Origin of the sequence: Corynebacterium bovis DSM 20582 = CIP 54.80 (assembly GCF_030408615.1) — a bacterium.
Taxonomy (GTDB): Bacteria; Actinomycetota; Actinomycetes; order Mycobacteriales; family Mycobacteriaceae; genus Corynebacterium; species Corynebacterium bovis.
In genome coordinates, this window is the sequence record NZ_CP047187.1 from 1,959,254 (window position 1) to 2,188,378 (window position 229,125).

General features: G+C 72.6%; 202 protein-coding genes, 7 tRNA genes, 3 rRNA genes, 1 other RNA gene and 1 pseudogene (2 of these 214 only partly in view). 92 read left to right on the forward strand and 122 right to left on the reverse strand.

Going from position 1 to position 229,125, the window contains the following annotated elements:
* The 3 genes from pgm to ssrA form a co-directional block, all read right to left on the reverse strand.
* A protein-coding gene (pgm, locus tag CBOVI_RS07950) for a phosphoglucomutase (alpha-D-glucose-1,6-bisphosphate-dependent) (RefSeq protein WP_010266706.1) crosses the window boundary here: on the reverse strand, positions 1–840 show its start. The gene continues 873 nt to the left of window position 1, outside the view; 840 of the gene's 1,713 nt are visible here — the first part of the coding sequence; it begins with the start codon at positions 838–840; its stop codon lies beyond the left edge, outside the window.
* Between the two features lie 113 nt (positions 841–953).
* Positions 954–1,373 (reverse strand): DUF4442 domain-containing protein, encoded by a 420-nt coding sequence (locus CBOVI_RS07955; protein WP_232625931.1) that lies wholly within the window; start codon positions 1,371–1,373, stop codon positions 954–956.
* Positions 1,374–1,572: 199 nt separating this feature from the next.
* Positions 1,573–1,944: a transfer-messenger RNA gene (gene ssrA, locus CBOVI_RS07960) on the reverse strand.
* Positions 1,945–2,511: 567 nt separating this feature from the next.
* On the opposite strand from ssrA, the gene CBOVI_RS07965 reads away from it, so the two are divergent.
* A complete protein-coding gene (locus tag CBOVI_RS07965; RefSeq protein WP_010266700.1) occupies positions 2,512–4,227 on the forward strand; it encodes an HNH endonuclease signature motif containing protein in 1,716 nt (571 codons plus the stop codon).
* Between the two features lie 13 nt (positions 4,228–4,240).
* Here the strand turns inward: CBOVI_RS07965 and CBOVI_RS07970 are convergent, their stop codons facing one another.
* The 4 genes from CBOVI_RS07970 to ftsE are packed head-to-tail and all read right to left on the reverse strand — an operon-like array spanning position 4,241 to position 7,157.
* Positions 4,241–5,044, reverse strand: coding sequence for a hypothetical protein (locus CBOVI_RS07970; protein ID WP_043360865.1), 804 nt, complete (start codon positions 5,042–5,044; stop codon positions 4,241–4,243).
* A gap of 1 nt (position 5,045) precedes the next feature.
* The gene (gene smpB / locus CBOVI_RS07975; protein ID WP_010266691.1) at positions 5,046–5,534 is read right to left on the reverse strand and encodes an SsrA-binding protein SmpB; all 489 of its coding nucleotides are present in this window, start codon (positions 5,532–5,534) and stop codon (positions 5,046–5,048) included.
* Positions 5,535–5,555: 21 nt separating this feature from the next.
* The gene (gene ftsX, locus CBOVI_RS07980) at positions 5,556–6,458 is read right to left on the reverse strand and encodes a permease-like cell division protein FtsX (protein ID WP_029157761.1); all 903 of its coding nucleotides are present in this window, start codon (positions 6,456–6,458) and stop codon (positions 5,556–5,558) included.
* Positions 6,459–6,467: 9 nt separating this feature from the next.
* A complete protein-coding gene (ftsE, locus tag CBOVI_RS07985) occupies positions 6,468–7,157 on the reverse strand; it encodes a cell division ATP-binding protein FtsE (RefSeq protein WP_010266685.1) in 690 nt (229 codons plus the stop codon).
* 130 nt (positions 7,158–7,287) lie between these two features.
* Here ftsE and CBOVI_RS07990 point away from each other — a divergent pair, with 130 nt between their 5' ends.
* Positions 7,288–8,910 carry an AbgT family transporter gene (locus tag CBOVI_RS07990; RefSeq protein ID WP_010266682.1) on the forward strand — a complete coding sequence of 541 codons (1,623 nt, stop codon included), beginning with the start codon at positions 7,288–7,290 and terminating at the stop codon, positions 8,908–8,910.
* 103 nt (positions 8,911–9,013) lie between these two features.
* Positions 9,014–12,490, forward strand: a complete 3,477-nt coding sequence (locus tag CBOVI_RS07995) for a proline dehydrogenase family protein (protein WP_010266680.1) — start codon at positions 9,014–9,016, stop codon at positions 12,488–12,490.
* On the opposite strand, the gene prfB is transcribed toward CBOVI_RS07995, so the two are convergent.
* Positions 12,480–13,601, reverse strand: coding sequence for a peptide chain release factor 2 (gene prfB / locus CBOVI_RS08000; protein WP_010266678.1), 1,122 nt, complete (start codon positions 13,599–13,601; stop codon positions 12,480–12,482). The genes CBOVI_RS07995 and prfB overlap by 11 nt on opposite strands.
* A gap of 63 nt (positions 13,602–13,664) precedes the next feature.
* On the opposite strand from prfB, the gene CBOVI_RS08005 reads away from it, so the two are divergent.
* Both CBOVI_RS08005 and hisN read left to right on the forward strand, forming a co-directional pair.
* Complete coding sequence (locus CBOVI_RS08005) at positions 13,665–14,531, forward strand: inositol monophosphatase family protein (RefSeq protein WP_010266676.1); 867 nt, start codon at positions 13,665–13,667, stop codon at positions 14,529–14,531.
* A 58-nt stretch (positions 14,532–14,589) separates the two neighbouring features.
* Positions 14,590–15,405, forward strand: a complete 816-nt coding sequence (hisN, locus tag CBOVI_RS08010; RefSeq protein WP_010266673.1) for a histidinol-phosphatase — start codon at positions 14,590–14,592, stop codon at positions 15,403–15,405.
* On the opposite strand, the gene CBOVI_RS08015 is transcribed toward hisN, so the two are convergent.
* Positions 15,390–16,877, reverse strand: coding sequence for an NAD-dependent succinate-semialdehyde dehydrogenase (locus CBOVI_RS08015; RefSeq protein ID WP_010266668.1), 1,488 nt, complete (start codon positions 16,875–16,877; stop codon positions 15,390–15,392). The genes hisN and CBOVI_RS08015 overlap by 16 nt on opposite strands.
* A 342-nt stretch (positions 16,878–17,219) precedes the next feature.
* Between CBOVI_RS08015 and pgi the strand changes: the two genes are divergently transcribed.
* Genes pgi through CBOVI_RS08030 form a run of 3 tightly spaced genes read left to right on the forward strand, consistent with a single transcriptional unit; the run spans position 17,220 to position 20,813 of the window.
* Positions 17,220–18,926 carry a glucose-6-phosphate isomerase gene (pgi, locus tag CBOVI_RS08020; protein ID WP_029157926.1) on the forward strand — a complete coding sequence of 569 codons (1,707 nt, stop codon included), beginning with the start codon at positions 17,220–17,222 and terminating at the stop codon, positions 18,924–18,926.
* A gap of 2 nt (positions 18,927–18,928) precedes the next feature.
* Positions 18,929–20,083 carry an N-acetylglucosamine-6-phosphate deacetylase gene (locus CBOVI_RS08025; protein ID WP_010270734.1) on the forward strand — a complete coding sequence of 385 codons (1,155 nt, stop codon included), beginning with the start codon at positions 18,929–18,931 and terminating at the stop codon, positions 20,081–20,083.
* Positions 20,084–20,087: 4 nt separating this feature from the next.
* Entirely contained in the window at positions 20,088–20,813 is a 726-nt protein-coding gene (locus CBOVI_RS08030; protein WP_010270737.1) for a glucosamine-6-phosphate deaminase, read from the forward strand.
* 20 nt (positions 20,814–20,833) lie between these two features.
* Here the strand turns inward: CBOVI_RS08030 and xylB are convergent, their stop codons facing one another.
* Together xylB and CBOVI_RS08040 are read right to left on the reverse strand one after the other, a co-directional pair.
* The gene (gene xylB, locus CBOVI_RS08035; RefSeq protein WP_010270741.1) at positions 20,834–22,213 is read right to left on the reverse strand and encodes a xylulokinase; all 1,380 of its coding nucleotides are present in this window, start codon (positions 22,211–22,213) and stop codon (positions 20,834–20,836) included.
* Positions 22,210–23,070 (reverse strand): DeoR/GlpR family DNA-binding transcription regulator, encoded by an 861-nt coding sequence (locus CBOVI_RS08040; RefSeq protein ID WP_010270744.1) that lies wholly within the window; start codon positions 23,068–23,070, stop codon positions 22,210–22,212. Before CBOVI_RS08040 ends, xylB begins: the two co-directional genes overlap by 4 nt.
* 187 nt (positions 23,071–23,257) lie before the next feature.
* Between CBOVI_RS08040 and CBOVI_RS08045 the strand changes: the two genes are divergently transcribed.
* The 3 genes from CBOVI_RS08045 to CBOVI_RS08055 all read left to right on the forward strand — a co-directional run bounded on the left by CBOVI_RS08045 (position 23,258) and on the right by CBOVI_RS08055 (position 27,451).
* The gene (locus CBOVI_RS08045) at positions 23,258–24,664 is read left to right on the forward strand and encodes an RbtT/DalT/CsbX family MFS transporter (RefSeq protein ID WP_010270748.1); all 1,407 of its coding nucleotides are present in this window, start codon (positions 23,258–23,260) and stop codon (positions 24,662–24,664) included.
* A gap of 60 nt (positions 24,665–24,724) precedes the next feature.
* Complete coding sequence (locus CBOVI_RS08050; RefSeq protein WP_010270751.1) at positions 24,725–26,299, forward strand: mannitol dehydrogenase family protein; 1,575 nt, start codon at positions 24,725–24,727, stop codon at positions 26,297–26,299.
* Between the two features lie 111 nt (positions 26,300–26,410).
* Positions 26,411–27,451, forward strand: a complete 1,041-nt coding sequence (locus CBOVI_RS08055; protein ID WP_010270754.1) for a LacI family DNA-binding transcriptional regulator — start codon at positions 26,411–26,413, stop codon at positions 27,449–27,451.
* Between the two features lie 5 nt (positions 27,452–27,456).
* Here CBOVI_RS08055 and CBOVI_RS08060 read toward each other — a convergent pair whose 3' ends face one another.
* The 7 genes from CBOVI_RS08060 to CBOVI_RS08090 all read right to left on the reverse strand — a co-directional run bounded on the left by CBOVI_RS08060 (position 27,457) and on the right by CBOVI_RS08090 (position 38,826).
* Entirely contained in the window at positions 27,457–28,197 is a 741-nt protein-coding gene (locus tag CBOVI_RS08060; protein WP_010270757.1) for a hypothetical protein, read from the reverse strand.
* A complete protein-coding gene (locus CBOVI_RS08065) occupies positions 28,194–29,561 on the reverse strand; it encodes an extracellular solute-binding protein (protein ID WP_010270760.1) in 1,368 nt (455 codons plus the stop codon). The genes CBOVI_RS08060 and CBOVI_RS08065 overlap by 4 nt, the downstream gene beginning before the upstream one ends.
* Positions 29,558–30,442, reverse strand: a complete 885-nt coding sequence (locus CBOVI_RS08070; RefSeq protein ID WP_010270763.1) for a carbohydrate ABC transporter permease — start codon at positions 30,440–30,442, stop codon at positions 29,558–29,560. The genes CBOVI_RS08065 and CBOVI_RS08070 overlap by 4 nt, the downstream gene beginning before the upstream one ends.
* Positions 30,439–31,350: a carbohydrate ABC transporter permease gene (locus CBOVI_RS08075; RefSeq protein ID WP_010270765.1), complete on the reverse strand. Its 912-nt coding sequence runs from the start codon at positions 31,348–31,350 to the stop codon at positions 30,439–30,441. The genes CBOVI_RS08070 and CBOVI_RS08075 overlap by 4 nt, the downstream gene beginning before the upstream one ends.
* Positions 31,347–32,453, reverse strand: coding sequence for an ABC transporter ATP-binding protein (locus CBOVI_RS08080; RefSeq protein WP_029157929.1), 1,107 nt, complete (start codon positions 32,451–32,453; stop codon positions 31,347–31,349). The genes CBOVI_RS08075 and CBOVI_RS08080 overlap by 4 nt, the downstream gene beginning before the upstream one ends.
* Positions 32,454–32,788: 335 nt before the next feature.
* Complete coding sequence (locus CBOVI_RS08085; protein WP_010270770.1) at positions 32,789–33,631, reverse strand: DNA-formamidopyrimidine glycosylase family protein; 843 nt, start codon at positions 33,629–33,631, stop codon at positions 32,789–32,791.
* A 125-nt stretch (positions 33,632–33,756) separates the two neighbouring features.
* Complete coding sequence (locus CBOVI_RS08090; RefSeq protein ID WP_183273632.1) at positions 33,757–38,826, reverse strand: Lhr family helicase; 5,070 nt, start codon at positions 38,824–38,826, stop codon at positions 33,757–33,759.
* A 26-nt stretch (positions 38,827–38,852) separates the two neighbouring features.
* Here CBOVI_RS08090 and CBOVI_RS08095 point away from each other — a divergent pair, with 26 nt between their 5' ends.
* The 12 genes from CBOVI_RS08095 (at position 38,853) to CBOVI_RS08150 (ending at position 48,754) form a co-directional block, all read left to right on the forward strand.
* Positions 38,853–39,617 (forward strand): 3'(2'),5'-bisphosphate nucleotidase CysQ, encoded by a 765-nt coding sequence (locus tag CBOVI_RS08095; protein ID WP_010273347.1) that lies wholly within the window; start codon positions 38,853–38,855, stop codon positions 39,615–39,617.
* A gap of 56 nt (positions 39,618–39,673) precedes the next feature.
* Positions 39,674–40,480 (forward strand): thymidylate synthase, encoded by an 807-nt coding sequence (locus CBOVI_RS08100; RefSeq protein ID WP_010273345.1) that lies wholly within the window; start codon positions 39,674–39,676, stop codon positions 40,478–40,480.
* The gene (locus tag CBOVI_RS08105) at positions 40,477–41,163 is read left to right on the forward strand and encodes a dihydrofolate reductase (protein ID WP_010273343.1); all 687 of its coding nucleotides are present in this window, start codon (positions 40,477–40,479) and stop codon (positions 41,161–41,163) included. Before CBOVI_RS08100 ends, CBOVI_RS08105 begins: the two co-directional genes overlap by 4 nt.
* Positions 41,164–41,196: 33 nt before the next feature.
* Complete coding sequence (locus CBOVI_RS08110) at positions 41,197–41,511, forward strand: mycoredoxin (protein WP_010273340.1); 315 nt, start codon at positions 41,197–41,199, stop codon at positions 41,509–41,511.
* 202 nt (positions 41,512–41,713) lie between these two features.
* The gene (locus CBOVI_RS08115) at positions 41,714–42,469 is read left to right on the forward strand and encodes an ABC transporter ATP-binding protein (RefSeq protein WP_010273339.1); all 756 of its coding nucleotides are present in this window, start codon (positions 41,714–41,716) and stop codon (positions 42,467–42,469) included.
* Complete coding sequence (locus CBOVI_RS08120) at positions 42,466–43,827, forward strand: hypothetical protein (protein WP_125185810.1); 1,362 nt, start codon at positions 42,466–42,468, stop codon at positions 43,825–43,827. Before CBOVI_RS08115 ends, CBOVI_RS08120 begins: the two co-directional genes overlap by 4 nt.
* Complete coding sequence (locus tag CBOVI_RS08125) at positions 43,824–44,474, forward strand: hypothetical protein (protein ID WP_010265834.1); 651 nt, start codon at positions 43,824–43,826, stop codon at positions 44,472–44,474. Before CBOVI_RS08120 ends, CBOVI_RS08125 begins: the two co-directional genes overlap by 4 nt.
* 123 nt (positions 44,475–44,597) lie before the next feature.
* Positions 44,598–44,960, forward strand: coding sequence for a DUF485 domain-containing protein (locus tag CBOVI_RS08130; RefSeq protein ID WP_010265832.1), 363 nt, complete (start codon positions 44,598–44,600; stop codon positions 44,958–44,960).
* A gap of 49 nt (positions 44,961–45,009) precedes the next feature.
* Positions 45,010–46,632 (forward strand): monocarboxylic acid transporter, encoded by a 1,623-nt coding sequence (locus CBOVI_RS08135; RefSeq protein WP_010265830.1) that lies wholly within the window; start codon positions 45,010–45,012, stop codon positions 46,630–46,632.
* A gap of 178 nt (positions 46,633–46,810) precedes the next feature.
* On the forward strand, positions 46,811–47,971 hold the full coding sequence (locus CBOVI_RS08140) for a cation:proton antiporter (RefSeq protein WP_050798192.1): 1,161 nt from the start codon (positions 46,811–46,813) through the stop codon (positions 47,969–47,971).
* 87 nt (positions 47,972–48,058) lie between these two features.
* Positions 48,059–48,131, forward strand: a tRNA-Arg gene (locus CBOVI_RS08145).
* A 176-nt stretch (positions 48,132–48,307) separates the two neighbouring features.
* Positions 48,308–48,754: a hypothetical protein gene (locus CBOVI_RS08150; protein ID WP_010265826.1), complete on the forward strand. Its 447-nt coding sequence runs from the start codon at positions 48,308–48,310 to the stop codon at positions 48,752–48,754.
* A 34-nt stretch (positions 48,755–48,788) separates the two neighbouring features.
* Here CBOVI_RS08150 and CBOVI_RS08155 read toward each other — a convergent pair whose 3' ends face one another.
* The 5 genes from CBOVI_RS08155 to CBOVI_RS08175 all read right to left on the reverse strand — a co-directional run bounded on the left by CBOVI_RS08155 (position 48,789) and on the right by CBOVI_RS08175 (position 53,900).
* A complete protein-coding gene (locus CBOVI_RS08155; RefSeq protein ID WP_010265824.1) occupies positions 48,789–49,052 on the reverse strand; it encodes a hypothetical protein in 264 nt (87 codons plus the stop codon).
* On the reverse strand, positions 49,049–50,446 hold the full coding sequence (locus CBOVI_RS08160; RefSeq protein ID WP_125196893.1) for a glycosyltransferase 87 family protein: 1,398 nt from the start codon (positions 50,444–50,446) through the stop codon (positions 49,049–49,051). The genes CBOVI_RS08155 and CBOVI_RS08160 overlap by 4 nt, the downstream gene beginning before the upstream one ends.
* Positions 50,443–52,119 (reverse strand): hypothetical protein, encoded by a 1,677-nt coding sequence (locus CBOVI_RS08165; protein WP_125185813.1) that lies wholly within the window; start codon positions 52,117–52,119, stop codon positions 50,443–50,445. The genes CBOVI_RS08160 and CBOVI_RS08165 overlap by 4 nt, the downstream gene beginning before the upstream one ends.
* Positions 52,120–52,195: 76 nt before the next feature.
* Complete coding sequence (locus CBOVI_RS08170) at positions 52,196–53,362, reverse strand: hypothetical protein (protein WP_125185814.1); 1,167 nt, start codon at positions 53,360–53,362, stop codon at positions 52,196–52,198.
* 112 nt (positions 53,363–53,474) lie between these two features.
* On the reverse strand, positions 53,475–53,900 hold the full coding sequence (locus CBOVI_RS08175; protein ID WP_125185815.1) for a hypothetical protein: 426 nt from the start codon (positions 53,898–53,900) through the stop codon (positions 53,475–53,477).
* 278 nt (positions 53,901–54,178) lie between these two features.
* Here CBOVI_RS08175 and CBOVI_RS08180 point away from each other — a divergent pair, with 278 nt between their 5' ends.
* Together CBOVI_RS08180 and CBOVI_RS08185 are read left to right on the forward strand one after the other, a co-directional pair.
* Positions 54,179–54,511: a helix-turn-helix domain-containing protein gene (locus CBOVI_RS08180; protein WP_232625936.1), complete on the forward strand. Its 333-nt coding sequence runs from the start codon at positions 54,179–54,181 to the stop codon at positions 54,509–54,511.
* Between the two features lie 575 nt (positions 54,512–55,086).
* On the forward strand, positions 55,087–56,385 hold the full coding sequence (locus CBOVI_RS08185) for a hypothetical protein (RefSeq protein WP_010269578.1): 1,299 nt from the start codon (positions 55,087–55,089) through the stop codon (positions 56,383–56,385).
* An 89-nt stretch (positions 56,386–56,474) separates the two neighbouring features.
* Here the strand turns inward: CBOVI_RS08185 and CBOVI_RS08190 are convergent, their stop codons facing one another.
* Positions 56,475–56,678 (reverse strand): cold-shock protein, encoded by a 204-nt coding sequence (locus tag CBOVI_RS08190; RefSeq protein WP_010269570.1) that lies wholly within the window; start codon positions 56,676–56,678, stop codon positions 56,475–56,477.
* Positions 56,679–57,034: 356 nt separating this feature from the next.
* On the opposite strand from CBOVI_RS08190, the gene CBOVI_RS08195 reads away from it, so the two are divergent.
* The gene (locus tag CBOVI_RS08195) at positions 57,035–58,171 is read left to right on the forward strand and encodes a Gfo/Idh/MocA family protein (RefSeq protein ID WP_010269573.1); all 1,137 of its coding nucleotides are present in this window, start codon (positions 57,035–57,037) and stop codon (positions 58,169–58,171) included.
* Between the two features lie 86 nt (positions 58,172–58,257).
* On the opposite strand, the gene CBOVI_RS08200 is transcribed toward CBOVI_RS08195, so the two are convergent.
* From CBOVI_RS08200 to CBOVI_RS08230, 7 genes are all read right to left on the reverse strand, one after another.
* A complete protein-coding gene (locus CBOVI_RS08200) occupies positions 58,258–58,461 on the reverse strand; it encodes a cold-shock protein (protein WP_010269570.1) in 204 nt (67 codons plus the stop codon).
* A gap of 245 nt (positions 58,462–58,706) precedes the next feature.
* Positions 58,707–59,375 (reverse strand): FMN reductase, encoded by a 669-nt coding sequence (locus CBOVI_RS08205; protein ID WP_010269567.1) that lies wholly within the window; start codon positions 59,373–59,375, stop codon positions 58,707–58,709.
* Positions 59,376–59,441: 66 nt separating this feature from the next.
* Positions 59,442–60,575, reverse strand: coding sequence for a CE1758 family FMN-dependent luciferase-like monooxygenase (locus CBOVI_RS08210; RefSeq protein WP_010269564.1), 1,134 nt, complete (start codon positions 60,573–60,575; stop codon positions 59,442–59,444).
* Positions 60,576–60,803: 228 nt separating this feature from the next.
* A complete protein-coding gene (locus CBOVI_RS08215; RefSeq protein WP_010269561.1) occupies positions 60,804–61,373 on the reverse strand; it encodes an SRPBCC family protein in 570 nt (189 codons plus the stop codon).
* Positions 61,370–62,236 carry an aldo/keto reductase gene (locus tag CBOVI_RS08220; protein ID WP_010269558.1) on the reverse strand — a complete coding sequence of 289 codons (867 nt, stop codon included), beginning with the start codon at positions 62,234–62,236 and terminating at the stop codon, positions 61,370–61,372. Before CBOVI_RS08220 ends, CBOVI_RS08215 begins: the two co-directional genes overlap by 4 nt.
* A 128-nt stretch (positions 62,237–62,364) precedes the next feature.
* Positions 62,365–62,724, reverse strand: coding sequence for an FKBP-type peptidyl-prolyl cis-trans isomerase (locus tag CBOVI_RS08225; protein ID WP_010269555.1), 360 nt, complete (start codon positions 62,722–62,724; stop codon positions 62,365–62,367).
* A gap of 58 nt (positions 62,725–62,782) precedes the next feature.
* Positions 62,783–64,078 (reverse strand): citrate synthase, encoded by a 1,296-nt coding sequence (locus CBOVI_RS08230; RefSeq protein WP_029157893.1) that lies wholly within the window; start codon positions 64,076–64,078, stop codon positions 62,783–62,785.
* Between the two features lie 265 nt (positions 64,079–64,343).
* On the opposite strand from CBOVI_RS08230, the gene serC reads away from it, so the two are divergent.
* The 3 genes from serC (at position 64,344) to CBOVI_RS08245 (ending at position 67,893) form a co-directional block, all read left to right on the forward strand.
* Positions 64,344–65,474: a phosphoserine transaminase gene (gene serC / locus CBOVI_RS08235; protein WP_029157892.1), complete on the forward strand. Its 1,131-nt coding sequence runs from the start codon at positions 64,344–64,346 to the stop codon at positions 65,472–65,474.
* A gap of 486 nt (positions 65,475–65,960) precedes the next feature.
* Entirely contained in the window at positions 65,961–67,049 is a 1,089-nt protein-coding gene (gene sepH / locus CBOVI_RS08240) for a septation protein SepH (RefSeq protein WP_125187559.1), read from the forward strand.
* 7 nt (positions 67,050–67,056) lie between these two features.
* Positions 67,057–67,893: a DUF6928 family protein gene (locus CBOVI_RS08245; RefSeq protein WP_125186075.1), complete on the forward strand. Its 837-nt coding sequence runs from the start codon at positions 67,057–67,059 to the stop codon at positions 67,891–67,893.
* Positions 67,894–67,924: 31 nt separating this feature from the next.
* On the opposite strand, the gene CBOVI_RS08250 is transcribed toward CBOVI_RS08245, so the two are convergent.
* On the reverse strand, positions 67,925–68,785 hold the full coding sequence (locus CBOVI_RS08250) for a TrmH family RNA methyltransferase (protein ID WP_125174728.1): 861 nt from the start codon (positions 68,783–68,785) through the stop codon (positions 67,925–67,927).
* Positions 68,782–70,245, reverse strand: a complete 1,464-nt coding sequence (locus tag CBOVI_RS08255) for an NCS2 family permease (RefSeq protein ID WP_029157815.1) — start codon at positions 70,243–70,245, stop codon at positions 68,782–68,784. Before CBOVI_RS08255 ends, CBOVI_RS08250 begins: the two co-directional genes overlap by 4 nt.
* Before the next feature lie 133 nt (positions 70,246–70,378).
* Between CBOVI_RS08255 and CBOVI_RS08260 the strand changes: the two genes are divergently transcribed.
* Positions 70,379–71,170: a glutaminyl-peptide cyclotransferase gene (locus CBOVI_RS08260; protein ID WP_010267452.1), complete on the forward strand. Its 792-nt coding sequence runs from the start codon at positions 70,379–70,381 to the stop codon at positions 71,168–71,170.
* Between the two features lie 106 nt (positions 71,171–71,276).
* Positions 71,277–71,915 (forward strand): DUF2771 domain-containing protein, encoded by a 639-nt coding sequence (locus CBOVI_RS08265; RefSeq protein WP_010267455.1) that lies wholly within the window; start codon positions 71,277–71,279, stop codon positions 71,913–71,915.
* A gap of 28 nt (positions 71,916–71,943) precedes the next feature.
* Here CBOVI_RS08265 and CBOVI_RS08270 read toward each other — a convergent pair whose 3' ends face one another.
* Positions 71,944–72,327 carry a cold-shock protein gene (locus CBOVI_RS08270; protein ID WP_010267456.1) on the reverse strand — a complete coding sequence of 128 codons (384 nt, stop codon included), beginning with the start codon at positions 72,325–72,327 and terminating at the stop codon, positions 71,944–71,946.
* A 183-nt stretch (positions 72,328–72,510) separates the two neighbouring features.
* Between CBOVI_RS08270 and CBOVI_RS08275 the strand changes: the two genes are divergently transcribed.
* Entirely contained in the window at positions 72,511–73,197 is a 687-nt protein-coding gene (locus tag CBOVI_RS08275) for a resuscitation-promoting factor Rpf1 domain-containing protein (protein WP_010267458.1), read from the forward strand.
* A 55-nt stretch (positions 73,198–73,252) separates the two neighbouring features.
* On the opposite strand, the gene CBOVI_RS08280 is transcribed toward CBOVI_RS08275, so the two are convergent.
* Positions 73,253–73,453 (reverse strand): hypothetical protein, encoded by a 201-nt coding sequence (locus CBOVI_RS08280; protein ID WP_010267461.1) that lies wholly within the window; start codon positions 73,451–73,453, stop codon positions 73,253–73,255.
* A gap of 75 nt (positions 73,454–73,528) precedes the next feature.
* On the opposite strand from CBOVI_RS08280, the gene CBOVI_RS08285 reads away from it, so the two are divergent.
* The 3 genes from CBOVI_RS08285 to CBOVI_RS08295 are packed head-to-tail and all read left to right on the forward strand — an operon-like array spanning position 73,529 to position 78,161.
* Entirely contained in the window at positions 73,529–75,811 is a 2,283-nt protein-coding gene (locus tag CBOVI_RS08285) for a helicase-associated domain-containing protein (protein WP_125186074.1), read from the forward strand.
* Between the two features lie 38 nt (positions 75,812–75,849).
* Positions 75,850–77,511, forward strand: coding sequence for a DNA repair helicase XPB (locus CBOVI_RS08290; protein ID WP_010264081.1), 1,662 nt, complete (start codon positions 75,850–75,852; stop codon positions 77,509–77,511).
* Positions 77,508–78,161 carry a DUF3239 domain-containing protein gene (locus tag CBOVI_RS08295; RefSeq protein ID WP_010264084.1) on the forward strand — a complete coding sequence of 218 codons (654 nt, stop codon included), beginning with the start codon at positions 77,508–77,510 and terminating at the stop codon, positions 78,159–78,161. Before CBOVI_RS08290 ends, CBOVI_RS08295 begins: the two co-directional genes overlap by 4 nt.
* A gap of 21 nt (positions 78,162–78,182) precedes the next feature.
* Here CBOVI_RS08295 and CBOVI_RS08300 read toward each other — a convergent pair whose 3' ends face one another.
* Together CBOVI_RS08300 and CBOVI_RS08305 are read right to left on the reverse strand one after the other, a co-directional pair.
* Positions 78,183–79,415 (reverse strand): endonuclease/exonuclease/phosphatase family protein, encoded by a 1,233-nt coding sequence (locus tag CBOVI_RS08300; RefSeq protein ID WP_010264088.1) that lies wholly within the window; start codon positions 79,413–79,415, stop codon positions 78,183–78,185.
* Positions 79,416–79,420: 5 nt separating this feature from the next.
* Positions 79,421–80,389, reverse strand: coding sequence for a hypothetical protein (locus CBOVI_RS08305; RefSeq protein WP_010264091.1), 969 nt, complete (start codon positions 80,387–80,389; stop codon positions 79,421–79,423).
* A 69-nt stretch (positions 80,390–80,458) separates the two neighbouring features.
* Between CBOVI_RS08305 and CBOVI_RS08310 the strand changes: the two genes are divergently transcribed.
* Both CBOVI_RS08310 and CBOVI_RS08315 read left to right on the forward strand, forming a co-directional pair.
* Positions 80,459–81,691, forward strand: a complete 1,233-nt coding sequence (locus CBOVI_RS08310; RefSeq protein WP_125186072.1) for an aminotransferase class I/II-fold pyridoxal phosphate-dependent enzyme — start codon at positions 80,459–80,461, stop codon at positions 81,689–81,691.
* Positions 81,684–82,942, forward strand: a pseudogene (locus tag CBOVI_RS08315) (cobalamin-independent methionine synthase II family protein). The gene CBOVI_RS08310 and the pseudogene CBOVI_RS08315 overlap by 8 nt, the downstream one beginning before the upstream one ends.
* 234 nt (positions 82,943–83,176) lie before the next feature.
* On the opposite strand, the gene rrf reads toward CBOVI_RS08315, so the two are convergent.
* From rrf to CBOVI_RS08345, 6 genes are all read right to left on the reverse strand, one after another.
* Positions 83,177–83,293 (reverse strand): 5S ribosomal RNA (gene rrf, locus CBOVI_RS08320).
* A gap of 179 nt (positions 83,294–83,472) precedes the next feature.
* Positions 83,473–86,546 (reverse strand): 23S ribosomal RNA (locus tag CBOVI_RS08325).
* 339 nt (positions 86,547–86,885) lie between these two features.
* Positions 86,886–88,404: ribosomal RNA gene (locus tag CBOVI_RS08330) — 16S ribosomal RNA — on the reverse strand.
* The 16S, 23S and 5S rRNA genes sit together here, the layout of an rRNA operon.
* Positions 88,405–89,062: 658 nt before the next feature.
* On the reverse strand, positions 89,063–90,331 hold the full coding sequence (gene murA, locus CBOVI_RS08335) for a UDP-N-acetylglucosamine 1-carboxyvinyltransferase (RefSeq protein WP_029157858.1): 1,269 nt from the start codon (positions 90,329–90,331) through the stop codon (positions 89,063–89,065).
* A 60-nt stretch (positions 90,332–90,391) separates the two neighbouring features.
* Positions 90,392–91,279: an acetate metabolism transcriptional regulator RamA gene (gene ramA / locus CBOVI_RS08340; RefSeq protein ID WP_010268345.1), complete on the reverse strand. Its 888-nt coding sequence runs from the start codon at positions 91,277–91,279 to the stop codon at positions 90,392–90,394.
* A 371-nt stretch (positions 91,280–91,650) separates the two neighbouring features.
* A complete protein-coding gene (locus tag CBOVI_RS08345) occupies positions 91,651–92,469 on the reverse strand; it encodes an enoyl-CoA hydratase-related protein (RefSeq protein ID WP_010268342.1) in 819 nt (272 codons plus the stop codon).
* Positions 92,470–92,707: 238 nt separating this feature from the next.
* On the opposite strand from CBOVI_RS08345, the gene cysK reads away from it, so the two are divergent.
* Positions 92,708–93,643 carry a cysteine synthase A gene (gene cysK, locus CBOVI_RS08350; protein ID WP_010268339.1) on the forward strand — a complete coding sequence of 312 codons (936 nt, stop codon included), beginning with the start codon at positions 92,708–92,710 and terminating at the stop codon, positions 93,641–93,643.
* A gap of 179 nt (positions 93,644–93,822) precedes the next feature.
* Positions 93,823–94,389, forward strand: coding sequence for a serine O-acetyltransferase EpsC (gene epsC, locus CBOVI_RS08355; RefSeq protein ID WP_010268337.1), 567 nt, complete (start codon positions 93,823–93,825; stop codon positions 94,387–94,389).
* Positions 94,390–94,463: 74 nt separating this feature from the next.
* Here epsC and CBOVI_RS08360 read toward each other — a convergent pair.
* The 5 genes from CBOVI_RS08360 to CBOVI_RS08380 form a co-directional block, all read right to left on the reverse strand.
* A tRNA-Phe gene (locus CBOVI_RS08360) sits at positions 94,464–94,536 on the reverse strand.
* An 18-nt stretch (positions 94,537–94,554) separates the two neighbouring features.
* Positions 94,555–94,631, reverse strand: a tRNA-Asp gene (locus CBOVI_RS08365).
* Between the two features lie 219 nt (positions 94,632–94,850).
* Positions 94,851–94,927, reverse strand: a tRNA-Asp gene (locus tag CBOVI_RS08370).
* Positions 94,928–94,972: 45 nt separating this feature from the next.
* Positions 94,973–95,045: transfer RNA gene (locus CBOVI_RS08375), tRNA-Glu, on the reverse strand.
* A gap of 118 nt (positions 95,046–95,163) precedes the next feature.
* A complete protein-coding gene (locus tag CBOVI_RS08380) occupies positions 95,164–95,415 on the reverse strand; it encodes a hypothetical protein (protein ID WP_010268334.1) in 252 nt (83 codons plus the stop codon).
* Positions 95,416–95,636: 221 nt separating this feature from the next.
* On the opposite strand from CBOVI_RS08380, the gene CBOVI_RS08385 reads away from it, so the two are divergent.
* Positions 95,637–96,431, forward strand: a complete 795-nt coding sequence (locus CBOVI_RS08385) for a M12 family metallo-peptidase (protein ID WP_010268332.1) — start codon at positions 95,637–95,639, stop codon at positions 96,429–96,431.
* 36 nt (positions 96,432–96,467) lie between these two features.
* Here the strand turns inward: CBOVI_RS08385 and CBOVI_RS08390 are convergent.
* A tRNA-Lys gene (locus CBOVI_RS08390) sits at positions 96,468–96,540 on the reverse strand.
* 58 nt (positions 96,541–96,598) lie between these two features.
* Positions 96,599–98,116: a succinyl-CoA:acetate CoA-transferase ScpC gene (scpC, locus tag CBOVI_RS08395; RefSeq protein ID WP_010268329.1), complete on the reverse strand. Its 1,518-nt coding sequence runs from the start codon at positions 98,114–98,116 to the stop codon at positions 96,599–96,601.
* A gap of 114 nt (positions 98,117–98,230) precedes the next feature.
* Between scpC and dusB the strand changes: the two genes are divergently transcribed.
* Together dusB and CBOVI_RS08405 are read left to right on the forward strand one after the other, a co-directional pair.
* On the forward strand, positions 98,231–99,412 hold the full coding sequence (dusB, locus tag CBOVI_RS08400; protein ID WP_258165002.1) for a tRNA dihydrouridine synthase DusB: 1,182 nt from the start codon (positions 98,231–98,233) through the stop codon (positions 99,410–99,412).
* Positions 99,413–99,436: 24 nt separating this feature from the next.
* Complete coding sequence (locus CBOVI_RS08405; protein WP_010268320.1) at positions 99,437–100,168, forward strand: phosphate signaling complex PhoU family protein; 732 nt, start codon at positions 99,437–99,439, stop codon at positions 100,166–100,168.
* Here CBOVI_RS08405 and pstB read toward each other — a convergent pair whose 3' ends face one another.
* From pstB to CBOVI_RS08435, 6 genes are all read right to left on the reverse strand, one after another.
* Complete coding sequence (pstB, locus tag CBOVI_RS08410) at positions 100,169–100,945, reverse strand: phosphate ABC transporter ATP-binding protein PstB (RefSeq protein WP_010268316.1); 777 nt, start codon at positions 100,943–100,945, stop codon at positions 100,169–100,171. It abuts the gene before it with no gap.
* Between the two features lie 51 nt (positions 100,946–100,996).
* Positions 100,997–101,896 (reverse strand): phosphate ABC transporter permease PstA, encoded by a 900-nt coding sequence (pstA, locus tag CBOVI_RS08415; protein ID WP_010268313.1) that lies wholly within the window; start codon positions 101,894–101,896, stop codon positions 100,997–100,999.
* A gap of 10 nt (positions 101,897–101,906) precedes the next feature.
* Positions 101,907–102,965, reverse strand: a complete 1,059-nt coding sequence (pstC, locus tag CBOVI_RS08420) for a phosphate ABC transporter permease subunit PstC (RefSeq protein WP_010268310.1) — start codon at positions 102,963–102,965, stop codon at positions 101,907–101,909.
* 102 nt (positions 102,966–103,067) lie between these two features.
* The gene (gene pstS / locus CBOVI_RS08425; RefSeq protein WP_010268307.1) at positions 103,068–104,180 is read right to left on the reverse strand and encodes a phosphate ABC transporter substrate-binding protein PstS; all 1,113 of its coding nucleotides are present in this window, start codon (positions 104,178–104,180) and stop codon (positions 103,068–103,070) included.
* 155 nt (positions 104,181–104,335) lie between these two features.
* On the reverse strand, positions 104,336–105,328 hold the full coding sequence (gene mshD, locus CBOVI_RS08430) for a mycothiol synthase (RefSeq protein WP_029157855.1): 993 nt from the start codon (positions 105,326–105,328) through the stop codon (positions 104,336–104,338).
* A gap of 4 nt (positions 105,329–105,332) precedes the next feature.
* Positions 105,333–106,013, reverse strand: coding sequence for a winged helix-turn-helix domain-containing protein (locus tag CBOVI_RS08435; protein WP_010268297.1), 681 nt, complete (start codon positions 106,011–106,013; stop codon positions 105,333–105,335).
* 74 nt (positions 106,014–106,087) lie between these two features.
* On the opposite strand from CBOVI_RS08435, the gene CBOVI_RS08440 reads away from it, so the two are divergent.
* Together CBOVI_RS08440 and CBOVI_RS08445 are read left to right on the forward strand one after the other, a co-directional pair.
* Positions 106,088–106,912, forward strand: a complete 825-nt coding sequence (locus CBOVI_RS08440) for an LmeA family phospholipid-binding protein (protein ID WP_010268294.1) — start codon at positions 106,088–106,090, stop codon at positions 106,910–106,912.
* A gap of 12 nt (positions 106,913–106,924) precedes the next feature.
* Positions 106,925–107,596: a heme-binding beta-barrel domain-containing protein gene (locus tag CBOVI_RS08445; RefSeq protein ID WP_010268290.1), complete on the forward strand. Its 672-nt coding sequence runs from the start codon at positions 106,925–106,927 to the stop codon at positions 107,594–107,596.
* Here CBOVI_RS08445 and CBOVI_RS08450 read toward each other — a convergent pair.
* Positions 107,593–108,462, reverse strand: a complete 870-nt coding sequence (locus tag CBOVI_RS08450) for an aminodeoxychorismate lyase (RefSeq protein ID WP_010268289.1) — start codon at positions 108,460–108,462, stop codon at positions 107,593–107,595. The genes CBOVI_RS08445 and CBOVI_RS08450 overlap by 4 nt on opposite strands.
* Before the next feature lie 26 nt (positions 108,463–108,488).
* Between CBOVI_RS08450 and ygfZ the strand changes: the two genes are divergently transcribed.
* On the forward strand, positions 108,489–109,670 hold the full coding sequence (gene ygfZ, locus CBOVI_RS08455) for a CAF17-like 4Fe-4S cluster assembly/insertion protein YgfZ (protein WP_010268285.1): 1,182 nt from the start codon (positions 108,489–108,491) through the stop codon (positions 109,668–109,670).
* 144 nt (positions 109,671–109,814) lie between these two features.
* Positions 109,815–109,991, forward strand: a complete 177-nt coding sequence (locus tag CBOVI_RS08460) for a DUF3073 domain-containing protein (RefSeq protein WP_083826033.1) — start codon at positions 109,815–109,817, stop codon at positions 109,989–109,991.
* 3 nt (positions 109,992–109,994) lie between these two features.
* Here the strand turns inward: CBOVI_RS08460 and purM are convergent, their stop codons facing one another.
* Genes purM through CBOVI_RS08475 form a run of 3 tightly spaced genes read right to left on the reverse strand, consistent with a single transcriptional unit; the run spans position 109,995 to position 113,013 of the window.
* The gene (gene purM / locus CBOVI_RS08465) at positions 109,995–111,080 is read right to left on the reverse strand and encodes a phosphoribosylformylglycinamidine cyclo-ligase (protein WP_010268280.1); all 1,086 of its coding nucleotides are present in this window, start codon (positions 111,078–111,080) and stop codon (positions 109,995–109,997) included.
* Complete coding sequence (gene purF / locus CBOVI_RS08470; protein ID WP_050798230.1) at positions 111,080–112,612, reverse strand: amidophosphoribosyltransferase; 1,533 nt, start codon at positions 112,610–112,612, stop codon at positions 111,080–111,082. Before purF ends, purM begins: the two co-directional genes overlap by 1 nt.
* A gap of 32 nt (positions 112,613–112,644) precedes the next feature.
* Positions 112,645–113,013 (reverse strand): sterol carrier family protein, encoded by a 369-nt coding sequence (locus tag CBOVI_RS08475; RefSeq protein WP_043361418.1) that lies wholly within the window; start codon positions 113,011–113,013, stop codon positions 112,645–112,647.
* 160 nt (positions 113,014–113,173) lie between these two features.
* Here CBOVI_RS08475 and CBOVI_RS08480 point away from each other — a divergent pair, with 160 nt between their 5' ends.
* The gene (locus tag CBOVI_RS08480) at positions 113,174–114,127 is read left to right on the forward strand and encodes an acyl-CoA thioesterase (protein ID WP_125174335.1); all 954 of its coding nucleotides are present in this window, start codon (positions 113,174–113,176) and stop codon (positions 114,125–114,127) included.
* 22 nt (positions 114,128–114,149) lie between these two features.
* On the opposite strand, the gene purL is transcribed toward CBOVI_RS08480, so the two are convergent.
* The 8 genes from purL to CBOVI_RS08520 form a co-directional block, all read right to left on the reverse strand.
* A complete protein-coding gene (gene purL / locus CBOVI_RS08485; protein ID WP_010268265.1) occupies positions 114,150–116,552 on the reverse strand; it encodes a phosphoribosylformylglycinamidine synthase subunit PurL in 2,403 nt (800 codons plus the stop codon).
* Positions 116,549–117,232 (reverse strand): phosphoribosylformylglycinamidine synthase subunit PurQ, encoded by a 684-nt coding sequence (purQ, locus tag CBOVI_RS08490; protein ID WP_010268262.1) that lies wholly within the window; start codon positions 117,230–117,232, stop codon positions 116,549–116,551. Before purQ ends, purL begins: the two co-directional genes overlap by 4 nt.
* Positions 117,229–117,474: a phosphoribosylformylglycinamidine synthase subunit PurS gene (purS, locus tag CBOVI_RS08495; protein WP_010268259.1), complete on the reverse strand. Its 246-nt coding sequence runs from the start codon at positions 117,472–117,474 to the stop codon at positions 117,229–117,231. The genes purQ and purS overlap by 4 nt, the downstream gene beginning before the upstream one ends.
* A 61-nt stretch (positions 117,475–117,535) precedes the next feature.
* Positions 117,536–118,234: a polysaccharide deacetylase family protein gene (locus CBOVI_RS08500; RefSeq protein ID WP_125172539.1), complete on the reverse strand. Its 699-nt coding sequence runs from the start codon at positions 118,232–118,234 to the stop codon at positions 117,536–117,538.
* 76 nt (positions 118,235–118,310) lie between these two features.
* Positions 118,311–119,612: a C4-dicarboxylate transporter DctA gene (locus CBOVI_RS08505; protein ID WP_010269214.1), complete on the reverse strand. Its 1,302-nt coding sequence runs from the start codon at positions 119,610–119,612 to the stop codon at positions 118,311–118,313.
* Between the two features lie 37 nt (positions 119,613–119,649).
* Complete coding sequence (locus tag CBOVI_RS08510) at positions 119,650–121,818, reverse strand: S9 family peptidase (protein ID WP_029157881.1); 2,169 nt, start codon at positions 121,816–121,818, stop codon at positions 119,650–119,652.
* Positions 121,819–121,829: 11 nt separating this feature from the next.
* Complete coding sequence (locus tag CBOVI_RS08515; RefSeq protein WP_010269209.1) at positions 121,830–126,629, reverse strand: DEAD/DEAH box helicase; 4,800 nt, start codon at positions 126,627–126,629, stop codon at positions 121,830–121,832.
* Between the two features lie 287 nt (positions 126,630–126,916).
* Positions 126,917–127,810 (reverse strand): phosphoribosylaminoimidazolesuccinocarboxamide synthase, encoded by an 894-nt coding sequence (locus CBOVI_RS08520; RefSeq protein WP_010269206.1) that lies wholly within the window; start codon positions 127,808–127,810, stop codon positions 126,917–126,919.
* A 112-nt stretch (positions 127,811–127,922) separates the two neighbouring features.
* Between CBOVI_RS08520 and CBOVI_RS08525 the strand changes: the two genes are divergently transcribed.
* Genes CBOVI_RS08525 through CBOVI_RS08540 form a run of 4 tightly spaced genes read left to right on the forward strand, consistent with a single transcriptional unit; the run spans position 127,923 to position 132,881 of the window.
* Positions 127,923–129,536 carry a peptide ABC transporter substrate-binding protein gene (locus tag CBOVI_RS08525; RefSeq protein WP_043361583.1) on the forward strand — a complete coding sequence of 538 codons (1,614 nt, stop codon included), beginning with the start codon at positions 127,923–127,925 and terminating at the stop codon, positions 129,534–129,536.
* 3 nt (positions 129,537–129,539) lie between these two features.
* Entirely contained in the window at positions 129,540–130,466 is a 927-nt protein-coding gene (locus CBOVI_RS08530; protein WP_010269199.1) for an ABC transporter permease, read from the forward strand.
* Positions 130,459–131,340, forward strand: a complete 882-nt coding sequence (locus CBOVI_RS08535; RefSeq protein ID WP_083826041.1) for an ABC transporter permease — start codon at positions 130,459–130,461, stop codon at positions 131,338–131,340. The genes CBOVI_RS08530 and CBOVI_RS08535 overlap by 8 nt, the downstream gene beginning before the upstream one ends.
* The gene (locus CBOVI_RS08540; RefSeq protein WP_010269192.1) at positions 131,337–132,881 is read left to right on the forward strand and encodes a dipeptide ABC transporter ATP-binding protein; all 1,545 of its coding nucleotides are present in this window, start codon (positions 131,337–131,339) and stop codon (positions 132,879–132,881) included. The genes CBOVI_RS08535 and CBOVI_RS08540 overlap by 4 nt, the downstream gene beginning before the upstream one ends.
* A 23-nt stretch (positions 132,882–132,904) precedes the next feature.
* On the opposite strand, the gene purB is transcribed toward CBOVI_RS08540, so the two are convergent.
* Together purB and CBOVI_RS08550 are read right to left on the reverse strand one after the other, a co-directional pair.
* Positions 132,905–134,461, reverse strand: coding sequence for an adenylosuccinate lyase (gene purB, locus CBOVI_RS08545; protein WP_010269189.1), 1,557 nt, complete (start codon positions 134,459–134,461; stop codon positions 132,905–132,907).
* 13 nt (positions 134,462–134,474) lie between these two features.
* Positions 134,475–135,284, reverse strand: a complete 810-nt coding sequence (locus CBOVI_RS08550) for an Fpg/Nei family DNA glycosylase (RefSeq protein ID WP_029157879.1) — start codon at positions 135,282–135,284, stop codon at positions 134,475–134,477.
* Between the two features lie 723 nt (positions 135,285–136,007).
* Between CBOVI_RS08550 and CBOVI_RS08555 the strand changes: the two genes are divergently transcribed.
* Positions 136,008–137,105: an HNH endonuclease signature motif containing protein gene (locus tag CBOVI_RS08555; RefSeq protein ID WP_183273633.1), complete on the forward strand. Its 1,098-nt coding sequence runs from the start codon at positions 136,008–136,010 to the stop codon at positions 137,103–137,105.
* Here CBOVI_RS08555 and purD read toward each other — a convergent pair.
* Positions 137,102–138,340: a phosphoribosylamine--glycine ligase gene (gene purD, locus CBOVI_RS08560; protein ID WP_029157878.1), complete on the reverse strand. Its 1,239-nt coding sequence runs from the start codon at positions 138,338–138,340 to the stop codon at positions 137,102–137,104. The two genes, CBOVI_RS08555 and purD, sit on opposite strands and share 4 nt — an antisense overlap.
* 32 nt (positions 138,341–138,372) lie before the next feature.
* Between purD and CBOVI_RS08565 the strand changes: the two genes are divergently transcribed.
* Positions 138,373–138,771 (forward strand): HIT family protein, encoded by a 399-nt coding sequence (locus CBOVI_RS08565; RefSeq protein ID WP_029157877.1) that lies wholly within the window; start codon positions 138,373–138,375, stop codon positions 138,769–138,771.
* Positions 138,768–139,616: an esterase/lipase family protein gene (locus CBOVI_RS08570; protein WP_139016713.1), complete on the forward strand. Its 849-nt coding sequence runs from the start codon at positions 138,768–138,770 to the stop codon at positions 139,614–139,616. Before CBOVI_RS08565 ends, CBOVI_RS08570 begins: the two co-directional genes overlap by 4 nt.
* Before the next feature lie 7 nt (positions 139,617–139,623).
* On the opposite strand, the gene CBOVI_RS08575 is transcribed toward CBOVI_RS08570, so the two are convergent.
* Together CBOVI_RS08575 and CBOVI_RS08580 are read right to left on the reverse strand one after the other, a co-directional pair.
* A complete protein-coding gene (locus CBOVI_RS08575; protein ID WP_232625946.1) occupies positions 139,624–141,066 on the reverse strand; it encodes a sensor histidine kinase in 1,443 nt (480 codons plus the stop codon).
* Positions 141,066–141,761 carry a response regulator transcription factor gene (locus tag CBOVI_RS08580; protein ID WP_010269166.1) on the reverse strand — a complete coding sequence of 232 codons (696 nt, stop codon included), beginning with the start codon at positions 141,759–141,761 and terminating at the stop codon, positions 141,066–141,068. Before CBOVI_RS08580 ends, CBOVI_RS08575 begins: the two co-directional genes overlap by 1 nt.
* A 71-nt stretch (positions 141,762–141,832) precedes the next feature.
* Here CBOVI_RS08580 and CBOVI_RS08585 point away from each other — a divergent pair, with 71 nt between their 5' ends.
* Complete coding sequence (locus CBOVI_RS08585; RefSeq protein WP_290214545.1) at positions 141,833–142,549, forward strand: L,D-transpeptidase; 717 nt, start codon at positions 141,833–141,835, stop codon at positions 142,547–142,549.
* A 2-nt stretch (positions 142,550–142,551) separates the two neighbouring features.
* Positions 142,552–143,199, forward strand: coding sequence for a GNAT family N-acetyltransferase (locus tag CBOVI_RS08590; protein WP_050798193.1), 648 nt, complete (start codon positions 142,552–142,554; stop codon positions 143,197–143,199).
* Here CBOVI_RS08590 and crtI read toward each other — a convergent pair.
* From crtI to CBOVI_RS08615, 5 genes are all read right to left on the reverse strand, one after another.
* Positions 143,189–144,676: a phytoene desaturase family protein gene (gene crtI / locus CBOVI_RS08595; RefSeq protein WP_010265861.1), complete on the reverse strand. Its 1,488-nt coding sequence runs from the start codon at positions 144,674–144,676 to the stop codon at positions 143,189–143,191. The genes CBOVI_RS08590 and crtI overlap by 11 nt on opposite strands.
* 5 nt (positions 144,677–144,681) lie before the next feature.
* Entirely contained in the window at positions 144,682–145,488 is an 807-nt protein-coding gene (locus CBOVI_RS08600; RefSeq protein ID WP_311711122.1) for a phytoene/squalene synthase family protein, read from the reverse strand.
* On the reverse strand, positions 145,485–146,807 hold the full coding sequence (locus CBOVI_RS08605) for a nucleobase:cation symporter-2 family protein (protein WP_010268899.1): 1,323 nt from the start codon (positions 146,805–146,807) through the stop codon (positions 145,485–145,487). Before CBOVI_RS08605 ends, CBOVI_RS08600 begins: the two co-directional genes overlap by 4 nt.
* The gene (locus tag CBOVI_RS08610) at positions 146,788–147,735 is read right to left on the reverse strand and encodes an amidohydrolase family protein (RefSeq protein ID WP_010268895.1); all 948 of its coding nucleotides are present in this window, start codon (positions 147,733–147,735) and stop codon (positions 146,788–146,790) included. The genes CBOVI_RS08605 and CBOVI_RS08610 overlap by 20 nt, the downstream gene beginning before the upstream one ends.
* 87 nt (positions 147,736–147,822) lie before the next feature.
* Positions 147,823–147,895, reverse strand: a tRNA-Thr gene (locus CBOVI_RS08615).
* A gap of 93 nt (positions 147,896–147,988) precedes the next feature.
* Between CBOVI_RS08615 and thrE the strand changes: the two genes are divergently transcribed.
* From thrE to otsB, 5 genes are read left to right on the forward strand one after another with little or no spacing between them, the layout of a single operon-like run.
* Complete coding sequence (gene thrE / locus CBOVI_RS08620; protein ID WP_043361548.1) at positions 147,989–149,512, forward strand: threonine/serine exporter ThrE; 1,524 nt, start codon at positions 147,989–147,991, stop codon at positions 149,510–149,512.
* 43 nt (positions 149,513–149,555) lie between these two features.
* On the forward strand, positions 149,556–149,918 hold the full coding sequence (locus tag CBOVI_RS08625) for a hypothetical protein (protein ID WP_010268887.1): 363 nt from the start codon (positions 149,556–149,558) through the stop codon (positions 149,916–149,918).
* A gap of 4 nt (positions 149,919–149,922) precedes the next feature.
* Positions 149,923–151,392 (forward strand): alpha,alpha-trehalose-phosphate synthase (UDP-forming), encoded by a 1,470-nt coding sequence (locus CBOVI_RS08630; RefSeq protein WP_010268882.1) that lies wholly within the window; start codon positions 149,923–149,925, stop codon positions 151,390–151,392.
* The gene (locus tag CBOVI_RS08635; protein WP_010268879.1) at positions 151,389–151,850 is read left to right on the forward strand and encodes a putative periplasmic lipoprotein; all 462 of its coding nucleotides are present in this window, start codon (positions 151,389–151,391) and stop codon (positions 151,848–151,850) included. Before CBOVI_RS08630 ends, CBOVI_RS08635 begins: the two co-directional genes overlap by 4 nt.
* A 42-nt stretch (positions 151,851–151,892) precedes the next feature.
* The gene (gene otsB / locus CBOVI_RS08640; protein WP_010268874.1) at positions 151,893–152,717 is read left to right on the forward strand and encodes a trehalose-phosphatase; all 825 of its coding nucleotides are present in this window, start codon (positions 151,893–151,895) and stop codon (positions 152,715–152,717) included.
* Here the strand turns inward: otsB and CBOVI_RS08645 are convergent, their stop codons facing one another.
* Positions 152,718–153,785 carry a LacI family DNA-binding transcriptional regulator gene (locus CBOVI_RS08645; RefSeq protein WP_010268871.1) on the reverse strand — a complete coding sequence of 356 codons (1,068 nt, stop codon included), beginning with the start codon at positions 153,783–153,785 and terminating at the stop codon, positions 152,718–152,720.
* 75 nt (positions 153,786–153,860) lie between these two features.
* Here CBOVI_RS08645 and CBOVI_RS08650 point away from each other — a divergent pair, with 75 nt between their 5' ends.
* From CBOVI_RS08650 to CBOVI_RS08660, 3 genes are read left to right on the forward strand one after another with little or no spacing between them, the layout of a single operon-like run.
* On the forward strand, positions 153,861–154,709 hold the full coding sequence (locus CBOVI_RS08650; protein WP_083826037.1) for a metal ABC transporter solute-binding protein, Zn/Mn family: 849 nt from the start codon (positions 153,861–153,863) through the stop codon (positions 154,707–154,709).
* Entirely contained in the window at positions 154,706–155,308 is a 603-nt protein-coding gene (locus CBOVI_RS08655; RefSeq protein ID WP_010268863.1) for a metal ABC transporter ATP-binding protein, read from the forward strand. The genes CBOVI_RS08650 and CBOVI_RS08655 overlap by 4 nt, the downstream gene beginning before the upstream one ends.
* 3 nt (positions 155,309–155,311) lie before the next feature.
* Positions 155,312–156,145: a metal ABC transporter permease gene (locus CBOVI_RS08660; protein ID WP_010268860.1), complete on the forward strand. Its 834-nt coding sequence runs from the start codon at positions 155,312–155,314 to the stop codon at positions 156,143–156,145.
* Here the strand turns inward: CBOVI_RS08660 and CBOVI_RS08665 are convergent.
* Positions 156,060–156,971, reverse strand: a complete 912-nt coding sequence (locus CBOVI_RS08665) for a membrane protein (RefSeq protein WP_010268856.1) — start codon at positions 156,969–156,971, stop codon at positions 156,060–156,062. The genes CBOVI_RS08660 and CBOVI_RS08665 overlap by 86 nt on opposite strands.
* Positions 156,972–157,077: 106 nt before the next feature.
* On the opposite strand from CBOVI_RS08665, the gene CBOVI_RS08670 reads away from it, so the two are divergent.
* Positions 157,078–157,635 carry a TetR/AcrR family transcriptional regulator gene (locus CBOVI_RS08670; protein WP_010268852.1) on the forward strand — a complete coding sequence of 186 codons (558 nt, stop codon included), beginning with the start codon at positions 157,078–157,080 and terminating at the stop codon, positions 157,633–157,635.
* Here the strand turns inward: CBOVI_RS08670 and CBOVI_RS08675 are convergent.
* From CBOVI_RS08675 to CBOVI_RS08700, 6 genes are read right to left on the reverse strand one after another with little or no spacing between them, the layout of a single operon-like run.
* Positions 157,632–158,663: an oxidoreductase gene (locus CBOVI_RS08675; protein ID WP_010268849.1), complete on the reverse strand. Its 1,032-nt coding sequence runs from the start codon at positions 158,661–158,663 to the stop codon at positions 157,632–157,634. The genes CBOVI_RS08670 and CBOVI_RS08675 overlap by 4 nt on opposite strands.
* Positions 158,664–158,668: 5 nt before the next feature.
* Complete coding sequence (gene rlmB, locus CBOVI_RS08680; protein ID WP_010268847.1) at positions 158,669–159,619, reverse strand: 23S rRNA (guanosine(2251)-2'-O)-methyltransferase RlmB; 951 nt, start codon at positions 159,617–159,619, stop codon at positions 158,669–158,671.
* A 51-nt stretch (positions 159,620–159,670) separates the two neighbouring features.
* Entirely contained in the window at positions 159,671–161,059 is a 1,389-nt protein-coding gene (cysS, locus tag CBOVI_RS08685; RefSeq protein ID WP_010268845.1) for a cysteine--tRNA ligase, read from the reverse strand.
* Positions 161,060–161,069: 10 nt separating this feature from the next.
* Positions 161,070–161,555, reverse strand: coding sequence for a 2-C-methyl-D-erythritol 2,4-cyclodiphosphate synthase (gene ispF / locus CBOVI_RS08690; protein ID WP_010268844.1), 486 nt, complete (start codon positions 161,553–161,555; stop codon positions 161,070–161,072).
* Complete coding sequence (gene ispD, locus CBOVI_RS08695) at positions 161,552–162,283, reverse strand: 2-C-methyl-D-erythritol 4-phosphate cytidylyltransferase (protein ID WP_010268842.1); 732 nt, start codon at positions 162,281–162,283, stop codon at positions 161,552–161,554. Before ispD ends, ispF begins: the two co-directional genes overlap by 4 nt.
* Positions 162,273–162,878, reverse strand: a complete 606-nt coding sequence (locus CBOVI_RS08700; protein WP_010268840.1) for a CarD family transcriptional regulator — start codon at positions 162,876–162,878, stop codon at positions 162,273–162,275. Before CBOVI_RS08700 ends, ispD begins: the two co-directional genes overlap by 11 nt.
* Before the next feature lie 156 nt (positions 162,879–163,034).
* On the opposite strand from CBOVI_RS08700, the gene CBOVI_RS08705 reads away from it, so the two are divergent.
* Positions 163,035–163,598, forward strand: coding sequence for a hypothetical protein (locus CBOVI_RS08705; RefSeq protein ID WP_125174268.1), 564 nt, complete (start codon positions 163,035–163,037; stop codon positions 163,596–163,598).
* Between the two features lies 1 nt (position 163,599).
* A complete protein-coding gene (radA, locus tag CBOVI_RS08710; protein ID WP_029157868.1) occupies positions 163,600–164,916 on the forward strand; it encodes a DNA repair protein RadA in 1,317 nt (438 codons plus the stop codon).
* Here the strand turns inward: radA and CBOVI_RS08715 are convergent.
* Both CBOVI_RS08715 and CBOVI_RS08720 read right to left on the reverse strand, forming a co-directional pair.
* Positions 164,903–165,553: a hypothetical protein gene (locus CBOVI_RS08715; RefSeq protein WP_010268827.1), complete on the reverse strand. Its 651-nt coding sequence runs from the start codon at positions 165,551–165,553 to the stop codon at positions 164,903–164,905. The genes radA and CBOVI_RS08715 overlap by 14 nt on opposite strands.
* Before the next feature lie 9 nt (positions 165,554–165,562).
* Positions 165,563–166,237, reverse strand: coding sequence for a carbonic anhydrase (locus CBOVI_RS08720; protein WP_010268824.1), 675 nt, complete (start codon positions 166,235–166,237; stop codon positions 165,563–165,565).
* 36 nt (positions 166,238–166,273) lie between these two features.
* Here CBOVI_RS08720 and CBOVI_RS08725 point away from each other — a divergent pair, with 36 nt between their 5' ends.
* Together CBOVI_RS08725 and brnQ are read left to right on the forward strand one after the other, a co-directional pair.
* Positions 166,274–167,197 (forward strand): HhH-GPD family protein, encoded by a 924-nt coding sequence (locus CBOVI_RS08725; RefSeq protein WP_010268821.1) that lies wholly within the window; start codon positions 166,274–166,276, stop codon positions 167,195–167,197.
* Positions 167,198–167,251: 54 nt separating this feature from the next.
* On the forward strand, positions 167,252–168,592 hold the full coding sequence (brnQ, locus tag CBOVI_RS08730) for a branched-chain amino acid transport system II carrier protein (protein WP_010268817.1): 1,341 nt from the start codon (positions 167,252–167,254) through the stop codon (positions 168,590–168,592).
* Here the strand turns inward: brnQ and CBOVI_RS08735 are convergent.
* A complete protein-coding gene (locus CBOVI_RS08735; RefSeq protein WP_010268814.1) occupies positions 168,589–171,105 on the reverse strand; it encodes an ATP-dependent Clp protease ATP-binding subunit in 2,517 nt (838 codons plus the stop codon). The two genes, brnQ and CBOVI_RS08735, sit on opposite strands and share 4 nt — an antisense overlap.
* 233 nt (positions 171,106–171,338) lie before the next feature.
* On the opposite strand from CBOVI_RS08735, the gene CBOVI_RS08740 reads away from it, so the two are divergent.
* Both CBOVI_RS08740 and thiD read left to right on the forward strand, forming a co-directional pair.
* Positions 171,339–173,039: an AMP-binding protein gene (locus CBOVI_RS08740; protein ID WP_139016709.1), complete on the forward strand. Its 1,701-nt coding sequence runs from the start codon at positions 171,339–171,341 to the stop codon at positions 173,037–173,039.
* On the forward strand, positions 173,036–173,827 hold the full coding sequence (thiD, locus tag CBOVI_RS08745) for a bifunctional hydroxymethylpyrimidine kinase/phosphomethylpyrimidine kinase (protein WP_010268806.1): 792 nt from the start codon (positions 173,036–173,038) through the stop codon (positions 173,825–173,827). The genes CBOVI_RS08740 and thiD overlap by 4 nt, the downstream gene beginning before the upstream one ends.
* Here thiD and CBOVI_RS08750 read toward each other — a convergent pair.
* From CBOVI_RS08750 to CBOVI_RS08850, 21 genes are all read right to left on the reverse strand, one after another.
* Positions 173,805–175,016, reverse strand: a complete 1,212-nt coding sequence (locus tag CBOVI_RS08750) for an acyl-CoA dehydrogenase family protein (RefSeq protein WP_010268805.1) — start codon at positions 175,014–175,016, stop codon at positions 173,805–173,807. The two genes, thiD and CBOVI_RS08750, sit on opposite strands and share 23 nt — an antisense overlap.
* A gap of 31 nt (positions 175,017–175,047) precedes the next feature.
* Positions 175,048–176,424, reverse strand: a complete 1,377-nt coding sequence (locus CBOVI_RS08755; protein ID WP_010268801.1) for an acyl-CoA dehydrogenase family protein — start codon at positions 176,422–176,424, stop codon at positions 175,048–175,050.
* 73 nt (positions 176,425–176,497) lie between these two features.
* Entirely contained in the window at positions 176,498–178,045 is a 1,548-nt protein-coding gene (lysS, locus tag CBOVI_RS08760) for a lysine--tRNA ligase (RefSeq protein WP_010268798.1), read from the reverse strand.
* A gap of 22 nt (positions 178,046–178,067) precedes the next feature.
* Positions 178,068–179,087 (reverse strand): HNH endonuclease signature motif containing protein, encoded by a 1,020-nt coding sequence (locus CBOVI_RS08765; RefSeq protein WP_010268793.1) that lies wholly within the window; start codon positions 179,085–179,087, stop codon positions 178,068–178,070.
* 156 nt (positions 179,088–179,243) lie between these two features.
* Positions 179,244–180,350: a globin domain-containing protein gene (locus CBOVI_RS08770; RefSeq protein ID WP_010268789.1), complete on the reverse strand. Its 1,107-nt coding sequence runs from the start codon at positions 180,348–180,350 to the stop codon at positions 179,244–179,246.
* A gap of 5 nt (positions 180,351–180,355) precedes the next feature.
* A complete protein-coding gene (locus CBOVI_RS08775) occupies positions 180,356–180,778 on the reverse strand; it encodes an RrF2 family transcriptional regulator (protein ID WP_010268786.1) in 423 nt (140 codons plus the stop codon).
* A gap of 112 nt (positions 180,779–180,890) precedes the next feature.
* Positions 180,891–181,304 carry an aspartate 1-decarboxylase gene (gene panD, locus CBOVI_RS08780; protein ID WP_010268781.1) on the reverse strand — a complete coding sequence of 138 codons (414 nt, stop codon included), beginning with the start codon at positions 181,302–181,304 and terminating at the stop codon, positions 180,891–180,893.
* Between the two features lie 10 nt (positions 181,305–181,314).
* Positions 181,315–182,187: a pantoate--beta-alanine ligase gene (gene panC, locus CBOVI_RS08785; protein WP_010268777.1), complete on the reverse strand. Its 873-nt coding sequence runs from the start codon at positions 182,185–182,187 to the stop codon at positions 181,315–181,317.
* A gap of 43 nt (positions 182,188–182,230) precedes the next feature.
* The gene (locus CBOVI_RS08790; RefSeq protein WP_010268771.1) at positions 182,231–183,049 is read right to left on the reverse strand and encodes a DUF2520 domain-containing protein; all 819 of its coding nucleotides are present in this window, start codon (positions 183,047–183,049) and stop codon (positions 182,231–182,233) included.
* Positions 183,046–183,783 (reverse strand): DUF6779 domain-containing protein, encoded by a 738-nt coding sequence (locus CBOVI_RS08795; protein WP_125186242.1) that lies wholly within the window; start codon positions 183,781–183,783, stop codon positions 183,046–183,048. Before CBOVI_RS08795 ends, CBOVI_RS08790 begins: the two co-directional genes overlap by 4 nt.
* Before the next feature lie 23 nt (positions 183,784–183,806).
* On the reverse strand, positions 183,807–184,250 hold the full coding sequence (locus tag CBOVI_RS08800; protein WP_043361535.1) for a DUF3180 family protein: 444 nt from the start codon (positions 184,248–184,250) through the stop codon (positions 183,807–183,809).
* A 2-nt stretch (positions 184,251–184,252) separates the two neighbouring features.
* On the reverse strand, positions 184,253–184,753 hold the full coding sequence (gene folK / locus CBOVI_RS08805) for a 2-amino-4-hydroxy-6-hydroxymethyldihydropteridine diphosphokinase (RefSeq protein ID WP_010268762.1): 501 nt from the start codon (positions 184,751–184,753) through the stop codon (positions 184,253–184,255).
* Positions 184,740–185,120, reverse strand: coding sequence for a dihydroneopterin aldolase (gene folB, locus CBOVI_RS08810; protein ID WP_010268760.1), 381 nt, complete (start codon positions 185,118–185,120; stop codon positions 184,740–184,742). Before folB ends, folK begins: the two co-directional genes overlap by 14 nt.
* Positions 185,113–185,985, reverse strand: coding sequence for a dihydropteroate synthase (gene folP, locus CBOVI_RS08815; protein ID WP_125186240.1), 873 nt, complete (start codon positions 185,983–185,985; stop codon positions 185,113–185,115). The genes folB and folP overlap by 8 nt, the downstream gene beginning before the upstream one ends.
* Complete coding sequence (folE, locus tag CBOVI_RS08820) at positions 185,985–186,560, reverse strand: GTP cyclohydrolase I FolE (protein ID WP_010264633.1); 576 nt, start codon at positions 186,558–186,560, stop codon at positions 185,985–185,987. Before folE ends, folP begins: the two co-directional genes overlap by 1 nt.
* Entirely contained in the window at positions 186,557–188,674 is a 2,118-nt protein-coding gene (gene ftsH, locus CBOVI_RS08825) for an ATP-dependent zinc metalloprotease FtsH (RefSeq protein WP_043360429.1), read from the reverse strand. Before ftsH ends, folE begins: the two co-directional genes overlap by 4 nt.
* A gap of 64 nt (positions 188,675–188,738) precedes the next feature.
* Complete coding sequence (gene hpt, locus CBOVI_RS08830; RefSeq protein ID WP_010264644.1) at positions 188,739–189,305, reverse strand: hypoxanthine phosphoribosyltransferase; 567 nt, start codon at positions 189,303–189,305, stop codon at positions 188,739–188,741.
* Positions 189,302–190,291, reverse strand: coding sequence for a tRNA lysidine(34) synthetase TilS (gene tilS / locus CBOVI_RS08835; RefSeq protein WP_260433044.1), 990 nt, complete (start codon positions 190,289–190,291; stop codon positions 189,302–189,304). The genes hpt and tilS overlap by 4 nt, the downstream gene beginning before the upstream one ends.
* A gap of 8 nt (positions 190,292–190,299) precedes the next feature.
* On the reverse strand, positions 190,300–191,664 hold the full coding sequence (dacB, locus tag CBOVI_RS08840; protein WP_232625710.1) for a D-alanyl-D-alanine carboxypeptidase/D-alanyl-D-alanine endopeptidase: 1,365 nt from the start codon (positions 191,662–191,664) through the stop codon (positions 190,300–190,302).
* Positions 191,665–191,684: 20 nt separating this feature from the next.
* Positions 191,685–193,529 carry an FAD-dependent monooxygenase gene (locus CBOVI_RS08845; protein ID WP_010265184.1) on the reverse strand — a complete coding sequence of 615 codons (1,845 nt, stop codon included), beginning with the start codon at positions 193,527–193,529 and terminating at the stop codon, positions 191,685–191,687.
* Between the two features lie 66 nt (positions 193,530–193,595).
* Positions 193,596–194,948 carry an MFS transporter gene (locus tag CBOVI_RS08850; RefSeq protein WP_043360553.1) on the reverse strand — a complete coding sequence of 451 codons (1,353 nt, stop codon included), beginning with the start codon at positions 194,946–194,948 and terminating at the stop codon, positions 193,596–193,598.
* Between the two features lie 178 nt (positions 194,949–195,126).
* On the opposite strand from CBOVI_RS08850, the gene CBOVI_RS08855 reads away from it, so the two are divergent.
* The 12 genes from CBOVI_RS08855 (at position 195,127) to CBOVI_RS08910 (ending at position 208,843) form a co-directional block, all read left to right on the forward strand.
* The gene (locus tag CBOVI_RS08855; protein WP_125186205.1) at positions 195,127–196,596 is read left to right on the forward strand and encodes a fumarylacetoacetate hydrolase family protein; all 1,470 of its coding nucleotides are present in this window, start codon (positions 195,127–195,129) and stop codon (positions 196,594–196,596) included.
* Positions 196,593–197,309: a GntR family transcriptional regulator gene (locus CBOVI_RS08860; RefSeq protein WP_010265173.1), complete on the forward strand. Its 717-nt coding sequence runs from the start codon at positions 196,593–196,595 to the stop codon at positions 197,307–197,309. The genes CBOVI_RS08855 and CBOVI_RS08860 overlap by 4 nt, the downstream gene beginning before the upstream one ends.
* Positions 197,306–198,817 (forward strand): 5-carboxymethyl-2-hydroxymuconate semialdehyde dehydrogenase, encoded by a 1,512-nt coding sequence (gene hpaE, locus CBOVI_RS08865; protein WP_010265169.1) that lies wholly within the window; start codon positions 197,306–197,308, stop codon positions 198,815–198,817. The genes CBOVI_RS08860 and hpaE overlap by 4 nt, the downstream gene beginning before the upstream one ends.
* Before the next feature lie 30 nt (positions 198,818–198,847).
* A complete protein-coding gene (gene hpaD, locus CBOVI_RS08870; RefSeq protein ID WP_010265166.1) occupies positions 198,848–199,942 on the forward strand; it encodes a 3,4-dihydroxyphenylacetate 2,3-dioxygenase in 1,095 nt (364 codons plus the stop codon).
* 44 nt (positions 199,943–199,986) lie between these two features.
* A complete protein-coding gene (gene hpaH, locus CBOVI_RS08875; RefSeq protein ID WP_010265162.1) occupies positions 199,987–200,772 on the forward strand; it encodes a 2-oxo-hept-4-ene-1,7-dioate hydratase in 786 nt (261 codons plus the stop codon).
* Positions 200,757–201,581, forward strand: coding sequence for an HpcH/HpaI aldolase family protein (locus tag CBOVI_RS08880; RefSeq protein WP_010265158.1), 825 nt, complete (start codon positions 200,757–200,759; stop codon positions 201,579–201,581). The genes hpaH and CBOVI_RS08880 overlap by 16 nt, the downstream gene beginning before the upstream one ends.
* Before the next feature lie 5 nt (positions 201,582–201,586).
* Complete coding sequence (locus CBOVI_RS08885; protein WP_010265155.1) at positions 201,587–203,059, forward strand: NAD-dependent succinate-semialdehyde dehydrogenase; 1,473 nt, start codon at positions 201,587–201,589, stop codon at positions 203,057–203,059.
* A gap of 31 nt (positions 203,060–203,090) precedes the next feature.
* A complete protein-coding gene (locus CBOVI_RS08890) occupies positions 203,091–203,552 on the forward strand; it encodes an SRPBCC family protein (protein ID WP_010265151.1) in 462 nt (153 codons plus the stop codon).
* Between the two features lie 72 nt (positions 203,553–203,624).
* Positions 203,625–204,098, forward strand: a complete 474-nt coding sequence (locus CBOVI_RS08895) for an inorganic diphosphatase (RefSeq protein WP_010265146.1) — start codon at positions 203,625–203,627, stop codon at positions 204,096–204,098.
* Between the two features lie 26 nt (positions 204,099–204,124).
* Entirely contained in the window at positions 204,125–204,433 is a 309-nt protein-coding gene (locus CBOVI_RS08900) for a rhodanese-like domain-containing protein (RefSeq protein ID WP_010265143.1), read from the forward strand.
* An 80-nt stretch (positions 204,434–204,513) separates the two neighbouring features.
* Positions 204,514–204,960 carry a MarR family winged helix-turn-helix transcriptional regulator gene (locus CBOVI_RS08905; RefSeq protein WP_010265140.1) on the forward strand — a complete coding sequence of 149 codons (447 nt, stop codon included), beginning with the start codon at positions 204,514–204,516 and terminating at the stop codon, positions 204,958–204,960.
* 1 nt (position 204,961) lies between these two features.
* Positions 204,962–208,843 carry a Pls/PosA family non-ribosomal peptide synthetase gene (locus CBOVI_RS08910; protein ID WP_183273634.1) on the forward strand — a complete coding sequence of 1,294 codons (3,882 nt, stop codon included), beginning with the start codon at positions 204,962–204,964 and terminating at the stop codon, positions 208,841–208,843.
* Here CBOVI_RS08910 and ppk2 read toward each other — a convergent pair.
* From ppk2 to groL, 3 genes are all read right to left on the reverse strand, one after another.
* Positions 208,840–209,769, reverse strand: a complete 930-nt coding sequence (gene ppk2 / locus CBOVI_RS08915; protein WP_010273121.1) for a polyphosphate kinase 2 — start codon at positions 209,767–209,769, stop codon at positions 208,840–208,842. The two genes, CBOVI_RS08910 and ppk2, sit on opposite strands and share 4 nt — an antisense overlap.
* Positions 209,770–209,904: 135 nt before the next feature.
* Positions 209,905–210,018: a PorACj family cell wall channel-forming small protein gene (locus CBOVI_RS08920; RefSeq protein WP_010273119.1), complete on the reverse strand. Its 114-nt coding sequence runs from the start codon at positions 210,016–210,018 to the stop codon at positions 209,905–209,907.
* Positions 210,019–210,142: 124 nt separating this feature from the next.
* Positions 210,143–211,789 carry a chaperonin GroEL gene (gene groL, locus CBOVI_RS08925; protein WP_029158035.1) on the reverse strand — a complete coding sequence of 549 codons (1,647 nt, stop codon included), beginning with the start codon at positions 211,787–211,789 and terminating at the stop codon, positions 210,143–210,145.
* A gap of 302 nt (positions 211,790–212,091) precedes the next feature.
* On the opposite strand from groL, the gene CBOVI_RS08930 reads away from it, so the two are divergent.
* Together CBOVI_RS08930 and CBOVI_RS08935 are read left to right on the forward strand one after the other, a co-directional pair.
* On the forward strand, positions 212,092–213,504 hold the full coding sequence (locus tag CBOVI_RS08930; RefSeq protein WP_010273113.1) for a dipeptidase: 1,413 nt from the start codon (positions 212,092–212,094) through the stop codon (positions 213,502–213,504).
* 222 nt (positions 213,505–213,726) lie between these two features.
* Positions 213,727–214,338, forward strand: coding sequence for a hypothetical protein (locus CBOVI_RS08935; RefSeq protein WP_043363023.1), 612 nt, complete (start codon positions 213,727–213,729; stop codon positions 214,336–214,338).
* A gap of 3 nt (positions 214,339–214,341) precedes the next feature.
* Here the strand turns inward: CBOVI_RS08935 and CBOVI_RS08940 are convergent, their stop codons facing one another.
* From CBOVI_RS08940 to CBOVI_RS08950, 3 genes are all read right to left on the reverse strand, one after another.
* Positions 214,342–215,520, reverse strand: coding sequence for a glutamate--cysteine ligase (locus CBOVI_RS08940; RefSeq protein ID WP_010273107.1), 1,179 nt, complete (start codon positions 215,518–215,520; stop codon positions 214,342–214,344).
* Positions 215,521–215,530: 10 nt separating this feature from the next.
* Entirely contained in the window at positions 215,531–216,373 is an 843-nt protein-coding gene (locus CBOVI_RS08945) for a LytR C-terminal domain-containing protein (RefSeq protein ID WP_125186137.1), read from the reverse strand.
* Between the two features lie 67 nt (positions 216,374–216,440).
* On the reverse strand, positions 216,441–216,680 hold the full coding sequence (locus tag CBOVI_RS08950; RefSeq protein WP_050798198.1) for a DUF3263 domain-containing protein: 240 nt from the start codon (positions 216,678–216,680) through the stop codon (positions 216,441–216,443).
* Positions 216,681–216,750: 70 nt separating this feature from the next.
* Between CBOVI_RS08950 and CBOVI_RS08955 the strand changes: the two genes are divergently transcribed.
* The 5 genes from CBOVI_RS08955 (at position 216,751) to CBOVI_RS08975 (ending at position 221,467) form a co-directional block, all read left to right on the forward strand.
* Positions 216,751–217,377 carry a peptide deformylase gene (locus CBOVI_RS08955; protein ID WP_029157751.1) on the forward strand — a complete coding sequence of 209 codons (627 nt, stop codon included), beginning with the start codon at positions 216,751–216,753 and terminating at the stop codon, positions 217,375–217,377.
* An 8-nt stretch (positions 217,378–217,385) separates the two neighbouring features.
* Positions 217,386–218,456 carry an N-acetylglutamate synthase, CG3035 family gene (locus CBOVI_RS08960; RefSeq protein WP_010266190.1) on the forward strand — a complete coding sequence of 357 codons (1,071 nt, stop codon included), beginning with the start codon at positions 217,386–217,388 and terminating at the stop codon, positions 218,454–218,456.
* A gap of 9 nt (positions 218,457–218,465) precedes the next feature.
* Positions 218,466–219,254, forward strand: a complete 789-nt coding sequence (locus CBOVI_RS08965) for an exodeoxyribonuclease III (protein ID WP_010266191.1) — start codon at positions 218,466–218,468, stop codon at positions 219,252–219,254.
* Entirely contained in the window at positions 219,251–220,810 is a 1,560-nt protein-coding gene (cls, locus tag CBOVI_RS08970; protein WP_010266193.1) for a cardiolipin synthase, read from the forward strand. Before CBOVI_RS08965 ends, cls begins: the two co-directional genes overlap by 4 nt.
* Positions 220,811–220,936: 126 nt before the next feature.
* Positions 220,937–221,467 (forward strand): MarR family winged helix-turn-helix transcriptional regulator, encoded by a 531-nt coding sequence (locus CBOVI_RS08975; RefSeq protein ID WP_010266194.1) that lies wholly within the window; start codon positions 220,937–220,939, stop codon positions 221,465–221,467.
* On the opposite strand, the gene CBOVI_RS08980 is transcribed toward CBOVI_RS08975, so the two are convergent.
* Positions 221,464–222,693, reverse strand: coding sequence for a Bcr/CflA family efflux MFS transporter (locus tag CBOVI_RS08980; RefSeq protein ID WP_010266197.1), 1,230 nt, complete (start codon positions 222,691–222,693; stop codon positions 221,464–221,466). The two genes, CBOVI_RS08975 and CBOVI_RS08980, sit on opposite strands and share 4 nt — an antisense overlap.
* A gap of 165 nt (positions 222,694–222,858) precedes the next feature.
* On the opposite strand from CBOVI_RS08980, the gene thiC reads away from it, so the two are divergent.
* Positions 222,859–224,583 (forward strand): phosphomethylpyrimidine synthase ThiC, encoded by a 1,725-nt coding sequence (gene thiC / locus CBOVI_RS08985; RefSeq protein WP_010266200.1) that lies wholly within the window; start codon positions 222,859–222,861, stop codon positions 224,581–224,583.
* Between the two features lie 53 nt (positions 224,584–224,636).
* The gene (locus CBOVI_RS08990) at positions 224,637–225,251 is read left to right on the forward strand and encodes a TetR/AcrR family transcriptional regulator (RefSeq protein WP_010266202.1); all 615 of its coding nucleotides are present in this window, start codon (positions 224,637–224,639) and stop codon (positions 225,249–225,251) included.
* A 64-nt stretch (positions 225,252–225,315) separates the two neighbouring features.
* On the opposite strand, the gene CBOVI_RS08995 is transcribed toward CBOVI_RS08990, so the two are convergent.
* The 5 genes from CBOVI_RS08995 to CBOVI_RS09015 all read right to left on the reverse strand — a co-directional run.
* A complete protein-coding gene (locus tag CBOVI_RS08995; protein WP_010272833.1) occupies positions 225,316–226,146 on the reverse strand; it encodes an ABC-2 transporter permease family protein in 831 nt (276 codons plus the stop codon).
* Positions 226,143–227,135 (reverse strand): ABC transporter ATP-binding protein, encoded by a 993-nt coding sequence (locus CBOVI_RS09000; protein ID WP_010272831.1) that lies wholly within the window; start codon positions 227,133–227,135, stop codon positions 226,143–226,145. The genes CBOVI_RS08995 and CBOVI_RS09000 overlap by 4 nt, the downstream gene beginning before the upstream one ends.
* An 89-nt stretch (positions 227,136–227,224) precedes the next feature.
* Positions 227,225–228,004: a thiazole synthase gene (locus CBOVI_RS09005; protein WP_010272829.1), complete on the reverse strand. Its 780-nt coding sequence runs from the start codon at positions 228,002–228,004 to the stop codon at positions 227,225–227,227.
* Positions 228,001–228,210, reverse strand: a complete 210-nt coding sequence (gene thiS / locus CBOVI_RS09010; protein WP_232625713.1) for a sulfur carrier protein ThiS — start codon at positions 228,208–228,210, stop codon at positions 228,001–228,003. Before thiS ends, CBOVI_RS09005 begins: the two co-directional genes overlap by 4 nt.
* Positions 228,182–229,125: the 3' portion of an FAD-dependent oxidoreductase gene (locus tag CBOVI_RS09015; protein ID WP_125185952.1), read on the reverse strand. 256 nt of this gene lie beyond the right edge of the window; only the last 944 of its 1,200 coding nucleotides appear in the window; its start codon lies beyond the right edge, outside the window; the stop codon is at positions 228,182–228,184. Before CBOVI_RS09015 ends, thiS begins: the two co-directional genes overlap by 29 nt.

The following is a 229,125-nucleotide window of genomic DNA, read 5'->3' on the forward strand; positions in this document are numbered from 1 at the left end:
CGGGTTGACGACCGTGAGGTCGAGCCCGTGGACCTCCGCGATGCGCCCCCAGTAGTCCACGCTCGCCCCGCCCATCGGGTCCGCGCCGATCCTCACCCCGGCCGACCGCACCGCGTCCAGGTCCACCACCTGCGGCAACGCGTCCACGTAGGTGCCCAGGTAGTCGTGCGGGCGGATCCCGGCCCCCGAGCCGTCACCGTCCGCACCGGCGCCCGACGCCCGCCCCAGCGCCACGGCCTCCGGCACGGGTGCGCGTCGAACCCCCTCCAACCCCCGCTCCAGGTAGGCGTTCGCCCGGTCCGCGATCCGGGACGTCGCGTCCGACCCCGCCGGACCGCCCGTCGGCGGGTTGTACTTGAACCCCCCGTCGCGCGGCGGGTTGTGGGACGGCGTGACGACGATCCCGTCCGCCCGCCCCGCATCCGTGCCCGTCGGGCCGCCGGGGAGCCGCCGGTTGTACTCGAGGATCGCGAAGGACACCGCCGGGGTCGGGGTCCAGGACCCCCGGGAGTCGACGTACACCTCCACGCCGTTACCGGCCAGGACCTCCAGGGCCGTCATGTGCGCCGGCTCCGACAGCGCGTGCGTGTCCCGGCCGATGAACAACGGCCCGGTGATCCCCTGCTCCCGCCGGTGGTCCACGATCGCCTGCGTCGTCGCGAGGATGTGGTCCTCCGTGAACGCGCCCGTCAGCGACGACCCGCGGTGACCCGACGTACCGAAGACGACCCGCTGGTCCGGGTCCGACGGGTCCGGGTGCCGGTCGGTGTAGGCGCGCAGGAGGGCGTCGATGTCGGTGAGATCGTCCGCGGTCGCGGGGGTTCCGGCCCTGGGGTGCATGGAGGTCTGGCCTTTCGTCGGGGCGGTCGGTACACCTCCAGGGTGCCCCAGAGTCGGCTGCCGCGCGAGGGAGGGGTGCGGGGGCTGTGGACAGTCGGGATGGGGTGGGGTGGTCAGCGGGTGCGGCGGCGGAAGTAGACCTGCTTGCGGAGGCGTGCGACGGTGGAGCCGTCGTCGTCGACAATGGACGACTCGAACCAGCGGAGGTACTTCTCACCCCCGGCGGTTTCGCGGCGCACCTCCTCGACGACCTCGTCCGGGAATTCCATCACAGCCGTGACACGGCCGCGGCCGGGCTTGACGAAGGCGATCTGCGTCTCCGTGTCCCAGATGCGATAGTCCGATCCGAGCCGCTGCATCCCCATGAGCACGTAGAACGGGTCGGTCATCGACAACATCGTGCCGCCGAACACCGTACCGAGCGCGTTCGCCGTGACACGGTTGAGCCGGTGCGTGACGACGACCCGCGAGCCGTCATCGGCGAACTCCCGGAGCCGGACCCCGGCGCCGAGGTACGGGGGCCAGATTCTCATGAGCACGCGTAACTGACGCGGAGTGAAAGCCATGTCACAACTGTAACGGGTGTGACGGGGGCAACGGGTGGCGTGGGGGCGGCGGGGTGGCGTGGGGCGATGGGAGCGGGCGGGCGTGACCGGCGGGGCACCCCTCCCCGCCTCCCCCTACCCCGGAACGTCGAAACCCCCCTGACCTCGTGCCGGTCAGGGGGGCTGTCAGTGGAGCCGCCGGGAATTGAACCCGGGTCCTTCGCAACCTCGCCAGGGCTTCTCCGTGCGCAGTCCGCTCCATCCCTGCTCGGCTCTCCGGGTCACGCGGACCAGCCCGGACGATGAGCCCAGCCGCCTGCAGATGTCCCGCGCGGCCCAGACGGCGCAGCCGCGCGGCGAGTCCCCTGAACGATGCCGGTGACCGGGTCGGGGACGTACCCGGGCCGACAGACACGCGTCGCTGCTTAGGCAGCGAGGGCGTAGTCGCGCTGAGTGTTCTCGGCGCTTATCAGGTTGCTGCGACGCTTACGGTGGTCTCCAGCCTGCACCGGCACGCTTCCCCTGGCTCAATCAACGAAGTCGAAACCATGTCGGCCCCGTCACCTGCCGCGGAAAGCACTCGGCAGGATGAGTCAGTCTATTCCCTCCGGACGACGACACGCAACCGGCCCGGTGGGTGGCGGTAGACGGGCTTTTCGGGGGGTGGGCGCAGATCCCTGGCCGGCGGGCGCCTCCCCCTTCCCCGGCACCATCCCCGCCCGTCAGCTCCCTCCCGTCAGCACCCCCGCCCGTCAGCTCCCTCCCGTCAGCACCCCCGCCCGTCAACTCCCCGCCACCATCTCCGCCCGTCAGCTTCCCGCCACCATCCCCGACCGTCAGCTCCCCCACCACCATGCCCACCACCATCCCCGCCCGTCAGGCCGGAATCCCCAGGTAATGATGTATATGATCGACATCACAATCCCTTCCTCACCCCCGAATTAACCCCTTCCACCTGCAACAACAGCAGCATGAGCGAGCACGTGCCGGGCGATGGGCGTCGAACATATTTGCACATCCGGCGCGAGTGCAGTAGCATTGCAGCAGACCGACGGGAACGGGGACCCGGGGCCGGTAGAGGGCGGCGCCGCGGGGCACGAGGCGGGAACGGGGAAGGAGGGGCACGATGTCACAGCAGATCCGGCGGACACGCACGGAGCGGACGGAACAGACGGTCGCGCCGGTGGACACGCCGACGACCACCACGCAACGGTTCGCCGAGGGCGTGGAGCTGGTCGCGACGGGACTACGGATGCTCGCCGACCTCGGTGATCTGTCCGTCGCCGACGCCCCGGCGCTGCTGTCGCACATCATCCGCCTGGAACACGTGGTCACGGCGAAAGCGGTCGTGGACCTGCGGACGACCGATCTCGTGGTGCGCGCCCGGGCCGCGGACCGGCAGGGCTCGTCGAAGCCGGTGGACTTCCTCGTGGAGTCGCTGGGGCTGTCCGTCCGGGAGGCGAACGAACGGCTGCGCGCCCGTGACCTGCTCATGAAGCCGGTCGACCCGCAACCGGTGGCCCTCCCCGAGGACGCGCCCGACGAGGACCTCCAGGCCGCGCGGGAGGCCGCACTCGAGCAGGCCCGGCAGGAGAACGCGCTCAGGGAGAGGAACACGGCCACGACCGTCCTCGCCAACAGGAGGGTTCTCGACGGAACCAGCCGGGCGGTCCCCGTGGGGATCGCCACCCTCGCCGGGGCGGCGGCGGAGACGTGTCGGCTCGTCCGCGGTGCGCGGCTCAGCACGCAGGACGTCGTATCCCGGGTGCTGAACAGCGCAACCGCCCCGGTGCCGCCCGGATCGGCGGCCCCGGGCGCGACCGGCAACCGCCGTACCGCGCGGGGACTTGTCGACGGAGCCAACCGGGAGGCACCGCGCGATCTCATCGAGGCGACCCGGAAGCGCACCTGCAGCGTGAGCCGCACCGGGTCGGACGGCATGCAGCGGCTGACGCTCAGCCTGCCTGAACACCTCATGGCCGTCGTCACCGCGTTCCTGGCCACCGCCGGCGCACCCGGGTCCGGTATGGCGCCGGGGCCGGCGGCAGGCGGTGCGGGCGCGGGTGACGCGGGCGCGGGTGACGCGGGCGGTGCGGGCGCGGGTGACGCGGGGGCCGGCACCACGGCCCCGGCAGACGGGACCGGCACCCGTGGCCCCGGGAACCACGGCCGCGACCACAACCGCGACCTGCGGAACCGTGGTCAGCGGTGGGCGGACGCGATCGTGCGGGCGTGCCGCGCGGGGGCGGCGGACACCACGGAGTCTCGACCCGTCGCCTCCCTGCTCGTGTCCACGACCCGCCGGGAACTCACCGAGGCCGTCACCGCGCCGACCCGGCCGCTGCTGCTGACCTCCACCGGTCACACGTTGAGCTGGGCGGAACTCGTGTCCGTCGGGCTGACCACGCAGTGGCTCGAGGCGATTCACGACGGGAACGGCCGGGTCGTCGAACTCCGGACCAACGGGCGGCTGGCGACCGCGTGGCAACGCGCCGCACTGTTCGCCTACCAGGGCTGTTGCGCCCACCCGGGATGCGAGGAACCGGCCTCCCGGACCCAGGCGCACCACGTGAGGGCCTGGATCGCCGGCGGGCGGACGGACGTGGAGAACCTGCTCCTGCTCTGCCCCCGGCACCACGTCGACAACGACGACTCACGCTCGCGGGCGACCCGCGGATACGCCGACATCGGCCCCGGAGGGGAACCCGTCTGGATTCCCCCGGCCGGCCACGACCCGGGGAGACGACCACGGCCGAACACCTCGCCGACAGCCCTGGCTGCGGCCGGTGCCCGCATCCGCGCGGGCGAAGCGACCGAACCGGTGGGAGGTGGCGCACGATGACGCCCGCGACCGGTCAGTCCTGCTCGCCCTCGATCACGTCCGGTCGGTGCTGCTCGCCGGCGCCCGCGTCCCACTCCCGCTTCCGCGCCTGGGACTGCCTGTGCCTGCGCAACGAGAGCACACCGATGACGACGCCCACCACCACCGGGACCCACACCCGCTCGTACTCCACGAGCAGCTGCACCCAGCCCGGCGCCGTCCACTCCGGCCACGGGATGTCCGGCCAGGGAATGTGCGGCCACGGGATCGAGGGCCACGTGATGTGCGGCCACGGGATCGAAGGCCACCTGATCTGCGGCAACGTGACGTCGGGCACCAGCGGCGCCAGCCACCGGTGCACGGCCTCGGACACCACGCGGAGGACAGGCAGCACCACCAGAAGGAACAACGCCCACCCGCCCTTGCCCAGCCCGGCCGCCAACGGGTACGCCACCCGCTTCCACGGCGACGCCTCCATCTCCCGGTACCGCGACCACGCCCTCGACCCCTCCGGGGGTTCGACGAGGACCACGCCGTCGTCGTCCCGCAACCGCACCTCCCGGACCCAGCGACCGAGGAAGCCCACCTCGATGTCGAGGAACGGCCGGCCGCGGCCCTGTTTGGCGAACCCCTTCGTGTCGACCTCGGGGTCCAGGGGGACCTTCTGGTTGATGACGTGCTTGATGCGGGCAGTCACCTCACCGTCACGGAGGACGAGGATGTGGGTGTCCGATGCCTCCGGGAAGTCCGGATCGACGTCCCTGAGTTCGGCACTGGTGCCGACGTGCAGGTCGATACGTCCGAGGGTCGCGTGGTCGAGGCTCCAGGACTCCAACACGTCAGCCCGTGATGCCCTTGACGCGACGGCCCAGCTCGCGGGTGACCTCACGCTCCTCCGTGCGGCGCTTGATGTCCTGGCGCTTGTCGTACGCCTGCTTACCCCGCGCAAGTCCGAGCTCCACCTTGAGCCGGCCGTCGACGAAGTACAGCTCCAGCGGGATGAGCGTGTTGTTGCCGTCGCGGACCTTGCCCATGAGGGAGTCGATCTCCCGGCGGTGGAGCAGCAGCTTGCGCGTCCGGCGCGGCGCATGGTTCGTCCACGTCCCGTGGGAGTACTCCGGGATGTGCAGGTTCCTCAGCCACACCTCGCCGTCGTCGATCGTCGCGTAGGCGTCGACGAGCGACGCCTTCCCCTCGCGCAACGACTTCACCTCGGTGCCGACGAGCGCGACGCCGCACTCGAGGGTGTCGAGGATCGTGTAATCATGACGAGCCTTCCGGTTCGTCGCGACGACGGGCCGGGTGTTCTTCTTCCGTGCCTTGGACATGGGGACACGGTACTACCGTCCCTACCGCTTGACGTACCAGCGGAGGGTGATCTGCGCCGTGACCGCCGCGACGACCGCGCCGACGACGACGATGACCGGGCTGACGAGCCAGATGTCGGCACTGGTGATCCGCGCGATGAGGTTCGAGTCGTACAACGCCCGCAACGCCCGGTCGAGCACGAACACCTTGCCGAGGAACATGCCCGCCACCGCGATGACCGACCCGATGACCGAGGCGACGATCGCCTCGAGCACGAACGGGGCCTGCGTGTACCAGCGGGAGGCGCCGACCATCCGCATGATGCTGATCTCGTGCCGCCGCGTGAACGCCGCGATCTGGACCATGTTCATAATGAGGAAGATCGCCGCCACCGCCTGGATCGCGGCGACGATGAAGCTCGCGTTGCGGATCGCGTCGAGGTTGCGCGTCGCCCCACGCAGATCGTCACCCTGGTCCACGACCGTCGCGACACCCGGCATGTCCCGCACCGCGTCGACCGGGCCCGTCGTCAACGGGTCGGCGAGGCGCACGTGCAGCGCCGCCGGGAGCGCGTCCGGCGACGTCTGGGCGACCAGCTGCGGGTCCGACTGGCCGAAGAGCTGGCGGAAACGGTCGAAGGACTGCTCACGGTTACGGAACGTCACCCGCTCCACGCCGCCGTCGGACTCGAGCTTCTCCTTGACGGCCCGGCACTCGTCCGAGCTGCAGTCGTGGTCGTTCGCCGACACGTCACCGTCGAACTGGATCATGACCTCGATGCGGTCGAGGTAGATGTCCTTCGTCTCATTCGTCATCGTCGTGATGAGGACACCCGTCGCGAGCAGCGCGAGCGAGATCGCGGTCGTGATGATCATCGCGACGGTCATCGTGGCGTTACGGCTGAGGCCGGCGACGGCCTCCCGGACGACAAATCTCGTTTTCATGCTCTCCCCTTACCGGCCGACGCCGTACACACCGTGGGAGTCGTCACGGACCACGCGCCCGTTCGACAACTCGATGACCCGCTTGCGCATCGAATCCACGGCGACGTCGTCGTGCGTCGACATGACGACCGTCGTTCCCGTGGCGTTGATCCGGTTGAGCAGCAGCATGATCTCCGAGGACGTGTCTGGGTCGAGGTTGCCCGTCGGCTCGTCGGCCAGGAGGACCAGCGGCCGGTTCACACTCGCCCGGGCGATCGCCACCCGCTGCTGCTCGCCACCCGACAACTCGTGCGGCATCCGCGTCTCCTTGCCCTCCAGGCCCACGAGACGCAGCACCTCCGGCACCGTCTCGACGATGTCCGACCGGGACGACCCGATGACCTCGAGGGCGAAGGCGACGTTGTCGAAGACGTTCTTCTTCGGCAGCAGCCGGAAGTCCTGGAACACGTACCCGATGCGACGACGCAGGTGCGGGACCTTCCGACGCGGCATCGTGTTCACGTGGTAGCCGGCGACGTGGAGGTCGCCGGAGTCGACGTCCTCCTCGCGGAGCATGAGCTGCAGGAACGTCGACTTCCCCGAGCCCGACGGGCCGATGAGGAAGACGAACTCGCCCTTGCCGATCTCCACACTGATGTCCGACAGCGCCGGGCGCGTCGACGTCCGGTAGCTCTTGGTGACGTGCTCGAATGTGATCACGGCAGCTACTCTAGCGAAACAGTTGTGACAGGTGAAACCTTATGTGGCATTTGTTTCGACAGGGAATGTCCCGCCGACTGTGCTAGCGTGCACGATTACTGTCACTGGCGCCACACCACGGAGGACCCCCATGACGAAGGACTCCCGCGAATCACGTCCCGCCCGGCCCTCAGGGTTCCTCGGCGTCGTCGAACGGGTGGGCAACGTCCTGCCCGACCCGTTCTGGCTGTTCGTCATCCTCGGCGGGGTGGTGCTCGTCCTGTCGTGGATCGGGTCCGTCGCCGGACTCTCCGCGGACGACCCGCAGTCCGGCAAGACCATCCACATCGAGAACCTGCTCTCGTCGGACGGGCTGTCCCGGATCGTCACCGAGACCGTGACGAACTACACGTCGTTCCCGCCGCTCGGGCTCATCATCACGGTGATGCTCGGCGTCGCCGTCGCCGAACACTCCGGGCTCATCAGCGCGGTCGTCCGGGCGATGGTCGCCAGGGTCGGGCCCCGCACGCTCACCTTCGCCGTCGCCCTCGCCGGGGTCACCGGCTCCGTCGCGTCCGACGCGGTGTACGTCATCCTCATCCCGCTGGGCGCGATGTCCTTCCGGGCACTCGGCCGCTCCCCGATCGTCGGCGCGATGGTCGCCTTCGCGGCCTCCTCCGCCGGGTTCAACGCGAGCCTCGTGCTCAACGTCACCGACGTCCTCCTCGGCGGGATCTCCACCTCGGCGGCGCAGCTCGTCGACCCCGGCTACGCCGTCTCCCCGCTGGCGAACTACTTCTTCGTCGTCGTCTCGTCGTTCATCCTCGCGGGCATCATCACCGCCGTCACCGAGCTCTTCGTCGACCGGAAGGCCCACGAGCTCGTCGACCACGACCTGATCAGCTACGAGGAGGTGTCCATCGCCAACGCCCCGGGCAACACCGCGGGCAGCGGGGACAGCGCGGAGCGGGACAAGACCCGGGAGGACCTCCACGCCGACCTCGCGCTCGACCGGACCGAGGTGCGGGGACTCGCGGCCACCGGCGTCGCGGCGCTGATCCTCGCCGCCGTGTACGCCGCGCTGCTCACGATCCCCGGCTCACCGCTGCGGGGGCCCGGCGGGTCGATCATGGACAGCCCGCTCATCTCGGACGTCGCGGTGCCGATCGCCATCGGGTTCTTCCTCCTCGGCCTCGTCTACGGGGCGGTGACGGGGACGGTGCGGTCGGCGTCGGACCTGCCGGAGATGATGGCCCGGGGCATCCGCACGCTCCTGCCGATGCTCGTGCTGTTCTTCGCGATCTCGCAGTTCCTCGCATGGTTCCAGTGGTCGAACATCGGCTCGTGGCTCGCCGTCCGCGGCTCCGAGCTGCTGCAGAGCTGGCACCTCCCGACGGTCCTGCTCTTCGCCGGGTTCGTGCTGCTCGTGACCGTGCTCAACCTGCTCATCACGTCCGGCTCCGCGCAGTGGGCGCTCATGGCGCCCGTCATCGTGCCGATGATGATGTACCTCGGCGTCTCCCCCGAGGCCACGCAGATGCTCTACCGCATCGGGGACTCGCCGACGAACATCATCACGCCGATGAGCCCGTACTTCGCCCTCGCGCTGACGTTCCTCCAGCGCTACTACCGGCCCGCCGGGGTCGGGACGCTCATGTCGCTGGCCATCCCGTTCTCGGTGAGCATGCTCGTCGGCTGGTTCATCGCGTTCGTCGTCTGGTGGGCGCTCGGCATCCCGCTCGGCCCCGGCTCCCCGATGAGCTACCCCGGCTAGCGAGCGCCAAAAAAAACAAGCACTGCGCGTACCGGAAAGGCCGGTAGGGTGAAATGAAGGACCATCACGGTCATCACCACCACCCCACGAAACCGGAGCGCACGTGACCACCTTCGACCTGGACGCACACACACCACCACCGGACACCACCGACGTCGAGGCGTCGGTCCAGAAGGCCATCCACCGGGCCGAGAAATGGCTCGCCGTCGAGGAGACCTCGTCGTCGACGAAGCAACTCGCCGCCATGGTCCACGACCCCGACGGCGTCGAGTTCACCTTCGCCTTCGTCGACCGCGTCGCCCGCCCCGAGGACAACCGGGTCGCCGCCCGCGAGTTCGCGAAGATCGCCCACCCGCTCACCGGCTCCCGCACCCCGGCGTTCCTCGGGCTGCTCGACACGGTCCTCGTCACCGTCGGCGCCGTCGCCGCCCCCCTCCTCCCGAACATCGTCATGCCCGTCGCCCGGCGCTACCTCCGCGCCGTCGTCGGGCACCTCGTCCTCGACGCCGAGTCCGCCGCCCTCGACCGGATGCTCGACGACGCCCGGAACCGGGGCTTCCGCCTCAACCTCAACATGCTCGGCGAAGCCGTCCTCGGCGAGGCCGAGGCGCAGAAACGGCTCGACGACATCACCGACCTCCTCCGCAACCCGCGCGTCGACTACGTGTCGGTGAAGGCCTCCGCCGTCGTGTCCCAGCTCAACCACTGGGACCTCGACGGGTCGACGGAGCGCCTCAAGGACCGGCTGCGCCCCCTCTACCGGCAGGCCCTCCGCCGCGACCCCCACCCGTTCATCAACATGGACATGGAGGAGTACAAGGACCTCGAACTCACCCTCCGCCTGTTCACCGAACTGCTCGACGAGGAGGAGTTCCGCGGCCTCGAGGCCGGCATCGTCCTCCAGGCGTACCTCCCCGACACCTTCGACGCCCTCACCCACCTCGCCGCCTTCGCCCGCGACCGGGTCGCCCGCGGCGGGGCGCCGATCAAGGTGCGCATCGTCAAGGGCGCGAACCTCTCGATGGAGCGCGTCGACTCCGAACTCCACGACTGGCCCCAGGCCCCCTACCTCACGAAGGCCGAGGTCGACGCGAACTACGTGCGCCTCCTCGACTGGGTCCTCCGCCCCGAGCACGCCGACCACATCCGCATCGGCGTCGCGTCGCACAACCTCTACCACGTCGCCCTCGCCCACGAACTCAGCGTCGCGCGGAACGTCGAGCACCAGATCGACGTCGAGATGCTCCAGGGCATGGCCCCCGCCCAGGCCGAGGCCGTCCGCGAGGTCACCGGCGACCTCATCCTCTACACCCCCGTCGTGCGCAGGGAGAGCTTCGACGTCGCCGTCAGCTACCTCGTCCGCCGGCTCGAGGAGAACGGCGCGAAACAGAACTTCCTCTACGCCCTGTTCACCCCCGAGGACGACGACGACACCGGCCAGACCCCGATGCAGGCCCAGGAGCAGCGCTTCCTCAACTCCGTCCGCGACCGGTGGACGACCTTCGCCGGGCCCCGGCGCGACCAGGACCGGACCGCCGAGGCCCGGGACCACCGCGGCGTCCGCTCCGACGGCATCCCCGGCAACTTCGTCAACGAACCGGACACCGACCCCTCCCTCCCCGCGAACCGGGCCTGGGCCCGTGGCATCGTCGACCCGGCCAGCGACCCCGGCCCCGCGCAGACCCCCGTCGTCACCGACCCCGACCGGATCGACGCCCACGTCGCCCGCTGCGTCGCCGCCGGCGAGGAGTGGGCCCGCCGCAGCGGCGCCGAGCGCGCCGCCCTCCTCGACCGGGCCGCCGACGCCCTCGCCGACAACCGCGGGCGTCTCATCGCCGCCGCCGTCGCCGAGGCCGGCAAGACCGTCGGCGAGACCGACGCCGAGGTCTCCGAGGCCATCGACTTCGCCCGCTACTACGCCGAGTCCGCGCGCGCCCTCGACCACGTCACCGGCAGCGAGTTCCACCCGTACCGGTGCGTCGTCGTCACCCCGCCGTGGAACTTCCCGCTCGCGATCCCGATGGGCGGCTGCTTCGCCGCCCTCGCCGCCGGCGGCTGCGTCATCCTCAAGCCCGCGCCGCAGGTCCTCCGCATCGCCGAGGAGTTCACCGACGTGCTCCGCGGGGCGGGGGTCACCGAAGACATGCTCCAGCTCGTCAACGCCGACGAGGGCGACGCGGGCCGCCGCCTCATCTCCCACCCGGACGTCGGGAGCGTCATCCTCACTGGCGCCTCCGAGACGGCGAAGCTCTTCCGCGGCTGGCGGCCCCGCATGGTCGTCAACGCCGAGACGTCGGGCAAGAACGCGATCATCGTCACGCCCGCCGCCGACCCGGACCTCGCCGTCGCGGACATCTACCGCTCGGCCTTCAGCCACGCCGGGCAGAAGTGCTCCGCCGCGTCGCTCATCATCACCGTCGGGTCCATGGGCGAGTCCGAGCGGTTCATGAACCAGCTCGTCGACGCGGTGCGCAGCATCCACGTCGGCCGCGGCAACGACCTGTCGACGTGGATGAACGGGCTCATCGAACCGCCCGGGGAGAAGCTCCTGCGCGGCCTCACCCGCCTCGACAAGGGCGAACGGTGGCTCGTCACCCCGCGGAAGCTCTCCGCGGACGGCACCCTGTGGAGCCCCGGCCTGCGCGACGGGGTGAAGCCGGGGTCGTGGTTCCACACCCACGAGTGCTTCGGCCCGGTCGCCGGGATCATGCACGCCCGTGACCTCGACGAGGCGATCGAGTGGCAGAACTCCACCGGGTTCGGCCTCACCGGCGGCATCCACACGATCGACCGCGACGAGGCCGCGTACTGGCGGGAACGCGTCGAGGTCGGGAACGCCTACGTCGAACGCGGCATCACCGGCGCGATCGTGCAGCGGCAGTCCTTCGGCGGGTGGAAGAACAGCTCCATCGGCGGCGGGGCGAAGGCCGGCGGCCCGAACTACGTCGCCCAGCAGGGCGTGTGGCGGGAGGGGGACGTCAACTCCCTCGTCCCCGGGACGCTGCCGACGACCATCACCCAGCTGCTCCGTGAGTTCCGCGGGCTCGGCAGCCCCGTGCTGTCGACGGCGGACACCCAGTGGCTGCGCCGCGCCGCCGAGTCGGACGCCCACGCCTGGTCGACGGAGTTCGGCGTCGAGCACGACAACACCGCCCTCGTCACCGAGTCGAACGTCTTCCGCTACCGGCCGCTGCTCACCCCCCTGCGCATCCGCGTCCACGCCGACGCCGCGCCCCGGGACGTCCTGCGGCTCCACCTCGCCGCCGCGATCACCGGGACGGAGATCGACGTCTCCTCGACGGTCGAGACCGCCGCGTCGATGGGCGAGCTGGGGATGCGGTTCCGCACGTGCACCGACGAGGAGTTCGCCGCCGCGGTCGCCGTCTCCCCGTCGACACGGGTCCGGGCCGTGGGCACCGCCCCGGACGGGCTGTACGAGGCCGCCGTCGAGTCAGGCAGCGTCATCCTCGACCAGGACGTCCTGCCGGACGGCCGCCGCGAGCTCCTGCCGTTCCTGCTGGAACAGGCCGTGTCGACGACGGAGCACCGCTTCGGCTACATCCACGGGCTCACTCCGTAGCCTGGCTCTGGGCCATGCGCCACCGGATGCCGGCCTCGAGCAGGCCGTCGATGTCCCCGTCGAGAACCTTCGACGGGTCGTTGACCTCGTAGTTCGTCCGCAGGTCCTTGACCATCTGGTAGGGGTGCAGGACGTAGGAGCGCATCTGGTTGCCCCACGAGTTCGAGCCGTCGCCGCGGAGGGCGTCGAGCTCGGCCTCCTCCTCCCGGCGCTTGCGCTCGAGGAGCTTCGCCTGGAGCACCCGCATGGCGGAGGCCTTGTTCTGGATCTGGGACTTCTCGTTCTGGCAGGTCACGACGATGCCCGTGGGGACGTGCGTGAGCCGCACCGCCGAGTCGGTCGTGTTGACCGACTGCCCGCCGGGGCCCGACGACCGGTAGACGTCGACGCGCACCTCGTTCTCGTCGATGTCGATGTGGTCCGTCTGCTCGACGACGGGCAGGACCTCGACCTCGGCGAAGGACGTCTGCCGCCGGCCCTGGTTGTCGAACGGGCTGATCCGCACGAGGCGGTGCGTGCCCTGCTCGACGGACAGCTCGCCGTACATGTACTCCCCGTGGACGACGAACGTGCCGGACTTGATGCCGGCCTCCTCCGCGTAGGAGATGTCGTAGACCTCGACCTTGTGGCCGTGCTTCTCCGCCCAGCGGGTGTACATCCGCATGAGCATCTCCGCCCAATCGGCGGCGTCGACCCCGCCGGCGGCGGAGCGGATCGTGACGACGGCCTCGCGGGAGTCGTACTCCCCGGAGAGCATCGTCGTCACCTCGAGGGACTCGATCTCCGCGCGGAGTTCCGCCCGCTCGGCGTCGGCGAGCTCGGTCGCCTCCTGCGCCTCCTCGGCGTCGGCCTCCTCCGCCATGTCGTACATGACCGGCAGGTCGTCGAGGCGTTGCCGCAGGCCCGTGACCTTCCGGAGGGTCGCCTGGGTGTGGCTCAGCCGGCTCGTCACGGTCTGGGCGTGGTCGGGGTCGTCCCACAGGGTGGGGTCGGCCGCCTGATCCTCCAGCTCACGGACGCGGCTGGACAGCTCATCGAGGTCGAGGACCTTCTCGATGGTCGTGAGCGTGGAGTCGAGGTCGGCCAGGTCTGAGCTAACGTCCGGGTGCATGGTGGACGAGTTTACCCGGAGGTCCGGACTGCATCCCGGGCAGACCCGGTGCACAATGGTGGCATGAGCGAACCCCACGAGCCGATCCCGCAGGAGATGATCGACGCGATCACGAAGACCTTCGTCATCTCCCACGCGGACGACCCGGACGACCGGCTGGCCCGCGCCCTGGTCTACAACGCGGGCCGCCTCGCCTGGCGCATGCGGGAGGCCGGCCTCACCACCGAGTACAAGACCAGCGTCTCGGACGTGGTGACCGCCGCGGACCGGGCGGCCGAGGGGTTCGTCGCCGGGGCGTTGCGCGCGCTGCGCCCGGACGACGGCCTCCTCGGGGAGGAGGGGGCGGCCTCCCCGTCCGCCTCGGGCCGGGTGTGGGTCATCGACCCCGTCGACGGGACGTACAACTTCACGACGGGGTCGGACTACTGGTGCTCGGCCCTCGCCCTCGTCGACGGGGACCCGGACGAGGTCGCCGACGACCGCGGCGGCCGGCTCCTCCTCGGGGCCGTCCACCGCCCGGCGATGGGCTACACGTGGTTCGGCGGGCCCGACCACCCCACGACCCGCGACGACCGGCGGTTGACCGTGCCCGACGTCGCCGCCGGGGAGACGTGCCTCGGCGGGTACCTCCGCCCCGCCGACATGACCGTGCCCGCGGTCCGCGACCCCTGGGTCGCCTGCGTGGAGCAGTTCGCGACGTGGCGGATGCTCGGCGCGGCGTCCGTCGACCTCGGTGACGTCGCCGACGGGCACACCGGCTGCTGGCTCCAGGCCTCCGTGAAGTCGTGGGACTGGCTGCCCGGCAAGGCCCTCGTCGAGGGGGCCGGGGGTGTGTGCCGCCGCGTCACCGCCGCCGGCCGGCAGTGGTCCGTCGCCGGCGCCCCGACCGCCGTCGACGCCGTCGTCGACACCCTCACCCGGCACTCCTGACCCCCACCCCCTCCCCTCACCCTCCGCACCACCCTCCGCATCACCGAAGGAGACAACCGTGACCAACACCATCCCGGTGTCCGACGACCTCACCCTCGCGCTGTCGCTCGCGTCGACGGCGGACACCATCACGATGAACCGCTTCGAGGCGGCCGACCTGAAGGTGGAGACGAAGCCGGACCTCTCCCCCGTCTCCGACGCGGACACCGCGACCGAGCGGGAACTGCGCCGGCTCCTCGAGGCCCACCGCCCGGACGACGCGATCCTCGGCGAGGAGTTCGGCGGCGACGTCGAGAAGGTCGGCCGCCAGTGGGTCATCGACCCCATCGACGGCACGAAGAACTTCGTCCGGGGCGTGCCCGTGTGGGCGACGCTCATCGGCCTGCTCGTCGACGGGGTCGCCACCGTGGGCGTCGTCTCCGCCCCGGCCCTCGGCCGCCGCTGGTGGGCCGCCGCCGGGATGGGCGCGTGGCGGGACACGTCCGTCGGCTCGCTCGACTCCGGCCCGTCGCGGCTCGAGGTCTCCGGCGTGAAGGACGTCGCGGACGCCTCGCTGAGCATCTCCAGCCTCCTCGGCTGGGAGAAGATCGGCCGCCGGGAGCAGCTCGTCGCCCTCGGCGACCGGACGTGGCGGCTGCGCGGCTTCGGGGACTTCTGGTCCTACTGCATGGTCGCCGAGGGGGCCGTGGACATCGCCGCCGAGCCGGAGGTCTCCCTGTGGGACCTCGCGGCGCTCGACGTGCTCGTCCGCGAGGCCGGCGGCCGGTTCACCTCGGTCGACGGGGAGGACGGCCCCGGGCACGGCTCGGCCGTCGCGACGAACGGGCTCCTCCACGACGCCGTGCTCGGCGCCCTCGGTCAGAGCGCCAGGTAGACCGTCTCGAGGTACTCGTCGATCCCCTCGAAGCCGCCCTCGCGGCCGATCCCGGACTGCTTGACCCCGCCGAAGGGGGCCGCCGCGTCGGAGATCACCCCGCGGTTCACGCCGACCATCCCGGCCTGCACGGACTCGGCGACGTCGAGGGTCTCGGGGAAGCGCTCACCGAAGACGTACGCGGCGAGGCCGAAGGGGGTGTCGTTGGCGACGCGGACGGCCTCCTCGTCGCTCGCGACCGTCTGGACGGGCAGGACGGGGCCGAAGATCTCCGTGTTCGCGATCGTCGAGTCCGGCTCCACCCCGGTGAGGACCGTCGCCGGGTAGTAGAACCCGGCGGGGTCGACGGCCCCCTCCGCGGTGGTCACCCGCTCCCCGCCGAGGACGGCCGTGGCCCCCTCGTCGAGGGCGGTGTCGACGAGGTCGGCGATGCCGTCACGCTGCTCGGCCGACACCATGGGCCCGAGCGTGGTCGCCGGGTCCGTGCCGGGGCCCATGACGTAGCCCGCCATCCGCTCCGTCACCGCGCGGGTGAACGCCGGGGCGAGGGCCTCGTGGACGATGAACCGGTTCGAGGCGATGCACACCTCGCCGCCGTTGCGCATCTTCGACGCCACCGCCGCCTCCGCGGCGGCCGTGACGTCCGCGTGGGACAGGACGATGAACGGCGCGTTGCCGCCGAGTTCGAGGGACGTGCGGACCGTCGTCTCCGCGGCGGTCTTCGCGAGCGCCTGGCCGACGGCGGTCGACCCGGTGAACGTGAGCTTGCGCAGCCACGGGTCGCCGAGCAGCGACGACACGCGCCGGGCCTCGTGGGTGGGCAGGACCTGGAGGACCCCGTCCGGCACGCCGGCCTCCCGGGCGAGGTCCGCGAGGTAGAGCATCGTCAGGGGCGTGAGCTGGGCGGGCTTGAGGATGATCGGGCAGCCCGCGGCGAGGGCCGGGGCGATCTTCCGGGTCGCCATCGCCAGCGGGAAGTTCCACGGGGTGATGGCGAGGACCGGGCCGACGGGGCGGTGGTGGGTGATGATGCGGCCGGAGCCGGAGGGGGCGTGGCGGTAGTCGCCGCGGACCGACGCCGCGCGCTCGGAGAACCAGCGGAAGAACTCCGCGCCGTACGCGACCTCGGACCGGGAGTCCGGCAGGGCCCGGCCCATCTCGAGGGACTGGAGGACGGTGAGGTCGTCGCCGTGGGCGGTGACGGACTCGAAGAGGCGGCGGAGGATCTCCGCGCGGTCGCGGGCGGGGGTCGCGGCCCAGTCGTCGGCGACGTCGCAGGCGACGTCGAGGGCCTCGCGGGCGTCGGCCTCCGTCGCGGAGGCGACGTCGACGAGGGGGCGGGCGGTGGCGGGGTCGGTGACGGTGAACGTCTCGCCGTCCGAGCCCGCCCGGAACGAGCCCCCGAGGAACAGGCCCGTGGGGACGGTGACCGTGCGGTCGGCGGCGGTGAGGGTGGTGGTGAAGGTCGTCATGGGTCCACTCTGCCACCGGCCGGCCGCCCGCCGCCGGCGCCGGACGCCGCGGGGTCCGTCGACCCCCTCCCCGGCCCCCGCCCGTCCCTGCCCCGGCCCCCGGCCGCCGTGCAGCCCACCCACCCCGGTGGTCACCGGCCGTCCCCCCTGCCCCGGGGCACGGTTTTCCGTTACCGTGGTGTGCACAACCGCGGCCGTCCCACGGCCGGAACGGACCGGACAGACCGGACAGACCAACGAGAGACGCCGTCGGAAGGTGAGTGAGGGCCAGTGAGCGAGAATCCAGGACAGGCCGGGCAGGACGCAGGAGCGGTCACCGCGGCGGACGCCCTCGCGTTCGAGGTGCCGAACCCCTCCCCCGTGACCCGCACCCCCGAGTGGCACGCCCTCCTGGAGTACGCCACGAAGTTCAAGGGCACGGACCTGCGCACCCTCTTCGCCGAGCAGCCGGGCCGGGCGGGCGACCTCACGTTCGACGTCGGCCCGCTCCACGTCGACCTGTCGAAGAACCTCATCGACGAGCACGCCGTCCAGCTCCTCATCGACGTCGCGCGCGCGAAGGGGCTGGAGGACTACCGGCAGGCGATGTTCTCCGGCCGCCGGATCAACGTCACCGAGGACCGCTCGGTGCTGCACACCGCGTTGCGGCTGCCCGTCGAGCGGGACTTCCGGCTGCCGGGGGACGACGGCACGCCGGGCGCGGGCCAGGACGTCGCCGAGGACGTGCACGCCGTGCTCGGCCGGATGCGGGACGTCGCGACGGCCGTGCGGTCCGGGTCGTGGCTCGGGGCGACGGGCGAGACGATCACCGACGTCGTGAACATCGGCATCGGCGGCTCCGACCTCGGGCCGAAGATGGTCTGCCAGGCGCTGCGGGCGTACCGGACCGCCGGCATCACCCCGCACTTCATCTCGAACGTCGACCCGGCGGACCTCGTCGGCACCCTCGACGGGCTCGACCCGCGGACGACCCTGTTCATCATCGCGTCGAAGACGTTCACGACGTCCGAGACGCTCGCGAACGCCCACGCGGCCCGCCGCTGGCTCCTCGACGGCCTCGGCCTCACCGACGCGGGGGACGACGCCGTCCGGGACGCGACGGCGAAGCACTTCGTCGCCGTGTCCACCGCGACGGAGAAGGTCGCGGAGTTCGGCATCGACACCCGGAACATGTTCGGGTTCTGGGACTGGGTCGGGGGCCGCTACTCCGTGGACTCGGCGATCGGCCTGTCGATCATGATCGCGGTCGGCCCGCAGAACTTCATGGACTTCGTCGACGGGTTCCACGACGTGGACAACCACTTCTACTCCGAGCCGATGGAGTTCAACGTCCCGACCCTTATGGGCCTGTTCGGCGTGTGGTACACGGACATCCTCGGCGCGCAGACCCACGCCGTCCTCCCGTACTCCGACGACCTCGCCCGGTTCCCCGCGTACCTCCAGCAGCTGACGATGGAGTCCAACGGCAAGTCGGTCATGGTCGACGGCACGCCGGTGCAGACGACGACGGGCGAGATCTACTGGGGTGAGCCGGGCACGAACGGCCAGCACGCGTTCTACCAGCTCATGCACCAGGGCACGCACCTCATCCCCGCCGACTTCATCGGGTTCGTCAACCCGGTCGAGGACGTCGCCGCCCCCGACGGGGAGACGGGGATGCACGACATGCTCATGTCGAACTTCTTCGCCCAGACCCGCGTCCTCGCCTTCGGCCGCACCGCCGACGAGCTGCGCGAGGCCGGGGTGCCGGAGTCGCTCGTGCCGCACAAGGTCATGCCGGGCAACCGGCCGAGCACGACGATCCTCGCCGACCGGCTGACCCCCCGCACGGTCGGGGCGCTCATCGCCCTCTACGAGCACGTCGTCTTCGTCCAGGGCGTCGTGTGGGGCATCAACAGCTTCGACCAGTGGGGTGTGGAGCTGGGCAAGCAGCAGGCCAGTGACCTGCTGCCCGCGGTGACCGGACGCACGCACGCGGACTCCGGGGACGGGTCGACGGACGCGCTGGTGAGCTTCTACCGGTCGCGCCGGGAGAAGTCCGGCAGGTAACCGTGCGGCGGTACCGGGGGCGCGCGCACGACGGCGCCCGCGATCTCGGCGCGGTGACCGTCACGGTCGTCGACGGGCGGGTGACGTCCGTCGACCCCGACCCCGACCCGCCGGCGGAGGGGGACCTCATCCTCCCGGGGTTCACCGACCTGCACTGCCACGGCGCGGCCGGGGGCGCGTTCCCCACCGGGGACGAGGCCGCGGTGCGCCGGGCCGCCCGCCACCACCGGGACCGGGGGACGACGACCCTGCTCGCCTCGACCGTCTCCGCCGCGGAGGGGCCGCTGCTGTCGCAGGTCGCGCTCCTCGCCGACGCGACCGCGGAGGGGCTCGTCGCCGGGGTGCACCTCGAGGGGCCGTTCCTCGCCGCCGCCCGGTGCGGGGCCCAGGACCCGGCGTGGGTCAGGGAGGGGGACCCGACGCTGCTCCGGCGGCTCCTCCGGGCCGGGCGCGGGACGGTCCGGCAGCTCACCCTCGCCCCGGAGACCGCCCACCTCGACGACCTGCTGGACCTCTGCGCGGAGCACCACGTCATCGCCGGGTTCGGCCACACCGACGCCGACGCCGCGCGGACGGCCGCCGCCGTCGCCGCCGCCCACGCCCGGGGCGTGACCGTCACCGCGACGCACCTGTTCAACGCCATGCCCCCGCTCCACCACCGGGACCCCGGCCCGGTCGCCGCCCTGCTCACGGCCGGGGTGGCGGGCCTGGAGCTCATCGGCGACGGGGTGCACCTCGCCGACGCGACCGTCGACCTCGTCCTCGCCGCCTCCGACCGGGCGTACCTCGTCAGCGACGCGATGGAGGCCGCGGGCCGCCCGGACGGCCGGTACGTCCTCGGGTCGCTCGACGTCACCGTCACCGGGGGTGTCGCCCGGGTGCCGGGCGGGGCCCTCGCCGGGGGGACGACGACGCTCGCCGACCAGGCCCGCCGGCACCTCCACCGGGGGCGCCCGCCGGGTGAGGTGGCGGCGGTGACGTCCACGCGGGCGCCGGAGGTGCTCGCCCGGGCGACCGGCCGCCCGGCCCGGGGCGGCCTCGGCGTGGGGGACGCGGCGGCCTTCGTCGTCCTCCGACCCGACCTCACCGTGCGGTGCACCGTCGACGGCGACCACGAACACACCCCCGTCGACCCCGGTCGCGGGGAGGAGGGGTGACGGCATGGAGATCATCGTGGAACGGACCCCGGCGGACGTCGCGGTGACCGCGGCGGACATCGTCGCCGCGCACGTCACCGGGGCGGAGCGGCCGGTGCTGGGCCTCGCGACGGGGTCGACGCCGCTGCCGACCTACCGGGAGCTCATCCGCCGCCACCGGGAGGAGGGGCTGCGCTTCGCCCGGTGCCGGGCGTACCTCCTCGACGAGTACGTCGGCCTGCCGGCCGCGCACCCGCAGTCCTACCACGCGACGATCCGCCGGGAGTTCACCGCGCACGTCGACATCCCCGACGCCGCCGTCCACTCCCCCGACGGCACCGCCGCCGACCTCGACGCCGAGTGCGCCCGCTACGACCGGGAGGTCACCGCGCAGGGCGTGGACGTGCAGCTCCTCGGCGTCGGCACCGACGGGCACATCGGCTTCAACGAACCCGGCAGCGCGCTGGACTCCCCCACCCGGCCGACGACCCTCCACCCGCAGACCGTCCGCGACAACGCCCGGTTCTTCGGCAGCGAGGACGCCGTCCCCCGCCACGTGCTCACCCAGGGGCTGGGGACGATCCTCCGCGCCGGGCACCTGCTGCTCCTCGCGACGGGGGCGGCGAAGGCGGGGCCGGTCGCCGCGCTCGTCGGGGGGCCGGTGACGACGACGTGCCCGGCGTCGGTGCTCCAGCTCCACCCGCGGGCGACGGTCGTCCTCGACGCGGAGGCGGCCGCCGGGCTGGGGTGAGCGCCGGAGCGGGCGCCGGGCTACCAGTCGGCGGTGGCGTCCCGGAGGCGGGCGTAGGCCCGGACCGTCGCGGTGTCGTGGGGCGCGGAGACCGGCTCGCTGCCGGGGACCTCCCAGGCGGGCAGGTCGCCGCGCAGGGCCCACGCCGCCTGGCGGGCCGCACCGAGGGCGACGTACTCCGCGGGGGCGGGGACCGTGACGTCCGTGCCGAACACGGCGGGGGCGAGCGCCTGCACGGCCGCCGACCGGGCACCGCCGCCGATGAGGAGGATCCGCCGGGCCGGGACGCCGGTGGCGTCGACGACCGCGCGGACGGCGTCGCCGAGGGAGCACAACAGCCCCTCGACCGTCGCGCGCGCGAGGTCCTCCCGCGACGTCGCGGTCGTCAGGCCGTGGAGCAGCCCGGTGGCGTCGGGCCGGTTCGGGGTGCGTTCCCCGTCGAGGTACGGCTGGAGGACGAGCCCGCCCGCGCCCGGCGGGGCGGCGAGGGCGAGCCGGTCGAACTCCTCCCACCCGACGCCGAGGAGGCGCCGGCCGAGGTCGAGGACGCGGGCGGCGTTGAGCGTGGCGACGAGGGGCAGGTGCCGCCCGGTGGCGTCGGCGAAGCCGGCGACGACGCCCGTCGGGTCGTGCACGCTCGTCGGGGCCACGGCGGAGGCGACCCCGGAGGTGCCGACGGAGACGCACACGTCACCGACGTCGAGCCCGAGGCCGAGCGCCGCGCCCTGGTTGTCGCCGGTGCCCGGCGCGATGACCGCCCCGCCGGGGGTGACCCCGACGCGTTCGTCCGGCCCGGCCAGGCGGGGCAGGGCGACGTCGTGACCGAGGGCCAGCCGGACGACGTCGGGCAGCCAGCACCGGTCCCGGGTGCTGTAGTAGCCGGTGCCGGAGGCTTCACCGTGGTCGGTCGTCACGGGCGCGGACCCCCGGCCGGCGAGGTGCCAGGTGAGGAAGTCGTGGGGCAGGAGGACGCTCGCCGTGCGGGCGGCGTTGTCCGGCTCGTGATCCCGCATCCACCGCAGCTTGGTGACGGTGAAGGAGGCCACGTACCGGCTGCCGGTGAGCTCCGCGCAGGCCCGGACGCCGCCGAGTTCGTCGACGAGGGTGTCGGCCGCCCGGGCCGACCGGGTGTCGTTCCACAGCAGTGCCGGCCGGACGACGTCGCCCGCGGCGTCGAGGGCGACCATGCCGTGCTGCTGCCCGGCGACGGCGACGGCCTCCGCCCGGTCGAGGAGCCCGGCGGTCGCGGTGTCGAGGGCGGTGGCCCAGGCCTCGGGGTCGACCTCGGTGCCGTCGGGGTGGGGGGCGCGTCCCTCGTCGACGACCCGGCCGGTGTCGGCGTCGACGAGGAGGGCCTTGCAGGACTGGGTCGAACTGTCGACGCCGAGGACGAGGGTCACGACGCCTCCCCCTCCGCCGGGCGGGCGGTCCCGTCGGCCCCGACGACGTGGACCGTCGCGCCGGACGCGGCGAGGAGTTCCCGCTGGTCCGGGGTGGTGTCCGCGTCGGTGACGATGTGGTGGAACTCCGCGAGGTCGGCGACGTGGAACACCCCGGGGGCGTCGACCTTCGTCGCGTCGACGACGAGGACCCGCACGCGGCCGACGTCGATGACCGCGCGTTTCGTCTCGGCGGCCTCGCCGTCGGGGTGGAACAGGGCGGCGCCGCCGGGCGTGGGGCGCACGGAGGTCGTCGAGACGAAGGAGACGTCGGCGGAGAGGTGGCGGAGCTGACGGACGGTGTCCGCGCCGAGGAAGGAGTCCGTCTCCGGGAAGTAGCGGCCGCCGCAGCCGATGAGCCTGATGGTGGCCGCCCCGGTGCGGTCGCGGTGCGCGGCCATCGCCGCGAGGGAGTGGGTGATGAGGGTCGACGGGTCGCGGTCCTGGAGCGGGCCGATGATCGGTTCGAGGGTCGTCGAGTCGTCGACGGCGACGACGGCCCCCGCGTCGACGAGGGTCGCGGCGTAGGCGCAGAGGGCGGCCTTCGTCTCCCGGCGGAGGCGGCGGCGTTGGCCGACGCCGAGTTCGCTCATGGAGGGGCTGACCGCCGCCGCGCCGCCGCGGATGCGTTCGAGGAGGTGGTCGGCGGCGAGGACGTCGAGGTCGCGGTGGACCGTCATGTGGCTGACGTCGAGGAGGCGGGCGAGGTCCTCGACGCGGGCGGTGCCGTGCCGGGTGACGTAGGCGACGATCTGCTCGCGGCGCTTCTCCGGCCGCCGCTCGGGGCGCGGGTCGGTGTGCCCGCCGGTGCGTGACATGGGCTCACGGTAGCACAACGGGGTGTGAATCCCCGGCCGTTCATCACACCTGTCTGTCAGAAACGGTGACTTTCTCACATTCCGGCGTTATATTGACACGGTCACTGTCCCGTACCGGCTCTCCCCGACCACCGACCTCCCGCCCCGACCCCCACGGGTCCCGGCCCCACCACGAAGGACCCGCCCCATGACCGACCGGCCCTCCGACGCACCGGCGTCCGCAGCGACGTCCGCACCGTCGTCCCCCGGCATCCTCCGCCGCCTGGGGATCCCCCGCCCGCTCATCTGGGGTTTCGTCGGGCTCACCCTGTTCATGATCGGCGACGGCGTCGAGACCAACATCCTCGAACCCTTCCTCAGCGGCGAGCACGGCATGGACGTCGCCGTCGTCGGACGCCTCGTCACCGTCTACGGCGTCGCGGTCGCCGTCGCCGCGTTCATCGCCGCCGCCCTGTCCGACCTGTGGGGGCCGCGCCGCGTGATGGTCCTCGGCGCGACCGTGTGGATCGTCCTCGAGCTGCTGTTCCTGGGCCTGGCCCTCACGACGGACACCGGCTGGCTCATCGTCCTCACCTACGGCCTCCGCGGTTTCGGGTACCCGCTGTTCGCCTACGGGTTCCTCGTCTGGATCAGCGCCGTCGCCCCGCCGGAGGACCGGGCGACCGGCGTGGGATGGTTCTACGTCGCCTTCTCCGCCGGGCTGCCGACCCTCGGCGCGCTCGTCGCGACCGTCTCCCTGTCCGTGCTGGACCTCACGTTCTACGGGACGCTGTGGATCTCCCTCGGGCTCGTCGTCCTCGGGTCGCTCACCGCCCTCGTCGGCGTGCGCGAACGCCGGGGCCGCCGGCCGCTCGTCGACAACCCCGGTGACGTCCTCGCCACCGTCACCCGCGGGCTGCGCCTGCTGCGCGACGACCGCCGGGCCCGGTACGTCACGTACATCCGCACCATCAACTCGGTGCCGACGTACGCGATGGCGGTGTACTTCCCCGCGCACGTCACCGGGACCCTGCACTGGCCGCTCGGCCGCTTCCTCATCCTCACGACGGTCATCTACGCCGTGAACCTCCCGTTCAACCCCTTCTACGGCCGGCTCGGCGACCGCCTGGGCTGGGCGCGGACGATGTTCTGGGCCGGCGCCGTCGCCTGCGCCGTGACCCTCGCGCTGCTCTACGCCGCCCCGTTGGCCGGCCGGTCGCTCGGCCTCCCGGACGGTCTGGTCTTCGGCGTGACCCTGGTGTGCGGCGCGCTCTTCGGCGTCTCGCTGGCGGGCTACGTCCCGCTGTCCGCCATCGCGGTGTCCCTCGACCCGGGCCACCCGGGGGCGGCGATGTCGACGTACAACCTCGGCGTCGGTGCGGCCGTCGCCGTGGGGCCGTTGCTCGTCGCCGTCCTCCACCCGCTCATCGGGGCGACGGGTCTCACCGTCGTCATGGTGGGCCTGTACCTCGTCGCCGCGGTGCTGTGCCTGGCACTCCGCGGGACGCAGCCGGGGTTCGACGGCGTCCCCGCCGCCGACGCCCCGGCCTCCGCCGCACCGGACGGCGCGACCGGGCCGGGGACGCGCAGCGCGGCGTCGTCCCCCACCCCCTGACACCCCGACCCTGACCCCTCACCCACCCGCCCCCGACCCCCGACCCCCGAGGACCACACCATGACCGACCTGACCAGCACCGACCCCACCGGCACCGACCTCCCCCGGCTCAGCACCGCCGCCCTGCCCCGGATCGCGTCCGACACCTCCGCCACGACCCCGACGGCCGTGCCCTCCTACGACCGCGCGGCGACCCGCCCCGGCATCGTGCACATCGGCGTCGGCGGGTTCCACCGCGCCCACCAGGCGATGTACCTCGACCGGCTCATGACCCGCGGCCGGGCACTCGACTGGGCCGTGACCGGCCTCGGCGTCATGCCCTCCGACGTGCGGATGCGCGACGCCCTCACCGGCCAGGACCACCTGTACACCCTGACGACGAAGGCACCGGACGGCACCGAGGACCGGCGGGTCATCGGCAGCATCACCGGCTACGTCTTCGCCCCGGACGACCCGGGCGCCGCCGTCCGCCTGCTGACGGACCCGTCGACCCGGATCGTCAGCCTCACCGTCACCGAGGGCGGCTACAACACGGACCACGTCACCGGCGGGTTCCTCACCGGGCAGGAGCACGTCGCCCACGACACCGCCGAACTGCGGGCCGGGCGCACCGGCGACCTGCGGACCTTCTTCGGGCTCGTCACCGCCGCCCTCGCCGGGCGCAGGGCGGCCGGGGCGACCCCGTTCACGGTCATGAGCTGCGACAACATCCAGGGCAACGGGGACGTCGCCCGGCGGGCGTTCACCGCCTTCGCCGAGGGGGTCGACGCGGACCTCGCCGCGTGGGTGCGCGACCACGTCGCGTTCCCCAACTCGATGGTCGACCGGATCACCCCGGAGACGACCGACGACGACCGCGCGGACATCCGCCGGCGCGGCTACGTCGACGCCTGGCCCGTCGTCGCCGAGGACTACACGCAGTGGGTCCTCGAGGACTCCTTCACCGACGGCCGGCCGCCGCTCGAGGAGGTCGGCGTCGAGGTCGTCGCGGACGTGGTGCCCTACGAGCTCATGAAGCTGCGGCTCCTCAACGCCTCCCACCAGGCGCTGTGCTACCTCGGGTACCTCGCCGGCCACCGGATGGTCCACGACGTCATGGCCGACCCCCGCTTCCGGCGGTTCCTCCTGGCGTACATGGAACGGGAGGCCACGCCGACGCTCCGCCCGCTGCCCGGCGTCGACCTCGACCGGTACCGCCACACGCTCATCGAGCGGTTCGGCAACACCGCGGTGAAGGACACCGTCGCCCGGCTGTGCGCGGAGAGTTCCGACCGCATCCCGAAGTGGCTGCTCCCGGTCGTGCGCGAGAACCTCGCGGCCGGCCGGCCGGTGCTCCTCGCGGCCGCGGTCGTCGCCGCCTGGGCGCGGTACGCCGAGGGCACCGACGAGCAGGGCCGCCCGATCCGCGTCGTCGACCGGATGGCCGACCGGCTCACCGCCGCCGCGCAGGGGTACCGGACCGACCCGCTGTCCTTCCTCCGCGACCGCGAGGTCTTCGGCGACCTCGTCGACGAGCCCAGGTTCACCGCCGCGTACGCCCGCGTCCTGGAGTCCCTGCACACCCGGGGTGCGGACGCGACGCTGGACCTGCTCCTCGCCGAGCTCGACGCGGAGGCGGCCGCCGGGTCGGAGTGAGCGCCGGAGCGGGCGCCGGGGTGCGCGCCGCAGCCTAGTATCGGTGGACGTGACGCCCGGGACCGCGGCCGCACGCCGTCGTCCCCGTCCCCGCCGAGACCAGGAGGCACCATGTCCCCCACCCCGAACCCCCGGCCGACCATCACCGACGTCGCCGCCGCCGCGGGGGTGTCGACGTCGACGGTCTCCCGGGTGCTCCGCGGGGACGGGCGGGTGGCGGACGCGACCCGGACCCGGGTCACGGAGGTCGTGCGTGACCTCGGGTACGTGCCGACGGCGGCGGCGCGGTCGATGCGCGGCGGGTCCCTGCGCACGGGCGGGGGCGAGTCCCTGGGCCTGCTCATCCGCAACATCGACTCGCCGTACTACGCGCGGTTGAACCTGCTGCTCCAGAAGCGGTTGCGCGCCCGGGGGTTCCACGTCGTCCAGGAGACGGTCGTCGGCCCGCACCCGGTGAGTGAGGAGGAGCTGCTCGCGAACATCGCCTCGCTGCGGGTGCGGGGCATCCTCGTCGCCAGCGGCAGTGTGCCGTCGCCGGTGCTCGTCGAGTGGTCGTCCCGGGTGCCGTTGGTCGTCGTCGCGCGGCCGGACCCGTCGCCGGGGGTGCACTGCATCGCGAACGACGAGCCGGCGAACGGCCGGGCGCTCGCCGGGCACCTGCACGCGCTCGGTCACCGGCGGATCGTCGTCGAGGTGGTGGACCCCGCCCACTCCCTCGGGTCCCACGTGCGCAGCGCGGCGCTCGTCGCGCGGGCGCGGGAGCTCGGCGTGGAGGTCACGGAGTACGACGTCACCGCCGGGCACGACGTGGACGACCTCGTCGACCGGGTGGTCCGGGGGACGGGGGCGACGGCGGTGGCGTGCCTGCACGACCGCCTGCTGCTCGCGGTGTGGCGGGGGCTGCGGGCCCGGGGCCTGTCGGTCCCCGGCGACGTGTCGTTGACGGGCAGCGACGGGTTGACCGACGGTGTCGACCTGCTGGGGTTGACGACGGTGCGGCAGCCCGTCGAGCGGATCGCGGAGCTCGCCGGGGATCTCGTCGTCGACCTCGTCGGGGGCGGGGGTCCGGACCCGGCCGACGGCCCGGTGCGCCGGACGGTCCCGGGCTGGTTGCTGACAGGGACGACGGCCGGTCCGCCGCCCCGCCGCTGAGCGGCTCAGAACCTCAGCAGCGGCGGGAAGGCCACCATGCTGTCGAACACGGAGAACGCCGGCGGGTCGAGCCGGAGGACCGGCCCGTCCTGCGTGAGGGTCCGCAGGTACCCGTCCTCCAGCGCGCGGAGCCGGTCGTCGGGCAGCGCGGTGTCCCGCAGCCGGTAGGCCAGGGTGACGTGGAAGCGGTAGCCGTCGCCGGCCCCCTCCCCCGGGGTCGCCGCCGCGGCGCGACCGGAACCGCCCGCGCCCCACACGGCCTCCCACACGGCGGCGCGGAACCGTTCCAGGGTCCCGCCGTCGACGGGGTCGACGACGACCGCCGCGTTGCCCCGCAGGGTGACCTCCCGGACGGTGACGTCGACGGGCCCGACGGGCGGCAGGTCGGCCGCGGTGAGCCGGTGCAGCACCCCGAGGGCGCGGTCCCGGTGCGTCATGCCGGGGGTCACCCACCGGGGCATCGTCCCGTCGGCGCCGTCGGCCCCGGCGGCGCTCATGCCCGGCGCGACGGTCATGTGGAGGCTCGACGCCGGGTGGCGGGTGAGTTCGCCGGCGGGGACGTCGCGCCGGAGGGCGGCGAGGACGTCCGCGCCGTGGCGCAGGGCCGGGGAGGCGTCCGGCACCGGGGAGATGATGCTCCACCCGTGGTAGCGCCGGGGTTCCTCCGGGGTGTGCCATTTCGCGAGGGCGTCGCGCCGTTCCGCGTCGGCCGCCCGGACCCGCGTCTCCTGCGCCGTCCGTGTCACTTCTGGGTCGCCTCCACTCTCGTCTCGTACCGCCGGACGGCGGTCTCGGCCTTGTCCTGCACCTCGGCGAACTGTTCCCGGGGTGACTCCCCGGCCGCGATCCGCGCCATGGCGGTGCGCACGTCCGCGCGGACCTCGTTGAGGGCGCCGAGGTGGCAGCCGGCGGTGACGGGCGTGGCCGGGGTGCGGGCCTCGTTGTCGAGGAGCACCCGGCGGTTCGCGTCGGCGGACGCCCGGGCGGCCTGCGCCGCCTCGGCGGTCGAGGGCAGGTAGCCGGTGGTCTTCAGCACGTCGCCCTGGAAGGCCGCGGACCCGACGAAACGGACGAACTCGGCGGCCGCGCGGAGGCGGGCGCCGTCCTTCCCCTCCTTGAGCACCCACAGCGAGTTCCCGCCCGGGGCGGACCCCGTGCGGTCCGAGACCCGGGGCATGGGGGCGACGGTGACGTCGATCTTCGCCTTCTCGACGGCGGAGAGGCCGCCGGAGGAGTTGAAGAGGATGCCGACGGTGCCCGCGCTCAACGCGCCGACGAGTTTGTCGCCGGACGTGCCGAGGTTGGCCAGGGACCCGTCGGCGTACATCGCCGCGAGCCGGTCCCAGAGGTCGAGCAGCGCCGGGTCGTCGGCGTTGAGGGCGGTGGCCCGGGTGTCGCCGACGCCGTTGCCGGGCGTGCACCACAGCCGGTCCGACGCGGCGGCGAACTGCTCGGCCCACCAGCTGTCGACGGGGAACGTCAGCCCGGCCCGGCCGGTCACCCGGTGGATCGTCTGCGCGGCCCCGAGGACGTCGTCGAACGTGCGCAGCCCGGCGGGGTCGACGCCCGCCTCCCGCAGCACGGCGTTGTTGAGGTACATCACCGGCTGGGAGACGAACATCGGCATGGACCACAGGGTGCCGGCGGTCTCGTAGTAGTTGCGGACGATGGGCAGGAGGCCGTCGGCGACGGTACGGCCGTCGGCCCCGAGGAGGTCCTGCACGGGTTCGACGATGCCGGAGTCCCGCATGTACGCGGACTGCACGTCGGAGGCCTGCATGAGGGTGGGCACGTCGCCGGTCTGGATGCTCGCGGCGAGTTTGGCGAAGGTGTCCTCGTATCCGCCCTGGTAGGAGGCCTCGACGGTGATGCGGCCGCGGTGGGCGTCGTTGAACTCCGCCACCTTCTGCTTGAGGTAGTCCCCGGCCGCCCCGGAGACGCCGTACCAGAACTGGACGGTGACGGCACCGTCGGCGGTGACCTGTTCGGCGGTGCCGCCACCGCACGCGGCGACGCCGAGGAGGCCGGTGGCGGCGAGGGCCGCGGCGACGGTCCGGGCGACGGTCCGGGTGGCCGTCCGGGCGGCGCGGGGTCGGGACAGGCGGGTCATTTCACCGCTCCTTCCGTCAGGCCCCGGCTGAGGTGGCGTTGGCCGAGCAGCACGAGGACGAGCATGGGCAGGGACGCCAGGAGCAGGCCCGCGAGGACCATCCCGGTGTCGGAGGAGTTCTCGCTGGACAGGGACTTCAGGCCCGGCTGGATCGTGCGCACCTCATCCGACATCGTCACGAGCAGCGGCCACATGTAGCCGTTCCACGCGGCGACGGCGGAGGTGATGAGCGCGGTCATGCACACCGGCGCGTTGAGGGGGAGGACGAACTGGACGAGGAACCGCAGCGGTCCGACGCCCTCGAGGCGGGCGGCCTCGTGGATCTCCGTCGGGAACCGGCGGAACGCCTGGATGAACAGGAAGATCGTCAGCGCGTTCGCGAGGAACGGCAGGAAGATCGCCGGGACCTGGTCGTAGAGCCCGAGCTGCCGGACGGTGAGGAAGTTGCCGAGGATGTTGACCTCCTGGGGCAGCATCATGGGGACGACGAGCGCCACCGCGATGACGCCGGTGAACCGCATCCGGCCGAAGACCAGGGCGTACGCGGCGAGGACCGCGGTGACGAACTGGGCGGCGGTCTGGACGACCGTGACGGTGACGCTGTTGAGCAGCTGGTCGGTGATGGACGACCGGTCCCAGGCGTTGCGGATGTTCTCGAGGGTCCACCCGTCGCCGACGAGCCCGCCGATCCCGCCGGTGAGGGCGGTCGTCGGGTGGAGCGCGCCGAGGACGGCGTAGATCACGGGCGCGGCGACGGCGAGGGCGGTCAGCGTGAGCCACACGACCGTGAGGACGGTGCCGACGGTCACGCGGGACCGCCGGGGGCGGCGCGCGGGGCGCGGGGGTTTCCGGGTCGGGTGTGTCGTGGTCGTGGTGGTCACCGGTACGTCACCTTCCGTGCTGACAGGGCGAACTGCACCGCCGAGAGGACGACGATGAAGACCGCGAGGACCATGCCGCTCGCCGCGGCACTGGAGTAGTCGTTGGTGGAGTCGCCGAAGGCCCGGGTGTAGAGGTCGACGACGAGCGTCTGCGTGGCCCCGGCGGGTCCGCCGCCGGTGAGCGCGTTGATGACGGTGAACTCCCGCAGCGCCGCGACGGACTGGGTCACCGCGAGGAAGAGCAGCATCGGCGCGATCGAGGGCACGAGCATGTGGCGGATGTAGCGCAGGCCCGTGCAGCCGTCGAGCCCCGCGGCCTCGGTGATGTCGCCGGGGACGCCGTCGATCGCGGCGAGGAGCAGGAGCACGACGAAGGAGATCCCGGCCCACGTGTCGACGACGAGCACGGACACCCGCGCCCACCCCGCGTCGGTGAGCCAGCCGACCGGGCCGAGGCCGACGAGGTCGGCGAGCTGGTCGGCGGGGCCGACGGACGGGGCGAGGATCTGGGAGAAGATGAGGGCCCCGACGGCGGTGGACACGGCCATGGGGATGAGCACGGCGCTGCGGAGGACGGCGGTGCCGCGCAGCCGGCGGGCGAGCGGCACCGCGATCGCGAGGCCGAGGACGAGCTTGACGACCGTCGAGGCGACGGTGAACACGAGCGTCCAGGCGAAGGTGGACCAGAACTCGCCGCTGGAGAGCATGACGGTGTAGTTCTCCAGGCCGGCCCACCCGGCGGGCCGGCCGAAGAGGTCGGTGGCCTGGAAGGACAGGACGACGGCGCGGAGGAACGGGTAGTAGTCGAACACCGCGAACAGGAGCAGGGCGGGCAGGAGGAACAGCCAGGGCCACAGGGGGCGGCGCCGGGCGGCGGCCCGGGCGCGGGCGGGGCTCGGTGCGGTCACGGCCGGATCGCCCCCTCCCCGTCGGTGTCGAACCAGTGCGCGGCGCCGGGGCGGATGCGCAGGCCGACGCGGGTCCCGGCCGCGGGGGCGGCGTCCCGGGTGGTGCGGACGATCACGGGGTGGTCGTCGTCGACCCCCTGGTCCCCGGGCACCGTGCGGACGTAGCAGTCGCTGCCGGTGTCCTCGACGAAGCGCACGGTGACCGTGAGGTCGGCGTCGGGGCCGTCCGGGGTGACGAACTCCAGGTCCTCGCAGCGGACGCCGAGGGTGACCCGCCCGGTCGGCGCGGCCTCCCGGATGTCGCGGGGGACGGCGACGGTCGTGGCGCCGGCGTGGGCGGTCGCGCCCCCGTGGCCGTCGAGGACGAGCGGGAGGAGGTTCATCGACGGCGAGCCGAGGAACCCGGCGACGAAGAGGTTGCCGGGCCGGTCGTAGAGCTCGCGCGGCGTGCCGACCTGCTGGAGGCGGCCGTCGGCGAGGACGGCGATGCGGTGGGCCATCGTCATGGCCTCGACCTGGTCGTGGGTGACGTAGACGGTCGTGGTGCCGAGCCGGCGCTGGAGGTCGACGATGTTCGCGCGGGTGGCGACGCGGAGGACGGCGTCGAGGTTGGACAGGGGCTCGTCCATGAGGAACACGGACGGGCGGCGGGCGATGGCCCGGCCCATGGCGACGCGCTGCCGCTGGCCGCCGGAGAGGTCGCGGGGCCGCCGGTCGAGGTGGTCGGCGAGGCCGAGGAGCGCGGCGACCTCGCGGACGCGGGTGCGGCGTTCGTCGGCGTCGATGCCCTGCATGCGCAGGGCGAACTCCATGTTCTGCCCGACGGTCATGTGGGGGTAGAGGGCGTAGGTCTGGAAGACCATGGCGATGTCGCGGTCGGCGGGGGCGACGCCGGTGACGTCGCGGCCGCCGAGCCGGATCGCGCCGGAGGTGACGTCCTCCAGCCCGGCGATCATGCGCAGCGTGGTGGACTTCCCGCTGCCGGAGGGGCCGACGAGGGCCATGAACTCGCCGTCCTCGACGGTGAGGGTGAGCGAGTCGATGGACGGGGTCGTGGCGTTGTCGTGGATGAGGGTGGCGTTGTCGAAGACGATGGCTGACACGGGGGGTGCCTCCGTGGGTGTGACGGACGGGGACGGGCGGGGCCCGCGACGGCGGCCGGTGCCGGTCGGTGCCGGGCGGTCGGTGCCGGGGGCGGGTCCGGTTCCCGGGGACCACTGCGGTTCGACGACGTGACGGCGCCGCGGCACGGCGGGCGCCTCACCCCTCTGGTCGTGGGAACGTTCCCATGGGATCATGAAAGGCTGTGCGCTGTATGTTTGTCGGGTGAACTTTCGGTGAAGTTCTGTCGTACGGCAGATTTATGGGAACGTTCTCTACCAGGCCTTCACCTCCCGGGCCTTCAGCTCACGGGGCTCCACCTCACGGGGGCGTCCCCTCACCCCCCGCGCCGCGGCTGGCAGTGCGGGCACCACCAGATGATGCGCTCGAGCTCGCCGTCGTCGCCCCCGGCGTCCGGCCCCCCGAGGACCCCGGTGCGCAGCGTCGTCCCGCACCTCCGGCACGGCCGGTCCGCGCGGCCGAAGACCCAGTTCCCCCACCCCGGCCGCCGGTCGCCGGTGAACACCCGCCGGGGTTCGGACCGGTTGTCCCACATCGTCCGGCGGGCGAGGTCCAGCGCCCGGACGGCCCGCTCCTCCCCCACCGCGGCGACGCTGTCCCGCGGGTCCACGCCGGCGAGGAAGCACACCTCCGCCCGGTACTCGTTGCCGATCCCGGCGACGACCCGCTGGTCCAGCAGTGCCGCCCCGACCGGCCGCCCGGGCCGCGCGAGGAGCCGCCGGACGGCCTCGGCGCGGCCGTCGTCCCCCCACCCGGGGTCGAGGATGTCCGGCCCCAGATGCCCGATGACCTGCGGATACTCGTCCGCGTCGAGGAGCCGCACGAACCCCAGGCTGTGCCCGACGGTCTCGATCGCGGGGCCGCCGGGGTGCTGCGGGGGGAAGCGGAGGACGACGCGCGCCGTGTGCGCCGGGCGCCTCCACCGGTCGCCGACGCGGTGGACGGACCACACCCCCTCCATCCGCAGGTGGGTGTGGAGGATGCGCCCGCCGGCGTCGATGAAGAAGTGCTTGCCGTACGGCCACACCCGGCGCACCGTGCGGCCGGTGAGGTCCTCCGTGGCGTGGCGGGGCACGCGGATGTCGCAGTGGGTGACGGTGCGGCCGGTCATCCACTGCATCCGCTCGGAGAGCTGGAGGACGGAGTCCCCTTCCGGCATGTCTCACCTCCGCCGGGTCGTGCGGTCACGGGGTCACGGGGTCACGGGGTCGTGCGGCCGGTGGCGTCCGAGGATACGCCGCCGGCCCCGCGCCGCGGCCCCGGACCACCGCCCCGCGCGCCCCGTCACCCGCGCACGCTCAGCCCCTTCGGCGTGAGCCGCGCCCCGGCGGCGACCCACGCCCGGGTGTCGGCCTCCATGACGTCCCGGCCGTTGAGCCGCTCCACCGTCACCGGGGAGACCCGCCCCGCCCGCACCGCGTCGGCGAGCACCCCGACGACGGTCGCCACGTCCTCCGCCGGCACGGCGTCGTCCCCCGGTGCGGCGTCGTCGAAGGAGGGCGGGCCGAAGACGGTCACCGTCCGCCCGCCCCGGGTGAGGTGGGCGAGGCACCGGCCCCGGGAGAGGACGACGAGCGCCCCCGCGCCCCGCGTCGGCGTCGACCCGGACGCCGGCCAGGGCAGGGCCGCCCCGAACGGGTTCGCCGGGTCGGCGGCGGCGAGGAGCACCGGGGGCGTGTCCCCGCCGGACCGGGAGTCCTCCGTGCGCCGCAGCTGGTCGATGACCCCGCGGGAGGCGAACTGCGCCCCGCCGAGCCCGTCGACGACGTACCCGCGCAGCACCGCGCCGCTGTCCTCCCACGCGGAGAGCGTGCGGTAGACCTGCGCGAACCCGCCCTCGGCGTGTTCGGCGACGATCGAGCCGCGGGTGACGACGCCGTAACGGTCGAGCCACGCCTCCCCCTGCGCGACGGCCCGGTCGGCGGCGGAGGTCGAGGGCTCCGGCGCGGCCGACCAGCGGCCCGGCGCGCCGGCGTGCGCGTTCATCGCCTCCCGCCGGGCCCGCACCTCCTCCGAGCGGACGGTCTGGGCGAACGTCGTGCGGCCCATGCGCAGGCGCCCGGCCCCGCGGCCCCGGTCCCGGCCCCGGCGCGGCGCGCGGTGGGCGCTGCCGGCGCGCGTGCCCGACCCCGGACGGCCCACCCCGGCGAGCCGCGCGCGGAGCGGGGCGAAGGAGTCCGGGGTGACGAGCCCGGCGTCGAAGAGCTCCCACAGGGCGTCGTCGACGGCGGCGTGGTCGGCGTCCGCGCCGAGCGCCCGGGTGACCTCCGCGGCGAGGAACGCGCCCCCGCCGCGCAGGTGTCCGTGGACCGCCGCGGCGAGCGGGCCGACGGCCGTGCCCTCCCCCGGCTCCGGCAGGAGCACCGGGGCGAGGTCCGCGGGCAGGAGCATGACCAGCGGGTCGTCCGTCCCCGCGGTGCCCGCGCCGACGGCGAGGACCTCCCCGGTGGCGAGGAGGTCGTCGAGGTCCGCGGGCCGGACGTCCGGGATCCGCGCGGGGAGGACGACGGTCTCCCACGCGCTCGCCGGGAGGGCGCAGCCGGCGAGCTGTTCGAGGACGCCGGGCAGCTCGTCCCGGGTGCACTGGCCGAGGCCGTGCCAGGACGCGACGAACTCCGCGTAGGTCTGCGGGCTCACCGGGTCGAGCGCACCCCGGGCGCGGGCCAGCGTCGCCGCGCGGAGCCGCCGGAGGACGGCGACGTCGACGAACCGCGTCGTCCCCTCCCCGGGTCCCTCCCCCGCCCCGCCGGTGTCCCCGCCGACCTCGAACACCCCGGACTCGAGGCGTCGTCCCTGCACCCACCGGCGCAGCACCGCCCCGGCCGTGGCCACCCCGAGCCCGAACTCCGCCGCGGCCTCGGCGGCCGTGAACGGCCCCCGGCCGCGCGCCCACCGCAGGAGCAGCTGGTCGACGGCGTCCCGGACGGTCCCCGTGTCCGCGGCGACCCCCGGCGGCACGGGCACGCCGAGCCCGTCGCGGAGCAGCGGCGCGTCCTCGACGACGGCCAGCCGCCCGGTCCCGCCGACCCGCACCGCGCACACCCGGCGCGGGATCATCGCCCGGACCGCGTCCAGGGTCGCGGCACGGGCGGCGGCGTCGCCGTCGCAGCGGCGCTCCACCTCCTCCGGGGTCAACGGCCCGAGTTCGCGGAGCATGTCGACGACCTGCTCGGCGGAGCGGGCCCGCCGGCCGTCGGCGAGCCACTGGAGGGCGGCCACGGTGTCCGCGACGACGTCCGCGTCGAGGACGAGTCCCCCGCCGCTCCGGCCGAGCACCGCGGCGAGCAGCGCCGGGTCGACGGCCAGCGCGGCGGAGCGTTCCGCGGAGTCCCCCTCGTACATGAACGCGCCGGTGTAGCTGAACAGGAGGGACCGGGCGAACTCGCCGGGGGTGTCGGTCGTGACCTCGGCGACGCGCACCCGCCCGCCCGCGGCCCCGGCGGCGGCCCCGGCGGCGGCGGTGACGAGCCGGGCGAGGGCGTCGAGGTCGTAGACGTCGTGGAGGCATTCGCGCATCGTCTCGACCATGACGGGGAACTCCGGGTGCTGCCGGGCGACGTCGAGCAGCTGGGCGGCCCGCTGCCGCTGCTGCCACAGCGGCTGACGCGCCCCGGGGCTGCGGCGGGGCAGCAGGAGCGACCGGGCGGCGCACTCGCGGAACCGGGCGGCGAAGAGCGCCGACCCGCCGACCGCGCCGGTGACGTCGCCGAGGACGAGGTCCGCGGGGGCGCCGGCGTCGTCCCCGACCCCGGTGAGGAGCTCCACCCCGGGCGGCTCCTCGGTGTACGGCAGCCGCAGGACGATCCCGTCGTCCCCGGCGACGGGCATGGCGTCGATCCCGGAGCGGCGTTCGAGCTCCACCCCGAGCGCGAGGGCCCACGGCGCGTTGACGCCCCGGCCGTACGGGGAGTGGACGACGACGCGCCAGTCCCCGACCTCGTCCCGGAAGCGTTCGACGAGGAGCGTGCGGTCGTCGGGCACGGTCCCGGTGGTCTCCCGCTGGCTGGCGTAGAAGGAGTCGAGGTTGGCCCGGGTGTTGTCGTCGAGGAACGGGGCGTCCCGCAGGTCGCCGTCGCCGCCCCGGCCCCAGGCGCGGCGGCAGCGGCCGATGACGGCGGCGAGCCCGGCGGGGCGGCCCTCGCCGTCGCCGGTCCAGAACGGCAGGCGGCCCGTGTGGCCCGCGGCGGGGACGACGACGACCCGGTCGCGGGTGATGTCGGTGATGCGCCAGCTGGACGCGCCGAGGGTGAAGACGTCGCCGACGCGCGACTCGTAGACCATCTCCTCGTCGAGCTCGCCGACCCGCCGGCCGCCGGTGCCGCCCGCCCCGCCGGTGCCGCCGTCGTCCCCGGTGGCGAGGAAGACGCCGAACATTCCCCGGTCGGGGATCGTCCCGCCGGAGGTCACGGCGAGCCGTTGCGCGCCGGGCCGGGCCTCGAGGGTCCCGGCGACGGGGTCGTAGACGACGCGGGGCCGGAGCCCGGCGAAGTCGGTCGAGGGGTAGCGGCCGCTGACGAGGTCGACGACGCCGTCGAACGCCTCCCGGGGCAGGGCGGCGTAGGGGTGGGCGCGGCGGACGCGGCGGAACCAGTCCTCGACCGCGACCGTGCCGGCGCGCGCCCCGTCCCCGTCGTCCCCGTCCCCGTCGTCCCCGTCGAGCCCCGCGACGACGGCGGCCTGCGCGGTGACGGCGACGGTCTGCTGGGCGAGCACGTCGAGCGCGTTGGTGACGACCTCGACGGGTTCGAGGTCGCCGGCGAGCATCCGGTCGACGACGACCGTCGCGATCTCCGCGTCCTGCCGGTGCAGCGGGTACACCGTGCCGGAGGACACCGCGCCGACGGTGTGCCCGGCGCGGCCGAACCGCTGCACCGCCGCGGACACCGACGGCGGGGCCCCGACCTGGATGACGTGGTCGACGAGCCCCATGTCGATGCCGAGCTCGAGGCTCGACGTCGCGACGACGCACCGCAGCTCCCCGGACTTCAGCGCGGCCTCGATGTCCGCCCGTTCGTCCTTCGACACGGACCCGTGGTGCGCCCGGGCGATGACCGCCGGCGCCCCGGGCACCCGCGCGGACTGGGCCATGACCTGCGCGGGGTCGCGGCGGGTCGGCGCGGCGAGCGCGTCCGGGTCGTGCTCCTCGGCCCACATCTCGTTGAGCGCGCCGGTGAGGCGTTCGGCGGTGCGCCGGGCGTTGACGAACACGAGCGTCGAGCGGTGCCGGGTGATCCGCCCGTAGACGGCCCGCTGCACGTGCGGCCACACGGAGCGTTGCGTGGGCAGGGCGGACTCCCGGTCCACCCCGGAGGCCACGCGTCGCCCGCTGCCGGGAGGGGTCGCCCCGCCGACGCCCTCGCCGATGAGGGTGGGGCCGACGAGCGCGTCGTCGACCGGCGGGTCCCCGTCCCCGACCTCCACCCCGTCCCCGGCACCGTCCCCGGCACCCTCGCCGTCGATCCCGGGCGGGTCCCGGAAGTCCTCGACGACGCTCCGCACGTGGACGTCCCACGCCTTGTGCGCCGGGGGGTTGACGACGGTCACCGGCCGGTCGCCGCCGAGGAACGCCGCGACCGTGTCCACCGGGTTGACCGTCGCGGACAGCCCGATGCGCTGCACGGGCGCCCCCGTCACGGCCTCGAGGCGTTCGAGGCTCAGCGCGAGGTGGCTGCCGCGCTTCGTCCCGGCGACGGCGTGGATCTCGTCGACGATGACGGTGTCGACGTCCCGGAGCGTCCCCGCCGCCTTCGAGGTGAGCATGAGGTAGAGCGACTCGGGGGTGGTGATGAGGATCTCGGGCGGGGTGCGCAGCAGCCGCGCCCGCTCCGCGGCGGGGGTGTCCCCCGACCTCACCCCCACCCGGACGGGTGCGACGTCGTCGCCCGTCGCCTCCGCCGTCCGCGCGATGCCCGCGAGCGGCACGGCGAGGTTCCGGTCGACGTCCACGCCGAGGGCCTTCAGCGGCGAGATGTACAGCACCCGCGTCCCCGACCCGGGGGTGCGCCCGGACCGCCCGGAGCGCGGCGTCGTCCCCCTCCCCGCACCGGCCCCCGCCCCCGGTCCGGGGTCGTCCCCACCGTCGGTGTGCTGGAGAAACCCGCCCGGACTCAGCCGGGACAGGGCCCAGAGGAAGGCGGCGAGGGTCTTGCCCGACCCCGTCGGGGCGACGACGAGCGCGTGCTCCCCCGCCGCGACGGCCCGCCACGCGGCCCGCTGGACGGCCGTCGGCTCCGTGAAGACCTCGCGGAACCACGCCGCGACGGGCGGGTGGAACAGGTCCAGCGGATCGTCCGCCGGGTCGCCCGCCGGATCACCGTGAGAGCTGTCACCGGGGGCCGGGGCTCGTGTGACCATCCCCTCAACCTACTAGGGTGTCAGGCATGACGGCGAACGTAGATGATGCGACGCTCACCCTCCGCCTCGCGCTCGGCACCGGCGAGATCCTCAAGGGTGTGCGGAACGTGGGCCTGCTCCGCGGCACCGAACTGGGCGACGCGGGCGACGCGCTCGCCCAGGACTGGATCGCACGGGTCCTGCTCCAGCACCGGCCGCACGACGGCTTCCTGTCCGAGGAGGCGGCGGACAGCCCCGACCGGCTGGACAACGACCGCGTGTGGATCGTCGACCCCCTCGACGGGACGAAGGAGTTCGCCGGCGGCCGCCAGGACTGGGCCGTGCACATCGCCCTCGTCGAGGACGGCCGGGTGACCCACGCCGCCGTCGGGATGCCCGACCTCGGCCGCGTGTTCCACACCGGGGAGGTCCGCGCGGTCCTCGGCCCGCGGACGAACCGGCTGGTCATCTCGCACAACAGCACGCCCACGATCGCCGGGCACATCGCCGGGGCCCTGGGGATGGAGACGACGACGATGGGCTCGTGCGGGGCGAAGGCCATGAGTGTGCTCCTGGGGGACAACGACGCCTACGTCCACGCGGGCGGGCAGTACGAGTGGGACAACGCCGCGCCGGTGGGCGTGTGCCTCGCCGCCGGGCTGCACTGCAGCCGCCTCGACGGCAGCGAGCTCACCTACAACCACGAGTCGACGTACCTGCCGGACCTGCTCATCTGCCGCCCCGAGCTCGCCGGCCCGGTCCTCGACGCCGCCGCGGACTTCCACGCCGAGCACGGGTCGTACTCGCTGTAGCGGGCCCGACGACCCCGACGACGCACGGACCGCCTCCGCCACCTACTCTCGTAGCCATGAGCCAGACCCCGCCCACCCCCTACGAGGACCTCCTCGCGGAGATCCTCGCCCACGGGACCCGCAAGGACGACCGCACCGGCACCGGGACGACCTCCCTGTTCGCCCGCCAGATGCGCTTCGACCTGTCCGCGGGTTTCCCGCTCGTCACGACGAAGAAGGTCCACCTGAAGTCCGTCATCGGGGAGCTGCTGTGGTTCCTCCGGGGGGACTCGAACGTGCGGTTCCTCCACGACCACGGCATCTCCATCTGGGACGAGTGGGCGGACGCCGAGGGCGACCTCGGCCCCGTCTACGGCGTCCAGTGGCGCAGCTGGCCCACCCCGGACGGCCGGCACATCGACCAGATCGCCCGGGCCGTCGAGACCCTGCGGACGAACCCGGACTCGCGGCGCACGATCGTCAGCGCGTGGAACGTCGCGGAGCTCGACGCAATGGCCCTCCCCCCGTGCCACCTGCTGTTCCAGCTGTACGTCGCGGACGGCACCCTGTCCTGCCAGCTCTACCAGCGCAGCGCGGACATGTTCCTCGGCGTGCCGTTCAACATCGCCAGTTACGCGCTGCTCACCCACATGTTCGCCCAGCAGGCGGGCCTGGAGGTCGGCGAGTTCGTGTGGACCGGCGGGGACTGCCACATCTACGACAACCACGTCGAGCAGGTGAAGCTGCAGCTCAGCCGGGAGGCGCGCCCGTTGCCGCGGCTGCGCCTGCGCCCCGCGCCGGACATGTTCAGTTACGGGTTCGACGACATCTCCGTCGAGGGGTACGACCCGCACCCGGCGATCCGGGGGGAGGTGGCGGTGTGACCGGCACGCACGGCGCCCCACGGGACGACGCCGCCCGGGCGGGGGACGACGCCGCCCACCCGCCGCTCGACCTCGCGACGGTGCGGGCGGACCTGCCGGACGACGTCGAGATCGCGATGATCTGGGCGCAGACGACGGCCGGGGTCATCGGCGACGGCGCGGACATGCCCTGGCACCTGCCCGAGGACCTCCGGCACTTCACCGACTCGACGCGCGGCGCGCCCGTCGTCATGGGCCGGATCTCGTGGGAGGCCCTCGCCGACGGGTACCGCCCCCTGCCCGGCCGCGTGAACATCGTCGTCAGCCGGGACGGGTCCTACGACGCCCCCGGCGGGACGGTCGTCACGTCCGTGCCCGCGTCCGTGTCCGCCGCGGCGGAGGCGCTGCGCGACGGCTCCGCCACCGGCCGCACCGTGTGGATCCTCGGCGGCGGGCAGATCTACCGGCAGTGTCTGCCGGTCTCCGACCGCGTCGTCGTCACGGAGATCGGGTGCGGGTCCCCGGACCGGTTCACCGTCACGGCCCCGTCGATGGACGACGCCGTGCGCACCGGGGAGTGGGAGGTCTCGTCCGGCCCGTGGCTGACCTCGGAGAACGGCACCGCCCTCACCGGCGAGACGCACCTGCGCTACCGCATCCGCGAGTACACGCGCACGTCGCGTCGTCGTCCCCTGCACCCCTGACCCCCACCCCACCCCGACCCCCGAGGAGAACCGATGACCGACCGCCCCGCCCTGTCCGACCTCGCCGCGACCTACCACAACGGCGCCGCCGAGGGGGACGACACCGTCACCCTGTACACGACCACGTGGTGCCCGTTCTGCTCCCGGCTCACCCGGGCCCTCGACCGCACGGGCACGCCGTACACGCGCGTCGACGTCGAGGACAACCCGACCGCCGGGCGGTGGGTGGAGTCCGTCAACGGCGGTAACCGCGTGGTGCCGACGGTCCACTTCGCCGACGGCTCGCACGCGACGAACCCGCCGGCCAGCGCGGTGCGGCAGTGGCTGGAGGGCCACCGGGGCGAGTGACGGACCCCTCCGGCGAACCGCACAATATGCTGAGGATTCCCTCATAAACCCGTGACATCCCCGTCCCGGGCTTCTACTCTGACGCCACCCCGCCCCGCGGGGCCGCCACCACCGGCCGTCAGAGAGGACCAGCCCGTGACCACCACGCACCGCCACCCGGCGCCACCGCCCCACCCGTCCCCGGAGAAGGGAGGGCGGTGACATGCTCCAGCTCGACTCCGTCTCCGTCACCTACCACCGGCTGGGGAGGACGACGACCGCCCTCGACAACGTCTCGCTCGACATCGGCTCCGGCTTCACCGCGCTCATCGGCCCGAACGGCGGTGGGAAGTCCACGCTCATGGGTGTCGCCACCACCCTGATCGCCCCCCGCCACGGCACCCTGACCTACGACGGCACGCCCGTCACCCGCTCGACCGTCGACGAGTACCGCAGGTCCGTCGGGCTCGTCCCCCAGAACGTCTCCTTCGTCCCCTCCATGACCTGCGAGGACACCCTGGAGTACATCGGGTGGACCTACTCCATGACCCGGTCGGCGGCCCGCGCCCGCGGCCGCGAACTGCTCGAGGCCTTCGAGCTCACCGCGAAGGCCGGGCAGCGGACCCGCGCCCTCTCCGGCGGGCAGCTGCGCCGCCTCGGTATCGCCGCCGCACTCATGAACCGTCCGGCCCTCGTCTTCCTCGACGAGCCCACGGTCGGCCTCGACCCCGAGGTGCGCGTCGAGGTCCGCAAGGTCATCCGCGCGGTGAGCCGGGAGGCGTCCGTCGTCATGTCCACCCACATGGTCGAGGACCTCCGGTTCATCGACGGCACCGTCGCGGTCCTCGCCGCCGGCTCCCTCGCCTACGTCGGCACGTGGGACGACCTCTCCTCCCGGGTTCCCGACGTCGCCGAGACCGAGGGCAGCAGCTTCGAACTCGCCTACCGTGACCTCATCGCGGAGGTGCGCGCGTCATGACCGTCCTGCGCAGACTCGGGTCCCCCACATCCCTCCTCCTCGGCGTCGCCGGGCTCCTCGCCGTGGCGGGCATCTCCTTCGCCCAGTCCACCGGCGAGATGGGGATGACCTACCAACGGTGGGCGGACACCCTGGAGTCGATGACCTCCGCCGTCGCGTACTGCGGCCCGGTCGCCGCCGCCGTCCCGGCGCTGACGACCGCACGCCTGTGCCGGCCCGGGGCCGCCACCGGGACGGGCCTCGGCAGCCGCGACCGGGGCCGCGCGGCCGTCACCGTCACGGCCGTGTGGGCCGGTTTCTCCTGTCTCGCGTACCTTGCGGGCCAGGTGCCGCTCATCGTCGTCACGTCGGGCTCGGCCACCGGCAGCCCCGCCCCCTACCTCCCGTCCGTCCTCGTCGCCCTCGTCTACCTGCTCGCCCTCAGCGTCATCGGGGCGGCCGTCGGGGCCGCGACCCGCTCCCTCCCCGTCATCGTCGCCCCCCTCCTCGCCGGTGGCCTGGCCTTCCTCGTCAACATCCCGGCCTCGAACGGAGTCCGGCCCGCCTGGCTCCTCTCCCCGGTGCGGTCCCCCGGGAGGTTCGTGACGACCCAGCCGACGCCCGGGTACTTCATCCTCCTCGTCGTCGCCGCCGGTGTCCTCCTCGCGGCGGCGTGGTTCGCGGTCCACCGCCTGCTCGCGGTGCCGGTGCGGTCGACCGCACCGGTCGCCGGCGCAGCGGTCGCCGCCGTCGCCCTGCTCGCGGGCGGCGGCGCGGCCGTGGCCGAACCGCTCACGGCGGCGGCCCCGACGCCGGTGTGCCGGGACATCGCCGGGCTGCCGGTATGCCTCGCCCCCGCGAACGAGCCGTTGCGGGAGCTCATCGCCCCCGGGGTGGCCTCCGTCCTCGCCCGCTACGGCCCCGGCGAGCGACCGGTCCGCGAACTCCGGGACCAGGATGCGGCCACCCCGACGGACACGAAGGACGTGCTCCTCATCGGCGTGAGCCGCGAGAACGACAGCACCGTCCCCGCCCTCCTCGCCGACAGCCTGGCCGGGACGTTCGCCTGCGGGGAGACCTCCCCGCCGGCGGCGGTCGCGACGAGCCTCGCCCTCGGGGCCTGGCTCCGCGAGGACGTCCCCGGGGACGGACAGATCGTGACCGACGACGGCACCTCCCAGCTGTCCCCCGGCTTCGGCGGGCCCGCCCCGGCGGAGATCCCGGCGGAGCCGAACGTCGCCGGGTCGTTGGAGGTCCCCTCGCTCACCGACCTCTCGACCGTGCCCGTCGCCGAGGTCCAGCGCCTCCTCCGGGAGAACCGGGAGGCCGTCGCCACGTGCACGTTCACGCTGCCCGCGGCCGACGGGGCGGGCCGGTGAGGCCCCGCCTCCACCCGGCGGTCCGCGTCCGGCACGCCGGGTTCGCCGTGGTGGTGTTCGTCCTCGCCGCCGTCTCCGTCTGGTTCGGCGGGGCCGCCGGCATCGAGTCCCCCCTCGGACGGACCCAGGTCTTCGGCGGAATCCCCGCCGGTGAGATCATCGTCGTGCTCCACGCGGCCCTCACCGCGGTCCTCCTCCACCCCCGGCTCATGCCGTGGGAACTCCGGAGACGGCCGACCCGCTGGGCCGCCGCCGGGGCCGCAGCGTGGACGGTCGGGTCCACCGCCGCCCTCGCGGTCGTCGTGTGGTCCCGCCTCATCGCGACGTACTCGACGCCGGAGGGACAGCCCCAGGCGGAGGTCGTCATCAACAACGCCCTGTTCACCGCGGGGGTGGTCCTCATCGGCGTGGTTCTCCTCGGACCGCTGCGCGGGGCCGCGACCGGGATGGCGGTGTACGTCGCCGGGTACCTCGTCCTCATGACCCGCTCCACGGAGTTCTTCTGGCCCCTCGCCGCCATGACGAAGCCCGGCGCGTGGTGGGACCCGTGGACCGTCGCGGTGACCGCCGCGGTGGTCGTCGTCGCCCTGGTCCTCCACCAGCGCTACGCGGGGGCGACGAACCGGGCCGTCTCCCACGGCGAGTGACCCGGCGGCCCGGGCCGGATTTTGTTTCCGAAACGTCCCGTGCCGCAGGTGTGGAGCCGGTACGTTCTAGCCCAACGCGGCCGGCCCCGGCCGCATCCGTCACGACCCCACGGGAGGCCTCCGATGAGCACCGCACCCCCGGGCACCGCCCCGGCCCCGACCCCCGAGCAGTTCCGGCGGACCCGGGACAGTGCGGAGTTCATCGAGCTCCGCCGCCGGATCCGGTCCTTCACCTTCCCCGCGACCGTGGCCGGGGTGCTGTGGTTCATCGTCTACGTCACCCTCGCGATGTTCGCCCCCGGGTTCTACTCCACCCCGGTGCTGGGACGGATCAACGTCGCGATCGTCATGGGCGTCCTCCAGTTCGTGCTCACCTTCGCGGTGACGTGGATCTACGTGCGCTACGCGGACCGGGAGATCGAGCCGCGCACCCGCGCGATCCGCGAACGGCTGGAGGCCGAGGCCCGCGCCGCGGCGGAGTCCTGACCCCGGCTCCCCGCCCCCGTCCCACCCCGCACCACCCCAAGGAGTACCCATGTCCCCGCTCCCGGAGACCGTGACCCTCGCCCAGTCCTCGTCGGGCAACCCGGTCCTCAACATCACCGTGTTCATCGCCTTCATCGCGGTGACCCTCTTCGTCGTCTTCCGCGTCGGCCGCACGACCTCGAAGGCCGCGGACTTCTACACCGGCGGCGCCCGGTTCTCGGGCCGCCAGAACGGCCTGGCCATCGCCGGTGACTACCTCTCGGCCGCGTCCTTCCTCGGCATCGTCGGCGGGGTCGCGCTCACGGGGTACGACGGCTTCCTCTACGCCGTCGGCTTCTTCGTCGCGTGGCTGCTGGCCCTCCTGCTCGTCGCCGAACCGCTGCGCAACACGGGGCGGTTCACGATGGCCGACGTCCTGTCCTTCCGCCTCCGCCAGCGCCCGGTGCGCATCGCCGCCGCCCTGGCCACCCTGTTCGTGTCGCTGTTCTACCTCATCGCGCAGATGGCGGGCGCCGGGGCGCTGGTCTCGGTGCTGCTCGACATCCACGGCTCGGCGGCCCAGGCCGTGGTCATCGGCGTGGTGGGCGTGATGATGACCGCCTACGTCCTCATCGGGGGCATGAAGGGGACGACGTACGTGCAGATGATCAAGGCGATCCTGCTGTGCAGCGGCGTCATCATCATGACCGTCATCATCCTCGCGATGGTCCGCGGCAACGTCTCCGAGCTGCTCCAGCTCGCGGTCGAGAAGCACGGCGGGAACGAGGCGATCCTCAGCCCCGGTGTGAAGTACGGTGCGACGACCGCCACGAAGCTGGACTTCATCTCCCTCGGCATCTCCCTGACGCTCGGTGTCGCGGGCCTGCCGCACGTCCTCATGCGCTTCTACACCGTCCCCACCGCCCGGGAGGCCCGCAAGTCGGTGACCTGGGCGATCGTCCTCATCGGCGGGTTCTACCTGCTGACCCTCATCCTGGGGTACGCGGCGGCCGCGTTCGTCGGCCCGGACCGGATCAAGGCCGCCCCGGGTGGGGCGAACGCCGCCGCGCCGCTGCTCGCGCTGGAGCTCGCCGGACCGATCTTCATGGCCCTCATCTCCGCGGTGGCCTTCGCCACGGTCCTCGCGGTCGTCGCCGGGCTCGCGATCGCGGCGTCCGCGTCGGTCGCCCATGACGTGTACGACGCCGTGCTGCGCCACGGCAAGGCCAGCGAGGAGGAGCAGGTGCGCGTCTCCCGCATCACGGTGGTGGTCATCGGGGTGGCCGCGACCGCGCTGGGCATCGCGGCGATGCACCAGAACGTCGCCTTCCTCGTGTCGCTCGCCTTCTGTATCGCGGCGTCGGCAAACCTCCCGACGATCCTGTTCTCCCTGTTCTGGCGCCGGTTCACCACGACGGGGGCCGTGGCGTCGATGACGGTGGGGCTGGTGTCCGCGCTCGTGCTCATCGTGTTCTCCCCCGCCGTGTCCGGGTCGCCGACGTCGATCCTGCCGTCGGTGGACTTCGCCTGGTTCCCGTTGACGAACCCCGGGCTCGTCACGATCCCCCTGGGCTTCCTCGCGGCGGTCGTGGGGACGTTCGTCGGACCCCGGGACAACCTCGACGACAAGCGGACCGAGATGGAGGTCCGGTCCGTCACCGGCGTCGGCGTGGAGGCCCCGGTCGCGCACTGAGCCCCGCCCGGCCCCGGCCCGGCCCCGGCGTCGGCCCCCGCCCCGGCCCCGGCTGTAGATTGACACCATGACTGCTTGCGGCACAGACGTGTCATTCCTGGTGGCCGACGGGGGACCGGCCCTCCTCGCCGCGGCGACGGGGGACGAGAACCACGCCCTCGTGTCCTTCGCGTGGATCATGGCCGCGGCGCTCGCCGCGCCGATCCTCAGCTTCGTCACGGGCAAGCGCATCCCCTCGGTCGTGTTCCTGCTGGCCCTCGGGGCGCTCATCGGGCCGTTCGGCACCGGCCTCGCGGACCAGGAGCCGTCGGTGGGGATGGTGAAGGAACTCGGCCTGGGGATGCTGTTCCTCCTCGCCGGGTACGAGATCCGCCCGGAGTCCCTCCGCGGCGCGGAGGGACGGCACGCCCTGGCGACGTGGCTGATCTGCGCGGTCCTCAGTTTCCTCGGGTTCCTCGCGGTCTTCTCCCTCACCGGGGTGTCGGGGTCGTCGACGGCGGTCGTCCTCGCCATCGCCGTGACGTCGACCGCCCTCGGGACGCTCATGCCGATCCTCCGCCAGCAGGGGCTCACCGGCACGACCCTCGGGGAGAGCGTCATGGTCCACGGGGCGGTGGGCGAGGTCGCCCCGATCATCGCGATGGCCCTGCTGCTCTCCGCGCGGGCGACGTGGCTGTCCGCGGCGGTGCTGCTGGCGTTCTTCGCCGTCGCCGTGACGGTCGCGTTCGTGCCGCGGACGGTGCGGTTCCTCGCCCCGTGGGCGACGCGGGCGATGGCCGACGGCGCGGGGTCGACGGACCAGACCGTCGTCCGCGCGGTGATCCTCATGCTCGGGGTGCTCATGGCCGTCGCCGCGGTCCTCGACCTCGACGTCGTGCTCGGCGCGTTCGCGACGGGCATGATCCTGGGGCAGCTCATCCCCGCCGAGTACCGCACGGCGCTCGAGGGGCGGCTCGACGTCGTCGGGTACGGCCTGCTCATCCCCGTCTTCTTCGTCGCCTCGGGGATGGACATCGACACCGGCGTGGTCGTGCACCGCCCGTGGTTCCTCGTGGTCCTCGTGCCGCTGATCTTCTGCACGCGCGGGGTGCCGGTGATCCTGCGGGAGCGGTTCTGCGCCACGGGGTCGGGGCTCACGGGGTGGCGGCCGCAGGTCCAGCTCGGCCTGTACGTGGCGACGGGGTTGCCGATCATCGTCGCGGTCACCGACGTCGCCGTCCGCGCGGGGTTCCTCGGGGCCGACGACGCCTCCCTCCTCGTCGCCGGCGGGGCCATGACGGTGCTCCTCTTCCCGTTGCTCGCCGCGACCCTGCAGCCGCGGGGCGCACGCCGCCTGTGACCGGTGGGGGCGGTGGCACCTGTGTTTCTGCCCGGCGCGGCCGCCCTGTAGAATTCAGGACGCCGCGTGGCCGACGACCCCGCGCCCGCCCCAGTAGCTCAGTGGATAGAGCACGGCTCTCCTAAAGCCGGTGTCGGAGGTTCGATTCCTCTCTGGGGCACTCCCCGCACCCCCGCCTGTGACCGGTGTCGACGCCGGTCCGCGGGGGTGCCGTGCGTCGACCCCCTCCCCTGGCCCCTCCCCGGGCCGGGCACGGGGCGATCTGTAACGCCTCCTCACTGTCAGCGATAGCCACACCGGACGATTCACCACCATCCGCCGACAGGAAGGCACCTCATGCGACACCCCCTCACCCGCCGGGCCACCGCCGTAGCGCTCGCGGTCATCACGACCGCCGGCCTCGCCGCCCCGGCCGCCTCGGCCGTGACCATCCCCACCACCCCGGCGGACGGCCTGGAGCCCCACGCCAGCTACGTCTGGACCGAGGAGGACCCGGCCGCCTCCACCACGCGGGTCATCTCCCCCTACCCCGTGACCCGCCTGCGCGTGCGCAACGGCGCCGACCACACCACGGTGACGTGGCAGCAGCGGCCGGACGGCCAGTGGACCTCCCTGTACCACTCCCCCATCCTCGGCGCCGACATCTACCCGGACTGGGAGGACCCGGCGGCACTCACCGGGTTCATCCCCGCCCAGCTCCGCCGCGACGGGCTGCGGAACGCCCTCCCCGCGCCGGTCCGCGACAGCATCCCCCCGCTGGTCTGGAACCTCATCCCCCGCTGACCCCGCCGCCCCCGCCGCCCGGGCGGTCGCCGTGTCACCCGGGCGGGTCGGGGTCCGCCCCCGGGTCGGCGTTCTCCGAGACCTCGTGGGCCCACCGCGAGAACGCCGGGTACCGCCGGTCGAGGTCCCCGGTCGCCGCCATCCACGCGACGAGGGTCTCCCTGAGTTCGGCCCGCCGGTCGGGTGCGACGCCCGCCTCCTCACCCGCCTCGTAGCCCCTGATCGCGAGGTAGAGCCCGTAGTACGCGATGCAGAAGTCGTCGGTGAGGGTCCACGCGCCCGGGTCGCCGCCGGTCACCGCCGCACCACCGCCTCCCCGGGGCCGCGGACGGCCCGGTGCTGCCGCCCACGGCTGAGCGCGACCACGACGACGGCGACGAAGACGACGACGGCGACGAGCGACTGGGAACCGCCGACGAGGAGCCGCCCGACGCCGAGCTCGCCGGCCCCCCACGGCCCGGACGGGGGAAAGACCAGGTAGCGGTGGTTGAGGGGCACCTGGTAGGTCGCGGAGGTCAGGGTGCCGGGCGACACGTTGACGACGTACAGGGCCAGGCCCGCCACGAGGAGGGCGACCTGCGACCGCCCGACGGTCCCGGCGAGCACCCGGTGGCCGAGGGTGAACACCAGCGGCACGACGATGACGACCCCCGCCCAGTGGTGGGTCACCGCGACCGGCGCGGACAGGCTCACCGCCAGGAGCAGCACCGTCAGCGCGGTCACGGACCCGCCGCGCGCCGCGCCCCCGCGGTCCGTGAGGGCCCGGACGGCGACGAACGCGAGGACGGCGAACAGCGCGAGCCCCGGGACCATGATGTCCCTGACCGCCGCCGGGTCGACCCCGGCGCGCGTGAGCACCCCGGTGAGGGCGAGGTTCGGCGGGGCCCAGAACGTTCCCGCCCGGCCGGTGTCGAAGGCCTCGGTGGTCCAGAAGTACACCGAGTCCGCGGGGCGGAGAAGGAACCCGACGACGACCGTCCCGAGGAACCCGGCGAGCGACCGCAGGAGGTTCCCCCACTGCCGGGTCGCCAGGAAGTACAGCGCGTACGCGGCGGGTGTGATCTTCACCCCGGCCGCCACGCCCACGGCCGTCCCCCGGAGCCGCGCCGGGACGTACCCGAGCACGTCCGCGGTGACGAGCAGGAACAGGAACACGTTGATCTGGCCGTAGAGCAGGGTCATCTGCACGGGTTCGAGGAGCAGCGCGTAGCCGGTGAGTCCGGCGCCGGCGAGCCACAGCCGGTGGCGTCCCGGCCCGGTGCGCCACCGGGGCACGAGCGCCCCGAGCCCCATGACGACGATGCCCCACACGGCGACGACGGTCGCCGCGGTCCACGCGGTCTCGCAGAGGTCCTGCGGCAGCCACGTGAGCGCGACGAACAGCCCGGCCGCGAACGGCGGGTAGATGAACCTGTAGCCGGTCCGTGACGGGAACCCGGCACCGTAGATGTCCCGTCCCCGCGCCAGGGCGGCCCCGGCGTCGGTGAAGACGCCGAGGTCGAGCAGGTCCGTGGTGTGCGCGAAGGTCAGGGCGCCGAGGGTGCCGCGGACGAGCAGGACGAGGCCGACGGCGACGACGGCGACGACCGCTGCCGCGCGCCGGGGCGCACGCGCCGTCCCCGCGGCCGGGGCGGGCCCGGCCGCCCGCCCGGCACCGCGCGTGGCGGTCAGGGTGGCGGGGGCCTCCCTCACCCCTGCAGCTCCGTCCGGTAGACCGTGTCGGACCCCTCCACGGTGACCCACACGGTCTTCGGGTCACGCGGGTCCACCGCGATGGCCGAGACCTGGGTCTCCGGGGTGATCCCCGGCCCGTCGAGGCCGAGCGTGGTCCGCACGATCCCGCGGACGGTGTCCGTGACCACGGCGTCGACCCGGTCGCCGTCGAACTCGGCGAAGAGCTGCTGTCCGGCCTTTCCGTGGGCGATCGACGCGTCCATGTCCTCGCGGGCCAGCTGCCGGTTGACCACGGCGACGACGGGCACGGCGTCCGTGGGCAGGATCTCGTGCTCCCCGTCGCCCCCGGTCGGGGAGGTCGACTCCAGGCAGGCGCCCGTGGCCGCCCCCCAGGTCCCCGTGCCGAGCCGGTCGGGGTCATCTCTGCGGCTGCCGGAGGTGTCGTCGTGGGAGGTGTCGTCGAACCTCACGATCTTGCGGTCCGAGCCTTCCCAACATGTCGCCTTGTTCCACCGGGTGTCCGGCTGGGGCCGTCCGAGGCTGTCCACACCCGGGTGCATGCGCTCGTTCACGACGACCGGCTCCGGGTACGCCCCCGCCTGTTCCCACGCCTGCCGCTGGCGGTCGTTGAGGCAGTCGAGTTCCGTGAGCCCGGCGACGGAGGCCGACCGGGCCCGCGCGAGGATCTCCCGGTAGTCCGGGCGCAGCACCCCCCGGTCGTCCTTGTACAACTCGTCCTGCACCGGCAGGTCCTTCTCCACGGCGGGCGTGATGTCGTCCGCCACGGTCACGGAGCGACCGTCGACGGGGACGGTGACCGCGACCGACCCGAGGTCTTTCATGGAGACGTCCTCGTCGAGCCCGGGGCGGGCGAACCGGATCGTCGAGTCACGGGGCGAGGACATCGCCACCGACCCGGTCCCCAGGATCTCCTTGGGGGTGACGTCCTTCCCGCTCGCGGTGACGTCGCTCCTGCCCGGCTCGCCCGGGACGGCGCAGACCCCCACCCGGGCCTCCTTATCGCTCGGAGAACTGCTGATCTGCTGCGTCTTCGCGCCGGGGAGGGCCTGCCCCCTCCAGTACCCGGCCTGCGTGCTGACGAGGGCGGCGGTGCGCGGCGCGCCCCCGTCCCCCGCGGGCGCCCCGAGGGTCTGCGTGACGCCCCAGCCGAGGTCGGCCAGGTCCTCCCGCAGTGCCTGCTCGGTCGGCAGCCAGTTGTACCCGCGCACGACGGTCATCCGCACCGTCGCCCGGGCCTGCTCGAGGACGGTGTCCGCGCCGACCGGGTTGGGGTCCGTCAGGGGTGTGACCGTCGGTGCGCCCCCGCCCACGGAGACCCGCACGAGCTGCGAGGTGGACTGGGGCCGGGTGAGGTCCGCGGCGAGGTTGGCGACGAGCGAGCCGTCGTCGGCGGCCTCCAGCCCGCGGATCCGGCCCGCGCCCGGCACGGTCATCGCGTCGACGACGCGGAGCGTCCGGTGCGCGGGGCCGGTCGCCGGGGAGGCGCCCGTCGTCGTCGGTGAGGCGCCGGAGCCGCCTCCCGCGCGGTCGGGCCCGTCGGCCGCCGCGCCGGTGGTCCCGTTCGGGCCCTCGGGGGCCGGGCCGCCGGCGGAGCACGCGGCGACGGCGAGGACGGATGCGGTGGTGATGCACGCCAGGATCTGCCGTCGGACGGCGGGGTGCGTGGTCATGATGTGTCTCATCTCTCTCTCGTGGGTGGGTGGGTGAGTGGGTGGGTGTCGGTGGTCGGGGTGTCGACGGCGGCCGCTAGCCCTGCTGCAGGTGGTTCGGCTTGGTGACGGAGTCCGGGATCGGCCTGTAGATGTAGACCTTCGCGTCCTGTCCCCCCGAGCAGAGCACGGAGAGGCCGCCGGAACCGGTGTACGAGCAGGTCATCGTGTACGCGGTCCCGGTGACGGGGGAGGTCACGGACAGCACCGGTTCGTCGTCGCCGGTGCGGGTCCACGCGTCGATGAAGGCGTCGTAGACCGCGCGCCCGAACTCGGGCGAGGTCCTGTTCGGTGACGAGGCCGGCGCGGTCCCGGTCTGCCCGACCGTGTAGTAGGGGAAGTCCGCCTTGGAGCGCCCGTCGGCCGACGCCGTGCCGGCCGCCGGGGGCGCGGCCTGACCCGCCGGGGGCGCGGCCTGCTCGGCCTGCTCGCCCGGCGTCGGGCCGCCGGATCCGGTGAGCGGCCCGCGGTCCCCGGACGGCGTCCACTGCAGCGGCACCTTCAGGGCCTCGAGGTCCGCCGGCGACCGGTCGATGCGGTAGTCCCACACCCGGCCGGGAGTGTCCTCGAGGTCGGTGCCGGTGAAGCGCACGACGACGGACGTGGTCTGGCCGTCACCGCCGTTCCACTTCGAGTAGACGAGGCCGCTGCCGTCGCGGGTGCCGGTGACGGCGTAGCGCATGAACCCGACCGACGCGGCCCCGTCGTAGACCGTCCTCCGCGCCTCGAGGGCCGTCCGACGCCGGGCGTCGTACCCGAAGACCTTCACCGGCGACTCCTCGGTCACGTTGTTGGCGCGGGCGAGCTGCCGGACGACGAGCTCCGGTTTCCCGTCCTCGTCGGCGTCCGCGAGGGCGTACTCGTACTCCCCGGTGAGGGAGTTCGTCTTCGAGGTGTCGAACTGGTCGCGCCGGAGGGTGTCCAGCACCTGCCCGTAGGCCCGGCCGCGGCCGTCGTCGGCGTCGTCCCCGGTGGCGGGGGCGTCGGACGGGGTCGCCGCGGGGGCCTGCGCCGGGGAGGTGGGGGTGGCCGCGGTGGTCGCGGACCCGGTGGCGGGCGCGGGGGTGCGGGCCGTGGCTCCGTCGTCCCGGCCGCAGGCCCCCAGGCCCAGGGTGACGACGGCCACCGCGGCGGCCCCGGCGAGCGCGCGGCCGCGTCGTCCCCGGCGGGTCGACGGGTGCTGACGGTGCGGGTGGTGGGACATGTGGTCCTTCCTTCCCCGCCCCCGGAGGGGCGTGGGTGTGGTCGTGGTTGTGGTCGTGGTTGTGGTCGTGGTTGTGGTCGTGGTTGTCGGTCGTGGTTGTGGTTGGGGCGTGTCAGCGGGCGTGGGGGCGGGCGCGCCGGCGGTGGCGCAGGGGCCACGGCCCGCGGCCGGTGGCGGCGGTGACGGCGACGGCGAGGGCGACAGCGGTGAGGACGACGGTGGCGGCGAGCGGTCCCGCCGCGACCTGACCCGTCCGCCGGAGGGCCCACGGTCGTCGCCGGACGACGCCGGGTGTGCGGCGTGACCACCGGCGTGGCCACCGGCGGCGGGTGTCCCGCGGGAGGGTGGCGAGCCGCCGGTCGTACTCCGCCTTGCGCAGCGGGTCCCCGAGCAGTTCCCGGGCGAGCAGCAGGTCGTCGACCCGCGCCGTGTCCCCGGGCTGCGCGGCGTCCATCCGCCGCTCGATCCGGTGCACGAGCACCGCCGGGTCCTCGTCCGGGTCGAGCCCGAGCAGCCCGTAGAGGCTGTCCTCACGCATGACGGCCACCGTCCGTGTCCGGTCGGGGCGGCCCCTGCGGGACGCCCCGGGTGTGGTCTGTGGTCATCGGTCCTGTCTCCTCGGGGTCGTGGTCACCGGCGGGTGGCGGCGGTGCGCGGACAGCGGCGCATCCCTGTGGTGGCCCTGCCAGTACACAGCATAAGTGACGTTTCCGTCACCTTATGGATGTGGGGTGTCCGACGGGGATACGGCGGGGTCACCGGGCGGGATCCCCGGCCCGTCCGGCACAGGCGGAACAGTCAGGCACAATGGGGGTCATGCCGCAGTCACCCGACCACCTCACCGCCGCACAGCTGGAACGTCAGGAACGACGCCGTGCCGCGCTCGGCGCGACGGTCGCCCACCTCCGTCGGTCACGGGGGCTGACCCAGAAGGAGCTGGCGGCAAAGGCGGGCGTCAGCAAACGCGGGGTCATCCGCGTCGAGACCGGGGCGTCGAGCCTCACCCTCGACCTGTTCGGCCGGTTCGCCGACGCCCTCGGTGTCCACCCCGGCGAGATCCTCCGCCAGGCGGAGACAGCCCTGCCGCCGCTCCCCGCGACCCCGCCGGAGGCCGCGACGGACACCACACCGGAGTCCGCCCCGGAGTGACCCGGCGGGCACCGGCCGAGCCGGGGCGCCGCGACCGTCACCCGGTCCCGCGACACGCCGGACGCATTCACCGTTCCGCACGGAAACCTCCCCTGAACTGGCGTTTGTCACCTGACGCGGCTGAGCATAACCCCCGGGACACGCACAGTGCAGCGCCCGCTTGACACGTATGGTAAGAGTAATCCCGGTAGTATTCATACAGCCCGCAGGGCTACGGGATTAACCGCCATAATCTTTTCCCGGAATGTGACCAACCTCACAAAAATCGGGGGACATGAGGGGCGTCGGGGCACGTCGGAGGGGGCGGCGGCAGGGTCGCCGAGGGGTCCGACGGGGGCCGCGACACACCCACGGACGCATCCGGCACAGCGCCCCACCTACCTCCCTGACCTGCACGAACCACCCCTCCCCCGCGGCGACCGGCCGGACATCCCGCTCCACACGCGACACAAAACCTGATTTCGCGGTGCCGCGAAGGTGACTATACTGTCACCCGTTCCGCGGCCACCGACCCCACCGGGCCGCCCTCCCCGCGGACCGCCCCAGACCGGAGACCGCGAAAGGACACCGCCGTCATGGCCCACCTCGACCTCTACCGGGAGCTCTCCGTCGACCCGGCGGCGAGCTGCGAGGAGATCGCCGGGACCCTCACCTCCCGCCTCGCCGCGACGCCGCAGGACGACGCCGTCGCCGTCGAGGAGCTCACCCTCGGGCTCCGGATCCTCGGCGACCCGGGCCGACGCCGCCGGTACGACGCCGCCCTCGCCAGCCCGTCGGTCGCCGACATCACGCTCGACAGTCTCCGCGACCTCGCTTCGCAGCCGTCGTCCCCCGCGGACAGCTCCCCGTCGCACCCCCCGCTCCGCGGGGCCGCCGCGACCCACGCGCGGACGTTCGCCCGGACCGCAGGCGCCCACACCCTCACCGCCGCCCGGGCGGTGGACGCCCGGGCCCGCGGGCTCCTCCGCCGGTGGTGGGCGCTCCCCCCGACGCCGCGCACCCTCACCGGCGGGGCGGTGCTCGCCGCCGTCGTCATCGTCGTGGTCCTCGCCGCCGTCGCGGTGACATCCTCCGACGGGGACACCACGGCGTCGGGACCGCGGACGGTCAACGACCTCATCCGGGAGGCACGCAGCGACGTGTTCGCGCGGCAGGACTACCTGAACGCCGGCGACGAGGTCACGGTGACCACCGGGAAGAAGTACACCTACCCGGACGGCAGGACGGCGCGGACCGGCGGGGGCCGGTACACGGTGTCCGTGGACAACCTGCGCATCGTCGACGCCTTCCAGCCCGGCGACCCCGACGCCCCGAAGGACCACCCCGACTCCCAGCCGAGAAAGTACAGCTCACTGGCCTGCGTCGACGTCACCTTCCGCGGCCTCTCCGCGCCGGAGGACTCCGGGTACGACACGCCCGCCGAATGGGTGGCGGTCTACCTCTCCCGCGAACCCGCGGAGATCGAGGCCGTGATCGACGGCAGACTCGCCCTCCCGATGGACGGGGAATCCGACACCAGGAACCGGGCCGCGGCAACGGGGATGAAGGACAAGCACTTCCCGCCGGGATGGACCGGCCCCGCGATCTACAAGAACGGTTCGTACTACTCGTCCAACGCCGCCGACGATTCGTTCAGCCTGAACAATTCGAGGTCAGGCGGAGACGCCGTCACCGCGTCGCAGTGCCGCGTCATCGACCTCACGTGGTTCTACACCGACCCGCCCACGCCGCTCTCCGACGGGGAACCCTCCGAGGTGACGGGGTACACCGTGTCCTTCACAAGCCTCCGGCAGGCGGACGAGGTCGACACCGACCCCGCCTTCGTCAGCGACGAGAACACGCAGGGAAAGTCCGGCTGGCGGCTGAACCACTGACCGGTGACACCCCCGGACACACCGGACCCCCGGCCCGACCGCGCAACGCGGAAGGAACCGGGGGTCCGGTGGAACAGAAGGGCTACGCCCTAGGCGACATTGACGGACACAGCCGCCGGCCCCTTGGCACCCTGCTCGACGTCGTACGTCACCTTCTGGTTCTCCTCAAGGTTACGGAAACCGCCACCCTGGATCTCCGAGTAGTGCACGAACACATCAGACCCACCGTCATCGGGAGCGATGAAGCCGAAGCCCTTCTCGGAGTTGAACCACTTCACAGTGCCATTAATCATGTGTATTTCCCTTTCCTGGAAAACGGGGACGACGGACGCCGACACCCGGACCGACCGAAAAGCTCAGAGGAACTCGTTCGCATCGTGACAACAACTTCCGCGAACTTCATTCCTCCCGCCGCGGCGGAAGGGAAAACAACTCAGAAACTGCAACCACCGAGAACGCTACGCCCCACACACCCGCACCACAACACCACCGACCCACCGGGGCTGAAACCACACCGACGCCAACCACCCCCGCACCCACGGCCCCGTGACCACGCGGGACGTCGTCCCGGCCCGCGCCTCCCGGCCCCGCCGCAGCGCACCGCCCGGTAGCAGCACCGGAGCCGGACCCGCCCCTACCCTCGGGTGACATGAGCCACGACACCACACCCTCACCCACCACGTCCCCGACCACCACCGGCCGTCCGCCAGTCCGTTTCGCCGTCGTCGGCGCGGGGCAGATCGCCCAGCAGGCGTTCATCCCCGGCCTCGCGCACCTCCCGGAGGCGGAGCTCGCCGCCCTCGTCACCTCCGACCCGGCCAAGGGCGAGCGTTACGGCGTCCCCGCCCACCCCTACGAGGCCTACGGTGAGCTCCTGGCCTCGGGGGATGTCGACGCCGTGTACGTCGCGACCCCTGTCACCCATCACCGTCGCTACGCGGTGGAGGCCCTCGACGCCGGCGTCCCGGTGCTGCTGGAGAAGCCGATGGCCCCGTCCGTGGAGGACTGTCAGGCGATCATCGACGCCGCGGAGCGGTCGGGCACCACGCTCATGGTGGGCTACCGGATGCACCAGGACGCGTTCCTCGTGGACCTGGCCGACCTCGCCCGCAGCGGTTCCCTCGGCGACCTCCGCACGTTCACCGCGACCTTCGGCCACACGGTCAACCCGGACAACCACCGGAGCCACACGGGCTTCTGGGGCGGGCCGCTGCCGGACCTGGGGATCTACCCGCTGAACACGGTGCGGACCGTCTTCGGCGAGGAGCCGGTCACGGTGCAGGCCCACGGCGTCCACCACGCCGGGACGGGCCTCGGCGTCACCCCGACGGTGGCGGTGACGCTGGGCTTCCCCGGCGGCCGCTCGGCCCAGTTCACGGCGAGTTACGCGACGGCCTCCGTCGAGACCTTCACCCTCACCGGGTCGCAGGGGTCCGTGACCTCGACGGCGGCGTTCATGTGGGGCGCGGAGCTGGCGTACACCGTCGACACGGGCGACGGCCCCCGCCGGCGCACGTACCCGGCGGTGGACCAGTTCGCCGGGGAGACCCGGTACTTCGTCCGTTGTGTCCGCGAGGGTCTGCGCCCGGAGCCCGACGGCGAGGAGGGGCTGCTGGACATCCGGGTGTGCGAGGCCGTCGCGGCGAGCCTGGAGTCCGGGTCGGTGCAGACCCTCGCCCCGGCCCACCGCAGCCGCCGCGTGAGCCGCGACCAGGTCGTCGGGATCCCCGCGACCCCGGCCCCCGCCCCCGGTGACCTCGTCGGGATCGTCCCCGAGGAGTCCTGACCCCCCACCCCGGACACACCGGACCCCCGGCCCGACCGCGCAACGCGGAAGGAACCGGGGGTCCGGTGGAACAGAAGGGCTACGCCCTAGGCGACATTGACGGACACAGCCGCCGGCCCCTTGGCACCCTGCTCGACGTCGTACGTCACCTTCTGGTTCTCCTCAAGGTTACGGAAACCGCCACCCTGGATCTCCGAGTAGTGCACGAACACATCAGACCCACCGTCATCGGGAGCGATGAAGCCGAAGCCCTTCTCGGAGTTGAACCACTTCACAGTGCCATTAATCATGTGTATTTCCCTTTCCTGGAAAACGGGGACGACGGACGCCGACACCCGGACCGACCGAAAAGCTCAGAGGAACTCGTTCGCATCGTGACAACAACTTCCGCGAACTTCATTCCTCCCGCCGCGGCGGAAGGGAAAACAACTCAGAAACTGCAACCACCGAGAACGCTACGCCCCACACACCCGCACCACAACACCACCGACCCACCGGGGCTGAAACCACACCGGCACCAACCACCCCCGCGGGGTCAGCCCTCGTGGCCGCGCAGGAGGTCGGCGAAGGACGTGACGTCGCCGGTCACGCGCGTGCCGGCGTCCCGCGCCGGCGCCGCCCCGGCGTCGGCGTCGCCGCCGAGGTCGGGGCCGAACCCGACGATCTCGCCGTCGGTCCGCACGATCTCCCGCGCGAGCTCGGCCGCGGCGCGCTGCACCCGCCGGTCGAGGTCGGTCTCCGCCCCGAAGTCCTCCGTCGCCGCGAACACCCCGGTCGGCATGACCGCCGCGCGGAGGTACGTGAACAGCGGCCGCATGGCGAAGTCGAGCACGAGGGAGTGCCGGGGCGTGCCGGCCGTCGCGGCGATGACGACGGGCATGCCGTTGAGGGAGTCGGTCCCGAGCGCGTCCATGAACATCTTGAACAGCCCGCTGTAGCTGGCGGTGAACACCGGGGACGCGGCGATGAGCGCGTCCGCGCCGGAGACGAGCTCCTGGGCCTCGGTGAGGGCGGCGGTGGGGATGCCGGTGGCCATGACGGTGGCGAGGTCGCTGGCGTAGTCGCGGAGGTCGAGGATCCGCGTCTCCAGCCCCTCCCCCCGCTTGGACACCTGGGCCTCGACGGCCCCGGCGATCCGCTCGGCGAGCATCCGGGTGCTGGACGGGCTGGACAGCCCGGCGTTGAGGACGACGAGCGTGCTCATGACAGGTGGTACCTCCTGGACGGTGGTGGGGTGGTCGGGCCGGCCCGGCGGGTGCCGGGCGGCCGGTCAGTTGGCGTCGGTGACGCGCCCGCGGGCGGGCTCGACCTCGTGGAACGGGGAGTCCGGCCCCTCGGCGACGAGGGAGGCGTGGGTCGGCGGGTCGGACGGGACGTGCGCGGGCCGCCGGGCCTCGAACTCCTTGCGGAGGACGGGCACGACCTCGGTGCCGAGGATCTCGATCTGCTCGAGGACGACGTCGAGCGGCAGGCCCGCGTGGTCGAGGATGAACAGCTGGCGCTGGTAGTCGCCGACGGCGTCGGCGTAGCCCAGGTAGCGCTCGATGACCTGCTCCGGGGTGCCGACGGTGAGCGGCGTGAGCTCGGTGAACTCCTCCATCGTGGGGCCGTGGCCGTAGACCGGCGCGTTGTCGAAGTAGGGGCGGAAGAACTTCTTCGCCTTCGCCTCGGTCTCGTCCATGAAGACCTGCCCGCCGAGGCCGACGATCGCCTGGTCGGCGGAGCCGTGCCCGTAGTGCTCGAAGCGCTGGCGGTAGAGGTTCACCATCTGGGCGGTGTGCTCGATGTTCCAGAAGATGTGGTTGTGGAAGAAGCCGTCACCGTAGTACGCGGCCTGCTCGGCGATCTCCGGGGAGCGGATGGAGCCGTGCCACACGAACGGGGGCGTGTCGTCGAGGGGGCGCGGCGTCGAGGTGAAGTTCTGCAGCGGGGTGCGGAACTCGCCCTTCCAGTTGACGTTCGTCTCGCGCCACAGCCGGCGGAGGAGGTGGTAGTTCTCGACGGCGAGCGGGATGCCCTTGCGGATGTCCTTGCCGAACCAGGGGTAGACGGGCCCGGTGTTGCCGCGGCCGAGCATGAGGTCGAGGCGGCCCTCGGCGAGGTGCTGGGCGTAGGCGTAGTCCTCGGCGATGCGCACGGGGTCGGTCGTCGTGATGAGGGTCGTCGCCGTGGAGAAGCTGAGGGTCTCGGTGACGGCGGCGAGGTGGGCGAGGAGCACCGGCGGGTTCGCGGGGGCGGCGAACGGCGGGTTGTGGTGCTGGCCGGTCGCGAAGACGTCGAGCCCCACCTCGTCCGCCTTCTTCGCGATGGCCACCGTGTTCATGATCCGCTCGTGCTCGGTGGGGACGGTCCCGTTGACGGGGTCACGGGTGACGTCGCCGATGGAGAAGAGTCCGAATTGCATGTCTGCCGCCTTCCACGGTCGGTGGCCGGTCCGCCGGTCCCTCCGGCGGTCGGCCACGCACTGTCTCACGTCCGGCGCCAGTGTGCGCCGCTGTACGTGACATGTCAACTACATTGCCGGCGGTTTTGTTCCCGGTCACCGTCACCGCAGGTCAGATGCACCCACCCGGGCACGGGGCGGCACGGTCGGGGGTACGACGCCGCGCCCCCGCGACGCCCGCCCCCGCGCTCACGCCCCGTCGTCCCCGGGCTCGGCGTCGGCCCCCACCGCCTCCGCGATCCGGCGGATGCGGTCGAGGGTCGCCGGGATGCCGGACAGGGCGTCGTCCCGGCGCGACTCCAGCTGGGCCGCCGCGTCGTCACCGTACCGGTCACGGAAGAACGCGAAGCCCTCGTCGTTGACGTGCCACGTCTCCGTGAGGCTGCACCCGCTGTCCGTCGCGTCGATCCGGTAGCCCCACGTGACCACGCCCCCGGCGACGGTCCACACGAACCGCGACGGCCGCTCGACGACGTCGACGCGGGACTCGGTCGTCCACGTGCGGTCACCCTTGCGGTTGACGCCGACGATGACGGAGCCGACGGTGGGGCGCCCGTCGTCCCCGGCCGTGCCCTCCCGGAGGGACGCCTCCGCGACCACCGGGCTCCACTCCGGGGTCCGCCGCACGTCGGTGACGATGTCGAACACGGTCTCCGGCCGGGCGTCGATGTCCACCGACTCCTCCGCCCGGAACCGTTCGGGCGCGAACCCGCTGTCGGGGTGGCCGTCGTGACCCGGTGCGCCTGTGACCCCGCTCATGCGTCACCCACCGGCGTCCCGGCGTTCATCTCGCGGGGGTCGGGCCCGACCCGGCCGTCCTCCCGGTCGAGCGCGGTGATGCGGTCCATCTCGTCGTCGGTGAGGGTGAAGCCGAAGACGTCGGCGTTCTCCCGCACCCGCTCGGGCCGGCTCGACCGGGGGATGACGATGTTGCCGAGCTGCAGGTGCCAGCGGATGACCGCCTGGGCGGGCGTGACCCCGTGCTCCCGGGCGATCTCCCCGATGACGGGGTCGTCGAGCACCGCGCCCTTGCCGAGGGGCGACCACGCCTCCGTGGCGATCCCCCGCCGGGCGTTGTCCGCCCGCTGCTCCGCCTGGGAGAACCCGGGGTGGAGCTCGATCTGGTTGACCGCCGGCACCTGGCCGAGCGTCTGCTCGAGGTCGTCGAGGACCTCGGGGTAGAAGTTGCACACGCCGATCGACTGCACGCGGCCGAGGCCCTGGAGGGTCGTCAGCGCCCGGTAGGCGTCGATGTACCGGTCGTAGGCCGGGCACGGCCAGTGGAGCAGGTAGAGGTCGACGTACTCCAGGCCGAGGCGGTCGAGGGACGCCTGGAAGGCCGCGCAGCCCTCGTCGAGCCCCTGGTCCGCGTTCCACAGCTTCGTCGTGATGAAGAGGTCCTCGCGCCGGACGTCCCCGGCGGCGACGGCGTCGGCGACCGCGCGGCCGACGGCGGCCTCGTTGCCGTACACCGCGGCGGTGTCGATGTGGCGGTAGCCGGCCTCGACGGCGGCGCGGGTCGAGGCGTAGGTGGCGTCGTCGTCGAGCTGCCAGACCCCGAGTCCGAGCACCGGTACCGGTGTTCCGTCGTTGAGCGTGATGGTGTCGCTGATGGAGTCCATACGTCCATTAAACCCACGTGCCGCCGGATGTGCACCACCCCCCGGACAGACGACGACCCCGTCCCACCCTCCGAGGGTGGGACGGGGTCGCGCGGGCCGCTGCGTCCCGGGTGCGTCCCGGGGGCGCGCTAGCGGGCGTCGATGAGGTCGATGATGAAGACCAGGGTGCGCCCGGCCAGCGGGTGGCCGCCGCCGGCGGCGCCGTAGGCCTTCTCCGGCGGGATGACCAGCTTGCGGCGTCCGCCGACCTTCATGCCGGGGATGCCCTCCTGCCAGCCCTCGATGAGTCCGTTGAGGGGGAACTCGATGGTGTCGCCACGGTCCCAGGAGGAGTCGAACTCCTCGCCGGTCTCGTAGTCGACCCCCACGTAGTGGACCTCGACCATGCCGCCGGCGACGGCCTCCGCGCCGTCACCGACGGTGATGTCGTCGATCACCAGGTCGGTCGGTGCAGGGCCTGCCTGGACGTCGATCTGCGGCTTACTCACTGGGGCGTTCTCCTTCGCTCGTCGGGGATCTGTCTCGTCAGGTCGGCGTGGGTCGTCCTCAGCGCTGGTCGCGCGGGGTGACCGTGCGGAGGGACTTGCCGGTGTAGATCTGGCGCGGGCGGTTGATCTTCGCCTTCGGGTCGTTGACCTGCTCCAGGTAGTGGGCGATCCAGCCCGGGAGGCGGCCCATCGCGAACAGGACCGTGAAGAAGTCCGTCGGGAAGCCCATGGCCCGGTAGATCAGACCCGTGTAGAAGTCGACGTTCGGGTAGAGCTTCCGCTCGATGAAGTAGTCGTCCGCGAGGGCGATCTCCTCGAGGTTCATGGCGAGGTCGAGGAGGTTGTCGCCGCCGAGGTGCTCGAGGATCTCGTGCGCGGACTCCTTCACGATGGCGGCGCGCGGGTCGTAGTTCTTGTACACGCGGTGGCCGAAGCCCATGAGCTTCACGCCGGGCTCCTTGTTCTTCACGCGGTTCATGAAGTTCGTCGCGTCGTCGCCGCCGGCGTGGATGTCCTCGAGCATCTCGAGGACGGCCTGGTTCGCGCCGCCGTGGAGCGGGCCGGACAGGGCGTTGATGCCGGCCGCGATGGAGGCGAACATGTTCGCCTGGGAGGAGCCGACCATCCGCACCGTCGACGTCGAGCAGTTCTGCTCGTGGTCGGCGTGGAGGATGAGGAGCTTGTCGAGCGCCTTCGTGACGACCGGGTCGTTCTCGTAGGGCTCGGTCGGGTAGCCGAACATGTTCCGCAGGAAGTTCTGCCGGGCGTTGAGGCTGTTGTCCGGGTACATGTACGGCTTGCCCTTGGACGCGCGGTAGGCGTACGCGGCGAGCATCGGCACCTTCGCCATGAGGCGGTAGGTGTTGAGACGCTGGTTGTCCTTGTTCAGGACGTCGAGGGAGTCCTGGTAGTACGTCGACAGGATGTTCACCGAGGACGCGAGGACGGACATCGGGTGGGCGTCCCGCGGGAACACGCGGAACTGGCTCTTGAAGTCCTCGTCGAGGAGGGTGTGGATCCGGATGTTGTGGTTGAACGTGTCCAGCTCCTCCTGGTTCGGCAGTTCGCCGTTGATGAGGAGGTAGCTCACCTCGTTGAAGGTGGCGTTCTTCGCGAGGTCCGCGATGTCGTACCCGCGGTAGCGGAGAATCCCGTTCGCACCGTCGATGTAGGTGATGTCGGAGAGCGTCGAGCCGGTGTTGACGTAGCCGGGGTCGACCGTGGTGAGGCCGGTCTCGGCGAGCATCTTCCCGAGCGCGACACCGTCGTTGCCCTCGGTGGCCCGGACGATGTCCATCTCGTACTCCCCGCCGGGGTACTGGAGTACTGCCTTGTCCTGATTCTCGGTAGCCATTGACATACCTTTCCAAAAAGTCTGCACGTGCGTTGGTCCAACGCGTGTCTGTGTCGCCCACGCGCATCACCGAAGGTCGACGTCGAACGTGAGGTCGGTCAACAGTCAGTGTAGCGAAACCGATGAGACGTGGGACACGGGATCGCTTTCCCGGTGTGGTGTCGGTCACCCCCGGAACCGTTCACCCGTGCTGCACCAGGCTACTCTGTTCGGGGACGGCCGCCCCCGGTGGCCGCGTCGAGATGCCCCGACAGGAAAGTGCATGATGACTGACCAGATCCCCACCCTGCCCTCCTCCCTCATCCCCGCGGACGGCCGCTTCGGCTGCGGTCCGTCGAAGGTCCGCCCCGCCCAGCTCCGCGCCGTCGCGGACGCCGCCGGCATCATGGGGACCTCCCACCGGCAGCCGGCGGTGAAGAACCTCGTGGGGAGCGTCCGGGAGGGCCTGTCCTCGCTCTTCTCCCTCCCGGAGGGCCACGAGGTCGTCCTGTCCCTCGGTGGGGCGACGGCGTTCTGGGACGCGGCGTCGTTCGGTCTCGTCCGGTCGCGGTCCGCGCACCTGACCTACGGCGAGTTCTCCGGGAAGTTCGCCACCGTCGCGAAGAAGGCCCCCTGGCTCGACGAGCCGGTCGTCCACGCCTCCGAGCCGGGCACGGCCCCGTCGCCGTCGGAGCTCGACGGTGCCGACGCCGACGTCGTCGCGTGGGCGCACAACGAGACCTCGACCGGCGCGATGGTCGAGGTCCGCCGCCCGGACACCGACGCCCTCGTCGTCGTCGACGCGACCTCCGGTGCCGGCGGCCTGCCCGTCGACGTCGCGGAGACGGACGTCTACTACTTCTCCCCCCAGAAGTGCTTCGCGGCGGACGGCGGCCTGTGGCTCGCGACGGTGAGCCCGGCGGCCGTCGACCGGATCGCGGAGATCTCCGCCTCCGACCGGTACATCCCCGCGTTCCTCGACCTGCAGACCGCCGTGGAGAACTCGCGCAAGAACCAGACGTACAACACCCCGGCGGTCGCCACGCTCCTCATGCTCGACGAGCAGATCCGCTGGATGAACGACAACGGCGGCCTCGACGGCATGGTGGCCCGGACCTCGGCGAACGCCCGGGCGCTGTACAGCTGGGCGGAGAACCGCCCGGAGGCCACGCCGTTCGTCGCCGACCCGGCGGCCCGGTCGCTCGTCGTCGGCACGGTCGACCTCGACGGGTCGGTCGACGCCGCCCGCGTCGCCGCGATCCTGCGCGCGAACGGGATCGTCGACACGGAGCCGTACCGCAAGCTCGGGCGGAACCAGCTGCGCATCGGCATGTTCCCGGCCGTGGACACCGCGGACGTGGAGACGCTCACCCGCGCGCTCGACCACATCCTCGACAACGGTCTCGCCACAGCATGACCGTCGCCGCCGCCAGCGCGGCGGCGGTGACGACGAGGCCGGCCCCGATCATCCGCCGGTCGAGCTCCGGCGGCGGCGGTGCGTCGGGCGCCGGCACATCCGGTGCCGGTGCCTCCGGCGGTGCGTCGGGTGCCGGCGCGGCCGGCGGCGGGGCGGGCACAGCGGGCGCTGCGGGTGCAGCCGGCCCCGCCGCCAGCGTCATGGCCGTCACAACTGTGACAGTCGACGCAGCGACGGCGGAGCGCCCTCCACCGGACCGGTGACGCGGCTGGTGGGGGCGGGGACGGAGGGGGTCGCGGGACACAGGCACGGGCCGACCCTATCGGGAAGGCTGTACCACTTCCAGACCGCCCCGTCCCCCGCCCGCCGACGGCGACGTGCCGTCACTTTCGCTAAGGTTGTCCCAGACTGTCCCACCTGTCACGGCGACACCGTCGACCCCACCGGCGGACCGTCACCCACGTACCCGACCCCAGGAGGCGCACGATGCAGGAGCTCAGGCTCGTCACGGACGGCAGCGACCCGTCGTCGCTCCTCCTGCGCCCGGCGGACACCGACGGCACCGACGGGACCGACGGGGACACCACCCCGGCGGCCGAGTTCTGGCTGCCCGTGACCGACGAGCTGCGGGACCTCCTCGGCGTCCGCCCGGCCGCCGGCACCGCCACCGACGGCACCGCCGACGGCGCGGCGTCCGCCACGGACCCCGCCGGCACCGCGACCCCGGTCGCGCAGCCCGCCGCGGACGCCGTCCCGGCCGGCGGCACGGGCAAGGACGCCCGGCACTTCGCGTCCGGCCGCCGCCACGTCGACCAGCAGCGCAGCCCCCGGCTGCGGCTGAGCCCGAAGGACATCCAGGGACGGATCCGCCACGGCGAGTCGGTGGCGGACATCGTCGGGGACACCGGCATGGACCCGTCGCGGGTCGAGCCGTACGCCCACCCGATCCTCCTCGAGCGGGAGCGCATCGCCACCCTCGCCCACGACGCCCACCCGGTCCGCTCCGACGGGCCGGCGGAGCACACGCTGTGGGAGGTCCTCGCGACCGCGCTCGCGGCGCGCGGCGACAGCGTGCGCGACGCCGAGTGGGACGCCCACCAGGACTTCTCCGGCCAGTGGGTCGTCACGGTCGCGTGGGGCCGGGGCGGGTCGGCCCTCGAGGCGGAGTTCACCTACGAACCGCAGCGGCAGGGCCCGTCGACGGCGGTCCCGCGGAACAGCGTCGCCACCGACATCATCGACCCGCGCTTCGAGCGCCCCGTGCGCAGCGTCGCGGCGGTGACCCCCCTGTCCGGCGACCGCCCGGCGCCGCTCCACGGCGACGACGCGGAGTTCGACTACCCGCCGCGCCGCGAGGGCACCGCCCACCCGGCGGGCCGCGCGCACCTCACGGACGCCTCGGACCCGGACACCGACGCGGACGCGGACGCCGGTGCCGACGACCCGGACGGGCTGCTCCGGCACCCGGACGGGGACGCGGACGAGGGCGCGCACCGCCGTCGCCGCAAGGCCGTCACCCCGCACTGGGAGGACGTGCTGCTCGGTGTGAGGACCACCCCGAAGAAGAAGAGGTGACCGACCGGTGCACAGTGTCGTGACCCTGTGGTTCGTCACGGCGGCGGACCCGCGGGCCGTCCTCGCGGCGGAACCCCGCGCCGACCGCGGGTTCGCCCGCAAGTACCTCGCCCAGCTCAACCCCGCGTGGCCGTTGACGCACATCGGGGACTTCGACATGAACCGGTCCGCCGACCCGGGCCGGGACGAGTTCTACATCGGCGGGTACGAGGGGCTCGCGGTCGTCCGCACGGCCACGGAGCTCACCCGTCTCTCGGAGGTTCCCGACGCCGTCCGCCGCCTCATCGGGGCCGCGGACGTCTACGCGACGCTCACGCGGCCGGACGGGCTCGGCGGGATCGCCCACTGGGCGGGCGGTGACCTGCGGCGGAGCTTCTGCGCGACGCGGGAGACCGTGTTCGAGGACATCGGCCTGCCCCACCCCGCGGAGGCGCCGTTCTGGGAGGGCACGACGGAGGCGACGGGCATCCAGCTGCCGTTCATCCCGACGGAGCTCGCCGCCGCGGTCGCCCGCGCGTGGCTGGGCTTCTCCGTCTCCCCGGACGACGTCGACATCCCGGTGTCGGCCTTCGCGGTCGACGGCCGGCCCACCCCCCGGACGGGCCCGCACCCCGCGCCGCGCGCTGCCGCCGACACCGGCACAGACGCCGACGCCGACACCCCCGTCTACGACGACTACGCCGCCGCCGCGCCGCGGCCCTCGGAGTCGACGGCCCAGCTGCTGCGCGCCGCCGCGCGCTCGGTCGGCCGGGGTGTCCGCCTCGGCGCGCGGGGGGCGCAGGCGCTGTCCCACCGCGTCGGCGACGAGGTCCGCCGCCGCGCCCGGAACACCGGCCGTCGCTGACGGCCCCTCCCCCGGCGCGGCCCGGCCGGGCTCAGTCCCGCCGGGCCGCCGCGTAGAACCCCACGGCCGCCGCCGTCGCGACGTTGAGGGAGTCCGTGCCCGGGGCCATGGGGATCGTCGCCCGCACGTCCGCGGCGCGCATCGCGTGCTCGGTGAGACCGGGCCCCTCCGCGCCGACCATGACGGCGATGCGCCGCGGCCGCCCCGCGGCCCGCGCGGCCTCGGTCGCGTCACGCACGGCGTCGTCGAGCGTCCGGTCCCCGTCGGGCGTCATCGCGAGGACGGTGAACCCCCGCTCCCGGAGCCGGTCGAGGCCGCGCTGCCACGTCGTCGGCCGCCCGCCGAGGTGCGCGAACGGCACCCGCAGCACGTGCCCCATGGAGACGCGGACGACGCGCCGGTACAGCGGGTCGGCGCACCCCGCGCCGAAGACCACCGCGGCGACACCGAGCCCGGCGGCGTTGCGGAACAGGGAGCCGATGTTCTCGTGGTCGCCGACGCCCTCGAGGACGGCGACGGTGCACTCCTCGGGCAGGTCGTCGAGGACGGCGTCGACGTCGGGCTCCGGCACGCGGTCCGCGGCGGCGACGAGCCCCCGGTGCATGTCGAACCCGGCGACGGCGGCGAGCGTCGCCCGGGTCACCTCGTAGGTGGGCACGGTGTCGCTGAACCCCGGGAGCGCGGCGTCGAGCTCCTCCAACCGCGACCGGAAGCCGACGACGCACCGGACGGGGAACCGGCTCTCCAGCAGCCGCGGGACGACGAGCTTCCCCTCGGCGACGACGAGCCCCTTCCCGCCGGGCAGGTCGGGGCGGGAGTCGGAGGAGTTGAGGTCGCGGACGTCGTCGACGCGGGGGTCGGCGGGGTCGGTGACGGTCGGCCACGGGCTCATGAGCGCACCGCCCCCATGATCGGGTCGACGGCGAAGTAGACGACGAACAGCGCGGCGACGACGTAGAGCAGCGGGTGCACCGACCGGCCGCGCCCGAGGGCGACGGCGACGACGACGTGCGTGATGAACCCGACGCCGATGCCGTTGGCGATGGAGTACGTGAACGGCATGACGACGATCGTGAGGAACGCCGGCAGCGCCGTCCCCGGGTCGCGGAAGTCGATGTCCGCCACCTGGGCCATCATGAGCGACCCGACGACGACGAGCACCGGCGCGGCCGCCTCGATCGGCACGACCTCGTAGAGCGGGGTGAGGAACATCGCCAGGAGGAACAGCACGCCGGTGACGACGTTCGCGAGGCCCGTGCGGGCGCCGTCGCCGATCCCGGCGGCGGAGTCGACGAAGACGGTGTTCGACGACGACGAGACCGCCCCGCCGACGACCGCCCCCGCGCCCTCGACGACGAGGGCGGTGCGCAGCCCGGGCAGCTCCCCCCGCTCGTCCATGACCCGCGCCTGCCGGCCGAGGGCGGTCATCGTGCCCATCGCGTCGAAGAAGTTCGCGAGCACGAGGGTGAAGACGAGCAGCGCGGCGGACAGCGCGCCGAGGTGCGTCACCGCGCCGACGAGGTCGACGGCCCCGACGAGGCTGAGGTCCGGCACGCCGCCGAGGGAGTCCGGCAGACCGGGGACGGAGAGGTTCCACCCGCCCGGCCGGGCCTCGCCGTCGACGACCGACGGCCCCGCGTGCGTGAGGGCCTCGACGACGACGGCGAGGACCGTCGTCGCGACGATGCCGATGAACAGCCCGGCCCGGACCTTCCGGGCGACGAGGACACCGCAGATGAGCAGGCCGAGGGCGAAGACGACGGTCGGCCACGAGGTGATCGAGCCGTCCGTGCCGAGGGCGACGGGGACGGTCGTGTGCGCGGCATCCGGGACGCGGCGGACGAACCCGGCGTCGACGAGCCCGATCATCGCGATGAACAGGCCGATACCGACGCCGATGGCGGACTTCAGCGAGTCCGGGATCGAGGAGAAGACCGCCTCCCGGAACCCGGTGAGGGCGAGGACGACGATGACGACACCGTCGATGACGACGAGCCCCATCGCCTCCGCCCACGTCAGCCCCTCCCCCGCGACGAGGGTGACGGCGACGAGGCTGTTGATCCCGAGGCCGGTGGCGATGCCGAACGGCAGTCGGGCGACGACGCCGAACAGGACCGTCATGACCCCGGCGGCGAGCGCGGTGACGGCGGCGACCCGCGACGTGCCGAGGACCTCCCCGGTCCGGTCGGCCGTCGTCCCGAGGATGAGGGGGTTGAGCACGACGATGTACGCCATGGCGAAGAACGTCACCACCCCGCCGCGCACCTCCGTGGCGACCGTCGAGCCCCGCTCCGTGATCCTGAACCACCGGTCGAGCACCCCGGGCCCGCCGGTCGTCACCGCACCGTCCATGTCGTCCACGCCCTCCGTGTCCTCAGTGTTCTCCGGGCCCTCCGGGTCGTCCGGGCCGTCCCGGTACCGCACCAAGATTCCCACCCCCCGCCCCGACGCACAAACCCGTCCCCGGACCGGGCAGGATGGGGTCATGGACAGTCCCCCGCGCCCCGCCCGCCGCGCCGTCACCGCCGCGACCGCCACGGTGGTCCTCGGCGCCGTCCTCGCCGCGTGCGGGACCGCGCCGCCGCCCCCGTCGACGGTGCCGACCCCCCGGGTGGAGGTCGTCGCCACCCACCCCTTCGACCCGACGAGCTTCACCCAGGGTCTCGACGTCGCCCCCGACGGGTCCGTCGTCGTCGGCACGGGGCTCACCGGGCGCTCCCGGATCTACCGGACGACCCCCGACGGCCGGCAGTCGGACAGCCGGCCGCTGGACCCGGGGCTCTTCGGCGAGGGCGTCGCCGTCGCCGGGGACACCGTGTGGCAGCTGACGTGGACCGACGGCACGGCGATCCGCCGGGACGCCCGGACGCTCGCGGAGACGGGCCGGGTCCCCTACGACGGGGAGGGCTGGGGGCTGTGTTTCGACGGCCGCCGCCTCATCATGTCGGACGGCTCGGCGGACCTGACCTTCCGGGACCCCGCGACGTTCGCCGAGACCGGCCGGGTGACGGTCCGCCGCGACGGCGAGCCGGTCCGCCGGCTCAACGAGCTCGACTGCGCGGAGGACGGGACGGTGCTCGCGAACGTGTGGCAGACGGACACGATCGAGCGCATCGCCCCCGACACGGGCGAGGTCACCGCGGAGATCACCGCCGACCTCCCCCGGCCCGCGGACGCGGACGTCCTCAACGGCATCGCCCACATCCCCGGCACGGACCGGATGTACCTCACGGGCAAGCTCTGGGACACGCTGTACGAGGTGCGCGTCACCCCGTGACCGACCCCGCGGGACGGTGGTGCCGGTGGGGTCGCCGGGCACGGGTGGGTACAGTGTGGTCGAGCACGCGCCCCGGGCAGGGGCGTCCCCCACACGAAGGACGGACATGGTTTCAGCAGGCTCCGAGGACCAGCGCGACGACGTGACCGGCGACCGGGCCGGGGACCCAGCCGGGGCGGCACCGGCGACGTCGCGGAAACAGCGGCGGCGGAAGGCCCAGCGCCGGCAGCTGCGGGTCATGGCGGTCATCGCGGTGCTCGTCGTCGTGGTGGTCGTCGGCGCGATCGGTTTCCAGCGCTGGTGGGACTCCCGCCCGGGCACGCCGCCCCGGGACCTCCGGGTCACCGCGACGGTCGGCGGCGAGTCCCGGGACATCGCCCCGTACTCCGCCTGCCCGCTCGACGACGCGGACTGCCACGGGGACGCCCCGGCCCGCATCCCCCTCGGCCCGGACGACTCGGCGACGCTGTCGATCCCCGGGGAGGTCTCCGACCACGACTGGTCGATGCTGACGATCTACGACGACCCGGCGGCGAACCGGGAGCAGTACTTCACGGCGGACCAGACGGACTCCGTCACCGTCGCCGGCCGGGCGGACTCGGCGAAGGCCGACAGCCCGCGGCTGACCGTCGTCGAGATCCACTCCCTCGTCGTCGGCACGGACGACGCCGGCGAGGAGACCCCGTACGCCGTCGTCTGGTCGATCGCCCCGGAGGACGTCCCGGTCAGCGCGGACGCCTCCTGACCGCCGGGCCCGACCGCCGGGCCCGACCTCAGGAGTCGAGTTCGCGCGCGATCGTCCGGAGGATCTCGGCGACGCGGTGCCCCTCGCCCCGGTTGGGGCGGCGCCCCTTCTGGAGCCCGGGCTGGATCTGGTTCTCCAGGATCGTGATCGTGTCCTGGACCATCGAATGGAGCTGGTCGGGGCGGTACCGGTGCTGGGCCCGCCGCGGACCGTCGTCGAGCACCGTGACCCGCAGGGCCTGGGGGCCGCGGCGGCCGGTGGCGACGTCGTACTCCAGCCGCTGGCCGGGCACGAGTTCCGTCACCCCGTCCGGGAGCACCTGGGAGCCCACGTAGACGTCCTCGTCCCCCGGGTTCGAGACGAACCCGAAGCCGCGGTCGGCGTCATACCACTTCACTTTTCCGGTCGGCATACGCTCATCCCTCTCTTCTGCGTGAAAGAACGATCATACCCGCGGCCGGCGGAGGTTCCCAACGGTCCGGCGTCACCGGCCCGAAGATCACGATTTGACCCCTAAACGTGACTATTTCGTTACAAACCGCTACTCTGGCCGGCAACCACCACGGAACCGACACGGAAGGGACCACGCCTCCTCATGGGACGTCACTCCACACGCAGCTCCTCGTTCTCGACCTCAGCGCGTCTCGCCGTCGCCGGCCTCGCCGTCGGCAGCCTCGGCGCCCTCGTCGCCCCGGCCGCGCACGCGGCCCCCGACTCCGACTGGGACCGCCTCGCGCAGTGCGAGTCCGGCGGTGACTGGGCGATCAACACCGGCAACGGCTTCCAGGGCGGACTCCAGTTCTCCCCCAGCACGTGGAGCGCCCACGGCGGCGGCGAGTTCGCCGCGACCGCGAACCAGGCCTCCCGTGAGCAGCAGATCGCCGTCGCCGAGCGCGTCCTCGCCAGCCAGGGCTGGGGCGCCTGGCCCGCCTGCTCGGCGAGCCTCGGCCTGAACTCCGGCCCGACGGACCGCTCCGCCGCCCCCGCGCCGGCCCCGGCACCCGCCCCGGCCCCGGAGCAGAACCCGGCCGAGACGATCGTCAACGCCCACTCGGTCCCCCAGGTCGACGCCCTCCACGACACCCTCGTCGCCGCCGCACAGGCCGCCGGCGTGGAGATCCCCCAGCCGCTCGAGGAGCTCTACCACCGCTACCGCGACGCGCTCGAGTCCGGCTACGCCGCGACCGTCGAGCAGGTCCGTGCCGCCGCCGACCAGGCGTCGGTCCAGGCCGAGGCCTTCCGGGACAGCCTGCCGGCCCCGGTGCGCGACGCCCTGCGCTGAGCGCGCCGCACCGGCCCCGGGGGGATGGGGCGGGGTCAGGGTCAGCGGCCGACGGTCAGCGGCCGAAGACCGGGTTGGTCCTGGTGTAGGGGTGGACGTAGGGGAGGGACTCCGCGGGGACGGGGAACTCGATGTCACCGTAGGGGCTCAGCGCCCCGGCGGTGTCGGCCACGATCTCCGTCACCGCGTGCTCTCCCGGCGCGAGGTCCTTCGGCCAGCCCGGATCGACGTAGTACTTCTTCTCAACGTTCGCCATACGCTCCAGCTTTCCACACCGCCCCGCCCCACGCCATCCACCGTGGGACGCACCCCCCGCTACGATGGAGCACCTATGACCACGAACGCCTCCTCCCCCGACGGCGGCGGGGTCCCCAGCTTCGTCGACTGGCTCACCGACCACGGTGACGCCGCCCTCGTCGACCTGCTGCACCGTCTCCGTGTGCTGCACCCCGGCGGCCGCGACATCATCGGTGCCGTGGCGGACCCCCACGCCCTCCGCCACCTCCGGGCCGTGGACCTCGCCCTTCTCCACGCCGCCGTGGAGGCGGGGGGCCACGAGGCCCCCGTCACCGGCGCCGACGTCACCGCCGCCCTCACCACCCTCCTCGACGACACGGGCTGCACCCGTCGCCCCGACCCGGCGGACCTCCGCGACGCCGCCGGGGTCCTCGCCCGGTGGGCGCTGCTGTACGGCCCCGGGTTCCGGCTCGACGGCCCCACCGCGGAGGCCGCCGAGGGGGACTGGGACGACGTCGTGCTCGCCGTCCCCGCCCACGTCGCCCGGCTCCTCGACCCGACGACCGACCACCTGTGGCGCCGCGTCGACGTCCACCGCTGCCCGGTCCCCACGGCGGAGCTCCCCGCCCTCGTCGCGGACCTGCCCACCCGGCAGCGCCGGCTCCTCGACACCCTCCACGCGAGCGGCGGCATCGGCCGGTCGTCGAGCCTCGGGGACCCGGACAGCCCCCTGTCCGGCCTGCTCCGGGCCGGTGTCCTCGACCGGGTCGACGACGAGACGGCCCGGCTGTCCGGCCGGGTCTCCGCCGTCGTCGGCGGCACGCTCGTGTCCGAGCCGGGCGGTGACCTCCGCCCGCCCCGCCCCGCCGACCCGGACCCGCGCCGCGACGCGGCCTCCGTCGCCGCCGCCGTGGAGACGCTGCGTCGGCTCGTCGACCTGCTCACCGACCTCGGCCGCTCCCCCCTCAGCCCCCTCGCGGCGGGCGGCGTCGGCCCCCGGGAGCTGACGAAGGTGGCCCGCCGCCTCGACGTGACCGTCGACGAGGTCGCGGAGGACGTCGCCCTGTGCCGGCACGCGGGGTTCATCGCCTGCGACCACCCCACCCCCGCGCCCGTCGACGACCACGGCGGACCGTACTGGGCCGTCACCGCGCGGGGCGCGGAGTTCCTCGACGCCCCGCTCGACCTCCGCTGGGCGATGCTGCTCCGGGGCTGGACGACGAGCCCCCACGCCCCCTGGCTCGCCGACCGGCGGGGGGCGCGGCTGCTCCAGCCCGAGCTCGACGACGCCGCCGTCGCGGGCCTGCGCCGCCTCGTTCCGGACCTCCTCGCGACCGCCCCCGCCGACACCCCGGCGGCGACGGTGTGGCGGCTCCGGCCCGCCCAGGCGGCCGTGACCCGGCCCGGGGACCTCGACGCCGTCCTCGCCGAGGCCGACCGGCTCGGCCTGCCCGGCGCGGCCGCGGCGGCGGTGGCGGCGACCGACGACGTCGGGGAGCTCGCCGCGGCGCTGCGGGAGATCCTCCCGCCCCCGGTGACGACACTCATCATCCAGGCCGACCACACGATCCTCGCCCCGGGCCCGCTGACCCCGGAGGCCGAGACGTGGCTGCGCCGCATCGCCGACCGGGAGTCCAGCGGCATGGCCAGCGTGTGGCGGGTGACGCCGGAGAGCCTCGCCCGGGCGGTGCGCGCCGGCGACACGGCCGCGGACATCGAGGGGTTCCTGTCCTCCTACACGCGGGAGATCCCGCAGGCCCTGCGGTACATGATCACCGACACGGCCCGCGCGGCGACGACGGCGACGGTCGGCACGGCGTCGTCGTACATCGTCGGGCCCGACGCCGCGACGGTCGACGGGGTCGTCTCCACGGCGGCGACGGTCTCCCCCGGGCTGCCGCTGCGCCGGCTCGCCCCGACGGTGCTCGTCAGCCCGCTCCAGGTCTCCGCCGTCGTCGAGGCCCTCGAGTCGGCGGGGGTCCGCCTCACCCTCGAGGACGGCGGGGCGCGCGTGACGACCGGCCCGGCCCCGTCCCGGGTGCCCGACCCCCCGTCCCCGGTGCCCGACGGCCGGGCGGAGGCCGCGGCCGCGGTCGAGGCGTTCCGGCGCGCCCGGGCCGCCGCCCCCGTCGACGGTGACCTGCGGACCGTGCGCGAACCGCGGGAGGTCATGGCCGCGCTGCGGGAGGCGTACGTCGCCGGGCACCGGGTCCGGCTGGCGTACGTCGACGCCACCGGCACGGCGACCCGCGACTGGGTGTCGGTCGTGACGATGACGCCGTCGTCGATCGTCGCCGTCTCCGAGACCGGCGGCGGGTCCCTGTCCGTCCAACCGCACCGGATCGCCTCGGTGCAGGTGCCCGTCCCCCCGGCGTAGACTGGTCCCCTTCGTCCACCGCCACCAGGGAGGCACGCGTGAATCTCGGCACCGGCCCGCTCATCGTCCAGTCGGACAAGACCGTCCTGCTGGAGATCGACCACGATCTCGCGCAGGAGGCCCGCACCGCGCTCGCCCCGTTCGCGGAACTCGAACGGGCCCCGGAGCACGTCCACACCTACCGGATCACCCCGCTGGCGTTGTGGAACGCCCGCGCGGCCGGCCATGACGCGGAGCAGGTCGTCGACGCCCTCGAGCGCTACTCCCGCTTCCCCGTCCCCCAGCCGCTGCTCATCGACATCGCGGAGACGATGGACCGGTACGGCCGGCTGACCCTCGTGCGGGACCCGGCCCACGGCCTCGTCCTCCAGAGCCGGGACCCGGCGGTGCTCGCGGAGGTCCGGCGGCACCGCCGCATCCGGCCGATGCTCGGGGCGGACCTCGACGGCGACTCGGTCGTCGTCCACCCCTCGGAGCGTGGCCGGCTCAAGCAGGAGCTGCTCAAGGTCGGCTGGCCGGCCGAGGACCTCGCCGGCTACGTCGACGGCGAGGCGCACCCCATCGCCCTGTCGACCGAGACGGAGGACTGGCAGCTGCGGGACTACCAGCAGATGGCGGCCGACTCGTTCTGGGACGGCGGCTCGGGCGTCGTCGTCCTGCCCTGCGGGGCGGGCAAGACGATGGTCGGCGCCGCGGCGATGGCCCGCAGCCGGACGACGACGCTCATCCTCGTGACGAACACCGTCGCCGGCCGGCAGTGGCGCGACGAGCTGCTGCGCCGCACGACCCTCACCGAGGAGGAGATCGGCGAGTACTCCGGGGAACGCAAGGAGATCCGCCCGGTGACCATCGCCACGTACCAGGTCGTCACGCGCCGCACGAAGGGCGAGTTCCGGTCGCTGGAGCTGTTCGACTCCCGGGACTGGGGGCTCATCATCTACGACGAGGTCCACCTGCTGCCCGCCCCCGTGTTCCGCATGACCTCGGACCTCCAGTCGCGCCGCCGCCTCGGCCTCACCGCGACGCTCGTCCGGGAGGACGGCCGGGAGGGCGACGTGTTCTCCCTCATCGGCCCGAAGCGGTACGACGCGCCGTGGAAGGACATCGAGGCCCAGGGGTGGATCGCCCCGGCGGAGTGCACCGAGGTCCGCGTGAGCCTCACCGACGCCGAGCGGATGGTCTACGCCACGGCGGAGCCCGCGGACCGGTACCGGCTCGCGGCGACGTCGGCGACGAAGACCCGCACGGTCCGCCGCCTCCTCGCCCGTCACCCGGGGGAGCCGACGCTCATCATCGGCGCGTACGTCGACCAGCTCGAGGAGCTCGGCGCGGAGCTGGACGCCCCCGTCATCGACGGCAGGACGAGCACGACGCGGCGCGAGGCGCTCTACGCCGCCTTCCGGGCCGGGGAGGTGCGGGTGCTCGTCGTGAGCAAGGTCGCGAACTTCTCCGTGGACCTGCCCGGCGCGTCCGTGGCGATCCAGGTGTCCGGCACGTTCGGCTCGCGGCAGGAGGAGGCGCAGCGGCTCGGGCGGCTGTTGCGCCCGAAGCCGGACGGGGGCGCGGCCCACTTCTACTCCGTCGTCGCCCGTGACACACTGGACAGCGAGTACGCCGCCCACCGTCAGCGTTTCCTCGCCGAGCAGGGGTACGGCTACCGCATCATCGACTCCACCGACCTCGACGAGGAGACCGCGTGACCGACTTCCACTTCTCCGTTGACGACCCCTACGCCCGGAAGCACAACGAGTTCTTCCGCGACGCCCGCCGTCTCCAGTGGTCGGCGGGGATCCTCGCGCTCATCCTCGTCGTCGCCGCGGTCCTCGCCGTGACGCTCGACTCCTTCTCGACGGGGGCCGTCCTCGTCGCCGGGGCCCTCGTCATCCTCGCGGTGATCTGTCTCGTCATCATCCCCGCCCTGCCGAAGGCGATGGGCAGCCCGCAGCAGTACTACGACACGTACGCGCTGGTCCCCGCCGTCGTCGCGAAGGTCAACCCCCGCGACCTCGTGCTCATGGCGCTCGTCGACGCGGCCGTGGAGGGGTCCGGGGCGTCGGCCCCGGCGCTGGCGGTGCGCACGGTGACGTCGGTCCCCGGCGTCGCCCGCGAGGTCGGCGCCCGCGTCCCCTCCGTCGCCGTCACCGGCGGCCGGACGATGTCGGACCGCACCCACTGGCAGGAGATCTCGCCGATGCCGGTGTGCTGGGGCACGCCGGACCGCGACGTGTGGCGCGCCGCGGAGGAGGCGGTCCCGGCGTCCGCGTGGCGTCGCCTCGGTGAGCTCGTCGGGAGGGTCGACGAGGTCGTCGCGACGAAGCACAACCTCCTCCCCCTCGACCGCGCCCGCTGACGGGCCACCCGGGCCGGGCGCTCAGACGTCGAGGTCGACGGTCACCATGCGGTGGTCGCTGCCGACCTCCGGGGGCATGAGCCCGGACAGCGGCTCGCCGGGCGCGGGCCACACGACGTGCGCGTCGCGCACGGGCAGCCCCCGGGACGGCAGCACGTAGTCCGCGCGGAGGTTCCCGGGCGTCGGGTCGGCGAAGTCGGCGGTGTCCTCCGCCGGCGGGTTGAGGTGCGCGGCGTTGCCCGGCTGGGCCGCCGCGACGACCGCGCCGTCGCTCGTGGGGTGGGGGTCGTGGACCCAGGGCACGGCGAGCAGCTGGTTGATGCCGGGGAACCCGGCGCCGCCGTCGTGGGGGTCGGAGTTCTGGTCGCCGAAGACGATGAACTCGGCGTCCGGGTCGAGGCCCCCGCGCCGGCCGGCGTCGTCGACGATCCAATCCGCGGCCGCCCCGCCCCGGATGTAGTCGGCGGTGAGGCGGATCTCGTCGGAGTTCCGGCGCCCGTTGCGCTGCTCCGGGCCGTCGAAGGACGGCGGGGTGGGGTGGGAGACGAGCAGGTGGATGCGGCGGCCCCGCACGTCGACGGGCAGGTCCCAGTGGGACTTGCTCGACAACCGCAGGCTGTCGGCGGTGTCGCCGTAGAAGTCGCGGGGCAGGAGTGCCCCGGGGACCTGCGCCCACCGGAGGGTCCGGAAGGTCCGCATGTCGTCGGCCCGGAGCGGGTACCGGGAGAACACGGCCATGCCGTACTGGCCGGGGAACGCCCCGAAGCCCCAGGCGTCGTCGGGTCCGTGGAGACGGCCGTCGCCGTTGAGGTCGAGGCCGGAGTCCACGCCGGTGTTCACGGGGGCGCTGACGGCGTAGGGGTAGGTCACCGGGTCGCCGGGGAGGTCGGGGTTCTCCAGGTAGTTCCGGCGGAAGAGGTCGAGGGCCCGGCCGTCGGGGTCGTGGTCGAACTCGTTGACGACGAGGATGTCCGGGGCCTGCGCGCGCATGACGGTCGCGACGGCCCGGGCCTGCGGGTTGTCGGGGGTGGACAGGTCGCGGACGAGGTCGCCCTCGTGGGCTCGGTTGAGGCTGGCGTTGTACGTCGCCACCCGGAGGCCGGGGGCCGGGGCCGGGGTGCCGACGGACGATCCCGCGACGGACCCGGCGACGGACCCGGACGCGGCGGCGGTGGTGACGGTCGTGGTGGTGGCGGTGAGGAGGGTGCCCGCGGTGACGAGCGCGGTGGTGGAACGGTGCAGGTGACGGCGCATGGGCGTCACACTAGCGGCCCCCGGTGAACACCCGGTGACGGCCGGGTGGCCATCCACCGGGCGGCGTCGAGGACCCGGCGCCGCCACTCGGCGGGCGGGGCGACGAGGTGGTCGGAGACGTAGTGCCGCTCCTCGACCTGCGCCCCGGCGTCGTGGAACACCCGGGAGGCGACGTCCGGCGGGGTGCCGGTCGTGTCCGCGTCGGCGGCGCTGAGGAACACGGGCGTGCCGGCGGTGCCGGGGGGAAGGGGTCCGTCGTCCCCCACCCGGGGACTGAAGGCGACGAGCCAGTCGACCTCCACCTCCCGCAGGGCCCGCATCCCGCTGCCGAACACGACCGAGCCGACACCCGGGGCGTCCGGGAACCGGTCGCGGACGGCGGCGACGGCGCGGGCCACCGCCGCGGGCGGCACCGGCAGCGGGTGGACGAGGTCGACGACGGTCACGCCGGACTGCTCGGCGAGCGCGGCGAAGAGCGGCAGCCACAGCTGGTCGTGGGAGGCCCCGTCCCCGAACCACCCGGGGCCGCCGTGCAGGGCCACGGCCACCGCCCCGGTCCGCGGCGTCGGGACCCCCGACGGGGTGAGCACGGTGCCGGTGACCTGCGTCCCGGGGACGGCGAACGGGGTGGGCTCCGGGCCGGTGCGGGTGAAGGCCACCCCGGGCATCGAGTGGTCGAGCCCCGCGCCGAGGACGAGCTGGCTGGAGTGGCTGAGCAGGTCCGGCAGCCGCGCCCACAGGCGTTCGACGCGGTCGGTGCGCGCGGCGGTGTCGTCCCCCTCCCCCGGCCCGGCGGCGACGGCCTCCCACATCTCCGGGTAGCTGTCCTCCATGAACTGGACGAGCTGCGTGAGCTGCCCCTCCGGGGTCAGCGGCGCGACCCCCTCCTGGACGTCACCGGACGGCGCGGCGACGGGGATGTCCTCCGCCTGCTGCGCCCGGCCTGTGGTCCCTGCTGCACGGTCTGCTCCCATGCCCCGGGAGTCTACCCGCGCCCCCGGGTGCCTCCCCGCGGCCGGTGCCCGGGCCCGTAAGCTGGCGCCATGGAGCGTACACCGAGTCACGGTTGGCCTGCGTCGAGGATCACCCTCGCGGACAGTGTCTTCGCCCGGATGACCGCCCTCGCCGCGCGGCACGGGGCGGCGAACCTCGGCCAGGGGTTCCCGGACGACGACGGCCCCGCGGGGATGCTCGACCGGGCGGCGCGCGCGGTCCGGGACGGCGGGGCGGCGGCGAACCAGTACGGGCCGCCCCGGGGGGTGCCGGCGCTGCGGCGGGCCGTCGCGGAGGACCGTCGCCGCCGGTACGGCCTCGAGCTCGACCCGGACGCGGAGGTGCTCGTGACCGTCGGCGCGACGGAGGGCATCGCGGCGGCGCTGCTCGCGTTCGTCGAGCCGGGGCGGGAGGTCGTCGTCCTCGAGCCGACGTACGACGCCTACGACGCCGCCGTCCGGGTCGCCGGCGGGGTGCCGCGGCCGGTGCCCCTGCGGTTCGACGGCACCCGCTGGTCGCTGGACCGGGAGGCGTTCGCGGCGGCGGTCGGGCCGCGCACGGCGGCGGTGGTCGTGAACACCCCGCACAACCCGACGGGCCTGGTCCTCGGCCCGGACGACCTCGGGGCCGTCGCGGACGTCGTGCGCCCGCGCGGCGTCCCGGTCATCGCGGACGAGGTGTACGAGCGGCTCGTCCTCGACGGCGAGCACACGCCGTTCGCGTCGTTGCCGGGCATGGCCGCGCAGACGGTGACCCTGGGGTCGGCGGGGAAGTCCTTCAACGTCACGGGGTGGAAGACGGGCTGGGCGACGGGTCCGGCGGAGATGATCGACGCCGTCGCCGCGGCGAAGCAGTACCTGACGTTCGTCGGCGCGACGCCGCTGCAGCCGGCGGTGGCCTGGGCCCTCGACCACGCCGGGGACTGGGGTGAGGGGTGGGTGTCGACGCTGCGCTCCCGCCGGGACTCCCTGGTCGCGACGCTGCGGTCGACGGGGATGACGGTCGCGGAGTCGGCGGGGACGTACTTCGTCGTGTCGGACGTCGCCCCGGTGCTGGCCGCCCGGCCGGAGCTCGGGCGGACGGCGGAGGAGTTCTGCCTGCGCCTGCCGGAGGTGGCGGGGGTCGCCGCGATCCCGGTGAGCGCGTTCATGTCCGACCCGGGCGACCCGGTGACGCGGACGCTGGTGCGGTGGACGTTCTGCAAGTCGGCGCGGACGATGGCCACGGCGCAGGCCCGCCTCGCCGCCGCGTTCGGGGGCTCCTACGATGGAGGGCATGACTGACACGACGATCCGGACGACCCACGTGGGGTCCCTGCCACGTACCCCGGAGCTGCTCGAGGCGAATGAGCGCCGGGCTGCGGGCACCATCGACCGGGAGGAGTTCCTGGGCATTCTCGGCGACAGCGTGGACGCGGTCGTGCGACGGCAGCTGGAGATGGGGGTGGACATCGTCAACGAGGGCGAGTACGGCCACATCACCTCGGGTGCCGTCGACTACGGCGCGTGGTGGAACTACTCCTTCTCCCGCCTCGGCGGGTTGACGATGACGGACGAGGACCGGTGGGCGAACCCGGAGAAGATCCGGTCGACGCCGGGGAACATCCGCCTGACGTCCTTCGCGGACCGCCGGGACCGCACCCGGTTCCGCGACGCGTACGAGGACCCGACGTCCGGTGTGCTGGCGGGCCGGGCGAAGGTCCCGAACCCGGAGTTCACCGGGCCGGTGACGTACCTCGAGACCGGTGAGGTGGAGGCGGACACCGCCCTGCTGGACGCACGCCCTCGACGCGCGGGAGGATCTCGCCCCCGGCGGCGCCCGCGGGTCGGTGGGCTCCGGGGCGACGGCCCGGCCGCGTGGGTTCGTCGCGGCGTTGTCCCCGGGTGCGGCCGCGCGCCTGAAGAACCGGTACTACGACACGGAGGAGGAGCTGGTCGCCGCGTGCGCGGACGCCCTGTCCCACGAGTACCGGGCGATCACGGACGCGGGGTTCACCGTCCAGTTGGACGCCCCGGATCTCGCGGAGCCGTGGGACCAGATCAACCCGGAGCCGTCCATCGAGGATTACCGGGCGTGGATCCGCGTCCGGAGTGGACGCCATCAACTCCACCCTGCGGGGCCTGCCGCGGGAGCGGACGCGCCTGCACGTGTGCTGGGGCTCGTGGCACGGCCCGCACGTCACGGATGTCCCGTTCGGGGACATTCTCGACGAGATCCTCCGGGCGGAGGTGGGCAGCTTCTCCTTCGAGGGGCCCAGTCCGCGGCACGCCCACGAGTGGCGGGTGTGGCGGGACCACGAGCTGCCCGAGGGCGCGGTGATCTACCCGGGCGTCGTGAGTCACGCGATGAACGCGGTCGAGCACCCGCGGCTCGTGGCGGACCGGATCCTCCGCTTCGCCGAGCTCGTCGGGCCGGAGCGCGTCATCGCGTCGACGGACTGCGGTCTCGGCGAGCGCCTGCACGCGGACATCGCGTGGGCGAAGCTGGAGTCCCTCGTCGAGGGCGCCCGCATCGCCAGCGACGAGCTCCGCTGACCCTCCCCTCCCCCGCCCGGTCTGGACTCGTCCTCTCCGGGCGGACGCACGGCCCCCGAGACCCTCGCCCGCTCCGCACGAGGCACGGGGGCGGAGCACGAGGCGCGGAAAAGGGCACAAAAAAGTGGGGTGGTGCCACACCCCCACAACCCGTTGACCACCCAACCCCTGACAGGGACGGTGACCACACAGGCCGTGAAGGGGTGACACCACCCCACCACACACAAAGAAAAATGCCGGCGGTGACCTACTCTCCCACACCCTCCCGGGTGCAGTACCATCGGCGCAGGCAGGCTTAGCTTCCGGGTTCGGAAAGGGACCGGGCGTGACCCCGCCGCTAAAACCACCGACAAACACAACAGAACAACCACACGCACCCCACACACCCCCGGGAACAACCCCAAGGGAGTGCCGGCACGTCGTGACGCTCCAGACACTGCACAACAGACGCGAGAATCAACACCCACAACACACACCAAACAGTGCGAACCACGGGCAACACTTTTTGCACACACACCCAACCAACAAGCAGTGTGTCATTTCGGTCAATTAGTACCGGTCACCTCCACCACTTACATGGCGTCCAGATCCGGCCTATCAACCCCGTCATCTACAGGGAACCTCAAACGAAACCTCATCTTGAAACAGGCTTCCCGCTTAGATGCTTTCAGCGGTTATCCCTCCCATACGTAGCCAACCAGCCATGCCACGGGCGTGACAACTGGCCCACCAGAGGTATGTCCGTCCCGGTCCTCTCGTACTAGGGACAGCCTTTCTCAAGTTTCAACGCGCGCGGCGGATAGAGACCGAACTGTCTCACGACGTTCTAAACCCAGCTCGCGTGCCGCTTTAATGGGCGAACAGCCCAACCCTTGGGACCTACTCCAGCCCCAGGATGCGACGAGCCGACATCGAGGTGCCAAACCATCCCGTCGATATGGACTCTTGGGGAAGATCAGCCTGTTATCCCCGGGGTACCTTTTATCCGTTGAGCGACACCGCTTCCACAAGCCGGTGCCGGATCACTAGTCCCGACTTTCGTCCCTGCTCGACCTGTCAGTCTCACAGTCAAGCTCCCTTGTGCACTTACACTCAACACCTGATTGCCAACCAGGCTGAGGGAACCTTTGGGCGCCTCCGTTACACTTTGGGAGGCAACCGCCCCAGTTAAACTACCCACCAGGCACTGTCCCTAACCCGGATCACGGGCCGAGGTTCAGGTATCCAATACGATCAGAGTGGTATTTCAACAACGACTCCCCAACCACTGGCGTGGCCGCTTCACAGTCTCCCACCTATCCTACACAAACCGAACCGAACACCAATACCAAGCTATAGTGAAGGTCCCGGGGTCTTTTCGTCCTGCCGCGCGTAACGAGCATCTTTACTCGTACTGCAATTTCGCCGGGCCTGTGGTTGAGACAGCAGGGAAGTCGTTACGCCATTCGTGCAGGTCGGAACTTACCCGACAAGGAATTTCGCTACCTTAGGATGGTTATAGTTACCACCGCCGTTTACTGGGGCTTAAATTCTCCGCTTCGACCACAAGGGTCTAACAGGTCCTCTTAACCTTCCAGCACCGGGCAGGCGTCAGTCCGTATACATCGACTTACCGTCTTCGCACGGACCTGTGTTTTTAGTAAACAGTCGCTTCCCTCTATTCTCTGCGACCACCACCAGCTCAAAACCAGTCTGTCACCAGCAGTGGTCCCCCTTCTCCCGAAGTTACGGGGGCATTTTGCCGAGTTCCTTAACCACAGTTCACCCGATCGCCTTAGTATTCTCTACCTGACCACCTGTGTCGGTTATGGGTACGGGCCGAATGTGCACATCGCTAGAGGCTTTTCTCGACAGCATAGGATCACCGACATCCCCGCAAACGGGTACGCATCACGCCTCACCCTCATGCCAACCGGATTTACCAGGCTGACGGGCCACACGCTTACACCACAATCCAATAAGTGGCTCGGCTACCTTCCTGCGTCACCCCATCACTTGGCTACTACCAGCTCAGGTCCCACGCACATGCACCACCAACCGGCCAAAGACCGGAAACAGCAGCACACACGGGTGGTTAGTATCACCGATTCACCATGGTCGCACACACACGGGTACGGGAATATCAACCCGTTATCCATCGACTACGCCTGTCGGCCTCGCCTTAGGCCCCGACTCACCCTGGGAAGATTAGCTTGACCCAGGAACCCTTAGTCATCCGGCGGACGAGTTTCTCACTCGTCATTCGCTACTCATGCCTGCATTCTCACTCGCATGGCCTCCAGCACTGGGTCACCCCGCACCTTCACCGGCCACACGACGCTCCCCTACCAACCCCCACCAAAAGATGGAAGTTCCGCGGCTTCGGCGGTGTACTTGAGCCCCACTACATTGTCGGCGCAGAACCACTCGACCAGTGAGCTATTACGCACTCTTTCAAGGATGGCTGCTTCTAAGCCAACCTCCTGGCTGTCTTCGCGATCCCACATCCTTTTCCACTTAGTACACTCTTAGGGGCCTTAGCCGGCGATCCGGGCTGTTTCCCTCTCGACCACGAAGCTTATCCCCCGCAGTCTCACTGCCGCGCTCTCACTTACCGGCATTCGGAGTTTGGCTGATGTCGCTAAGATGGTAGTCCCGCTAAACCAACCAGTAGCTCTACCTCCGGCAAGAAACACACGACGCTGCACCTAAATGCATTTCGGGGAGAACCAGCTATCACGGAGTTTGATTGGCCTTTCACCCCTACCCACAGCTCATCCCCTCAGTTTTCAACCTAAGTGGGTTCGCGCCTCCACGACGTCTTACCATCGCTTCACACTGGCCATGGGTAGATCACCCCGCTTCGGGTCCAGGACACGCCACTCAACCACACTAGTTAGTATTCGCTTTCGCTACGGCTACCCCACACGGGTTAACCTCGCGACGTGCCGCTGACTCGCAGGCTCATTCTTCAAAAGGCACGCCATCACCCCACAAGGAGGCTCTGACGGATTGTAAGCGCACGGTTTCAGGTACTATTTCACTCCCCTCCCGGGGTACTTTTCACCATTCCCTCACGGTACTATCCGCTATCGGTCACAAAGAGTATTCAGGCTTACCGGGTGGTCCCGGCAGATTCACAGCAGATTCCACGAGCCCGCTGCTACTCGGGAACGAGATCCACACACACCCATCATGTTTTCACGTACCGGACTCTCACCGTCTACGGCGGGCCATCCCAGACCACTTCCGCTAACACAACACGCGCATGCGCAGGCTGGCAGACCCACACAACATCGCCCCACAACCCCGTGCACGCAACCCCTGCCAGGTATCACACGCACACGGTTTAGCCACCATCCGCTTTCGCTCGCCGCTACTGACGGAATCACTATTGTTTTCTCTTCCTACGGGTACTGAGATGTTTCACTTCCCCGCGTTCCCTCCACACCGGCTATCTATTCACCGGCGGGTGACCGCACATAACCACGGCCGGGTTTCCCCATTCGGACATCCTCGGATCAACGCTCGGTTGGCAACTCCCCGAGGCATAACGCAGCCTCCCACGTCCTTCATCGGCTCTTCTGTGCCAAGGCATCCACCGTGCGCCCTTAACAACAACACACACAATCAGTTAGGTGAACAAAAAGCACAACACACCACCACACAACATGGCAGCATGCAGAATAAAGAAGATACTCGCGTCCACTATGCAGTTCTCAAACACCACACACACCACCACCAGCGCAGAACACAGTCCCGCACCACCAGCAGCATGCCAGTCATCCAAGGGCATGACGCCCCAGACACCCAACACCGCGACAAACCAAGCACCCCAACCCCCGGCACCACCACCAGGCACAAACACCACAACCAGCGATCATCACCCCACACGGCGTGGGGCAACCATCCAGCGATCCGCGCATCCACCCGGATTCAACAATAATAAAATAAAACTCCTTAGAAAGGAGGTGATCCAGCCGCACCTTCCGGTACGGCTACCTTGTTACGACTTCGTCCCAATCGCCGATCCCACCTTCGACGGCTCCCTAACGAGTTTGGGCCACCGGCTTCGGGTGTTACCAACTTTCATGACGTGACGGGCGGTGTGTACAAGGCCCGGGAACGTATTCACCGCAGCGTTGCTGATCTGCGATTACTAGCGACTCCGACTTCATGGAGTCGAGTTGCAGACTCCAATCCGAACTGAGACCGGCTTTAAGGGATTAGCTGAGCCTCGCGGCATCGCAACCCACTGTACCGACCATTGTAGCATGTGTGAAGCCCTGGACATAAGGGGCATGATGATTTGACGTCATCCCCACCTTCCTCCGAGTTAACCCCGGCAGTCTCTCGCGAGTCCCCACCATTACGTGCTGGCAACACAAGACAAGGGTTGCGCTCGTTGCGGGACTTAACCCAACATCTCACGACACGAGCTGACGACAACCATGCACCACCTGTGAACAAGCCCAAAAGGGAAGACGTGTCTCCACGCCGGTCCTGCCCATGTCAAGCCCAGGTAAGGTTCTTCGCGTTGCATCGAATTAATCCACATGCTCCGCCGCTTGTGCGGGCCCCCGTCAATTCCTTTGAGTTTTAGCCTTGCGGCCGTACTCCCCAGGCGGGGCGCTTAATGCGTTAGCTACGGCACGGAAATCGTGGAAGATCCCCACACCTAGCGCCCACCGTTTACGGCATGGACTACCAGGGTATCTAATCCTGTTCGCTACCCATGCTTTCGCTCCTCAGCGTCAGTTACTGCCCAGAGACCTGCCTTCGCCATCGGTGTTCCTCCTGATATCTGCGCATTTCACCGCTACACCAGGAATTCCAGTCTCCCCTACAGCACTCAAGTTATGCCCGTATCGCCTGCACGCCCGGAGTTAAGCCCCGGGATTTCACAGACGACGCGACAAACCACCTACGAGCTCTTTACGCCCAGTAATTCCGGACAACGCTCGCACCCTACGTATTACCGCGGCTGCTGGCACGTAGTTAGCCGGTGCTTCTTATGCAGGTACCGTCACAAAAGCTTCGTCCCTGCCGAAAGGGGTTTACAACCCGAAGGCCGTCATCCCCCACGCGGCGTCGCTGCATCAGGCTTGCGCCCATTGTGCAATATTCCCCACTGCTGCCTCCCGTAGGAGTCTGGGCCGTGTCTCAGTCCCAATGTGGCCGTACACCCTCTCAGGCCGGCTACCCGTCGCCGCCTTGGTAGGCCATTACCCCACCAACAAGCTGATAGGCCGCGGGCTCATCCTGCACCGAAAAACTTTCCACCGCACACACTAAAGCACGGTCCTATCCGGTATTAGACCCAGTTTCCCAGGCTTATCCCAGAGTGCAGGGCAGATCACCCACGTGTTACTCACCCGTTCGCCACTCGAGTACCCCAGCAAGCTGGGGCCTTTCCGTTCGACTTGCATGTGTTAAGCACGCCGCCAGCGTTCGTCCTGAGCCAGGATCAAACTCTCCATAAAAGCCATAGGCAATATCAAAGAAAGCCCAACCACTGGCAAAACAAAACATCATCACAGCAACCACGCCCGACACACAGCCGGACGCAGCCACCACACTGACCGTCGCCACCACCCCAACGGGGGGTCAGGGCAGCGACAACAAAATAAATTACAAACAATACTCACAAACCAAAGGTCGCAAGCACCACCTGCAACACAAATCCAGTGACAGTGACACCATGACGACACAAACAATCACATATTTAACAAGCGATCAACACTTGCCGGTACGCGAACCATTCATGCCAGACACGACAACCACCGATCACAGCACCTGCGCCACACACGGCACCAGCACCAAAGATCAGAGCACTTGGTTCATCACGCTATTGAGTTCTCAAACATCATGCGCACACAACCACACCGACCAAGCGGCCGGAACAGTCCGTGTGACAGGACCAGAACTTTACACCCGGTGGCAGCAAAGCAAACCCCAGATGAACACCCAGTTCACAGCCCCGAAGAAGATCGGGTGCTTCGTCAGCCTCAACCGCTCGCGGTGACCGTTCCGGCCCCTGCGCCGTTGCGCTGACTCGCATAAATGTACACACGCCTCCCGGCGCTCACAAATCTGCAGGTCACGAACGGTTTCGGGCCCCGACCCCGGCCACCGGCCCCGTCACCGCCCCTCGTCGCCCGTCACCCGGCGCACGTCGGCGCCGAGCGCCCGGAGCTGCTCCACGAACCCCGGGTAGCCACGGTCGATGTGGTAGACGTCGTTGACCTGCGTGACCCCGTCGGCGCACAGCCCGGCGAGGATGAGCCCCGCCCCGGCACGGATGTCGGACGCCCACACGGGCGCGGACGACAGCGGCCGTCCCCCGCGGATGACCACGTGGTGGCCGTCGATGGAGGTGTCGGCACCGAGCCGCGTCATCTCGTCGACGAACCGGAACCGGGACTCGAAGATGTTCTCCGTGATGACGCTCATCCCGTCACTGACCGTGCACAGGGCGATGGCCATCGGCTGGAGGTCGGTCGGGAACCCGGGGAAGGGCAGGGTCTGGTAGTCGACGGCGGTGGGCCGCCGGTTCTGCCGGACCCGGAACCCGGTCGGGTAGGTCTCGACGTCCGCCCCCGCGAGCTTGAGCTTCTCCAGGACGAGGTGCAGGTGGGTGGGGTTGATCCCGCTGACCGTGATGTCGCCCTGCGTCATGGCCGCCGCGTAGCCCCAGGTCCCGGCGACGATCCGGTCCCCGACGACGTCGTGGGTCGTCGGCCGCAGCCGGTCGACCCCGGTGACGGTGATGGTGTTGCTGCCGGCCCCGGTGATTCCGGCGCCCATCTCGGTGAGCATGGCGCAGAGGTCGACGATCTCCGGCTCGCGCGCCGCGTTGTCGAGGATGGTCGTCCCCTTGGCGAGCACGGCCGCGGTGAGGATGTTCTCCGTCGCGCCGACCGACGGGAAGTCGAGCTTGATCTTCCCGCCGACGAGTTCAGTGGCCTCGGCGACGACGCAGCCGTGTTCGATGCGCGTCGTCGCCCCGAGCTTCTCGAGCCCGGACTGGTGCATGTCGAGCGGCCGGCTGCCGATCGCGTCACCGCCGGGGAGGGCGACGACGGCCCGGTGACGCCGGGCGGTGAGCGGGCCGAGGACGCACACGGAGGCGCGGAACTGCCGGACGGCGTCGAAGTCGGCGTTGTACTCGACGGTCTCGGGCGTGGTGATGGTCACCGTCGTCCCGGCGAGCTCGACCTCGCAGCCGAGTCCGCGGAGGACCTCCGCCATGTAGGGCACGTCGGCGATCTCGGGACAGTTCGTCAGGACGGTGGTGCCCTCCGCGAGGAGCGCGGCGGACATGAGTTTGAGCACGCTGTTCTTCGCGCCGTTGACCCGCACGGCCCCCTCGAGGCGTGCACCACCGGTTACCAGGAAATGATCTTTCACGGACCCCACCCTAATTGCTCGGCGTCACCCGTGCGGCGGCGACGCCGGCGTGTCAGGGCATCAGGGCAGCGCGCCGATGCGGCGGGCGGCGTTGACGGCCTCGTACCGCGTGTGCGCGCCGAGCTTGCGCATGACGGACCGCAGGTAGCTCTTCACGGTCTCCGCGCCGATGCCCATCTCCTCCGCGGCCTCGACGTTGGTGTGGCCGAGTGCGACGCACGCGAGCACGTCGAGCTCCCGGGCGGAGAGTTTCGTCGTCTGCTTCACGCGCACCGGGGAGACCATCTGCTCGCAGAGCACCTCGAGGTCGCGGCGGATCTCCTCGTCGGTGACCCGGTTGGCCAGCATGCGGAGCTTGGAGTGCGTCGCGCGGACCTGCTCCCACTCCGCCCCGGACATGGACCGGACGCTCTTGCCCGGGGTCGTCGCGGCCCCGGCCGTCACCGCCGCCGTCATGGAGGACGACGCCGGCCGCGGATTGTCCCCGTGCCGGAGCGCGGCGTTCACGGCCAGTTCCTGCTCCAGGCAGCGGGCGGTCATGGTGACCTCCTCGAGCACCTTGTCCCCCATGCGGACCGGCGAGTGCACGCCCGCGTACAGCACCCCCCGTGCCTCCCGTCCGACGATGACGGGCACGGCGACGATGGAGTGGAGCCCCTCGTCCTTGATCTGCCGGTCGTACTCGTGGCTGATCGACTTCGCCCGCACGTAGTCGGAGACGCCGACGGGCCGGCGGGTGACGAGCACCCGCCCGCCGACGCCGGTCCCCGCCTCGATCTGGAGGTTGTGGAGAGCGGGCGTCCGGAGCCCGACCCAGGAGGTGATCATCAGTCTGCCGTCCCCCTGGCCGGCGCCGAACATGGTGACGGGGATCCCCGTCGCATTCCTCAGCGAGGAGAGCGCGCCACGGATGGCGTCCTCGTCTTCGCGGTGTCGCTGCTGCTCCACGGCTCAATCTTCCTTTACGTACACGGTGCCCGCGATCGACGGGAACACCCATATGCGGGGATCTGGCCTTGCCAGGGGTCAGTATAAAACCACACGCCGTCACCCCCAAACGCGCACCCGCCGCGGCGGCTCCGAGCGCACCGGGGAAGCCCCCTGACATGGCCTCTGACCTGCACCGACAGGGGGAGGTGTGATCTTGGTGATGCAGGACTTCCCTATCCCCGGCCGGGCACGACCCAATCACGGTCCCCCCGGCCGACCACCGTCACGGCACCCCCGGATGGCCGAGACGGCACACGGTGCGCTATGAGACCGCCACCTGTGACACGTGACAGGTCCCCGGGTGTGTCAGAGGAGCCTCCCCCGACCCCTCAGCGGTTCGTCCACCGGGGCGTGCGCCGGGAGACGAACGCGTCCATCCCCTCCTTCTGGTCGTCGGTGGCGAAGAGGGACCAGAACGCCTCGCGTTCGGCGGTGACGCCGACGGACAGCGGGGTCTCCATCGCGGTGTCGACCGCCTGGGTCGCCGCGTGCACGGCGACCCGTGGCATGCCCGCGACCGTCGCGGCGATCTCGGCGACGTCCTCGCGGAACGTCTCCGCAGGCAGAACGCGCGACACGAGGCCGGAGCGCTCGGCCTCCTCGGCGTCCATTATGCGGCCGGTGAGGATGAGGTCCATCGCCTTGTAGCGGCCGACGGCGCGCGTGAGCCGCTGGGTGCCGCCCATGCCCGGGATGATCCCGAGGGTGATCTCCGGCTGCCCGAACCGCGCGGTCTCGCTCGCGAGGATGATGTCGCCGAGCATCGCCAGCTCACATCCCCCGCCGAGGGCGAAGCCTGACACGGCCGTGATGATCGGGGTGCGCACACGTGTGAGACGTTCCCAGTCGAGGAAGAGCTGCTCCTCCCGGACCTCGGGGAAGGTGCGGTCCTTCATCTCCTTGATGTCGGCCCCGGCCGCAAAGGCCTTCTCGCCGCCGGTGATGACGATGGCCCCGACGGCGTCGTCCGCGTCGAACCCCTCGACGGCGTCGAGGACCTCGGCGAGGATCTGCGAGTTCAGGGCGTTGAGGGCCTTCGGGCGGTCGAGGACGATCGTCGCGACGGCGCCGTCGTCGCTGGTCTGCGTGGTGATCGCGGTGTACTCCGCGGCCCCTCCGGTCGGGGTGTCCTGCGTGTCACGGGTCATGGTCGTCGTGTCCTTTCGTCGGTGTCCGCGGGTCGGGTCCCCTCCATTGTGACGTATCGCGGCGTCGGCGGGGCGGGTGCGCGGAGCTGTCCGGTTCGTCCCCGCCGGCCCGGCACGGAGGGTAGGATGGGTGCGGTATGGACAGACTGATCGGTCTACGTTCGGTCTGCGGCCAGCCCCTCCGCCGGACGACAGCCTGTCGGCGCACCGGTGCCCCTCAGCAACCGAAAGGAACCCCATGGCGAAGATCCACGACAACATCACGGAACTCATCGGCAACACCCCCCTCGTGAAGCTCCACCGCCTCACCGAGGGCCTCGAGGCCACGGTCCTCGTCAAGCTGGAGTCCGCCAACCCGGCGAACTCGGTCAAGGACCGCATCGGCGTCGCCATCATCGAGGCCGCGGAGAAGGCCGGCGAGCTCTCCCCCGGCGGCACCATCGTCGAGGCGACGTCGGGCAACACCGGCATCGCCCTGGCCACGGCCGGCGCGGCGAAGGGCTACAAGGTCATCCTCACGATGCCGGAGTCCATGTCGATGGAGCGCCGCGTCATGCTCCGCGCCCTCGGCGCCGAGCTCGTCCTCACCCCGCCCCCGGCCGGGATGCAGGGCGCGGTGGACAAGGCCAACGAGATCGTCGAGTCGACGGAGAACGCGGTCCTCGCCCGGCAGTTCTCCAACCCGGCGAACCCCGAGGTGCACTACCGCACCACGGGCCCGGAGATCTGGGAGGACACCGACGGTGCCGTCGACATCTTCGTCGCGGGGATCGGCACCGGCGGCACGGTCTCGGGTGTCGGGAAGTACCTCAAGGAGCAGAAGTCGTCGGTCGAGGTCGTCGGCGTCGAGCCCGCGGACTCCCCCCTGCTCACCGAGGGCCGCTTCGGACCCCACAAGATCCAGGGCATCGGCACGAACTTCTACCCGGAGAACCTCAACCGGGACATCCTCGACCGGGTGATCGACGCCCCGCTCGACGCCTCCGTCTCGACCGCCCGCGAGCTCGCGGTCAAGGAGGGCATCCTCGGCGGCATCTCGTCCGGCACGAACGTGTGGGCCGCGCTGGAGGAGGCGCGGAAGCCGGAGAACAAGGGCAAGACGATCGTCACCGTCGTCACCGACTTCGGTGAGCGCTACGTCTCGACGATCCTCTTCGACGACCTGCGCGACTGACCGTCGCCGGCCGTCACCGGCCCGGACAGACCCACGGCACAGGCCCTGTGCACCCCTCCCCGGCACCCCCGGGGAATGCGGTGCCCGGGGCCTGCCGTTGTACGACGAAACCGACGAACCTACTGACGCCGCTCCCCCCGGGGACGCGGGAGGGAGCCCAGGTGAGCCTGCTCGGCACAATGAAAGAGGATCTGGACAACGCCCGTCTGCACGACCCGGCGGCGCGTGGCGACGTGGAGAACGCGCTCGTCTACTCCGGGCTCCACGCGATCTGGAGCTACCGGGTCGCCCACCGCCTGTGGACGTCGGGGGCACGCGGCCCCGCCCGTGTCCTCAGCCAGGTCACCCGGTTCCTCACCGGGGTGGAGATCCACCCCGGGGCGACGATCGGGAGGCGGTTCTTCATCGACCACGGCATGGGTGTCGTCATCGGTGAGACGGCCGAGATCGGGGACGACGTCATGCTCTACCACGGGGTCACCCTGGGTGGGGCCGAACTGGTCCACCGGAAGCGGCACCCCACCATCGGCGACGGCGTCATGATCGGCGCGGGCGCGAAGGTGCTGGGGCCGATCACGATCGGCGCCCGGTCGGCGGTGGGCGCGAACGCCGTCGTGACGAAGGACGCGCCGGAGGACTCCATCCTCATCGGCATCCCGGCGAAGATCCGGCCCCGGAAGCCGGAGGAGTGCACGCCGCTCGTCGACCCCGCGGAGTACGTCGACGACCTGCAGAACAACATCTGAGTCCCCCGGGCGGCCGCGCCCGGCACAGCCGAAACCCCCGCCGGGGAATCCCGGGCGGGGGTTTCGTGTCGGTGTGGCCAGAGCCGGGATCGAACCGGCGACCTTTCACTTTTCAGGCGAACGCTCTACCGACTGAGCTATCTGGCCATCGGAGGCGAACCTCCGTGGCGACCCTGACGGGACTTGAACCCGCGACCTCCGCCGTGACAGGGCGGCGCGCTAACCAACTGCGCCACAGGGCCATATCTCTGATGACAACAAGCGCGCCTCCGGCCGGAACCGGGACGCGCCGTGCACCGGTTCGATACTCTACACAGTGGCGCGGAAACCCTCCAAACGCGCAGTTCACGGCCCTTACAGGCCGGGAGACGACCGGGGGACGACCGGGGGACGACGCGGCCCACGCACGAACACGCGAACGCGGAGAAGGCCGGACGCTCGATGCGTCCGGCCTTCTCCGGTGGCGACCCTGACGGGACTTGAACCCGCGACCTCCGCCGTGACAGGGCGGCGCGCTAACCAACTGCGCCACAGGGCCATTCTGTTGTTGTGGCTGCGAACCTCGGGGAGACGGTTCGCACCGTACTCCCAACGGGATTCGAACCCGTGTTGCCGCCGTGAAAGGGCGGAGTCCTAGGCCACTAGACGATGGGAGCCCGCCCACAGCTGAACCGCAGGCGATCTGCTTGTTCTCGGCAGCTCGTTCAGCATAATGCACCCTCTGCGAACCACACAAAACAGCAGGTTACGCCCGCTTTTTCGGGCTGCGCGACGTCACTGCCGGGAGGAGCGCCCGGAGAAGGCCTTCCACACGATGACGATGCCGAGGATCAGCAGGATGATCGGGAGGATCTTGAAGGCGACGGCCACCGCGCCGATGAACGCGGTCAGCACCGCGACCGCCGAGGCGACGAGGCAGACGAACCCGAGCGCGACCGACGCCGCGCGGCTCCGGCTCCACAGGGCGTAGGCCCCGATGGCGGCCAGCACGGCGACGATGACGGCGATGACGGTCGTTTTGAACATGGTGCTCCACTCTCTCGCGTGCGGGGAATTCCCCGCGGGAATTCACGGTCCCGACGGGCGGCGGATGCGACCCGTCGTCGCCCCCGATGATACCCGTGTCCGCCGCACACACCCATACCACCGGAAAAACCCCCTTCACCCACTCCCACGGAAATGGTTAAAATGTCCCCGCGTCTCGCAGAAAATCGACGCAATCGCAGACCCCAGAAAGGACGCCAACAATGGCATTCACCCGGTCCATCGTGGCGGCGGCCGCAGCCGCCCTCACCACCTTCGCCGCGGTCACCACCGTCGCGACCCCGGCCGCCGTCGCCGCCGATGCCCAGCACACCATCGACCTGCTCGTTGTCTACCCGCAGTCCGTCGTGAAGGCCCGCGGGAGCCGCGGCGCCGCCGACGCCGCCGTGCGCAAGAGCGTCGAGGGCATGAACAAGGCCCTCTCCGACAGCCGCATCGACGGCCACGTCAACCTCGCGGGAACCGAAGTCATCGATATTCCGCAGGGGTCCCACAATGAACTCCTGAAGTGGGTCTCCGAGGACTCCCATGTCGCGTCGCTCCGCGATTCCCACAAGGCGGATCTCGTATCACTCGTCGTCCCGGGTGTCGCCGGGATCGGACACCAGCCGCGACTCCCCCTCGGCAAGAACACCTCGAAGCAGGCCTTCAGCGTCGTCGGGAACGACTGGCTCGAGCCCATCCCCCGCAAGGGCGAGGCGGGCGTGTTCGCCCACGAGCTCGGCCACAACCTCGGGGCGGCCCACGACTGGGCGACGGTGCCGGACCCGGGCTCGACCCCGGAGGCCCACGGCTTCGCCTCCCCGGACGGCCGGGTCGACATCATGGCCTACATGAACTCCCCGATCTGCGGCTCGAAGTGCCACCGGATCGCCATGTACTCGAACCCCGACGTCACGGTGGAGGGCAAGCCCTTCGGCACCCGCGGCGGCGACCACCCCAGCGACATCGCCTCGGTCTTCGCCCGGACGATCCCGGAGGTCGCGGCGTACCGCTGACCTGCCGGCGCTCCCCCGCGCCCCGGAAAAATACGGTGGGCCCTGTGGGGCTCGAACCCACGACCTGCGGATTAAAAGTCCGTAGCTCTACCAACTGAGCTAAAGGCCCGTCCGGCGGCCCGGCCGCTGCCGCGCCGCCGTCGGTGATTCTAGACGACCACCCCGGGCTAGTTCTTCATCGACCCGGTCTCCTGGAAGCGCCGGTGCCAGGACAGCGCCTCGCCGAGGTCGTGGGGGGTGTGCAGGGACCGGGTCCCGGTGCACAGCCGCTCGGCGCGCTCGACGTAGTCGAGCAGCTGCGCCCGGTAGTCCGGGTGCGCGCACTTCTCGATGATGACGCGGGACCGCTGCCGCGGGGCGAGGCCGCGCAGGTCGGCGAGGCCCTGTTCGGTGATGATGACCTGGACGTCGTGCTCGGTGTGGTCGTGGTGGCTGACCATCGGCACGATGGCGGAGATGTCCCCGCCCTTCGCCAGCGACGGCGAGACGAACACGGAGATGTACGCGTTGCGGGTGAAGTCGCCGGACCCGCCGAGGCCGTTCATCATCTTCGAGCCGCTGATGTGCGTGGAGTTGACGTTGCCGTAGATGTCCGCCTCGATCATGCCGTTGGTGGCGATGACGCCGAGGCGGCGGATGACCTCGGGGTTGTTGGAGATCTCCTGGGGGCGGAGGATGAGCTTCCGCGCGTACTCCTCGGCCCGGTCGTTCATGCGCTCGGCCGCGTCCGGGGAGAGGGCGAAGGACGTCGCCGAGGCGAGCGTCATCTTGCCGGAGTCGAGCAGGTCGACCATGCCGTCCTGGATGACCTCGGTGTAGGAGGTGAGGTTCTCGAACTCGGACTCGAGCAGGCCGGCGAGCACGGCGTTGGCGATGTTGCCGACGCCGGATTGGAGCGGGAGGAGCTCCTTCGTCAGCCGCCCCCGGGAGATCTCGTGGCGGAAGAACTCGAGGAGGTGCCCGGCGATGTCCTTGGAGTCCTGGTCGAGGGGCTTGAACGGGGAGTTGCGGTCCGGGGCGTCGGTCATGACGACGGCGACGACCTTCTCCGGGTCGAGGGGGATCGACGTCGTCCCGATGCGGTCGCCGGAGCCGGTGATCGGGATCGGCCGACGGTTCGGGGGCAGACCGGGGGTCCAGATGTCGTGCATGCCCTCGAGCCCCGGGGACTGCCACTCGTTGACCTCGAGGATGACCTTCTTCGCGGCGTCCATGTAGTTGACGTTGTTGCCGACGGAGGAGGAGGGGACGACGGAGCCGTCGGCGTTGATCTTCACGCACTCGATGACGGCGACGTCGACGTCACCGAAGAACCCCTCGGTCGTCATCATGCCGGAGTGGGAGAGGTGGATGTCGCTGTAGTACGTCGTCCCGTCGTTGATGGCCTTCCGCAGCGACGGGTCGGACTGGTACGGCATCCGCCAGTTCACGCCGCCGGTCTCGGCGAGGACGCCGTCGAGCTCCGGGGCGGTGGACGCGCCCGTGAGGACGTTGACCCGGAACTGGTCGCCGGCGTCCCGCGCGGCGGTGATCCTCCGGGCCAGCGCCCCCGGGACCTCCTTGGGGTAGCCCGCACCGGTGAAGCCGGAGAACCCGATCTGGTCCCCGTCGACGATGAACGCGGCGGCGTCGTCCGCGCTCATCACCTTCCCCCGGAGTGCGGTGCTGGCGATGCGGTCGGTCATGTGTTCCCTCCTGGGCAGCTGTGGTCGATGGTGGTCGATGACCTCAGCCTACGCCCACCGTCTCAGGTGCGTCCCAGCTTTCGTCGTCGCCGCAGGGTGTGAGACCCTGGGCCGGTGAGAAACACCGCCAGCACCGGCCCCGCCCTGCGTATCGGCCCCGTGGAGCTCCCCTCCCCCGTCGTCCTGGCCCCGATGGCCGGGGTGACGAACGTGGCGTTCCGCACCCTGTGCCGCGAGCAGGAGCTGGCCCGCACCGGGAGCGTGTCGGGGCTCTACGTCTGCGAGATGGTCACGGCGCGCGCACTCGTCGAACGCAACCCGAAGACCCTCCACATGACGACCTTCGCCCCGGACGAGAACCCCCGCAGCCTGCAGCTCTACACGACGGACGCGGAGTACACGTACCGGGCGACGCGGATGATCGTCGAGGAGGACCTCGCGGACCACGTCGACATGAACTTCGGCTGCCCCGTGCCGAAGGTCACCCGGCGCGGCGGCGGGGCGGCGTTGCCGTTCAAGCGCCGGCTGTTCCGGGACATCGTCGCCGCCGCGGTGCGCGCGACGGAGGGCACGGACGTCCCGGTCACCGTGAAGTTCCGGGTGGGGATCGACGACGACCACCACACCCACCTCGACGCCGGGCGGATCGCGGCCGGGGAGGGTGCGGCGGCCGTCGCCCTCCACGCGCGGACGGCGGCGCAGCGGTACTCCGGCGAGGCGGACTGGACGCAGATCGCGCGCCTCGTCGAGCACATGGACGGCACGGGGGTGCCGGTCCTCGGCAACGGGGACATCTTCCGGGCGACGGACGCCCGGGCGATGATGGACCGCACGGGCTGCGACGGCGTCGTCGTCGGCCGCGGGTGCCTGGGCCGGCCGTGGCTGTTCGCCGAGCTCTCCGCGGAACTGCGGGGGCTGCCCGTGCCGGAGGAGCCGACGTTCGGCGAGGTCGCGGACGTCATGGTCCGCCACGCCGAACTCCTCGCCGCCCACGACGGCGAGGAGAAGGCGTGCCGCGACCTGCGCAAGCACGTGACGTGGTACCTGCGGGGCTTCCCCGCCGGCGGTGACCTGCGGCGCACGCTCGCCCGGGTGAGCTCCCTCGCGGAGCTCCGGGAGGCGCTGGCGACGGTGCGGGACAGCGGTCTCGCGGACACCCGCGCCGACGACGCCGACGGCGCGCGGGGGCGGCAGGGCTCCCCCGCGAAGGTGGCGTTGCCGGAGGGCTGGCTGGACGACCCGGAGGACGCGATGGTGCCGTCCGCGGGGGCGGACGCCGAGAACAGCGGCGGCTGACACCTCCCGGTATCATCGGCGGTCATGCGCAGCGCCTACAACGACAACATCGGCGGTCTCGCCCGCGACCTCACGGTCATGTCCGACTACGTCCGGACCATGATGCGGTCCGCCGGCCACTCACTGCTCGACCGCGACCTGTCCGCGGCCGAGGGCGTCGTGAGCTCCATCGACTCGGTGGAGGACCTGCGGTCCACGTGTGAGGCACGGGCCTTCGAGCTGCTCGCCCTCGAGGCCCCGGTCGCCCGGGACCTGCGGCAGGTCGTGTCCGGCTTCCACATCGTCGAGGACCTGGCCCGCATGGCCGCGCTCGCGGTGCACGTGGCGAAGACGACGCGCCGCCGCCACCCGGACGCCGTCGTGCCCGAGGCCCTGGCCCCCTACTTCCGCGAGTTCGTCCGGCTGTCGGACGCGAACAGCGGGAAGCTCCACGAGATCCTCGCGACGTACGAGCCGGAGCGGGCGATGGAGCTCGCCCTCGACGACGACGCGGTCGACGACATCCAGCACCACATCATGCAGCTGACCACCGCGAGGGACTGGCCCCACGGGGTCACCGCGGCGGTCGACGTCGTCCTCCTCTCCCGCTACTTCGAGCGGTACAACGACCACGCCGTGAACATCGGCACGCGGGTCGTGTACCTCGCGACGGGCATGCAGCCCGCCGAGTACGAGGTGTCCCGGCGGACCGAGGAGCAGCAGGCGACGATGCGCGAGCAGTTCAACGAGATCCGCCGGCGGTACGGCGAGGCCTGATCAGCCGAACCGGCCCGAGATGTAGTCCTCGGTCTCCTTCTTCTCCGGGTTCTCGAAGATCCGCTTCGTCGGGCCGACCTCGACGAGGTGGCCGGGCTTGCCGGTCGCCTCGAGGGAGTAGAAGGCCGTCTGGTCGGAGACCCGGGCGGCCTGCTGCATGTTGTGGGTGACGATGACGATGGTGAACTCGGACTTCAGCTCGTGGATGAGGTCCTCCACGGCGAGGGTGGAGATGGGGTCGAGGGCCGAGCACGGCTCGTCCATGAGCAGGACCTCGGGTTCGACGGCGATCGCGCGGGCGATGCACAGGCGCTGCTGCTGACCGCCGGACAGGCCGCCGCCGGGGTTCTGGAGGCGGTCCTTGACCTCGTCCCAGAGGTTGGCGCCGCGGAGCGACCGCTCGGCGACCTCCTTGAGCTTCTTCTTGTTCTTCTCCCCGGCGAGGCGGAGGCCGGCGACGACGTTCTCCTCGATGGACATCGTGGGGAACGGGTTGGCCTTCTGGAAGACCATGCCGATCGTGTTGCGGACGGCGACGGGGTCGATCTTCGGACCGTAGATGTTCTCCCCGTCGAGGAGGATCTCACCGGTGACGCGGGCACCGGGGGTGACCTCGTGCATCCGGTTGAGGGTGCGCAGCACGGTGGACTTGCCGCAGCCGGACGGGCCGATGAAGGCGGTGACGGACTGCGGGGGGACGCTGAGGTTGACGTTCTGGACCGCGTGGAAGTCGCCGTAGTAGATGTCGACGTCCTTGAGGTCGAGGCGCTTGGCCATGATGGGGTCTCCTGGGTCGGGTGGTGGCGGTGGTGGCCGGGGTGGCCGGGGTCAGGTGCGGACGGAGAAGCGCCGCGAGATGATGCGGGCGGCGACGGTCAGCAGGCCGATGATGAGGACGAGGGTGAGGGCGGCGCCCCACATCCGGGCGATGACCTGGTCGTTCGCCTGGAGCTTGTACATCTCGAGCATGAACAGCGGCAGGGAGTTCTGGTTGCCCTCGAAGACGTTCCAGTTCAGCACCGGGGTGGCGCCGACGAGGATGAGGACCGGGGCGGACTCGCCCATGATCCGGGCGACGGCGAGCATGACGCCGGTGACGATGCCGGACAGGGCCGTCGGCAGGACGATCTTCGCGATCGTCTTCCACTTCGGCACGCCGAGGGCGTACGACGCCTCGCGCAGGTCCTGGGGCACGATCCGCAGCATCTCCTCCGTGTTCCGGACGATGACGGGGATCATGAGGAGCACGAGGGCGAGGGACACGGCGAAGCCGGACCGGCTGAAGCCGAAGAGGGTGATCCACAGCGCGTAGATGAACAGCGCCGCGACGATCGAGGGGACACCGGTGAGGATGTCGACCATGAAGGTCGTCATCCGGCCGAGGATCCCGCCCCGGGAGTACTCGACGAGGTAGACGGCGGTGAAGATGCCGATGGGCACGGACAGGACCGTCGTGACGACGGCCTGCGACAGGGTGCCGACGATGGCGTGGGAGATGCCGCCGCCGGGCTTGTTGGACAGCTGGCCGTACATGTCGAACGCCCACCAGTCCGGGCTGAGGATCGTCGGGAGGCCCTTGACGAGCAGGGTCGCGAGGATCCAGACGAGGGGGATGAGGGCGAGGGCCATCGCCGCGTAGACGACGACCGTGGCCACGGTGTTCCGGATCTTCCGGGACGAGGAGATGCCGGTGAAGCGGGGGGTGTCCGCCGGGAGTGCGTGTGTCATCGCGAAAGTCCTACTTCCTGTTGGCGACGACGGCGCGGGCGGCCGCGTTCACCACGAAGGTGAGCACGAACAGCACCAGGCCCGCCGCGATGTACGCGCCGGCCTTGAGGTCGTCGTTGAACTCGGGGGCGGCGTTGGCGATGGCCGTCGCGAACGTCGTGCCACCGTCCATGAGGGAGGCCCGGAACCCGGGGGCGGAGGCGATGACCATGTACAGCGCCATCGTCTCGCCGAGCGCGCGGCCGAGGCCGAGCATCGCGCCGGACACGTACCCGGAGAAGCCGAACGGGAGCACGGCCATGCGGACGACCTCCCAGCGGGTCGCGCCGAGGGCGAGGGCCGCCTCGACGTGCCCCTTCGGCGTCCGGACGAAGACCTCGCGGGCCGTCGCCGCGATGATCGGGAGGATCATGACGGCGAGGACGATGCCACCGGTGAAGATGTTGCGGCTCGTCGAGAACGCCGGGGACGTGCCCTGCTGCCAGTCGAAGAGGAAGAACCCTCCCGCCCAGCCGGACAGCCACTCGTAGAACGGGCCGAGGAACGGGCCGAGGACCTGCATGCCCCAGATGCCGAAGACGATCGACGGCACGGCGGCGAGGAGGTCGACGAGGAACCCGAGCGGCTTGACGAACCGGGCCGGGCAGTAGTTGGAGAGGAACACCGCGATACCCAGGGCGACGGGCATGGCGATGACGAGGGCGACGAGCGAGACGAGGACGGTGGTGAAGAACAGGTTCGGGATGCCGAAGGACATCCAGCCGCCGTCGTTCGTGGCGTACTCCAGGTTCCAGCGCTCGCCGTCGGTGAGGAAGGCGAGGATGCCGTCCCGCTCCCGGGCGAGGGCCGGGACGGCCTGGAGGATGAGGAAGATCGCGATGGCGGCGATGATGACGGTGATGAGCGTGGCGGACCCGGTCGAGAGGAACTCGAAGATCCTGTCACCGGGGCGGCGGACGCCGGTGCCGGACGACGGGACCTGGTTCTCGCCGCGGCCCGGTGTCCCGGGGCGGAGTGAGACCGGGGTGTCCGCCGTCGTCACGGCGGTGGTGTCGGCTGTGTCAGCCATGAAGTGTGTCCTTTATGCTGGCGGCCCCACACGAAACCCCCTGGGCCGGGGTGAGACGGGCTCAGGGGGTGGTGCGGCCGATCCGTGGGGTGGGGACGCGACTCAGGAGATCGCGTCGACAGCCTTCTTCAGCTTGTCCTTGTACGGACCGTCGACGGGGATGTAGCCGGCCTCCTCGAGGTCCGAGCCCTGGTTGTCGAGCATGACCGTGAGGAAGTCCTTGACGCGGTTCTTCGTCTCGTCGTCGTAGCCCTTCGAGCAGACGATCTCGTAGGTCGTCAGCGCGAGCGGGTAGGCGCCGGACTCCTTCATGGCGAACAGCTTGTCCGCGTCGACGATGAGGTCGTTGCCCTGGCCGGAGTAGGACACCGAGGACAGCGCCTTGTTCACGCTGTCGGCGGTGAGCTCGACCGGGCCGGCACCGAAGTCGATCTTCGCCTTGCTCAAGCCGCTGGCGTCGGCGAAGCCGGACTCCACGTAGGTGATCGAGCCGTCGGTGGCCTTGACCTGGTCGGCGACACCGGACGAGCCCTGCGCACCGGAGCCGACCTCCGTCGGGAAGGTCTTGCCCTCGGAGGTCCACACGCCGCCGGACGCGGCCTTGAGGAACTTCTGGAAGTTGTCGGACGTGCCGGACTCCTCGGCGCGGTAGAGCACGCTGATCGGCTTGTCCGGCAGGGTGGCGCCGGCGTTCTCCGCGGCGATGGCCGGGTCGTTCCAGTTCTTGATCTCGCCCTTGAAGATCTTGGCGATCGTCGGGACCGAGAGGTTCAGGGAGTTGACGCCCTCGAGGTGGAAGGCGACGGCGACGGGGCCGACGACCATGGGCAGGTGCCAGGCCGGGTTGCCCTCGCAGCGCTTGGCGGCGTCGGCGGCCTGGTCGGACTTCAGGGGGGAGTCCGAGCCGCCGAAGTCCACCTGGCCGGCGATGAACTGCTTCTGGCCGGCGCCGGAGCCGGTGGCGTTGTAGGCGAGGGTCGCCCCGGGCACGGCGGAGGCGTAGGCGTTGCCGAAGATCTCCATGGCCTTCTGCTGGGAGCTCGCGCCTTCACCCCGCAGCTCGCCCTGGGTGTTGGACATGCTCCCGGCGGACGCCCCGCCGCTCGAGCTGCCGCCGGTGCTGGCTTTGTCGGCGTTCGAGCAGCCGGCGAGGACGAGGGATCCGGCGACGAGGGTGGCAACGGCCACGCCGGTGCGGGTGCGGATGACGTTCACGGTGGTTCCTCCGGGTGTGCAGTGTGAGTCGTGCTGATGTGCACGGCGGAGTCGGGTCGACCCGCCGCTGTGCAACGACCAGTAAGTTATCCGCTGTCAATGGACAAAAGTCGCCCGGCCGGTGAATTCTCCGTGAACTCCCGTATCGGTCCCGCTCAGGACGGGTCCGCAGGTCCCCCCTCGAGCACCCCCCGGTAGACCACGTCGGCGTGTTCGACCCCGAAACCGAGCCGACGGTACGTGGCGACCGCCGGGTCGTTGTCCCCCTCCACGTACAGCTCGACGGCCTGCGCCCCCTCGCGGAGGAGCTCCCCGATGCCGAGCAGCGTCACCGGCCCGCCGAGCCCCCGCCCGCGCGCCGCGTCGGCGAGGCACACGACGTACACCTCCCCGGCCTCCTCCCCCTCCGGCAGCTTCGTCCAGTGGAACCCCAGGCAGCGCGGCTCGTCGCTCCACAGCATGACGACCCCCTCGGGCCGGAACCACGCGGTGTCCCGCGCCGCCCGCAGCGTCTCCACGTCCCAGCCGCCCTGTTCGGGGTGCCAGGCGAAGGCCTCGTTGTTGACGTCGGTCCACTGCCGGTCGACGACGTCACGCCCGTGGCGGTCGACCGCCTCCGGGTACGTCAACACCTCGAGCCCCGCGGCGGCGACCGCGTCGACGGCGGCCTCCGCGCCCCGGGTGAACTCCTCCCGCCGGTCCGACCCCTCCGGGCAGTCGACCCGCATCTTCAGCAGTTCCCGGACGCGCCGCGCGCCGCGGGCCCGGGCGACGGCCTGCGCCGGGGCGAGGTCGCCGTGCGCCCACACGCTGAGGGTGCCGCCCCCGGTCGGGGCGAGGGTCCGGGCGAGGCCCGTCGCCACCCCCTGCCGCCGGTGGTCGGGGTCGACGGCGACCTCCGCGGTGTCCTCCCGGTCGACGGCGAGGACGCCGACGACGCGCCCGTCCGCCGTCTCCGCGAGGACGTGCCGGTGGCCCCGGTCCTCGGTGAGGCCGCGGACGAAGGCCTCCCCCAGCGCCTCGACGCCGTCGGCGGCGGCGACCCGGTCGAGGAGCCCGCGCACGGCACGGCCCCCGTCTCCGGGGCGGTCCTCCAGCAGGTGGTACCGGACATCCTCAGGCACTGGTGCTCCTCCCGTGCAGGTCATGGGGTCAGAGGTCGTCGAGCTCGACGGCCTTGTAGCCCACGTTACGGACCGTGGCGATGACGCGCTCGTAATCGTGGCCGAGTTTCGCGCGGAGCCGGCGGACGTGGACGTCGACCGTCCGGGTCCCCCCGAAGTAGTCGTACCCCCACACGTCCTGGAGCAGCTGCTCCCGGCTGAACACCCGCCCCGCGTTGCGGACGAGGAAGTGCAGGAGCTCGAACTCCTTGTAGGTGAGGTCGAGCGGCCGGCCCTCGACGCGGGCGACGTACGTCACCTCGTCGACGACGAGCCCGCCGATCGCGGCGACCTGCGTGTCCTCCGCCTCCTCGACGGGCACGGGCCGGCGGGTGAGCAGCATCCGCAGGCGCGCGTCGACCTCCGTCGGGGACGCCCCGGGCAGGAGGAAGTCGTCGACCGCCCACGACCCGTCGAGGGCGATGACGCTCGTCTCCTCGATGGCGACGGCGACGGGGAGGTCGGGGTGCGCGGCGGCGACGGCGCGGCACAGGTCACGGGCGGCGAGGAGGTTCGTGCCCGTGACGTCGACGACGCACACGGTGGAGTCGACGATCTCGCGGACGGACGCCGCGCGTTGCGGCAGCAGCTCGACCTCGTGCGGCAGCAGGGCGAGGGAGGGCAGGACCGCGGCGACGTCGTCGGCGTCGGACAGGAGGGACAGTTTCACGGTCCGGCTCCTTCCTCGCCCACGTCGGAATGCCTGTGATGGTACAGGCACGGACGTCGGGTACAACTGTAGGGGTGACTCCACGCAGGCGACGGCTCCTCACCGCCCTCGGCGTCGTCGTCGCGGTGCTCCTCGCCGCGACGGTCGCCGACGCGCTCGTCGCCGCGCGCGCCGAGCACCGCATCTCCGAGCGGATCTACCGCGACGCCCACCTCGCCTCCCCACCGGCGGTCGAGGTCACGGGGTTCCCGTACCTCGGTGCGGTCCTCAGCCACGAGGTCCCGTCGGTCTCGGTCCAGGCGAACGACGTCGACGTCCCCGGGTTCGGGCTCGTCTCGGTGACCTCCTCCGCCCAGAAGGTCACCCTCCCGACCGACGCGGTCGTCTCCGGGTCCTTCACCGACGCCCCGGCGCGGAAGGTCTTCACGAGCCTCCGCCTCGACGGCGTCGCGGTCGGTCGCCGGATGGGGGTCGACGACCTGCTCATCCAGGCCAAGGACGACATCTCGCCGCAGGGGGGCTGGGAGACCGAGGCGGTGTTCGAGGGCACCCCGCGCGGGTTCTCCGAACCGGCGGCGGTCGAGATGCGCCTGCGGATCCGCGAGGGGGACGTCCACATCGTCCCGACGCGCGTCATCCGGGCGCCCCGGGACACCGGCCCCCGCGCCCCCTCGGTCGACGGCGCGGACCTCGACCCCGCCCTGACCCGGCAGATCATGGACACGTTCCGGCTGGACATCCCGGGCAGCTCGTTCCCGCTACGCTCCCGCCCGTCGCGCATCTACACCAGCGGCGGCTCGGTGACCGTCGAGACGGAGCAGCTGTACACCCGGGTGAGCGTCAGCGACCTCGCCCCCCGGGGCCGGGACCTCACCGAGGACGAGACGCCCGGGCTCTGAGCGGACCCTCGTATGCTGGACCGCATGACCGACACGAACGAGACGCCCGACACGAACGAGACAGCACCGCTCAGCGGGAACTCCGCCGTCGACCGCGCCGCCGAGGCCGCGAAGACGACCGGGGGCCGCAACATCCCGACGATCGGCGACCTGCCCGTCGCCGAGGACACGGCGAACCTGCGCCAGGGGCCGAACCTCCACGACGGGCTCCTCGCCCTCCTGCCGCTCGTCGGCGTGTGGCGCGGCGAGGGCCGGGCCGCCCCGGTCGACGGCGAGGGCGCCGAGTACGCCTTCGGCCAGCAGCTCGTCTTCGCCCACGACGGCGAGAACTACCTGCGGTTCTCCTCCCGCACGTGGCGGCTCGACGACGACGGCGAGCCGACCGGCCAGGACATGCGGGAGACGGGCTTCTGGCGCATCGACGCCGACGACCGGATCGAGGTCGTCGCCGCGCACAGCCTCGGCCTCACCGAGATCCTCTACGGCAGCCCCACGACGGAGCGCGCCTGGCAGCTGGAGTCCGCGTCGACGATGGTGACGGAGACCGGCCCGGCGGCCCTCGGCCCGGGCAAGCGCCTCTACGGGCTCATGCCGAACAACAACCTCGGGTGGGTCGACGAGCGCCTCGTCGACGGTGAACTCCGCCCGTGGCGCTCGGCGGAGCTGCGCCGGGTGATGGGCTAGCCGCCGAGCACGGCCCGGTCGACGAGCGCCTCGACCTCGTCGGCGCACGCCGGGCGCGGCAGGACGGTCCCGTCGAGGGACCGGACCCGCGCCCGCCCCCGCACCGAGGACACGAGCCACACCCCGTCGGCGGCGAGGAGGTCGGGGACGCGGAGCTGTTCCTCGTCGACCTCCCACCCCTCGCCCGCGGCGAGGGCGAACAGCGCGGCCTGCGTCGTCCCCGGCAGGACCCCCTCCCCCACCGGCGGCGTGGTCATCCGCCGCCCCCGCACGACGACGACCGACGACGTCGGCCCCTCGAGGACCGTCCCGTCGTCGGAGAGGAAGACGACGTCACCGAAGCCCCGCTCCCGCGCGTGGCGGAGGGCGGACATGTTCGCCGCGTAGGACAGGGTCTTCGCCCCGATGAGCGCCCAGGGGGAGCGTTCGTCGAGGTCGATGCGGTAGCCCCGGTCGGCGGTCATCGCGTCGACCCCCTCCCGCCGGGCCCGCAGCACCGCGTCGGAGACGGGCAGGACCGTGATCCAGCCGGTGGGCCGCCCGGTCGACTCCCGGCCCCGCGAGTACACCCAGCGCAGCGCGGCCTCGCCGTCCCCCCACGTCCGGGCGGCGAGGTCCGTGGCCTCGAGCCACCGCCCCGCGTCCGGCGCGGGCAGGCCGAGGGTCGCCGCGCCCCGGCGGAAGCGGGCGAGGTGCCGGTCGACGTTCCGCACCGCGCCGTCGCGCAGCATCATCGTCTCGAAGACGCCGTCGCCCCGGACGGCGGCGAGGTCGTCGGCGTGGAGGAGGGGGACGTCGGGGTCGTGGAGGGTGCCGCCGCCGAGGACGTCGACGACGCAGCACCGGCTGCCGGTCTGAGGTGTCATGACCCCCGAGCCTAGACGGCGCTACGATGGGGTGCGTGACTGATCCTGAGAGTGCCGTCTCGCCCCTGCTGACCCACGTCGCCGGTGCATCCGCGCAGGACGGCACCGGTGTCGGCGGGGTGACCGCCCGGCACTACGGGGAACCGCTCGTCGAGCAGCTCCGCCTGGAGCGGGGGCCGGGGGTCGTCGACGGCTGGGACCGCACCGCCGTCCTCGTCACGGGCCCGGAGGCGGCGACGTGGCTGAACACCCTGACCTCGCAGAAGCTCGACGCCCTCGCGACCGGCGCCGCGACGTCCTCGCTCATCCTCGACATCCAGGGCCGGGTCCTCCACCACTTCGGTGTCTCGGCGCTGCCGGACGGTCTCCTCCTCGACACGCCGACCGCCGCCGCGGACGCGCTCGCCGGGTACCTGCGCTCGATGGTCTTCTGGGCGAAGGTCGAGGTCACCGTGCCGGACCTCACCCGCCTCACCGTCGTCGGGGCCCCGGGCACGCCCGGCCGGTGCGGGACCGGGTCCCCCGCCGACCCGGTCGTGCCGGGGGCGGTCGCGTGGACGAGCCGCCGGCTCGGGGGGTACGACGCCGTGGACGTGTGGGTCCCCCGGGACGGGGTGACGGCCGCGTGGGACGCCCTCACCGCCGCGGGCGTCCGCCCGACCGGGGCGCTGGCCGGGCGGGCGCTGCGGATCCGGGACCGGCTGCCGGTCCTCGGGGAGGACACGGACGACCGGGTGATCCCCCACGAGGTGCCCGCGTTCATGGGCCCGGGTGCGACGGGGCCGACGCGCCTCGCCGACGCCGCCGACGGCCCGTCGGACGGGGCGGTCCACCTCAACAAGGGCTGTTACCGCGGCCAGGAGACCGTGTCCCGGGTGCAGAACCTCGGCCGGCCGCCGCGGTCGCTCGTCATGATCCACCTCGACGGGACGGCGAACCGGCTGCCGGCCCCGGGGGAGCCGGTCGTCGGCGGGGGCCGGACGGTCGGGCGCGCGGGGGTCGCCGTGCACGACGCCGAGGAGGGGCCGGTCGTCCTCGCGCTCGTCAAGCGCGCGGTGCTCGACGCGCTCGCGGCGGGGACCGACGTGCCGCCGCTCACCGTCGACGGGGTGGACGCGGCGGTCGACCCGCGCGACCTCACGGTGGACGACTCCCCCCGGCCGGGCCGGGAGGCGGTCAGCCGGCTCCGGGGTGCGCCCCGCCGCTGACCACGGCGGACAGGCCCGCGGACAGCGGTTTCGGACAACCGGGGGTTGCTCCGCTATTGTGGTGGCAGGAAGAAACAGACAACGTCAGCACATGAGGGCGGCCCGAACTCCCCGGCTGCCCCGACGAACCAAGGGGGTCAGGCCATGGGTCGCGGCCGTGCCAAGGCAAAGCAAGCCAAGGTTGCTCGTCAGTTGAAGTACAACACTCCCGAGATGGACCTCGAGAGGCTCCAGCGCGAGCTCTCCTCCGAGCGGGAGTCCGCCTCGGCGGACGACTACGCCGAATGGGAGGACTGGGGCCCCGACGACGGGGGCCGCTGACCCTCACGCCCTGGGGTGCTCCCCCGTGAGCACGGCCCGGGGCTCGTCGTCGTTCTCCGCGAGGCGCACCTCGCCGAGACGCCAGCAGTCCACGTGCCGGGCGGTGAGCATCGCCTCGGCACGTTCGGCGTCGTCCTCCGCGACGACGGCCACCATCCCCACACCCATGTTGAAGGTCTTCTCCATCTCCTCCCGGCTCACCCGGCCGAGGGTGGCGATGGTGCGGAAGACCGGTCCCGGCGTCCACGTCCCCCGGTTGAGCTCGGCCGTGAGCCCCTCCGGGATGACGCGCGCGAGGTTCGCGGCGAGCCCGCCGCCCGTGACGTGCGCGTACGTGTGGACGGCGCACTCGTTCGCCAGCGCGAGGCAGTCGAGCGCGTAGATGCGCGTCGGCTCGAGCAGCTCCTCGCCGAGGGTGCGGCCGAAGTCGTTCATGTGCCCGTCGAGGGGCAGCCCCGCCGTCTCCAGCAGCACGTGCCGGGCCAGCGAGTAGCCGTTCGAGTGCAGGCCGGAGCTCGCCATCGCGAGGACGACGTCACCGCTGCGCACCCGGTCCGGGCCGAGGACCTTCGCCTCCTCGACGACGCCCACGGCCGTCGCCGAGACGTCGTACTCCCCCGGCTCCATGACCCCGGGGTGCTCCGCGGTCTCCCCGCCGAGCAGGGCGCAGCCCGCGTCGACGCACCCGGCCGAGATCCCGGAGACGATCTCCGCGATGTGCTCCGGCACGACCTTGCCGACGGCGATGTAGTCCTGGAGGAACAGCGGCTCGGCCCCGCACACGACGAGGTCGTCGACGACCATGGCGACGAGGTCCCGGCCGATCGTGTCGTGCCGGCCCACGGCCTGGGCGACGGCGAGCTTCGTGCCGACCCCGTCGGAGGCGGCGGCGAGGAGCGGTCGGTCGTACTCGCCGAGCGCGAAGAGCCCGGCGAACCCGCCGAGGCCGCCGCGGACCTCGGGGCGCGTGGCCTTCCCCGCGAGCGGGGCGAGGAGCTCGACGGCCCGGTCGCCGGCCTCGATGTCGACGCCGGCCGCCGCGTAGCTGGCGCCGGTCGGGCTGTCATTCTGGTCGGTTGCGCTGTCCATTACACACCTTCGTAGGTTCGGTCGGTTGTCTCTGCGGCGTCCTGCATCTCCCGCACCCGCTCCGCGTTCGGGTTCCCGGCGGGCATCCCCAGCGGGTACACCCCGTCGAAGCAGGCGCAGCACAGGTCGCTGCGGGGCTGGCGGGACGCCCGGACCATCGCGTCGACGGACACGTAGGCGAGCGAGTCCGCGCCGATGTCCTCGCACACGCGGGCGACGGCGTCGTCCTGCGCCACGGTGTTCGCGATGAGTTCGTCGGGCGAGGCGAAGTCGATGCCGTAGAAGCACGGCCACTTCACCGGCGGGGAGGCGATCCGCACGTGCACCTCGGCGGCGCCGGCGTCGCGGAGCATCCGGATGAGCGCGCGCTGGGTGTTGCCGCGGACGATCGAGTCGTCGACGACGATGAGGCGGCGCCCCTCGATGACCTCGCGCAACGGGTTGAGCTTGAGGCGGATGCCGAGCTGGCGGATCGTCTGCGACGGCTGGATGAACGTCCGGCCGACGTACGCGTTCTTCATGAGCCCCTGGGCGAAGGGGATGCGGGAGGCCTGGGCGAAGCCCACGGCGGCGGGCGTCCCGGACTCCGGGACGGGGATGACGAGGTCGCCGTCGGCGGGGGCCTCGGCGGCGAGGAGCCGGCCGATCTCCACGCGGGTGGCGTTGACGGACCGGCCCCGGATGACGGAGTCCGGCCGGGCGAGGTACACGTACTCGAAGACGCAGCCCTTGTGCCGGGTGCCGGCGAAGCGGCGGGACCGGACGCCGTCGGCGTCGATCGCGACGAGCTCCCCGGGCTCGATCTCCCGGACGAACTCCGCCCCGACGATGTCGAGCGCGCACGTCTCACTGGCGACGACCCAGCCGGCGCCGAGGCGGCCGAGGCACAGGGGCCGCACGCCGTGCGGGTCCCGCACCGCGTAGAGCGTCGACCCGTCGGTGAACGTCACGCAGAACGCGCCGTTGACGCGGGGGAAGAGGTCCATCGCCGCGTCCTCGACGGTGCGGGGCTCGCGCGTGTCGTGCGCGAGCAGGGCGCACATGACGTCCGAGTCCGAGGGCTGGGAGTGGGGGTCGACGAGACCCTTCTCCGCGGCCTCGTGCATGAGCTCGAGGTAGTTGACGAGGTTGCCGTTGTGGCCGAGGGCGATGTCCGTCCCGTCCGGTGCCATGCGGAACATCGGCTGGGCGTTCTCCCAGCACGCGCCCCCGGCGGTGGAGTACCGCGTGTGCCCGAGGGCGACGTGGCCCTTGAGGGCGTTGAGCGACTTCTCGTCGAAGATCTGGCTGACGAGCCCGAGGTCCTTGAAGACGACCGTCTGGTCCCCGTCGCCGACGGCGATGCCCGCGGCCTCCTGGCCGCGGTGCTGGAGAGCGTAGAGCCCGTAGTACGTCAGCTTCGCGACGTCCTCCCCGGGGGCCCAGACGCCGAAGACGCCGCACTCCTCGCGGGGATCGGTCTCCCCCCGGTCATCGTAGGGACCTGTCACTGCCGTGTCGGGACATTCAGCGTGTGCCACGACCGCCACCATACCCTGCACGCCGGTGGCCGCCCAAAGGAGTGCTAACGCAGGTCGACGACGGGCAGCCAACGGGCCACGTCGGCGGCGTGCGCGCCGGAGACCTCCGCGCCGGACCCGTCGAGGTCGACGAGCCCCGTCGCGAGGCGCAGCCACGTCAGCGGGTCGCACTGGATGACGTTCGGCGGGGTCCCCCGGCGGTGGACGGTCCCGGCGACGCACTGCACCGCGGCGAACGGCGGCACGCGGACCTCGACGCTGTGCCCGGGGGCGTCCTGCGCCAGGGCGGCCGTCGTCGTCCTGCAGGCGGCGGCGACCGCCTCCCGCGACGGGCGCTCCCCCTCCCCACGCACCCACTCCGCGACGGCGAGCACCGCCGACCGCACCTCCGCACCGTCCACTGTCCGCACCATGACGGGAAGTCTACGGCGTGACGTGACTAGCATGGTGCTGTTGTCGGGAACGGACACGGCACGGCCTCCGACCGCGCGTCCCACCGAGCGGAACACTGACGAGAACTGAACAGAAAGGTCACCCGTGGCAGAGGAGAACACCCGGAACCCAGAGACCGTGATGAGGTTCATGGCCTCCCCCACCGACGTCCTCATGCAGGGGGCGATGGGCGTCCACGGCGGACGCGTGCTGGAGTGGATCGACAAGGGCGCGTACGCGTGCGCCGTCGGCTGGTCGGGGGCGTACTGCGTCACCGCGTACGTCGGCCACATCCACTTCACCCGCCCGATCCCGTCGGGGCACGTCGTCGAGGTCCGCTCGCGGATCGCGTACACGGGGCGGTCGTCGATGCACATCGTCAACGAGGTGCTGTCGGCCGACCCCCGCCAGGGTGTGTTCACCCGGGCGTGCGACTGCCTCGTCATCTTCGTGGCGATGGACGAGAACCGGAAGTCCCTCGCCGTGCCGACGTACGAGCCGCGGACCGAGGAGGAGGTGCGGGTGCGGGACGCGGCCCTGTCCCGCATCCAGCTGCGCAAGGCCATCGAGGAGGAGATGCTCAAGCAGTCCTACACGGACGACTCGACGGCCCCGCGCATGGTCCACCGCTTCATGGCGAAGCCGACGGACGTGAACTGGGGCGGGAACGTCCACGGCGGCACGGCGATGGAGTGGATCGACGAGGCCGCCACCGCGTGCACGATGCAGTGGTCCGGGGAGCGCACGGTCGCCGTGTACGCCGGGGGCATCCGCTTCTACCGCCCGGTGCACATCGGGGACCTCGTGGAGGTCGAGGCGCGGCTCATCCGCACCGACGCCCGGTCGATGTCCGTGACGGTGCACCTGCGGGCGGGCTCGCCGCGCGACGGGGTGGGCAACCTCCCGGTCGCGATCCACGCGTCGACGACGTACGTCGCCGTGGACATCGACGGCCACCCGCTGACGGCCCGCCAGTTCGTGCCGCAGACCAACGAGGACCGTCGGCTCGAGGCCCACGCGGTGACGCTGCGGGAGCTGCGCTCCCACTACGAGCCGCAGCCGCTGGTCAAGCCCGCCGGGGGCGGGCTGCTCTAGCCGCGCCCCCGCCGACGGGGCGTCACTCCACGACGGAGTTGGCGCCGACCGCGTGGCTGAACAGCCGCGGGAGCGTGCCCTCCCACGCGGAGCGCAGCTCCGCCAGGGGCAGGGCGAACTCGACGCCGTCGCCGTCGCGGGACGCACGGTCGTCGAAGCCCCGGTCCGGGTCCGGCACGGCGTTCGTGCTGATCCGCAGCTCGGGCTCCCCGGTGGCGTCGACGGTGCCGGTGCGGCCGACCCACACCCCGTCGATGTGGTGCTCCCGCAGGGTGTCGAGCACGGCGTCGCGCCGGCCGGGGGTGACGGCGAGGAGCACGCGCGTCGCGGTCTCGGAGAACAGGCCGGTGAAGGCCTGCTCGCCCTCGGTGCCGGTGACGGAGCGGTCGAGCGCGAGCATGGGGTTCACGGTGAGCCCCTGCCCGGACTGGACGGCGAGTTCGACGAGCCCCTGCGACAGGCCGCCCTCGGAGAGGTCGTGGGCCGCGGCGACGGTGCCGCGCAGCGCGGACAAGGCCGCGGCGAGCCGCTTCTCGTCGTCGAGGTCGACCCCCGGGGGCATCCCGGCGAGCGTGTCGTGGGCGACCTGCTGCCAGATGCTGCCGCCGAGCTCGTCGCGGGTCAGCGCACCGGCGAGGACGAGGTCGAACTCCCCCGCGGGCACCTGCTGGGGGATGCGCGTGGCGACGTCGTCGATCGTCCCGAGCACCGCGATGACCGGCGTGGGCAGGATCGGCTCGTCCCCGGTCTGGTTGTAGAAGCTGACGTTGCCGCCGGTGACGGGGATGCCGAGCTCGGCGCAGCCGTCGGCGAGGCCGTGGACGGCGTTGCGGAACTGCCACATGACACCCGGGTCCTCGGGGGAGCCGAAGTTGAGGCAGTTGGACACCGCGACGGGCGTCGCCCCGGTCACGGCGACGTTGCGGTAGGCCTCGGCGAGGGCGAGCCGCGCGCCGGTCTCCGGGTCGAGCCGCGTGTAGCGGCCGGAGGCGTCGGTGGCGACGGCGATGCCGCGGCCGGTCTCCTCGTCGACGCGGAGCACGCCGGCGTCGGCGTCCTTCGCGAGGACGGTGTTGCCGCGCACGTAACGGTCGTACTGCTCGGTGATCGCCGCGCGCGAGCACAGCGCCGGGGAGGCGGCGAGGTCGAGCACGGTCCGCCGCAGGTCGTCCGCGGTGGCGGGCCGGTCGAGCGCGGGCTCGGCGTTGAGCGCGGCCTGGTCCGCGGGGACCTCCCACGGCCGGTCGTAGACGGGGCCGTCGTCGGCCATCGACCCGGGGGGTGCGTCGACGACGATCTCGCCCCGGTGCTCGATGACGAGGTTCGTGCCGCCGGTGACCTCGCCGATGTCGGAGGCGGTGACGTCCCAGCGGGCGCAGATCTCCATGAAGGCGTCGACGTTGTCCGGCGTGACGACGGCCATCATCCGCTCCTGCGACTCGGAGGAGAGGATCTCGGCGGCGGTCATGCCCTCGGCGCGGAGGTGGACGTTGTCGAGGACGACGTGCATGCCGCCGTCGCCCGCGGCGGCGAGCTCGGCCGTCGCGCAGGACAGCCCGGCGCCGCCGAGGTCCTGGATGCCGACGACGACGTCGGCGGCGTAGAGCTCGAGGCAGCACTCGATGAGCACCTTCTCGGCGAACGGGTCGCCGACCTGCACGGCCGGCAGCTTGCGCTCCGCCCCGTCCTCGAACGTGTCGGAGGCGAGGACGGACACGCCGCCGATGCCGTCGAGCCCCGTGCGGGACCCGAAGAGGATGACGCGGTTGCCCTCGCCGGAGGCGAAGGCGAGCTTGAGGTCCTCGCTCCGCAGCGTCCCCACGCACAGGGCGTTGACCAGCGGGTTGCCGGCGTAGCTCGCGTCGAAGACGGTCTCGCCGCCGATGTTCGGCAGGCCGAGGGAGTTGCCGTACCCGCCGACGCCCGCGACGACGCCGGGGAGGACCCGCTGCGTGTCCGGGGCGTCCGCCGGGCCGAACCGGAGCTGGTCCATGACGGCGACGGGGCGCGCGCCCATGGCCATGATGTCGCGGACGATGCCGCCGACACCGGTCGCCGCACCCTGGTAGGGCTCGACGTACGACGGGTGGTTGTGGGACTCCACCTTGAAGGTCACGGCGTTGCCGTCCCCGACGTCGATGACGCCGGCGTTCTCGCCGATGCCGGCGAGGAGGTTGCGCTTCATCTCGTCGGTCGTCGTCTCACCGAAGTAGCGCAGGTGGACCTTCGAGGACTTGTACGAGCAGTGCTCGGACCACATGACCGAGTACATGGCGAGCTCGGCGTCGGTGGGCCGGCGGCCGAGGATCTCCCGGATGCGCCGGTACTCGTCGTCCCTGAGCCCGAGCTCCGCGTACGGCTGCTCGACGTCGCCGCCGGTGCGGGCGGCCTCGACGGTGTCGTTGAAGGGGGTTGAGTCTGTCACGGGTGGGCCTCCCCGGCGATGGTCGCGGTCAGGACGGAACGGAAGAGGGTCAGGCCGTCGGTCGAGGGGCCGGTGAGCTCCTCCACGGCGTGCTCGGGGTGGGGCATGAGGCCGACGACGTTGCCCTCCGCGGAGCACACGCCGGCGATCGCGTTGCGCGACCCGTTGTGGTTGACCTCGTAGCGGAAGACGACCTGCCCCTCCCCCTCGAGGCGGTCGAGCGTCTCCGGCGAGGCCTGGAACCGGCCCTCACCGTGCTTCGTCGGGACGAGGATCCGCGCCCCCGGCGCGAACCCGGACGTCCACGGCGTCGAGGTGTTCGTGACCTCGAGGTGGATGTCCCGGCAGACGAAGTGCAGGCCCTCGTTGCGCGTCACCGCGCCGGGGAGGAGCCCCGCCTCCTGGAGGATCTGGAAGCCGTTGCAGATGCCGAGGACGGGCATGCCCTTCCCGGCGGCGTCGACGACGGAGCGCATCGCCGGGGCGAGCGCCGCGATGGCCCCGGCCCGGAGGTAGTCACCGTAGGAGAACCCCCCGGGGACGACGACCGCGTCGACGTCCCGCAGGTCCGCGTCCGCGTGCCACAGGGCGACGGGCTCCGCGCCGGCGAGGCGGACCGCCCGCACGGCGTCGACGTCGTCGAGCGTGCCCGGGAACGTGATGACCCCGACCCGACTCATCGGGCCGCCCCGTCGGTGACGATCTCGTAGTCCTCGATGACGGTGTTCGCGAGGAGCGTCGCGGCGACGCGCTCGAGGTCCTCGGCCGACACGTCGTCGGCGACCTCGAGTTCGAACCGCTTACCCTGGCGGACGTCGGAGACACCGGTGACGCCGATGCGCCCCAGTGCCCGGACGACGGCCTGCCCCTGCGGGTCGAGGATCTCCTGTTTCGGCATGACATTGACTACGACACGGGCCACTGTGACTGCTCCTGGCTCTCCTGGCTCGACGGATGATCGCCCTCATCGTAACAGCCGCCGGTCACGCGGCCACGGCGCCGGCGCAGCCCCGGAACCCCCCGTAGCCGGGCGAGCGGTAGCCGGCCGCCGCCGCGTCGCCGAGCACCCGGTCGAGGGCCTCGACGACCCTCCCGCTGCCCGCGTGGGAGGCGGCGACGGACAGCCGGAGGTCGTGCCGCCGGTCGATGAGCCGCCGGGCGCTCGTGACGACGGTCCGCCGCCACCACGGCGCGGCCCCGAAGCCCTCGCCGAGGGCGAGGACGCGCACGCCCCACCGGGTGCCGTCGCGCAGGCCGTGGACTTCGTAGGCGTCGGCGGCGGTGCGGTAGCCGAGGTCCCGGGCGGCGCTGAGCGCCGGGGCGGAGACCTGCCAGCGCACGGGCGCGACGACCTCCGGCCGGAGGCCCAGCGCGCCGAGCTGCCGCCCGGCGGCGGTGAGCCGCAGCCGGGCCTCGTGGTGGCCGATCCGGCGGAAGTCGTCGACCGGCTCCCCGAGGCCGCCGAGCAGCAGTTCGTGCCCGCGCGCGGCGGAGTCGTGGAGCAGTTCGAGCGTGGCGTCGTCGTCCCCGAGCCGCCACCCGGAGCCCCGCGGGACGATGACGAACCCGGCCCGCACCCCGTGCGCGCGGGCCATGTCCCGGAGGGTCTCGACGGCGGGCACGGTGTCCCGGCGGGTCCCGGAGACGGTGAGGAGGACGGAGGGGGCGTGTGTGCCGGTCATGTCGCGACAGTCTCGTCCACGGACGTGAACGCCCCGTGTCCGGGGCGGCACGGGGCGGTGAACGTCAGGTGAGGGCTCAGGCGGCGCCGACGGCCTCCGGGGTGAACGTGACCTCCCGGTCGAGGACCTGCCGGGCGCGGTCCCGGTCGAGGGTCCCGGTCCAGCGGGCGACGAGCAGGGTGGCGACGGCGTTGCCGGTGAAGTTCGTCAGCGACCGGGCCTCGGACATGAACCGGTCGATGCCGGTGATGACGTCCACGCCGCCGAGCATCTCCGGCCGGTGCGCCTGGAGCCCCGCCGCGAGGGTCGCGATGCCCGCGCCGGACACGCCCGCCGCGCCCTTCGAGGCGACGATCATGAACACGAGCAGGCCGATCTGCTCCCCGATGCCCATGTCGATGCCCATGCCGTCGGCGATGAAGATCGACGCCATCGTGAGGTAGATCGCGGTGCCGTCGAGGTTGAAGGAGTACCCGGTCGGCACGACGATGCCGACGGTCGACCGCTGGACGCCGACGAACTGCATCTTCTGCATGAGCGTCGGCAGGGCGGACTCCGACGACGACGTGCCGACGATGAGCAGGTACTCCCGCCCGAGGTAGCGCAGCAGCTTGAGGATGTTGATCCGGGTGCACGCCCACAGCACGCCGCCGAGGACGACGACGATGAAGATCACGCACGTGACGTAGAACCCGAGCATGAGGGTGAGCAGCGACCCGACGGCGCTGAGCCCGTTGCGGCCGACGACGGCGGCCATCGCGCCGAACGTGCCGACGGGCGCGACCCACAGCACCATCGACAGGACCTTGAACACGACGCCCTGGGCGAGCTCGATGCCGTGGAGCACCGGCGCGGCGGTCTTCTCCGGCATGGACTGCAGCGCGAAGCCGACGAGCAGGGCGATGAAGAGGGTCTGGAGGATCTTCCCCGAGGTCAGGGAGGAGATCATCGTCTCCGGGATGATGCTGCTGATGAACCCGGCGAGGCCCTGGCTCTCGGCCGCCCCGGAGTCGACGAGGGCACGGGCCCGGCTGCCGTCGCCGCTGATGTCGAGGCCGGTGCCGGGCTTGATGATGTTGCCGACGACGAGTCCGACGGCGAGCGCGAACGTCGACATGACGATGAAGTAGACGAGCGCGATGCCCCCGGCGCGCCCGACCGTCGCGGCCTCCCGGACGTGGCCGATGCCGAGGACGATGGTGCAGAAGATGATCGGCGCGATCATCATCTTCACGAGGCCGACGAACATCGTGCCGAGGATCTTGAGGCTCTGCCCCTGGTCGGGGAAGAGGAGGCCGAAGGCCACACCGAGGATCACGGCGACGATGACGCCGATGTAGAGCCAGTGTGTGTGGTCCTTCTTACCCTGTGCGCTCATACCGGGGAAAATACTCCGTGTGGCGCGGATCACCAAGTCACTGCAGGAGTGTCGTCGCCCCCATCCGGTCGAGCTCCCACGCGGTCTCGAACGCCGCCTGACGCCACTTCCCGTACCGCCCGGACACCCCGCCGTGGCCGGAGGACATGTCCGTCCGCAGCAGCACCTCCCCGGAGCCCTCGGCCCCGCGCTCCCGCAGCCGGGCGACCCACTTCGTCGGCTCGACGAAGAGCACCCGGGTGTCGTTGAGCCCGCCGATCGCCAGGATCGGCGGGTGGTACCGCCCGTCGACGTTCTCGTACGGGGAGTAGTCCGCCATGTACCGGTAGACCTCCGGGTCGTGGTACGGGTCGCCCCACTCGTCCCACTCCGTCACCGTGAGGGGGAGCTCCGGCTTGAGCATCGACGTCAGGGGGTCGACGAAGGGCACCACCGCCTCGATGCCCGCGAACCGGTCGCCGGCCATGTTCGCCACGGCGCCGACGAGCAGCCCGCCGGCGCTGCCGCCCTCGGCAACGAGCCGGTCGCGGGTCGTCATCCCCGTGTCGAGCAGGTGGTCCGCCACGGAGATGAAGTCGCGGAACGTGTTGACCTTCTCCAGCCCCTTGCCGTGGTCGTACCAGCGCCGGCCCATCTCCCCGCCGCCCCGCACGTGGGCGACGACGTACACCACCCCCCGGTCCAGCATCGACAGCCGGACGACGGAGAAGTACGGGTCCATCGACGCCTCGTACGAGCCGTAGCCGTAGAGGAGCACCGGGTTCGGCCCGGCCGGGTCGACGTCCGTGCGGTGGATGACGGAGGCCGGGATGCGGGCGCCGTCGTGACCCTCCACCCACATCCGGGAGGCGGTGTACCGGGAGGCGTCGAAGTCCCCGAGCACCTCCTGCTCCCGGCGCAGGATCCGCTCCCCCGTCGCGAGGACGATGTCCCACACCTGCGAGGGCGTCACCCAGCTGGTGTACGCGACCCGGAGGACGGGGCTGTCCCACTCGGCGTTGCCCGCGCTGCCGGCCGAGTACAGCTCCTCGCCGAAGTCGAGGGTGCGGAACTCCCCCCACCCGTCGGTGAGGTCCATGACGGACAGCGTCTCGACGGCGTTCTCCCGCACGGCGAGGACGATGTGGTCGCTGAAGCAGTCCACGCCCTCGACGCGCGCGTCGTCGCGGTGCGGGACCATGACCTCGAGCGCGCGGAGGTCCGCGACGGGCCCGACGGGGCAGCGGGCGAGCCGGCCGTTGGGCAGGTCGCGCTCGTCGTCGTGGAGGACGAGCCACCAGTCGGCGCCGTCGACGACGACGTGGTCGACGTCGTACTCCACCCCTGCCTCCCGCGGCCGGATGCACGTGAGCTCACCCGTGGGGCCGTCGGCCTCGAGGTCGAGGTACCACGTCTCACTGCTCGTCTTCGACGCCGTGCTCACGAGGAGGTACCGCTCGGACCGGGTGGTGCCGACGCCGACCCAGAACCGCTCGTCGTCCTCGCGGAAGACGAGGACGTCGTCCTCCACCGGGGTGCCGACGCGGTGCCGCCAGATCTCGTGCGGCCGCCAGGCGTCGTCGACCCGCTGGTAGAACAGGTGGTCGCGGCCGACCCACGTCACGCCGTAGAACGTGTCGGTGATGACGTCGTCGAGCAGCTCACCGGTCCCGAGGTCCTTGATCCGCACGGTGAAGCGCTCGTCGCCCTCGGTGTCCTCGGAGTAGGCGAGGCGGGTGCCGTCGACGGTGACGCTCGCCGCGCCGAGGGAGTGGAACTCGTGCCCCTCGGCGAGCTCGTTGACGTCGAGGAACACCTCCTCCCCCGCGGCGGCGACCCCCGGCTCGATCTCCGGGGGCGTCCACGACGCGAGCCCCTCCCCGCCGGTCACCGGGATCCGGCACATCCGGGCGTAGGACTTCCCCTCCTCCGTGCGGGAGAAGTACCACCACGCGCCGGAGCGCACGGGCACGGACATGTCCGTCTCCCGGACGCGCGACCGGATCTCCTCGAAGAGGGCGTCCTCCAGGGGTTTCAGGTGGGCGGTCCGGGCGTCGGTGTACGCGTTCTCCGCCTCGAGGTGGGCGATGACCTCCGGGTTGTCCTTGTCCCGGAGCCACTCGTACTCGTCCTGCACGTCGATGCCGTGCATCGACCGGGTGTACGGGATCTTCCGCGGGACCGGTGGGGTGGCCGGTGCGGGGGACGGTGAGGCTGAGGAATCCATGACCGCCGATGCTAGCCGGTCGCCAGGTCGCCGACGATGCGCACCGTCTCCACCGCGACGCGGGTGACCTTCCCGATGAGGTCGACGATGTACCGGGGGTCGCCCTGCTCGGCGGCCCAGTCGTTGGGGTCGTTCGTCCGCCCGGTGGCCTTGTCGGTCGTGACCTTCCACTGCTCGATGACCCAGCTCAGCGCGGTCCGCGACCCGAGGACGTATTCCTCGGCCTCCGGGGGGATGCCGGCGACGGTCACGGAGGGGTTGACGACGATCGCCGTGTGGTCCGTCCGGGACCGCCACCGCATGGACGTCACCCGCCACGTCGCGGGGTCGGCGGGGTCGGCGCCGTCCCGCAGCTGCACGTCGAGGGGGTGGGGATCGACGTCCTCGTACCCGACGTGCAGCTCGAGGAGCCGCCGGCCGGCGGCGACGAGCCGGTCGAAGCGCTCCCGCGTCTCGGGCGTCGGGATGTGCGGGAACACCTTGCGCAGGTCGTCGCGGTACGCCTCCCGGTAGGCGGGGTCGTGGAGCTGCGCGTAGACGAGGTGGAAGATGTCGTCCTTCGTCACGTCCCCGCCGAGGGCGTCCCGGTACCGGCGGAGGATGCCGTCGGTGATGTTGTCGACGCGGCGGTACCCCTCCACGATCCCGTCGCCGTCGCCGCCGACGGCGAGGTCGAGCGTCCCGTCGACCGGCTCCCACGTCCAGCGGGGGAAGAACTGGCCGCCGTACGACCCCCAGAGGGCCAGGTCGGGGATCCGCGCCGTCGCCAGCGCGCTGAAGGACTTGGGACTGCCGGGCGGCACGATGTAGAAGCCGGTGTTGGGGTGCCGGGGCGTCGGGAAGAGCGCCGGGATCTTGTAGGGTCCCAGATTCAGGTCGCGGCTGAGGTAGACGTGGCGCGGGGCGAACGGCCGGTACAGGCCGGTGCGCTCGCCGTCGCGCTCCGCCCGGAGGTCCACCCCCCGGGCGAGGCGGCGCGTGAGGGTCGCGTGCCAGCTCACGCCGTCGTCCCCCGTCAGCCCGGGGTGGGCGGCGAGGAAGGCGGCGGCCTGCTCGACCGTCGGCGTCGTGACCCCGGCCTCCCGGCACCACGCCGCGAACGCCGCCTGCGCCGCGCGGTAGCTCTCCAGCGCCACGGCCACCCGTTCACGCAGCCCCGCCGCCGAGAACGCGGTGAACAGCCCGACCTTCCCGGTCATGAGGCCGCGGGAGGACTGCGCGAAGACCCATTCGGTCGCCCGTTCCGCCCGGTTCTCCCCGAGCACCGGCCAGCCGAGGAAGCGGTCGTCGCGCTGGGAGATCCAGTCCCCGTACGCGTCCGGCTCGATCCGGGTCCACTCCAGCGTCCCCACGTCCGCCGCGGCGACGCGCGCGAGCTTCTCCTCGCGGCTGAGGTAGTCCCCGATGTCGTGGTAGAGGATCTCGCACTCCCCGGTGTGCGCCGGGTCCTTGACCGCCACGAGGACGGCGACGGTGACCTGCGAGCCCTGCCCGAAGACGTTCTCCCTCTCCTTCTTCCGGACTTCCCCGGCCCCCCGCGTGTTCCCCCGCAGGTTGTACACGTACACCCGGGAGAAGTCCGCGGCGAGGGACCGGCGCATCCCGTCGAAGGAGACGCCGTCGATCCAGTTGCCGTTGCACACGAAGGCGACGACGCCGCGGTCCCCGATCCGGTCCGTCGCCCACCGGACCGCCCGGACGTAGGAGTCGTAGAGATTGTTCTTGTTCCCCGCCGCCGACCGCCTGACGTACGTGTCCCGGATGCGCCCGTCGAGCGTCGGGTACGGGATGTTCGCGTTGAAGTCGTTCACGTACTGCTGCCCCGACGAATACGGCGGGTTGCCGACGACGACCTCGATCGGCGCCGCGAGCTGCCGCTGCCCGCGCTCGGAGTTCGTCACGAACACGTCGAGGTCCAGCGCGTCCCCCTCCTCGGACATCTGGAAGGTGTCCCCGAGCACGATCCCCGGGAACTCCGCGTACCCCGGCTCCGGCAGCCCGGCGCGCCGCGCCCGCTCCGCCTGCAACCCGTTGTACGTCACCTCGATGTTCACCGCGGCGACGTAGTAGGCCAGCAGCATGATCTCCGTGGCCCACAGCTCCTCCCGGTACGTCCGCTCCAGGTCCTCCGGCCGGATGAGCCCGGACTGCAGCAGCCGGACGATGAACGTGCCCGTGCCCGTGAACGGGTCCTGGACGTGGACGTTCCGGTCCGTCAGCCCCCGGCCGAAGTGCTCCCGGAGCACGTGGTCGGCCGCGCGGAGGATGAAGTCCACCACCTCCACCGGGGTGTAGACGATGCCCAGCTTGTCCGCCTGCCGCGGGAAGCCGGTCCGGAAGAACCGCTCGTAGAGGTCCTTCACCACCTGCTGTTTGCCGGACGCGGAGGTCACCGCGGAGGCCCGGGCGCGGACCGACTCGTAGAACCGGGCGAGCCCCTCCGTCTCGGACTCCAGGCGGCGGTCGTCGAGCGCCCGCACCATCCCGTCCATGACGCGCGAGACCGGGTTGCGGCGGGCGAAGTCCGAGTCCCCGAAGAGCGCGTCGAACACCGGCGCGGTGATGAGGTGCTGCGAGAGCATGCTCACCGCCTCGTCCTCCGTCACCGCGTCGTTGAGGTTCGCGCGCAGGCCCGCGAGGAAGTCGTCGAACCGGGCCCGCAGCCCCGGACCGGCCGTGGCGAGGATCTCCCGGATGCGGGTGACCTGGGCCGACGCGATGTCCGCGACGTCCGCCGACCAGTCCTCCCAGTACGCGCGGTCCCCGACCTTCTCGACGACGCGCGTGTACACCGCCTCCCGCCACTGCTCCACGGAGAACAGGGCCAGCTGCCGGGCCGCGTCCGCGTCCGTGTCGTCGCCGCCGGCGACCTCGCCGAGGTGGTCGACCCGCAGCGTGTCCTGCAGCGCCTCCCGCCCCTCGAGGGCCACGGAGTTCACCACCGCGTTGAAGCGTTCGTCGTGCGCCCGCAGGGCGTTGAGCACCTGCCACACGACACGGAACCGGCGGTTGTCCTTCAGGGCCTCCGCCGGCGACGTCCCGGCGGGGACGCCGACCGGCAGGATGATGTAGCCGTAGTCCTTGTCCGGCGACCGCCGCATGACCCGGCCGACGGACTGCACGACGTCGACCGTGCTGCTCCGCGGGTTGAGGAACATCACCGCGTCGAGCGCCGGGACGTCCACCCCCTCCGAGAGACAGCGGGCGTTCGTCAGCACCCGGCACTCCCCGTCCGGCACCGGGGCCTTCAACCACTGCAGCAGCCGGCCGCGTTCGAGGGCGTTCATCGTCCCGTCGACGTGGCGGGCGTCGACCTCCGGCTCCTTCCCCGCCGTGATGCGGGGGAAGGTCTCCGCGACCCGGCGCGACGCGCGGATGTCCACGGCGAACGCCACCGCGCGCTGCATCGGGCGGGCCGCGGCGTCGAAACCGCCGGCGAGGCCGTTCCAGCAGCCGATGAGGCGCGCGACGTCGTCGAGCCTGATCTCCGTGCCGTCGTCCTCCACGAGGTCCTGCGTCGCCGCCGCCGCGAGCTCCTGGTCGACCGTGAGGACGAGCACCCGGTAGTCCGTGAGCAGGCCGGACTCCACGGCCGTGCCGAAGCCCAGCCGGTGGAACTCCGGGCCGAAGACCGCCTCGTCGTCCATCGACGCGAGCTCCGCGGAGTGCTCCGCGGCCGCGCCCTTGACCTCGTCGTCGTAGAGGCGCGGGGTGGCGGTCATGTACAGGCGGTGGCGGGCGCGGATGTACTCCGGGTCGTGCACCCGCACGAACTGGCCGGGGTCCTCCCCGGCGAGGGTGACGCCCGTCGTCCGGTGGGCCTCGTCGCACAGGACGAGGTCGAAGTCGTCCGCCCCGAGCTCCTGGGCCCCGTGGACCGCCTGGAGGGACTGGTACGTCGCGAAGACGACGCTGAGGCCCGCCGCCCGGCGCCGCGTCCGCAGCCGCTCGGCGAGCGTCGCGCCGTCCGTGGTCACCGGGATCTCCAGGTCGTACGTGGCGATGTCCTCCGCCGCCCGGGTGACCTTCGTGTCCGAGCACACCGCGAAGCACCGCAGGTCCAGCTCCGCGTGGGTCGTCCACTCCCGCATCGACTGCGCGAGGAGGCTCAGCGACGGCACGCAGAACAGCACGCGGGCCCGGCCGCCGTTGTTCTCCGCCCACTCCTCCGCCAGCCGCAGGGCCGTGAACGTCTTGCCCGTGCCACAGGCCATGATGAGCTGGCCGCGGTCGTGGGTGCGGAACCCGGCGAGGACCTTGTCGACGGCCTCCCGCTGGTGCGGGCGCAGCGCGAACCGCTGCCGCTCCCGCATGTCGACGACGACCGGGGCGCCGCTGCCCGGGTAGGCGATGTCCCAGTCGATGGGCGCCTCGGCGATCTCCGCCAGGCCGAAGCGCTGCACCGGCACGGCCTGGTCCTCGATCGCCGCCTCCGCGTTGCGCCCCCAGCGGTCGGTCGTCGAGATGATGATGCGGTTGGTGAAGTACCGGTGGCCGTCCGGGGTGTCGAAGCCCTGGCCCGACGCGGTGAAGAACGAGTCCAGGTCGCCCTTCGACAGGGTGGTCGTCGACTCGTAGAACTTGCACTGCACCGCCGTCCAGGAGTCGTCCTCCCGGCGGTGCGCGACGAGGTCCACGCCCGTGTCCGGGCGGCCCCCGTTGTACTCCCAGTCCGTCCACCGGCACACCTGGTCGTACTCCTGGCGGAGCGTGGGGTGGAGCCCGAAGTACCGGACCATGAGCTTCTCGAAGGCGATGCCCCGGTCCGGGGAGTCGCGCAGGGCCGCGTAGACGTCGTCGACGGTGGACATGCGGGCCAGTATGCCGCACTCCCGAAGCCCTCCCGGCCTCTGTCACAGCTGGTCAGGACGCTGCGCGGCGGGGTCGCTGCGTCGACCCCCTGAAAACCGCTCCCCGTACCAGTCGGCGACCGCGTGTCGCGGAGACGGGACCGTTGAGCAGGTAGGTGAGAAAGTTGGGCAGGTCGGTGAGAAAGTTCCGGCCCCGTTCCGTAACTGTGCAGGTCAAAGACATTTTTTGCCCGCTCACCGCGACCGGGCCGTGAGAAGGTCGGTGAGAAGCCCGGCTCCCCTGAGCCCTACACGCAGCTGCCGATCCAGTCGGAGAACCGCAGGCCGGAGATCCGCTCGTAGGCCTCGATGTAGCGTTCGCGGGTCGCCTCGACGACGGAGCCGGGCAGCGCGGGCGGGGGCGTGCCGTCCTTGCGGTTCCACCCGGACTTCGGGCCGGTGAGCCAGTTGCGCACGTACTGCTTGTCGAAGCTGGGCTGGGTGCGCCCCTCCTCGTAGGCGTCGGCGGGCCAGTAGCGGGAGGAGTCGGGGGTGAGGACCTCGTCGGCGAGGACGAGCTGGCCGTCGGCGTCGATCCCGAACTCGAACTTCGTGTCGGCGAGGATGACGCCCTTCTCCTCGGCGTGGGCGGCGGCGGTGGAGTAGATGTGCAGGGTCGCGTCGCGGAGTTCGGCGGCGCGGCGGGAGCCGAGGCGTTCCTCGACGACGTCGAAGGACACGTTCTCGTCGTGGTCGCCGATCTCGGCCTTCGTCGCGGGGGTGAAGATCGGCTCGGGCAGGCGGGAGGCCTCGGTGAGGCCGTCGGGCAGGTCGACGCCGCAGACGGAGCCGTCGCGCCGGTACTCCTTGAGCCCGGAGCCGGTGAGGTAGCCGCGGGCGACGCACTCGAACGGGACCATGTCGAGGTTCCGGCAGATGAGCGCGCGGCCGAGGACCTGCTGGGGGATCCGTTCGTCGTCGGCGGGCCCGGCGAGGTGGTTCGGGACGTCCAGCAGGTCGAACCAGAACGCACTCATCGCGGTGAGGACCCGCCCCTTGTCCGGGATGGGGGTGTCCAGGACGAAGTCGTAGGCGGAGATCCGGTCCGAGGCGACCATGAGGAGGGAACCGTCGCCGGAGTCGTAGATTTCGCGTACTTTACCTGCGGAAACGTGGTCGTATGAGCACAGTTCTGGACGCATGGTGAGACAGTCTAGCCCTCCCCCGCGCCCGACTCCACGCGAGGTCCCGCCGACCGTTCATGCACTGTGCCACTGGTGGCCCACTAGAGTGATTCACCTGACACTCAGGAGGATGCCGTTGAGACCCGTCCGAACCCTGCTCGCCGTCGTCGCGGGACTGTCGCTGCTGCTCGGCGCGTGCAGTGCCCCCGACCGCCCCGACCCGGCGCTCATCTCCGTGTTCACGAGCGAGCCCCAGAACCCGCTGATCCCCACCAACACGAACGAGAACGGCGGGGGCGTCATCCTCGGCACGCTCTTCCGCGGGCTCATCCGGTACGCCCCCGACGGCACCACCCGCCTCGCCGTCGCCGAGTCGATCACCCCGAACGACGACGCGACCCGCTTCGACATCCGCCTCCGCCCCGGCTGGACGTTCTCCAACGGCGAACCGGTCACCGCGGACAGCTTCATCAACGCGTGGAACTACGGCGCGGCCGTGCGCAACGGCCAGGCCCAGTCGACGTTCTTCGAGAGCATCAAGGGGTACGACGACGTCGCCTCCGAGGGCGCGACGTCCGACACGATGTCCGGCCTGAGGAAGGTCGACGACCTGGAGTTCACCGTCGAGCTGTCCGCCCCGGAGAGCACGTGGCCCGAACGCCTCGGCGCGACGACGTACTCCCCGCTGCCGTCCGTCGCCTTCGAGGACATGGACGCCTTCGGGCAGCACCCCGTCGGCAACGGGCCGTACATGTTCGACTCGTGGCAGCACAACGTCGGCATCCGGGTCCTGCGCAACCCCACCTACGCCGGCGACGACCCGGCCCGGAACCCCGGCCTCGACTTCCGCGTCTACACCAGCGTCGACACCGCCTACTCCGACCTCCAGTCCGGGGACCTCGACTCCGTCCGCGAGACGGTGGGACCCCGGGACCTGGCGTCGTACCAGGCGGACTTCCCCGACAGCCACAGCAGCCGCCCCTTCGCGGCGGTCCAGTACATCACCGTGCCGTCGTCCCTGTCCCACTTCGGCCCCGGCGAGGAGGGACGGCTGCGCCGGCAGGCGATCTCCCTCGCCGTCGACCGGAGACTCGTCACGGACAAGGTCTTCTTCAGCTCCCGGACCCCGGCGCGCGACTTCGGCGCGCCGACGCTCAGCGGCGGGGTCCCCGACCTGCGCGGCGCGGACGTCCTCGACCACAACCCGGACCGGGCCCGGCAGCTGTGGGCGCAGGCCGACGCGATCTCCCCGTGGAGCGGCACCTTCGAGGTGGCGTACAACGCCGACGGCGGCCACAAGGAGTGGGTCGAGGCGGTGACGAACTCCGTCCGCCAGACCCTCGGCATCGAGGCGCACGGCAAGGCGTACCCGAACTTCAAGGGCATGCGCAACGACATCGTCGCCGGCACGGTCGACGCGGCGTTCCGCTCCGGCTGGAACGCCGACTACCCGTCGATCGCGAACTTCCTCGAACCGAACTTCGCCACCGGCGCCGCGTCCAACGACGGCGGGTACACCAACCCGGAGTTCGACCGGCTGCTCGCCGCCGCCCGCGGCACGACCGACCCGGAGGACGCCCGGCGCACCTACATCCGCGCCCAGGAGATCCTCCTGCGCGACCTGCCCGCGATCCCGCTGTGGTACTACGCGGCGTCGACCGCGTGGAACCCCGCGCTCCGCGGTTTCGAGACCGGGTGGGACGGCACCCCGGTCTTCACGGAGATCACGAAGGAGACGGACTGACCCATGCTCTGGTACATCGGCAGGAGACTCCTGCAGCTCATCCCCGTGTTCTTCGGGGCGACGTTCCTCATCTACGCGATGGTGTTCCTCACCCCGGGCGACCCGGCGCTCGCCCTCGCCGGGGAGAAGGCGACGAGCCCCGCGGTGCTCGACGCGATCCGCGAACGCTACCACCTCGACCGGCCGTTCATCGTCCAGTACCTGCTGTACATCAAGGGTATCTTCCAGGGTGACCTCGGGATGACGTTCTCCGACCGGCCGGTCGCGGAGGTCCTCGCCGAGGCCTTCCCCGTGACCCTGCGGCTGGCGGTCATGGCGCTCGTCATCGAGACGGTGCTCGGGGTGGGCTTCGGTGTCGTCGCCGGGCTGCGGAAGGGGTCGTGGTTCGACTCGACGCTGCTCGTCGTGTCCCTCGTCATCATCGCCGTGCCGATCTTCGTCATCGGCTTCGTCAGCCAGTTCCTCTTCGGCATCCGGTGGGGCCTCGTCCCGCCGACCGTCGGCTCGCACGGGTCGTTCGGCCGGCTGCTCCTCCCGGCGGTGGTGCTGGGGCTCGTGTCCTTCGCCTACGTGCTGCGGCTCACCCGCTCGGAGGTGGCGGGGAACCTGCAGGCGGACTTCGTCCGCACGGCGACGGCCCGGGGCCTGTCCCGCGGCCGGGTCATCCGCGACCACGTGCTGCGCAACTCCCTCATCCCGGTCGTGACGTTCATCGGCGCGGACCTCGCGTCGCTCATGGGCGGGGCGATCGTGACGGAGGGCATCTTCAACATCCACGGCGTCGGCGGCCTCGTCTTCCAGGCGGTGACGCTCGGTGAGTCCCCGACGGTGGTCAGCGTCGTCACCGTGCTCGTCATCGTGTTCGTCGTGTCCAACCTCCTCATCGACCTGCTGTACGCCCTTCTCGACCCTAGGATCCGCTATGCCTGAGACAACGACCCCGCGGACGACGACCCCGCGCGGCTTCTGGGGCGGTGCCTGGGTGGACCTCCGCCGCCGCCCGATGTTCTGGGTGGCCGTGGTGATCATCGTCGCCGTCCTCGCGGTGGCCGTCGCCCCGGGACTGTTCGCCCACACCGACCCGCGCGCCGCCGACCTCCACGACTCGCTGGAGCCGGCCCGCTCCGGCCACCCCTTCGGTTTCACGCAGCAGGGGTACGACGTCTACGCCCGCACGGTCTACGGCGCCCGCGCGTCGGTGGTGACGGGGGTGCTGACGACCGTGGCGATCACCGTCCTCGGTGTGCTCGTCGGCGCGGTCGCCGGCTACCTCGGCGGGTGGGTGGACGCGGTGCTGAGCCGGGTGACGGACATCTTCTTCGCCATCCCGCTGCTGCTCGCGGGCATCGTGCTCATGCAGATGTTCACGGTGCGGACGACGTGGACGGTCGTGCTCGTCCTCTCCGCGTTCGGGTGGCCGCAGATGGCCCGCATCGTGCGCGGGGCGGTGCTGTCGGCGAAGACGAACGACTACGTCCTCGCCTCCCGCGCGCTCGGCCTGTCGCGGACCCGGATCCTCACCCGGCACATCCTGCCGAACTGCCTCGCCCCGATCATCGTCATGGCGACGACGAGCCTGGGCATCTACATCGTCGCCGAGGCGACGCTGTCCTACCTCGGCATCGGCCTGCCGCCGACGACGGTGTCCTGGGGCAACGACATCTCGACCGCGCAGTCGACGCTGCGCATCGCCCCGCAGATCCTCTTCTACCCGGCCGGTGCCCTCGCCGTGACCGTGCTGGGGTTCATCCTCCTCGGCGACACCCTCAAGGACTCCCTCGACCCGAAGGAACGGACCCGATGACCCCCCTGCTCTCCGTCCGGAACCTCGACATCGCCTTCGGGTCCCGGCCCACCGTCTCCGACGTGTCCTTCGACGTCCACCCGGGCGAGACCGTCGCCGTCGTCGGCGAGTCCGGTTCCGGGAAGTCGACGACGGCCATGTCCCTGCTCGGGCTGCTCCCCGGCCGCGGCCACGTCACGGGCGGGACGATCACCCTCGACGGGCAGGACGTCACGCACCTGTCGCCGGCGCGGTGGACGGCGCTGCGCGGGTCCGTCGTCGGCCTCGTGCCGCAGGACCCGATGTCGAACTTCAACCCGGTGTGGACGATCGGCCGGCAGGTGGGCGAGGCGCTCCGCGCGAACGGGCTGCCCGTGTCGCGCGTGCCGGAGCTGCTCGAGGAGGCGGGGCTGCCGGACGCGCGGCGACGCATGTCGCAGTACCCCCACCAGTTCTCCGGCGGGATGCGGCAGCGCGCGCTCATCGCGGCGGGGCTCGCGGCCCGGCCGAAGCTGCTCATCGCCGACGAGCCGACGTCCGCCCTGGATGTCACGGTGCAGCGGCAGATCCTCGACCACCTGGCCGACCTCACCGCGCAGCTCGGCACGGCCGTGCTGCTCATCACGCACGATCTGGGTCTCGCCGCCGAGCGGGCGGAGCGGATCGTCGTCATGAGCCGGGACCGGGTCGTGGAGACGGGGCCGGCGTTGGAGGTGCTGCGCAACCCGCAGCACGAGTACACCCGGCGGCTCGTCGCCGCCGCCCCGTCGGTGCGGGCGACGAGCCCGGCCCGGCCGGAGACCCCGCCGGTCGTCGAGGTGGAGAACCTCACGAAGACCTTCGGCGGGTTCACGGCCGCGAAGGACGTGTCGTTCCAGCTGCGGCGGGGGCAGACGCTCGCGCTCGTCGGGGAGTCCGGGTCCGGGAAGTCGACGGTGGCGCAGATGGTGCTGGGGCTGCTGCCGCCGACGTCGGGCCGGGTGCTCGTCGACGGTGCGGACGTCACGCGGCTGCGGCGGAAGGAGGAGCTGGCGTTCCGGCGGCGGGTGCAGCCGGTGTTCCAGAACCCGTACGGGTCGATCGACCCGATGTACTCCGTGTTCAGCACGATCGTCGAGCCGTTGCGCATCCACCGCGTGGGGTCGCGCGCGGAGCGGGAGGCCCGGGTGCGGGAGCTGCTCGACATGGTGGCGCTGCCGCAGGAGATGATGCACCGCTTCCCCGGCGAGCTCTCCGGGGGGCAGCGGCAACGCGTCGCCATCGCCCGGGCCCTCGCCCTCGACCCGGAGGTGCTCATCCTCGACGAGGCCGTGAGCGCCCTCGACGTCCTCGTCCAGGCGCAGATCCTCGACCTGCTCGCCGACCTCCAGGCGAGGATGGGGCTGACCTACCTGTTCATCACCCACGACCTCGCCGTCGTCAAGCAGATCGCGGACGAGACGCTCGTCATGCGCCGCGGCGAGATCGTCGAGCGCGGCCTCACCGACGAGCTCTTCGCCGACCCGCAGGACGACTACACCCGCCGGCTGCTCGACTCCGTCCCCGGCGCGACGCTGCTGTAGCGGCGATAGAGGATGTCGCCGGGCTAGAGGATGTCGCCGGGCGTGTACGCGGCGGCGTCCGGGTGCTGCGCGACGATGTCCGCGATGCGCGCGAGGACCGTGTCCACCTGGGACCCGGCGGCGCCGATGAACGCGGCCCGGTCGGCGAGGGCGGCGGTGAGGTCGTCCTCGGTGAGCGGCAGGCGGTCGTCGGCGGCGAGGCGCTGGACGAGGTCCTGGTCCCCGCCGTTCTCCCGCATGTTGAGGGCGACGGCGACCGCGTTCTCCTTGATGACCTCGTGGGCGGTCTCGCGGCCGACGCCCGCGCGGACGGCGGCCATGAGGATGCGCGTCGTCGCGAGGAAGGGCAGGTAGCGCTCCAGTTCGCGGTCGATCATCGCGGGGAAGGCCCCGAACTCGTCGAGGACGGTGAGGAACGTCTCGCACATGCCGTCGTAGGTGAAGAACGCGTCCGGCAGGGCGACGCGGCGGACGACGGAGCAGAACACGTCCCCCTCGTTCCACTGGGCGCCGGAGAGGTCGGCGGCCATCGCCATGTACCCGCGGAGGAGGATCTGCATCCCGCCGACGCGCTCGCACGACCGGGCGTTCATCTTGTGGGGCATCGCCGACGAACCGACCTGCCCCTCCTTGAAGCCCTCCGTCACCGTCTCGTTGCCCGCCATGAGCCGGACCGTCATCGACAGCGAGGACATCGCCGCGCCGAGCTGCACCAGCGCGGACAGCGCGTCGAAGTCGAGCGACCGGGGGTACACCTGGCCGACGGACGTGAACACCCGGCTGAACCCGAGGTTGTCGGCGATGCGCTGCTCGAGCTCGGCGAGCTTCGACTCGTCCCCGCCCATGAGGTCCAGCATGTCCTGGCTGGTGCCCATCGGCCCCTTGATGCCGCGCAGCGGGTAGCGGTCCAGCAGGTTCCCGACGCGTTCCAGCGCCACCATCAGTTCGTCCGCGGCGGAGGCGAAGCGCTTGCCGAGCGTCGTGGCCTGCGCGGCGACGTTGTGCGACCGGCCCGCCATGACGAGGTCACGGTACTGCTCCGCCCGCCGACCGAGCCGGGCGAGCACGGCGACCGACTTGTCCCGGGCGATGACGAGCGACCGGTGGATCTGGAGCTGCTCGACGTTCTCCGTGAGGTCGCGGCTCGTCATCCCCTTGTGGATGTGCTCGTGTCCGGCGAGGGCGTTGAACTCCTCGATCCGGGCCTTGACGTCGTGGCGCGTCACCCGCTCGCGCGCGGCGATCGAGTCGAGGTCCACGGTGTCGACGACCGCCTCGTACGCCGCGATGGCGTCGGCGGGGATGTCCACGCCGAGGTCCCGCTGCGCGCGCATCACGGAGATCCACAGGCGGCGCTCCATGATGATCTTGTCCTCGGGACTCCACACGGCGGTGAGTTCCGGCGAGGCGTAGCGCGTGGCGAGGACGTCGGCGATGGCCCGCTTCCGGGGTCGGCCGGCGTTCGCAGTGGTCTCGGCGTTCGCAGTGGTCTCGGCGTTCGCTGTGGTCTCGGCGTTCGGTGTGTTCGCGGCGTTCGCAGTGTTCTCGGGCATCTCTGACTTCTCGGTGTTCTCAGGCACGGTGGTCATTCTCTCACAGGGGTGGTTGGCAGGTCGGGCACCAGAACAGCGTGCGACCTTCGAGGTCACGCGCGCGGACGGGCGTCCCGCAGACGAGGCACGGCAGTCCCTCCCGGCGGTAGACGTAGACCTCCCCGCCGTGGTCGTCCCGGCGCGGCGGGCGCCCCATCGCCTCCGGGGTGTGCTCGGGGCGCACGGTGTCGATCCGCCCGGCCTCGACGCCGTACCCCATGAGCTCGACGAGGTCCTCCCAGATGGCGTCCACCTGCCCGGGCGTGAGCGCCGACGCGGGCGTCGCCGGGTCGATCCCCTGCCGGAACAGGACCTCTGCCCGGTAGATGTTGCCGACGCCCGCGTAGAACGACTGGTCCATGAGCACCGACGCGACACTCCTCCGCGTCCGTGCGAGCCGCTCGCGCAGCCTCTGCGGCGCAGCCCCGTCCCCGGCACGCAGCGGGTCCGCCCCGAGCGCCGCGACCGCCCGCTCCCGGTCCGCCTCCGTGACGAGCCGGCACCACTGCGGTCCCCGCAGGTCCGCGGCCGTCTCCCCGTCGCTGAGACGGAGCCGCACCTGTCCCGTCGGCGGGTCGGCCGGCCCGAACCGGAACGTCCCGATGAGCCCGAGGTGGATGTGCACCGCGAGATCGCCGAACCCGATGAAGAGGTGCTTCCCCCACGCTTCCGCCCCCTCGAGCACGCGCCCGTCGAGAACCGCGGCCTCCTCCGCGAACCGCCCCTGCGGCGACGACACCTGCACCTCCACTCCCCCGAACCTCTCCGTGAGATCCCGGGCGAGCCTGTGGATGACGTGACCTTCTGGCATGGCGACAGTGTAACCGGGCGGCCGGACACCGCCTGCCGCCACCGCTGCCACCGCTACACCGGACCGTCCCCGTCACCGACCCCGTCACCGACACCGTCCCCGACCCCCGTCTGTTCGTCGTATTCGTTCGTGTGTTTGACAGGGTAGCAGGGGTGCTGTAGGGTTGCAAGTGTTGTTGGGCGGGGTGAGTGACACTCGCAGGATGAGCGCAGGCCACACGCATGATCGGGTCCACACGGAACCGGGTCCGGCCCTGCGGCCAGGCACACATCCGGTTCACGGCGGACGAGGGGTCAGCCAGGGACAGGGAAACACCGGGCCAGGACGGACGGAGATCCAGCTCAGGGCCGGCGGGAATGCCGACCAAGGTCGAAACACCAACGGACCAGGACGGACGCACATCCAGTTCCGGACAGACCGGATCCCAGGTCAGGGGCCCGGACACCACCGGAACAGAGTCAGTCACACCACAGCAACCGCGCACCAGGGGACACGCACGACAGGAGGGGACGGGTGCAGACGCAACACACAACGCCACCGGGCGCAACGGGGACGACGCCACCGGACACACAGGACTCCACGGGTCGGGCGCCACACGACGGAACGGGGACGCCACCTCAAGGCGGAACGGGCCCGACGCCCCCGCGGAACGCGCCGGACCCCACCGGCCGGACGCCACGCGATGTGATCGAACACACGGTCGTCCGTCGGTGGCGCCCCGAGGTGGATGACGACGACCGCGCGCGGTGCGCCGTGGAGATCAACCGGTCGACGGTCACCCTCGCCCGGTTGTGCACGCCGGAGGAGGACGACGACGTCGAGCGGCACGTCGCGAGGATCGCCGCCACAGTCGGCGTGACGCGGGGCAAGGCCATGACCCTCGCGGACATCGGGGTGATGATGCGGCGGATGCCTCGCGTGGCGGCGCTGCTCGAGCGGGGGTTCCTCGGCTTCGAGCACATGCGGACCCTCGCGACGGACACCGTGGCGCTCGCCGCCCACGCCGTCCGCGCCGTCGAGCAGGACATGGTCGCGCTGCTCACGCCACGCCGGGACCGGCAGGCCGTGCCGACGCCGCAGTGGCTGCACCGGCGGCTCACGCAGATCGTCGACCTGCACGACCCGCCCGCCGCTCCGAAGGAGACCCCGCCGCCCGAGCGCTGGGTGAAGATCGACGAGAGCTGCCGCGACGCGACATTCCTCGACATCTGCCTGCCCGACGACGAGGGCCGCGAGTTCACCACGGTGCTCCGGGCCGTCGCGCGGACGATGAGCTGCCCGCTCGGCGAGGCGCTGATGCACATGTGCCGTCAGACCGCGAAGGTCGAGGTGACGCTGAACGTCTACCGGTCCGCCGACGGCGGCCCGGTGTCCTTCGCCGACGGACGTCTCTCCGCCGCCGGCGGCGAGGCGCTGATGCGGCGGCTGACGTCGGTGCGCCTCATCGGCCCCGGCTCCGCCGCCGGGTACCGGCCCACCCCCGCGATGACGGCCTTCCTCGAGGGGCGCGACGGCACGTGCCGCTTCCCCTCGTGCACCGTCCCCGCCACCCGGTGCGAGAAGGACCACATCCGCCGCTGGAACCACGCGGACCCGGCCGCCGGCGGGCCGACGGACACGGCGAACATGCACTGCCTGTGCCACCGCCACCACGAGCTCAAGACGATGGGCCTCTGGGACGTCACCGCCGCGGCCGACGGCACGGAGGTGTGGTCGAGCATCGACGACGGCCACGTCGTCGTCACCGTGCCGACCGGCCCCCTCGCCGACCGGCGGGTCACGTACGCGGAGCGGGCCGAACGGCGCAGGAGGGTGGCCTAGACGTGAATCCGCCCCTCCACCGCGCCCGCGGCGATGTCCCGCCGGAAGTGACCGCCGGGCAGCGTCACCGAGTCCATGACCCCGTAGGCCCGCTCGCGCGCCTCCTCCAGGGTCGCCCCGGTGCCGATGACGTTGAGCACCCGGCCCCCCGAGGCGACGAGGCGGTCACCGTCGGCGGCGACACCCGCGGCGAGGACGCCGTCGTGCTCCCGACCCGGGCCACCCCCGGAGACCACGCCGCCGGTCACCGTCGACGCCGGGTACCCCTCCGCGGCGAGGACGACCGTGAGCGCGTACCCGTCCTCCCACTCGAGCGGGGGGAGCTCGGCGAGCCGGCCGGACGCGACCGCGTCGAGGACCCCGCCGAGGGGCGTGCGCAGCAGGGCCAGCACCGCCTGCGTCTCCGGGTCACCGAACCGGCAGTTGAACTCGACGACCGACGGCCCCTCCGCACCCCACGCCAGCCCGGCGTAGAGCAGGCCGGAGAACGGGCAGCCGTCCTCGACCATCTGGCGGGCGACGGGGGCGACGACCTCGTCGACGATCCGCTGCACGCCGTCCTCCGGCAGCCACGGCAGCGGGGTGTACGCACCCATGCCGCCGGTGTTCGGACCCGTGTCACCCTCCCCGACGCGCTTGTGGTCCTGGGCGGGCAGGAGCGGCACGACCGTCCCGCCGTCGACGAGGCAGAACAGGGACACCTCCGGGCCGTCGAGGAAACTCTCCAGCAGCACCGGGTTGCCGGCCGCGTGGACGGCGGCGACGTGCGCCTCCGCCTCCACCCGGTCCGTGGTGACGACCACGCCCTTACCGCCGGCCAGGCCGTCGTCCTTGACGACCCACGTCGGGCCGAACCGGTCGAGCGGGGCGTCCTCACCCGGCAGGACCTGCTCGGCGCGGGCGGTCCGCACCCCGGCGCGCGCCATGACGTCCTTCGCGAACGCCTTGGACCCCTCGATCCGGGCCGCCGCGGCGGACGGGCCGAACACCCGCACACCCGCCTCCCGCAGGTCGTCGGCGAGACCGTCGACGAGCGGCACCTCAGGGCCGACGACGACGAGGTCCACGCCGAGGTCACGGGCGAGCGCCACCGGGTCGCCGTCGTGGACGGTCGCAACCGCGGTCATCCCGGGGTTCCCCGGGCTGACGTGGACCTCCGTGACGGAGGGGTCCTCGGAGAGGTGGTGGCAGAGGGCATGCTCGCGGGCTCCGGAGCCGATCACTAGTACACGCATGGGGGCTGATTCTAGCGGTACCATCGGGACCCATGGCTAGCGTATTCAGCATGATCATCGCCGGAGAGCTCCCGGGACGGTTCGTGTACCGCGACGACAGCGTCGTCGCGTTCCTCACCATCGAGCCCGTCGCCTACGGTCACACCCTCGTCGTCCCCGTCGAGGAGGTCGACCGGTGGACGGACCTCGACCCCGCCCTGTGGGCGCACCTCAACGAGGTCGCCCAGCGGGTCGGGGCGGCGGTCGTCGAGGAGTTCGACGCGCCCCGCGCCGGGTACCTCATCGCCGGCTTCGAGGTCCCGCACACCCACATCCACGTCTTCCCCGCGGCGGACATGTCCGGCTACGACCTCAGCGCCGCGATGTCCGACCCGGATCCCGCGCGGATGGACGACGCCGCCGACCGCCTCCGCCGCGCCCTGGCACAGTGACCGACAGCACGTGGGTGGGCCGGATCTCGGCGTTCCTCGGCGACTTCCCGTCGCGGGTGCCGCAGCTCCGAGGCGCGATCCCCGACCCGCCGCTCGGCGCCCGCACGGTCTCCCCCGGCTACGCGGACGACCTGTGGCAGGCCCGGCCGACCCTCGACCGGCCGTACCCGGTGGTGCTCATCCACGGCACGATCTCGTCGAAGAACGTGTGGCAGAACCTCGTCGCCCGGCTGCGCGACGACGGGTTCGTCGTGTTCTGCCCGGACTACGGCGTCCACGGCACGCAGGACATCCCCACGTCCGCGCAGGACCTCGGCGCGTACATCGAACAGGTGCTCTCCGCGACGGGGGCGGACCAGGTGGACATCGTGGGCCACTCGCAGGGCGGGCTGCTCGCCCGCTACTGGATCAACGAACTCGAGGGCGAGGACCACGTCCACCACCTCATCACCCTCGGCTCCCCCCACCACGGGACGACGCTCATGGGCATGCTCGGCGGGATGCTGACCTCCGAGACGTCCCAGCGCGTCGCCCAGGCCACGATCCGCCGGATCTTCGGCCCCGCGGGGATGCAGCAGGTCATCGGCTCGCCGATCATCGAGACGATGGCCGCCAGCGAGGACACCCGGCCGGACATCCTCTACACGTGCTTCGCCACCCGCAACGACACGACCGTCGTCCCGCACGAGTCGGCGTTCCTCTCGGAGGAGGAGGAGGACGCCGTCGTGACGAACCTCTTCCTCCAGGACCTCGGCCTCACCCGCGTCCGCCACGACGAACTGCCCGCCCACCCGCAGGTCCAGGAGGTCGTGCACTCCGCCCTCCTCCAGGGCATCCCCGACTAGCCCCCGACTAGTCCCCCGACCGGCCGGGCAGCCGGACGACGAACGTCGTCCCCTCCCCCACGGTCGAGGTGACGGACACGTCCCCGCCGTGCGCCTCGACGAGCCCCTTCACGATCGACAGGCCGAGCCCCGACCCGCCGGACGCCCGCGACCGCGACACGTCCGCCCGGTAGAACCGCTCGAACAGGTGCGGCAGGTCCTCGGGGGCGATCCCGCGCCCGTCGTCGGCGACCTCGACGAACACCTGCCCGTCGCCGGTCGACAGGGTGACGGTCACCGTCGTCCCCGGCCCGCCGTGGCGCACCGCGTTCGTCACGAGGTTGCCGACGACCTGGTGCAGCCGGTCCGGGTCCCCGGTGACGACGGGAACCCCCTCGGCGTTGTTGCGCACGGAGATCCGGTGGCCCGGGAACCCGGCGCGGGCCGACTCGACGACGTGGAGGCACAGCTCGAGCATGTCGACCTTCTCCCGGCGCAACGGCCGCCCCTCGTCCATGCGGACGAGGGCCATGAGGTCCTCGACGAGCAGACTCATCCGCCCCGCCTCGTCGGCGATGCGGCCCACGACCATGTTCGCGTCGTCCGTCGCCCCCGAGGTGTACAGCTCCGCGTACCCGCGCACGGACGTCAGCGGGGTGCGCAGCTCGTGGGAGGCGTCGCCGATGAACCGGCGCATCGCCGACTCCGCCTGCCGGGCCTGCCGCTCCGACGCGCCGACCGCGATGAACGACCCCTGGATCTGCGCGAGCATCCGGTTGAGGGCGACGGCCAGCCGCCCCACCTCCGTCCGCGGCGACCACGCGGGCACCCGCTGGTCGAGCTGCCCCTGGGCGATCCGCTGGGCCGTGTACTCGACCTCGTGGAGCGGCCGGAGGGCCCGCCGCACGAGGTACAGGCTCGCGACGACGAGGCTGACCAGCACGATCGACCCGATGAGCATCTGGAGGATGATGAGCTGCCGGATGGTGTGCTCCTCGCTCGCCAGCGGCAGGGCGACGATCGTCACCGACCCGTCGCCGTTGCGCACGCTCGCCGCGCGCCAGTCCGCGTCGTCGGCCGACCCGGCCCTCGCCGGCACGGTCACCGGCCGGGTCGGTTCGTCGAGCCCGGCGAGCTCCGGACCCGAGTCGTGGATGCTGTTGAGCGAGGCCATCGACCCGTTGACGGAGTAGAACTCCCCGCCGACGGCGATGACGACGACGAACTCCGACGGCGGCCGCGTCGGACCGACCCGGGAGTCGTACGAGCCCATGTCGTCGGGCGACGCCGGCTCCCCGAGCGCCGTCGTGTGCGCCCACGAGCCGGTGGCGAGGGTGAGCTGGTCGTCGATCCGGCTCACCATGAACCGGTTCATCGTCCCGGTCACCACCCCGCCGGAGACGAGGAGCCCCAGCCCCCCGAGCACGGTGATGACGAGCACGAGGGACACCCGCAGGGGCAGGCGGGACATCATGACCGCGGCAGGCGGAGCACGTACCCCACGCCGCGGACGGTGTGGATGAGGCGGGGCTCCGCCGTGTCGATCTTCCTGCGCAGGTAGGACACGTAGGACTCGACGACGTTCCCGTCGCCGCCGAAGTCGTAGTTCCACACGTGGTCGAGGATCTTCGCCTTGCTCAGCACGACCTCCGCGTTGACGAGGAGGTACCGGAGGAGCTTGAACTCCGTCGGGGAGAGGTCGACGACCTCCCCGGCCTTCGTCACCTCGTGCATGTCGTCGTTGAGGGTGATGTCGGCGTAGCTGATGAGCGGCGAACCCTCGGACTCCTCCGGGGCGACCCGGCGGAGGATGACGCGCAGCCGGGTGATGACCTCCTCGAGGGAGAACGGCTTCGTGACGTAGTCGTCCGCCCCGATGGTGAGGCCGTGGATGCGGTCCTCCACGCCGTCCTTCGCGGTGAGGAACAGCGCCGGGGCCTCGTGCCCCTCGGCGCGGAGCCGGGACAGGAGGGTGAAGCCGTCCATCCCCGGCATCATGACGTCGAGGATGAAGGCGTCCGGGCGGAAGCTGCGGGCGAGGGCGACGGCGTCGTCGCCGTTGTCGGCGGTCTCCACCTCGAACCCCTGGAACTTCAGGCTCACCTTGATGAGGTCGGAGATGTTCTGCTCGTCGTCGACGACGAGAACCTTCGTGGACTGGTTCATGACTTCCTAGTGTGCTCCGGTTCGCTGCGGCCCGTCTGGATGTTACCTGTGACAGGCGTTAGTATGTGCGGGTGACTTCCACGAACACACCCAAGCACCGCGCTCACTCACCCCGGCGCACCCACCGCGGCCTCGCCGCCGGAGCGACGGCCCTCATGGCCGTCGGTCTCGGCGGGGGCGTCGCCGGCGCGGACCCCGTCCAGTCGTCCCAGCCGCCCTCGCAGCCGGAGATCGACCGGATGATCCGCGACGGTGTGCGCACCGCCCACGACACCGCCCAGGCCCAGGTCCCGCTCCTCCCGCAGCAGTTCCAGGAGCAGGCCCGCCAGGGGATCGACGCCCTCACCGAGGCCGTCGCCCCCGGCCTGCTCCAGCCCGCCCCCGCGCCGGCCCCCGCCCCCGCCCCGGCCCCCGCGCCGGAGCCGGCACCGCGCCCCGAGCCGTGCCCGGCGAGCGCGCGGGCGTGCGTCGACATCGACGGCCAGCGCACGTGGCTCCAGGAGGGCGGCCAGGTCTCCTACGGCCCGGTCCAGATCTCCTCCGGCTCGCCCGGGCCGGACACCGAGACGCCCCGCGGCAGCTTCCGCGTGACGTACAAGGTGCGCGACGAGATCAGCCGCGAGTTCAACAACGCGCCGATGCCCTACGCCGTGTACTTCACCTACAACGGCCACGCCTTCCACGAGGGCAACCCGAACGTCCCGTCCGCCGGCTGCATCCACCTCTCCCACGACGCCGCCGTGACGTTCTTCGACTCGCTCCAGCCGGGCGACGAGGTCTTCATCTAGTGATGGACCCCGCGCAGGGACAGGAACTGTACGACGACGCCTCCCGGCGAGCCCACGCCGCCGCCGAGGCCGTGCGCCGGGCCCGGGAGGCCGTCGCCGCGCTCGACGCGGCGCTCGTCCCCCTGGGACGCTGGTACGACACGTCGTGGATCCGCGACCGGGACACCGCCCCCCACCTGCCCGTCTCCGGGGAGGACGAGATCTGGGACCTCCTCACGGACCGGAACACCCTGCGCCACGAGCTCCGCTGCGCCGGCGACGGCATCCGCACCCGCCCCGCCACCGAGGCGGACCGCGGGGTGCTCGAGGAGCTCATCCGGCGCCCCGTCGACGACTGGTCGCCCGACCGGGGAGGGCTCGTCATGGAGGCGGACCTCCCCGGCGCGCTCGGCCGGGAGTCCCGCATCGGGGCGGCGTGGCTCACCCCCGGCCCGGCCGACGACGACCACCCCGAGGTCACCGTCGCCATCGCCCCGGGCTGGACCGGGGGCGGGCTCGGGTCCGACCTCCTCGCCGCGATCACCGACGTCGCCCGGTCCGCGGGTCGGGCCGGGGTCACCGCCACGGTCGCGGACGACCGGGCGCGGCGGCTCTGCGAACGCCTCGGCTTCACCGACGCCGGGACGGACGTCATGCGGCTCACCTTCTGAGGCGCAGCAGCACGTTCTCCGCGGAGATGAGGCACATCGGCACGCCGACGCCGGGCAGCGTCGTCGCCCCCGAGTAATACAGTCCGTCGACCTTTCGTGATGCGTTCGAACCACGGAGGAACGCGGACTGCCGGAGCGTGTGCGCGAGCCCGAGGGCCCCGCCCCGCCACGAGTGGTAGCGCTCCGCGAAATCCGCCGGGCCGAGCGTGCGCCGGACGACCGTCCGCTCCGCGAGGTCCGTCACCCCGGTGCGCCGCGCGATGAGGCGCACCGCGGCGTCGGCGATCCGCCCCACCGCCGGCGACTCCGCCGCGGCGTAGGCGTCACCGTGCCCCGTCGCCGGGTCCGCCGGCACCGGGACGAGGACGAAGAGGTTCTCGTGCCCGGCGGGGGCGACCGTCGGGTCCGTCGCCGACGGCCGCGAGACGTACACCGACCGCGACCACGCGTCGGGCCCCTCCCCCTCGAACACCTCCCGGAAGTCCGCGTCCCAGTCCCGGCTGAAGAACAGGGTGTGGTGCGCCAGCTCCGGCAGCCGCCCCCGGACCCCGAGCATGACCACGACCGCGCCCGGCCCCGGGTCCCGGTGCCGCCACCGCCGCTCCGGCCACGTCCGCTGCCCCGGCGCGAGCAACGCCGTCTCCGTGTGGTGGAGGTCCGCCGAACTCACGACCGTCCCCGCGGGGATCCGCCCCGCCGACGTCGTCACCCCGGTGACCCGGCCGTCGGCGACGTCGACCGACGTCACCTCCGTGTCCGTGAGGATCTCCACGCCCGCGTCCCGGGCGAGGCCGTGCAGCGCGTCGACGACCGCGGCGAACCCGCCGCGCGGGTAGAACACGCCCTGGTCCATGTCCGCGTGGCTGAGCAGGTGGTACAACGCCGGGGTCGCGGACGGCCGCGAGGCGAGGAACACCGCGTTGTACGTGAGGATCTGCCGCAGCCGCCGGTCCCGGACGAACCCCGCCGCCCACCGGTCCAGCGGGGTGAGCAGCAGCCGCAGCAGCAGCCCGACGTGCCCGAGGACGTCCCGGTGGAGGAACGGGCGCGGCGAACTGAACGTCGTGTAGAGGAACCGGCGGACGGCCACGGTGTACGCCAGCCGCCCCGAGTCGAGGTACCGGCGCAGCGCCGCGCCACCGCCCGGCTCCAGGGCGTCGAACAGCGCCGCCGCGGCCTCCCGGCCCGCCGGGACGTCCACCGGGTCCGCCCCCTCCGGGTACACCCGGTACGACGGGTCGAGGCGGACGAGGTCCAGCTGCTCCGCCGTCGACGTCCCCGCCGCCGCGAAGAAACGGTCGAAGGCCTCGGGCATGAGGTACCAGCTCGGGCCGGTGTCCCACCGGAACCCGTCGACGGCGAGGCTCCCCGCCCGGCCGCCGACCTCACCGGTCCGCTCGACGAGCGTGACGCGGTGGCCCTCCCGGGCGAGCAGCGTCGCCGTCGCCAGGCCGGCGATCCCGGCCCCGATGACCACGGTCCTCACGGCCGCACCACCGCCCGCGCGGCGAGCAGCGCCTTCCGCGGCCCCGGCACCCGCACCCGCCGCCGGAGCACGTCCGCGGCGGGTGTGGCGCGGAGCCGCCGCACGAGGTCGGCGTAGATCGCCTCCGCCGCCGCGACCGCCGGGCGGACGTCACGGGGCAGGGCCGCGATGCCGGGGCGGGCGGCGGCGAGGTCCGCCTCGACGTCGTCGAGCAGCCGGTCCTTCACCGCGTCGGTGAACTCCCCCTCCCCCGTGAGCGCGGCGACGTACGCCCGGCCGAGGCCGTGCACGTCCTCCCCGACGTCGCGGACGAAGTTCGCCTTCTGGAACGCCGCGCCGAGCCGGCGCGCCGCCTCCCGCACCTCCGGGGACGACGGGCCCGCGAAGATGTCCAGGCACATCAGGCCCACGACCTCCGCGGAGCCGTGGATGTACTCGCCGATGTCGCACCCCTCACCCGTCGCGTCGGCCCGCATGGAGCGGAAGAACGCGCGCATGTGCGCGGGGTCGATGCGGTGGCGCCGCGCCGTGCCGGCCCACGCGTGGAGCACGGGGTCGGTGTGGAGCGGCCGGGGGTCGAGCACGGCGCGCTCGTAGTCGTCGAGGAGCGCCACCGGGTCCGCGCCCGCCCGGGCGGCCGCGCCGTCGACGATCTCGTCGGCGATCCGCACGACCGCGTAGAGGTTCCGCACGTCCGCCCGCACCCGCCGCGGCAGCAGCGCCACGGCCAGCGAGAACGACGACGAGTACGTCCCGATCACCCCCGCGGCCGCCCGCCGCGCCATCCTGTCGTACGTCGTCACGGCAGCCGCTCCACCCGGGCCGGTCCCATCCCGTCGCGGACGAGGAGGATGTTGAGGGTCACGACGACGACCGCCCCCAGCGAGATCCCGCTCCCGAGGATCATCGACGCCCACGACGGGAAGGCGTCGAAGAACCCGGGCACGACCGTCAGCAGCAGCGACACCATGACCGCGATGCCGACGACCAGCGCCTTCGTCTCCGTGAACTCCACCGCGGCGAGCGTGCGCACGCCCGAGGCGACGATCATGCCGAACAACGCCATCCCCGCGCCGCCGAGCACCGGCTGCGGCAGCGCCGCGACGACCGCCCCCGCGCGCGGCACGAGCCCGAGGACGACGAGCAGCACCCCCGCCGCCGCGACGACGAAGCGGCTGCGCACCCGCGACAGGCTCACCAGGCCGATGTTCTGCGCGAACACCGTGTACGGGAACGTGTTGACGATCCCGCCGAGGACCGTGGACAGGCCGTCGGCCCGCAGCCCGTCGGCCATCGTGCGCCGGTCCACCGGCCGCCCCACGATCCGCCCGACGGACACGAGGTCCCCCGACGTCTCCGTCATGACGACGAGCCCGCACACCGCCATCGTCACGACCGCCCCCGGCAGGAACTGCGGCACCCCGAACATGAACGGCTGCGGCACCGCGAACCACGCGGTCCCGCCGACGCCCTCCCACGACACCCGGCCGAGGAGCTGCGCCAGGACCGTCCCGCCGACGAGGCCGGCGAGCACCGCCACGGGGCGCAGCGTCGGCGGCGCGAAACGGTGGACGACGATGACGACGACGACCGTCGCCACCGCGAGGAGGACGTTGAGGGGGTCGCCGTCGTCCCCCCTGACCCACCCGGCGACGACGCCGGAGAGACTGAGCCCGACGACCATGACGATCGTCCCCGTGACCAGCGGCGGGAAGTAGCGGGTGAGGCGGGAGAACACCGGGGCCACCGCGATCATGAGCACCCCGGTGGCGATGACCGCCCCGTACATCGCGGGCAGGCCGTGGTCGCTGCCGACGGCGATCATCGGCGCGGCCGCGGCGAAACTCACGCCCTGGACGAGCGGGAGCCGCGACCCGAAACGCCACAGGCCCACCGACTGCACGATCGTCGCCAGCCCGGAGACGAAGAGGTCCGCGACGATGAGATGGTGCAGGTCACCGGGGTTCAACCGGCCCGCCGCGATGAGGCCGCCCCCGATGACGAGCGGCACGGCGACCGCGCCGGCGTACATGGCCAGGACGTGCTGGACCGCGAGGACCAGCGTCACCGGCAGCGGGGGCAGCGAGTCGACGCCGCTCCGGTCAGAGGCGCTCGACCGCACGGGGGAACAGGTCCCGGTAGTTGTCGAGGTCGATCCGGGCGAGGGCGTCGCGGTCGAAGTAGTCCTCCAGCCCGGAGACGGTCTCGGCGGTCGTGGACTCCGGCATGTAGGGGAAGTCGCTGCCGAAGAGGATGTGGGTGTCGTCGATGAGCGCCGTGAGGCCGGCGAGCGTGGCGGGGTTCGCCGACATCGCCGTGTCGTAGTACAGGCGGCGCAGCGAGCCGAGGAGGTCCTCCGGCTCCCGGTCCTTGAGGTCGGAGGCGATGGTCGACGCGTACGTCAGCCGCTTCGCCAGGTAGGGGACGGTGCCGCCGGCGTGGGAGAGGATGAGCTTGAGGTCCGGGTGGCGGTCGAGCGTGCCGCTGAAGAGGAGGTTCGCCGTCGCGCGGGTGGTGTCGAACGTGAACTCGTAGAGCGACGGCGGGAGGCCCCAGCGCTCCGGGTCGGAGGCGGGGATCGCCGGGTGGACGTGGGCGCCGACGCCGCGCTCGGCGATGTGGTCGATGATGCGGTCGAGGCGCGGGTCACCGAGGTAGACGCCGTCGTAGTGGGTGTACAGGCCGACGCCGTCGTGGCCGAGCTCGTCGAGGGCGTAGTCCAGCTCCGCGATCGCGGCGTCGACGTCCGGCAGGGGCAGGAGCGTGAGCGCGCCGTACCGGGACGGAGTGTCCCGGACGAGCTCCGCCATGTACTCGTTGACCTCGCGGGCGAGCCGCGGGGCGTCGTCCCCGGCGAGGGTGGCCCCCGGCGCGGTGACCGTGAGCAGGGCCATGTCGATGCCGTGGCGGTCCATGACCTCGAGGTCGGTGTCCCGGTCCCAGTGGACGGGGTCGACGCCGTCGAGCTGCGTGCCGCCGGCGTAGCGGTCGACCGCCTCCTGGTAGACGGGCGGGATGACGTGGTGGTGGACGTCGATGCGGTGACCCATGGGTGATTCGCTCCTGACTGTGGTGGTGTGGTACGCCGACAGCATAACAGGACTCCCACGGGGGCTTTTGTGGCCGGAGGTGCTCGGAGCTGGAGACGAGACTTGAACTCGCAACCTACGGTTTACAAGACCGTTGCGCTACCGATTGCGCCACTCCAGCGGGGCCGCGTCGGGCGCGGTCCGCCCGACAGCCTAGCAGGCGCGTCACGTACAGTGTGAGCGACAACGACTGAGGGGAGGCCCCGTGACGACGATGGACAGGATCCGCCAGGCCCGCCACCGGCTGGCCGACGTCGTGTTCACCGGAAACAGGTCGACGATCGACGCGATCCGCACGGCCCCGCCGCCGTCCCCCCTCGCGCCCGTCGACCTCAGCGAGCCGAAGACGGTCCACACCGTCATGGACCTCGCCGCGCGCATCGGCGACCTGCTGCTGTCCTCCGGGACGGGCAACAGCGACACGAAGGCGCAGATCCTCGGCATCACCGCCGCCTACGGCCTCTACGGCTGCCACGTGGACATCACGCTCAACACCATCACGATGTTCGCGCCCTCCCGGACCGGTGAGGCCCCGACGACGGCGTTCCGCGTCGTCCACCGCCTGAACACGGACTTCTCCAAGCTCACGGAGGTCGACCGCCTCATCCGGTCGATCGTCGCGGGCGCGACGCCCCTCGAGCTCGCCCAGAAGCTCCTCCGGGAGATCGAGACCGCTCCCCCGCCGTACCGGACGCGCTACGCGCTGCTGTCGTGGGGCGGGTTCGCCGGCGCGGTCGCGCTCCTCCTCGGCGGCGGGCTCACCGTCGCGGTCATCGCGACGGTGACGACGGTCTTCTCCATGTTCACCACCGCGTGGCTCGCGTCGAAGTCCCTGCCGACCTTCTTCCAGAACTTCGTCGGCGGGTTCATCGCGACCGTGCCCGCCGCCGTCATCTACGGCGTCGGCCAACGGTTCAACCTCTTCCTCGCGCCGTCGTTCGTCGTCGCGTCGTGCATCGTCGCCCTGCTCGCCGGGCTCACCCTCGTCCAGGCCCTCCAGGACGGGGTGACCGGCGCCCCGGTGACGTCGTCGGCCCGGTTCTTCGAGACGATCCTCGGCACGGGGGCGATCATCTCCGGCATCGGCGTCGGCATCCGGATCATGGACCGGCTCGGGGTCACCCTCCCGCCGCTCGACACGACGGCGACGTCGACGTCGTTCGCGAACTCCACGATCCAGGTCGTCTCCGGTGCTGCGGCCGCGGCGTTCTTCTGTGTCGCGTGCTTCTGCGAACGCCGGGCGCTCATCGTCGCGTCGTTCACCTCCCTCGTCGCCTCGGCCGCCTACTACTTCGTCATGTTGCCGACGGGCTTCGGCGCGATCGGCGGGTCCGCGGCGACGGCCGTGCTCATCGGCCTCGCCGGTGGTCTGCTCTCCCGCCGGTACCTCATCCCGCCGCAGATCACCGCGATCGCCGGCATCACGCCGCTGCTGCCCGGTCTCGCGCTGTACCGGGGGATGTACGCCATGCTGAACAACCAGTTCGTCGTCGGCTTCTCGAGCCTCGCGGCGGCCCTGGCGACGGCGACCGCGCTCGGCGCGGGCGTCGTCCTCGGCGAGTGGGTGGCGCGCCGCCTCCGCCGGCCCCGCATCCTCCACATCGCCGACGGCATCCGCCGCCCGGGGACGCGCCGGAAGTCCCGGGTGCACTGGATGCGCCGCCGCCCCCGCACCCTGTCGAGCCAGTGGAGCCCCGACCTCGGGCGACGGCGTGCACGCCGTGACCCCGCCACGTAAGCTGGCGTGGTCACGCAACACAGTCTGAGAAGAGGGAGTACACGTGCCGCCGAAGGTCACCGACACCCGGGCCGCGAACGCCGAAGCACTGCACGCAGTGGAGGTCGAGACGGCTGAGGCCGCGCAGCGGATCGTCGCGACGTACGCCGAGGACTTCCTCGACGCCACGACGATCATGTGCATGCTCGGGGTGGAGCCGGAGGGGCTGATCCACCGCCGCGTCCTCGCCGAGATCGAGGCGGAGAACGCGGCGTCGTCGGCGAAGAAGAAGACGACGAAGAAGGCCGCGAAGAAGAGCACGAAGAAGACCACGGCCAAGAAGACCACGAAGAAGGCCGCGGCGAAGAAGTCGACGGCGAAGAAGACCACGAAGAAAGCCACGAAAACCACACCGAAGAAGAGTTAGGGCCATGGACAGCAGCAGTGATTTCGTCGTCGTCGCCAACCGTCTGCCCGTCGACCGTCGGGTCGACCGGGACGGCACCGTCTCCTGGACACCGAGCCCCGGCGGACTCGTCACCGCCCTCCGGCCCGTCCTCGAGGAGCACTCGGGCGCGTGGATCGGCTGGCCGGGGACCACGACCGCCGAGGACGAGGAGCCGGTGACGACCGCCGACCTCCCGCACGACAACGGTGTCACGCTCGTCCCCGTCGCCCTCAGCCCCGAGGACCACGAGGCCTTCTACGAGGGCTTCTCCAACGCCACCCTCTGGCCGCTCTACCACGACCTCATCGTCCACCCGGAGTACCGGCCCGACTGGTGGGAGCGCTACGTCACCGTCAACCGCCGCTTCGCCGACGCCGCGGCCGCCGAGGCCGCCGAGGGGGCGACGGTGTGGGTGCAGGACTACCAGCTCCACCTCGTCCCGGGGATGATCCGGCAGATGCGCCCCGACGTGCGCATCGGCTTCTTCCTCCACATCCCCTTCCCCGCCCCGGAGCTGTTCCGGCAGCTGCCGTGGCGCCGCCAGGTGCTCGAGTCGACGCTCGGCGCGGACGTCATCGGCTTCCACACCCCGGACAGCGCGTCGAACTTCCTGCTCACCCTCCGCGCCCTCGGTCACGACGTGACCGTCGAGCCGGAGATCGGCGACGGTGCGACGTTCATCCGGGGCGCACGGCTGCCGGAGGGCTCCCCCGCCGCCGGGACGGTCGAGGTCGACGGGCGCACGGTCACCGTCGGCGTCTTCCCCATCTCCATCGACTCCGCGCAGGTCAACGCGAAGGCGAACACCCCGGAGTCCATCGCCGCGGCGATGTCGCTGCGGCAGCGCCTCGGCTCCCCGAAGATCCTCATCGCGGGCGTCGACCGGATGGACTACACCAAGGGCATCCTCCACCGGCTCGAGGCGCTCGAGATGCTCCTCGACAACGGCGACCTCCGGGCCGACGACGTCTGCCTCGTCCAGGTCGCCACCCCCTCCCGGGAGCGGCTCGAGTCCTACAAGCAGACCCGGAAGCTCGCGGAGCAGACCGTGTCCCGCATCAACGGCAACCACGGCAGCCTCGGGCACACCGTCGTCCACTACACCCACGCCGGGCTCCCGTTCGACGAGGTCGTCGCGCTGTACTCCGCGGCGGACGTCATGCTCGTCACCGCCCTCAAGGACGGGATGAACCTCGTGGCGAAGGAGTACGTCGCCTGCCACTCCGACGGCTCCGGGGCCCTCGTGCTCAGCGAGTTCACCGGCGCGGCGACGCAGCTCACGGACGCCTACCTGTGCAACCCCCACGACCGGGAGTCCGTCGGCGAGGCCCTCCTCGACGCCGTCCGCAGTCCCGCCGTCGAGCGCCGCCGCCGCATGTCCGCGATGTGGGAGCAGGTCCGGACCCACGACGTCCACCGGTGGGCCCGGGAGTTCCTCGAGGCGCTCGGGTGAGGAGGCTCGTCCCGCTCCTCGTCGGCGTGCTCGCACTCGCCGGCTGCTCGGGCCCGGCGGAGTCCCCCCTCGGGGCGACCCGCTGGCAGGTCGTGCGGATCACCGACGACCCCGACCGCGCGACCCTCCTGCCGGACACCCTCCAGGGCCGGGTGTACCTCGTCATCGGCCGGGACACGTTCACCGGCGGGACGGGGTGCCTCACCTTCTCCGGCCGCGCGTGGTGGGCGGACGACGAGTCCCGGGCGCGGTTGTCCGACATGACCGTCACGCCGTCCCCGGGGCGCTGCATCCCCGGCGAGGAGGACACGGCGGAGCGGCTGCGGTCCGTCCTCGGGTCGGGGGACCTCGCGGTCACCCGGCCGGCGGAGCACGAGCTGAAGCTCACCCGCACGGACGAGCAGGTCGAGCCGTGGCAGACCCCCCGTTCGGTGGAGTTCACCGACGGCGCGGGGTAGAGTTCGGTCACCATGACCCTCGAGCAGTGAGGACCCTTCACCATGCCCCAGCGCCCCGCATCGGCCTTCGACAGTTTCACCGTCAGCGACGAGGACATCGCCTATCTCGCGGGGGTCCCCTCACTGCTCGTGGCCTGTGACTTCGACGGCACGCTCGCGGAGTTCACCGACGAGCCGAACACGGCCCGCGCGGTGCCGGGGGCGATGGACGCGCTGCGCGACCTCGCGGCCCTGCCGGGGACGACGGTGTGCGTGCTGTCCGGCCGGGACCTGGGCCAGCTCCAGACCGTCACCGAGCTGCCGGCGCTCCGCGAGCCCGGGGAGGACGACATCCTCCTCGTCGGCAGCCACGGCGCCGAGCCCGCCGTCGACGGCGGGGTGACGCTCACCGACGACCAGAAGTCCCTCCTCGCCGACCTCGGGGCGGAGGCGGAGCGCCAGGCCGCCCGCGACGAGGGGATGTGGGTCGAGTACAAGACCTTCGCCGTGGGCCTCCACGAGCGCACGGCCCTCGACTTCTCCATCGCCGAGGAGGCGATGCAGGCCTTCCACGACGTCGCCGCGCAGCGCGAGGGCACGACGATCACGTGGGGCAAGGACATCCTCGAGGTCGCGGTCGACGGCACGACGAAGGGCTCGTACGTCCGCCACCTCCGCGAGGAGCTGGGGGTCGACGCGGTGCTCTTCATCGGTGACGACGTCACCGACGAGACGGCCATGGAGGTGCTCGACCAGGGGGAGGACACGGAGGCCCGCCCGGACATGGGCGTGCGCGTCGGCTTCGGCGCGACGGCCGCGCAGCGGCGCGTCGAGTCCCCGACGGACACCGCGGCCCTGCTCCGCCGCCTCGCGGACGCCCGGGGCTGATCACCGCGGGGGCGCGACCGTCCGGCCCGGCCGGAACCGCGTCCCCAGGAGCCGCCGGCGCGGCGGCTCCTCCCCGTCGAGCAGCGCGAACAGGGCGCGCCCGGACGCGAGGCCCTTCTCCCGGCTCGGCTGGACGACCGTCGTCACGCCCCGGGCCACGGCGCGCGGGATGCCGTCGAACCCTGTGACGGACAGGTCCCCGGGGACGTCGAGCCCCCGCTCCCCGGCGACGTCGAGGACGCCGAGCGCCATGGAGTCCGTCGTGCACACGACCGCGGTGAGGTCCGGGTGCGCGTCGAGCAGTTCCCGGGCGGCGTCCCGCGCCGTCTCCGGGGTGTTGATGTGCCGCTCGACGACGGGCACGTCGACGACCCCGGCGGCCGCGAGCTCCGCGAGCGCCCCCTCGACCCGCGACCGCTGGACGTGCATCTGCGCCGCCGCGAGCCGCTCCGGGCCGACGGGCCCGTTGTTCGGCTCCCGGGCGAGCCGGATGCACAGGACGCCGACCCGGCGGTGGCCCGCGTCGACGAGGGCCCGGACGGCGGGGCGGACGGCCTCCCGGTCGTCGATGCCGACGAAGGTGAGGTCGTGGCCGTCGGCGGGCTGGTCGCAGACCACCGTGGGCACCCCCCGGCCCCGGACCGCGGCGAGGAAGGGGTCGTCGGCGGCGACGGAGTAGACGATGAACCCGTCGACGGCCGCCTGGTTGACGAGGGCGGCCGCCCGGCCGTCGCCCTGGGTCTCCGCCCCGGCGGGGACGAGGAGCATGGACGTGTCCCGGCCGCTGCACGCGACGGACACCCCGGACATGAACTCGAGCGACGCCTGGTCCTCGAAGGCGTAGGTGAGGTCCTCGGTGAGCAGGACGCCGAGCGCCCCGGCGTGGCGGGTGCGCAGGGACCGCGCGGTGGGGTCCGGGCCCGGGTACCCGGCGCGCTCGGCGGCCGCGAGGATCCGCGCGCGGAGGCTCTCGGAGAGCTGGTCCGGGCGGTTGTAGGCGTTGGAGACGGTGGTGCGGGACACACCGAGTTCCGCGGCGAGCGACGCGAGGGTTCTGGGGGTGTTCACCGGTCCGACGATAGTCCCCCTCCCCCGGGCCGCCTATTTTTTGACACTAATTATCAGTAGACGTACGGTGGCTCCATGACCACAGCACGCCTGGCCCGGGCCACGACAGCGGTGCTCGGCACCCTCGCCCTCCTCACCGCCTGCTCGCAGGGCGGCACCGACGACACGAAGACCGTCACGGTCGTCGCCTCGACCTCCCTGTGGGGCGACCTCGCGCAGGCCGTCGTCGCCGGGCACGACGGCGTCACCGTGTCGAGCGTCATCAGCGGCACGCAGGACGACCCCCACGAGTACGAGCCGAGCGCCCGCGACCTCGCGTCCGTCCGCGACGCCGACATCGCCGTCGCCAACGGCGCGGGCTACGACACGTGGTTCAGCGAGGCCGCCGGCGACGACACCGAGCTCGTCTCCGCCCTCCCCGCCGACGACGACGGCACGAACCCCCACGTGTGGTTCGACCTCGACACGACCTCCCACCTCGCCGACCACCTCGCCGTCGCCCTCCACGCCCGCGACGACGCGATCCCCGACCGGGCGACCGAGGTCACCCGCCGGATCGACGAGCTGAAGACCCGGGCCGCCCAGCTGCCCGCCGGCGCGGCCCTGCTCACCGAGCCCGTCGCCGCCGACCTCATCGAGGGCACGCCGCTGCGCAACGTCACCCCCGAGGGCTACGCCCACGCCACCCTCGCCGAGGCGGAGCCCTCCGCCGCGGACATCGACGCCGCCCGCCGGCTCATCGAGGACGGCACGGTGACGGTCCTCGTCACGAACCGCCAGTCGGAGTCGCCGGCCGCCGCGCAGCTCACGAAGGCCGCGGAGGCCCGGGGCGTGCGCATCGTCAACGTCAACGAGACCCCCGACGAGGGCCAGGACTACTTCGGCTACGTCGGCGCCGTCCTCGACGGCCTCGCCGGCCGGTGACCGCACCGGTCCTCTCCCTCCGGGACGCCGCGGTCGCCCCGCTGTGGGAGCACCTCGACCTCGACGTCGCCCCCGGTGAGTGGGTCACGGTGCTCGGCCCGAACGGGGCCGGGAAGACGACGCTGCTCCACGTCGTCCTCGGCACCCGCCGGCTCACGGCCGGCACGGTGACGACCCGGGGGCGGGTGGGCTACATCCCCCAGCAGCGCATGATGGGCGCGGACATCCCGTTGCGCGCCCGCGACCTCGTCGGACTCTCCGCCGGGCACGGGGTGCTGCACCGGCGGCGCCCCGCCCCGGGGACGGTCGACGCCGCCCTCGCCGCGGTCGGGGCGCTCGGGTACGCGGACCGGCGCGTGGGTGTGCTCTCCGGCGGGCAGCAGCAGCTCGTCCGGCAGGCCCAGGCGCTCGTCGACGACCCCGACCTGCTCCTGTGCGACGAGCCGCTGCTCAGCCTCGACGTCCGCGCCCAGGCGGAGACCGTCGCCCGGCTCGACCGGCGGCGGCGGGAGCACGGCACGGCCGTCGTGTGCGTCACGCACGGCGTCGAGCCCGTCCGGGCGGTCACCGACCGCGTCGTCCGCCTCGGGGAGGTGTGAGCCGTGGACCTGCTCGGCGTGGACTTCGTCCAGCACGCGATCCTCGCGTCGCTGCTGCTCGGCATCGTCTCCGGGGCGCTCGCCCCGCTCATCGTCATGCGGCGGATGAGTTTCGCCGCGCACGCGACGGGGGAGCTCGCGCTCATGGGCGCGGCGGCGGCGCTCCTGCTCGGGGTGAGTGTCTCGGCGGGGGCGATGCTCGGGGCGGTCCTCGCGGCGGTCGTCCTCGCGCTGCTGGGGATGCGGGAGCAGGACTCGACGGTCGCGGTGGTCCTCGCGTTCGGCACCGGGCTGTCGGTGCTGTTCATCTACCTGTACCCGGGGCGCTCGTCGCGGGCGATGTCGCTGCTCACAGGCCAGATCGTGGGGGTGTCCGGGCCGACGCTGGGGGTGTTGGCGGTGGTGACGGTCGTCGTCGTGGTCGTCGTCGCCCTCCTGTGGCGGCCGCTGCTCTACGCGACGGTCGACCCGGTGCTCGCCGCGGCGGCCGGGGTGCCGGTGCGGCTCCTCGCCGTCGTCTTCGCCGCGCTGCTGGGGGTCGTCGCGTCCCAGGGGGTGCAGATCGTCGGGGCGCTGCTGCTCATGGCGCTGCTCATCACGCCCGGGGCGGCGGCGGTGCGGGTGACGTCGAACCCGGTCGTCGCGGTCCTGCTCAGCGCGGTCTTCGCGACGGTCTCCGCGGTCGGCGGGCTCGTCGCCTCCCTCGCCCCGGGGCTGCCGGTGAGCCCGTTCGTCACGACGATCTCGTTCGTCATCTACCTCGCGTGCCGCGGTGTCGCAGCGTGGCGAGACCGACGAGGGCTGCCCCGACCACGATCCACGCGACGAGCACGGTGACGGCGTGGGTCATGCCGTTGCCGTCGAAGTAGGCGACGGAGCGGACGGCGGTGCCCGCCGCGCCGATGGGCATAGCCTGGCCGACCGCGCCCCACGGGGCCGGCAGCCACTGCCACCCGGTGGCCATGCCGGACAGCGGGTTGGACACGAACAGGGTGAGCACCGCGCCGAGGGCGAGCCCGGGGACGCCGAGGAGCGCCTCGAGGCCGAGGACGACCATCGACGTCGCGGCGATGCCGACGGCGAGGACGGCCGCGAGCTCCGCGTAGCTGCCGCCGACGGCGTCGAAGCCGAACTGGAGGATCGCCGCGAGGGCGAGGCCGCCGAGGACGGAGAAGGCGAGGGAGCCGATGACGCGCAGGGCGTAGCGCCGCTTCATCGTGAAGGACAGGACGGCCGCCGAGGCCATGCCGCCGAAGGCGAGCGGGAGGGCGAGGACGGTGAGGGCGGTCCCGCCGGGGTCGCCCGCGGCGAGCGGCGCGACCTCGTCGTAGGTCACGTGGGTGCCGTGCGCCGCGAGACCGGAGCCGACGCCCGTGAGGAGCGTCGGGTAGGGCTGGCCGGCGCCGGTGGCGGTGACGACGGTCGCGCCGTCGGGGCCGAGGGCGACGCCGCCGACGGCGTCGCGGTGGCGCACGGCCTCACGGACCTCGTCGAGTGAGCCGTACGTCCGGACGTCGAGGTCCCCGGGCAGGGAGTCGGTGCCGCTCACGGCGACGGGCACGTCCGTGGGACCGGAGTTCAGCGAGGGGGCGAGGAAGGCCAGCAGCATGAGGCACAGGGCTGCGGTGAGGGCGGCGACGAGCGCCGCGAGCGTCCGTTTCATGGGGGACTCCTGTAGAATAGACGGAGCACTGCGCTCCGGTTGTGGGTAGACGGAGCGTATCGCTCCGTTTATCGGAGCGCAAACCGAACAGCAGGGAGACACGCCGATGCGGGCAGACGCCGTCGCGAAACGCAGGGAGATCCTCGACGCCGCGTGGAGACTGGTCTCCGACCAGGGGGTCGACGTCCCCCTCCGCGCCGTCGCCCAGGAGGCCGGCGTCGGCATCGCCACGCTCTACCGCCACTTCCCCACCCGCCGCGACCTCATCCTCGGCCTGTTCAGCGAGGTCCGGGACCGCGTCGCCGACGTCATCGACCGGCACCGCGACGGATGGGACGACGACCCCACGGCGACGTGGCACAGCGTCGTCCACGACCTCGCCGCGCTGCACACCGGGGCGCTCGCGACGCAGATGATGCCCGTCGCCATGGTCGACGAGGAGCTCATGGCCTCCGCCACCCCCGTCCGCGACGACCTCCAGGCCCGGCTCGCCACCCTCCTCGACCACGCCCGCGCCCACGGCTTCGTCGCCGCGGACGTCACCCCCGTCCGGTTCCACCTCGGGCTCGCCGCCCTCACCCGCCCCCTGCCCGCCACCGCCGAGCGCCTCGCCCCCGGCCAGGCCGAGTGGCTCGTCGGCGTCTACATCCGCGGGCTGCGCTAGGCGCGCCAGAACTGCGGGGCGCGCGGCACCTCGTCCTCCGGCACCCGCAGCGCCCGGGCGGCGCGCATCGCCCAGTGCGGGTCACGCAGCGCCTCCCGGCCGAGCGACACCGCGTCCGCCAGCCCCGTCACGAGGATCGTCTCCGCCTGCGCCGGCTCCGTGATGAGCCCCACGGCGCTGACGACCACCCCGTCGTCGACCCCCCGGGCGAGCTCCGCCGCGAGCGGGGTCTGGTACGCCGGGCCGACGGGGATCTCCGACCCGTCCGTCAACCCGCCGGAGGAGACGTCGACCCACGAGACGTCGAGCCCCTCCAGCGCCGCGACCGTGTCCGCGACGGTGACCCCGCCGTCGACCCAGTCGGTCGCGCTCACCCGCACCCCCAGGGGTCTCGACGCGGGCCACGCCTCCCGCACGGCCGTGACGACGTCGCGGAGCAGCGTGGCGTCCGACGTCCCCCCGACCAGCGGCGAGAGCGCCTGGTGGAGCAGGTACCCGTGGGCGGCGTGGACCTGGACGACGTCGTAGCCCGCCTCCTCCGCCCGCCGCGTGGCGTCGACGAAGGCCTGCACGACGACGTCCCGGTCGGCGAGCGCCTCCTCGGCCGTGAGCACCGGCCACCCGCCCTCCGCGGCGGGCACCCGGCCCTCGTCCACCCCCGGCAGCATCGGGTACGTCGAGGCCTTCATGCCCGCGTGGCCCAGCTGGACGCCGGCGGCCCGGCCCTGGGAGTGGATGACGTCGACGACCCGGGCGTGGCCGGCGACCTGGTCGTCGTCCCACAACCCGAGGTCCTGCGGGGAGATCCGCCCCCGCGCCTCGACCGCCGTCGCCTCCGCCACGACGAGGCCGAACCCGCCCGCGGCGAAGGAGCCGAGGTGCTGGACGTGCCAGTCGGTCGGCACCCCGTCCCGCCGGTCGACGGCGTACTGGCACATCGGCGCGATCCACGCGCGGTTACCGACGACGAGGCCCGACCCGTCGGGGGTCGGGAGGGTCAGGGGACGGAAGAGACGGGGGGAAGCCATACCCCCTACCGTACGCGGCGCTGCCGGGCGAACTCGCTGAGGACGACCCCCGCCGCGACGGAGGCGTTGAGGGACTCCACCCACGACGCCATCGGCACCGACATCACCGTGTCGCACGTCTCCCGGACGAGGCGCGACAGCCCCTTGCCCTCGGAGCCGACGACGATGACGACGGGCGTCGTGCCGTCGTACGTGTCGAGCGTGTGGTCGCCGCCGGCGTCGAGCCCGACGACCTGGTAGCCCGCCTGCTGGAACTCCTTGAGCGCCCGGACCATGTTCGTCGCCTTCGCGACCGGCAGCCGCGCCGCCGTGCCCGCCGACGTCCGCCACGCCACCGCCGTCACCGACGCCGACCGCCGCTCCGGGATGACGACCCCGTGCCCGCCGAACGCGGCGACGGAGCGGATGACCGCGCCGAGGTTGCGCGGGTCGGTGATGTTGTCCAGGCACACGATCATGCCCGGCTCGCCGGAGTCCCGGACCCGGCCGATGAGCCCCTCGACGTCCTCGTAGCTGTACGGCGGGACCTGGAGGCCCACGCCCTGGTGGAGGCCGTTGCCCGTCATCGTGTCGAGCTCGCTGCGGCTGACCTCGAGCACGGCGATGCCGCGCTCGGCGCACGTGTGGACCGCCTCGGCGAGCCGGTCGTCGTTCTGCGTGCCGACCGCGACGTACAGCGCGGTCGCCGGGACGTTCGCGTGGAGGCACTCGACGACCGGGTTGCGGCCGACGACGAGCTCCGGGCCCTCCGGCTTGTCGTGCTGGTTCTGCCGCCCGCGGGCCCGCCGCTCGGCCTCCTTCTTCCGCCGGTACGCGGCGTGGTACACCCGGTCCTCGGCCTTCGGGGTGGCCTTCTTCCCCCGCAGCCCCCGGCGACGCTGGCCACCGGAGCCCTTCGGGGCCCCCTTCTTCTCCGTCTTGCGCACGGCGCCGCGGCGGCGGTCGTTTCCAGGCATGTGTGTTCCGAGTCCTCCCGTTGGTGTCCGGCCCATCCTAGCCTGACACGGTCAGCCGTCCAGCGACCACTCCGCGCCGTCCGGGGTGTCCGTCACCGTCACGCCGGCCGCGCGGAGGCGGTCGCGCACCGCGTCGGCCGTCGCGAAGTCCTTCCGGGCCCGGGCCTCCGCCCGCCGGTCGAGCTCCGCGCGGACGAGGACGTCGAGGGCCTCGAGCGCCTGCGTCGACCCGCCCGCGTCACCGGCCCACCGCGGCGAGAGGGGGTCGACGCCGAGCACCGCCGCCATCGCCCGGACCTGACCCGCGAGGTCGGCGACGGTGGCGTGGTCCCCCTGCTCCAGCGCCCGGTTGCCGGCGCGCACGACGTCGTGCAGGACGGCGAGGGCCTGCGGCACCGCGAGGTCGTCGTCCATCGCCGCGCCGAAGGCCTCCGGCCACGTGCCCCGGTCCATCGTGCCCACGACCCGGACGGCCCGGTCGAGGAACGCCTCGATCCGGCGGTACCCGGCCGCCGCCTCCTGCAGCGCGCCCTCCGAGTACTCGAGCATCGACCGGTAGTGCCCGCTGCCGAGGTAGTAGCGCAGCTCGACGGGGCGCACCTGCGTGAGCACGTTCGGCACGGACAGGACGTTGCCGAGGGACTTCGACATCTTCTCCCCCGACATCGTCACCCAGCCGTTGTGCATCCAGTAGCGGGCGAACGGGTCGCCCGCCGCGTGGGCCTGGGCCTGCTCGTTCTCGTGGTGGGGGAACTGCAGGTCGAGCCCGCCGCAGTGGATGTCGAACTCCGCGCCGAGGTACGTCGTCGCCATCGCCGAGCACTCGATGTGCCAGCCGGGCCGGCCCCGGCCCCACGGGGTGTCCCACGCGGGCTCCCCCGGCTTCGCCGCCTTCCACATCGCGAAGTCCCGGGGGTCGCGCTTGCCCGCGACGGTCTGCTCCCCCTGGTCGAGCTCGTCGAGGCGCTGGCCGGACAGGGAGCCGTAGTCGTCGATCGTCGTCGGCTCGCAGTACACGCTGCCGTCGACGGCGTACCCGTGGCCGGCGTCGATGATGCGCCGGATGTAGTCCACCATCTGCGGGACGTGGCCGGTCGCCCGCGGCTCGACCGACGGCGGGGTCACGCCGAGCAGGTCGTACGCGCGGGTGAACTCGCGCTCGTGGGTCGCCGCCCACTCCCACCACGGCCGGCCGTTCTCGGCGGCCTTCGCGAGGATCTTGTCGTCGATGTCGGTGACGTTGCGGACGAACGTCACCTCCAGGCCGGAGGCCTCCAGCCAGTTGCGGAGGATGTCGAAGGCGACCCCGGAGCGGACGTGCCCGATGTGCGGCACCGACTGCACGGTCGCCCCGCAGAGGTAGACCGAGGCCCGCCCCTCCGTCAGCGGCACGAAGTCGCGGAGGGTGCGGGACGCGGTGTCGTAGATTCGGAGAGTCACGTGCCCCATCCTACGGTCGGTCCGGCCCCGTCCACACCACCGCCGTCGCCACGGCGGCGACCCCCTCGCCCCGGCCGGTGAAGCCCAGGCCGTCCGTCGTCGTCGCCGACACGCTCACCGGCGCGCCGACGAGCTCCGAGAGGACCCGCGAGGCCTCCTCCCGGCGCGGCCCCATCTTCGGCCGGTTGCCGATCATCTGCACGGCGACGTTGCCGACCGTCACCCCGTGCCCGTCGAGCAGCTCCCGGCACTCGCGGAGCAGCCGGGCCCCGGAGACGCCGTCGTACTCCCGACGGCCCGTCCCCACGAAACTGCCGAGGTCACCGAGGCCCGCCGCGGAGAGCAGGGCGTCGACGACGGCGTGGGCGACGACGTCCCCGTCGGAGTGCCCCTCGCACCCGTCGTCGTCCGGGAAGTGCAGGCCCGCCATGTGGCAGGGCTTGCCCTCCTCGACCCGGTGGGCGTCCGTCCCGACGCCGACGCGCGGCACGATCATGGTGTCTCCTCCCCGCCGAGCAGCACCCGCGCGAGCGCGAGGTCCGTCGGCGTCGTGATCTTCAACGCCCGGGGGTCCCCCGGGACGGCGGCGACGGTGAACCCGGCGCGCTCGACGAGCGAGGCGTCGTCGGTCACCGGTCCGGTCACCCGCTCATGGGCCTCGACGAACGCGGGCAGCGCGAAGACCTGCGGGGTCTGCACCGCCCGGAGGGTCGCCCGGTCGGGGGTGCCGGTGACGGTCTCGGTGCCCCCCGGTCCGGGGGCGACGGTCTTCACCGTGTCGGTCACGGGGACGACGGGCACCGCCCCCGCCGCCGGGCCCGCCACGGCCGCGGCGACGACGTCGCGGACGAGCCCCGGGGGCGTGAGGCACCGCGCGGCGTCGTGGACGGCGACGACGTGGCCCTCCCGCTCCTCGCCGAGCCGGTCGGTGAGGACCCGCAGCCCGGCGCGGACCGAGTCGGCCCGCTCCGCCCCGCCCCGGCACACCGCGACGCGCATCGGGCCCCAGTCGTTCCCGCGCAGGGCGGCGTCGACCTCCCCGAGCATCCCCCCGGACACGATGACGAGCGCGTCACCGACGACCCCCGACGCGGCGAGGCCGTCGAGCGCGCGGAGCAGCAGGGCACGGCCGTCGAGCTCGACGAGCGCCTTGGGCACCGACGCGCCGAGGCGGGTGCCGGCGCCCGCCGCCGGGACGAGGGCGTGGACCCGGTCAGTCCTCATCGAGGTCATCGACGTCGCCGCCGAGCTCGACGTCGAGGTCGACGGCCGTCGGCCCGTCCTCCCCCTCGACACCGGCGGCCCGGGCGGCGGCGGCCTTCTCGCGCAGCCGGACGATCGTCTCCCGCATCTGCGCGAGCGTGGCGTCCGCCTTCGCGTCGTCGACCCCCTCGGCGAGGGCGAGCTCCCCGACGAGCACCTGGCGGGCCTTCGCGAGCATCCGCTTCTCGCCGGCGGACAGGCCGCGGTCCTGGTCCCGGCGCCACAGGTCGCGCACGACCTCGGCGACCTTGTTCACGTCACCCGAGGCCAGGCGCTCCTGGTTGGCCTTGTACCGGCGGGACCAGTTGCCCGCCTCCTCGACGTCGGTCTCCCGGAGGACGGAGAAGACCTTGAGCAGGCCCTCCTCACCGACGACGTCGCGCACGCCGACCTTCTCCGCGTTCGCCGCGGGCACCTTCACCGAGAGGTCACCCTGGTTGATGCGGAGGACGAGGTAGTCGACCGTCTCCCCCTTGAACTCCCGCTGCTCGATGCCCTCGATCACGGCCGCGCCGTGGTGCGGGTAGACGACGACGTCCCCGACGTTGAAATCCATCCGTTGTTCTCCCGTACCCCGGCCGCCGCCGGAAGGTGTGTCTGCTGGCCTCACTCTGGCCGGGCCATTCTAACACCCCTGCCGACTAGGCCCGCGACCGGCGGAGGGGCTAATGTGAGTGACAGCAGACATTCGTTTCATATGGAGGAGCACGACGTGAAGCCCCTGAAGTCGACCGCAGCGCGCGGAGTCCTCGCAGTGTTCGCCGCCGGTTCGGCGCTGGCGATCACCGCCTGCAGCGCAGGTCAGATCTCCCAGACCGCGAACCAGGTCCCCGCCGTGGACGGGGTGTACGCGAACCCGCCCGGAACCCCGGTCCGGGACATCACGGTCTCGCTCCAGGAGGACGGCTCCACGGCGCTGAAGTTCACCGCCGTCAACAAGACCCTCGACGACAGTGACGTCACCCTCCGCGGCATCACCGTCGACGGCCGGAAGGTCGAGCTCGACGGGGACACCTCCCTCGGCGCCGGCTGCTCCATCGTCGCCGACGGGGCCGCCGGCATCCGGCGCGCCGAGCCCGAGGGCGGCGCCCCCGGCTGCATCCACTACGTCACGACGAGCGTCCCGGGCGACTCCTACCTCGCCGGCGGCCACGAGGAGGTCGTCTTCGACTTCTCCACCGGCGAGGTCAAGGTCAACGCCCCCGTCGCCGCGTACGTCCCGGAGGCCGGCCAGGTCCACCGCGGCGCGGACGGCCGCTACACCACCGGGCACTGAGCTGGCCCGCACGACGACGACCTACCGGTGCACCGCGTGCGGGCACACGGTGGGCAAGTGGATGGGCCGGTGCCCCAACTGCCGGGCGTGGGGGACGCTCGACGAGGTCGGCGCGCGGTCGACCCCGGTGACGTCGGCCCTGCCCGTCACCGAGATCGACCCCGCCGCCGCGGCGCACCGCCCCACCGGCGTCGGTGAACTCGACCGCGTGCTCGGCGGGGGGCTCGTCCCGGGCAGCGCGGTCCTCCTCGCGGGGGAACCGGGGGTGGGGAAGTCGACGCTGCTCCTCACCGCCGCCGCCCACTGGGCCGCGGAGGGCCGGCGGGTGCTCTACGTCACCGCCGAGGAGTCGGCCGGCCAGGTCCGGCACCGGGCGGAACGCACCGGGGCGCTGTCACCCCACCTCTACCTCGCCGCGGAGTCCGACCTCGAGACCGCCGTCGAGCAGATGACGCAGCTCGACCCGGCGCTCGTCGTCGTCGACTCCCTCCAGACCCTCCACGCCCCCGGCGTCGAGGGGGTCGCCGGGGGCGTCGCCCAGACCCGGGCGGTGACCTCGACGCTGACGACGTACGCGAAGACCTCGGGCGTCCCCGTCGTCGCCGTCGGCCACGTCACGAAGGACGGGACCGTCGCCGGGCCGCGCACCGTCGAGCACCTCGTCGACGTCGTCCTCTCGATGGACGGCGACCGGCACAGCGCGCTGCGCTTCCTCCGGGGCGTGAAGAACCGCTTCGGCGCCACCGACGAGGTCGGCTGCTTCGAGCAGACCGCCGGGGGCATCCGGGAGGTCACGGACCCGAGCGGCCTGTTCCTCCACCACCGGGAGACCCCCGTCCCCGGCACGGCCGTGACGGTCGCGATGGACGGGCGTCGTGCCCTCGTCGGCGAGGTGCAGACCCTCGCCGTCCCCACCGGGCAGCACAACCCCCGCCGCGTCGTCACCGGCGTCGACGGGGGCCGGGTGAGCATGATCCTCGCCGTGCTCGCCCAACGGTGCGGGCGGAACCTCGCCCAGCACGAGGTGTACGTGGCGACGGTCGGCGGCATGCGGATCGTCGAACCCGCCGCGGACCTCGCGACGGCCCTCGCCCTCGACTCCGTGCTGCGGGACGCCCCGCTCCCCCTCGACGTCGTCGTCCTCGGGGAGGTCGGGCTCGGCGGGGAGGTGCGCCGCGTCCCCGACCTCGGGCTGCGGCTCGCGGAGGCCGCGCGGCTCGGGTTCCGGCGGGCCGTCGTGCCCGACCAGCCCGTCGACGTCCCGGCCGGCCTCACCGTCACCCGGGTGCCGACGCTCGCGGACGCTATTCGAGGTTGAACGTCGCCGGCTGCGACACGACGTCGCCGACGTGGGTGTACAGCAGGTACGAGCCGGGGTCGACCGGGCGGCGGTCGCCGCACCCGTCCGGCGCGGAAGTCGTCCGCGACCACGACGTCAGCTCCCACGTCTTCGACGCGCCCGGGGCGAGCCGCAGCTCACCGGCGTCCTCCGGCCGGTTGCAGTCCGTGTCCGCCCACACGCGCTGGTAGGTGGTCAGCGTGAAGACCTCGAACTGCAGCGGGTGGTCGGAGAGGTCGACGCGGCAGTCGCCCCGCGTGGGGTTCGTCACCGTGAGGAAGAAATTCGGGGCCGTGTCCGGGCCGAAGGACGGCTGGCCGGGGGCGGCCTCGACGCGCAGGTCGGCGAGGGAGCAGTCCGTCTTCTCCGACGTCGTCGGGGCCGCGGTCGTCGCGGCCGGGGCGGTCGAGGTCGGGGTGGGCGACGGTGACGGTGCCGGTGACGACGCCGCCGGTGAGGAGGCGGCCGCCGGTGCGGGGTCGCCGTCGTCCCCGCCCCCCGTGAGACTGCTCACGGCCCACCAGATGAGGGCGATGACCACGACGAGGACCACGACGGCGGCGATGCGCCGGCGCGTGTAGATCTCCCGGGGCAGAGGCTGGTTGGGCTGCGACACGCTGACAGCCTACCTCCGTGCGTCGCCCGCCCCCGGCTCCGACACAGGGCCCGGCTCCTCCCCCAGGTCCACGCCGTGCGCGACGACCGGCACCGCCCGGTTGTCCGACAGCCGGTAGTGCATCCCGACGACCCCGCAGCGGCCGTCGCGCATCCGCTGCTGGAGCTGCGGCGACCGGTCGATGAGGTGGCTCGCGATCTCGACGACGTGGTGCCGCTCGAACTGCTCCATCGTCGTCTGCCCCGCCGCCCGGGCGGTGAGCAGCGACGGGGTGACCTTCTCCACGAGCACGCGCTGGAAGCCGTCCGGCATCGTCCCGTTCTCCAGCGCGGCGTAGGCGGCCTTGACCGCCCCGCAGCTCTCGTGGCCGAGGACGACGACGAGCGGGCAGCCCAGCCCGTCGACGGCGAACTCCAGCGAGGCGAGCACCGACAGGTCGGTGATCTCCCCGGCGGTGCGGATGACGAAGACGTCACCGAGCCCCTGGTCGAAGATGATCTCCACGGGCGCCCGCGAGTCCGAGCACGCGAGGACGACCGCGTGCGGGGCCTGTCCGGTCTGCACCGCCGTGCGGCGTCCGACGTCCTGGCGGGGGTGGTCCGGATCGCCCTCGACGAACCGCCGGTTGCCGTCCCGCATCATCTCCCACGCCTGCTGCGGGGTGAGGTCCTGAGTCATGGTCATGGGACCATCCTGCACGCCCGGTACAGTGAATGCACCATGACCTCCACCGGAACGCTGCTCAACGACTGGTACGCCGCCCACGCGCGCGACCTCCCGTGGCGACGACCGGGCACGACGCCGTGGGCCGTCCTCCTCTCCGAGGTCATGTCCCAGCAGACCCCCGTCGCCCGCGTCATCCCCCGGTGGGAGCGGTGGCTGGAGCTCTGGCCGCGGCCCGCCGACCTCGCCGCCGCGCCGACGGCGGACGTCCTCCGCGAGTGGGGGTCGCTCGGCTACCCGCGCCGGGCGCTGCGCCTCCGGGAGTGCGCGCAGGCCGTCGGCGACGCGCTGCCCGACACGGTCGCCGGGCTCGAGGCCCTGCCCGGCATCGGCACGTACACCGCCCGCGCCGTCGCCGCCTTCGCCTTCGGCCGGGCCGTGCCGGTCGTCGACACGAACGTCCGGCGGGTCCACCACCGGCTCGTCCGGGGCGTCCGGCTGCCCGGGCCGGCGCGCGCCACCGACCTCGTCGACGTCGCCGACCTCATGCCGTGGGTCGACGAGGACCCCGCGCTGACCCGGCGCGGCTACACCAACCCCACGCACGACCCGGCCCGCCGCGACGAGGCGCTCGGCATGTGCGCGTCGCTCATGGAGCTCGGCGCGACGGTGTGCGTCGCCCGCACGCCCCGCTGCGACCGGTGCCCGGTGCTCGACCGCTGCCGGTGGACCGCCCTCGGCCGCCCGGAGCCGACGGAGCGGGAGCGGGCCGACGCCCGCCGCCGGGTGCAGACCTTCGAGGGCACCGACCGGCAGGCCCGCGGCCGGATCATGGCGCTGCTGCGGAGCCGGGAGACCGCCGACGCGGCCGCGCTCGCGGGGGTGTGGGGGGATGCGGGTCAGCGGGACCGGGCGGTCCGGTCGCTCATGGACGACGGTCTCGTCACCCGGACCGGGGACGTGTGGCACCTCCCCCGGTGACCAGGCAGTAGTATTTCGCCTGTATCTGACCCCTCCGCAAAGGTTGACGCATCCGTGACCGCCCCCCGCACCCCTCGCGCCACCCACGTCGTGGCCGTGGGCCTCATGCTGTTCTCGATGTTCTTCGGGGCCGGCAACCTCATCTTCCCGTCGATGCTCGGGGCCGAGGCCGGCCCCGACCTCATCCCCGCGATCACCGGATTCGTCATCACCGGTGTGCTACTCCCCGTCGTCGCCGTCATCGCCGTCGCCATCTCCGGCTCAGGTGTCCTGGACCTGGCGTCGCGGGCGGGACGGGTGTTCGGCGTCGTCTTCTCCGTCGTCGCCTACCTCTCCATCGGTTCGCTCTACGCCATGCCCCGCGCGGCGTCGACGGCGTACACGCTCAGCGTCGAGACGACCCTCGACCTCCACGGCGAGTGGCCGCGGCTGCTGTTCAGCCTCGTGTTCTTCGGCGTCTCGCTCGCCCTCGTCCTCGTGCCCGGCACGGTCGCCGACTCCCTCGGCAAGTACCTCACCCCCGCGCTGCTCGTGCTCATCGCCGTGCTCGTCGTCGTCGGGTTCACCCGGCTCCACGACCCGGCCGTCGCGTCGTCGGCGAAGTACGCGGACTCCCCGCTCGTCACCGGCGTCCTCGAGGGCTACTTCACGATGGACTCCGTCGCCGCCCTCGCCTTCGCCATCGTCGTCGTGACGAGCTTCGGCGCCCGCGGCGTGACGGACCACCGCACGGTCGTCCGCGCGACGGCGGTGTCGACCCTCATCGCCGGGGCGTGCCTGCTGCTCGTCTACGTCTCCCTCGCCGTCCTCGGCACGAAGATGCCGGACAAGACCTCGTTCTCCGACGGGGCGGAACTGCTGTCCCGCGCGTCGGAGCTCACCCTCGGCGACGCCGGGGCGTGGGTCTTCGCCGCGGTCGTCCTCCTCGCCTGCCTCACGACGGCGGTCGGGCTCATCACGGCGTCGGCGTCGTTCTTCCACGAACTGCTCCCCCGCCTGTCGTACCGGGCGTGGTGCGTCGTCTTCACCGTCACCGGGCTCGCCGTGGCGAACCTCGGCCTCCAGCGGATCCTCGCCGTGTCCGGGCCGGTCATCGGCTTCATCTACCCCGTGGCGATCACGCTCATCCTGCTGACGGTGTTCCACATGACCGTCGGCACGCTGCGCATCCCCGTGACCTACCGCGCGGCCGTCACCGTCGCGGTGCTGTTCTCCCTGCTCGACCTCGGCCGCTCCCTCGGCGGCCTCGTCATCGGCTGGATCCCCCTGTTCGCCGACGGGCTCGGCTGGCTCGTGCCGACGCTCGTCGCCGGGGCGGTCGGCTACGCCGTCGACCGCCGCCGGGGCCTCCACGACGAGGCCCTCGTCGGCGGCGACGTCGAGGTGAAGGCCTAGCCCTCCGTCGCGACCTCGGGCAGCGGCTTCGGCCGCGACCCGAAGACGAACGCCCCGTCGGTGACGTCGACGGTGACGATCTCCCCGGCGCCGATCTCGCCGAAGAGGATCTTCTCCGAGAGCTGGTCCTCGATCTCCCGCTGGATCGTGCGCCGCAGCGGGCGGGCACCGAGCACCGGGTCGAAGCCCTTGTCGGCGAGGAGCTTCTTCGCCGTGTCGGAGACCTCCAGGCCCATGTCCTTCTGGGCCAGGGCCCGCTCGACGCGCCCGAGCAGCAGGTCGACCATCTGGACGATCTCGTCCTGCGTGAGCTGGTGGAAGACCACGATGTCGTCGATGCGGTTGAGGAACTCCGGGCGGAAGTGCTTCTTCAGCTCGTCGTTGACCTTCTGCTTCATCCGCTCGTACCGGCCGGCCTCGTCGGCCGCGCCGACACCGCTGAAGCCCATGCCCACGGCCTTCGAGATGTCCTGGGTGCCCAGGTTCGACGTGAAGATGAGCACGGTGTTCTTGAAGTCGACGACGCGCCCCTGGCCGTCGGTGAGACGGCCGTCCTCGAGGACCTGGAGGAGCGTGTTGTAGATCTCCTGGTGGGCCTTCTCGATCTCGTCGAAGAGCACGACGCTGAACGGCTTGCGACGGACCTTCTCCGTGAGCTGGCCGCCCTCGTCGTAGCCGACGTACCCGGGGGGCGCGCCGAAGAGACGGGAGGCCGTGAAGCGGTCGTGGAACTCACCCATGTCGATCTGGATCAGCGCGTCGTCGTCCCCGAACAGGAACTCCGCGAGGGCCTTCGACAGCTCCGTCTTCCCCACGCCGGAGGGACCGGCGAAGATGAACGAACCGCTGGGGCGCTTCGGGTCCTTGAGACCCGCGCGCGTCCGGCGGATCGCCCGCGACACCGCGCGCACCGCGTCCTCCTGGCCGATGATGCGCTTGTGCAGCTCGTCCTCCATGCGCAGGAGCCGGGAGGACTCCTCCTCCGTGAGCTTGACGACGGGGATGCCGGTCCAGTTGCCGAGCACCTCGGCGATCTGCTCCTCACCGACCTCCGCGACGTCCTCGAGCTCGCCGGCGCGCCACTGCTTCTCCTTCTCCTCGCGCTCCTCCGTGAGGGTGCGCTCGTCGTCGCGGAGCGCGGCGGCCTTCTCGAAGTCCTGGTCGTCGATCGCGGCCTCCTTGCGGCGGCGGACCTCGGCGATCTTCTCGTCGACGACCTGGATCGACTTCGGCGCGGTCATCCGCTTGATGCGCATCCGCGCGCCGGCCTCGTCGATGAGGTCGACGGCCTTGTCCGGCAGGAAGCGGTCGTTGATGTACCGGGAGGACAGCTGCGCCGCGGCGACGAGCGCGCCGTCGGTGATGGACACCCGGTGGTGCGCCTCGTAGCGGTCCCGCAGGCCCTTGAGGATCTCGACGGTGTCCTCCACCGACGGCTCCGGCACCTGGACGGGCTGGAACCGGCGCTCGAGGGCGGCGTCCTTCTCGATGTGCTTCCGGTACTCCTCCAGCGTCGTCGCACCGATGGTCTGCAGCTCACCGCGGGCGAGCTTCGGCTTGAGGATGCTCGCGGCGTCGATCGCGCCCTCCGCGGCGCCCGCGCCGACGAGGGTGTGGATCTCGTCGATGAACAGGATGATGTCGCCGCGCTGGTTGATCTCCTTGAGCACCTTCTTCAGGCGCTCCTCGAAGTCACCCCGGTAACGGGACCCGGCGACGAGCGAGCCGAGGTCGAGCGAGTACAGCTGCTTGTCCTTCAGCGTCTCCGGCACCTTGCCGTTGACGATGGCGAGGGCGAGGCCCTCGACGACGGCGGTCTTGCCGACGCCCGGCTCACCGATGAGGACCGGGTTGTTCTTCGTGCGGCGCGAGAGGACCTGCATGATCCGCTCGACCTCCTTCTCACGGCCGACGACCGGGTCGAGCTTGCCGTCCCGGGCCGCCTGGGTGAGGTTCCGCCCGAACTGGTCGAGGACGAGCGAGTTCGACTTCTGGCCGATCTTCGCGCCGCCCTCCGCGCCGGCGCCGACCCCCGCCGTCGCCGGCTCGTCGCCCTCGCTCTCCGGCTCCGCCCCCTCGTAGCCCGACAGCAGCTGGATGACCTGCTGCCGCACCCGGGAGAGGTCCGCCCCGAGCTTGACGAGCACCTGGGCGGCCACGCCCTCGCCCTCGCGGATGAGGCCGAGGAGGATGTGCTCGGTGCCGATGTACTTGTGGCCGAGCTGGAGCGCCTCCCGCAGGGCGAGCTCGAGGACCTTCTTCGCCCGCGGCGTGAAGGGGATGTACCCGCTCGGCGGGTGGCCGCCCGAGCCGATGATGTCCTCCACCTCCGTGCGGACGGCCTCGAGGGAGATCCCCATCGACTCCAGGGCCTTCGCCGCGACCCCCTCACCCTCGTGGATGAGGCCGAGCAGGATGTGCTCGGTCCCGATGTAGTTGTGGTTGAGCGCGCGGGCCTCCTCCTGCGCCAGGACGACGACGCGCCGCGCCCGGTCAGTAAACCTCTCGAACATTAGCTCTCCCTCATCGTTCGGTCTGTTGGCGTCCCACTGTAATTGCTTGTGCGGACGCTCACGGCCCCCCGCGCGTCCCCCACGCCGGACCACCCGCGTCCGGCACCCCGTCACCGCAGGTCACAGGCCATGCGAGGGTGATGTACGCCAGCAGCGAACACGGCTGTGGTCCGCAGGTGGACCGTGGGCTGTAGTCTGGATCACAGATCCGCATGACATCCGAGGAGACACCCATGAGCCAACCGCAGCCCGCCGTCACCCCGGGAATGCTGCCGACCCTTGCGAAAGGCACGCTTCCCCTGTTCCGTTCCGGGGTCCTCAGCCCCATGGGGCCGGTGACCGTCGGCAAGGTGCTCCGCGCGATCCACCACTGGGAGTTCCTCCCGGCCGGCCTCCTGGCCATCGGTGCCGCCCGCGACCCCCACCACGCCGCCCTCATCGACGACGCCGGGTCGCTCACGTACAGCGAGCTCGACGACCAGACCGACCGCCTGGCCCGGGCGCTGTTCCGCTCCGGGATCCGCGAGCGCGACCGCATCGGCATGCTCTGCCGGAACCACCGCGGCTTCGTCATGACCCTGTGCGCCCACGGCCGGCTCGGCACCGACCTCGTGCTGCTCAACACCGGCGCCTCCGCCCAGCAGACCCGCGCCGTCATCCGGGAGCAGAAGATCGACCTGCTCGTCCTCGACGAGGAGTTCATCCCCCTCCTGCCCCGCGACTTCGACGCCTGCCCGGTCATCATCGCCTGGGAGGACACCGACGACGACCCCGAGGCGGAGAACGTCAGCGAGGCCGCCGACGGCGACCACGCCGTCCGCAACCCCGACTGGCCGTCGCTCAACGAGGTCCTCCGCACCTCCCCCGACACCCAGACGATCCCGTCCCGCCCCCGCCGCGGGCGCACCGTCATCCTCACGTCCGGGACCACCGGCACCCCCAAGGGCGCCCGGCGGCCGGAACCCCGGACCTACCTGCCGGCGTCGTCGATCATGTCCCGCATCCCCCTCCGGCACCACCGGCCGTACTACATCGCCGCGCCGATGTTCCACACGTGGGGTTTCGCCCAGATCCAGCTGGCGCTCGCGCTCCGCGCGACGATGATCGTCCAGCGCCGCTTCAGCCCGAAGTCCGCCGTGAAGCTCATCGAGGCGAACCGGCCGCACACCATCGCCATCGTCCCGACGATGCTCAAGCGGCTCCTCACCGCGATCCCCGAGCACTTCAACCCGGGTGTCAAGGTCATCGCCGCGTGCGGTGAGGCCCTGCCCCCGCGCGTCATCTCCGACACGATGGACGCCTTCGGCGCGGTGCTCTACAACCTCTACGGCTCCACCGAGGTGAGCTGGGCGACGATCGCCACGCCCGAGGAGCTCCGCGAGCACCCGTCGACCGCCGGCAAGCCGCCGATGGCGACCGTCGTGAAGATCGTCGACGAGAACGGGAAGCCCTGCGCCGAGGGCGAGGTCGGGGCGATCTACGTCGGCAACGACATGCTCTTCGAGGGCTACACCCGCCCGGGCGCGGACAAGCCGGTCGTCGACGGGCTCGTCGCCACCGGCGACCTCGGCTACGTCGAGGACGGGCTCGTCTACATCGCCGGCCGCTCCGACGACATGATCGTCTCCGGCGGCGAGAACGTGTACCCGCAGGAGACCGAGGACGTCATCTCCGTCATGGACGGGGTCGACGAGGTCGCCGTCCACGGCGTCGACGACGAGGACTTCGGCCAGGCGCTCGCCGCGTTCGTCGTCCTCGCCGACGGCGTCGACCCGGCCGAGTTCCGGGAGCGGGCGAAGCAGGAGGTCAAGGACCGGCTCGCGCGGCACTGCGTGCCCCGCTACTACGTGTTCATGGACAGCCTGCCCCGCAACGAGGTCGGCAAGGTCGTGCCCCGCGAGCTCCCCGAGGTGACCGCGGAGGACCGCGCGTGATCCCCCGGGTCCTCTCCGTCGCGGGGACGGACCCGACCGGGGGCGCGGGGATCCACGCGGACCTCAAGTCCATCGCCGCCGCGGGGGGCTACGGCATGGCGGCGGTGACGTCACTCGTCGCCCAGAACACGTGCGGGGTGCGCTCGGTGCACACCCCGCCGCCGGCGTTCCTCCGGGAGCAGCTCGACGCCGTCACCGACGACGTCGAGGTCGACGCCGTGAAGATCGGCATGCTCGGTGACGTCGCCACCGTGGAGACCGTCGCGGACTGGCTGCCCGACGTGCTCACCGTCCTCGACCCGGTCATGGTCGCGACGAGCGGGGACCGGCTCCTCCCCCGCGACGCCGAGGAGGCGCTGCGGGGGCTCGTGGCGCAGGCCGGCGTCGTCACCCCCAACATCCCCGAGCTCGCCGTCCTCACCGGCCTGGAGCCCGCGACGACGCTCACCGGCGCCGTCGAGCAGGCCCGACGTATCGCCTCCCCCACCACCGCGGTCGTCGTCAAGGCCGGGCACCTCAGCGGGCCCGACGCGGGGAACGTGTGGGTGCACCCGGACGGCGTGCACCACGTGCCGTCGCCGCGCGTCGACACGACGACGACGCACGGCACCGGCTGCTCACTGTCCTCGGCGCTCGCGACGCGCCTCGTGACGGATGCGCCCCGTGAAGCGCTGGCGTGGGTCACACGCTGGCTCCACGGGGCGATCGTCCACGGGGCGGACCTCCATGTCGGACGGGGCCACGGCCCCGTCCATCACGGGTGGGCTACTTCAGATCCTTGGAGCTGAGGCCCAGCTCGCGGCGGGCGACGACGAGCTGCTGGATCTGCTGGGTCCCCTCGAAGATGTCGAGGATCTTGCTGTCACGGGCCCACTTCTCGAGCAGGTCGCGCTCGGAGTAGCCGTAGGCGCCGGCGAGCTCGACGGCGCGGAGGGTGAGGTCGGTCGCCATGCGGCCGGCCTTCGCCTTGCACTCCGAGGCCTCCTTGGAGTTCGGCTGCTTGTTGTCGGCCATCCAGGCGGCGCGCAGCGTCATGAGGTACGCGGCCTCCCAGTCGGACTCGAGGCGGACGAACTCGGACGCGGCCGCGGACTGGGCCCACGCCGGGGCGTCGTAGTTGAGGTCGACGCCGGCGTCCGTGAGGACCTCACGGAGCTTCTCCAGCGACGCGCGGGCGACACCGACGGCCATGGCGGCGACCATGGGGCGGGTGTTGTCGAAGGTGGCCATGACGCCACCGAAGCCCTTCTTCGTGTCGACCTCCGGGGAGCCCAGGAGGTTCTCCTTGGGCACGCGGACGTTGTCGAGGATGAAGTGGGCCGTGTCGGACGCGCGGATGCCGAGCTTGTGCTCGAGGCGGACGAGCTCGAAGCCGGGGGTGTCGCGCGGGACGACGAAGGACTTGATCGCGGCGCGGCCGGCGGACTTGTCGACGGACGCCCACACGACGACGTGGGTGGAGCGCTCACCGGCGGTGACGAAGATCTTCTCGCCGTTGAGGACGTACTCGTCGCCGTCGAGCTTCGCGGTCGCGGCGACGGCGGCGGAGTCGGAGCCGAACTGCGGCTCGGTGATCGCCATGGACGCCCAGATCTTGCCGAAGCGCTCGAGCTGCTCGTCGGTGGCGACGGCGGCGACGGCGGCGTTGCCGAGGCCCTGGTAGGGGATGGAGAGGGTCAGTCCGACGTCGCCCCAGCAGGTCTCGATGACGTTGAGGACGGAGGCCATGTTGCCGCCGTTCTTCACCCCGCCGGTGTCCTTCTTCTTGGAGTCGCCGCGGCCGCCGGAGGCGCCGGCCATCGACTGGCCGGCGTCGGCCATGCCCTCGACGAGCGAGGCCATCGTGTCGAGCTCGACCGGACGCTCGTGCTCGGCCAGGTCGTACTTGCGGGAGATCGGGCGGAAGATCTCGGCGGCGGCCTGGTGCGCCTCGTTGATGCCCGCCTTCATCTTCTTGGGAAGTTCGAGGTTGATCATGATTGAAGTCTCCTTCGTGACGAGTGGCGGGTTAGAGGACGACGACACCCTCGGCGACACCGATGGCACGCAGGTCGCGGTACCACCGCTCCACCGGGTGCTCCTTGGTGTAGCCGTGGCCGCCGAGGAGCTGGACCCCGTCGAGTCCGAACTGCATGCCCTTGTCGGAGGCGAAGCGGCGCGCGAGGCCGGCCTCGCGGTGGAAGGACAGACCCTGGTCCAGGCGGGAGACACCGCGCAGGACGAGGAGGCGGAGGCCGTCGAGCTCGATGCGGATGTTCGCCACCATGAAGGCGACCGCCTGGCGGTGGGAGATCGGCTCGCCGAAGGCCTCACGCTCGTTGACGTAGGTCTTCGTGTAGTCGAGCACGGCCTTGCCGGTGCCGAGGGCGAGCGCGGCCCAGCCGAGGCGGGCGCGGCGGATGATCTCGGCGTACTGCTCGGTGCGGTCCTCGTCGGAGAGGTCCGCGCCACCGAGGAGGTTCGCGGCCGGGACCTTGACGTCCTTGAGGAGGACGCGGCCGAGGGCGGCGCCGCGCAGACCCATCGACGGGTCGGCCTCGACGACGAGCCCCTCGGTGCCGGACTCGACGATGGCGAAGGTGTTGACGCCGTCGAGGTTGACGGCGACGACGAACAGCTCGGCCTTGCCGGCGTTCGGGACCATCGTCTTCACGCCGTTGATGACGATGTCGCCGCCCTCACGGCGCGCGGTCGTCTGCAGCTCGAAGGGGTCGAACAGCGGGCGGGACTCGGAGACGACGACGGCGGCCGGGGGCACCGACTCGCCGGCGAAGGACGGCAGGTACGTCTTCTGCTGGGCGTCGTCGCCGTAGTTCGTGATGGTCGTCGCGACGCCGGCGGGGGCCATGATCGCGGTGGCGAGGCCCATGTCACCGTAGGCGAGCGCCTCGGCGACGAGCGCGCCGGTCGTGGCGCCGGAGGCGGTGGCGATGCCCTCGTACTCCTCCGGGAGGTTGATGAGGGCGACGCCGAGCTCCGCGGCGGTGTCGAGCAGGCCCTCGGCCGGCTCGGCCTTCTCGTTGCACTCGGAGGCGACGGGGCGGAGACGCTCCTCGGCGAACTCCTTCACGGCGCCGACGATCATCTCCTGGTCCTCGGTGGGGGTGAGGTCCCAGAGGGCCTTGCCCGGCTCCTCGGAGGGGAGGCGCACCGGGTCGCCGGAGCCCTTGGACTTGGCGAACGTCCGGTTCACGGCCCCGAGGGTGCGCATGCCGGTCTTCGTGGACTCGTAGGCGACCCGGTCCACCTTCTCGTTGAGGCCGTACTTCGCGGCGAGATCGGAGCCGGTGAACCGGGTCAGGACCCGCATCACCGAACCGACCGCGTCACGGCGGATGTTGTTGAGTCCGGGAGTCGAGTCGTCACGCTTGTTTCGGTCGCTCATGGTGTGGCGTCCACCTTTCGCTGGGAGAGAACTTATGTATCCATCATAAACCACGCCGGTGACTGGGGTCACATCAGTGGGGAGCCTCGGGTTTGACCATCGGGAAGAGCACGGTGTCCCTGATACCCAGGCCGGTCAGGGCCATGAGCAGCCGGTCCACCCCCATCCCGGTACCCGCTGTCGGGGGCATCCCCTGCTCCATGGCCGCGAGGAAGTCCTCGTCGAGAACCATGGCCTCGTCGTCCCCGCCGGCGGCGAGCCGCGCCTGGTCCTCGAAGCGCTCCCGCTGCACCACCGGGTCGACGAGCTCCGAGTACCCCGTCGCCAGCTCGAACCCGCGGACGTACAGGTCCCACTTCTCCGTCACCCCGCGCTCCGTGCGGTGCTGCCGGGTCAGCGGGGACGTCTCGACGGGGAAGTTCCGCACGAACACCGGCCCGCCCAGCTGGTCGGAGCACATGTGCTCCCACAGCTCCTCGACGAGCTTGCCGTGCCCCCACCCGGTGCCGACCTCGAGCCCGACGGCGTCGGCGACGGCGGTGAGCTCCTCCACCGTCGAGTCGACGGTGACCTCGAACCGGTCGTCGAACCGCTTCCGCAGCGCGGCGTTGAGCGACGGGTACATCTCCATCGACGGCCACTCGCCGCCGAGGTCGTACTCCGTCCCGTCGGCGAGGGTCACCGTCGTCGAGCCGAAGACCTCCTGCGCGACCTCCTGGATGACCTCGCGGATCGTGCGGGCGCCGTCGTCGTACGTGCCGTAGGCCTGGTAGGTCTCCAGCATCGCGAACTCGGGGCTGTGGGAGGAGTCGACGCCCTCGTTGCGGAAGTTCCGGTTGATCTCGAAGACCCGGTCGATGCCGCCGACGACGCAACGCTTGAGGTAGAGCTCCGGCGCGATGCGGAGGTACAGGTCGATGTCGAGCGCGTTGGAGTGCGTGACGAACGGGCGGGCCGCCGCACCCCCGTGGAGCGTCTGGAGCATCGGCGTCTCGACCTCGAGGAAGCCCCGGCGCTCGAGCGCGGTGCGCAGGGCCCGCATGACCCGGATGCGCGTGAGGGCGTTGCGGCGCGCCTCCTCACGCATGATGAGGTCGGTGTAGCGGTGCCGCACGCGGGTGTCCTCGCTGAGGTCCTTGTGCGCGACCGGCAGCGGGCGCAGCGACTTCGACGCCATCGCCCAGCTGTCCGCCATGACGGACAGCTCACCGCGCCGCGAGGCGATGATCCGGCCGTGCACCGAGACGATGTCGCCGAGGTCGACGTCCGCCTTCCACTGCGCGAGCGCCTCCTCCCCGACCTCCGCCAGCGAGAGCATGACCTGCAGCTGCGTCCCGTCGCCGTCCTGGAGGCTCGCGAAACACAGCTTGCCGGTGTTGCGCACGAACATCACGCGCCCGGCGACGCCGACCTCGACGTCGGTCTCCTCGCCGGTCGCCAGGACCCGCGCGCCCTCCCGGGGCTCCTCGACGGAGTAGGCGTCGCGGATCTCACGGAGGGAGTGCGTGCGCGCCACCTCCACGGGGTACGGGTCGCGCCCGTCCTCGAGCATCCGCTGCCGCTTCTCCCGGCGGATGCGGAGCTGTTCGGGGAGGTCTGTCTGGTTCTTCGCGTCAGTCATGGTCCCCCAGCCTACGTGACCGTCACTCGTGCAGAAACGCGAGTGGTCCCCGCGCGCGCGTCGTGAACTCCCGGCCGTCCGGCGCCGTCCAGACGACCGTCACTCCCCCGTCCGGCGTCCGCGTCCGCCACCCGAACCACGTCTTGAGGTTGTGGTGGTGCTGGCACACGCAGTGCAGGTTGGCCGGGTCCGTCGGCCCGCCCTCGGCGTACCCGACGATGTGGTCGGCCTGGCACCGGTCCGCCGGCACCCGGCACGCGGGGAACCGGCAGTGCCCGTCCCTTCCGGTGAGGTGCCGCCGGACCGCCGCCGACGGCCGGTAGCGGTCCACCCCCGGGGGCACCTCGGCGTGCCGGTGGACCCGGGTGGCGACCTCCGCCCACAGGTCCGCCGTGCACGGACTCACCCACCCGGTGCCCGGGACGTACCCGGGCCCGCCCAGGGCGCGGAAGAGGTGGAGGTGGACGGTCACCCGCTCCGGGGACCCGCGGAGGAGGTCGACGGCCGCCTCCACGGGACTGCCGCCGCGCCGCCGCGCCGCCGTCCGCACGGCCGCCATGCACAGCCCGGCCGTGACGTCGTCCCCGCACTCGACGATGATCCGGGAGCCGCGCCGCCGGACGCCGGGCGTCCGTCGCTCCGCCTCCGCGCTGAGGAACGGGGCCGCCGTCGTGAGGACGCGCTCGAGGACGTCCCGCAGGTCCTCGACGGACAGCGGCCCCTCCGTCGCGTCGAGCAGCTCGATGACCGCCACCTCACACGTGAAGTCGAGTTCCGCGGTCGCCTCCGGGCACCGCACCGTGCGGCGCCGGACCGCGGTCCAGATGACGTGGAGGTGGACGACGGAGAGGCGTCCGTCGTCCTCCGCCACCTCCCACAGGTCCGGCATCCGCCGGGAGAGTTCCCCGGCGTGGGCCATGACGGCGGCGTCGTACCTCCCCCTCCCCCGGAGCAGCCGCACGCACCCTGTCCCGTGGAGCGTCGCGGCGAGCCGGAGTTCGGCGACGGTCACCTCGCGCAGCGCAGTGACCACGGTGTCCATCGGGTCCCCCCTTCCCCGTCGCCGCACCCCGCGGCGACGTCCGATGTGCTGCCCCCACCCTAGGACCCGCCCCGGACACCGCCCCCCCACCCGCAGCGCCCGTTCCCGCAGCTCACCGACTGTCACGTTCGAACCACACAGCCAATGTGGCAGACATCACACCAGCCAGTCGTTCGGGGTGAACAGCTCCGTGTGCACCGCCGCCGGCGCGAACCGCCCGACCTGCGGCAGCACCGCCCGGAGGAACCGCTCCCCGCCGCAGAGGTACCACCGCGCCCCCTCCGGCAGGTCCGCGAGCTCGACCTCCCCGGTGAACCGCCGGTGCTCCCCGCCGAGCGCCGCGACGAGCCGGTCGGTCACCTCCTCCTGCGCGTACCCCACGCCCGGCTGCTCGACGTGGAGCACCGTCACCGGCCGGTCCCGCACCCCGCGCAGGATGCCCACCAGCGGCGTCGACCCGATCCCGGACCCGACGAGCACCAGCGGCTCGTCACCGGCGAGGACGAGGTCCCCGGCCGGCAGCGTCGCGTCGACGGTGGCCGGCAGGGTGTCCAGCAGGTGCGAACTCACCTCGCCGTCCCGCTGCACCACGACAGTGAACCCCCGCCCGTCCCAGTCGACGAGCGAGTACTGCCGCAGCTGCCGCGCCCCGTCCGGCAGCCGCACCCCGATCGACGTGTACTGCCCCGGCCGCGTGTCCGCGAACCCCGGCGCGTCGAACGTCAGCTCCGTCACCCGCGGGGTGAGCGCCCGCGACCCGCGCAGCCGCGCGGTGACGAACACGTCCCCGTCGTCGACCCCCGCCCGCCGGTACAGGGCCCGCTCCTCCCCGACGAGCACCTCCTCCAGCAGGCGGTACACCTCCTCCCACGCCTCCGCGACCTCCGGGGTCACCGCGTCGCCGAGAACCTCGCCGATCGCCGCGAAGAGGTGGTCGTGGACGACGACGTACTGCTCCGCGGTCACACCGAGGGAGACGTGCTTGTGCGCGATGCGGGACAGCATCCCCTCCGGGGGCCGCGCCCCGGGGTCGACGAGCATCGTGGCGAACGTCGCGACCGACGCCGCGAGCGCCTTCTGCTGCCCACCGGAGCGCTGGTTCCCCCGGTTGAACAGGTCCCGCTCGAGCTCCGGGTGGGCGGCGAACATCGAGCGGTAGAACAGCCGGGTGATCTCCCCGATGTGCGCGCCGACGAGCGGCAGGGTCTCCCGCACCGTCCGTTCGTGCTCCGGGGTGAGGCGGGGATGGGTGGTCGTGAGCATGGCAGTCAGTCCTTCGTCAGGGTCGGAGGGTGGATCGGGAGTCCGGCCGTGCCGGCGACGAGGTCGCCGACCGTCTGCCCGTCGAAGGTGGCGAAGAAGTTCTCCCTCGCCTCCGCCAACCGGTGACGCAGGGCACAGCCACGGTCCGCGAGGGGGCACCCCCCGCACCGGACGACCTCGCCGGGGCCCTCCAACTCGCGCAGCAGCCAACCGACGTCGGTCCGCAGCGCACCCTCGGCGAGGGACACCCCACCACCCCGGCCGCGGACGGACTCGGCGACACCGAGGTCGACGAGCCGGGCCACGACCTTCTTCACGTGGGACGGCGACGCGTTCGCGAGGACCGCGATCCGCCCCACCGTGGACCGCCGGCCCGACATGAGCATGAGCGAACGAAGCCCCAGGTCAGCGAAGGTGGTGAGGTGCATGCCCCTGACGCTAGGCCGCCGCCGGGAAAAGATCCATCCGGGATGCGCCTTTAAATGTCACGCCGCGCCGGCGCGGGCGTCATCCGTCGAGCCCACCCCCACGCGAATGATCTCAGTCACATGTGCGCGGGTCGAGCAGGCCGGACCCCTCCGGCGCGTGGGCCGGGTCGGTGCCCTCCTCGACCCGGCGGTTGTCCCCGTCGACGAAGACGACGCGCGGGGACCGGTCGGCGAGCTCGTCCTCGCCGTACAGGGCGTAGCCGATGATGATGACGAGGTCACCGGGGCTGATGAGCCGCGCGGCCGCACCGTTGATCCCGATGATGCCGGTCCCCCGCTCGCCGGCGATGACGTACGTCGTGAGCCTCGCCCCGGTGTCGATGTCGACGACGTCGATCTGCTCCCCCTCCAGCAGGTCGGCGGCGTCCATGAGGTCACGGTCGATCGTGCACGACCCCACGTAGTGGAGGTCGGCCTGGGTGACCGTGGCCCGGTGGATCTTCGACTTCAGCATCGTCCGCAACACGGGGTGGACCTTACCCTTCCACGCCCGCGGCGCCGAGCGGGACCCCGACGTTGTCGATGAGCCGGGTCGTGCCGACGCGGCCCGCGACGAGGAGACGGGCGTCGCCCTCCGCCGGGGCCTCCCCCAGATCCGGGGCTCGCAGGGCCAGGTAGTCGACGTCGACGCCGCTGTCGTCGAGCACCGCGCGGGCCGCGGCGAGGACCGCCTCCGGGCCCCGCGCCGCGGCGTGCGCCCCGGCCGTCAGCGCCGCGGACAGCGCCAACGCCGTCTCCCGCTCCGCGGCGGACAGGTACGTGTTCCGCGACGACCGCGCGAGCCCGTCGGCCTCCCGGACGACCGGCACCCCGTGGACGCGGACCCGCATGTCGAGGTCCGTCACCATCTGCTGCACGAGGACGAGCTGCTGCCAGTCCTTCTCCCCGAACACCGCGTGGTCGCAGTTCGTCAGGCGGAACAGCTTGTTGACGACCGTGAGCATCCCCGCGAAGTGCGTCGGCCGGTGCTCCGCCTCGAGGACCGCCCCCGCCGGCCCCGGGTGGACCGTCGTCCGCGGGCCGTTCGGGTACATGTCGCGGACCGTCGGGGCGAAGACCGCGTCCACCCCCGCCGCGCGGAGCTTCGCGACGTCCTCGTCGAGGGTGCGCGGGTAGGCGTCGAGATCCTCCCCCTCCCCGAACTGGAGCGGGTTGACGAAGATGCTGACGACCACGACCCCGCCCGGGATCCGCTGCGCCTCCCGCACGAGCGCGAGGTGCCCCTCGTGCAGGGCCCCCATCGTCGGGACGAGGACGACGGGCCGCCCCGTGGCCCGCAGCGCCCGGGTGAGGTCCCCGATGCCGTCGGTCGTCGTGTACACCGTCGCCTCGCCTGGCCGGAAGGTCATGGTTCTCCTTGAGTCTGTCGGGTCTGTCGTCACTGTCTGCCTGTCAGCACTGTCTGCCTGTCAGCGCCCACTCGACGTCCGCCGCCCCCGCCAGCTGCGCCGTGCGCACCGCACCGTGAATGTACGCCCCGGTCACCCCGCCGTCACCGCAGAGGTCCCGCAGCGCGTCGACGTGCCGGAGCACCGCCGCGACGTCGTTGCGCGCCGCCGGGCCCGTCAACGCCGCCTCCCGCCGGTCGAGGGCCGCCTCCACCGCCGCCGGGACGATCCGGCGCAGCAGCGTCTCCGGCGCGTCCGTCACCCGGTCGAGGACCGCGAGGGCGTCGCTGAGGAGCGTCACCGTGTGGTTCGCGGCGTGGGCGACGGCCGCGTGGTACGCGGGGCGGGCCTCCTCGGGGACGACGACCGGAACCCCGCCGAACGAGGACACGAGCACCTGCGCGACCGCGAGCCCCGCCTCACCGTCCGCCGTGACCCCCCACGGGCAGCCGGCGAGGTCCGGCTCCCCGGTGAACGTCATCACCGGGTGGAGGGCCAGCGGCAGCGCCCCGGTGTCCGTCACCGGCTGGAGGACCGCGCAGCCGTGCGCGCCGGACGTGTGGGCGACGATCTGCCCGTCGCGCGTCGTCCGGGCGACCCGCTCGACGACCTCGGGGAGCACCGGGTCCGGCACGGCGAGGACGACGAGTGCCGCCTGCGCGGCCTCCTCCACCCCGACGACCGGCACCGGCAGGTCCGTGCCCGACCGGGAGACGACGCGCACGTCGTGCCCGGCGGCGAGGGCGACGCGGGCGACCGCCGTGCCGACCGCCCCGGCGGAGATCACGCCCACGCTCAGGCGTGGGGGCTGCCGGTCCGTCATGAGTTCTTCCGCAGCTGCTCCATGAGTTCCGCGACCGTCCGCCCGCCGGCGTCCGCCCGGCGGCGGCCCCCGGTCGACGCCGCGGCCGGCGTCTCCGGCGCGCGGTGACGGTGGTGGCCGCGGTCCTCCTCCTCGGCCGGCGGGGTGCTGACGACGAGCGGGATCTGCGCCGTCTCCTCGCTGTCCGACCCGGCCCACCGCACGGCCGCGAACGACCCGGTGGAGAAGCCGGGGCGGGAGGCCGTGGCCGGGGCCGGCTGCTCCCGTTCGAGCTCGACGATCCGCTCCGCCGTCGCCCGCAGCGCGGCGGGCTCCTCGCCCAGCTCCGTGCCCGACAGCGCCGCGAGCTGCTCCCGCATCGCGGCGAGTTCCCGGCGCAGTGCCGCGACGGCCTCGTCGCGGTCCTCGCGGAGGCGCGTCGCGTAGGAGTTCTCCAGGGTGAGCTCCCGCTCCCGGTGGCGACGCCGCTCCTCCTCCAGCTCCGCCCGGTGCCGGCGTTCCAGGTCGGCGGACCGCTGGCGCAGCGTCGACAACGACCCGGCGTACCGGGTGACGAGGACCGCCCCGGAGAACGCCGCCCACAGCGACGCGATGACGGCGATCTTCAGCCACGTGTCGGAGTCCGTCACGACCATGACCGCGCTCGCGGCGAGGGCGAGGGCACAGAGCACGTACCAGAGGATCCTCATCACACCGCCGGACCCCTCCGACGGCACACGGTTTCCTGGAGTCATGGGGACCACCCTACAGCGGGACCCTAGAGCGGGACAGCGCACCCGCATTCGAGCCACACCCCGGCGGCCGTCGCCGCGACGGCCGCGAGACACCCGGCGACGACCCCCGGCACGTCGCCCGCCGCCGCGACGAGCTCCGCGCGGTGCGCGAGCACGTACACGGCCACCCCGCCGTACGCCCCGGCGACCGCCGCCGCGACCCACGCGACCGCCCGGCCGCCCATCGCGCACCACGTCACCGTCACCGGGGACCACTGCGACCGGTCGAAACCGACCATCCCGTCGGCGATGCGCCGGCGGACGACGACGCCGAGCCACCCCGCGGCCGCGGCGACGACCCACAGCACGAGGCTGTCCCGCACCTGCACCGGCGGGAACGACCCGTACCACGCCCACGCGGCGGCGGCCGTGACGACGCCGACGACGAGCATCGTCACGAGCAGCGCGGGGACACGCGTCGGCTGCACCGTCACCACCCCCCGTCGATCCGGCGCAGCCCCGTGGCGTCGACGTCGACGTCCGCGACCCGGGTGCCGCCCAGCCGCGCGTCCGGCTCGACGTCGAGCCACGGCACGACGACGAAGGCGCGGTCCAGGGCCCACGGGTGGGGCAGGGTGAGCGCGGCGTCGTCCCACGTGACGTCCTCCCCGTCGACGCGCACGGTGACGATGTCGACGTCGAGGGTCCGCGGCCCCCAGCGGCGCGTGCGCTCCCGGCCGGCGTCCCGCTCCCGGGCCTGGCAGTACCGCAGCAGCTCCGGCGGGGTGAGGGTCGTGTCGGCGACGACGACCCCGTTGCGGAACTCCGGCTGGTCCGTGACCCCCCACGGCGGCGTCGCGTACAGGGGGCTCACGGCGACGACGTCGAGGTCCGCGCGGAACGCGGCGAGCAGGTCCCGGAGCGTGGCCTCCGCGTCCCCGAGGTTCGCCCCGACGGAGAGCACGGCCCGGCGGGTCTCAGGTGCGGACATCGGGGGCCTTCCGGGACCGGCGCGCGACGACGCGCACGTCGCTGAACGGGTACGGGATCGGCGCGTCCGGCTTGTGCACCGTCACCTCGACGGCGTACACGCCCTCCCGGGCGTTGATCCGGTCCGCGACCGCCGCGGCGAGCGACTCGATGAGGTCGTAGCCCGGCCCCTCGACAACCTCCACCGCCTCCCGCGCGAGGTCGACGTAGGACAGGGTGTCCGCGATGCGGTCGGAGCGCACGGCCGCGGTGAAGTCGGTCCACACGACGAGGTCGACGAGGAAGCGCTGGCCGTGCTCCTTCTCGTCGCTGTACACGCCGTGGTAGCCCCAGGCCTCCAGGCCGGTCAGTTCGATACGGTCAGCCACGACGGGCCCTCCATCCCTCCGGCGGTTCCGGCCCGTCGCCGAGCGCGACGGCCCGGGCGACGTCGACGGCCGCGCGGCTCGGGGCGACGTCGTGCACCCGCACCGCCCACGCGCCACGGGAGGCGGCGATCGCGCTCACCGCGGCGGTGGCGTCGTCGGCGCTCGCCGGCGTGCCCGGGCGGCCGTCCGGCGCCGGGCGGAGCGTCGTGAGGAAGCGCTTGCGGCTCGCCCCGACGAGCACCGGCAGCCCGAGCCGGACGAGCGCCGGCAGGCCCTGGAGGAGCCGCCAGTTGTCCCGCGCGGACTTGCCGAAGCCGAGGCCGGGGTCGACGGACAGCGCGGCCGGGTCGACGCCCGCGTCCACCGCCCGGTCGACGACCGCGCGGAGGCGGCGGGAGACGTGGGCGACGATGTCGTCCGGCGCGGCGGCGCCGTCGGGGGCGTGGAAGGCCTCCCAGTGCATGAGGCACAACGGCAGGCCCGTCTCCGCGGCGACGCCCGTCATCCGGGGGTCGGCGAGGCCGCCCGAGACGTCATTGAGCAGGTCCGTCCCCGCCTCGGCGGCGGCCTCCGCCGTCGCCGCGTTCATCGTGTCGACGCTCGTCGTCACCCCCTCCGCGTGGAGCTCCCGGATGACCGGCACGACCCGGGCGCGCTCGACGTCCGGGTCCACCCGCCGCGCCCCCGGGCGCGTCGACTCCCCGCCGACGTCGATGATGTCCGCCCCGGCGGCGACGAGCGCCCGGGCGTGGTCGAGCGCCGCCGCCGTCGTCACGTGGTCCCCGCCGTCGGAGAAGGAGTCCTCCGTGACGTTGAGGACACCCATGACGAGCGTCCGGTCCGCGCCGTACACCGCGTGGGCCATCACCGCCCCCTGATCAGGGTCAGCGCCTCGGCCCGCGCGGCGGCGTCGTCGAGGAAGGTCCCGCGGACCGCCGACGTCACCGTCGACGCCCCGGGCTTGCGGATGCCGCGCATCGCCATGCACATGTGCTCGCACTCGATGACGACGATGACCGCGGACGGGTCGAGCCGGTCGACGAGCGCGTCCGCCACCTGCGTCGTCAGCCGCTCCTGCACCTGCGGGCGGCGGGCGTAGAGGTCGACGACCCGCGCGAGCTTCGACAGCCCCGTCACCGTGCCCGACTCCCCCGGGATGTAGCCGATGTGGGCGTGGCCGTGGAAGGGCACGAGGTGGTGCTCGCACGTGGAGAAGATCGGGATGTCCCGGACGAGGACGAGCTCCCGGTGGTTCTCCTCGAACGTCGTCCCGAGGACGTCGGAGGGCTCGGTGTACAGGCCGGCGAAGGTCTCCCGGTACGCGCGGGCGACCCGGTCGGGGGTGTCCCGCAGGCCGGGCCGGTCCGGGTCCTCGCCGACGGCGAGGAGGAGCTCACGCACCGCCGCCGCGGCCCGGTCGTGGTCGAACGTGCCCGTCACCGGTCGCCCTCCCTGCCGCCGTGGTCGGGCTGTTCGTGGTCCGGCAGGCGGAACCCGCGCGGGGCCCCGTAGTTCGCCTCCCCCGGGTGGGGCCGCGGGGTCTCCCGGGCCTCCTCCCGGCGGCGCATCCGCTCGCGGCGGGCGGAGGAGAAGAAGTTCGACCGCTCCGGCGGCTCCTCGCCGCGCTCGCGGGCGAGCTCGACGGGGGTCTTCACCGGCTCGCGGTAGTCCTGCGGGTGGTCGAGGTCCCGGAGGTGGTGGACGTCGCTCACCCGGCGGGGCTCGATGTCGCCGAAGATCGCCTCGAGGTCGGGCCGCCGCAGCGTCTCCTTCTCCAGCAGCTTCGCCGCGAGGACGTCGAGGTGGTCCCGGTACTCGCGGAGGATGGAGTACGCGACGTCGTGGGCCTTCTCGACGAGCGTGCGGACCTGCTCGTCGATGAGCGCGGCGACCTGCGGGGAGTAGTCGAGCTGCCCCTGGCCGCCCCGCCCGACGAACGGGTCGCCCTGCTCCTCGCCGTACTTCACCGCGCCGAGCTCCGGGCTCATGCCGTACTCCGTGACCATCGCGCGGGCGATCTTCGTCGCCTGCTCGATGTCGGACGACGCCCCGGTCGTCGGGATCCCGAAGACGAGCTCCTCCGCCGACCGGCCGCCCATCGCGAAGACGAGCCGGGCGAAGAGCTCGTTGCGGTCGTACATGCCCTTGTCGTCCTCGGCGGCGGTCATCGCGTGGCCGCCCGTGCGGCCGCGGGCGAGGATCGTCACCTTGTACACCCGGTCGATGTCGGTGAGCGCCCACGCGGCGAGCGTGTGCCCGCCCTCGTGGTAGGCGGTGACCTTCTTCTCCTGCTCGGAGATGATCGTCGAGCTCCGACGGGGGCCGCCGACGACGCGGTCCGTCGCCTCCTCGAGGGCGTCCGCCGTGATGACCGTGCCGTCGACGCGCGCCGTGAGCAGCGCGGCCTCGTTGAGCACGTTCTGCAGGTCCGCGCCGGACATGCCGGCCGTCCGCGTCGCCAGCGAGTGGAGGTCGACGTCCGGGGCCAGCGGCTTGCCGCGCGCGTGGACGCGGAGGATCTGCTCGCGGCCGGCGAGGTCCGGGTTCGTCACCGGGATCTGCCGGTCGAAACGGCCCGGGCGCAGCAGCGCCGGGTCGAGGATGTCCGGCCGGTTCGTCGCCGCCATGAGGATGACCCCCTGGCGGTCGCCGAAGCCGTCCATCTCCACGAGGAGCTGGTTGAGCGTCTGCTCACGCTCGTCGTGGCCGCCGCCCATGCCCGCACCGCGCTGGCGGCCGACGGCGTCGATCTCGTCGACGAAGATGATGCACGGGCTGTTCTCCTTCGCCTGGGCGAAGAGGTCCCGGACGCGGGACGCGCCGACGCCGACGAACATCTCGACGAAGTCCGACCCGGAGATGGAGTAGAACGGCACCCCGGCCTCGCCGGCGACCGCGCGGGCGAGGAGCGTCTTGCCCGTGCCGGGCGGGCCGTAGAGCAGGACACCCCGGGGGATCTTCGCCCCGAGCCGCTCGTACCGCGTCGGGTCGGAGAGGAAGTCCCGGATCTCGTCGAGCTCCTCGACGGCGTCGTCCGCCCCGGCGACGTCGTCGAACGTCGTCTCCGGGTTGTCCTTCGTCAGCTCCTTGTGCCGCGACCGGCCGAACCCGAACGGGCCGCCGCCCATGCCGCCCTGGACGCGCGACATGAGGAAGACGAGCAGGCCGACCATGAGCAGCAACGGGACGATCGTCACGAGGAGGCTGCCGAGGATGCTGTCCTTCGACACCTTCGTCGTGAAGGAGTCCGGGTGCGCCTTCTCGACCTTGTCGAAGATCGTCCCCCCGGTCCGCGCCGGGTACCGGGCGACGACCTTCGAGACGCCGTCCTTCCCGTCGACCGAGATGTCGGAGCGGAGCGTGAGCAGGAGCTCCTGTTCGCGGTCGTTGATCTGGGCCTCGCGGACGTTGCCGTCGTCGAGCTGCTTCACCGCGACAGACGTGTCGACCTCGTCGTATCCGCGCGTGCCGTCGGTGAGGACGCTGAAGGCGTAGATGGCGACGAGGATGACGGCCACGATCCCGCCGATCCTCAGGACTCTCTTCTTATCCATGATCTCACTAGGGTAACGCAGCCGCCGGACACACAACGTCCGGCGGCTGCTGGGGGTCGGTGGCTCAGCTGTAGACGGACTCCCGGAGCACGCACACGAAGGGGAGGTCGCGGTAGCGCTCGGCGTAGTCGAGCCCGTAGCCCACCACGAACCGGTCCGGGATGTCGAAACCGACGTCCGCGATCTCGACCTTCGTCCGCACCGCCTCCGGCTTGCGGAGGAGGGAGACGACGGTGAGCGACTTCGGGTTGCGGTTGCTGAGGTTCTTGTGGAGCCAGGACAGGGTGAGACCGGAGTCGATGATGTCCTCGACGATGACGACGTTGCGCCCCTCGATGTCCCGGTCGAGGTCCTTGAGGATGCGCACCACCCCGGAGGAGCTCGTCGACGAGCCGTACGAGGACACCGCCATGAACTCGAGCTGACTCGGGACGCTGAGCGCCCGGGCGAAGTCCGTGATGAAGAAGACCGCGCCCTTGAGGACGCACACGAGGATGAGGTCCTCCTCCTCGTCACGGAACCGGTCGGAGACGGCGTCCGCCATCTCCCGGACCCGCGCCTGGAGCGTCCGCTCGTCGACGAGCATCTCCCCGAGGTCGTCTCCGTAGCAGGTGGAAGGGATGTCGTTCATACGTGTCGCTTTCTCGGCTGCTCGTCCAGGACAAGGTCTGCGTCCCGGCGGGCGACCACCAGCCTGAGGTCCGCCCGCCGTGCCGCGTCCATTGTAGACGGCCACGGGACACTGACGGGCCCCTGCCCGTGCCAGTCCGCGACGAGCGCGTCGACGGCACCGAGGTGCGCCGCCGTCAGCGCCCCCGCCCGGCCCCGCAGCCACGCCCGCACCGTGCGCCGGCGCAGGGCCGCGGGCAGGCCCGCCAGCGTCGCGACCGGCAGCGGGCCCGGGCCCGGGGTGGGGGTCAGCGCGCGGAGGGCGTCGTCGTCCTCCCGGAGCAGCCGGGCGGACCGGGCGAGGTTCGCGCCGACCGCCTCCCCCAGCACCTCCCGCAGCAGCGGCATGACCTCGTGACGCAGGCGGCTGCGGAGGACGTCCGGGCTCGCGTTGTGCGGGTCCCGCCACGGGTCCAGCCCGAGCTCGGCGCACGACCCGTAGGTCTGCTCCCGCGTCACGCGGAGGAGGGGGCGCCACAGCAGCGTCGCCCCCGCGGCGACGGCCGGGTGGTCGACGGTCACCGGGGCCAGCCCCGCGAGGCTCGTCGTCCCCGACCCCCGGGCGAGGCCGAGCAGCACCCCCTCCGCGTCGTCGTCGGCGGTGTGCCCGACGGCGAGCGGACCCCGCGCGGCCCGGCCGAGGGCCCGGTACCGGGCGTCCCGCGCCGGCCCCTCCCCCGGCCCGTCGACCGTGACCGCGACGACCTCCGCCTCCGCCCCCAGGTCCCGGCACGTCGCCGCCGCCCGCGCCGCGACCGCCGCCGAGCCCGGCTGGAGACCGTGGTCGACGACGACCGCCCGGACCCCGAACCCCTCCGCGCACGCGGCGGCGACGAGGGCGAGCGAGTCCCCGCCCCCGGACACGCCGACGGTCACCGCGTCCGTCCCCGCGGGGAGGTCGGCGGCGGCGGCGCGGAGGGCCCGGCGGACCGCGGCGGTGTGCCTCACGGCGGACCTCACATGTCCCGCAGCGCGGCGGCGAGCCGGTCGAGGGCCGCCCGGCCCGCGTCGATGTCCCCGCCGCCCGGGGTGTTCGAGATGAAGGCGAAGGTCAGCGCCCGGCCGCCGCGCGTCGTCACCGTGCCGGCGAGCGCGTTGACGCCGTCGAGGGTGCCGGTCTTCGCCCGCACCCACCCGGCGCCGTCGCGCGCCCCCGAGGGCACGGAGTACCAGTCGCGGAGGGTGCCGTCGCCGCCGGCGACGGGGAGGGCGTCGAGGAGAAGGCCGAGGTCCCCGGCGCGCGGGGCGGCCGCGGCGGCGAGGACGCCGTCGAGGAGGTGCGCCGAGAGCCGGTCGTCGCCGCTCATCCCGGAGGTGTCGACGAGCACCGCGCCGTCCGTGCCGAGGCCGTGGTCGCGGAGCGTGCCGAGGACGGCGTCGACGGCGCCCCGGAACGTCCCCGGGGCACCCCGGTGCGCGGCGACCTCCCGGCCGACGGCCTCGGCGAGGAGGTTGTCGCTGTGGAGGAGCATGTCGCGGACGCGCGTGACGAGCGGGGCGGAGCGCACCTCGCCGAGGGTGTCCGCGTGCGGCACGGGCGTCGGCGACGTCGCCACCGGGACGTCCGGGGCGCCGAGCGCGGCGGCGAGGGCGTGGCCGACGTCCGCCGACGGGGTCGTCGACCGGGGCGAGTACGTGTCCCGGGGGTCGACGCGGCCCGCGTCGAGCATGGTCCCCCCGAGGTCGGTGACGTTGCCGCCGGCGACGTCCGCGCGGTCCCACGTGTCGTTGAAGAAGGAGCCCCCGCGGACCGAGTCGTCCACCGTCACCGCCGTCACCGGCTCGCCCCCGAGCGCCGCGCGGACCTGGTCGGCGAGGTCGGCCACCGTCGCCGCGTCGGTGAACGTGCCGGACCCGGCGGTCCGGGCGAGCGTCACGTCGCCGCCGCCGACGACGACGACCTCCCCGGGACGCGCGCCCCGGGCGACGACCGTCGGCACGGTCGCGTCCGGCCCGAGCTCCAGCAGCGCCGCCGAGGCGGTGAGCAGCTTCGTCGACGACGCCGGGACCAGCGGGCGGTCGCCGGCGCCGGACCACAGCGACTTCCCCGTCGCCGCGTCCGAGACCTCCCCGGACAGGGCGCCGAGGGCGGGGTCACCGGCGGGCCCGGCGAGGGCGGAGGGGACGTCCGGCAGCGGCCCGGCGTCCGTCGCCGGCAGCAGCGCCGCCGGGGCGGGGTCGGGGCCCGGGGCGGCGGCGACCGTCGTCCCGGAGCGGTCGGACCACACCACCGCGGCCGTGACGACGACCGCCACGACGACGATGAACGCGACGATCCCCGCCAGCCACGGCCAGATACGGCGTTTCCTGGTTCCACTCACGGTGGACCAGCCTATCGCCGTCAGGACGCGGTGAGCAGGACCGGCCGGAGGAACGCGGCGAGCGCGTCGGTGTCGTCGAGCGCGTACACGCCCGCGACGTACTGGTCGGGCCGGACGAGGACGACCGCCCCGTCCCGGGAGATCCCCCGCTCGGCCCACGTGTCGTGGCCGGGCAGGACGCAGTACGCCTTGCCGAGGTCGGTGAGGTGGAACGGGCCGACCTCGGGGCGGAACCCGCGGGGCACGTCCGTGGTGTCCACCGCCCGGTGGTCGCAGGGGAGGACGACGCGGGCGTCGAAGAGGGCGTCGTCGTCCCCCTCCCCCGTGCACCGCACCCGGGGCGAGTCCGGGGACTCCTGCCACCAGTCCGCCCACCGCTGCAGCCGGGGTCCGACGGGCGTCTCCGCGACGTCGCCGAAGACGTAGACGCGCCACCGCCCGTCGGCGGTCGCCTCGTGGCCGAGGTGGACCGGGTAGGCGTCGCAGAGCCGGTTGACCTCGACGGAGTGGAAGCGCCGGCCGACCGGGTAGCCCGTCGCGACGGCCTGGTCCTCCGTCCCGTCGGTCGCGAGCGACGGCGGGTACTCGGTGAGGAAGCCGTTGGAGAACTCCTCCCCCGCGATGTAGAACCGCTCGATCTCCGCCGCGTCGCGCGGGTCGTCGACGGGCCGGGCCATCATCGACGACCACTCGCGGTCGAAGGCGATGAGGTTCGCGGCGACCTCCGTCCGCTCGGACGAGTACGTCCGCAGCAGCTCCTCCGGGGAGCGGCCCGTGAGGACGTACGCGAGCTTCCACGCGAGGTTGAAGCCGTCCTGCATCGACACGTTCATGCCCTGGCCGGCCTTCGCGCTGTGGGTGTGGCAGGCGTCGCCGAGGATGAACACGCGGGGGTCGTCGGCGTCGTCGTCGAACCGGTCGGTGAGGCGGTGGCCGACCTCGTAGACGCTGTTCCACGCGACGTCGCGGACGTCGAGGGTGTACGGGTGGAGGATCTCGTTGGCCCGGCGGATGACCTCGTCGAGCGGGGTGCGGCGGACGGCGTGGTCGTCGTCGACGGGGACCTCCCCGAGGTCGACGTACATGCGGAACAGGTGGCCGCCCTCCCGGGGGATGTGGAGGATCGCGCCGTGCGAGGACTGGATCGCGCACTTGCGGCGGATGTCCGGGAAGTCCGTCGCCGCGACGACGTCCATGACGCCCCAGGCGTGGTTGGCGGCGTCGCCGGTCATCGTCCGGCCGATCGCCGCGCGCACCTTGCTGTGGGCCCCGTCGGCCCCGACGACGTACCGGGCGCGGACCGTGCGCTCCCGGCCGTCCGTGTCGCGGATCGTCACGTGGACGACGTCGCCCTCCCGGCGCAGGCCGGTGAACTCCCAGCCGTAGTCGGGCCGCATCCGGCTCGGCGAGTTCGCCATGAACTCGGCGAAGTTGTCGAGGATGCGGGCCTGGTTGACGATGAGGTGGGGGAACTCGCTGATGCCGGTCTCGTCGTCGACGGTGCGGCCGGCGCGGACGATCCGCTCCGGGTCCTCCGGGTCCGGGCGCCAGAAGGCCGTCTCGGTGATGTGGAAGGCCTCCTCGCTGATCCGGTCGGCGAAGCCGAACGCCTGGAAGGTCTCCACGCTCCGGGCCTGGATGCCGTCGGCCTGGCCGACCTCGAGGCGGCCGGGGCGGCGGTCGATGACGCGGGTGGTGACCCCCGGGATGACGGACAGCTGCGCCGCCGCGATCATCCCCGCGGGGCCCGCGCCGACGATGAGGACGTCGACCTCGTCGGGGATCTCGGTGGGCCACTCGGTGGCCTGGGCGTCGGGACTGCGACGCGGGTCACCGGAGACGTACCCGTGGTGGTGGAATTTCATGACTTCTCCTTGCGGCCGCGGCGCAGTGCGCGGCATGGTCATATATGATCCCGGTGCCGGAGGCGGTCACCGGAGACCTCGGAATCGTGGGAGGGTGGTGGCGTCGTCCTGACCGAGGGGGACCCCGGTGCGGTCGCGCAGGACGAACGCGGCGATGAAGCCGACGACGGTCATCGCGCCGAGGTAGACGGTGATGGCCCCCGTCCCGCCGGTGGCGTTGCGCAGGAGCGTGGCGACGGTGGGCGAGAACGCCCCGCCGAGGATCGCCCCGAGCGCGTACGTCACCGACACCCCGGAGAACCGGAGGTTCGCGGGGAAGAGCTCGGCGTACATGGCGGACTGCTGGCCGTAGGTGAACCCGAGGCCCACCGACAGGCCGGCGAGCGCGACGGCGAGCAGCCCCAGGTTCCCGGTGTCGACGAGGGGGAACAGGGCGAGGACACCGAGGAACTGGAGCGCGAAGCCGAGCAGGTAGGTCGTCCGGCGCCCGGCCTTGTCGGAGAGCCAGCCGGCGAGCAGCGTCGACACCCCCCACACGACCGCGGACGCCGAGACGATGAGGAGCACGCCGGTGCGGTCCATCCGCAGCGGGCCCGCCGGGTCCGTCGCGTAGCTCTGGATGTACCCGCCCGTCGTCATGTAGCCGACGGCGCCGTTGCCCGCGAAGACGAGCGCGGCGACGACGACCACCGGGAGGTGCCCGCGGAGGAGCACGCCGACGGGCGCGGACGCCGCCGCACCCCGCTCGACGATCTCGGTGAACACCGGGGACTCCTCGACGCCGTGCCGGACGAGGTAGCCGACGACGACGAGGACGGCGCTCACGAGGAACGGGATGCGCCAGCCCCAGGCGGTGAACGCGTCACCCGGCGCGATGACGGACACGAGGCCGAGCGCCCCGGACGCCATGAGCAGGCCGATCGGCACGCCCACCTGGGGTCCGGAGCCGTAGAGGCCCCGGCGGTCGACGGGGGCGTGCTCGACGGACATGAGCACGGCACCGCCCCACTCCCCGCCGGCGGACACGCCCTGGAGGACGCGGAGGACGATGAGCAGGACGGGAGACCAGACGCCGATGCTGGCGTACGTCGGCAGTAGGCCGATGAGGGTGGTCGACGCCCCCATGCACAGGAGCGTGACCATGAGGACGGTCCGCCGGCCGATGCGGTCGCCGTAGTGGCCGGCCAGCAGGGCGCCGAACGGCCGGACGAGGAAGGACAGGCCGACGGTGAGGAAGGACACGACCGTCGCGGCGGCCGGCCCGAGGGGGGCGAAGACGACGGTGCGGAACACCAGGCCCGCCGCGGCCGCGTAGAGGAAGTAGTCGTACCACTCGATCGCGGTCCCGACGGTCGTCGCGGCGACGACCCGCCGGCGCTCCGCGATCGTGATGCCCCGTGCGGGCGCCGTGACTGACATGTCCACCATGTCGGCCTCCTAGTGATGTCACCTGTTGGACAGAATGTTTGTGATCCACACCACTTGTGGACCTGCGGACGATCATATACGATCTGGTTTCATACACAAGACCTTTTCGGTCACAAGACATCACACGCGAGGGCTCCCGCCGGGGGGCGGACGGAGGCACGGACGCACCATGCACGACACAACGCCGCACACCGGGACCGGGCCGGGGCAGCTGCCCTCCCCCTCCACGGTCATCGCCGTCCACGTCGACTACGTCTCCCGGGCCCGCCAGCGGGGGCGGACGCCGTCGACCCCCTCCTACTTCCTCAAGTCCGTCGGCTCCCTCTCCCGGACCGGCGAGCCCGTCGCGCGCCCCGCGGGGACCGAACTCCTCGGCTTCGAGGGGGAGATCGCCCTCGTCATCGGCAGCCGCGCCCACCGGGTCCCGCTCGCGGAGGCCTGGTCCCACGTCGGGGCCGTGACCGCGGCGAACGACGTCGGGCTGTACGACTACCGCACCGCCGACAAGGGCTCGAACGTCCGCTCCAAGAGCCGGGACGGCTTCACCCCGCTCGGCCCGGAGCTCATCGACGCCCGGACCGTCGACCCCACCGCCCTCCGCGTGCGCACGTGGCTCAACGGCACGCTCGTCCAGGAGGGCCGGACCGGCGACGAGGACCTCCTCTTCCCCCTCCCGCAGCTCGTCGCCGACCTCTCCCAGCACCTCACCCTCGAACCGGGCGACGTCATCCTCACCGGCACCCCGGCGGGCGCCGGCGTCGCCGTCCCCGGTGACGTCCTCGAGGTCGAGGTCGACGCCCCCGACACCCCCGGCCACCCCACCTCCGGGCGGCTCCGCACCCCGGTCACCGAGGGTCCCGGGGACTTCGACCCCGCGCTCGGCGCCCTGCCCCACGTCGACGACCGGCAGCGCGAGGACGCCTGGGGCGACCGCGCCGCCGCCGGGCTCGACGCCGCGGACCGCGGGCTCCGCGCGGCGTTCGACGGGCTGCCCACCGCGGGGGTCTCGGCCGAGCTGCGCCGGCGGGGGATCGACCGGTGCGTCGTCGAGGGGGTGCGGCCGCTCACCGCCGGGCGGGGGTTCGTCGGCGTCGCCCGGACGCTGCGGTTCCTGCCCGGACGGGAGGATCTCGTCAGCGCGCGGGGCGGCGGGTACAACGCCCAGAAGCGGGCGTTCGACGCGCTCCGCGAGGGCGAGGTGCTCGTCATCGACGCCGGTGAGGACCCCACGGCGGGCACCCTCGGCGACGTCCTCGCGCTGCGGGCGCGGCACCTCGGCGCCGCGGGCGTCGTCACCGACGGCGGGGTCCGGGACTCCGCCGCCGTCGCCGCGACCGGCCTGCCGGTGTTCACCCGCACCCCCCACCCGGCGGTCCTCAGCCGCCGCCACGTCCCGTGGGACGCCGACCTCCCGGTCGCGTGCGGCGGGACGACGGTCGTGCCCGGCGACATCGTCCTCGGGGACGACGACGGCGTCGTCGTCGTGCCCCGGGACATCGCCGCCGACGTCGCGCGCGTCGCGGCGGAGAAGGAGCGCCAGGACGCGTGGGTCGCCGCGCGGGTCGCCGAGGGCAACCCGGTCGACGGGCTCTTCCCCCCGACCGGCCGCTGGGCCGAGGCCTGGGAGCGTGAGCGGTGAACGGCACGGCACACACGACACACACGGCCCCGTCCCGCGCGGGGAAGACCGAGCGGGCCTACCGGTGGATCCGGGAACGGATCCACAACCACGAGTTCGCCCCGGGCCACCGGCTCGTGCTCAGCAGCCTCGCCGAGGAGCTCGGCGTGAGCGTCGTCCCCGTCCGGGAGGCGATCCGGCAGCTCGAAGCCGAGGACCTGGTGACCTTCGAACGCAACGTCGGGGCCCGGGTCGCGATGGTCGACGGCCGGAGCTACGCGGAGACCATGGAGGTCGTCGCCTACCTCGAGGAGGCGGCGACGGCGCTGGCCGTCCCGCGGCTCACCGCCCTCGACCTCGACGACGCCGAGGAGTGCAACGCCGAGATGGCGGCGCTCCTCGACGACCTCGACCCCCGCCGGTTCACGCTCCTCAACCGCCGGTTCCACAGCATCCTCTTCCGGCGGTCGCCGAACACCCGGCTCCGGGAACTGCTCACGACCGAGTGGGACCGGCTCGACCACCAGCGGGAGTCCACCTTCGCCTTCGTGCCGGAGCGGGCCCCCGCGTCGGTCGCGGAGCACACCCGCATCGTCGACCTCATCCGGGCCGGCGCCGACCCCGCCTACGTCGGGCAGGTCGCCCGCCGGCACCGGATGGCGACCCTCGAGGCCTGCCTCGAGCGCGCCCCGGGGTCCCACACCCACCAGAACCGCAGAAAGGCCACATCATGACCACCACCGCACCGACGCCCCCGGCGGGCGTCCCGGACCGCATCCGCCACTACATCGGCGGCCGGTTCACCGACTCCGTGGACGGCGGCACGTTCGACGTGCTCGAACCGGTCGGCAACACGACGTACGTCACCGCCGCCTCCGGCCAGAAGGCGGACATCGACGCCGCCGTCGCCGCCGCCCGCACCGCGTTCGAGGAGGGCCCGTGGGCCCGGGCCCTCCCCCGGGAGCGCTCCCGGGTGCTCCACCGCATCGCCGACCTCGTCGAGAGCCGCGAGGACGAGCTCGCGGAGATGGAGACCTTCGACTCCGGCCTGCCGATCAGCCAGTCCCGCGGGCAGGCCCGGCGCGCCGCGGAGAACTTCCGGTTCTTCGCCGACCTCATCGTCGCCCAGGCCGACGACGCCTACAAGGTGCCCGGCCGCCAGATCAACTACGTCAACCGCAAGCCGATCGGCGTCGCCGGGCTCATCACACCGTGGAACACGCCGTTCATGCTCGAGTCGTGGAAGCTCGCGCCGTCGATCGCGACGGGCAACAGCGTCGTCCTCAAGCCGGCGGAGTTCACCCCGCTGTCCGCGCAGCTCTGGCCGGGGATCTTCGAGGAGGCCGGGCTGCCCGAGGGCGTGTTCAACCTCGTCAACGGCTTCGGCGAGAGCGCCAGCGACGCGCTCGTCAAGCACCCGGACGTCCCGCTCATCTCCTTCACCGGGGAGTCGCGGACGGGCCAGATCATCTTCGGCAACGCCGCCCCGTACCTCAAGGGGCTGTCGATGGAGCTCGGGGGCAAGTCCCCCGCCGTCGTCTTCGCCGACGCCGACCTCGACACCGCCATCGACGCGACGATCTTCGGCGTGTTCTCGCTCAACGGCGAGCGCTGCACCGCCGGCTCCCGCATCCTCGTCCAGCGGCCCGTGTACGACGAGTTCGTCGAGCGGTACGCCGCCCAGGCCTCCCGCGTGCGCGTCGGCCTGCCCCACGACCCGGAGACCGAGGTCGGGGCGCTCGTCCACCCGGAGCACTACGAGAAGGTCATGAGCTACGTCGAGCTCGGCAAGTCCGAGGGCCGGCTCGTCGCCGGCGGCGGGCGCCCGGAGGGGTTCGACGAGGGCAACTTCGTCGCCCCGACGGTCTTCGCCGACGTGCCGCCGACGGCGCGGATCTTCCGGGAGGAGATCTTCGGCCCGGTCGTCGCCATCACCCCGTTCGACACGGACGAGGAGGCGGTCGCCCTGGCCAACGACACGGACTACGGCCTCGCCGCCTACATCTGGACCAGTGACCTGCGCCGCGCCCACACCGTGGCCCAGGCGGTCGAGAGCGGGATGGTCTGGCTCAACTCGAACAACGTCCGCGACCTGCGCACCCCGTTCGGCGGGGTGAAGGCCTCCGGTCTCGGCCACGAGGGCGGCTACCGGTCCATCGACTTCTACACCGACCAGCAGGCGGTGCACATCAACCTCGGCGAGGTCCACAACCCCGTCTTCGGGCGCGACACCTCCGCCTGACCACCCGTCCACACACCAGGGAGAACAGTCATGACCCCCTCACCCACACCCACCCCGTCGGTCCCCGACATCCTCCGCTGCGCCTACATGGAGATCGTCGTCTCCGACCTCGCCCGGTCGCGGGAGTTCTACGTCGACGTCCTCGGTCTCACGGTCAGCCGTGAGGAGGACGACGCCCTCTACCTCCGCGCCGCGGAGGAGTTCATCCACCACAACCTCGTGCTGCGCGTCGGGCCGGAGCCGGCCGTCGCCGTCTTCGCCTACCGGGTCCGGTCGGCGGCCGACGTCGACCGCGCGGAGGAGTACTACCGCGCCCTCGGCTGCCGCGTCGAGCGCCGCGCCGACGGGTTCGTCCACGGTGTCGGCGACGCGGTGCGCGTCGAGGACCCGCTGGGCTTCCCGCTCGAGTTCTTCCACGGCATCGAGCACGCCGAGCGGCTCGCCTGGCGCTACGACCTCCACACCCCGGGCTGCCTCGTCCGCCTCGACCACTTCAACCAGGTCACCCCGGACGTGCCGAAGGGCGTGGAGGTCATGGAGGCCCTCGGCTTCCAGGTCACCGAGGACATCCAGGACGCGGAGGGCACGCAGTACGCGGCGTGGCTGCGCCGCAAGCCGACCGTCCACGACACCGCCATGACCGGCGGCGACGGCCCGCGGATGCACCACGTGGCCTTCGCCACCCACGAGAAGCACAACATCCTCGCCATCTGCGACCGGCTCGGCGCGCTCCGCCGCTCCGACGCCATCGAGCGCGGCCCGGGGCGGCACGGCGTCTCCAACGCCTTCTACCTGTACCTCCGGGACCCCGACGGGCACCGCGTCGAGATCTACACCCAGGACTACTACACGGGTGACCCGGACAACCCCCGGGTGACGTGGGACGTCCACGACAACCAGCGCCGCGACTGGTGGGGCACGCCCGTCGTGCCCTCGTGGTACACCGACGCCTCCCGGGTGCTCGACCTCGACGGCAACCCCGTCCCGCTCGTCACCCGCGAGGACCCGTCGGAGATGGCGCAGACGATCGGCGCCGACGGCTTCGCCTACACCCGCCCCGGCGAGGAGCTGCCGTCGTGGAAACGGCGCCCCGCGCCCGACGCCACCCCGGACGCCGGGGCCTGAGCCCCACCCACCCACCGACCTGAACGACCTGAAGGAGGCACACAGTGCTGGAACCGGCCACCCTCGACACCATCGCCGCCGAGCTCGCCACCGCCGAACGGGACCGGACGACCGTGCCGCTGCTCACGGCACGCCACCCGGACATGACGGTGGAGGACTCCTACGCCGTCCAGCAGGCCTGGACCCGGCGCGCCGTCGCGGCGGGGCGTCGCGTCGTCGGCCGGAAGATCGGCCTGACCTCGAAGGTCATGCAGGACGCGACCGGGATCACCGAACCGGACTACGGGACGATCCTCGCCGACCAGGTCCACGAGACGGGCGCGGTCGTCGAGCACTCCCGGTACTCGAACGTGCGCATCGAGGTGGAGCTCGCCTTCATCCTCGGGGCCCCGCTCGAGGGTCCGGGGACGACGCTGACCGACGTCCTCCGCGCCACCGAGTACGTCACCCCGGCCCTGGAGATCCTCTCCTCCCGGGTGGACATGGAGGGCCGGACGATCGTCGACACGATCGCGGACAACGCCGCGCTCGGCGGGGTCGTCCTCGGCGGGCGTCCGGTCCGCCCGGACGCCGTCGACCTGCGGTGGGTCTCCGCGGTCCTCCACCGCAACGGGGTCGTCGAGGAGTCCGGCGTCGCCGCGGCGGTCCTCGACCACCCGGCGCGCGGGGTCGCGTGGCTCGCCGACCGGCTCGCCGGCCACGGGGAGTCCCTCGAGGCCGGGCAGGTCATCCTCGCCGGGTCCTTCACCCGGCCCGTGTGGGTGTACCCCGGGGACACCGTCCAGGTGGACTACCGGGAGCTGGGGGTGGTGACGTGCAGTCTCCGCTAGAGCTCCCGCCGACGTTCGCCGACCGGCTCGCCGGCCCCCGGCCGCTCACCGGCATGTGGGTGTCCTCCGGGTCCGCGACGGCGGCGGAGATCCTCGCCGCGTCCGGCCTGGACTGGCTCCTCATCGACGGGGAGCACTCCCCCTACGACCTCGGCACGGTGACGGACCTGCTCCGGGCCGTCGCCCCGTACCCGGCGACGCCCGTCGTCCGGGTGCCCGTCGGGGACACCACCGTCATCAAGCGGTACCTCGACCTCGGCGCCCAGAACCTCATGGTCCCGATGGTGGACTCCGCGGCGGACGCCGAGGCCGTCGTCCGGGCCACCCGCTACCCGCCGGAGGGGGTGCGGGGCGTCGGCAGCGCCCTCGCCCGCTCGGCCCGCTGGAACCTCGTGCCCGGCTACCTCGCGCGCGCGGCCCGGACGGTGAGCGTCACCGTCCAGGTCGAGTCCGCCGCCGCCGTCGACGCGGCCGCGGACATCGCCTCCGTCGAGGGCGTCGACGCGGTCTTCGTCGGCCCGTCCGACCTCGCCGCGTCGATGGGGCACCTGGGCGACCAGTCCCACCCGGACGTCGTCGCCGCGGTGACCCGCGCGCTCGACGCCGTCCGCGGGACCGGCACCCCGGTCGGGGTCAACGCCTTCGACCTCACCCTCGCGCGCCGGTACGTCGACGCCGGCGCGTCCTTCGTCCTCGTCGGGGCCGACGTGCAGCAGCTCGCCGCGTCGGCCGTCACCCTCGCCGGGACCTTCCGCGGCGGGGACCCCGGCACCGCCACCACCGGCACCACCGACCCCACGAAAGGCTGACGCCCGTGAACCCCCCGACCCCCCTCAGAACCCTGCCCCCGGACGTCCCCACCGGCCTCCTCATCGGCGGGACCTGGCGTGACGGCGGCGACGAGCCGCTGGCCGTCGAGAACCCGGCGACGGAGACGACGCTCACGCACGTCGCCACGGCCACCGCCGGGGACGTCACCGCCGCCCTCGACGCCGCGTGCGCCGCCCAGGAGGACTGGGCGCGCACCCCGTCGGCGACCCGCGCGGCGCTCCTCGGCCGCGCCTTCGAGGCCGTGACGGAGCGGGCGGAGGACTTCGCCACGGTCATGACCCTGGAGATGGGCAAGACCCTCGCGGAGGCCCGGACCGAGGTCACGTACGGCGCGTCCTACCTGCGGTGGTTCGCCGGCGAGGCGGACCGGGACTTCGGCCGGTACGCGCCGTCGCCGGCGGGGGCGCTCCGCGTCCTCACGCTGCGGCGTCCCGTCGGCCCCTGCCTCCTCATCACCCCGTGGAACTTCCCGCTGGCGATGGCGACCCGCAAGATCGCCCCGGCCCTCGCGGCGGGGTGCACGATGGTCCTCAAGCCGGCGTCGCTCACGCCGCTGACGTCGCTGCTGCTCGCGGACGTGCTCACGGAGGCCGGCCTGCCGCCGGGGGTGCTCAACGTCGTGTCGTCGCAGCGGGCGTCGACGGTGTCCGGCACGCTCATGACCGACCCCCGGCTGCGGAAGGTCTCGTTCACGGGCTCGACGCCGGTGGGCCAGGTGCTGCTGCGGCAGGCGGCGGACCGGGTGCTGCGCACGTCGATGGAGCTCGGCGGGAACGCGCCGTTCCTCGTCTTCCCGGACGCGGACCTCGACGCCGCGGTGGCCGGGGCCGTCGCCGCGAAGATGCGCAACGGCGGCCAGGCGTGCACGGCGGCGAACCGGTTCCTCGTCCACGAGGACGTCGCCGCGGAGTTCACGGCCGCGTTCGGCGAGACCGTCGGGCGGCTCACGGTCGGTGACGGCACGGACCCGGCCACGGACTGCGGCCCGCTCGTCGACGGCCGCGCGGTCGCGTCGGTCACTGAGCTCATCGACGACGCCGTGTCCCGCGGGGCCCGGGTCGTCACGGGCGGGGACGCGCCGGCGGGTCCCGGCCACTACGTCCGGCCGACGGTCCTCGCGGACGTGCCCGCCGACGCGCGGGTCGTCCGGGAGGAGATCTTCGGCCCGGTCGCGCCGGTCCAGACCTTCCGCACCGAGGAGGAGGCCGTGGCCATGGCGAACGACACCGAGTACGGCCTCGCGTCGTACGTCTTCACCGGCGACCACGACCGGGTGCTGCGGCTGTCGGAGTCCCTGGAGTTCGGCCTGCTCGGCGCGAACGCCGGGGTGATCTCGGACGCCTCGGCCCCGTTCGGCGGGGTGAAGATGTCCGGCACGGGCCGGGAGGGCGGCCCCGAGGGCCTGGAGGAGTACACGTCGGTCCGGTACGTCGGCTACCCGGACCCGTGGCGGTGACGGGCGGCCGCCCGGCCCCTACACTGGCCGCATGACCACTCAGGAGATCTCCGTCTCCCGCACCGTCGCCGCCGCCCCGGACCGGGTGTGGCAGATCGTCTCCGACCTCGGTGCGATGGGGCGGCGCAGTCCGCAGTGCCGCAGCATGACCGTCCTCGGGTCCCGCACGGGTCCGGGGACGGTCACCGTCAACGTCAACCGGCGCGGCCCGCTGGTGTGGGTGACGTGGGCGGTCGTCACCCGGTGGCGCCGCGACGAGGTCGTCGAGTTCCGGATCCCCCTCAACGGCTCGCGGTGGCGGTTCGAGCTCGCCCCCGCCGGGGAGGGCACGCTCGTCACGGAGCGCCGGCTCGTGGAGGGGAGGACGACGCCGCTCTCCCGGGTGGCGGTCGCGCTCGCCCTCGGTGGGGAGGCGTCGTTCGAGCGGGAGCTCCGCGCGGGCATGGAGGCGACGCTCGACGCCGTCGCCCGGGAGGCGGAGGCCGCGCCGTGACGTGCGGGGACCGCCACCCGGCAGGGTAGACTGACCCGCTGACAGACCGTTCACGTGAAAGGACAGGAAACGATGGCGCTCACCGTCACCATCGAGGTCCCCAAGGGGTCCCGCAACAAGTACGAGATCGACCACGAGACGGGGCAGGTGCACCTCGACCGGTACCTGTTCACCGCGATGGGCTACCCGGCGGACTACGGGTTCATCCCGGGCACCCTCGGTGAGGACGGCGACCCGCTCGACGCGCTCGTCATCATGCCGGAGCCGGTGTTCCCGGGTGTCGCCGTGAAGGCCCGCCCGGTCGGCGTGTTCAAGATGACCGACGAGGCCGGCGGGGACGACAAGCTCCTCTGCGTCCTCGACGACGTCCGCTACGAGCGCTTCCGGGACATCTCCGACGTCGACCAGTTCACCCGCGACGAGATCGAGCACTTCTTCGTCCACTACAAGGACCTCGAGCCGGGCAAGTCCGTGCAGGGCTCCGGCTGGGGTGACGCGGCGGAGGCGCAGCGCATCCTCGACGAGGCCGTCGCGCGCCACGGCTGAGGTCGGCGCGGGTACACTGTGGCGGCATGAGTGACTTCGAGACCGTGCAGCCCACAGACGTGCCCGAGGGCGCCCAGCTCATCGACATCCGGGAGCCGGACGAGTTCGCGTCGGGTCACGCCCGCGGGGCCGTGAACCTCCCCCTCTCCGAGCTCCAGGCCCGGTACGGCGAGCTCGACCTCGACCGGGACATCTACCTCATCTGCCTCTCCGGCGGCCGGTCCTCCCGGGCCGCCGCGTGGCTGGAGCAGAACGGCGTCGAGGCGATCAACGTCGCCAACGGCACCGCCGGGTGGCGGGACGCCGGACTGCCGATGGAGACCCCGGGCGCGTGACACCCGGTCCCGGAACCCCCGGATTACTGGGTAACCCCTACAATTACCGCTCCCACGCTTTTGCGCGGTAGCATCGGCCCATGGCCGAATCCCTCCCTCTCCCCCCGGACCTCCTGTCCTCCCCGTCGTTCCAGCTCGAGCGCCTCCGCCGTCGCACCCGCGACGTCGTCGAGGCCGAGCTGGCGACGAAAGGGTTCAACCTCCGGGAGTACTGGGTGCTGACGTGCCTCGTGGCGGGCGACGCGGCGAGCCAGTCCGCCCTCGGCGAGGTCCTCGGCGTCGACCGCTCGGACATGGTCCGGCTCGTCGACGCCCTCGAGAAGCGCAGCCTCGCCAAGCGCGTCAAGGACCCGGCGGACCGCCGGCGCCAGATCATCTCCGTGACGAAGAAGGGCCGCAAGGCCCACGCGGAGCTGCGCCCCCTCGTCCACGACGCCGAGGACGCCGCGCTCGACGAGTCCACGTCGAAGCAGCTCAAGCACCTCAAGAAGCTCGCGAAGTCCATCATCGCCGCCGAGGACGACTGACGTGACGGTCCCCCCGCAGTACCTCCGCTCCGCCGCGGCCCCCGCCCCGCGGAACCTCGTCGACGTCCTCCGCGCCACCGCCGCGCGCTGGCCGGACGCCGCGGCCGTCGACGACGGCCGGGGCGTCCTCAGCTACGCCGAGCTCGTCGCCGAGGTCGAGGACGGCGCCCGCCGTCTCGCGGCGCTCGGGGTCCGGCGCGGGGACCGCGTCGGCGTGCGGATGCCCTCGGGGGACCGCGCCCTCTACACCGCGATCCTCTCCGTCCTCGCCGCCGGGGCCGCCTACGTCCCCGTCGACGCCGACGACCCGGAGGAGCGCGCCGAGCTCGTCTTCGGCGAGGCGGGGATCGTCGTCCTCCACGGTCCCGACGGACCCGTCCGCACCGACGGCACACCCCCGCCGGACACCGACCCGGACACCGCGCCGGAGCCCGACGGCCCGACGCCGGACAGCGACGCCTGGATCATCTTCACCTCCGGCTCGACGGGCCGCCCGAAGGGCGTCGCCGTCACCCACCGCAGCGCCGCGGCGTTCGTCGACGCCGAGGCGGACCTGTTCTGCCGCGACGAGCCGCTCGGCCCGGACGACCGGGTGCTCGCCGGCCTGTCCGTCGCCTTCGACGCGTCGTGCGAGGAGATGTGGCTCGCGTGGCGGCACGGCGCGTGCCTCGTCCCCGCGCCCCGGGCGCTCGTCCGCTCGGGCGTCGACCTCGGACCGTGGCTCATCTCCCGGGGCGTCACCGTCGTCTCCACCGTCCCCACCCTCGCGGGCCTGTGGCCGGACGAGGCGCTCGACGCCGTCCGCCTCCTCATCTTCGGCGGCGAGGCGTGCCCGCCGGAGCTCGCCGCCCGGCTCGCGACCCCGGACCGGGAGCTGTGGAACACCTACGGCCCGACGGAGGCGACGGTCGTCGCGTGCGCCGCGCCGATGGACGGCGTCTCCCCCGTGTCGATCGGCCTGCCGTTGGCCGGCTGGGACCTCGCCGTCGTCGACGCGGACGGCGCCCCCGTGCCCGTCGGCGGCACCGGTGAGCTCGTCATCGGCGGCGTGGGCCTGGCCCGCTACCTCGACCCGGAGAAGGACGCGGAGAAGTACGCCCCGGCCCCGACCCTCGGCTGGGAGCGGGCGTACCGCTCCGGCGACCACGTCCGGCTCGAGGAGGACGGCCTGTACTTCGTCGGCCGCGTCGACGACCAGGTGAAGATCGGCGGCCGCCGCATCGAGCTCGGGGAGGTCGACGCCGCGTGTTCCGCGGTGCCGGGCGTCCGCTCGTCCGCGGTCGTCGTCCGGACGACCGGGGGCGGCGACCGCGTGCTCGTCGCCTACGTCTCCGGCGACGTCACCCCGGACGACGCCCGCGCCCACCTGCGGGACAGCCTCCCCGCGGCGATGGTGCCGCGCGTGTGCGTGCTCGACGAGCTGCCCGTGACGACGTCCGGCAAGGTCGACCGGAAGGCCCTGCCGTGGCCGCTGCCCGCGCAGGGGCCGGCGGGCGACGGCTTCTCCACCCCCACCGAGGAGTGGCTCGGCCGGCTGTGGTCGGAGTCCCTCGGCACGGAGGTCGCGGACGCGGACGCGGACTTCTTCTCCCTCGGCGGCACGTCCCTCGGCGCGGCGACGCTCGTCGCCCGCGTCCGCGAGGTCGCCCCGACGGTGTCGGTGCGCGACCTCTACGACCGCAGCCGGCTCGGGGCCTTCGCCGCCTTCGTCGACGACCACACGACCGGGGCGGCGGAGGACACCCCGCTGCCCCGGCCCGTCGGCGCGCGGACGCGCCTGCTCCAGGCGCTCATCCAGGTTCCCGCGATGACGCTCGTCGGGGCGCGGTGGCTGACGTGGCTGCTCGTCGCCGACGCGGTGCTCGGCGTCGGCGGGGTGCCGTGGTGGCTCGCGCTCGCCGCCGTCGTGGTCGTCGTCACCCCCCTCGGCCGCCTGCCGCTGAGCGCGGCGGCCGTCCGCCTCGTCACCCGCGGCGTCACCGCCGGCGACCACCCGCGGGGCGGCTCCGTCCACCTGCGGCTGTGGGCGGCGGAACGGATCGCGGACACGTCCGGCGCGCGCGGCCTCGCCGGCGCGACGTGGATCACGACGTACGCCCGGTGGCTCGGCGCGGACGTCGGCCGGGGTGTCCAGCTCCACACGCTGCCCCCGGTGACGGGGATGCTCACCCTCGGCGACCACTGCTCCGTCGAGCAGGAGGTCGACCTCCGCGGGTACTGGGTCGACGGGGACGTCGTCCACGTCGGCCCCGTCAGCGTCGGCCCGGGCGCGACGGTCGGGGCCCGCTCCACCCTCCTGCCGGGCACGCGGATCGGCCGCGACGCCCACGTCGAGGCGGGGTCCTGCGTCACGGGCGACCGGAAGGTCAAGGCCCGGAGCCGGTGGGCCGGCTCGCCGGCCGCGAAAGTCGGCCGGGCGCGGCACCGCTTCCCGGACCAGGCCCCGCCGCGCCGCCGGCACTGGGTCGCGGTGTACGGCGTGAGCAGCGTCGTCCTCGACCTGCTCCCCCTCGTCGCCCTCCTCGTCGGCGCGGCGGCGGACCTCGCGGCGACGACGGCGCTCACGGGCACGCCCCTGTCCGGCGCGGACGCGGGCTGGGTGCTCACGGCGGTGCTCCTCGGCGCCCCGGCCGGGCTCGTCGTCTTCGCCGCGTACACCGCGCTGACGTGGCTGCTCGTGCGGCTGCTGTCGCTGGGCCTCCGGCCCGGGGTGTGGCCGGTGCGCAGCCACCGGGGCTGGCGGGTGTGGGCCGTCGAGCGGCTCATGGACGCCGCCCGGACGCACCTGTTCCCCCTGTACGCCGCGCAGCTCACCCCGGCGTGGTTCCGGAGCCTCGGCGCGACCGTCGGCCGGGACGCGGAGATCTCCACCGCGGTCATGGTCCCCCGGTTCACCGAGGTGCGCGACGGGGCGTTCCTCGCCGACGACACGATGGTCGGCGGCTACGAGCTCGGCGGGGGCGGCTGGCTCCTCACGGGGCCGACGCGCGTCGGCAAGCGGTCGTTCCTCGGCAACTCGGGCATCGCCGCCCCGCAGCGCACGTTGAAGAAGAACAGTCTCGTCGCGGTGCTCTCGTCGACGCCGCGGAAGGCGAAGGCCGGGTCGAACTGGCTGGGCAGCCCGCCGGAGCGGCTGCGTCGGGTCGAGGTGGACACCGGGGGGTCCGACGAACGCACCTACCGGCCGTCGTTCCGGCTCAAGGCCGCGCGCGGGGTCGTGGAGACGCTGCGGCTCACCGCCCCGATGACGTCCGCGCTCATCGCGGCGGCGGTCCTCGCGGGCCTGCAGTGGCTGCTCGTCGCCGCCGGCGGCGGGCTCGGCGGGGCGGCGGTGGCGCTCGTCCTGTCCGGCCCGGTGCTCGCCGCCGCGGGCGCGGTCGCCGCCGTCGTCACCGTCGCCGTGAAGTGGCTGTGCGTCGGGCGGATCCGGGCGGGCGACCACCTGCTGTGGTCGGGGTTCGTGTGGGTCAACGAGCTCCAGGACCAGTTCGTCGAGACGGTCGCGGGGCCGTGGTTCCTCAGCCACACCTCGGGCACGGCGAGCCTGTCGGTGTTCCTCCGCGCGCTCGGCGCCCGGATCGGGCGCGGGGCGTGGATCGAGAGCTACTGGCTGCCGGAGGCGGACCTCTGCGAGATCGGCCGGGGCGCGACCGTCGGCCCCGGGTGCGTCGTGCAGACCCACCTGTTCCAGGACCGGGTCATGAGCCTCGACCGGGTGACCGTCGGGGACGGGGCGACGCTCGGCCCGCACTCCGTCGCCCTCCCGGCGTCGTCCCTCGGCGCGGGGACGACGGTCGGCCCGGCGTCACTGGTCATGCGCGGCGACCGGCTGCCCGCGCACACCCGGTGGCAGGGCAACCCCGTGGAGACGGTCGCCGACTAGTCGCCGATCTGGTCCCGGCCCCGCTTGACGATCCGCGGGTCCGGCTCCCCCACGACGGCGTGGTCCTTGCCCGTGTACTCGAACTTGCTGAGGACGTAGCGCATGGCGTTGATGCGGGCGCGCTTCTTGTCGTTCGACTTGATGGTGATCCACGGCGACTCGTTGGTGTCCGTGTACCGGAACTGCTCCTCCTTCGCCCGGGTGTAGTCGTCCCACCGGTCGAGGGAGGCGAGGTCCATGGGCGAGAGCTTCCACTGGCGGACCGGGTCGACCTGGCGGATCGCGAAGCGGGTGCGCTGCTCGGTCCGCGTGACGGAGAACCACAGCTTCGTCAGGCTGATGCCCGAGCCCATGATCATGTTCTCCAGCATCGGCACCTCGCGGAGGAACTCCGCGTGCTGCTCGTTCGTGCAGAAGCCCATGACCCGTTCGACACCGGAGCGGTTGTACCAGGAGCGGTCGAAGAAGACGATCTCCCCGCCCGCCGGGAAGTTCTGGATGTACCGCTGGAAGTACCAGGAGGTCGCCTCCCGGGGGGACGGCTTCTCCAGGGCGACGGTCCGGGCGCCGCGGGGGTTGAGGTGCTCGTTGAAGCGCTTGATCGTGCCGCCCTTGCCGGCGGCGTCCCGGCCCTCGAAGAGGATGATGTGCTTCTGGCCGGTCTCCTTCGTCCAGTTCTGCCACTTCAGCAGTTCGATCTGGAGGGAGCGCTTCGTCGTCTCGTACTCGTCGCGGCTCATCCGCTCGTCGTAGGGGTAGTTCTCACGCCAGGTGTCGACGCGGTGACCGTCCGGGGTGATGAGGACGGGGTCGTCCTCGTCCGAGTCGTCGACGATGTACCCCTCGGTCGCCGCGAGGTCGACGACGTGGAAGCCCTCCCCCGGGGTGTCCGCCGAGCCGTCACGTGGTCCGCTGCTGTTCGCCATGGGCTCCATCGTAGTGGCACGACCGGCCCCGGCACCGGACAACGGCGGTGGGTGCACCCGCGGACACGCGAAAGGCCCGGCACAGAGGCCGGGCCTTTGATCCACACCTCACCGGCGTGGACCGCGAGCTCCCGATTACTTGGTGGAGCTGGACACGACGGTGAGGACGTCCTTGAGGCCGGAGAAGAGGTCCTTCAGGCCGGAGAAGAAGGTCTTGACCTGGCCGACGATGTCGAGGATCTGCTGCATGGGGTACTCCTTCGATGAGGCGCCGGCCCCTGTGGCGGACCGGCGGAACAGTGTGGAGGCACCCATGGTCAGGTGCCCGCCAAGAAGATTAGCACCACATCTGCAGCGCGCAAGTCGGACGGGGTCAGAAGCCGCCCATGCCGCCCATCTCGTCGCCGCCCGGCATCGCCGGGGCGCCCTCGGGCTCCGGCTTGTCGGCGACGACGGCCTCGGTCGTGAGGAAGAGCGCCGCGATGGAGGCGGCGTTCTGCAGCGCGGAGCGGGTGACCTTCACCGGGTCGGAGATGCCGACCTCGAGGAGGTCGACGTACTCGCCCGTCGCGGCGTTGAGGCCGCGGCCCCGGTCGAGGTTCGCGACCTTGTCGACGACGACGCCCGGCTCGAGGCCCGCGTTGTGCGCGATCTGCTTCAGCGGGGAGGACAGCGCGGCGCGGACGATCTGCACGCCCGTCGCCTCGTCGCCCTCGAGGCCGAGGTTGTCGTCGAGCACGTGCGCGGCCTGGAGCAGCGCGGCGCCGCCACCGGCGACGATGCCCTCCTCCGCGGCGGCCTTCGCGTTGCGCACGGCGTCCTCGATGCGGTGCTTGCGCTCCTTGAGCTCGACCTCGGTCGCGGCACCGACCTGGAGGACGGCGACGCCGCCGGAGAGCTTCGCGAGCCGCTCCTGCAGCTTCTCCCGGTCGTAGTCGGAGTCCGCGTTCTCGATCTCCTGGCGGATCTGCTTGATCCGGCCGGCGAGCTGCTCGGAGGAGCCGGCGCCGTCGACGATCGTCGTGTCGTCCTTCGTGACGACGACCTTGCGGGCCGAGCCGAGCAGCGGCAGGTCGGCGGTCTCGAGGGAGAGGCCGACCTCCTCGGCGATGACCTGGCCGCCGGTGAGGATGGCGATGTCCTGGAGCTGGGCCTTGCGGCGGTCACCGAAGCCCGGGGCCTTGACGGCGACGGACTTGAACGTGCCGCGGATCTTGTTGACGACGAGGGTGGACAGGGCCTCGCCCTCGATGTCCTCGGCGACGATGAGCAGCGGCTTGCCGGACTGCATGACCTTCTCGAGCAGCGGGAGCAGGTCCTTGACGGACGAGATCTTCGAGGAGACGAGGAGGATGTAGGGGTCCTCCAGGACGGCCTCGCCGCGCTCGACGTCGGTGGCGAAGTAGCCGGAGATGTAGCCCTTGTCGAAGCGCATACCCTCGGTGACCTCGAGGTTCACGCCGAAGGCGTTGGACTCCTCGACGGTGATGACGCCGTCCTTGTTGAGCTGGCCGTCGCCGACCTTGTACATCGCCTCGGCGATGAGCTCACCGATCTTCTCGTCGGCGGCGGAGATGCCGGCGGTCGCGGCGATCTGCTCCTTGGTCTCGATCTCCTTGGCGGACGCGAGCAGCTCCGCCGTGACCTTCTCCACGCCGGCCTGGATGCCGCGCTTGATGCCCATCGGGTTGGACCCGGCGGCGACGTTGCGCAGCCCCTCCTTGACGAGGGACTGGGCCAGGACCGTGGCGGTCGTCGTGCCGTCACCGGCGACGTCGTCGGTCTTCTTCGCGACCTCCTTGACGAGCTCGGCGCCGATCTTCTCGTAGGGGTCCTCGAGCTCGATCTCCCGGGCGATGGTGACGCCGTCGTTCGTGATGGTGGGCGCACCCCACTTGCGCTCCAGGACCACGTTGCGGCCCTTGGGGCCGAGGGTGACCTTCACCGCGTCCGCCAGGGTGTTCAGACCCTTCTCGAGACCGCGGCGTGCTTCCTCGTCGAATGCAATCATCTTAGCCATGAGGCTCCTGATCCTCCGTTACAGATTTGGACGCGACACGTGCGGATCAGACCCAGCGCCCGCGACGGCACGGACGGACGGTTGTCGCGACGTCCACCCTCACTGCATCTGACTGGTGACCGTCACCGCCGGGGCCCACGGTCCCGGGTCGGACGACCCGGGATCTGGCACTCACACAGTGACAGTGCTAACCCCGTTTCTAGCAGTCCCCGTGCCCGAGTGCAAGGGATGTCGGCGGCCCCCGACGGGTTCCCGACGGGATGTCGGCGGGGCCGCGGACCCGGGTGCGTAGGGTGACGGACATGAGCACCGACAGCACCCTCACGCCCGCCGCCGCGCGGGCCGCCCTCGACGCCCAGATGCCGTTCATCCGCGACGCCCTCACCGAGCTCGTGGCCTTCCGTTCCGTCCACTCCGCCCCCGGGCTGGAGGAGGACAACGCCGCCGCCGCGGCCTGGGTCGTCTCCGCGTTCCGTGACGCAGGGGTCCCCGTCGAACCCCACCTCACCAGCGACGGGACGACGAGCGTCATCGGCCTGCGCGAACCGGCCCCGGGCCACCCGACGATCCTCCTCTACTCCCACTTCGACGTCCAGCCCGCGTCGGACACCACGCACTGGACGTCCTCCCCGTGGGAGCTCACCGAGCGCGACGGCCGGTGGTACGGCCGCGGGGCCGCCGACTGCAAGGGCAACCTCGTCATGCACCTCGGCGTCCTCCGCGCCCTCCGCGAGCTCACCCCCGACCACCCCGAGCTCGGCCGCATCGGCGTGCGCGTCGTCGTCGAGGGCTCGGAGGAGCGCGGCGGCCACGGCCTCGAGGACCTCCTCGCCGCGCGCCCGGAGCTCTTCGCCGCGGACACCTTCCTCATCGCGGACTCCGGGAACGACGCCGTCGGCGTCCCCTCCCTCTGCACCGCCCTCCGCGGCTCGGCGCCCGTGACGGTCCGGCTCCGCACGCTCGAGCAGCCCGTCCACTCCGGACAGTTCGGCGGGGCCGCCCCGGACGCCCTGCTCAGCCTCGTCCGGCTGCTCGCGACCCTCCACGACGACGACGGCCTCCTCGCCGTCGAGGGGCTCGCCTCCGACGCCCGGTGGGAGGGTCGGGGTCCCGACGCCGCCACCTTCCGGCGCGACGCCGGTGTCCTCGACGGCGTCGACCTGCCCGGCGCGGCCGCCGGCCTGCGGCCCGACGACCTCACCGTCGCCCGCGCCTCCGTGACGGTCACGGGGCTCGACGCCCTGCCCGTCGACGACCCGGTCAACGCCGTGCCCGCCGAGGCCGCGGCCGTCGTCCACCTCCGCGTGCCGCCGGGGACGGACCCGACCGCCGCGCAGGACGCGCTCGTCCGGCACCTCGAGGCGAACGTCCCGCTCCACGCCCGGCTCACCGTCGAGCGGGGCGAGGTCGCCGCGCCGTTCTCCGCCGACCTCACCGGGCCGGCGCTCGCCACGCTCTCCGACGCGCTCGCCGACGCGTACGGCCGGGACACCGACCCGGGCGTGGAGACGGTGCACATCGCCTCCGGCGGGTCGATCCCCCTGTGCACGTCCCTCCTCGCCCGGCACCCCGACGCGGAGCTCGCCCTGTTCGGCGTCGAGGAGCCCGCGTGCCGCATCCACTCCTCCGACGAGTCCGTCGACCCGACGGAGATCCACGCGATCGGCACGGCGGAGCTGCTCTTCCTCGCGCGGACGGCCGCCGCCGGACGGTGACGCGCCTTGCCCCCCGCGATGTGACCTGGCTATCATGTGCCACCATGATCATCGTTTCCCGGCGAGTAGCCCACCCGGGTGGAGGCGCGGACTGACCCCTCCACCCCGGGGTCGTCCACGCACGCTCGCCAGGGTCGGTCCACCGCACCGACCGCCCGGGACCGCCGACGGTCCCGCAGACCAAGGGAACAGTCCATGATGTTCAGCGACAGGGAAGACCACATGTCCTCCGGCACCCTCATCCGCTTCGCCCGCGCCGAGCAGGCGCAGCAGGCCCAGCCCTCCCCCGCGACGTACAGCGTGCAGCCCGGCAGCCGCCGGTCCACGTCCGTGACGTACCGCGGGGCCACCCCCACCCGCATCGAACGCCGCCGGCAGCGGACCCGCACCTACGCGGAGGACCCGTTCCGCGCCCGCTTCGGCCGCCGCCTCCCCACCGGCATGCGCCAGGAGGCCCGCGGCATGGCGTGGCGGGAGTTCGTCGCCACGTACGCCCCCGGCCGGATCCGCGTCGACGGCATCCGCTCCGTCCGCCGCGCCACCGGGCGGCACGACATCGACCTCGCGGTCACCGGCCTCCGCGCCGACGGCCACGGCACCCGCGCCGCCGTCACCGCGATGGGCACGGTGAGCGCCGTGACCCAGGTGCTCGGCGACCACGGCCGCCCCGTCGAGATCCTCGAGTTCCACCAGTACGAGATCTTCGAGGCGACGGTGACGTTCCTCTACACCGTCCACGGGACGACGCGCGTGTGGGCCGTCGGCTTCGGGGCCGACCGGGACCTCTCGATCGCCGCGGCCCTCGCGAACGCCGCGTCGCGGCTCCACCCCTGAGCGTCACACGCTCCGGCGCAGCGCCTCCACCGTGAGGTCGACCGCGGCGACCCACGCCCGCGGCTGGGTGAACCCCTCCTCCGCCCCGGCGTCGCCGCGGGTGCGGGTGCCCGGCTCGAGCGCCGCCCCCGCGGCCCGCGCGGCCGCCCGCTGGAGCTCGTAGTCCCCGCCCCGCTCCATGAGCCGGCGCACGTCCGCCAGCTCCGTCGCGCAGCCGAGCTCCGCGGCGAGGGGCGCGAGGCGGTCGAGCCACAGGTCGAGGTCCTCCCGCACGGGGCGTTCCGTCGTCTCCCGGTCGGTGATGACGAGCGCGTCGAGGCCGTAGCGCGCCGCCCGCCACTTGTTCTCCGCCACGTGCCACTGCTGGAGGGTCGGCAGCCGCTCGCCGTCCCGCCAGCGGCGCTCGTAGTGGACGACGAGGCAGTGGATGAACGCCGCGATCGCGCCGACCTCCCACACCTCCATCGTCGCGTCGGCGAACCGCACCTCGACCGTGCCGAAGCGGGACGGCCGGACGTCGAAGTGCATCGACCCGGTGTGGTTGATGACCCCGGACCGGTCCTGGTCCCGGTTGAAGTCCTCCCACTCCCCCCAGTCCCGGAACTGGTACGGCATCCCGGCCGTCGGCAGCTGCCGGTAGAGCAGCGTGCGGTTCGACGCGTAGCCGGTGTCCAGCCCCTCCCACGCCGGCGAGCTCGCCGAGAGCGCGAGGATGTGCGGGTACTGCATCATGACCGCGTTGATGACCGGCCACACCCGGTCGCGGCCGCCGACGCCGACGTGGACGTGGATGCCCCAGATGAGCATCTGGCGGCCCCACCACTGCGTGCGGTTGATGATCTCCTGGTAGCTCGACTTCCCGCTGAGCTCCTGGTCCCCCCAGTGGGCGAAGGGGTGCGTCCCCGCGGAGAAGAGGTCGACGCCGACCGCGTCCGCGCACGCGTACAGCTGGGTGAGCTGCTCGCGGAGGTCCGCGACGGCCCCGGGGACGGCCTCGTGCACCCCCGTCACCATCTCCACCGTGTTCGCGAGGAACTCGCGGGTCACCCGGTGTCCGGGGAACCGCCGGTCCATCTCGGCGACGAGCTCGGCGGCCCGCGGGGTGAGGTCACGGGTCACGGGGTCGACGAGGGCGAGCTCCCACTCGACGCCGACGGTCGGTCGGGAGGACGGAAAATCCATGTCAGGGATACTACCGCAGGTCCCGGGTCGTCACGACGACGACGTTCGAGGGGCCGGGGCCGTCGAGCATCGCCGCGCCCGCGAGCTGGCGGTCGATGCCCGCGTCCCGCTGCCGCGCGGTGATGTGGAGGTCCGCGGCGATGGCCTCGGCGGCGGCCTTCGCCTCCGCGTTCCCGCCCGGGTAGAGCACGACGGACTCCGGGAAGGCCCCGGCCTCGTCGGGGAGGTTGCCGTAGCCGGTGCGGGACCAGCGGTCCTGCTTCAGCTTCGCCGCGGTGTCGCTGGCCAGCCCCTGGACGGGGCTGTTGTTGAGGACGGTGACGACGGTGCGCCCGCGGTCGACCTCGACGTCACCGCCGGACTGCGCCGACTGGCCCGACTGGCCCGCCTGCCCCGACTGCTGCGCCGCGCCGTCCCGGCCGGACTGCTGCGACTGCTGGGCTTGGCCCGGCTGCTGTGCCGCGCCGGACTGGCCCGGCTGCTGCGCCGGCGCGGACGGGGCGGCGGGCGCGGCGGGGTCGGCCCCCTCCGTCGGCGCCGCCGCGGGCGCGGACGCCCCGGCGGCCCCGCGGCCGGGCTGCTGCGGGGACGACGCGGCGGCGGCGTCGGAGCCGTCGGCCCCGTCGTCGCCCCGGCCGGAGAAGAACGAGTACGCGCCCCAGGCGATGAGGAGCACGGCGACGGCCGTGAGGATCATGGCCAGCCCGCGGAGCGGCGGGCCGGAGCGCTCCGCCTCCGGGGCGTCGGGGTCGGGGGACGCGGCGGCCCCGGCGGGGACGGCGGCGGGGTCGTCCCCGAGGAGGAAGTCGTCGTCGTCATCGAGGGAGTGGCGTGGGCGGTGCGATGAAGTCACGCACCAATACTAACTTCAGTCACACTCCCCCGGTACCCCGCCTCCCCGGCCCGGTCCGCCCCGCCCCTCAGCCCTCCCGGCGCCGGAGCAGCGTCCGGACGAGCACCGGGTCCTCCGCCAACGCCTCCGGCCGCTCGATGAGGGCGTTGAGCTGCTGGAAGTACCGCACCGGCGTGACACCGAAGCGACGGCGGATCTCCTCGTCCCGCGCTCCCCGGCGGCGCCACCACCGCCGTTCGAAGGCGAGCATCTCCAGGTCGCGCTCGCTGAGGCGACCGTCGTCACCTCCCCTGCCCACAGCATCCATGACCCCCGATCCTACGACCCCGCCCCCGCGCCGGTTGCCCCGGGAGCACCCGGTCGGGGATTCTGTGCTCATGACAGTTCTCCCCATCGTCATCTGCGGCGACCCCGTGCTCCACACGCCGACCGCGCCCGTCACCGCGTCGCCGGAGGAGCTCGCGGAGCTCATCGCGGACATGCACGAGACCATGGACCGCGCGCACGGCGTCGGCCTCGCCGCGAACCAGGTGGGCGTCGGCTCCCGCCTGTTCGTCTACCACTGCCCCGACATCGACGGCCCCGACGGCACCCGCAAGAGCGAGGAGGACATCGAGGCGCAGGGCGGGCCGATGCGGCGCGGCACCGTCGTCAACCCCGTCCTCGAGACCTCCGCCGTCCCCGAGACCATGCCCGACGAGGACGAGGACTCCGAGGGCTGCCTCTCCGTCCCCGGCTACGACTTCCCCACCGGCCGCGCCGACTGGGCCCGCGTCACCGGCACCGACGAACACGGCCGGCCCGTGAGCGTCGAGGGGTACGGCTTCTTCGCCCGGTGCCTCCAGCACGAGGTCGGCCACCTCGACGGCTTCCTCTACACCGACATGCTCATCGGCCGGTACCGGCGGGCCGCCCGGAAGGCCGTCAAGCGGGAGGGGTGGACCGTCGGCGGGCTGACGTGGACCCCGGGCGAGACCCCCGACCCCTTCGGGCACGACGACTGACCGCCGCCGTGACCCCCCGCGACACCTCCTGGTCCGCCGCGCACGCCGGGGCGCGCGACGCCGGCCTGCCGTTCCCCGTCTCCCGGTGGACCGACCCCGTCTCCGTCCGCCCCGGCGTGCGCGTCACCGTCCGCCGGGCGACCGGCCGCCGCGCCGCCTCCGGACGGCCCGGGGTCACCGACGTCATCGGCACGCTCGTGTCCGTCGACCCGCTGCGGGTGCGCACCGGCACCGGCCCCGACGGCGCGGACACCGTCGAACTCATCCCCGCGGCGGACGTCGTCGTCCTCAAGACCCTCCCCGCGGCCCCCGTCCGGACCTCCGACATCCGCGCCGTCGAGGAGGCCACCGCCGCCGCCTTCCCCGGCACGAGCAACACGTGGGTCGACGGGTGGCTCGTCCGCGCCGGCGACGGCATCACCGAGCGGTCGAACTCCGCGGTCCCGCTCGGGCCGGGGGCGGGGACGTCGCCGGTGCCGCTCGACGGGATCCGGGACTTCTACCGCCGCCACGACCTGCCGACCCGCCTGCTCCTCCCCGACCGGCTCGGCCGCCCGGCCGAACCCCTCGCCGGGGCGCCGGGGGTCGACCGCGGCCCGGAGATCATCGTCATGACCCGGCCGCTGACGGACCTGCCGCCGGACCAGCCCAACCCGCTCGGCGCGCGGCTGGAGCTCCTCGACCGGCCCGACGACGCCTGGCTCAGCCTGTACCACTTCCGGGGGCGGCCGCTGCCGGAGCGGGCGTTGCGCCTGCTCGCCGACCGGATCGACGGGGAGCTCGTCTTCGCCCGGCTCACCGTCGGCGGCGAACTCGTCGCCGTCACCCGCGGCACCGTCACCGCCGGCGGGGACCGGAGGTTCCTCGGGTACTCCGCCGTCGAGGTCGCCCCGTCGCACCGGCGGCGGGGGCTCGGCCGGCTGCTCACCGCGGCGATGCTGCACTGGGGTGCCGGGGAGGGGGCCGACGCCGCCGCCCTGCAGGTCGTCGCCGGGAACACCGCCGGCCGCGGGCTGTACCACTCGCTGGACTTCAGCGAGCACCACCGGCACCGCTGCCTCACCCTCCCCGACGGCTAGTCTGTAGCCATGCGCATCGCGACGTGGAACATCAACTCCGTCCGCACCCGGGAGGACCGGGTCCGGGACTTCCTCCGCCGCTCCGACGTCGACGTCCTCTGTCTCCAGGAGACGAAGTGCACGGACGCGCAGTTCCCGGACTTCTCCGACACCGGGTACGCGCAGGCCCACCACGGGCTCCACGCGTTCAACGGCGTCGCCGTCCTCAGCCGCGTCGGCCTCGACGACCCCCGGCACGACCTCGGCCAGCCCGGGTTCGCGAAGGACCCCTTCGCCCCGCAGGAGCAGGAGGCCCGGGCGCTCGGCGCGGTGTGCGGCGGCGTCGAGGTGTGGAGCCTCTACACGCCGAACGGGCGGGAGATCGCCGACCGGCACTACACGTACAAGCTCGACTGGCTCGACGCCGTGCGCCGCTACGCCGCCGCCGGCCCGACCCCGCTGTGCCTCGTCGGGGACATGAACATCGCCCCGACGGACGCCGACGTGTGGGACCCCGCGGTCTTCGCCGGGCGCACGCACGTCACCCCCCGGGAGCGCGCGGCGCTGGCCGCCCTCGGCGACGCCGGGCTCACCGAGGCGACGGCCGACCTCCACGGCACGTGGACGTACTGGGACTACCAGGGCGGACGCTTCCGCCGCGACGAGGGGATGCGCATCGACCTCCAGTTCACCCGCGGGCTCACGGTCGAGCGGGCGTGGGTGGACGTCGGGGAACGCCGCGGGAAGGGCGCGTCCGACCACGCCCCCGTCATCGTCGACTACACCGTCGACGGGACGACGGGCGGGCACGGGGCATGACCGGGGCGAACATCCTGTCGACCGTCGGCGAGTCGCTCGTGTCGGTCCCCTTCGTCGGCAGCCTCCTCCAGGACGGCCTGGAGTGGTGGCAGGTCGCGCTCATCGTCCTCGACTACCTGCTGAAGTTCATCGCGCTCGGCTGGGTGCCGAAGGACCGCCGGCCGACGAGCGCGATGGCGTGGCTGCTCGCCATCTTCCTCCTGCCGTTCGTCGGCATCCTCCTGTACTTCCTCATGGGCTCGCCGTACATCAACCGGCGGCGCCACCGGATCCAGGACCGGGCGAACGAGCTGCTCCGGACGATCACCCGCGACGAGCCGGACGTCCCCCCGGGCGCCGAGCTCACCGAGGAGCTCACCTCGCTGGTGAAGCTCAACCGGGCGCTGACGGCCATCCCGGCGACGACCGGGTCGCTCGTCGACCTCCACCCCGACTACGACGCGTCGATCCGCGCGATGGCGGACGCGGTCGACCGGGCGGAGACGTACGTCAACGTCGAGATCTACATCATGGCCTGGGACGACACGACCGACGTCTTCTTCCGCGCGCTCGAACGGGCCGTCGCGCGCGGGGTCAAGGTTCACCTCATGTTCGACCAGGTCGGCAGCTGGAAGTACCCCGGCTACCTCTCCCTCGGCCGGCGGCTCGACGAGATCGGCGTCGAGTGGCTCATGATGCTGCCGCTCAAGCCGTGGCGCTGGCGGTTCCGCCGCCCGGACCTGCGCAACCACCGCAAGATCGTCGTCATCGACGGGCACACGGCGTTCATCGGCAGCCAGAACATGATCGACTCCAGCTACCTCACGTCGGCGAACCGCCGCTCCGGCCGCCGGTGGGTCGACGTCATGGCCCAGGTCACGGGCCCGGTCGTGACGATCATCGACTCGGTCTTCGCGGTGGACTGGTACACGGAGTCCAAGCAGGAGCTGTCGGTGAGCTCGCCGACGGAGCTCACCCGGTGGCTCGACGAACGCACCGACGACGACGCCCTCCCGGACTCGGGTGCGGACATCCTCCAGATCATCCCGTCGGGCCCGGGGTTCACGACGGAACCGAACCTCCGGCTGTTCACCTCCGTCGCCCACCACGCCAAGCACCGGCTCCAGCTCGTCAGCCCGTACTTCATCCCCGACGAGTCGCTCCTCGAGGCGGTGACGACCGCCGCCTACCGGGGCGTGCAGGTCGAGCTCTACGTCTCCGAGAAGGCGGACCAGGCCCTCGTCGGGCACGCGCAGTCGTCGTACTACGAGGCCCTCCTCCGGGCCGGCGTGGAGATCCACCAGTACCCGGCCCCCGCCGTGCTCCACTCGAAGTTCGCCCTCGCCGACGACGAGATCGCGCTCATGGGCTCGTCGAACATGGACATGCGCTCCTTCGGCCTCAACTACGAGATCACCGTGCTCACCACCGGCGGCGACCTGCTGACGTCGCTGCGGCGGCTCGCGGCGACGTACAAGGAGCGCAGCCACCGGCTCACCCTCGAGGAGTGGTCCCGGCGCCCCTGGTACCTCCAGTACCTCGACAACGTCGCCCGGCTGACCTCCGCCCTCCAGTGACCGCCCCCCGGTGACCGGGGCGGGGCCTCCCCGGGGCCCTCCCCCCGTCGCTTAAGATATCTCCACACGACGGGTCCGCCACGGACGGACCGACCGACAGCCGGAAAGACAGAAAGAAGGACGGCCATGACCGGGGACGACGACCACCGCGCGAACTCGACCGCGATCCGCGGCCGCCGGGCGCCCGGCCTGCTCCCCGACGTCGACGTCGGGGAGATCGCCACGGCCGTCTACGACTTCCTCTCGACGAGCCGGCGGCTCATGGAGCGCCCCAACCAGAAGCTCGCCATCTCCCAGTCGGAGATCGAGGTCCTCCACTTCATCAGCCGCCACCCGGGGTGCGGGGTGTCGGACATCGCCCGGCTGCGGTTCCTCCGGGCGTCGAACGTCTCCGCCACCGTCCGGCGGCTCATCAACTCCGGGCTCGTCCACCGCGAGGCGAACGACCAGGACCGCCGCGCCCAGGACCTGTACCTGTCCGACCGGGGCGTCGAGATGATGAACGCGATCACCGACGAGTGGGCGACCCTCATCCTCGCCGCCGCCCGCCGGATGGACACCCGCGACCTCGCCACCCTCCGCAAGGGGGTGCCCGCGCTGCGGAACCTCTCCGTCGCCGCCGAGGGGCTCGTCGACGACATCCAGCGGCGCAGCTAGCGGGCCTCGCGGGCCGTCCGCGACAGGACGACGCCGGAGACGGCGCCGGCGGAGCACACCGCCATGACGACGGCCATCGTGAGCAGCGAGTCCTCCCCCAGCCCGACGAGCGGGCTCACGATGCCCGCGACGAGGAACTGCACGCCACCGAGCACGGCGGACGCCGCCCCCGCCCGGTCGGCCGCCATCCCCTGGGCGATCGACGTCGTGTTCCCGAAGTTCAACGACGACCCGAGGGTGACCACGAGGGTGCACCCGAGCACCGCCGCCACCGAGCCCCCACCCGGCCCCGGGTGGGACAGGGCGACGAGGAGGAGGGCGACGACGCCGACCACCTGGAGGCCCATCGCCACCGTCTGGAGGACCCGGGGGCCGGTCCGGCCGACGATCCGCATCGTCACGATGTTGCCCACGATGAGCGCCGCGGCGTTGACCGCGAAGACGAGGCTGAAGCCCAGCGGGCTCATCCCCAGCTGCTCCTGCATGACGAACGACGAGCCCGAGATGAACGAGAACATCGTCCCGAAGCCGAGCGCGAAGCACAGGGTCTGCCCCATGAACGCCCGCCGGGCGAGGAGCTGCCCCATCCGGCGGTAGGTCATGCCGAGGCTGCCGCCGAAACGCCGCTCCGGCGGGAGCGTCTCCGGCATCCGCCACGCGACGACGAACTGCCCGACGGCGACGACGGCGAGGAGCGCGAAGATCCCCCGCCAGCCGACCGCCCCGCCGAGGACCCCGCCGATGACCGGCGCGGCCACCGGGCCGAGCCCGATGATGAGCATCATGACGGAGAAGGCGCGGGCCGCCGCCGCCCCGGAGACGAGGTCGGCGATGACCGCCCGGCCGAGGACGACCCCGGTGCCCCCGGCCGCACCCTGGACGAGGCGGGCGAGGATGAGCACGGCGATGTGCGGGGACAGGGCGCACGCGACGGAGCCCACGACCCCCGCCACGGCCCCGACGACGAGCAGCCGGTGCCGGCCGACCCGGTCCGACACCGGGCCGACGACGACCTGGCCGACGCCCATGCCGAGCATGAACGCGGTGATGGACAGCTGGGTCACCGCGTCGGCGGCGTCGAGGTCCCTGGCGATGGCGGGGAGGGTGGACAGGTACATGTCCGTCCCCAGTGGCCCGCCCGCCGCGAGGAGTGCGATCCCGGCGAGGAGGCCGAGGGGCATCGACGAGCGGGACGGGGTGCTGCTGGTGTCACGCGGAGTGTTCACACCTGTCGACTCAACCACAGGTCCGGTGGGCACCGCGACCCGATGCTTGTTACCGTGGGACGCACACCACGGGAGCGCGCACGCCGCGCGCTGAGAGGACCCCACCGGAACGGGGGTCGACCGTCTGAACCTGTCCGGGTCATTCCGGCGAAGGAAGGAAGCTCCATGAGCACACGTGTCCGTTCATCCTCGCGCTCACACCGGGCCGCGGCCCCCGAGGCGGGCCAGGTCACCACCGGCCCGATCTACCGCAGCCGCAAGACGTACACCGAGGTCACCCACCGCAACACCGACGGCACGTCGACGGTCCTGCGGATCCCGCAGCGCAGCGTCGACCTCACGACCGGCGCGCAGTTCCCCCTCTACGACACCTCCGGCATCTACACCGAGGACGACCCGCAGCTCGACCTCGCCGCGGGCCTCGCCCGCACCCGCGACGGGTGGGAACGGCCCGCCGCCGCGCCCGCCAGCGCCGAGCACCCGGAGCTGCGCGTGCAGACCCAGCTGGCGTGGGCCCGGGCCGGGGTCGTCACCCCCGAGATGACGTTCATCGCCCACCGCGAGGGCTTCACCCCCGAGTTCGTCCGCGACGAGGTCGCCGCCGGCCGGGCGGTCATCTGCGCGAACCACCGCCACCCGGAGATCGAGCCGATGATCATCGGCCGGGCCTTCGCGGTGAAGATCAACGCGAACATGGGCAACTCGGCCGTGACCTCCTCGATCGCGGAGGAGGTGGAGAAGATGGTGTGGGCGACGCGCTGGGGCGCGGACACGATCATGGACCTCTCCACCGGCTCGGACATCCACGAGACCCGGGAGTGGATCATCCGCAACTCCCCCGTGCCCGTCGGCACGGTCCCGATCTACGAGGCGCTGGAGAAGGTCAAGGGTGACCCGATGGCGCTGACGTGGGAGATCTACCGCGACACCGTCATCGAGCAGTGCGAACAGGGGGTGGACTACATGACCGTCCACGCCGGGGTCCTGCTGCGCTACGTGCCGCTCGCCGCCCCGCGCGTCACGGGCATCGTGTCCCGCGGCGGGTCGATCATGGCCGCCTGGTGCCTCAAGGAGCACCGCGAGTCGTTCCTCTACACCCACTTCGAGGAGCTCTGCGACATCCTCGCCCGGTACGACGTCACGTTCTCCCTCGGCGACGGTCTCCGCCCCGGGTCGATCGCCGACGCGAACGACGAGGCCCAGCTCGCGGAGCTGCGCACCCTCGGCGAGCTCACCCGCATCGCCCGCAGCCGGGGTGTCCAGGTCATGATCGAGGGCCCCGGTCACGTGCCGATGCACAAGATCCCGCAGAACGTCGAGTGGGAGGAGGAGTGGTGCGACGGCGCCCCCTTCTACACGCTCGGCCCGCTCGCGACGGACATCGCGCCCGGCTACGACCACATCACCTCCGCCATCGGCGCGGCGATCATCGGCCAGGCGGGCACCGCGATGCTGTGCTACGTCACGCCGAAGGAGCACCTCGGCCTGCCGAACCGGGACGACGTGAAGACCGGCGTCATCACGTACAAGATCGCCGCCCACGCCGCCGACCTCGCGAAGGGCCACCCCCGGGCGCAGGAGCGGGACGACGCCCTGTCCACCGCCCGGTTCGAGTTCCGCTGGCACGACCAGTTCGCCCTCGCGCTCGACCCGGACACCGCCCTCGACTTCCACGACGAGACGCTGCCCGCCGAGCCGGCGAAGACCGCCCACTTCTGCTCGATGTGCGGGCCGAAGTTCTGCTCCATGCGCATCAGCCAGGACGTGCGCGACTACGCCGAGGAGCACGGGCTGACCTCCGTCGAGGCCATCGAGGCGGGGATGGCGGAGAAGTCGCAGGAGTTCTCGGAGGCGGGTGACCGGGTCTACCTGCCCATCACGGCGACGTAGGGGCCCGTCACGGCGGCGTGGGGGCGGTCCGGGGCCGCTGCTATCGTGTTCCCATGCCCAAGGTCAGTGAGGAGCACCGACGGCGGCGCCGCGCGCGGATCGTCGCGGCGGCCATGGAGTGTTTCAGCCGGACGGGGATCCAGGGGACCCCGGTGACGGACATCATCGAGGCGTCCGGCATGTCCGCCGGGACGGTGTACGCCCACTTCCCCGGCGGCAAGGACGACCTCGCGGTCGCCGCGGCGGTCGACACGGTCCGGGCGCTGTCCGAGCGGATCCTGCGGGGGGACTTCTCCGACCCCGTCGAGACGGTGGACGCCCTCATCGACGAGTGGGCGCGGCACCGGCCGCTGCTCGCGATGATCATGGCGTTGTGGGCGGAGGCGACGGTGCGCCCGGAGCTCGCCCGCGTCCTCGCGGAGCACGTCGGGCGGGCCCACGGGACGGTCCGCGAACGCCTCACCGAGTGGTGCGTCGCCGCCGGCGGGGACCCCGAGGACGCGGCGCGGTGGGCGTCGGGGATGACCGACGTCGTGCGCACCGTGCTCAGCGGGACGCTGCCCCGCATCGCGATCTGGCGGTCGACGGTGGACATCGCCGACCAGCGGGCGACGGTGCGCCGCGTCCTCACCGCCGAACTCGCGACCGCCCCGCTCCCCCGGGGCTGAGCCGGGGCGGGCGGGGCGGGCGGGCGGGACGGGCCGGGGGCCGGCGCAGGTCAGGCGGCGCCGGTCAGGCGTCGCGGCGGCGCAGGACGACGATGCCGGCGACGAAGATGACGACGGACCACACGGCGAAGTACACCGCCGAGCCCTGCCACCCCCACGGGGCGTCCGTGACGTCCGAGAGCTGCGTCGCGGAGTCCATGTTCCCGAAGGGCATGTACGGCGGCAGCCAGTCGCGGATCTTCGGGATGAGGCCGACGACGGCCGTCTCGACGACGAGCTTCCACAGCAGCAGGACCGCGATGGCCCCGGCCGTGTGGCGCACGAGGTAGCCGGTGCCGACGGACAGCGGCACGACGAGCACGGCGTAGAGCGCGATCATCCCCGTCTCCCCCCACGCGTGCTCCGCGGAGAAGGACATGTTCCGCAGCGCGTCGTCCGTGAACGGCGTGTCCTTCGCCAGCGCCGCCGCGGTCCAGTGGGCGACGAGGAGGCTGAGCACCGCGGCGACGACGATGGTCACCGCGGCGAGGACGGCGTACACGAGGACCTTCGCGACGGGGGCCTGCCAGCGGCCGGGCAGGGCGAGGGCCGTCGGCTTCGCCGTGCCGTGACCGTACTCCGAGGTGACGGTCATGACCGCCTGGATGATGACGACCATGATCCCGAACACCGTCGGCCCCACGAGCGCGGCCTCCGGGTTGAAGGACGACAGGGCCATCTGCAGGTCGCCGGGGTCGCCGGAGTCCACCGCGGCGTTGAGCACCGAGGCGGCGCCGAAGCCCATCATCGCGGCGACGGCGACGGAGAAGACGATGACGAGCGCGCTCGTCCAGTACAGGGATTTCGTGGAGCGGAGCTTGATCCACTCCGCGCGGATGGCGTGTCCCAGGTTCACTTCGGGTCCTCCGTCGGGGTCGTCAGGGGGGTCTGGGTGGTGGTCTGCGCGGCCCGCGGGCCGGTCGTCCCGCCGACCTCGGCGTGGTACTCCACCGCGTCGCCGGTCATCCTCATGAAGGCGTCCTCGAGGGAGGCGCGGCGCTCGGAGAGTTCGCGGAGGAGGATGCCCGCCGAGTAGGCGAGGCCGCCGATGAGGTCGGGCTCCTCGTCGGGGACGACGACCGTCGGCCGGCCGTCGGCGTCGGTCTCCCGGTGGTGGGTGATGCCCTCCTCGGTGAGGACCGCGTCGAGCTCGTCGAGGTGGTCGGTGCGCACGACGGTCGTCGCCGTCGACGCGTTCCTGATGAAGTCGTGTGTCGAGGTGTCGGCGACGAGGCGGCCGCGGCCGATGACGACGAGGTGGTCGGCGGTCTGCGCCATCTCGCTGAGCAGGTGCGAGCTGATGAGGACGGTCCGGCCCTCGGAGGCGAGGTGGCGCACGAAGTCACGGACCCAGCGGATGCCCTCCGGGTCGAGGCCGTTGACCGGCTCGTCGAGAATGAGGACCTCGGGGTCGCCGAGGAGCGCCCCGGCGAGGCCGAGGCGCTGGCCCATGCCGAGGGAGAACTTGCCGGCCTTGCGCCCGGCGGCGTCGGAGAGGCCGACGAGCGCGAGCACCTCGTCGACCCGGGACAGCGGGATGCCGTTCGCCGCGGCCATCCACCGGAGGTGGTTCGCGGCGCTGCGGCCCGGGTGGACCCACTTCGCGTCGAGCAGGGTGCCCACCTTCGTCAGCGGCCGGGTGTAGGCGCCGTAGGGGCGGCCGTCGACGGTCGCCGTCCCGGCGCTCGGCCGGTCGAGGCCGACGATCATGCGCATGGTCGTCGACTTGCCCGCACCGTTCGGGCCGAGGAAGCCCGTCACGATCCCGGGCTGCACGGCGAAACTGAGGTCGTCGACGACGGTCTTGTCGCCGTATCTCTTCGACAGGGAGGTGACTTCGATCATGGGGCCATCGTGCCACAGTGACGCGCACTACACCCCCGGGCGCGGACGGCACCACACCCGGGCGGGCGACGCGGCCTCCCCCCGCGGGGTCACACGGACAGGTCCTCCCGGGGCGGCGACGAGGCCCGGGCCCACCGGCGGCGCGGGATCCGCCCGGCCCCGGCGGCGAGATGGCCCGCCTCGACCGCGAGGCGCATCGCCCGGGCCATCCGCACCGGGTCGTCGCACCTGGTCACGGCCGTGGCGAGGAGCACCCCGTCGCAGCCGAGCTCCATCGCGCGCGCCGCGTCCGAGGCCGTGCCGAGGCCCGCGTCGCAGATCACCGGCAGCCCCCGCTCGGCGGCCTCCCCGCAGATCATCGCGAGGTTGTGCTCGTTGAGCACGCCGAGGCCGGTGCCGATGGGGGCGGCGAGGGGCATGACCGCGGCACAGCCGGCGTCGGCGAGGTGCCGGGCCGTGACCGGGTCGTCGGTGGTGTAGGGCAGGACGGTGAAGCCGTCGTCGACGAGCTGCTCGGCGGCGTCGACGAGCCCGACCGGGTCCGGCAGGAGCGTCCGGTCGTCGGCGATGACCTCGAGCTTCACCCAGTCCGTGCCGAGCGCCTCCCGGGCGAGGTGGGCGGTGAGGACCGCCTCCCGCGCGCTGTAGCAGCCGGCGGTGTTCGGCAGCATACGGATCCCGAGGTCGTCGAGGAGCCCGACGAGGCCGGTGCCCCGGGAGGCGTCGACGCGGCGCATGGCGACCGTCGTCAGCTCCGTCCCGGAGGCGACGAGGGCCTCGCGGAGGATCTGCTGGTTGGAGGCCCCGCCGGTGCCCATGATGAGGCGGGAGCTGAACTCCTCACCCGCGATGCGCAGCCCCCCGGTCATCCGCCCTGCACCACCGTGAGGATGTCGACGCTCTCCGGGCGCAGGTCACCGAGGGTCTCGGACCAGCGGTCCCGGGGGAGCACCCGCCCGTCCACGGCGACGGCGATCCCCCGGGTGGAGTCCACGATCCCGCCGACGAGCTCCGCGACCGTCGTCGCGGGCTCGACGCAGTGTTCCTCACCGTTGACGTCCGTGCAGATCATCATGCGCTCCATCGTAGCGGCCGGGCCGGACCCGGTGGGCGGCGGCGGCGAGCTCGCCGGTGAGGGTCCGTCCGCCGACGACGGCGGCGACGATCTCACCGGTCACGGCGCTGTGCAGCACACCGTTCCGGCCGTGCCCGACGGCGACGACGAGGTGCCGGTCCGCCCCGTCCGGCCACGGCGCGGGCACGGGGCCGGTCCACGTGCCGACGAGCGGGAGGTTGTCCGGGCTGTAGGGCCGCAACCCGGCGATGACCTCGGTGAACTCGTGGTCGTCGAGCCCCGGGACGAGCTCGGCGGCGTCGTCGAGGAGCTGGCGCACGCCCCCGGCGGTCGGCTCCCGGTCGACGCCGTGCTCGTACTCCGTCGCCCCGACGACGCACCCGTCCCACCGGGGGACGACGTAGAGGGCCCGGCCGTGGACCCGCGCCCGCACCGTGCGGGTCGGCCCGGGCAGGGAGCCCGCCCGGCGGCGCAGGCGCACGACCTCCCCCTTCACCGGTCGCAGCAGGGGGCGGAGGGCGGGCAGGAGGTCACCGGCGGCGTGCCCGGCCGCGAGGACGACGACCGGCGTCGTCACCTCCCCGAGGGACGCGACGGTGCGCCGGGTGAAGCGCACGCCGAGGTCCCGGCACCGGGCGGCGAGGGCGGCGAGCACGCGGCGGTTGTCGACGGCGAACTCGGCGTCGCAGGCGACGGCGGCCCGAACGCCCCGCCGCAGCGACGGCTCCCGGTCCCGCAGCTCCCGGCGGGTGAGGCGGGTGACCGCGCCCGGGGTCTCGCGGTCGAGCAGGTCGGCGACCCGCCCGACGTCCGCGGCGTCGGCGTCGTCGACGCCGAGGAGCACCGTGCCGTCGTGGAACACGGGGCGTCCCTCCCACTCCTCACCGAGCTCCGCCCGGAGCCGCCGCCACGCCG

Bases quoted from the DNA above. Each gene is read 5' to 3' on its own strand.
- CBOVI_RS07955 (WP_232625931.1), bottom strand. From the start codon at position 1,373: ATGAGAATCTGGCCCCCGTACCTCGGCGCCGGGGTCCGGCTCCGGGAG.
- CBOVI_RS07965 (WP_010266700.1), top strand. From the start codon at position 2,512: ATGTCACAGCAGATCCGGCGGACACGCACGGAGCGGACGGAACAGACG.
- smpB (WP_010266691.1), bottom strand. From the start codon at position 5,534: ATGTCCAAGGCACGGAAGAAGAACACCCGGCCCGTCGTCGCGACGAAC.
- ftsX (WP_029157761.1), bottom strand. From the start codon at position 6,458: ATGAAAACGAGATTTGTCGTCCGGGAGGCCGTCGCCGGCCTCAGCCGT.
- CBOVI_RS07990 (WP_010266682.1), top strand. From the start codon at position 7,288: ATGACGAAGGACTCCCGCGAATCACGTCCCGCCCGGCCCTCAGGGTTC.
- prfB (WP_010266678.1), bottom strand. From the start codon at position 13,601: ATGCACCCGGACGTTAGCTCAGACCTGGCCGACCTCGACTCCACGCTC.
- CBOVI_RS08005 (WP_010266676.1), top strand. From the start codon at position 13,665: ATGAGCGAACCCCACGAGCCGATCCCGCAGGAGATGATCGACGCGATC.
- CBOVI_RS08015 (WP_010266668.1), bottom strand. From the start codon at position 16,877: ATGACGACCTTCACCACCACCCTCACCGCCGCCGACCGCACGGTCACC.
- CBOVI_RS08030 (WP_010270737.1), top strand. From the start codon at position 20,088: ATGGAGATCATCGTGGAACGGACCCCGGCGGACGTCGCGGTGACCGCG.
- CBOVI_RS08040 (WP_010270744.1), bottom strand. From the start codon at position 23,070: ATGTCACGCACCGGCGGGCACACCGACCCGCGCCCCGAGCGGCGGCCG.
- CBOVI_RS08045 (WP_010270748.1), top strand. From the start codon at position 23,258: ATGACCGACCGGCCCTCCGACGCACCGGCGTCCGCAGCGACGTCCGCA.
- CBOVI_RS08050 (WP_010270751.1), top strand. From the start codon at position 24,725: ATGACCGACCTGACCAGCACCGACCCCACCGGCACCGACCTCCCCCGG.
- CBOVI_RS08055 (WP_010270754.1), top strand. From the start codon at position 26,411: ATGTCCCCCACCCCGAACCCCCGGCCGACCATCACCGACGTCGCCGCC.
- CBOVI_RS08065 (WP_010270760.1), bottom strand. From the start codon at position 29,561: ATGACCCGCCTGTCCCGACCCCGCGCCGCCCGGACGGCCACCCGGACC.
- CBOVI_RS08085 (WP_010270770.1), bottom strand. From the start codon at position 33,631: ATGCCGGAAGGGGACTCCGTCCTCCAGCTCTCCGAGCGGATGCAGTGG.
- CBOVI_RS08090 (WP_183273632.1), bottom strand. From the start codon at position 38,826: ATGGTCACACGAGCCCCGGCCCCCGGTGACAGCTCTCACGGTGATCCG.
- CBOVI_RS08095 (WP_010273347.1), top strand. From the start codon at position 38,853: ATGACGGCGAACGTAGATGATGCGACGCTCACCCTCCGCCTCGCGCTC.
- CBOVI_RS08100 (WP_010273345.1), top strand. From the start codon at position 39,674: ATGAGCCAGACCCCGCCCACCCCCTACGAGGACCTCCTCGCGGAGATC.
- CBOVI_RS08110 (WP_010273340.1), top strand. From the start codon at position 41,197: ATGACCGACCGCCCCGCCCTGTCCGACCTCGCCGCGACCTACCACAAC.
- CBOVI_RS08115 (WP_010273339.1), top strand. From the start codon at position 41,714: ATGCTCCAGCTCGACTCCGTCTCCGTCACCTACCACCGGCTGGGGAGG.
- CBOVI_RS08120 (WP_125185810.1), top strand. From the start codon at position 42,466: ATGACCGTCCTGCGCAGACTCGGGTCCCCCACATCCCTCCTCCTCGGC.
- CBOVI_RS08130 (WP_010265832.1), top strand. From the start codon at position 44,598: ATGAGCACCGCACCCCCGGGCACCGCCCCGGCCCCGACCCCCGAGCAG.
- CBOVI_RS08135 (WP_010265830.1), top strand. From the start codon at position 45,010: ATGTCCCCGCTCCCGGAGACCGTGACCCTCGCCCAGTCCTCGTCGGGC.
- CBOVI_RS08140 (WP_050798192.1), top strand. From the start codon at position 46,811: ATGGCCGCGGCGCTCGCCGCGCCGATCCTCAGCTTCGTCACGGGCAAG.
- CBOVI_RS08150 (WP_010265826.1), top strand. From the start codon at position 48,308: ATGCGACACCCCCTCACCCGCCGGGCCACCGCCGTAGCGCTCGCGGTC.
- CBOVI_RS08165 (WP_125185813.1), bottom strand. From the start codon at position 52,119: ATGACCACGCACCCCGCCGTCCGACGGCAGATCCTGGCGTGCATCACC.
- CBOVI_RS08170 (WP_125185814.1), bottom strand. From the start codon at position 53,362: ATGTCCCACCACCCGCACCGTCAGCACCCGTCGACCCGCCGGGGACGA.
- CBOVI_RS08175 (WP_125185815.1), bottom strand. From the start codon at position 53,900: ATGCGTGAGGACAGCCTCTACGGGCTGCTCGGGCTCGACCCGGACGAG.
- CBOVI_RS08180 (WP_232625936.1), top strand. From the start codon at position 54,179: ATGCCGCAGTCACCCGACCACCTCACCGCCGCACAGCTGGAACGTCAG.
- CBOVI_RS08185 (WP_010269578.1), top strand. From the start codon at position 55,087: ATGGCCCACCTCGACCTCTACCGGGAGCTCTCCGTCGACCCGGCGGCG.
- CBOVI_RS08190 (WP_010269570.1), bottom strand. From the start codon at position 56,678: ATGATTAATGGCACTGTGAAGTGGTTCAACTCCGAGAAGGGCTTCGGC.
- CBOVI_RS08195 (WP_010269573.1), top strand. From the start codon at position 57,035: ATGAGCCACGACACCACACCCTCACCCACCACGTCCCCGACCACCACC.
- CBOVI_RS08200 (WP_010269570.1), bottom strand. From the start codon at position 58,461: ATGATTAATGGCACTGTGAAGTGGTTCAACTCCGAGAAGGGCTTCGGC.
- CBOVI_RS08205 (WP_010269567.1), bottom strand. From the start codon at position 59,375: ATGAGCACGCTCGTCGTCCTCAACGCCGGGCTGTCCAGCCCGTCCAGC.
- CBOVI_RS08210 (WP_010269564.1), bottom strand. From the start codon at position 60,575: ATGCAATTCGGACTCTTCTCCATCGGCGACGTCACCCGTGACCCCGTC.
- CBOVI_RS08215 (WP_010269561.1), bottom strand. From the start codon at position 61,373: ATGAGCGGGGTCACAGGCGCACCGGGTCACGACGGCCACCCCGACAGC.
- CBOVI_RS08220 (WP_010269558.1), bottom strand. From the start codon at position 62,236: ATGGACTCCATCAGCGACACCATCACGCTCAACGACGGAACACCGGTA.
- CBOVI_RS08230 (WP_029157893.1), bottom strand. From the start codon at position 64,078: ATGGCTACCGAGAATCAGGACAAGGCAGTACTCCAGTACCCCGGCGGG.
- serC (WP_029157892.1), top strand. From the start codon at position 64,344: ATGACTGACCAGATCCCCACCCTGCCCTCCTCCCTCATCCCCGCGGAC.
- sepH (WP_125187559.1), top strand. From the start codon at position 65,961: ATGCAGGAGCTCAGGCTCGTCACGGACGGCAGCGACCCGTCGTCGCTC.
- CBOVI_RS08250 (WP_125174728.1), bottom strand. From the start codon at position 68,785: ATGAGCCCGTGGCCGACCGTCACCGACCCCGCCGACCCCCGCGTCGAC.
- CBOVI_RS08255 (WP_029157815.1), bottom strand. From the start codon at position 70,245: ATGGACGGTGCGGTGACGACCGGCGGGCCCGGGGTGCTCGACCGGTGG.
- CBOVI_RS08260 (WP_010267452.1), top strand. From the start codon at position 70,379: ATGGACAGTCCCCCGCGCCCCGCCCGCCGCGCCGTCACCGCCGCGACC.
- CBOVI_RS08265 (WP_010267455.1), top strand. From the start codon at position 71,277: ATGGTTTCAGCAGGCTCCGAGGACCAGCGCGACGACGTGACCGGCGAC.
- CBOVI_RS08270 (WP_010267456.1), bottom strand. From the start codon at position 72,327: ATGCCGACCGGAAAAGTGAAGTGGTATGACGCCGACCGCGGCTTCGGG.
- CBOVI_RS08275 (WP_010267458.1), top strand. From the start codon at position 72,511: ATGGGACGTCACTCCACACGCAGCTCCTCGTTCTCGACCTCAGCGCGT.
- CBOVI_RS08280 (WP_010267461.1), bottom strand. From the start codon at position 73,453: ATGGCGAACGTTGAGAAGAAGTACTACGTCGATCCGGGCTGGCCGAAG.
- CBOVI_RS08285 (WP_125186074.1), top strand. From the start codon at position 73,529: ATGACCACGAACGCCTCCTCCCCCGACGGCGGCGGGGTCCCCAGCTTC.
- CBOVI_RS08300 (WP_010264088.1), bottom strand. From the start codon at position 79,415: ATGCGCCGTCACCTGCACCGTTCCACCACCGCGCTCGTCACCGCGGGC.
- CBOVI_RS08305 (WP_010264091.1), bottom strand. From the start codon at position 80,389: ATGGGAGCAGACCGTGCAGCAGGGACCACAGGCCGGGCGCAGCAGGCG.
- CBOVI_RS08310 (WP_125186072.1), top strand. From the start codon at position 80,459: ATGGAGCGTACACCGAGTCACGGTTGGCCTGCGTCGAGGATCACCCTC.
- CBOVI_RS08345 (WP_010268342.1), bottom strand. From the start codon at position 92,469: ATGACCCGTGACACGCAGGACACCCCGACCGGAGGGGCCGCGGAGTAC.
- cysK (WP_010268339.1), top strand. From the start codon at position 92,708: ATGGCGAAGATCCACGACAACATCACGGAACTCATCGGCAACACCCCC.
- epsC (WP_010268337.1), top strand. From the start codon at position 93,823: ATGAAAGAGGATCTGGACAACGCCCGTCTGCACGACCCGGCGGCGCGT.
- CBOVI_RS08380 (WP_010268334.1), bottom strand. From the start codon at position 95,415: ATGTTCAAAACGACCGTCATCGCCGTCATCGTCGCCGTGCTGGCCGCC.
- CBOVI_RS08385 (WP_010268332.1), top strand. From the start codon at position 95,637: ATGGCATTCACCCGGTCCATCGTGGCGGCGGCCGCAGCCGCCCTCACC.
- scpC (WP_010268329.1), bottom strand. From the start codon at position 98,116: ATGACCGACCGCATCGCCAGCACCGCACTCCGGGGGAAGGTGATGAGC.
- CBOVI_RS08405 (WP_010268320.1), top strand. From the start codon at position 99,437: ATGCGCAGCGCCTACAACGACAACATCGGCGGTCTCGCCCGCGACCTC.
- pstB (WP_010268316.1), bottom strand. From the start codon at position 100,945: ATGGCCAAGCGCCTCGACCTCAAGGACGTCGACATCTACTACGGCGAC.
- pstA (WP_010268313.1), bottom strand. From the start codon at position 101,896: ATGACACACGCACTCCCGGCGGACACCCCCCGCTTCACCGGCATCTCC.
- pstC (WP_010268310.1), bottom strand. From the start codon at position 102,965: ATGGCTGACACAGCCGACACCACCGCCGTGACGACGGCGGACACCCCG.
- mshD (WP_029157855.1), bottom strand. From the start codon at position 105,328: ATGACCTGCACGGGAGGAGCACCAGTGCCTGAGGATGTCCGGTACCAC.
- CBOVI_RS08445 (WP_010268290.1), top strand. From the start codon at position 106,925: ATGCTGGACCGCATGACCGACACGAACGAGACGCCCGACACGAACGAG.
- CBOVI_RS08450 (WP_010268289.1), bottom strand. From the start codon at position 108,462: ATGACACCTCAGACCGGCAGCCGGTGCTGCGTCGTCGACGTCCTCGGC.
- ygfZ (WP_010268285.1), top strand. From the start codon at position 108,489: ATGGGGTGCGTGACTGATCCTGAGAGTGCCGTCTCGCCCCTGCTGACC.
- CBOVI_RS08460 (WP_083826033.1), top strand. From the start codon at position 109,815: ATGGGTCGCGGCCGTGCCAAGGCAAAGCAAGCCAAGGTTGCTCGTCAG.
- purM (WP_010268280.1), bottom strand. From the start codon at position 111,080: ATGGACAGCGCAACCGACCAGAATGACAGCCCGACCGGCGCCAGCTAC.
- purF (WP_050798230.1), bottom strand. From the start codon at position 112,612: ATGGTGGCGGTCGTGGCACACGCTGAATGTCCCGACACGGCAGTGACA.
- CBOVI_RS08475 (WP_043361418.1), bottom strand. From the start codon at position 113,013: ATGGTGCGGACAGTGGACGGTGCGGAGGTGCGGTCGGCGGTGCTCGCC.
- CBOVI_RS08480 (WP_125174335.1), top strand. From the start codon at position 113,174: ATGAGGTTCATGGCCTCCCCCACCGACGTCCTCATGCAGGGGGCGATG.
- purQ (WP_010268262.1), bottom strand. From the start codon at position 117,232: ATGAGTCGGGTCGGGGTCATCACGTTCCCGGGCACGCTCGACGACGTC.
- CBOVI_RS08500 (WP_125172539.1), bottom strand. From the start codon at position 118,234: ATGACCGGCACACACGCCCCCTCCGTCCTCCTCACCGTCTCCGGGACC.
- CBOVI_RS08505 (WP_010269214.1), bottom strand. From the start codon at position 119,612: ATGAGCGCACAGGGTAAGAAGGACCACACACACTGGCTCTACATCGGC.
- CBOVI_RS08510 (WP_029157881.1), bottom strand. From the start codon at position 121,818: ATGGATTCCTCAGCCTCACCGTCCCCCGCACCGGCCACCCCACCGGTC.
- CBOVI_RS08515 (WP_010269209.1), bottom strand. From the start codon at position 126,629: ATGTCCACCGTCGACGACGTCTACGCGGCCCTGCGCGACTCCCCGGAC.
- CBOVI_RS08520 (WP_010269206.1), bottom strand. From the start codon at position 127,810: ATGCGTCCAGAACTGTGCTCATACGACCACGTTTCCGCAGGTAAAGTA.
- CBOVI_RS08525 (WP_043361583.1), top strand. From the start codon at position 127,923: ATGCCGTTGAGACCCGTCCGAACCCTGCTCGCCGTCGTCGCGGGACTG.
- CBOVI_RS08530 (WP_010269199.1), top strand. From the start codon at position 129,540: ATGCTCTGGTACATCGGCAGGAGACTCCTGCAGCTCATCCCCGTGTTC.
- CBOVI_RS08535 (WP_083826041.1), top strand. From the start codon at position 130,459: ATGCCTGAGACAACGACCCCGCGGACGACGACCCCGCGCGGCTTCTGG.
- CBOVI_RS08540 (WP_010269192.1), top strand. From the start codon at position 131,337: ATGACCCCCCTGCTCTCCGTCCGGAACCTCGACATCGCCTTCGGGTCC.
- CBOVI_RS08550 (WP_029157879.1), bottom strand. From the start codon at position 135,284: ATGCCAGAAGGTCACGTCATCCACAGGCTCGCCCGGGATCTCACGGAG.
- purD (WP_029157878.1), bottom strand. From the start codon at position 138,340: ATGCGTGTACTAGTGATCGGCTCCGGAGCCCGCGAGCATGCCCTCTGC.
- CBOVI_RS08565 (WP_029157877.1), top strand. From the start codon at position 138,373: ATGGCTAGCGTATTCAGCATGATCATCGCCGGAGAGCTCCCGGGACGG.
- CBOVI_RS08575 (WP_232625946.1), bottom strand. From the start codon at position 141,066: ATGTCCCGCCTGCCCCTGCGGGTGTCCCTCGTGCTCGTCATCACCGTG.
- CBOVI_RS08580 (WP_010269166.1), bottom strand. From the start codon at position 141,761: ATGAACCAGTCCACGAAGGTTCTCGTCGTCGACGACGAGCAGAACATC.
- CBOVI_RS08590 (WP_050798193.1), top strand. From the start codon at position 142,552: ATGGACCCCGCGCAGGGACAGGAACTGTACGACGACGCCTCCCGGCGA.
- CBOVI_RS08610 (WP_010268895.1), bottom strand. From the start codon at position 147,735: ATGGGTCACCGCATCGACGTCCACCACCACGTCATCCCGCCCGTCTAC.
- thrE (WP_043361548.1), top strand. From the start codon at position 147,989: ATGGACAGGATCCGCCAGGCCCGCCACCGGCTGGCCGACGTCGTGTTC.
- CBOVI_RS08630 (WP_010268882.1), top strand. From the start codon at position 149,923: ATGGACAGCAGCAGTGATTTCGTCGTCGTCGCCAACCGTCTGCCCGTC.
- otsB (WP_010268874.1), top strand. From the start codon at position 151,893: ATGCCCCAGCGCCCCGCATCGGCCTTCGACAGTTTCACCGTCAGCGAC.
- CBOVI_RS08650 (WP_083826037.1), top strand. From the start codon at position 153,861: ATGACCACAGCACGCCTGGCCCGGGCCACGACAGCGGTGCTCGGCACC.
- CBOVI_RS08665 (WP_010268856.1), bottom strand. From the start codon at position 156,971: ATGAAACGGACGCTCGCGGCGCTCGTCGCCGCCCTCACCGCAGCCCTG.
- CBOVI_RS08670 (WP_010268852.1), top strand. From the start codon at position 157,078: ATGCGGGCAGACGCCGTCGCGAAACGCAGGGAGATCCTCGACGCCGCG.
- CBOVI_RS08675 (WP_010268849.1), bottom strand. From the start codon at position 158,663: ATGGCTTCCCCCCGTCTCTTCCGTCCCCTGACCCTCCCGACCCCCGAC.
- rlmB (WP_010268847.1), bottom strand. From the start codon at position 159,619: ATGCCTGGAAACGACCGCCGCCGCGGCGCCGTGCGCAAGACGGAGAAG.
- ispF (WP_010268844.1), bottom strand. From the start codon at position 161,555: ATGATCGTGCCGCGCGTCGGCGTCGGGACGGACGCCCACCGGGTCGAG.
- ispD (WP_010268842.1), bottom strand. From the start codon at position 162,283: ATGAGGACTGACCGGGTCCACGCCCTCGTCCCGGCGGCGGGCGCCGGC.
- CBOVI_RS08700 (WP_010268840.1), bottom strand. From the start codon at position 162,878: ATGGATTTCAACGTCGGGGACGTCGTCGTCTACCCGCACCACGGCGCG.
- CBOVI_RS08720 (WP_010268824.1), bottom strand. From the start codon at position 166,237: ATGACCATGACTCAGGACCTCACCCCGCAGCAGGCGTGGGAGATGATG.
- CBOVI_RS08725 (WP_010268821.1), top strand. From the start codon at position 166,274: ATGACCTCCACCGGAACGCTGCTCAACGACTGGTACGCCGCCCACGCG.
- CBOVI_RS08735 (WP_010268814.1), bottom strand. From the start codon at position 171,105: ATGTTCGAGAGGTTTACTGACCGGGCGCGGCGCGTCGTCGTCCTGGCG.
- CBOVI_RS08740 (WP_139016709.1), top strand. From the start codon at position 171,339: ATGAGCCAACCGCAGCCCGCCGTCACCCCGGGAATGCTGCCGACCCTT.
- CBOVI_RS08750 (WP_010268805.1), bottom strand. From the start codon at position 175,016: ATGATCAACCTCGAACTTCCCAAGAAGATGAAGGCGGGCATCAACGAG.
- CBOVI_RS08755 (WP_010268801.1), bottom strand. From the start codon at position 176,424: ATGAGCGACCGAAACAAGCGTGACGACTCGACTCCCGGACTCAACAAC.
- lysS (WP_010268798.1), bottom strand. From the start codon at position 178,045: ATGACTGACGCGAAGAACCAGACAGACCTCCCCGAACAGCTCCGCATC.
- CBOVI_RS08765 (WP_010268793.1), bottom strand. From the start codon at position 179,087: ATGGACACCGTGGTCACTGCGCTGCGCGAGGTGACCGTCGCCGAACTC.
- CBOVI_RS08770 (WP_010268789.1), bottom strand. From the start codon at position 180,350: ATGCTCACGACCACCCATCCCCGCCTCACCCCGGAGCACGAACGGACG.
- CBOVI_RS08775 (WP_010268786.1), bottom strand. From the start codon at position 180,778: ATGCACCTCACCACCTTCGCTGACCTGGGGCTTCGTTCGCTCATGCTC.
- panC (WP_010268777.1), bottom strand. From the start codon at position 182,187: ATGACCTTCCGGCCAGGCGAGGCGACGGTGTACACGACGACCGACGGC.
- CBOVI_RS08790 (WP_010268771.1), bottom strand. From the start codon at position 183,049: ATGACGGACCGGCAGCCCCCACGCCTGAGCGTGGGCGTGATCTCCGCC.
- CBOVI_RS08795 (WP_125186242.1), bottom strand. From the start codon at position 183,783: ATGACTCCAGGAAACCGTGTGCCGTCGGAGGGGTCCGGCGGTGTGATG.
- folK (WP_010268762.1), bottom strand. From the start codon at position 184,753: ATGTCCGCACCTGAGACCCGCCGGGCCGTGCTCTCCGTCGGGGCGAAC.
- folP (WP_125186240.1), bottom strand. From the start codon at position 185,985: ATGGCCCACGCGGTGTACGGCGCGGACCGGACGCTCGTCATGGGTGTC.
- ftsH (WP_043360429.1), bottom strand. From the start codon at position 188,674: ATGGATAAGAAGAGAGTCCTGAGGATCGGCGGGATCGTGGCCGTCATC.
- hpt (WP_010264644.1), bottom strand. From the start codon at position 189,305: ATGAACGACATCCCTTCCACCTGCTACGGAGACGACCTCGGGGAGATG.
- CBOVI_RS08845 (WP_010265184.1), bottom strand. From the start codon at position 193,529: ATGAAATTCCACCACCACGGGTACGTCTCCGGTGACCCGCGTCGCAGT.
- CBOVI_RS08850 (WP_043360553.1), bottom strand. From the start codon at position 194,948: ATGTCAGTCACGGCGCCCGCACGGGGCATCACGATCGCGGAGCGCCGG.
- CBOVI_RS08855 (WP_125186205.1), top strand. From the start codon at position 195,127: ATGCACGACACAACGCCGCACACCGGGACCGGGCCGGGGCAGCTGCCC.
- hpaE (WP_010265169.1), top strand. From the start codon at position 197,306: ATGACCACCACCGCACCGACGCCCCCGGCGGGCGTCCCGGACCGCATC.
- hpaD (WP_010265166.1), top strand. From the start codon at position 198,848: ATGACCCCCTCACCCACACCCACCCCGTCGGTCCCCGACATCCTCCGC.
- CBOVI_RS08890 (WP_010265151.1), top strand. From the start codon at position 203,091: ATGACCACTCAGGAGATCTCCGTCTCCCGCACCGTCGCCGCCGCCCCG.
- CBOVI_RS08895 (WP_010265146.1), top strand. From the start codon at position 203,625: ATGGCGCTCACCGTCACCATCGAGGTCCCCAAGGGGTCCCGCAACAAG.
- CBOVI_RS08900 (WP_010265143.1), top strand. From the start codon at position 204,125: ATGAGTGACTTCGAGACCGTGCAGCCCACAGACGTGCCCGAGGGCGCC.
- CBOVI_RS08905 (WP_010265140.1), top strand. From the start codon at position 204,514: ATGGCCGAATCCCTCCCTCTCCCCCCGGACCTCCTGTCCTCCCCGTCG.
- ppk2 (WP_010273121.1), bottom strand. From the start codon at position 209,769: ATGGCGAACAGCAGCGGACCACGTGACGGCTCGGCGGACACCCCGGGG.
- CBOVI_RS08920 (WP_010273119.1), bottom strand. From the start codon at position 210,018: ATGCAGCAGATCCTCGACATCGTCGGCCAGGTCAAGACCTTCTTCTCC.
- groL (WP_029158035.1), bottom strand. From the start codon at position 211,789: ATGGCTAAGATGATTGCATTCGACGAGGAAGCACGCCGCGGTCTCGAG.
- CBOVI_RS08930 (WP_010273113.1), top strand. From the start codon at position 212,092: ATGAGCACCGACAGCACCCTCACGCCCGCCGCCGCGCGGGCCGCCCTC.
- CBOVI_RS08935 (WP_043363023.1), top strand. From the start codon at position 213,727: ATGTCCTCCGGCACCCTCATCCGCTTCGCCCGCGCCGAGCAGGCGCAG.
- CBOVI_RS08940 (WP_010273107.1), bottom strand. From the start codon at position 215,520: ATGGATTTTCCGTCCTCCCGACCGACCGTCGGCGTCGAGTGGGAGCTC.
- CBOVI_RS08950 (WP_050798198.1), bottom strand. From the start codon at position 216,680: ATGGATGCTGTGGGCAGGGGAGGTGACGACGGTCGCCTCAGCGAGCGC.
- CBOVI_RS08955 (WP_029157751.1), top strand. From the start codon at position 216,751: ATGACAGTTCTCCCCATCGTCATCTGCGGCGACCCCGTGCTCCACACG.
- CBOVI_RS08965 (WP_010266191.1), top strand. From the start codon at position 218,466: ATGCGCATCGCGACGTGGAACATCAACTCCGTCCGCACCCGGGAGGAC.
- cls (WP_010266193.1), top strand. From the start codon at position 219,251: ATGACCGGGGCGAACATCCTGTCGACCGTCGGCGAGTCGCTCGTGTCG.
- CBOVI_RS08975 (WP_010266194.1), top strand. From the start codon at position 220,937: ATGACCGGGGACGACGACCACCGCGCGAACTCGACCGCGATCCGCGGC.
- thiC (WP_010266200.1), top strand. From the start codon at position 222,859: ATGAGCACACGTGTCCGTTCATCCTCGCGCTCACACCGGGCCGCGGCC.
- CBOVI_RS08990 (WP_010266202.1), top strand. From the start codon at position 224,637: ATGCCCAAGGTCAGTGAGGAGCACCGACGGCGGCGCCGCGCGCGGATC.
- CBOVI_RS09000 (WP_010272831.1), bottom strand. From the start codon at position 227,135: ATGATCGAAGTCACCTCCCTGTCGAAGAGATACGGCGACAAGACCGTC.
- CBOVI_RS09005 (WP_010272829.1), bottom strand. From the start codon at position 228,004: ATGACCGGGGGGCTGCGCATCGCGGGTGAGGAGTTCAGCTCCCGCCTC.
- thiS (WP_232625713.1), bottom strand. From the start codon at position 228,210: ATGATGATCTGCACGGACGTCAACGGTGAGGAACACTGCGTCGAGCCC.